The sequence below is a fragment of the Paraburkholderia sp. D1E genome (assembly GCF_052682275.1).
In genome coordinates, this window is sequence record NZ_JBQYMB010000001.1 from 6758382 (window position 1) to 6989067 (window position 230686).

The 230686-nt window shown below is 61.5% G+C and carries 194 protein-coding genes and 3 pseudogenes (1 of these 197 running past the window's edge); 102 read left to right on the plus strand and 95 right to left on the minus strand.

Annotated features, from left to right (window positions below; genetic code table 11):
• The first annotated feature begins 31 nt into the window (after positions 1–31).
• Both ACUN0E_RS30485 and ACUN0E_RS30490 read left to right on the plus strand, forming a co-directional pair.
• Positions 32–1198: an AAA family ATPase gene (locus ACUN0E_RS30485; RefSeq protein WP_445568916.1), complete on the plus strand. Its 1167-nt coding sequence runs from the start codon at positions 32–34 to the stop codon at positions 1196–1198.
• Between the two features lie 229 nt (positions 1199–1427).
• Positions 1428–2495 (plus strand): glycosyltransferase family 4 protein, encoded by a 1068-nt coding sequence (locus ACUN0E_RS30490; RefSeq protein ID WP_408223110.1) that lies wholly within the window; start codon positions 1428–1430, stop codon positions 2493–2495.
• A gap of 103 nt (positions 2496–2598) precedes the next feature.
• On the opposite strand, the gene ACUN0E_RS30495 is transcribed toward ACUN0E_RS30490, so the two are convergent.
• The 3 genes from ACUN0E_RS30495 to ACUN0E_RS30505 all read right to left on the minus strand — a co-directional run bounded on the left by ACUN0E_RS30495 (position 2599) and on the right by ACUN0E_RS30505 (position 4584).
• On the minus strand, positions 2599–3186 hold the full coding sequence (locus tag ACUN0E_RS30495) for a BPSL1445 family SYLF domain-containing lipoprotein (RefSeq protein ID WP_408223112.1): 588 nt from the start codon (positions 3184–3186) through the stop codon (positions 2599–2601).
• A 360-nt stretch (positions 3187–3546) separates the two neighbouring features.
• Entirely contained in the window at positions 3547–3993 is a 447-nt protein-coding gene (locus ACUN0E_RS30500; protein ID WP_445568917.1) for a hypothetical protein, read from the minus strand.
• A gap of 294 nt (positions 3994–4287) precedes the next feature.
• Complete coding sequence (locus ACUN0E_RS30505; RefSeq protein WP_169487044.1) at positions 4288–4584, minus strand: PsiF family protein; 297 nt, start codon at positions 4582–4584, stop codon at positions 4288–4290.
• Positions 4585–5032: 448 nt separating this feature from the next.
• On the opposite strand from ACUN0E_RS30505, the gene ACUN0E_RS30510 reads away from it, so the two are divergent.
• The gene (locus tag ACUN0E_RS30510; protein WP_408388803.1) at positions 5033–5329 is read left to right on the plus strand and encodes a YciI-like protein; all 297 of its coding nucleotides are present in this window, start codon (positions 5033–5035) and stop codon (positions 5327–5329) included.
• Positions 5330–5913: 584 nt separating this feature from the next.
• Positions 5914–7059 (plus strand): DUF6566 family protein, encoded by a 1146-nt coding sequence (locus ACUN0E_RS30515; RefSeq protein WP_445568918.1) that lies wholly within the window; start codon positions 5914–5916, stop codon positions 7057–7059.
• A 271-nt stretch (positions 7060–7330) separates the two neighbouring features.
• Here ACUN0E_RS30515 and ACUN0E_RS30520 read toward each other — a convergent pair whose 3' ends face one another.
• A complete protein-coding gene (locus ACUN0E_RS30520; RefSeq protein ID WP_408388805.1) occupies positions 7331–8896 on the minus strand; it encodes a mannose-1-phosphate guanylyltransferase/mannose-6-phosphate isomerase in 1566 nt (521 codons plus the stop codon).
• Positions 8897–9538: 642 nt separating this feature from the next.
• On the opposite strand from ACUN0E_RS30520, the gene ACUN0E_RS30525 reads away from it, so the two are divergent.
• From ACUN0E_RS30525 to ACUN0E_RS30570, 10 genes are all read left to right on the plus strand, one after another.
• Complete coding sequence (locus tag ACUN0E_RS30525) at positions 9539–10936, plus strand: undecaprenyl-phosphate glucose phosphotransferase (RefSeq protein WP_408335450.1); 1398 nt, start codon at positions 9539–9541, stop codon at positions 10934–10936.
• 90 nt (positions 10937–11026) lie between these two features.
• Positions 11027–12481, plus strand: coding sequence for a UDP-glucose dehydrogenase family protein (locus ACUN0E_RS30530; protein WP_445568919.1), 1455 nt, complete (start codon positions 11027–11029; stop codon positions 12479–12481).
• Positions 12482–12517: 36 nt separating this feature from the next.
• Positions 12518–12973 (plus strand): arsenate reductase/protein-tyrosine-phosphatase family protein, encoded by a 456-nt coding sequence (locus ACUN0E_RS30535; RefSeq protein WP_408223126.1) that lies wholly within the window; start codon positions 12518–12520, stop codon positions 12971–12973.
• Positions 12967–14220: a polysaccharide biosynthesis/export family protein gene (locus ACUN0E_RS30540; protein WP_445570549.1), complete on the plus strand. Its 1254-nt coding sequence runs from the start codon at positions 12967–12969 to the stop codon at positions 14218–14220. The genes ACUN0E_RS30535 and ACUN0E_RS30540 overlap by 7 nt, the downstream gene beginning before the upstream one ends.
• Before the next feature lie 147 nt (positions 14221–14367).
• Positions 14368–16566: a polysaccharide biosynthesis tyrosine autokinase gene (locus ACUN0E_RS30545; RefSeq protein WP_445570550.1), complete on the plus strand. Its 2199-nt coding sequence runs from the start codon at positions 14368–14370 to the stop codon at positions 16564–16566.
• 68 nt (positions 16567–16634) lie between these two features.
• Positions 16635–17567 (plus strand): glycosyltransferase family 2 protein, encoded by a 933-nt coding sequence (locus ACUN0E_RS30550; protein WP_408223130.1) that lies wholly within the window; start codon positions 16635–16637, stop codon positions 17565–17567.
• Positions 17568–17673: 106 nt separating this feature from the next.
• Entirely contained in the window at positions 17674–18915 is a 1242-nt protein-coding gene (locus ACUN0E_RS30555; protein ID WP_408388811.1) for a glycosyltransferase family 4 protein, read from the plus strand.
• Positions 18916–18918: 3 nt separating this feature from the next.
• Positions 18919–20382: a glucose-6-phosphate isomerase gene (locus ACUN0E_RS30560; RefSeq protein WP_408223134.1), complete on the plus strand. Its 1464-nt coding sequence runs from the start codon at positions 18919–18921 to the stop codon at positions 20380–20382.
• Entirely contained in the window at positions 20379–21608 is a 1230-nt protein-coding gene (locus ACUN0E_RS30565) for a glycosyltransferase family 4 protein (protein WP_445568920.1), read from the plus strand. The genes ACUN0E_RS30560 and ACUN0E_RS30565 overlap by 4 nt, the downstream gene beginning before the upstream one ends.
• Before the next feature lie 128 nt (positions 21609–21736).
• Complete coding sequence (locus ACUN0E_RS30570; RefSeq protein ID WP_445568921.1) at positions 21737–22903, plus strand: glycosyltransferase family 4 protein; 1167 nt, start codon at positions 21737–21739, stop codon at positions 22901–22903.
• A 95-nt stretch (positions 22904–22998) separates the two neighbouring features.
• Here ACUN0E_RS30570 and gmd read toward each other — a convergent pair whose 3' ends face one another.
• Genes gmd through ACUN0E_RS30585 form a run of 3 tightly spaced genes read right to left on the minus strand, consistent with a single transcriptional unit; the run spans position 22999 to position 25898 of the window.
• A complete protein-coding gene (gene gmd / locus ACUN0E_RS30575) occupies positions 22999–24042 on the minus strand; it encodes a GDP-mannose 4,6-dehydratase (protein ID WP_445568922.1) in 1044 nt (347 codons plus the stop codon).
• Positions 24043–24078: 36 nt separating this feature from the next.
• A complete protein-coding gene (locus ACUN0E_RS30580; RefSeq protein ID WP_445568923.1) occupies positions 24079–24813 on the minus strand; it encodes an SGNH/GDSL hydrolase family protein in 735 nt (244 codons plus the stop codon).
• A complete protein-coding gene (locus ACUN0E_RS30585; protein WP_445568924.1) occupies positions 24810–25898 on the minus strand; it encodes an acyltransferase family protein in 1089 nt (362 codons plus the stop codon). Before ACUN0E_RS30585 ends, ACUN0E_RS30580 begins: the two co-directional genes overlap by 4 nt.
• Positions 25899–26465: 567 nt before the next feature.
• Between ACUN0E_RS30585 and ACUN0E_RS30590 the strand changes: the two genes are divergently transcribed.
• The 3 genes from ACUN0E_RS30590 to ACUN0E_RS30600 all read left to right on the plus strand — a co-directional run bounded on the left by ACUN0E_RS30590 (position 26466) and on the right by ACUN0E_RS30600 (position 32650).
• On the plus strand, positions 26466–28667 hold the full coding sequence (locus ACUN0E_RS30590; protein WP_445568925.1) for a hypothetical protein: 2202 nt from the start codon (positions 26466–26468) through the stop codon (positions 28665–28667).
• Between the two features lie 72 nt (positions 28668–28739).
• The gene (locus tag ACUN0E_RS30595) at positions 28740–30206 is read left to right on the plus strand and encodes a flippase (RefSeq protein ID WP_408223148.1); all 1467 of its coding nucleotides are present in this window, start codon (positions 28740–28742) and stop codon (positions 30204–30206) included.
• The gene (locus ACUN0E_RS30600) at positions 30203–32650 is read left to right on the plus strand and encodes a glycosyltransferase family 4 protein (RefSeq protein ID WP_445568926.1); all 2448 of its coding nucleotides are present in this window, start codon (positions 30203–30205) and stop codon (positions 32648–32650) included. The genes ACUN0E_RS30595 and ACUN0E_RS30600 overlap by 4 nt, the downstream gene beginning before the upstream one ends.
• Before the next feature lie 268 nt (positions 32651–32918).
• Here the strand turns inward: ACUN0E_RS30600 and ACUN0E_RS30605 are convergent, their stop codons facing one another.
• Positions 32919–34112: an acyltransferase family protein gene (locus tag ACUN0E_RS30605; RefSeq protein WP_445568927.1), complete on the minus strand. Its 1194-nt coding sequence runs from the start codon at positions 34110–34112 to the stop codon at positions 32919–32921.
• Between the two features lie 240 nt (positions 34113–34352).
• Between ACUN0E_RS30605 and ACUN0E_RS30610 the strand changes: the two genes are divergently transcribed.
• Positions 34353–34496: a hypothetical protein gene (locus tag ACUN0E_RS30610; protein WP_325043959.1), complete on the plus strand. Its 144-nt coding sequence runs from the start codon at positions 34353–34355 to the stop codon at positions 34494–34496.
• Positions 34497–34800: 304 nt separating this feature from the next.
• The gene (gene galU / locus ACUN0E_RS30615) at positions 34801–35718 is read left to right on the plus strand and encodes a UTP--glucose-1-phosphate uridylyltransferase GalU (RefSeq protein ID WP_408223154.1); all 918 of its coding nucleotides are present in this window, start codon (positions 34801–34803) and stop codon (positions 35716–35718) included.
• A 323-nt stretch (positions 35719–36041) separates the two neighbouring features.
• Here the strand turns inward: galU and ACUN0E_RS30620 are convergent, their stop codons facing one another.
• The 5 genes from ACUN0E_RS30620 to glcD all read right to left on the minus strand — a co-directional run bounded on the left by ACUN0E_RS30620 (position 36042) and on the right by glcD (position 42638).
• Positions 36042–38216 (minus strand): malate synthase G, encoded by a 2175-nt coding sequence (locus ACUN0E_RS30620; RefSeq protein ID WP_445568928.1) that lies wholly within the window; start codon positions 38214–38216, stop codon positions 36042–36044.
• A 102-nt stretch (positions 38217–38318) separates the two neighbouring features.
• Positions 38319–38723, minus strand: coding sequence for a heme-binding protein (locus tag ACUN0E_RS30625; protein ID WP_120291848.1), 405 nt, complete (start codon positions 38721–38723; stop codon positions 38319–38321).
• A gap of 19 nt (positions 38724–38742) precedes the next feature.
• Positions 38743–40035, minus strand: a complete 1293-nt coding sequence (gene glcF / locus ACUN0E_RS30630) for a glycolate oxidase subunit GlcF (protein WP_445568929.1) — start codon at positions 40033–40035, stop codon at positions 38743–38745.
• A gap of 36 nt (positions 40036–40071) precedes the next feature.
• Positions 40072–41139 carry a glycolate oxidase subunit GlcE gene (glcE, locus tag ACUN0E_RS30635; RefSeq protein WP_445568930.1) on the minus strand — a complete coding sequence of 356 codons (1068 nt, stop codon included), beginning with the start codon at positions 41137–41139 and terminating at the stop codon, positions 40072–40074.
• Positions 41139–42638, minus strand: a complete 1500-nt coding sequence (glcD, locus tag ACUN0E_RS30640; protein ID WP_445568931.1) for a glycolate oxidase subunit GlcD — start codon at positions 42636–42638, stop codon at positions 41139–41141. The genes glcE and glcD overlap by 1 nt, the downstream gene beginning before the upstream one ends.
• Before the next feature lie 250 nt (positions 42639–42888).
• Here glcD and glcC point away from each other — a divergent pair, with 250 nt between their 5' ends.
• Entirely contained in the window at positions 42889–43656 is a 768-nt protein-coding gene (gene glcC / locus ACUN0E_RS30645) for a transcriptional regulator GlcC (protein ID WP_445568932.1), read from the plus strand.
• Positions 43657–43834: 178 nt separating this feature from the next.
• Positions 43835–44710 carry an MOSC domain-containing protein gene (locus ACUN0E_RS30650; RefSeq protein ID WP_445568933.1) on the plus strand — a complete coding sequence of 292 codons (876 nt, stop codon included), beginning with the start codon at positions 43835–43837 and terminating at the stop codon, positions 44708–44710.
• A gap of 8 nt (positions 44711–44718) precedes the next feature.
• Here ACUN0E_RS30650 and ACUN0E_RS30655 read toward each other — a convergent pair whose 3' ends face one another.
• Positions 44719–44943, minus strand: a complete 225-nt coding sequence (locus ACUN0E_RS30655) for a hypothetical protein (RefSeq protein ID WP_445568934.1) — start codon at positions 44941–44943, stop codon at positions 44719–44721.
• Between the two features lie 307 nt (positions 44944–45250).
• On the opposite strand from ACUN0E_RS30655, the gene nirB reads away from it, so the two are divergent.
• The 7 genes from nirB (at position 45251) to ACUN0E_RS30690 (ending at position 56532) form a co-directional block, all read left to right on the plus strand.
• Positions 45251–47791: a nitrite reductase large subunit NirB gene (gene nirB / locus ACUN0E_RS30660; RefSeq protein WP_445568935.1), complete on the plus strand. Its 2541-nt coding sequence runs from the start codon at positions 45251–45253 to the stop codon at positions 47789–47791.
• Between the two features lie 34 nt (positions 47792–47825).
• On the plus strand, positions 47826–48179 hold the full coding sequence (gene nirD / locus ACUN0E_RS30665) for a nitrite reductase small subunit NirD (RefSeq protein ID WP_445568936.1): 354 nt from the start codon (positions 47826–47828) through the stop codon (positions 48177–48179).
• 43 nt (positions 48180–48222) lie between these two features.
• On the plus strand, positions 48223–52422 hold the full coding sequence (locus tag ACUN0E_RS30670) for a molybdopterin-dependent oxidoreductase (RefSeq protein ID WP_445568937.1): 4200 nt from the start codon (positions 48223–48225) through the stop codon (positions 52420–52422).
• Between the two features lie 190 nt (positions 52423–52612).
• On the plus strand, positions 52613–53980 hold the full coding sequence (locus ACUN0E_RS30675; RefSeq protein WP_408335401.1) for an MFS transporter: 1368 nt from the start codon (positions 52613–52615) through the stop codon (positions 53978–53980).
• Between the two features lie 197 nt (positions 53981–54177).
• Entirely contained in the window at positions 54178–54651 is a 474-nt protein-coding gene (locus tag ACUN0E_RS30680; protein WP_408223176.1) for an SRPBCC family protein, read from the plus strand.
• Positions 54635–55000 (plus strand): ArsR/SmtB family transcription factor, encoded by a 366-nt coding sequence (locus ACUN0E_RS30685; protein WP_408223178.1) that lies wholly within the window; start codon positions 54635–54637, stop codon positions 54998–55000. Before ACUN0E_RS30680 ends, ACUN0E_RS30685 begins: the two co-directional genes overlap by 17 nt.
• Positions 55001–55149: 149 nt before the next feature.
• Positions 55150–56532, plus strand: coding sequence for an IS4 family transposase (locus ACUN0E_RS30690; protein ID WP_445566105.1), 1383 nt, complete (start codon positions 55150–55152; stop codon positions 56530–56532).
• A 16-nt stretch (positions 56533–56548) separates the two neighbouring features.
• On the opposite strand, the gene ACUN0E_RS30695 is transcribed toward ACUN0E_RS30690, so the two are convergent.
• Positions 56549–57706, minus strand: a complete 1158-nt coding sequence (locus ACUN0E_RS30695) for a porin (RefSeq protein WP_445568938.1) — start codon at positions 57704–57706, stop codon at positions 56549–56551.
• 284 nt (positions 57707–57990) lie between these two features.
• On the opposite strand from ACUN0E_RS30695, the gene aldA reads away from it, so the two are divergent.
• The 4 genes from aldA to ACUN0E_RS30715 all read left to right on the plus strand — a co-directional run bounded on the left by aldA (position 57991) and on the right by ACUN0E_RS30715 (position 63856).
• Complete coding sequence (gene aldA / locus ACUN0E_RS30700; RefSeq protein WP_445568939.1) at positions 57991–59415, plus strand: aldehyde dehydrogenase; 1425 nt, start codon at positions 57991–57993, stop codon at positions 59413–59415.
• 150 nt (positions 59416–59565) lie between these two features.
• Positions 59566–60888, plus strand: coding sequence for an MFS transporter (locus ACUN0E_RS30705; RefSeq protein ID WP_445568940.1), 1323 nt, complete (start codon positions 59566–59568; stop codon positions 60886–60888).
• On the plus strand, positions 60889–62106 hold the full coding sequence (locus ACUN0E_RS30710) for a mandelate racemase/muconate lactonizing enzyme family protein (protein ID WP_408223186.1): 1218 nt from the start codon (positions 60889–60891) through the stop codon (positions 62104–62106). It begins immediately after the preceding gene.
• A gap of 88 nt (positions 62107–62194) precedes the next feature.
• Positions 62195–63856, plus strand: a complete 1662-nt coding sequence (locus tag ACUN0E_RS30715) for a GMC family oxidoreductase (RefSeq protein WP_445568941.1) — start codon at positions 62195–62197, stop codon at positions 63854–63856.
• A 28-nt stretch (positions 63857–63884) separates the two neighbouring features.
• On the opposite strand, the gene ACUN0E_RS30720 is transcribed toward ACUN0E_RS30715, so the two are convergent.
• From ACUN0E_RS30720 to ACUN0E_RS30740, 5 genes are all read right to left on the minus strand, one after another.
• A complete protein-coding gene (locus ACUN0E_RS30720) occupies positions 63885–64820 on the minus strand; it encodes a LysR substrate-binding domain-containing protein (protein WP_408223190.1) in 936 nt (311 codons plus the stop codon).
• 814 nt (positions 64821–65634) lie between these two features.
• Positions 65635–67113: a phenylacetaldehyde dehydrogenase StyD gene (styD, locus tag ACUN0E_RS30725; protein ID WP_408223192.1), complete on the minus strand. Its 1479-nt coding sequence runs from the start codon at positions 67111–67113 to the stop codon at positions 65635–65637.
• A gap of 171 nt (positions 67114–67284) precedes the next feature.
• Positions 67285–68703: an IS66 family transposase gene (gene tnpC, locus ACUN0E_RS30730; RefSeq protein WP_445565280.1), complete on the minus strand. Its 1419-nt coding sequence runs from the start codon at positions 68701–68703 to the stop codon at positions 67285–67287.
• A 93-nt stretch (positions 68704–68796) separates the two neighbouring features.
• Positions 68797–69879, minus strand: coding sequence for a hypothetical protein (locus tag ACUN0E_RS30735; RefSeq protein WP_445568942.1), 1083 nt, complete (start codon positions 69877–69879; stop codon positions 68797–68799).
• A gap of 220 nt (positions 69880–70099) precedes the next feature.
• The gene (locus ACUN0E_RS30740; RefSeq protein ID WP_445568943.1) at positions 70100–72085 is read right to left on the minus strand and encodes a primary-amine oxidase; all 1986 of its coding nucleotides are present in this window, start codon (positions 72083–72085) and stop codon (positions 70100–70102) included.
• Between the two features lie 200 nt (positions 72086–72285).
• Here ACUN0E_RS30740 and ACUN0E_RS30745 point away from each other — a divergent pair, with 200 nt between their 5' ends.
• The 3 genes from ACUN0E_RS30745 to ACUN0E_RS30755 all read left to right on the plus strand — a co-directional run bounded on the left by ACUN0E_RS30745 (position 72286) and on the right by ACUN0E_RS30755 (position 76409).
• Positions 72286–73284, plus strand: a complete 999-nt coding sequence (locus ACUN0E_RS30745; RefSeq protein WP_408223198.1) for an AraC family transcriptional regulator — start codon at positions 72286–72288, stop codon at positions 73282–73284.
• Between the two features lie 293 nt (positions 73285–73577).
• Complete coding sequence (locus ACUN0E_RS30750) at positions 73578–75029, plus strand: APC family permease (RefSeq protein ID WP_445568944.1); 1452 nt, start codon at positions 73578–73580, stop codon at positions 75027–75029.
• A 165-nt stretch (positions 75030–75194) separates the two neighbouring features.
• On the plus strand, positions 75195–76409 hold the full coding sequence (locus ACUN0E_RS30755) for a porin (RefSeq protein ID WP_445568945.1): 1215 nt from the start codon (positions 75195–75197) through the stop codon (positions 76407–76409).
• An 80-nt stretch (positions 76410–76489) separates the two neighbouring features.
• On the opposite strand, the gene ACUN0E_RS30760 is transcribed toward ACUN0E_RS30755, so the two are convergent.
• Both ACUN0E_RS30760 and tam read right to left on the minus strand, forming a co-directional pair.
• A complete protein-coding gene (locus ACUN0E_RS30760) occupies positions 76490–76855 on the minus strand; it encodes a hypothetical protein (RefSeq protein ID WP_408223204.1) in 366 nt (121 codons plus the stop codon).
• Positions 76856–77017: 162 nt separating this feature from the next.
• The gene (gene tam, locus ACUN0E_RS30765) at positions 77018–77794 is read right to left on the minus strand and encodes a trans-aconitate 2-methyltransferase (RefSeq protein WP_445568946.1); all 777 of its coding nucleotides are present in this window, start codon (positions 77792–77794) and stop codon (positions 77018–77020) included.
• Positions 77795–77942: 148 nt separating this feature from the next.
• On the opposite strand from tam, the gene ACUN0E_RS30770 reads away from it, so the two are divergent.
• Positions 77943–78839: a LysR family transcriptional regulator gene (locus ACUN0E_RS30770; RefSeq protein WP_408223208.1), complete on the plus strand. Its 897-nt coding sequence runs from the start codon at positions 77943–77945 to the stop codon at positions 78837–78839.
• Between the two features lie 22 nt (positions 78840–78861).
• Here the strand turns inward: ACUN0E_RS30770 and ACUN0E_RS30775 are convergent, their stop codons facing one another.
• The 3 genes from ACUN0E_RS30775 to ACUN0E_RS30785 form a co-directional block, all read right to left on the minus strand.
• Positions 78862–79509, minus strand: a complete 648-nt coding sequence (locus tag ACUN0E_RS30775) for a GntR family transcriptional regulator (RefSeq protein ID WP_445568947.1) — start codon at positions 79507–79509, stop codon at positions 78862–78864.
• Positions 79510–79597: 88 nt separating this feature from the next.
• Positions 79598–80983, minus strand: a complete 1386-nt coding sequence (locus ACUN0E_RS30780) for an aspartate aminotransferase family protein (RefSeq protein WP_445568948.1) — start codon at positions 80981–80983, stop codon at positions 79598–79600.
• A 13-nt stretch (positions 80984–80996) separates the two neighbouring features.
• Positions 80997–82358, minus strand: coding sequence for a glutamine synthetase family protein (locus tag ACUN0E_RS30785; RefSeq protein ID WP_445568949.1), 1362 nt, complete (start codon positions 82356–82358; stop codon positions 80997–80999).
• 286 nt (positions 82359–82644) lie between these two features.
• Between ACUN0E_RS30785 and ACUN0E_RS30790 the strand changes: the two genes are divergently transcribed.
• Positions 82645–83268, plus strand: coding sequence for a glutathione S-transferase family protein (locus ACUN0E_RS30790; RefSeq protein WP_445568950.1), 624 nt, complete (start codon positions 82645–82647; stop codon positions 83266–83268).
• A 150-nt stretch (positions 83269–83418) separates the two neighbouring features.
• Positions 83419–83799, plus strand: a complete 381-nt coding sequence (locus ACUN0E_RS30795; protein WP_408223218.1) for a hypothetical protein — start codon at positions 83419–83421, stop codon at positions 83797–83799.
• Between the two features lie 22 nt (positions 83800–83821).
• On the opposite strand, the gene ACUN0E_RS30800 is transcribed toward ACUN0E_RS30795, so the two are convergent.
• Together ACUN0E_RS30800 and fabV are read right to left on the minus strand one after the other, a co-directional pair.
• Positions 83822–84400, minus strand: coding sequence for a hypothetical protein (locus ACUN0E_RS30800; protein ID WP_445568951.1), 579 nt, complete (start codon positions 84398–84400; stop codon positions 83822–83824).
• Positions 84401–84497: 97 nt separating this feature from the next.
• Entirely contained in the window at positions 84498–85694 is a 1197-nt protein-coding gene (gene fabV / locus ACUN0E_RS30805; protein ID WP_445568952.1) for an enoyl-ACP reductase FabV, read from the minus strand.
• A 468-nt stretch (positions 85695–86162) separates the two neighbouring features.
• Here fabV and ACUN0E_RS30810 point away from each other — a divergent pair, with 468 nt between their 5' ends.
• Positions 86163–87413 (plus strand): IS256 family transposase, encoded by a 1251-nt coding sequence (locus ACUN0E_RS30810; RefSeq protein ID WP_408265345.1) that lies wholly within the window; start codon positions 86163–86165, stop codon positions 87411–87413.
• A gap of 648 nt (positions 87414–88061) precedes the next feature.
• The gene (locus ACUN0E_RS30815) at positions 88062–90569 is read left to right on the plus strand and encodes a penicillin-binding protein 1A (RefSeq protein ID WP_445568953.1); all 2508 of its coding nucleotides are present in this window, start codon (positions 88062–88064) and stop codon (positions 90567–90569) included.
• A 37-nt stretch (positions 90570–90606) separates the two neighbouring features.
• Here the strand turns inward: ACUN0E_RS30815 and ACUN0E_RS30820 are convergent, their stop codons facing one another.
• Positions 90607–91962, minus strand: a complete 1356-nt coding sequence (locus ACUN0E_RS30820) for an MFS transporter (RefSeq protein WP_445568954.1) — start codon at positions 91960–91962, stop codon at positions 90607–90609.
• Positions 91963–92103: 141 nt separating this feature from the next.
• Positions 92104–93222, minus strand: coding sequence for a porin (locus ACUN0E_RS30825; RefSeq protein ID WP_445568955.1), 1119 nt, complete (start codon positions 93220–93222; stop codon positions 92104–92106).
• Between the two features lie 399 nt (positions 93223–93621).
• On the opposite strand from ACUN0E_RS30825, the gene ACUN0E_RS30830 reads away from it, so the two are divergent.
• Positions 93622–93993 carry a hypothetical protein gene (locus ACUN0E_RS30830; protein ID WP_445570551.1) on the plus strand — a complete coding sequence of 124 codons (372 nt, stop codon included), beginning with the start codon at positions 93622–93624 and terminating at the stop codon, positions 93991–93993.
• Positions 93994–94135: 142 nt separating this feature from the next.
• On the opposite strand, the gene ACUN0E_RS30835 is transcribed toward ACUN0E_RS30830, so the two are convergent.
• Together ACUN0E_RS30835 and ACUN0E_RS30840 are read right to left on the minus strand one after the other, a co-directional pair.
• Positions 94136–94522, minus strand: a complete 387-nt coding sequence (locus tag ACUN0E_RS30835) for a hypothetical protein (RefSeq protein WP_445568956.1) — start codon at positions 94520–94522, stop codon at positions 94136–94138.
• Between the two features lie 50 nt (positions 94523–94572).
• Complete coding sequence (locus ACUN0E_RS30840) at positions 94573–94899, minus strand: hypothetical protein (protein WP_445570617.1); 327 nt, start codon at positions 94897–94899, stop codon at positions 94573–94575.
• On the opposite strand from ACUN0E_RS30840, the gene ACUN0E_RS30845 reads away from it, so the two are divergent.
• Together ACUN0E_RS30845 and ACUN0E_RS30850 are read left to right on the plus strand one after the other, a co-directional pair.
• Positions 94808–95887 carry a hypothetical protein gene (locus tag ACUN0E_RS30845; RefSeq protein WP_445570552.1) on the plus strand — a complete coding sequence of 360 codons (1080 nt, stop codon included), beginning with the start codon at positions 94808–94810 and terminating at the stop codon, positions 95885–95887. The genes ACUN0E_RS30840 and ACUN0E_RS30845 overlap by 92 nt on opposite strands.
• A gap of 68 nt (positions 95888–95955) precedes the next feature.
• A complete protein-coding gene (locus ACUN0E_RS30850; protein ID WP_445568957.1) occupies positions 95956–96459 on the plus strand; it encodes a DUF3592 domain-containing protein in 504 nt (167 codons plus the stop codon).
• 183 nt (positions 96460–96642) lie between these two features.
• On the opposite strand, the gene ACUN0E_RS30855 is transcribed toward ACUN0E_RS30850, so the two are convergent.
• A complete protein-coding gene (locus tag ACUN0E_RS30855) occupies positions 96643–97068 on the minus strand; it encodes a cupin domain-containing protein (protein ID WP_445570553.1) in 426 nt (141 codons plus the stop codon).
• A gap of 128 nt (positions 97069–97196) precedes the next feature.
• Positions 97197–97634, minus strand: coding sequence for a carboxymuconolactone decarboxylase family protein (locus ACUN0E_RS30860; RefSeq protein ID WP_408340604.1), 438 nt, complete (start codon positions 97632–97634; stop codon positions 97197–97199).
• Between the two features lie 780 nt (positions 97635–98414).
• Here ACUN0E_RS30860 and ACUN0E_RS30865 point away from each other — a divergent pair.
• Positions 98415–100403, plus strand: a complete 1989-nt coding sequence (locus tag ACUN0E_RS30865) for an alkaline phosphatase family protein (RefSeq protein ID WP_445568958.1) — start codon at positions 98415–98417, stop codon at positions 100401–100403.
• Between the two features lie 19 nt (positions 100404–100422).
• Here ACUN0E_RS30865 and ACUN0E_RS30870 read toward each other — a convergent pair whose 3' ends face one another.
• A complete protein-coding gene (locus ACUN0E_RS30870; protein ID WP_408223239.1) occupies positions 100423–100758 on the minus strand; it encodes a hypothetical protein in 336 nt (111 codons plus the stop codon).
• Here ACUN0E_RS30870 and ACUN0E_RS30875 point away from each other — a divergent pair.
• Together ACUN0E_RS30875 and katE are read left to right on the plus strand one after the other, a co-directional pair.
• On the plus strand, positions 100757–102700 hold the full coding sequence (locus tag ACUN0E_RS30875; RefSeq protein WP_445568959.1) for a phosphocholine-specific phospholipase C: 1944 nt from the start codon (positions 100757–100759) through the stop codon (positions 102698–102700). The genes ACUN0E_RS30870 and ACUN0E_RS30875 overlap by 2 nt on opposite strands.
• 212 nt (positions 102701–102912) lie before the next feature.
• Positions 102913–105018, plus strand: coding sequence for a catalase HPII (katE, locus tag ACUN0E_RS30880; RefSeq protein ID WP_445568960.1), 2106 nt, complete (start codon positions 102913–102915; stop codon positions 105016–105018).
• Between the two features lie 220 nt (positions 105019–105238).
• Here the strand turns inward: katE and ACUN0E_RS30885 are convergent, their stop codons facing one another.
• Positions 105239–105679: a hypothetical protein gene (locus tag ACUN0E_RS30885; protein WP_408223245.1), complete on the minus strand. Its 441-nt coding sequence runs from the start codon at positions 105677–105679 to the stop codon at positions 105239–105241.
• 193 nt (positions 105680–105872) lie between these two features.
• Here ACUN0E_RS30885 and ACUN0E_RS30890 point away from each other — a divergent pair, with 193 nt between their 5' ends.
• Positions 105873–106094, plus strand: a complete 222-nt coding sequence (locus tag ACUN0E_RS30890; RefSeq protein ID WP_408509288.1) for a hypothetical protein — start codon at positions 105873–105875, stop codon at positions 106092–106094.
• Positions 106095–106123: 29 nt separating this feature from the next.
• On the opposite strand, the gene ACUN0E_RS30895 is transcribed toward ACUN0E_RS30890, so the two are convergent.
• The 3 genes from ACUN0E_RS30895 to ACUN0E_RS30905 form a co-directional block, all read right to left on the minus strand.
• Complete coding sequence (locus ACUN0E_RS30895; protein ID WP_445568961.1) at positions 106124–106609, minus strand: NUDIX hydrolase; 486 nt, start codon at positions 106607–106609, stop codon at positions 106124–106126.
• Between the two features lie 514 nt (positions 106610–107123).
• Positions 107124–108542, minus strand: coding sequence for an ISNCY family transposase (locus ACUN0E_RS30900; protein ID WP_445565808.1), 1419 nt, complete (start codon positions 108540–108542; stop codon positions 107124–107126).
• Between the two features lie 119 nt (positions 108543–108661).
• Positions 108662–109096, minus strand: coding sequence for a hypothetical protein (locus ACUN0E_RS30905; RefSeq protein WP_445568962.1), 435 nt, complete (start codon positions 109094–109096; stop codon positions 108662–108664).
• 286 nt (positions 109097–109382) lie between these two features.
• Here ACUN0E_RS30905 and ACUN0E_RS30910 point away from each other — a divergent pair, with 286 nt between their 5' ends.
• Positions 109383–109949: an MFS transporter gene (locus tag ACUN0E_RS30910; protein ID WP_445568963.1), complete on the plus strand. Its 567-nt coding sequence runs from the start codon at positions 109383–109385 to the stop codon at positions 109947–109949.
• 50 nt (positions 109950–109999) lie between these two features.
• On the opposite strand, the gene ACUN0E_RS30915 is transcribed toward ACUN0E_RS30910, so the two are convergent.
• Genes ACUN0E_RS30915 through argH form a run of 4 tightly spaced genes read right to left on the minus strand, consistent with a single transcriptional unit; the run spans position 110000 to position 114035 of the window.
• Positions 110000–110842 (minus strand): ABC transporter substrate-binding protein, encoded by an 843-nt coding sequence (locus tag ACUN0E_RS30915; RefSeq protein ID WP_408230607.1) that lies wholly within the window; start codon positions 110840–110842, stop codon positions 110000–110002.
• Positions 110843–110902: 60 nt separating this feature from the next.
• Positions 110903–111667, minus strand: coding sequence for an amino acid ABC transporter ATP-binding protein (locus ACUN0E_RS30920; RefSeq protein ID WP_097392724.1), 765 nt, complete (start codon positions 111665–111667; stop codon positions 110903–110905).
• Between the two features lie 32 nt (positions 111668–111699).
• Positions 111700–112554, minus strand: a complete 855-nt coding sequence (locus ACUN0E_RS30925; RefSeq protein WP_408230605.1) for an amino acid ABC transporter permease — start codon at positions 112552–112554, stop codon at positions 111700–111702.
• 47 nt (positions 112555–112601) lie between these two features.
• Positions 112602–114035: an argininosuccinate lyase gene (gene argH / locus ACUN0E_RS30930; RefSeq protein ID WP_408509312.1), complete on the minus strand. Its 1434-nt coding sequence runs from the start codon at positions 114033–114035 to the stop codon at positions 112602–112604.
• Positions 114036–114147: 112 nt separating this feature from the next.
• Between argH and ACUN0E_RS30935 the strand changes: the two genes are divergently transcribed.
• Positions 114148–115026 (plus strand): LysR substrate-binding domain-containing protein, encoded by an 879-nt coding sequence (locus tag ACUN0E_RS30935; protein ID WP_408230599.1) that lies wholly within the window; start codon positions 114148–114150, stop codon positions 115024–115026.
• 10 nt (positions 115027–115036) lie between these two features.
• Here ACUN0E_RS30935 and ACUN0E_RS30940 read toward each other — a convergent pair whose 3' ends face one another.
• The 4 genes from ACUN0E_RS30940 to ACUN0E_RS30955 all read right to left on the minus strand — a co-directional run bounded on the left by ACUN0E_RS30940 (position 115037) and on the right by ACUN0E_RS30955 (position 119162).
• Positions 115037–115891, minus strand: a complete 855-nt coding sequence (locus ACUN0E_RS30940) for an ABC transporter substrate-binding protein (RefSeq protein WP_445568964.1) — start codon at positions 115889–115891, stop codon at positions 115037–115039.
• Between the two features lie 69 nt (positions 115892–115960).
• Positions 115961–117355 carry an MmgE/PrpD family protein gene (locus ACUN0E_RS30945; RefSeq protein WP_445568965.1) on the minus strand — a complete coding sequence of 465 codons (1395 nt, stop codon included), beginning with the start codon at positions 117353–117355 and terminating at the stop codon, positions 115961–115963.
• A complete protein-coding gene (locus ACUN0E_RS30950) occupies positions 117352–118278 on the minus strand; it encodes a polysaccharide deacetylase family protein (protein ID WP_445568966.1) in 927 nt (308 codons plus the stop codon). Before ACUN0E_RS30950 ends, ACUN0E_RS30945 begins: the two co-directional genes overlap by 4 nt.
• Complete coding sequence (locus ACUN0E_RS30955) at positions 118275–119162, minus strand: polysaccharide deacetylase family protein (RefSeq protein ID WP_445568967.1); 888 nt, start codon at positions 119160–119162, stop codon at positions 118275–118277. Before ACUN0E_RS30955 ends, ACUN0E_RS30950 begins: the two co-directional genes overlap by 4 nt.
• Before the next feature lie 320 nt (positions 119163–119482).
• Here ACUN0E_RS30955 and ACUN0E_RS30960 point away from each other — a divergent pair, with 320 nt between their 5' ends.
• From ACUN0E_RS30960 to ACUN0E_RS30970, 3 genes are all read left to right on the plus strand, one after another.
• Positions 119483–120370: a LysR substrate-binding domain-containing protein gene (locus ACUN0E_RS30960; protein WP_445568968.1), complete on the plus strand. Its 888-nt coding sequence runs from the start codon at positions 119483–119485 to the stop codon at positions 120368–120370.
• A gap of 388 nt (positions 120371–120758) precedes the next feature.
• Positions 120759–121646: an SDR family oxidoreductase gene (locus ACUN0E_RS30965; RefSeq protein ID WP_408520278.1), complete on the plus strand. Its 888-nt coding sequence runs from the start codon at positions 120759–120761 to the stop codon at positions 121644–121646.
• Positions 121647–121712: 66 nt separating this feature from the next.
• Positions 121713–121952 carry a hypothetical protein gene (locus tag ACUN0E_RS30970; RefSeq protein WP_445568969.1) on the plus strand — a complete coding sequence of 80 codons (240 nt, stop codon included), beginning with the start codon at positions 121713–121715 and terminating at the stop codon, positions 121950–121952.
• 32 nt (positions 121953–121984) lie between these two features.
• Here the strand turns inward: ACUN0E_RS30970 and ACUN0E_RS30975 are convergent, their stop codons facing one another.
• A complete protein-coding gene (locus tag ACUN0E_RS30975; RefSeq protein WP_408230579.1) occupies positions 121985–122473 on the minus strand; it encodes an SRPBCC family protein in 489 nt (162 codons plus the stop codon).
• Positions 122474–122513: 40 nt separating this feature from the next.
• On the opposite strand from ACUN0E_RS30975, the gene ACUN0E_RS30980 reads away from it, so the two are divergent.
• The 5 genes from ACUN0E_RS30980 to ACUN0E_RS31000 all read left to right on the plus strand — a co-directional run bounded on the left by ACUN0E_RS30980 (position 122514) and on the right by ACUN0E_RS31000 (position 127808).
• A complete protein-coding gene (locus tag ACUN0E_RS30980) occupies positions 122514–122783 on the plus strand; it encodes a hypothetical protein (RefSeq protein ID WP_445568970.1) in 270 nt (89 codons plus the stop codon).
• A 14-nt stretch (positions 122784–122797) separates the two neighbouring features.
• Complete coding sequence (locus ACUN0E_RS30985; protein ID WP_445568971.1) at positions 122798–123739, plus strand: LysR substrate-binding domain-containing protein; 942 nt, start codon at positions 122798–122800, stop codon at positions 123737–123739.
• A gap of 113 nt (positions 123740–123852) precedes the next feature.
• Positions 123853–125604, plus strand: a complete 1752-nt coding sequence (locus ACUN0E_RS30990) for an L-lactate permease (RefSeq protein WP_445568972.1) — start codon at positions 123853–123855, stop codon at positions 125602–125604.
• Between the two features lie 78 nt (positions 125605–125682).
• The gene (locus tag ACUN0E_RS30995) at positions 125683–126849 is read left to right on the plus strand and encodes a CaiB/BaiF CoA transferase family protein (protein ID WP_445568973.1); all 1167 of its coding nucleotides are present in this window, start codon (positions 125683–125685) and stop codon (positions 126847–126849) included.
• Positions 126846–127808 (plus strand): HpcH/HpaI aldolase/citrate lyase family protein, encoded by a 963-nt coding sequence (locus ACUN0E_RS31000; protein WP_445568974.1) that lies wholly within the window; start codon positions 126846–126848, stop codon positions 127806–127808. The genes ACUN0E_RS30995 and ACUN0E_RS31000 overlap by 4 nt, the downstream gene beginning before the upstream one ends.
• A gap of 18 nt (positions 127809–127826) precedes the next feature.
• Here ACUN0E_RS31000 and ACUN0E_RS31005 read toward each other — a convergent pair whose 3' ends face one another.
• Entirely contained in the window at positions 127827–128186 is a 360-nt protein-coding gene (locus tag ACUN0E_RS31005; RefSeq protein ID WP_408338078.1) for a hypothetical protein, read from the minus strand.
• A 415-nt stretch (positions 128187–128601) separates the two neighbouring features.
• On the opposite strand from ACUN0E_RS31005, the gene ACUN0E_RS31010 reads away from it, so the two are divergent.
• Positions 128602–129984 (plus strand): IS4 family transposase, encoded by a 1383-nt coding sequence (locus tag ACUN0E_RS31010; RefSeq protein WP_445566105.1) that lies wholly within the window; start codon positions 128602–128604, stop codon positions 129982–129984.
• A 16-nt stretch (positions 129985–130000) separates the two neighbouring features.
• Here the strand turns inward: ACUN0E_RS31010 and gcvA are convergent, their stop codons facing one another.
• The gene (gene gcvA / locus ACUN0E_RS31015; RefSeq protein ID WP_445568975.1) at positions 130001–130915 is read right to left on the minus strand and encodes a transcriptional regulator GcvA; all 915 of its coding nucleotides are present in this window, start codon (positions 130913–130915) and stop codon (positions 130001–130003) included.
• 99 nt (positions 130916–131014) lie between these two features.
• Between gcvA and ACUN0E_RS31020 the strand changes: the two genes are divergently transcribed.
• The gene (locus ACUN0E_RS31020; RefSeq protein WP_445568976.1) at positions 131015–131857 is read left to right on the plus strand and encodes an EamA family transporter; all 843 of its coding nucleotides are present in this window, start codon (positions 131015–131017) and stop codon (positions 131855–131857) included.
• Between the two features lie 197 nt (positions 131858–132054).
• On the plus strand, positions 132055–132828 hold the full coding sequence (locus tag ACUN0E_RS31025) for an SDR family oxidoreductase (RefSeq protein ID WP_408389395.1): 774 nt from the start codon (positions 132055–132057) through the stop codon (positions 132826–132828).
• A gap of 113 nt (positions 132829–132941) precedes the next feature.
• Here ACUN0E_RS31025 and ACUN0E_RS31030 read toward each other — a convergent pair whose 3' ends face one another.
• Both ACUN0E_RS31030 and ACUN0E_RS31035 read right to left on the minus strand, forming a co-directional pair.
• The gene (locus ACUN0E_RS31030; protein WP_445568977.1) at positions 132942–134501 is read right to left on the minus strand and encodes a methyl-accepting chemotaxis protein; all 1560 of its coding nucleotides are present in this window, start codon (positions 134499–134501) and stop codon (positions 132942–132944) included.
• 247 nt (positions 134502–134748) lie between these two features.
• Positions 134749–136110 carry a sensor histidine kinase gene (locus ACUN0E_RS31035; protein WP_445568978.1) on the minus strand — a complete coding sequence of 454 codons (1362 nt, stop codon included), beginning with the start codon at positions 136108–136110 and terminating at the stop codon, positions 134749–134751.
• 149 nt (positions 136111–136259) lie between these two features.
• Between ACUN0E_RS31035 and ACUN0E_RS31040 the strand changes: the two genes are divergently transcribed.
• Both ACUN0E_RS31040 and ACUN0E_RS31045 read left to right on the plus strand, forming a co-directional pair.
• Positions 136260–136724: a DUF2501 domain-containing protein gene (locus tag ACUN0E_RS31040; RefSeq protein WP_445568979.1), complete on the plus strand. Its 465-nt coding sequence runs from the start codon at positions 136260–136262 to the stop codon at positions 136722–136724.
• Positions 136725–137037: 313 nt separating this feature from the next.
• Positions 137038–137535, plus strand: a complete 498-nt coding sequence (locus ACUN0E_RS31045; protein WP_408520301.1) for an acyl-CoA thioesterase — start codon at positions 137038–137040, stop codon at positions 137533–137535.
• 82 nt (positions 137536–137617) lie between these two features.
• Here ACUN0E_RS31045 and ACUN0E_RS31050 read toward each other — a convergent pair whose 3' ends face one another.
• The gene (locus tag ACUN0E_RS31050; protein WP_445570554.1) at positions 137618–139057 is read right to left on the minus strand and encodes an ATP-binding protein; all 1440 of its coding nucleotides are present in this window, start codon (positions 139055–139057) and stop codon (positions 137618–137620) included.
• A 73-nt stretch (positions 139058–139130) separates the two neighbouring features.
• Positions 139131–140105, minus strand: coding sequence for a response regulator (locus ACUN0E_RS31055; RefSeq protein ID WP_445568980.1), 975 nt, complete (start codon positions 140103–140105; stop codon positions 139131–139133).
• Between the two features lie 203 nt (positions 140106–140308).
• On the opposite strand from ACUN0E_RS31055, the pseudogene ACUN0E_RS31060 reads away from it, so the two are divergent.
• Positions 140309–140497 (plus strand): annotated as a pseudogene (locus ACUN0E_RS31060) (hypothetical protein); the annotation flags it as partial.
• Between the two features lie 41 nt (positions 140498–140538).
• On the opposite strand, the gene ACUN0E_RS31065 reads toward ACUN0E_RS31060, so the two are convergent.
• Both ACUN0E_RS31065 and ACUN0E_RS31070 read right to left on the minus strand, forming a co-directional pair.
• Positions 140539–141093 carry a TonB family protein gene (locus tag ACUN0E_RS31065; RefSeq protein ID WP_445568981.1) on the minus strand — a complete coding sequence of 185 codons (555 nt, stop codon included), beginning with the start codon at positions 141091–141093 and terminating at the stop codon, positions 140539–140541.
• Positions 141094–141172: 79 nt separating this feature from the next.
• Entirely contained in the window at positions 141173–141805 is a 633-nt protein-coding gene (locus ACUN0E_RS31070; protein ID WP_408230500.1) for a CGNR zinc finger domain-containing protein, read from the minus strand.
• Positions 141806–141983: 178 nt separating this feature from the next.
• Between ACUN0E_RS31070 and ACUN0E_RS31075 the strand changes: the two genes are divergently transcribed.
• The 3 genes from ACUN0E_RS31075 (at position 141984) to ACUN0E_RS31085 (ending at position 144462) form a co-directional block, all read left to right on the plus strand.
• Complete coding sequence (locus ACUN0E_RS31075; RefSeq protein WP_445568982.1) at positions 141984–142679, plus strand: alpha/beta fold hydrolase; 696 nt, start codon at positions 141984–141986, stop codon at positions 142677–142679.
• An 82-nt stretch (positions 142680–142761) separates the two neighbouring features.
• Complete coding sequence (locus ACUN0E_RS31080; protein WP_408230494.1) at positions 142762–143616, plus strand: alpha/beta fold hydrolase; 855 nt, start codon at positions 142762–142764, stop codon at positions 143614–143616.
• A gap of 75 nt (positions 143617–143691) precedes the next feature.
• Positions 143692–144462, plus strand: coding sequence for an SDR family oxidoreductase (locus tag ACUN0E_RS31085; protein ID WP_445568983.1), 771 nt, complete (start codon positions 143692–143694; stop codon positions 144460–144462).
• A gap of 188 nt (positions 144463–144650) precedes the next feature.
• Here the strand turns inward: ACUN0E_RS31085 and ACUN0E_RS31090 are convergent, their stop codons facing one another.
• From ACUN0E_RS31090 to ACUN0E_RS31100, 3 genes are all read right to left on the minus strand, one after another.
• On the minus strand, positions 144651–145742 hold the full coding sequence (locus ACUN0E_RS31090; RefSeq protein WP_445568984.1) for an MFS transporter: 1092 nt from the start codon (positions 145740–145742) through the stop codon (positions 144651–144653).
• Positions 145743–146081: 339 nt separating this feature from the next.
• On the minus strand, positions 146082–146498 hold the full coding sequence (locus ACUN0E_RS31095) for a hypothetical protein (RefSeq protein WP_445568985.1): 417 nt from the start codon (positions 146496–146498) through the stop codon (positions 146082–146084).
• A gap of 7 nt (positions 146499–146505) precedes the next feature.
• Complete coding sequence (locus tag ACUN0E_RS31100) at positions 146506–147165, minus strand: NADPH-dependent F420 reductase (RefSeq protein WP_445568986.1); 660 nt, start codon at positions 147163–147165, stop codon at positions 146506–146508.
• A 131-nt stretch (positions 147166–147296) separates the two neighbouring features.
• Here ACUN0E_RS31100 and ACUN0E_RS31105 point away from each other — a divergent pair, with 131 nt between their 5' ends.
• The 5 genes from ACUN0E_RS31105 (at position 147297) to ACUN0E_RS31125 (ending at position 155078) form a co-directional block, all read left to right on the plus strand.
• Positions 147297–148193, plus strand: a complete 897-nt coding sequence (locus ACUN0E_RS31105; protein ID WP_445568987.1) for a LysR family transcriptional regulator — start codon at positions 147297–147299, stop codon at positions 148191–148193.
• A gap of 294 nt (positions 148194–148487) precedes the next feature.
• Entirely contained in the window at positions 148488–149075 is a 588-nt protein-coding gene (locus tag ACUN0E_RS31110; protein WP_445568988.1) for a DUF2760 domain-containing protein, read from the plus strand.
• Positions 149072–150922 carry an Hsp70 family protein gene (locus ACUN0E_RS31115; RefSeq protein WP_445568989.1) on the plus strand — a complete coding sequence of 617 codons (1851 nt, stop codon included), beginning with the start codon at positions 149072–149074 and terminating at the stop codon, positions 150920–150922. Before ACUN0E_RS31110 ends, ACUN0E_RS31115 begins: the two co-directional genes overlap by 4 nt.
• On the plus strand, positions 150919–153807 hold the full coding sequence (locus ACUN0E_RS31120) for an Hsp70 family protein (protein ID WP_445568990.1): 2889 nt from the start codon (positions 150919–150921) through the stop codon (positions 153805–153807). Before ACUN0E_RS31115 ends, ACUN0E_RS31120 begins: the two co-directional genes overlap by 4 nt.
• Before the next feature lie 53 nt (positions 153808–153860).
• Positions 153861–155078: an amidohydrolase family protein gene (locus ACUN0E_RS31125; protein WP_445568991.1), complete on the plus strand. Its 1218-nt coding sequence runs from the start codon at positions 153861–153863 to the stop codon at positions 155076–155078.
• Positions 155079–155172: 94 nt separating this feature from the next.
• Here the strand turns inward: ACUN0E_RS31125 and ACUN0E_RS31130 are convergent, their stop codons facing one another.
• The 9 genes from ACUN0E_RS31130 to ACUN0E_RS31170 form a co-directional block, all read right to left on the minus strand.
• On the minus strand, positions 155173–156093 hold the full coding sequence (locus ACUN0E_RS31130) for a DMT family transporter (RefSeq protein ID WP_445568992.1): 921 nt from the start codon (positions 156091–156093) through the stop codon (positions 155173–155175).
• Positions 156094–156255: 162 nt separating this feature from the next.
• Complete coding sequence (locus ACUN0E_RS31135; RefSeq protein WP_445568993.1) at positions 156256–156903, minus strand: glutathione S-transferase family protein; 648 nt, start codon at positions 156901–156903, stop codon at positions 156256–156258.
• 7 nt (positions 156904–156910) lie between these two features.
• Entirely contained in the window at positions 156911–158125 is a 1215-nt protein-coding gene (locus tag ACUN0E_RS31140; protein WP_445568994.1) for a Rieske 2Fe-2S domain-containing protein, read from the minus strand.
• A complete protein-coding gene (locus ACUN0E_RS31145; RefSeq protein WP_445568995.1) occupies positions 158103–159038 on the minus strand; it encodes an aromatic ring-hydroxylating dioxygenase subunit alpha in 936 nt (311 codons plus the stop codon). Before ACUN0E_RS31145 ends, ACUN0E_RS31140 begins: the two co-directional genes overlap by 23 nt.
• 14 nt (positions 159039–159052) lie before the next feature.
• Positions 159053–160159 carry a BMP family ABC transporter substrate-binding protein gene (locus ACUN0E_RS31150; protein ID WP_445568996.1) on the minus strand — a complete coding sequence of 369 codons (1107 nt, stop codon included), beginning with the start codon at positions 160157–160159 and terminating at the stop codon, positions 159053–159055.
• Positions 160156–161049, minus strand: a complete 894-nt coding sequence (locus ACUN0E_RS31155; RefSeq protein ID WP_445568997.1) for an alpha/beta fold hydrolase — start codon at positions 161047–161049, stop codon at positions 160156–160158. Before ACUN0E_RS31155 ends, ACUN0E_RS31150 begins: the two co-directional genes overlap by 4 nt.
• Positions 161046–162023 (minus strand): isopenicillin N synthase family dioxygenase, encoded by a 978-nt coding sequence (locus ACUN0E_RS31160; RefSeq protein ID WP_445568998.1) that lies wholly within the window; start codon positions 162021–162023, stop codon positions 161046–161048. Before ACUN0E_RS31160 ends, ACUN0E_RS31155 begins: the two co-directional genes overlap by 4 nt.
• A 112-nt stretch (positions 162024–162135) precedes the next feature.
• Positions 162136–163089, minus strand: coding sequence for a LysR family transcriptional regulator (locus ACUN0E_RS31165; protein ID WP_408230445.1), 954 nt, complete (start codon positions 163087–163089; stop codon positions 162136–162138).
• 171 nt (positions 163090–163260) lie between these two features.
• Positions 163261–164490, minus strand: coding sequence for a 2-aminoethylphosphonate--pyruvate transaminase (locus ACUN0E_RS31170; protein ID WP_445568999.1), 1230 nt, complete (start codon positions 164488–164490; stop codon positions 163261–163263).
• A 118-nt stretch (positions 164491–164608) separates the two neighbouring features.
• Here ACUN0E_RS31170 and ACUN0E_RS31175 point away from each other — a divergent pair, with 118 nt between their 5' ends.
• Positions 164609–165490 carry a LysR substrate-binding domain-containing protein gene (locus tag ACUN0E_RS31175; RefSeq protein ID WP_445569000.1) on the plus strand — a complete coding sequence of 294 codons (882 nt, stop codon included), beginning with the start codon at positions 164609–164611 and terminating at the stop codon, positions 165488–165490.
• A gap of 129 nt (positions 165491–165619) precedes the next feature.
• Here the strand turns inward: ACUN0E_RS31175 and ACUN0E_RS31180 are convergent, their stop codons facing one another.
• The 4 genes from ACUN0E_RS31180 to ACUN0E_RS31195 form a co-directional block, all read right to left on the minus strand.
• Positions 165620–166366, minus strand: a complete 747-nt coding sequence (locus ACUN0E_RS31180) for a glucose 1-dehydrogenase (protein WP_445569001.1) — start codon at positions 166364–166366, stop codon at positions 165620–165622.
• Positions 166367–166671: 305 nt separating this feature from the next.
• Positions 166672–167694 (minus strand): histone deacetylase family protein, encoded by a 1023-nt coding sequence (locus tag ACUN0E_RS31185; RefSeq protein WP_445569002.1) that lies wholly within the window; start codon positions 167692–167694, stop codon positions 166672–166674.
• A 35-nt stretch (positions 167695–167729) separates the two neighbouring features.
• Complete coding sequence (locus ACUN0E_RS31190) at positions 167730–168974, minus strand: Zn-dependent hydrolase (RefSeq protein WP_445569003.1); 1245 nt, start codon at positions 168972–168974, stop codon at positions 167730–167732.
• An 18-nt stretch (positions 168975–168992) separates the two neighbouring features.
• On the minus strand, positions 168993–170303 hold the full coding sequence (locus ACUN0E_RS31195; protein WP_408230427.1) for an MFS transporter: 1311 nt from the start codon (positions 170301–170303) through the stop codon (positions 168993–168995).
• Positions 170304–170442: 139 nt separating this feature from the next.
• On the opposite strand from ACUN0E_RS31195, the gene ACUN0E_RS31200 reads away from it, so the two are divergent.
• Complete coding sequence (locus ACUN0E_RS31200; RefSeq protein ID WP_434110216.1) at positions 170443–171402, plus strand: LysR family transcriptional regulator; 960 nt, start codon at positions 170443–170445, stop codon at positions 171400–171402.
• 152 nt (positions 171403–171554) lie between these two features.
• Here ACUN0E_RS31200 and ACUN0E_RS31205 read toward each other — a convergent pair whose 3' ends face one another.
• Positions 171555–172304: a sulfite exporter TauE/SafE family protein gene (locus ACUN0E_RS31205; protein ID WP_445569004.1), complete on the minus strand. Its 750-nt coding sequence runs from the start codon at positions 172302–172304 to the stop codon at positions 171555–171557.
• Between the two features lie 148 nt (positions 172305–172452).
• Between ACUN0E_RS31205 and ACUN0E_RS31210 the strand changes: the two genes are divergently transcribed.
• Together ACUN0E_RS31210 and ACUN0E_RS31215 are read left to right on the plus strand one after the other, a co-directional pair.
• Entirely contained in the window at positions 172453–173337 is an 885-nt protein-coding gene (locus tag ACUN0E_RS31210; RefSeq protein WP_445569005.1) for a LysR family transcriptional regulator, read from the plus strand.
• A gap of 164 nt (positions 173338–173501) precedes the next feature.
• On the plus strand, positions 173502–174479 hold the full coding sequence (locus tag ACUN0E_RS31215; RefSeq protein WP_445569006.1) for a PDR/VanB family oxidoreductase: 978 nt from the start codon (positions 173502–173504) through the stop codon (positions 174477–174479).
• Between the two features lie 57 nt (positions 174480–174536).
• On the opposite strand, the gene catC is transcribed toward ACUN0E_RS31215, so the two are convergent.
• The 3 genes from catC to catB2 all read right to left on the minus strand — a co-directional run bounded on the left by catC (position 174537) and on the right by catB2 (position 177065).
• Entirely contained in the window at positions 174537–174827 is a 291-nt protein-coding gene (gene catC, locus ACUN0E_RS31220) for a muconolactone Delta-isomerase (protein ID WP_445569007.1), read from the minus strand.
• Positions 174828–174951: 124 nt separating this feature from the next.
• Entirely contained in the window at positions 174952–175860 is a 909-nt protein-coding gene (gene catA, locus ACUN0E_RS31225; RefSeq protein ID WP_408389415.1) for a catechol 1,2-dioxygenase, read from the minus strand.
• Positions 175861–175907: 47 nt separating this feature from the next.
• Positions 175908–177065 (minus strand): muconate cycloisomerase CatB2, encoded by a 1158-nt coding sequence (gene catB2, locus ACUN0E_RS31230; RefSeq protein ID WP_445569008.1) that lies wholly within the window; start codon positions 177063–177065, stop codon positions 175908–175910.
• 102 nt (positions 177066–177167) lie between these two features.
• Here catB2 and ACUN0E_RS31235 point away from each other — a divergent pair, with 102 nt between their 5' ends.
• Positions 177168–178055 (plus strand): LysR family transcriptional regulator, encoded by an 888-nt coding sequence (locus ACUN0E_RS31235; RefSeq protein ID WP_445569009.1) that lies wholly within the window; start codon positions 177168–177170, stop codon positions 178053–178055.
• Positions 178056–178072: 17 nt separating this feature from the next.
• Here ACUN0E_RS31235 and ACUN0E_RS31240 read toward each other — a convergent pair whose 3' ends face one another.
• The gene (locus ACUN0E_RS31240) at positions 178073–178993 is read right to left on the minus strand and encodes a LysR family transcriptional regulator (protein ID WP_408230405.1); all 921 of its coding nucleotides are present in this window, start codon (positions 178991–178993) and stop codon (positions 178073–178075) included.
• Between the two features lie 105 nt (positions 178994–179098).
• Here ACUN0E_RS31240 and ACUN0E_RS31245 point away from each other — a divergent pair, with 105 nt between their 5' ends.
• The 4 genes from ACUN0E_RS31245 to ACUN0E_RS31260 are packed head-to-tail and all read left to right on the plus strand — an operon-like array spanning position 179099 to position 182654.
• Entirely contained in the window at positions 179099–180382 is a 1284-nt protein-coding gene (locus ACUN0E_RS31245) for an aromatic ring-hydroxylating oxygenase subunit alpha (RefSeq protein WP_408230402.1), read from the plus strand.
• A complete protein-coding gene (locus ACUN0E_RS31250; RefSeq protein WP_445569010.1) occupies positions 180379–180879 on the plus strand; it encodes an aromatic-ring-hydroxylating dioxygenase subunit beta in 501 nt (166 codons plus the stop codon). Before ACUN0E_RS31245 ends, ACUN0E_RS31250 begins: the two co-directional genes overlap by 4 nt.
• Before the next feature lie 28 nt (positions 180880–180907).
• On the plus strand, positions 180908–181300 hold the full coding sequence (locus ACUN0E_RS31255) for a tautomerase family protein (RefSeq protein WP_408509347.1): 393 nt from the start codon (positions 180908–180910) through the stop codon (positions 181298–181300).
• A 37-nt stretch (positions 181301–181337) separates the two neighbouring features.
• Positions 181338–182654, plus strand: a complete 1317-nt coding sequence (locus tag ACUN0E_RS31260) for an MFS transporter (protein ID WP_445569011.1) — start codon at positions 181338–181340, stop codon at positions 182652–182654.
• 7 nt (positions 182655–182661) lie between these two features.
• Here ACUN0E_RS31260 and ACUN0E_RS31265 read toward each other — a convergent pair whose 3' ends face one another.
• Positions 182662–184152: a PAS domain-containing sensor histidine kinase gene (locus ACUN0E_RS31265; RefSeq protein ID WP_445569012.1), complete on the minus strand. Its 1491-nt coding sequence runs from the start codon at positions 184150–184152 to the stop codon at positions 182662–182664.
• A 250-nt stretch (positions 184153–184402) separates the two neighbouring features.
• Between ACUN0E_RS31265 and ACUN0E_RS31270 the strand changes: the two genes are divergently transcribed.
• The 5 genes from ACUN0E_RS31270 to ACUN0E_RS31290 all read left to right on the plus strand — a co-directional run bounded on the left by ACUN0E_RS31270 (position 184403) and on the right by ACUN0E_RS31290 (position 188632).
• Complete coding sequence (locus tag ACUN0E_RS31270; RefSeq protein WP_445569013.1) at positions 184403–185659, plus strand: acyl-CoA dehydrogenase family protein; 1257 nt, start codon at positions 184403–184405, stop codon at positions 185657–185659.
• A 48-nt stretch (positions 185660–185707) separates the two neighbouring features.
• The gene (locus ACUN0E_RS31275; RefSeq protein WP_408338010.1) at positions 185708–186085 is read left to right on the plus strand and encodes a hypothetical protein; all 378 of its coding nucleotides are present in this window, start codon (positions 185708–185710) and stop codon (positions 186083–186085) included.
• A 20-nt stretch (positions 186086–186105) separates the two neighbouring features.
• Complete coding sequence (locus tag ACUN0E_RS31280) at positions 186106–186621, plus strand: nuclear transport factor 2 family protein (RefSeq protein ID WP_445569014.1); 516 nt, start codon at positions 186106–186108, stop codon at positions 186619–186621.
• Complete coding sequence (locus ACUN0E_RS31285; RefSeq protein ID WP_445569015.1) at positions 186618–187745, plus strand: amidase; 1128 nt, start codon at positions 186618–186620, stop codon at positions 187743–187745. The genes ACUN0E_RS31280 and ACUN0E_RS31285 overlap by 4 nt, the downstream gene beginning before the upstream one ends.
• Positions 187746–187888: 143 nt before the next feature.
• On the plus strand, positions 187889–188632 hold the full coding sequence (locus ACUN0E_RS31290; RefSeq protein WP_408230375.1) for an SDR family NAD(P)-dependent oxidoreductase: 744 nt from the start codon (positions 187889–187891) through the stop codon (positions 188630–188632).
• A 71-nt stretch (positions 188633–188703) separates the two neighbouring features.
• Here ACUN0E_RS31290 and ACUN0E_RS31295 read toward each other — a convergent pair whose 3' ends face one another.
• Positions 188704–189366 (minus strand): response regulator transcription factor, encoded by a 663-nt coding sequence (locus ACUN0E_RS31295; RefSeq protein WP_408338004.1) that lies wholly within the window; start codon positions 189364–189366, stop codon positions 188704–188706.
• Positions 189367–189636: 270 nt separating this feature from the next.
• Between ACUN0E_RS31295 and hpaC the strand changes: the two genes are divergently transcribed.
• Positions 189637–190185 carry a 4-hydroxyphenylacetate 3-monooxygenase, reductase component gene (hpaC, locus tag ACUN0E_RS31300; RefSeq protein WP_408389433.1) on the plus strand — a complete coding sequence of 183 codons (549 nt, stop codon included), beginning with the start codon at positions 189637–189639 and terminating at the stop codon, positions 190183–190185.
• A gap of 44 nt (positions 190186–190229) precedes the next feature.
• Here hpaC and ACUN0E_RS31305 read toward each other — a convergent pair whose 3' ends face one another.
• Entirely contained in the window at positions 190230–191162 is a 933-nt protein-coding gene (locus ACUN0E_RS31305; RefSeq protein WP_445569016.1) for a LysR substrate-binding domain-containing protein, read from the minus strand.
• 363 nt (positions 191163–191525) lie between these two features.
• Between ACUN0E_RS31305 and ACUN0E_RS31310 the strand changes: the two genes are divergently transcribed.
• The 3 genes from ACUN0E_RS31310 to ACUN0E_RS31320 all read left to right on the plus strand — a co-directional run bounded on the left by ACUN0E_RS31310 (position 191526) and on the right by ACUN0E_RS31320 (position 195680).
• Positions 191526–192839, plus strand: coding sequence for an MFS transporter (locus ACUN0E_RS31310; protein ID WP_445569017.1), 1314 nt, complete (start codon positions 191526–191528; stop codon positions 192837–192839).
• Positions 192840–192884: 45 nt separating this feature from the next.
• Positions 192885–194345, plus strand: a complete 1461-nt coding sequence (locus ACUN0E_RS31315) for an amidase family protein (RefSeq protein ID WP_445569018.1) — start codon at positions 192885–192887, stop codon at positions 194343–194345.
• A 132-nt stretch (positions 194346–194477) separates the two neighbouring features.
• Positions 194478–195680 (plus strand): porin, encoded by a 1203-nt coding sequence (locus ACUN0E_RS31320; RefSeq protein WP_445569019.1) that lies wholly within the window; start codon positions 194478–194480, stop codon positions 195678–195680.
• A 312-nt stretch (positions 195681–195992) separates the two neighbouring features.
• Here the strand turns inward: ACUN0E_RS31320 and ACUN0E_RS31325 are convergent.
• From ACUN0E_RS31325 to ACUN0E_RS31340, 4 genes and pseudogenes are all read right to left on the minus strand, one after another.
• Positions 195993–197542: pseudogene (locus ACUN0E_RS31325) on the minus strand (IS3 family transposase).
• Between the two features lie 222 nt (positions 197543–197764).
• On the minus strand, positions 197765–198145 hold the full coding sequence (locus ACUN0E_RS31330; RefSeq protein WP_445569020.1) for a copper resistance CopC family protein: 381 nt from the start codon (positions 198143–198145) through the stop codon (positions 197765–197767).
• A 30-nt stretch (positions 198146–198175) separates the two neighbouring features.
• A complete protein-coding gene (locus ACUN0E_RS31335; RefSeq protein ID WP_445569021.1) occupies positions 198176–199072 on the minus strand; it encodes a hypothetical protein in 897 nt (298 codons plus the stop codon).
• 106 nt (positions 199073–199178) lie between these two features.
• Complete coding sequence (locus ACUN0E_RS31340; protein WP_445569022.1) at positions 199179–199631, minus strand: DUF2946 domain-containing protein; 453 nt, start codon at positions 199629–199631, stop codon at positions 199179–199181.
• Between the two features lie 275 nt (positions 199632–199906).
• On the opposite strand from ACUN0E_RS31340, the gene ACUN0E_RS31345 reads away from it, so the two are divergent.
• The gene (locus ACUN0E_RS31345) at positions 199907–201253 is read left to right on the plus strand and encodes a TAXI family TRAP transporter solute-binding subunit (protein WP_445569023.1); all 1347 of its coding nucleotides are present in this window, start codon (positions 199907–199909) and stop codon (positions 201251–201253) included.
• Positions 201254–201271: 18 nt separating this feature from the next.
• On the opposite strand, the gene ACUN0E_RS31350 is transcribed toward ACUN0E_RS31345, so the two are convergent.
• The 3 genes from ACUN0E_RS31350 to ACUN0E_RS31360 form a co-directional block, all read right to left on the minus strand.
• A complete protein-coding gene (locus ACUN0E_RS31350; RefSeq protein ID WP_408241430.1) occupies positions 201272–201976 on the minus strand; it encodes a ProQ/FinO family protein in 705 nt (234 codons plus the stop codon).
• Positions 201977–202171: 195 nt separating this feature from the next.
• Positions 202172–203536 carry an ATP-binding protein gene (locus ACUN0E_RS31355; RefSeq protein ID WP_445569024.1) on the minus strand — a complete coding sequence of 455 codons (1365 nt, stop codon included), beginning with the start codon at positions 203534–203536 and terminating at the stop codon, positions 202172–202174.
• Positions 203536–204195 carry a response regulator gene (locus ACUN0E_RS31360; RefSeq protein ID WP_408241424.1) on the minus strand — a complete coding sequence of 220 codons (660 nt, stop codon included), beginning with the start codon at positions 204193–204195 and terminating at the stop codon, positions 203536–203538. Before ACUN0E_RS31360 ends, ACUN0E_RS31355 begins: the two co-directional genes overlap by 1 nt.
• Positions 204196–204613: 418 nt before the next feature.
• Between ACUN0E_RS31360 and ACUN0E_RS31365 the strand changes: the two genes are divergently transcribed.
• From ACUN0E_RS31365 to ACUN0E_RS31385, 5 genes and pseudogenes are all read left to right on the plus strand, one after another.
• The gene (locus ACUN0E_RS31365; RefSeq protein ID WP_445570555.1) at positions 204614–205960 is read left to right on the plus strand and encodes a TolC family protein; all 1347 of its coding nucleotides are present in this window, start codon (positions 204614–204616) and stop codon (positions 205958–205960) included.
• Positions 205950–207086 carry an efflux RND transporter periplasmic adaptor subunit gene (locus tag ACUN0E_RS31370; RefSeq protein ID WP_445569025.1) on the plus strand — a complete coding sequence of 379 codons (1137 nt, stop codon included), beginning with the start codon at positions 205950–205952 and terminating at the stop codon, positions 207084–207086. Before ACUN0E_RS31365 ends, ACUN0E_RS31370 begins: the two co-directional genes overlap by 11 nt.
• A complete protein-coding gene (locus ACUN0E_RS31375) occupies positions 207083–210130 on the plus strand; it encodes an efflux RND transporter permease subunit (RefSeq protein ID WP_445569026.1) in 3048 nt (1015 codons plus the stop codon). The genes ACUN0E_RS31370 and ACUN0E_RS31375 overlap by 4 nt, the downstream gene beginning before the upstream one ends.
• 232 nt (positions 210131–210362) lie before the next feature.
• Positions 210363–211781, plus strand: a complete 1419-nt coding sequence (tnpC, locus tag ACUN0E_RS31380) for an IS66 family transposase (RefSeq protein ID WP_445567079.1) — start codon at positions 210363–210365, stop codon at positions 211779–211781.
• Between the two features lie 597 nt (positions 211782–212378).
• Positions 212379–213926: pseudogene (locus ACUN0E_RS31385) on the plus strand (IS3 family transposase).
• Between the two features lie 168 nt (positions 213927–214094).
• Here the strand turns inward: ACUN0E_RS31385 and hpnK are convergent.
• Genes hpnK through ACUN0E_RS31400 form a run of 3 tightly spaced genes read right to left on the minus strand, consistent with a single transcriptional unit; the run spans position 214095 to position 216681 of the window.
• Positions 214095–214919 (minus strand): hopanoid biosynthesis-associated protein HpnK, encoded by an 825-nt coding sequence (gene hpnK / locus ACUN0E_RS31390; protein ID WP_408241415.1) that lies wholly within the window; start codon positions 214917–214919, stop codon positions 214095–214097.
• Positions 214909–216171 (minus strand): bacteriohopanetetrol glucosamine biosynthesis glycosyltransferase HpnI, encoded by a 1263-nt coding sequence (hpnI, locus tag ACUN0E_RS31395; protein WP_445569027.1) that lies wholly within the window; start codon positions 216169–216171, stop codon positions 214909–214911. The genes hpnK and hpnI (ACUN0E_RS31395) overlap by 11 nt, the downstream gene beginning before the upstream one ends.
• Positions 216172–216183: 12 nt before the next feature.
• Positions 216184–216681 (minus strand): hypothetical protein, encoded by a 498-nt coding sequence (locus tag ACUN0E_RS31400; RefSeq protein ID WP_445569028.1) that lies wholly within the window; start codon positions 216679–216681, stop codon positions 216184–216186.
• 184 nt (positions 216682–216865) lie between these two features.
• Between ACUN0E_RS31400 and ACUN0E_RS31405 the strand changes: the two genes are divergently transcribed.
• Both ACUN0E_RS31405 and ACUN0E_RS31410 read left to right on the plus strand, forming a co-directional pair.
• Positions 216866–217525 (plus strand): response regulator, encoded by a 660-nt coding sequence (locus ACUN0E_RS31405; RefSeq protein WP_445569029.1) that lies wholly within the window; start codon positions 216866–216868, stop codon positions 217523–217525.
• A complete protein-coding gene (locus tag ACUN0E_RS31410) occupies positions 217522–218925 on the plus strand; it encodes an ATP-binding protein (protein WP_445570556.1) in 1404 nt (467 codons plus the stop codon). Before ACUN0E_RS31405 ends, ACUN0E_RS31410 begins: the two co-directional genes overlap by 4 nt.
• Positions 218926–218998: 73 nt before the next feature.
• Here the strand turns inward: ACUN0E_RS31410 and ACUN0E_RS31415 are convergent, their stop codons facing one another.
• The 4 genes from ACUN0E_RS31415 to ACUN0E_RS31430 form a co-directional block, all read right to left on the minus strand.
• Positions 218999–220030, minus strand: coding sequence for a flippase-like domain-containing protein (locus ACUN0E_RS31415; RefSeq protein ID WP_408241444.1), 1032 nt, complete (start codon positions 220028–220030; stop codon positions 218999–219001).
• Positions 220031–220110: 80 nt separating this feature from the next.
• Positions 220111–221295: a bacteriohopanetetrol glucosamine biosynthesis glycosyltransferase HpnI gene (hpnI, locus tag ACUN0E_RS31420; protein WP_408340866.1), complete on the minus strand. Its 1185-nt coding sequence runs from the start codon at positions 221293–221295 to the stop codon at positions 220111–220113.
• Positions 221292–222713 (minus strand): hopanoid biosynthesis associated radical SAM protein HpnJ, encoded by a 1422-nt coding sequence (gene hpnJ / locus ACUN0E_RS31425; protein WP_408241399.1) that lies wholly within the window; start codon positions 222711–222713, stop codon positions 221292–221294. Before hpnJ ends, hpnI (ACUN0E_RS31420) begins: the two co-directional genes overlap by 4 nt.
• Before the next feature lie 211 nt (positions 222714–222924).
• The gene (locus ACUN0E_RS31430) at positions 222925–223128 is read right to left on the minus strand and encodes a cold-shock protein (protein ID WP_007181784.1); all 204 of its coding nucleotides are present in this window, start codon (positions 223126–223128) and stop codon (positions 222925–222927) included.
• Positions 223129–223505: 377 nt separating this feature from the next.
• On the opposite strand from ACUN0E_RS31430, the gene ACUN0E_RS31435 reads away from it, so the two are divergent.
• Positions 223506–224951: an NAD-dependent succinate-semialdehyde dehydrogenase gene (locus ACUN0E_RS31435; RefSeq protein WP_408241396.1), complete on the plus strand. Its 1446-nt coding sequence runs from the start codon at positions 223506–223508 to the stop codon at positions 224949–224951.
• 207 nt (positions 224952–225158) lie between these two features.
• Positions 225159–225758 (plus strand): GNAT family N-acetyltransferase, encoded by a 600-nt coding sequence (locus ACUN0E_RS31440; protein ID WP_408241393.1) that lies wholly within the window; start codon positions 225159–225161, stop codon positions 225756–225758.
• 59 nt (positions 225759–225817) lie between these two features.
• On the opposite strand, the gene kdgT is transcribed toward ACUN0E_RS31440, so the two are convergent.
• On the minus strand, positions 225818–226834 hold the full coding sequence (gene kdgT / locus ACUN0E_RS31445) for a 2-keto-3-deoxygluconate transporter (RefSeq protein WP_408241390.1): 1017 nt from the start codon (positions 226832–226834) through the stop codon (positions 225818–225820).
• Positions 226835–227137: 303 nt separating this feature from the next.
• On the opposite strand from kdgT, the gene kduI reads away from it, so the two are divergent.
• From kduI to kdgR, 3 genes are all read left to right on the plus strand, one after another.
• Entirely contained in the window at positions 227138–227974 is an 837-nt protein-coding gene (kduI, locus tag ACUN0E_RS31450; protein WP_408241387.1) for a 5-dehydro-4-deoxy-D-glucuronate isomerase, read from the plus strand.
• Between the two features lie 65 nt (positions 227975–228039).
• A complete protein-coding gene (kduD, locus tag ACUN0E_RS31455; RefSeq protein ID WP_408241384.1) occupies positions 228040–228795 on the plus strand; it encodes a 2-dehydro-3-deoxy-D-gluconate 5-dehydrogenase KduD in 756 nt (251 codons plus the stop codon).
• A 132-nt stretch (positions 228796–228927) separates the two neighbouring features.
• Complete coding sequence (gene kdgR, locus ACUN0E_RS31460; RefSeq protein WP_408241381.1) at positions 228928–229809, plus strand: DNA-binding transcriptional regulator KdgR; 882 nt, start codon at positions 228928–228930, stop codon at positions 229807–229809.
• Between the two features lie 156 nt (positions 229810–229965).
• Here kdgR and ACUN0E_RS31465 read toward each other — a convergent pair whose 3' ends face one another.
• On the minus strand, positions 229966–230686 hold the 3' portion of the coding sequence (locus ACUN0E_RS31465; RefSeq protein WP_408241378.1) for a TauD/TfdA dioxygenase family protein. The gene runs 212 nt beyond the window's last position; only the last 721 of its 933 coding nucleotides appear in the window; its start codon lies beyond the right edge, outside the window; it ends in the stop codon at positions 229966–229968.

Here is a 230686-nt window from a genome sequence, read left to right on the forward strand (position 1 = left end):
GACAGCACGCGTTTGACCGGCGGGTGGCCGCATGCTGAGGACTTTGGCCATCGCGGGATACCGGTCGCTACGCGAGTTGATCGTGCCGCTCGGCAAATTGAATGTCATCACGGGCGCGAATGGCAGCGGCAAGTCGAGCGTGTATCGCTCGCTGCGTTTGCTGGCCGAGACCGCGCGCGGCGGTGTGATTACGTCGCTCGCGCGTGAAGGTGGGTTGCAGTCCACGCTGTGGGCCGGACCTGAACGTTTTTCGCGCGCGGTGCTGGCCGGCGAGTTGCCGGTCCAAGGCACGCGCCGAAACGAACCGGTGAGTCTGCGGCTGGGATTTTCCGGCGATGAATTCGGCTATGCGATCGATCTAGGGCTGCCGCCACTCGATCGTGCCACCCGATTCCCTCTCGATCCCACGATCAAGCGCGAATGCATCTGGAGCGGCCCGGTGCTACGGCCGTCCGCGCTACTGGTCGACCGGCAAGGCGCTGCGCTGCGCACCCGTGACGAGCACGGCGACTGGCAAACCGTCCCCCAACCCGTCGCCAGCTTCGACAGCATGATGACGGAGTTTTCCGATCCACGGACCGCTCCCGAGATGATCACGGTGCGCGAGCAGATCCGCTCGTGGCGCTTCTATGACCACTTCCGCACGGATGCCGAGGCGGCCGTGCGTCTGCCGCAGATCGGCACGCACACGCCCGTGCTCTCAAACGACGGCGCGGACCTCGCCGCGGCTTTGCAAACCATCCGCGAGATCGGTGACCCCGTTGCGCTCGACGCCGCCATCGACGACGCCTTTCCCGGCTCGCATCTCGACATCGCCACACAGGACGGCCGCTTCGACGTGTCGATGCAGCAACACGGCCTGCTGCGGCCGTTGAAGGGCGCGGAACTGTCGGACGGCACCTTGCGCTATCTGCTGCTGGTGGCCGCGCTACTGACACCGCGTCCGCCCGCGCTGCTGGTGCTGAATGAACCGGAGACGAGCTTGCATCCGGACCTGCTGGCGGCGCTGGCGCGTCTTATCGCGCGGGCTTCCGCGCATTCCCAGGTACTGGTGGTTTCGCACGCGGCGCGGCTGATCGCGGCGCTCGAACGGGAGGACGGCAGTCAGTCGATCGTGCTCGAGAAGCACTTCGGCGCGACGCGCATCGCCGATGCGGACGATCGCGACCTGCCGGCCTGGAAATGGCCGGCGCGATAACGGTGGGCGGATAATGGGCGCCACCGGATGTAAGCTGAATGTAACATCGCGTAGGATTTGCAAGGCAAAGGGCTTTTTGTTGCAACCTGATGAATAATGCTTTGATGCGGATGGTGCAGGCGGATGTCCGGCGTTCACTGCATCGATAGAGAAGGACCGGCGCTGTCATGCTCAGCGCCCCTGACGCGCACCGCCATTGGCGCAAGCCGTCAGCTCACGGAGACAAAATATGAAGATTGCCCAGATCGCCCCTTTGACCGAATCGGTGCCGCCAAAGCTTTACGGTGGTACGGAGCGCGTCGTGTCCTACATCACCGAGGCGCTGGTCGACCTCGGCCATGACGTGACGCTGTTCGCGAGCGGCGACTCCGTCACGAGCGCCAAGCTCGAAGCGGTATGGCCGCGCGCGCTGCGTCTGGACCCGGGCATTCGCGATCGCATCGCACCTCATATGCTGCTGATGGAACTGGTGCGCCGCCAGGCCGAAAACTTCGACGTGCTGCATTTTCACCTCGATTATTACTCGTTTTCGGTCTTCAAGCGCCAGGAGACACCCTTTGTCACGACGATGCATGGGCGCCTCGACTTGCCCGAGCAACAACCGGTGTTCGACACGTTCAACACCGCGCCGGTGATCTCGATTTCGAACGCGCAGCGTCATCCGTTGCCGCAAGCCAAGTGGCTTGCCACCGTCTATCACGGTCTGCCGGAGCAGCTCTACACGCCGCAGCCGGTGGAGCAGAAGTATCTCGCGTTTCTCGGCCGTATCTCGCCGGAAAAGCGGGTCGACACGGCGATCCGCATTGCCGGGCGCTGTGGAATGCAGATTCGCATCGCCGCGAAGGTGGATGCCGCCGACCGCGAATACTTCGAGCGTGAGATCCGGCCGTTACTGGACCTGCCGCATGTCGAGTTCATCGGCGAGATCGCGGATAACCAGAAGGCCGAGTTTCTATCGGGCGCGCACGCGTTGCTCTTCCCGATCGACTGGCCGGAGCCGTTCGGCCTCGTGATGATCGAAGCGATGGCGTGCGGCACGCCGGTAATTGCGTTCAACCGCGGCTCGGTGCCGGAAGTGCTGGAAGACGGCGTGACGGGCTACATCGTTGAAGATGAAATCGGAGCCGTGGCGGCGGTCAATCGCCTGCATAAGATGCCGCGGGCGGGTGTGCGGCAACGTTTCGAGGAGCGCTTCACGTCGCACCGGATGGCGCAGCAGTATGTGGATGCGTATCAGTCGGTGATTCGCGCGCAGAAGCGTTCACGCTTCAAGGTGATCGATACGTCGGGAAGCTGAGCGGCGTAGCGCCTCACGCAGCAGGCTGAAAAAAACGGCGATGTGCACTGCGCATCGCCGTTCTTTTATTGCCGTTGTGCTCGGACCGACAAATGGATCGCGCTTAGATCTTCAGGCGCGAGACCTTGGTGCCCTGCAGCGAGACATCGGCCATCAGGCCGGCATTGGTCAAAATGATTACTTCGACCGGGGCCGTTGCCGTAGTCGTGTCGATCGCACCGTTGGCGCCCATCTTCACCAGCGCGACAGAGGCGTCGCCGCCCGCGGACCAGCCGTCGGCGTTGCGGAATGTGTCGAGCGAGTCCTGCGTCATGAACAGGAAGACGATGGCCTTCGACTGCGCGCCTGCCTGCAGACCGAACGAGCCCGAAATCGTGCTGTAGTAACCCACCGTGCCGCCGCCTACGCGCAACGAACCCTCACCATACTGCCCGCCGACGATGAAGCCCGCTTGCAATACCGACGGGAACACCAGCACGCCGCGCGCCTTGGAGACGAGTTCGCGCGAACCCTTCACGGTGGTGAACAGCCGCGACATGGTGCCGTCGACGCTGGCGTCGATCGACTGGCGTTTGGATGCATCAGTGGAGGGCGTGTCGTGGCTGCTGCCATTAGTTGTACAGCCAGCGAGTGTAAGGCCTCCGAAAGCTAGCGCAGCGGTAGTCTTCAACATGAAGTTTCGTCTTTGCATCGTTTTTCTCCATCATGGTTCCTGGGCACAACCTCATATGGTGCTGCCGGGTTGCCCTTGAGTTATATCACACGCAAGCGCAAAAGGCGTACTTCGTCGCAGGGTGAAAAGCCTTGTGTGGCGGGGCTTTGCGACCAAACGCATGAGGCGGCCGTGTAATTTTGACCGGCCGTGGAGCGTGTTAAAGAACGCACGGGCAGTGCGTTCGAATGGGCTCCCGATGAACCGTGCCTGGCGCGAATCCGTTCGGCGGCAGCTGAGCGGGAACCGTATCGAGTGTCCGTTTTTTACCGATTTTTCGCGTCCACGATTCGCATTGAAATCGAACTGAAAGTGTTGTCTCGACGCTGCACCGCATCCTCAACCATGGTTTGCCGGACTTTTGACAGGTGGGCGCCGCAGTGCGCGGCGAATCATGCCGATCAACACGCCGATCAGGAACAGCGTGACAGCCGGCACGATCCAGTAACCGACGAACGCATGCCAGAGGTAAGCCATGAGCGTGGAGCGGCGCACGCTGTATTCATTGCGGGCGTCCTGCTGGCGCGGCAGATTGGCGGCCAGCACATCGGCCGGGCAGCCGGCGGCTTGCGCTTCGTCGGGCTTGCTGTGGCAGCGCGCAGGGGCGCCGGCGGCGCGTTGTGCGTCGGTGAAATTCCAGGTGGTCAGCGCGCGCTCGAGGTCGACGGCGTTGTACGCCATTTCCTCCCGGATCTCGCTGACTGCAACGATCGCCACGGGCACGGCCCAGAATACGATGACGACCAGCCACCGCCTTAACCAGCGGTTTTTATGCTTCGAAACCATCCTTGCCTCCGATCGATGCTCTGCAGCACCAACGACAAGATGGCGGCCCGTCTAATGTTGTGTATGGGGGTGGGCCGTCTCCGCAGCCATCATAGAAGAAAATCGGCGCGTTCGGGCAGATGGACTACGAAGGGATGGTTGGCGCGCGGGCGGCTGCCGGAGTGGTGAACTGCTGAGGAGAATGGCAGGGAAGAGCAGAAAAAAGGCAGTAGCCGCGCCGGACAATGGCGCGGCCTTGTTCGAGCAATACGCGGTTAAACGCGCGGCGTGTGGGCCGCGCCGATTGCCTCGCGTTTAGTTAGCCGGCGCGGACGACAGGCAGGTCTTCATGAAGGCCTTGCGGTCGTCGCCTTTCTTGCCGGTGGCTTGCGTGTTGCATGCCTTCATTTTGTCCTGCTGGCTCATCGGTGCGGCGGCGGCCGGCTTGGCGGACAGACAGGTCTTCATGAAGGCCTTACGGTCATCGCCTTTCTTGTCAGCGGCCTGCTTGTTACAGTCGGCCATTTTCGTTTGCTGGCTGTTCTGCGCGAACACCGGCGAAACGAGGACAGCACCCAGCACCAGCGTAGCGATAGCGGATTGGATTTTCATGTGACACTCCATCGGTGGTGAAAACGTTTTTGGTCGTTCATGCACGCGGGCGTCAACGGCGTCCAGGACCCCTCGGCATGTTCATTATGGCAAATGCTGTCTGCCAGAACGGATAAAAGAGCATTCCGGTTGACAGACGTTCACGCTGGTTTTCCCCTACGCGCCGGGGATAGCGGGTGCTCAGGCGAATGAAACGGCTAAATCGTAGCAGTGCCAGAATATGGTATGCAATCCAGATTAATTGGCAATACGCATGCAAACGAATTGGTTCTCGCTCATTCGACAGCGATGGTCAACGATTAAACATTCGATCCGCATTGCTGCAGATGCAAATGAATAGGAAATCGGCAGAAAATCCCGTTGGCGATCATATGGGTAATCTTGACTCGATTCCCTGTGCCGATGGGCCGCCCGTCGACGCCGTCACGCAAGCCAAAGGAGGCTCGCCATGCACTATCTGTTGATGTATGACCTCGTGCCGGACTACCTCGAGCGGCGTGGCGCGTATCGGGAAGATCATCTGAAACTCGCCTGGGCGGCAGCGGAACGTGGTGAATTACAACTGGCCGGCGCGTTGGCCGAGCCTGTGGATACCGCCGTGCTGCTCTTCGAAGGCGACTCGCCCGCAGCCGCCGAAGCCTTTGCCAAGGCCGATCCGTATGTGCTCGCGGGGCTCGTGGCACGCTGGCGCGTACGCCAATGGATGACCGTGGTGGGTGAGGGTGCGGCGAATCCGGTGCGCTAGAAGCCAGGCGATCAACCACGCTCGCGCGGCGTCGAGAGGAATGCGAACAGCATACCGAGGCGCTGCACTCGCTTCCTCGGCAATTGCGCCCCGACCCTCCCCGCATGTTGCCCACCCCCTACGCCCAGGCACGCTGTGGTCACATGAAAAATACCTTCGCAATGCAACGAAATGCATTGCGAATGAAACGTCGACTTCATAAAGGCCATTCGCCGACGGTGCCACGCTATTGTGCTGTGCAATAGCGGCTTTCGCCGCAAGAACCACCTATAGTCCTGTTACGGCAATGTGCGAATCGACGCAGCAAAAAGGACAAGTTTGTTTCCATCCGTAACACTTGTCTCAACGATATTCACGCAAACCCTGGTGGTGGTATGCTTCGTGCACAAATTCTCCCATGCACGAGTGAGACCACGTTTTGTGCTTCGCAATAGGGACAAACCGCACTAACCCAGTGCGATATTGACCCGCCAACAGAACGTACAAAACATATTTGTGCAACCGCGGGCTGCACACGGATCGTGAAAGTTGAATCCGTGGCTGTCCAAAGCCGCGGCCCGGCCAGGCTGCGTGGAGAAAACCCAATGTTTTTCGATGAGCTAAGCAATGACGAATGGGCGCTGCTGGCAGCGCTTGTCTCTGATGAGCCGGCCGTCCGTCTGAACCGACGCGGACGGCCCCGCGCCGAACCACGCATCGTGGCGAATGCCGTCCTGTGGATTCTGACAACTGGCGAACCCTGGTCGAAGCTGCCAGGCCGCTACCCGTCGGGTCCCACATGCCGGCGCCGTTTTGAAGAATGGCAATTGAACGGCACTCTCCTCGAGATGGTTCGGCTGTTGTCGCAAACCGGGCGCACCTTTGCGTACGTCCCGCAACCGGCGCCGCCCGCAGCGGCCAAACCGGCAGCACCGGTAGCAGAACCCCCCAGCGTGCGTGACGAAAATCTGCGCGGCGTGTCGTGGAAGAGTCCTGAGTCATGGCAGGCGCCCGGCATGTCGAGCAGTCTGAGCAGTTGGCGTTCGGCCGATCCGATCGCCGATATCACACGCCAGCTGTCCGGGCTGACGAATGTGCCACCGGTGTCGCGTTCGCCGTCGGCATCCTCGTCACTTGCAGCGCGGCCTGCTATGCGTGCCGATCTGCAAAGCATGGACGAAGCGCGGGCGGTGGGTGCGGCAATGCACAGCCTGGATTCAGCCATTGCGTCGGCACGCCGTGCGCAACAACTCGACGATCAGCGCAGTCCGCTGTCGATGAGCCTCGCGCCACGCGGCACGCAGGTCGCCGACCAGCACGGCTACGTGATCTACGTTGCGGCGGAGCAGGTGCCCAACGCGATGTATCGCGCATGGGCGGAAATCATGAAGGACGGCAAGCGCGTCGAGCGTTCCGGCCTCGTCGGTCCACGCTTTGCGGAAGCCGACGAAGCGGAGCAACACGCGCTCGAATGGGCACGGCAGTGGATCGACCGTGAATGCCGCACGCAGGCGGCTGCAGAGGCTGCACCCGCAGTCAACGCGGCGGCGGCGCGTCCGTTGCCGGCCATACGTCATGTGCCCGAGCCGGTCACGGCGAATCATGGCGGGCCTTTGCACGGTCCGCTCAATGCGTTCCGTGGCCCGCTGCGCCGTTACCCGAGTGAACCGGCCGCACCCGCAACCGCGACCGAAAGCAGTACATCGGATCGTTTTCCGTCGTACCCAGAACTCATTTCCCATGCGGGATGAGTGCGGCGGCTAGCACGGCTTTAGGCGCGACAGCTAGAACAGGGCAGTTAAAACAGCAGCACCCCGCGGCCGGTAGGAGCAACCGCCGCAGGTTCCCGCTTCATCCGTTGTGAATCATTGGTGTTACCTGACTGGCGTTGAATGTCGATTGACGTTGCCAGGGCGTTGCTTTGGCGCTGATTCAAGGTTGTGCGCCGGCATCGTTCACCGGCGTTTCCTCATCTGCACGCTCTCATCGGCGTGCGTCAGTCGCGTGCTTCATTGGTGTGCTTCACTGCCGCCCATACGTGTCGTCGAAGCGCACGATATCGTCTTCGCCGAGATACGAGCCGGACTGCACCTCGATCATTTCGAGCGGCATCTTGCCCGGGTTCTCGAGACGGTGGGTGACACCGAGTGGAATATAAGCCGATTCGTTTTCGGAGACGATGAAGCGCTCTTCACCCCGCGTGACGAGTGCGGTGCCGCGCACGACGATCCAATGTTCCGCGCGGTGATGATGCATTTGCAACGAAAGCCGCGCACCCGGCTTCACGACGATGCGTTTCACCTGGAAGCGCTCGCCGGTGTCGACGGAATCGTAGTTGCCCCACGGGCGATGCACCTTGCGATGGTTGGATGCTTCCAGCCCGCCATCGCTTCGAATCCGTCCGACGATCTTCTTGACGTCCTGCACGCGCGATTTGTCCGCGACCAGAATCGCATCGGCCGTTTCGACCACCACGAGATCCTGCGTGCCGACGCAGGCGATCAGGCGTCCTTCCGAATGCGCGAAGGTCGAGCTCGCCCCCTCAAACATCACGCGGCCGCGGCCCACGTTCTGATCCGCGTCTTTCTCGGAGATGTCCCAGATCGCGTCCCACGAACCCACGTCCGACCAGCCCGCCTGCAGCGGCACGACGACGCCTGACGCAGCGGTCTGATCGTTGCCCAGTTGTTCCATCACCGCGTAGTCGATCGAATTCGACGGCGAGGCGCCGAAGGCGTCACGTTGCAGGCGGAAGAAATCGCCGTCCGCTTTGCCGCCTGCGAACGCGGCTTCGCAGGCTTCGTAAATCGCCGGCTGGAAGTGGCGGATCGCCTTCAACCAGGTCGATGCGCGCATGATGAAAATGCCGCTATTCCACCAGTATTCCTGCGATTCGATATAGCGCCGCGCCAGTTCAAGGTGCGGTTTTTCGACGAAACGATCGAGCTTGTGCGCGCCGATCTTGCCGGCTGCTTCGCTGTCTGTATCGCTGCCTGCTTCATGCGATTCATCAGGCGTACCAAGCGCCGCGCCGATACGGATATAACCGTAGCCCGTTTCCGCGCGCGTCGGCACGATGCCCATCGTCACGATATGGCCGGCGGCCGCATGCTGCACGCCGGCGGCCACCGCCGCATGAAAACCGTCGATATCGGTCACTGCGTGATCGGCGGGCATCACAACCATGATGCCGTCCTCGTCCTGCGCGGCGATCGAAAGGGCGGCCACCGTCAGAGCCGGCGCCGTGTCGCGCCCGGCGGGTTCGAGAATCAGCCGGGTCGGCTTGCCGCTCGTGCGCAATTGCTCGGCGGTCGTGAAGCGCTGTTCTTCGTTGGCCACCACGATGAGTTGCTCGGCGAGCGGGTGGTCGGCTTCCAGCCCGTCGAGTCGGCGAGTGGTCGATTGCAACAGCGAGTCGTCGCCAAGCAGGCCAATCAGCTGTTTCGGATGCTGTTCGCGCGACATCGGCCACAACCGTGTACCGGAGCCGCCCGCCAGAATCACGGGATGAACTTTGAGTTTGACGTTAAGTGGCATAGCTTGCGTGGACCGGGTGTCGGCGGGCGTGGCCGTAACCGGAGCTGTCATGATGGACTCCTCGAGGCAGGGTGAATGCGTCGAGTTTTATCACGAAGTAAGGAATCAATAAAAGCGTGTTAAATAGAAACTATATAAAACGCTTAATAAAATTATCCGTTTCGTGAAGAAAAAATGTCCGCCTGATTTTTAAAAAATAAAAATTACACGAAAAAAATCACGGGCAATTTTTTTATCTGACGAATTGACGCAGAATGGAGACGAAAGGCGAGACGTAAGCTTCGTAGGAGAACGGACAGATTGGCTCGCCACGGCCTCCAGAAAGGCACAAAAAGGTCTTTAAAGCGCCGAATTCGGTAACAATTGCTGAACAAAATTCAGAAAAAATGCCGAAACTTTGACCGATACAATTTGAGATATTTTGCGGTCTTGCAGCGCGAATTTTAATATAGCTTTATCTATACCTGTACAAGGGTATTCACTCATCCAGACACGCATTTTCCGAGTCGGCCGACTGGGCAATTTTGAGTTCGGAAAGCATCAGGGCAATTAGCACCGGTTCAATCAGATTCGCGTCGCGCATTTATCTGGCAGGCGCGAATACCGGCGTTGTGCGCTCGGCGGTTTGATGGGTGTGACGGGAATTCAACCAACCAATGGATGGCACTTGACTGACGAACTGAGGGGCGGCGCATGCTGAGCGTTCTATCGAGAATCATCGACATCGCCATGGTCGCGCTCGGCGCCGCCATCGCGACGGCCGTGCACAGCGGGAAATTGGTGTGGCTGGACGACGTCCAAAGTGTGTCGCTCGCGTTCGATTGCCTGTTGGTGGTGGTGTTTTTTCCTGCGCTGGGTATCTATCAGTCGTGGCGTGGCAAGCCGCTCTACGACCTGTTGTGCCGCGTCGCGGGCGGCTGGGTGATGGTGGAGGTCACCGGCATCCTGATCAGCTTCAGCCTGCACCGTTCGGACAGCCTGTCGCGTCTGTGGCTCTTCTACTGGGCGGTCGCCACGATCGTGCTGCTGATCGTCACCAAGGTGATCGTTTATTCGATCCTGCGTGGACTGCGCCGCGAAGGCTTCAATCAGCGCGCGGTGGCGATCGTGGGTGGCGCGCCGTATGGGCGCTTCCTGATCGAACAGATGCGCACCCGCCCGGAAGCGGGCTTTAGCCCCGTCGTGGTGTTCGACGAGGACGGCACGATCAATCCGTATGAAGACCCGGATGCGAGCGACTCGATCGAAGGCGTGCCGGTTGAGCGTGATTACGCGCGGATGCTTCAGCTGGTGCGTCAGCGTGCGATTCGCGAGTTGTGGCTCGCGCTGCCGATCTCGAAGGAGAAGGCGATTCACCGCTTCGTGATGGACTTGCGCAACGACTTCGTGAACATCCGCTTCATTCCGGACGTGCGCAGCCTCACGCTTTTCAACCAGCCGATGGTGGATCTGCTCGGCGTGCCGGCGATCAACCTGGCCGCCTCGCCGATTACCGATCTGCGCGTGCTGCCCAAGCGCGTCTTCGACCGTCTGTTCGCGCTGGCGGCATTGACCGCGCTGTCGCCGGTGATGCTGGTGATCGCGGTGATGGTGAAGGTGAGCTCGCCAGGCCCGGTGTTCTTCCGCCAGAAGCGCAAAGGCATCGACGGCAACCAGTTCGAGATCTACAAGTTTCGCTCGATGAAGATGCACAAGGAAGAGGCCGGCAAGATCACCCAGGCCACACGGCGCGATCCGCGTATTACCGCGGTCGGCGCGTTCCTGCGGCGCACCAGCCTCGATGAGTTGCCGCAATTCATCAACGTGCTGCGCGGCGAGATGTCCGTGGTCGGTCCGCGTCCTCACGCGCTCGAACACGACGACATCTACAAGGATCTGGTGAAGGGCTACATGCACCGCTACCGGATCAAGCCTGGCATCACAGGGTGGGCACAGATCAACGGCTATCGCGGCGAAACCGACCGCATCGAAAAGATGATGGGCCGCGTCAAGCTCGATCTGTACTACATGCAGCACTGGACCTTCTGGCTCGACATCAAGATCGTCGTGCTCACGTTGTGGAAGGGCTTTGCGGGCAGCAACGCTTACTGAGCGGCGTATTGAACGTTTATCGAGCAGCGGCCGCGCAACGCATCGCGCGACGGCTCTCCTGATTCAACTCCATTTTCCGAGGTGTAATACATGAACCTGACGATCATCGGTAGTGGCTACGTAGGCCTCGTGACGGGCGCTTGTCTGGCTGACATCGGCCACGACGTGTTCTGTCTCGACGTCGATCAGCGCAAGATCGACGTGCTCAACAACGGCGGCGTGCCGATCCATGAACCGGGTCTGCAGGAGATCATTGCGCGCAATCGCCGTGCAGGCCGCCTGAAATTCTCGACCGACATTCAGGCTGCGGTCGCGCACGGCGACATCCAGTTCATCGCAGTGGGCACCCCATCCGACGAAGACGGGTCCGCCGACCTGCAATACGTGCTCGCCGCCGCACGCAACATCGGCCGCCATATGACGGGCTTCAAGGTGATCGTCGACAAATCGACGGTGCCGGTCGGCACCGCTTCGCGGGTGCGCGACGTGATCGCCGAGGAACTGGCCACGCGCAACGCCGGCCACATGTTCTCCGTGGTGTCGAATCCGGAGTTTCTGAAAGAAGGCGCGGCCGTGGAAGACTTCACACGGCCCGATCGCATCGTGCTCGGTTGCGATGAAGACGTGCCGGGCGAAAAAGCGCGCGAACTGATGAAGCGCCTCTATGCGCCGTTCAACCGCAATCGCGAACGCACGCTGTACATGGACGTGCGTTCGGCCGAGTTCACCAAGTACGCGGCCAACGCGATGCTTGCCACGCGTATCTCGTACATGAACGAGCTCGCGAATCTGGCTGACCGCGTCGGCGCGGATATCGAGGCGGTGCGCCGCGGCATCGGTTCCGATCCGCGTATCGGTTACGACTTCCTGTATGCCGGTTGCGGCTACGGCGGTTCGTGCTTCCCGAAAGACGTGCAGGCGCTGATTCGCACGGCAGCCGACCACAAGGCCAACCTGCGCATTCTCGAAGCGGTGGAAGCCGTCAACGACACGCAGAAAAAGATCCTCGCGCACAAGATCGTCGATCGTCTGGGCGAAGACCTGTCGGATCGCACCTTTGGCGTGTGGGGCCTCGCATTCAAACCGAACACGGACGACATGCGCGAAGCGCCGAGCCGCCCGTTGATCGCCGAGCTGCTGCGCCGCGGTGCGCGCGTGAAAGCCTATGACCCGGTCGCGATCGACGAATCGAAGCGCGTATTCGCGCTCGATCTGAAGGACGTGCCGCAACAGCACGCGCGTCTGTCCTTCGTGAACGAGGAGATGGAAGCGGCCGAGGGCGCGGATGCCCTCGTGATCCTGACCGAGTGGAAGGTCTTCAAGAGTCCGGATTTCGGTTCGCTCAAACAGAGTCTCAACACGCCGCTGATTTTCGACGGCCGCAATCTGTACGAACCGGACGCGCTGCTCGAACTCGGTATCGAGTATCACGCGATCGGCCGTCAAGCCGCGTTACGCAATGCGCCGGCGAAGGTCGGCGCGAACGGCCTGCCGATAACGACCGGGGCGGCGCGTTCGGCCGACGCGGTCGAGGCCGGTCAGTAAGCCGTCGCGTCGCCACGCATCGTTAAGGAGCCCGCTATGTTCGCCAACGTTCTGATCGTCTGCCACGCCAACGTGTGCCGTTCGCCCGCAGCCGAGATGCTGTTCAAGGCCCGGCAGCGCGTGCCGTCGCGGTCGTCCTCAGCGCCGATCGCGTTTCATTCAGCGGGTCTTCGTGCCGCGAACGGCCACGGCATGGACCCGGTGATGCGGCGCCTGCTCGACGAGCAGGGCGTCGCCTCCGGGATCCACTATTCACGGCGCCTCGACCGCCAGCTCGTGCGCTCCGCCGACCTGGTGCTCGTCACCGAGCGCGCGCAGGTGGGCGCGGTGGAAGCGCTCGATCCGGCCTCGCGCGGCAAGGTCTATCCACTCGGGAAATGGGAGGGCGACTCCGACGTCGCCGATCCGCATGGCCACGTGGAAGCCGACTATAGGGAGAGTCTCGTGCTCATCGAACACCTGGTCATGGGATGGCTGAAGAAAATATGCTGATGAAAAAACTCACTGCACACACATTCGCGAACTTCAACTCGACGGGCGTTACATCGACGGGCTTTACATCGAAATTCGCCGCCACGCTTTTGCTGACGTCCTTTCTGTCGGCCTGCGCTACCGCACCTGGCAATTACCTCGACACGTCCCGTCTGAAAGACGACGGCCAGCATCAGAGTCAACAGGCGAACGAAACCTACCCGGTCCATATGATCGACGGCCCGCTGGTTGCGGCGCAAGCGCAGGCGCAAGCCGCTGCCGCCGCGCAGCAGGCGCTGCCGACCTCGCGCGTTACCGACCCGTCGCAGTATGTGTACCGGCTCTCGCCGCAGGACATTCTCGGCATCACCGTGTGGGATCACCCTGAATTGACTACCCCGCAGGGCAGCACGCTGTCGGCGGGCGGTAATACCACCCAGTCGATCGGCGGCGCTTTGCAGCAGCCGTATACCGCCGCGCTGCCGGGTCAGGCCGATCCTTACGGCCAGACCATTGCCGCCGACGGCACGATCTTTTTCCCGTTCGTCGGCCGCATCAGGGCCGCGGGCAAGACGGTGGGCGAGTTGCGCGATCAATTGAGCGCCGGCCTCGTGCGCTACATCCGTAATCCGCAGGTCGACGTGCGCGTGCTGTCGTATCGCGGCCAGAAAGTGCAGGTGACCGGCGAAGTGAAGACGCCGGGCCCGCTCGCCATCAGCGACGTGCCGCTCACGCTGGTCGACGCGATCACCCGCTCGGGCGGCACCAACACCGACGCGGACATCCAGCGTGTGCGCCTCACGCGCAACAACAAGCTGTACGTGCTCGACGCCAACCGCATGCTCGACCAGGGCGACACCACGCAGAACGTCATGCTGCAAAACGGCGACGTGATCAACGTGCCGGATCACACCGACAGCCGCATCTTCGTGATGGGCGAGGTGAAGACACCGATCCAGCTGCCGATGCTGAAGGGCCGCCTGACGATCGCCGATGCGCTCACCCAGGCAGGCGGCATTCTCGACACGGACGCCAATCCGCGCCAGATCTTCGTGATGCGCGGCATGCGCGAACATCCGACCACGCCGGACGTGTACCGCCTCGACATGACGCAGCCCGACGCGATCATGCTGTCGTCCCAGTTCCAGTTGCAACCGATGGACGTCGTGTATGTAGGTACCGCCGCTTCGACCACGTTCAACCGTGTGTTGCAGCAGGTCCTGCCGAGCGTACAGACGCTGTTCTACCTGAAGCAGCTGACGAAATAACCGTCTGAGCCGTCGACAGGCCCGCGCCGCTCTCCCAGGGCGCGGGACCGAAGCAAACGCCGAAGCAAACGTCGAAGCAAAAACAGCAGTCAACGCTGACGCAACCGATACGGGAAGCGAATTGTGAGCAATCAAATCACTCCACACATGGCCGGTCCGATCAAGACCGAAGAAGAGGACGTCGTCCTCGGGCAACTGGTCCAGGTGATCCTCGACGACATCTGGTGGCTGATCACGATCGCCGCGGTGATCGTCGCACTGGCCGCCGCGTACTGTTTCCTCGCCAAGCCGATCTATTCGGCCGATGCTCACGTGCGCGTCGAGCAGTCCGACAACACCTCGCAGGCGCTCACGCAGACGCAAACGGGAGCGGCAATCACCAACGGCTCGACTTCGTTGCCGACGGACGCCGAAATCGAAATCATCAAGAGCCGCGGCGTAGTCGGCCCGGTGGTTCAGCAACTGAAGCTGAACTTCAGCGTCGTGCCGAAGACGCTTCCGCTGCTGGGAAGCATTGCTGCGCACATGGCGACGCCGGGCCAGCCAGCGCGGCCGTGGCTGGGGCTGTCCTCGTACGCGTGGGGTGGTGAAGACGCCGAGGTCGATTCGATCGACGTGGTGCCCGCGCTGGAAGGCCAGAAACTGACGATGAAGGTGTTCGACGAGCAGCACTACGAACTCTACGCAGATAACGGCTCGCTGCTGTTGCGCGGCCAGGTCGGTCAGCAGGAGCAGGGCGGCGGCGTGACGATCCTCGTCAGCAAGCTGGTGGCCCGTCCGGGTGAAGAGTTCACCGTGACGCGTTTTAACGACCTCGACGCGATCACCGCGTTCCAGTCGGCGATCACCGTGCAGGAGCAGGGCAAGCAGACCGGCGTGATCCAGATTTCGCTGGAGGACAAGAGTCCTGAGCACGCCGCGCTGGTGGCCAATGCGCTCGCGCAGTCGTATGTGCGTCAGCACATTTCGAACAAACAGGTCGACGCGAGCAAGATGCTCGACTTCCTGAAAAGTGAAGAGCCGCGCCTGAAGTCCGATCTCGAACGGGCTGAAGCCGCGTTGACCGCGTACCAGCGCCAGTCCGGCTCGATCAACGCGAGCGACGAAGCCAAGGTCTACCTGGAAGGCAGCGTGCAGTACGAGCAGCAGATCGCCGGTTTGCGTCTGCAGATGGTGCAGCTCGCCGAGCGCTACGGCGACGACCATCCGATGCTCGTCGCCGCGCGCCAGCAGATGGCCGAACTGGAGGCGCAACGCGCCAAATATGCTGACCGCTTCCGTGATCTGCCGGCGACCGAAGTCAAGGCCGTGCAACTGCAACGCGACGCGAAGGTGGCGGAAGACATTTACGTGCTGCTGCTCAATCGCGTGCAGGAGTTGTCGGTGCAGAAGGCCGGTACTGGCGGCAATGTGCATATCGTCGATCAGGCGATGCGTCCGGGCGCGCCGGTCAAGCCGAAGAAGGTGCTGATCCTGTCGGCGGCGGTGATTCTGGGCCTGATTTGCGGCACCGGTTTTGTGTTCCTGCGCCGCAATATGTTCAAGGGTATCGACGACCCCGACCATATCGAGCGCGCGTTCCATCTGCCGGTGTACGGTCTCGTGCCGTTGAGCGCCGAACAGGCGTTGCTCGAAAGCGGTTTCGAACGCGGCGGCGAACGCCTGCGTTCGGTGCTGGCGAATGCGCGGCCGAAGGACGTCACGATCGAAAGCCTGCGCAGCCTGCGCACCTCGATGCAGTTCACGATGATGGACGCGAAGAACCGCATCGTCATGCTGACCGGGCCCATGGCCGGCGTCGGCAAGAGTTTCCTGACGGTCAACCTGGCGGTGCTGCTCGCGAACTCGGGCAAACGCGTGCTGATGATCGACGGCGATATGCGCCGCGGCGCGCTCGAGCGTTATGTGGGCGGGGCGCAGGAGAACGGCCTGTCGGAATTGCTGAGCGGGCAGATCTCGCTCGAGGAAGCGATCCGCGCCTCGAACGTCGAAGGTCTGAGCTTCATCTCGTGCGGCCGCCGTCCTCCGAATCCGTCGGAACTGCTGATGTCGCCGCGTCTGCCGCAATACCTGGACGGCCTTGCCAAACGTTACGACGTGATTCTGATCGATACGCCGCCGGTGCTGGCCGTGACCGACGCGTCGATCATCGGTGCCTATGCGGGCGCGACCTTCTTCGTGATGCGCTCGGGTGTGCACAGCGAAGGCGAGATCGCCGACGCATTGAAGCGCCTGCGCGCGGCCGGCGTGCACGTGCAGGGCGGCATCTTCAACGGGATGCCGGCACGCTCGCGCGGCGGCTACGATCGCAGCTATGCAGCGGTCCAGGAATATTTGAGCACCTGAGGCTGAGCCTCAGAGGCTGAGCCCATTGTTCTGATCCCAGCGCAAACACGATAAACAAGGACATCACGATGAAAGTGACGGTACTGGTTCCGACTTACCGCCGCCCGGCCGACCTGGCGCGCTGCCTTGCGGCGTTGCAACGGCAGTCGCGCGCGCCGGACGAAGTGGTGGTGGTCGCGCGCGCCGACGACGAAGCGACCCACGCCTGCCTGCGCGATCCCGCCGTGCCGGGTACGTTGCCGCTGTCCGTCGCGCTGGTGGAAGTGCCAGGCCAGGTTGCGGCCCTGAATCGCGGACTGGATGCGGCCAACGGTGACGTCATCGCGATTACCGACGACGATGCCGCGCCGCACGTCGACTGGGTCGGCCGTATTGCCGCCGCGTTCGAGAGCGACGCGCGCCTGGGCGCGCTGGGCGGCCGCGACTGGGTGCATGAAAAAGGCCGCGTGCTGGATGGCGAGCGGCCGCTGGTCGGCAAGGTCACGGCGCACGGCAAGATCATCGGCAATCACCACCTGGGTGTGGGCGGCGCACGCGAGGTCGACATCCTGAAGGGCGCCAACATGAGCTACCGGCGCGAGGCAGTGCGCACGATCCGCTTCGATCTGCGCCTGCGCGGCGCGGGTGCCCAGGTTCACAACGACATGGCCTTCAGCCTGAGTGTGAAAAACGCCGGCTGGAAGCTGATGTACGACCCGCGCGTCGCCGTCGACCATTTTCCGGCCGAACGTTTCGACGACGACCGGCGCGACGCGCAAACCATGACGGCGTTGCGCAATGCCGCCTTCAATTTTCATCTGATCCTGCGCGACCAGTTGCCGCCGCTGCGCCGCGAAACCGCGTGGTGGTGGTGGACGCTGGTCGGCACGCGCGTCTATCCAGGTCTCACGCATGCCGCGCTCGGGCTGGTTTCGAAACAGGCGAGTCTGAGGCTGTCCCGCTGGCGCGCGGTGCGTACCGGCGCGCATGAAGCGCGTCGCGCGCTGTCCCGGACCGCATGATCCCGCGCCCCCGCGTGACCCAATTGTCCTGCACGTTCGTGCATCGGCACGTGCGCCCGCGAGCGTATGCCGATGCTCCTTTCCACCGGCAGAGCGGAGTGTCTGCATGAGTACGAAAGTTCACGTTCACCTGTTTTACGGCGCCGACCCGCGCTTTTACCGGCCAGGCGACGACATCGGCTGTCTGTACGGCTATCACCACGCGCAGTCCGATGCGTTCGCGCTGACCTATTCGGAGGACGCCCGTGAGAGCAAGCCGGTGCGTCTGCTGCGCCGCGCGCTGAAGGCGGCGCTCGGGTTCGATTTCATCCACACGTGGCGCAACCGCGCTGAAATGCTGCGCTCGGACGTGATCTGGACGCATACCGAGCAGGAATGGCTCTCTGCGGCCCTCATTCTGCTGCTGAGCGGCCGCAAGGCGGGGGCGGAGGCAGGACCCTTGCTGCTCGCGCAAAGCGTGTGGTTGCTCGATAAGTGGCCTTCCTACGGGATTTTGCGCAGCTGGCTGTATCGCAAGCTGATGAAGCGCGCCGATCAGCTGACCACGCTCGCCAGCGAAAACGCCGAGTTGTGCCAGCGCTATTTCAACCGCGACGCGAAGCATCTCCACTACGGCCTGAATACACAGGACTTTCCTGTGAAGGCCCCGACCGAGTGGAAGCCGCACACGCCGATCCGTATCGCCGCCATTGGCAACGATCGCGACCGTGACTGGGAGACCCTGATCAAAGCCTTCGGCAACGACCCGCGTTACGCGGTCAAGCTCGCGACACGCCGCCGCATTCCCGCCTCGATGCGCGCGCCGAACGTCGAGATCGCGTTGTTCTCGGGCATCAAAAAACAGCACGAACTCTACGACTGGGCCGACGTGATCGTCGTGCCGCTGCGGCCGAATTCGCACGCCTCGGGCATCACCGTGATGCTGGAAGCAGCGGCGGTCGGCAAGCCGATGGTGGTCACCAACGTCGGCGCGTTGCAGGATTATTTCCCGGCCGGCGAGGCGGCTTATATCCCGCCGTTCAACCCGCAGGCATTGCGTGAGGCGGTGGACCAGCTCGCAGCCTCTCCCGCGGATGCGTTGCACCAGGCGCAGGCGGCGGCCGCCGGTTTGCTGTCACGCGATCTGACCACGCAGAACTATGCGATGCAGCACGTGAAGATTACGCAGGAGATGCTGCGAGCGCGCGCAGCGGCGCGTGGACGCGCGACGGCAGACGCGGCCGACGCCGAGGCGACAACACCGCGTGCCGCACCGGTCTCTGCCACGGCGAATCCGCCGGTGCGGGTCCGTGCGGGCAGCCAGGGGCAAGCTCAACGCCCTGCGCGCGAATCACGCGGAGGCCTTTAAACGATGTCGACGATTACGCGAGCCGGTGGCGACAACGCGGAGCGGACCCTGTCCGGTGCTCGCAAGGAGTGGCTGCCGGAGGCCTTGCTGTGGCTGATCACGGCGATGCTGATCGGCGCGCATCAGGGCACGGTGCTGACGCTCGGATTCCCGGTGCTCGCGATCCTGACGGGCCTCTGGCTCTACTTCAGGAGCCCGGCGCGCTACATCGGTTTCATGTGGTGGCTGTGGTTTCTGAGCCCGGAAGTGCGGCGTCTCGCCGACTGGTCCAAAGGTTCGTTCACGCCGACCAGCCTGATCCAGATCGCGCCGCTCGCGGTGACAATGATTAGCGGGTTTTCCTTGCTCCGCTACTACAAGGTGCTTTCGCAGCGGCGCGGCCTGCCGGTGCTGCTGATTCTGATGGGGCTCGCCTACGCGTTCATGATCGGCGTGATGTCGAGCGGACCGCTCGCCGCCACCTATGACCTCGCGAACTGGCTCTATCCGATCCTGATCGGCTTTCACATCATGGCGCACACGCGCCAGTATCCGAAGTATCGCGACACCATCGTCAATACCTTCATCTGGGGCATGCTGGTGATGGGCGGCTACGGCCTGATCCAGTTCTTCATCATGCCGCCGTGGGACGCGCTATGGATGCTCGGCTCGCAAATGAATTCGCAAGGCGACGCCGTGCCGATGGGCGTACGTGTATTCAGCACGATGAACTCGTCGGGGCCGTTCGCGTTCGCGATGATGGGCGCGATGGTCTACGTGATGGCGGCGACGCACCGCGTGCGCTGGGTCGCGGCAGCGCTGGGCTTCTTTGCGTTCGCACTGAGCCTCGTGCGTTCGACGTGGGGCGGCTGGGTGATTGCGCTCCTGATCCAGCTGGTCAAGTCGAACAACAAGGTGCGCGTGCGGATCGTGGCAAGCGCGGTGCTGCTTGCCGGTCTTTGCGTGCCGCTGCTCACGGTCGGCCCGGTTGCCGAGCGGATGCAGGCGCGCCTGAACACGCTCGTCAACCTGAGCGACGACCAGAGCTATGCCGCGCGTAACGAGTTCTACGCGACCTTCGCGAAGACCGCCTTTACCGACGTCTCCGGCGAAGGTATGGGCGCGACCGGCACCTCGACCAAGCTCTCGAACGACGGCGGTCAGCTCGGCCAGTACGGCAACTTCGACAGCGGCGTGATGAACATCCCGTTCGTGCTCGGCTGGCCCGGCACCTTGCTCTACATGTCCGGCATCGTCTGGCTGGTGGTGCGCGCGGCGCTCGCGTCGTTCAAGCTGCGCAACGACAAATTCGTCTCCGCTTGCCTAAGTCTCAGTCTTGCGACGTTCGCGATGCTGGTGTTCACCAATTCGCTGGTCGGCACTGGCGGCCTGCTGCTTTTCATGAGTGTTTTTTCGATCCTTTCCGCGGTGCACTACGAAAAGATGAACCGCAGACGCACGCTATTTCTCCACGGAGGCACTGATTGAGAGTCGCCATTGTCACGCACGTCGTGCGCCATAACGACGGCCAGGGGCGCGTCAACCACGAAATTGCGCGCGCCGCTCTCGACGAGAACATCGGCGTGACGCTGGTCGCGTCGCATGTCGCGCCTGATCTTCTTGCCCATCCGAATGTTCGCTGGACGCCCATCAAAATCGGCAAATGGTGGCCCACCAATCTGCTGCGCCAGCAGGTGTTCGCATTCAAGAGCGCGATGTGGCTGCGCGCGCATCGTCGCGAATACGACGTGCTGCACGTGAACGGTTTCATTACGTGGATGCCCGCCGACGTCAACACCTCGCACTTCGTGCATAGCGGCTGGCTCGGCAGCAAGTACTACCCGTTCGGGCTGACGAAGGGCGTGTGGTCCGCGTATCAGTCGGTTTATACGCGCTGCAACGCGCTGCTTGAACGCTGGGCTTACCGGCGTTCAAAGGTCATTACGGCCGTATCGCAAAAGGTCGCCGATGAAATTCGCGCGATCGGGTTGACGCCGCATAACCGGGTCGACGTGATTTACAACGGCGTCGATACGCAAGGCTTCGCGGCTGCAACGGGCGACCGCGCGAAATTTGGCCTGCCCGCCGACGCATTCCTGCTGCTGTTCGTGGGCGATCTGCGCACCCCGCGTAAAAACCTCGGCACGGTGCTGCAGGCGCTCAAGCATCTGCCGGAACATGTGCAGATCGCCGTGGCGGGGTTTCTGCCGGGCAGTCCGTATCCGGAAGAAGCGAAGGCGCTCGGCATTGCGCATCGCGTGCATTTTCTCGGCCTGGTCAAGGAAATGCCGGTCCTGATGCATTCGGTCGACGCGTTCGTGTTTCCGTCGCGCTACGAGGCGATGAGTCTGTCATTGCTTGAAGCGATGGCCGCAGGCTTGCCGGTGGTCACGGCGCGCACGGCGGGCGGCGCCGAAATCATCACGCCGGCATGCGGGATCGTACTCGACGATCCGGACGATCCCAAGGCTCTGGCCGGGGCCGTCGCGCGCCTGGCTGACAACGACGACGCGCGTCGCGCGATGGGCGTCGCGGCCAACGAACTCGCGACTGGCTTCGGCTGGGCGCGCATGGCCGCGCAATACATTGCGCTATATCGGCAACTCGCGGGGCAGCAGAGCGACCGCCGGCGCAGCGAAGCGGAAGCCACGGTGGTAGCCAAGACCGACGCGCTGACGCTGAACACGCTGGCCGGGCAGAAGGGCGTGGAATGAATGCGCGCCCTGACAGGGAACAACAGCGGGACCGGACCGCAGACCCGCAGGTGGACCCGTTGGCGAACCGGCTGGTCGAAACATCCCGCAATCCACTACAACTCTCAGAACGCACAGGGGCAACAATCATGACGACGAGTTCAATCAAATCGCTGCAGATCGGGATGCACTGGTTTCCCGAGCGCGCGGGCGGCCTCGACCGTATGTATTACTCGTTGGTCGGCGCGCTGCCGGGCGCGGGCGTCGCGGTGCGCGGCGTGGTGGCCGGCTCAGCAAAAGTGGCGGCGGACACCGGTGGCGCGATCAACGGTTTCGGCTCCGCTGCGCAATCGCTGCCGCTGCGGCTGATGGCGGCACGCCGCGCACTGCGCCAGGAGATCAGCACCTCGCGTCCCGACGTGATTTCGTCGCACTTCGCGCTGTACACGTTCCCGGGTCTCGACGTGACGCGCGGCATTCCGCAGGTTTCGCATTTTCAGGGACCGTGGGCCGACGAGAGTCACGTGGAAGGGGCCGATTCGCTCGGCCAGCGTGCCAAGCGCTATCTGGAGCAATCGGTGTATGCGCGCTCGTCGCGGTTGATCGTGTTGTCCGAGGCGTTCGGCAAGATCCTGACGTCGCGCTATCGCATCGCACCGGACCGCGTGCGGGTGGTGCCGGGCTGCGTGGACGTCGAGCAATTCAATCTGCCGATCACGCCTGCCGAAGCGCGGCTGAAGCTGCAATTGCCGCAAGACCGGCCGATTGTGCTGGCCGTGCGGCGTCTGGTGCGCCGCATGGGCCTCGAGGACCTGATCGATGCGGTGAAGCTGCTCAAACGCACTGAGCCCGATGTGCTGCTGCTGATCGCGGGCAAAGGACGGCTCGAAGGCGAGTTGCAGGCACGGATCACCGAGGCGGGTCTCGAGAACAACGTGAAACTGTTGGGCTTCGTGCCCGATCAGCATCTGGCAGCGTTGTACCGCGCGGCGAATATCAGCGTGGTGCCGACGGTGGCGCTCGAAGGCTTCGGGCTGATTACCGTTGAATCGCTGGCATCGGGCACGCCGGTGCTGGTGACACCGGTGGGTGGTTTGCCGGAAGCGGTGGCAGGCTTGTCGCCGAATCTGGTGCTGGCGCAGACGGGCGCGAAGGCGATTGCGGAAGGCCTGGCAGGCGCGTTGAACGGTTCGCTGAAACTACCGGATTCGGACGCTTGCCGCCGCTATGCACGCGAGAACTTCGACAACTCGGTGATCGCAAAGCGCGTGGCGTCGGTGTATAGCGAGGCGATTGCGGCGGGTGGGGTGCACTGAAGACGTCACGACACAGTAGAAAAAAGGCCTGAATCATAACGATCAGGCCTTTTTTTGCATCAAGTGGCGGCTGCGCAAGCAGCCGTTACTCAGGATCAGAACGTCTCGTGATGCTCATTGCGCCCAAGGTCCGCGTGAACCATCATGTGGCACAGTTGTTCGAGCGTGGTTTCCGGTTTCCAGCCGAGCTTCTCGTGTGCCTTGTCCGCGCAACCGATCAGCAGGTCCACTTCCGCCGGGCGGTAGAACTTCGGATTCACGCGCACCAGCGTCTTGCCGGTGGCGACGTCGATGCCGGTCTCGCGCTCGTCCTTGCCCGACCATTCGATCTGGTAGCCCGCGGCGGCGAACGCCATGCGCACAAAGTCACGTACCGTCTCGGTGCGGCCGGTGGCGAGCACGAAGGTGTCGGGTTCATCGGCTTGCAGCATGCGCCACATGCCTTCCACGTATTCCAGCGCGAAGCCCCAGTCGCGCTTGGCGCTCAGGTTGCCGAGTTCCAGCGCGTCCTGCTTGCCGAGCTTGATCTTGGCGACCGTATCCGTGATCTTGCGCGTCACGAACTCGCGGCCGCGCAGCGGCGATTCGTGGTTGAACAGAATCCCGCTGCTCGCGAAGATACCGTACGACTCGCGATAATTGATGGTCGACCAGTGCGCGAACAGCTTGGCGACGCCGTACGGGCTGCGCGGATAGAAGGGCGTGTCCTCGCGTTGCGGCACCGCCTGCACGAGACCGAACATTTCCGACGTCGAGGCCTGATAAAAACGGGTCTTCGGATTCAGAATGCGGATACCTTCGAGCAGATTCAGCGCGCCGATGCCGGTTACTTCGGCAGTCGTCACGGGCTGGTCGAACGAGACCCCCACGAAGCTCTGCGCGGCCAGGTTGTACAACTCGTCGGCCTGCGCGCCTTCGAGCAGGCGCAGCGTGGAGCCGAGGTCGGTCAGATCGTGTTCGACCAGACGCAGATTCGGATGATCGAGCACGCCGAGCTCACGAATGCGCCAGAAGTTGACCGAACTCGTGCGCCGGTAGGTGCCGGTCACGTGGTAGCCCTTGTCGAGCAGCAGTTTGGTCAGATAGGCGCCGTCCTGTCCGGATACGCCGGTGATGATCGCTTTGCGTGGTTGGCTCATAGCTTGCCTTCGATATTGGTAAAAGAAAAAAGAACGTCAGAGCGTGCCGTCCAGCAGTCGCCGCACCAGCGGAACGACGACCTGAAAATCCTGTTCAGCCTTGAGCCGGTACAAGCCCGGTTTCGGATGCGCGCCATCGGACATCAGCATCTTCCAGTCCGGCAGATTGCTGATGTACGCGAACTGATCGACGAGCGGCACGTGCTGTTCGGCCGCCACGCGGCGTGTCATCGCCACCATCGCGGCAAGCCGCGCGTTGAGGCGGTTGTCCGGCATTGGATTCGACGTCTGCAGAACCGGCTCTTTGCCGAGCGCACGCGCAGTTTTCACGAGCGTGGTTTCGGCCGCGTAAAACTGCTCGGGCGTCTGGTTCTGCATCACTTCGTTGATACCGTAATTGATCAACACGATCTGCGCGGACGAAGCGGCGAGCCGTTCCTGCCACGGCAGACCGGCAGTCGGACCGGCACGGCGGTTGCCGGTGCCGTCGCGCAACTGGGAGGCCATCGTGCCGCCCACGCCATAGTTCGTGACGCGCACCCGTTCGCCGTACCTCGCTTGCAATTCGCTCTGCAGATACGACACGGCGTTTTGCGCCTGCGGGCCGCAGTGGCCGTCGCTGCACGTAATGCCCAGCGTGGTCGAATCGCCATAGGCGTCTACCAGCACCTGCGTGGCGGCCGGACTGCGGGCGTGCGCATCGAATGCCGGCGAAACCAGCACCGACGCAACAACCGACATGCTCGCGGCGAGCCACGCGCGGCGCCTCATGCGCGGCTTTGCGGCGCTTGCGACGCGCCCGTCGGCGCGTTACCGGCCGGCGCAGGGGGTTTGCCTGCCGAGCCGAAGATCAACCGCTTTTCGAACCCGAACCACGTGATGCTGGCGTAGGCGAGGGTGATCGCGAGCGCCAGCGCCGCGGTCAGATAGCGATTCAGATGCAACGGCCACAGCGTGTACAGCACACTCAGGTGAATCAGATAGATCGTGTAGCTGATGGTGCCGATATAGACCAGCACGGGGTTGCACAGCAGCCGTTTGACGATGCCCTTGCTTTGCAAGGCGATGACCACGACGGAAGTACAAAGCACCAATGAAACGCTGTAGAGCCCGGCGTTCGACAACGGCGTATTCGCTGCGCGGAACCGCGGGTAGTGCAGATGCAGCCACGCAAGCACAGCCAGCGCGGCAAAGAAGCCCAGCACGGCGAGGCCTTTGAACGGTTCGAGCGCATTGCGATCGCGCCGCACGGCGACCGCGAGCAGCGCGCCGGCCGCGAGCAGGTCCATGCGGAACGGCGTCAGGTAGTAGATCGGCCAGAACGAATCGAACCAGGGCGTGGCGACCGCGCGCAGCACGGGCACCAGCACGATCAATGCGGCGGCCACGTAGCCGAGCACGCGCTCGGGGAGCAGCAGAATCACGAACGGCCAGAAAATATAGAACTGCTCTTCAACGGCCAGCGACCACAGCACATTCAGGCTGTCGTGACCGCTTTGATTGAGCGCGTCGCCGATATTGGTCGCGAAGAATGCATACCACTGCCAGTGCTGCGCCCAGCCGAAGCCGAACAGAATCGACGACACCACCATCAGCAGCAGATAAGGCGGCAGGATCCGCCGCGCCCGGCGCGCATAGAAATAGCCGAAATACGACTGCTCACGCGCCTTGCGTTCGAGCAGGATGCCGGTAATCAAAAAGCCGCTCAAAACAAAAAACAGATCGACGCCCATCCATAGCGGCGCTTTCAAGGCGTGCTGGGCGAATACCGCGAGCACGGCGATGGCGCGTAGGCCGTCGAGCTGCACGATGCGGCGGGCGTGAGAAGGCGCTGAGGGCAGTGCACTAGCAGTCATGAACCGTCCATGGTGTGAAGCGGATGGGCAGGCGAAGGATCGCGCGCGCTTTCTCAAGTCAGGAACAGGGCTTGAGAAAACAGCGGCGCGCCCGTTTCGCGTCGCAACGGAAGTGCATTCGATTCTAGGGAAAATAAATTGATGAAAAAACGGGAATGAAATGGATAAGTGAATCAGATTGCAACAGGGTGTTTCGTTATCCATTCGGAATTGATTTTTATGCTTGTGTCCTGAAGTTGTCGTAATGCGTAAGAAGTGCAGCCGGCATCAAGCGGGATCGGTAAAGATGAGGGGCCCAGGCGCCGCTAGACGCAAGGAACCACGTCTATTTTCATTTAATCGATTTTTAAATCATTTTCTTTCACAACGCTTAAAGCATCGAATATTTTTGAATTATTTTCGATTTTCGTTGCGGCGTTTTTTACGCGTAATGTGACCGGTGCGGGAATCAGTCTCGTGTTCTTACGTCGCTTCTGCTTCTAGCGGCCTCTGCCGTCACTTCATTGGATTTGTACCCGCGAGAGCCATTTGCCCGATTGCGGCACGGCCCTGACTGGAGGAATAACTTTGGCCCGTTTCACGTTCAAAACCTGGATTGCTGTGCTCGCTTATGCGGCCGGGATGACGGCGGCATCGGTCAGCTTCACGGCATCCGCGGAAACCGTGTTGAACGCGAAAAATTCCTGGATCGGCAATACCTTTGGTTTCGGCGACGGAACGTGGACACAGATCAACATTACCGCGATTGCGGTTGCGCCGGACGGCAAGGTCTACACGAACGCGCCGTGGGATGAAAGTGGCGCCGAAGCGAGTGTCTACCAGAACGGCAAGATGCTCGGCTTCGCGGGGGGCACGCACGGTTGGGGCAATGGCGGTGGCAGCGCGATTGCGGTGAATCGCAAGTACGCCTTCGTCGCGATCTCAGTCGGCAACGAGAAAGGACATCTGGTCGAGCAGGGCGTGTGGCCGGAGAAGGGCAAACAATGGTTCGGTATTTCGCGCCGGCAGATCGCCGATCCGAAGCGCGCCGCGCCGTTCCAGCCGGCCGCGAACAACGCTGACCCGCATGCACAACTGGCCGCCGGTTTCCTGATGATGAACGAAGTGCCGACGGGCACGAGTGCCGAAATCGGCGGCCTGGCGGCGAACGACACCACGCTTTACGCGGCGAACACTGCGCGCGATCGCATCGAAGTCTATGACACGGAATCGATGCAGCAGAAAACCACGTGGAGCGTGCATGAACCGGGCCGCATCGCGCTTGCCCCCGACGGCACGCTCTGGGTGTTGAGCGGCACGCGCAACGACAAGGCGCCCCATGTGGAGCACTACACCGCTGCGGGCAAGCGCATCGACGAAACGTTGACGCTGCCCGCCGATACGGCCGCGGTCGATATTGCTATAGATGCGCAGGGTCGCGTTCTGATCGCCGACAACGGCCCGCGTCAGCAAGTGCTGTTTTTCAGCAAGAGCAACGGCCGTTACACGGAGTCGGGCTCGCTCGGCGAACGCGGCGGCATTTTCAGCGGCGTGCCCGGCAAGCCTGGCCCGCAGCGCTTCAACGGTTTGACCGGCGTGGGCGTGGATGCACGCGGCAACGTCTACGTGTCGACCAACGGCATCGGACCGCGCTACGAACCGATCGGTGCGGGCCTCGGCGCCACGCTCGAAAGCTATGCGCCCGACGGCAAACAGAACTGGCAGGTGCAAGGCCTGTTGTTCGTCGACGGCGCATGGATCGATCCGTCACGTCCGGATAGCGTCTACACCGGCAACAAACGCTTCGAACTCGATCTGTCGAAACCTGCAGGTCAGGACTGGAAATACGCGGGCTTTCTGTCGAACCGCTTCAAGTATCCCGACGACCCGGTCTTTCACACCGACCAATATCCCGGCTTGCCGATTGCCCGCAAGCTCAAGGGCCACACGTTCCTGTACCTGACCGACATGTACGCGGACCACCTGAAGATCTATCGCTTCGACCCGCAGCACGACGGCGAAACAGCGATTCCTTCAGGCTTCATCGCAGGGCGCGAGCGCGCGGTCTCCAGGGTGCCGAATGCACCGCCCGGCGGCGACTGGATCTGGCGCGATGCGAACGGCGACGGCAAGTTCAACACCGACGAATTCACGCTTAACACAAGCGGTACGAAGCTCGCGGGTGGCTGGGGCTGGTGGGTCGATACCGCCGGCGACATCTGGCGCACACGGGATAACAAAGGCATCTATCGCTTCCGCTTCGGCGGTCTGGATGCGAAGGGCAATCCCATCTACTCGTATTCGAACATGACGCAGTACCCGGTGCCGCAACCGTTCACCGAACTGCATCGTGCGATCTACGACCCTGACACCGACACGATGTACGTGACCGGCTATACGCCCGACACACCGGTGGACCGTGGCTTCTGGAAAGAAGTGGGCCGCGTGCTGGTGCGCTACGACAAATGGTCGAGCGGCAATCCGGTGCAGCGCTATTCGATCACGCTGCCGTGGACGACGCAGACCAAACCCATCGCCACGATCATCGGCCTCACGGTTGAAGGGCAATACCTCTTCGGCGTCGAGCCGGTTGGCGCAGTGCACGTGTGGGACAAGGACACGGGCAAGGAGGTCGGGGTGATTCGTCCGGGCCCGGAAGTGGGCCGCGCGTCGGGCTGGGTCGATGTGCCCAATGGCATCAGCGCTGCGAAGCGCAGCAATGGCGAGTACCTGGTGTTCGTCGAAGAAGACGCACGCGGGAAAGTGATGATGTATCGCTGGAAGCCTTGATGACTCGCATGAAGGCTTTATTCGCAATACCAGGCAACTGAACCAGGCAACTGATTTAACCCAAGGCAACCGATGGACAAAGGCATTCTCAAGAACGTAGCGATCAACTTCTTCGGGCTGGTGCTGCCGACTTTCGTCTCGCTCGTGACCGTGCCGTCGTATATCAAGCTGCTCGGCGTCGAGCGCTACGGCGTGATCAGTCTCGTGTGGACCTTGATCGGCTACTTCGGGATTCTCGATCTCGGCATGAGCATGGCCGCGCAGAATCACATTTCGAAGGCGCGTGCTTCGGGCGACAAGAGTGAAAGCGCACGCGTGTTCTGGAGCGCGACGTGGCTCAATCTTGCGACCGGCATCGTCGGCGGGCTGATCATCTATTTCGGCGCGTTTCTGTACACCGCGTATTTCACCAAGGTGTCGCCGGAGTTGCAGCATGAAGTCTATATGGCGCTGCCGTGGCTCGCGGTGGCGATCCCGATTGCGAACGTGTCGTGGGTGTTCGCCGGGGCAATTAACGGCGCGGAACGCTTTGGTGTCTACAACACCAATCAGACCATCGGCACCTTCCTGTTCCAGTTGCTGCCGCTCGGTGCCGCATGGTGGATGGGCGCAACCCTGCAGAACGTGCTGGCCGCAGCGGTGTTAGCACGAATTCTCGCAGCGATTCTGCTGGGCCGTTCCGCGCTAAAGGTGCTGGAGATCCGCAGCATTCTTCCGCCGCAACTCGGCGTGGCGAAGGGACTCTTCAACTTCGGCGGCTGGATGCTGATTGCGAGCGTCACCAACATGATCGCCGAATCGCTCGACCGCGTGATGCTCGGCACGAGTCTCGGCGCGCGCTTCGTCACGTATTACACGGTGCCGCAGAACCTCGTGACGCGTTTGAATATCGTGCCGACCGCGCTGGTGCGCACGCTGTTTCCGCGCCTGTCTGCCGTAGGCCGCGCGGATGCGGACACCATCACGCAGCAATCGCTCGAATTTCTCAATGGTGTGTTCACGCCGGTCGCGCTGGTCGCCATGCTCGTGCTTGAGCCGTTTCTGCATCTGTGGGTCGGCAATGAGATCGCCACCGTGGCGGCGCCGGTGGGCCGGATCATGATCGTCGCGGTTTGGCTCGTCGGCCAGGCGAACGTCACACGGATTCTGATCCAGTCGCAGGTCAACCCGGCCACGGCCGCGCGCGTCGGTTTGTTCGAATTGCCCTTGTTTGCGGGGGCTTTGTGGTTAGGCATTACGCATTTCGGCTTGACCGGCGCGGCGATGGTCGTGGCCGGCCGGGCACTGTTCGATTACGCCGTGCTGCTGCGCCTGTCGGCAATTCGGGCACGCCAGATCGCGCTCGACATGCTGGCCCACCTCGCTTTTCTGCTGGCCAGCCTATGGCTTGCCAGTTTCCTGCCAAGTCTCGCTTTGGCGATCGTCGCCGGTCTGTTGATGGTAGGCGCGAATGTCGCCTGGTCGATCACGATGACGCCCGCCTTGCGCGATCTTGCGCGTTCACTGCTGTTGCGACTGAATCCGAGGAAAAGCGCATGAACCACGAAGTCCTTGAAGAAGCCGTGCTGCAACCCGCAACGCGCAGTGCACTGGCAGAACTCACTACTGTTCCCGGCGCTCAGGCGCCGTCGCGCCGCACGACGATGCGTAGCGACAAGACGGTGCGCGTCGCGATTGTGCACGACTGGCTCGTCACCTATGCGGGCGCCGAGAAGGTGCTCGAGCAGATCGTTGCGTGCTTTCCGGACGCGGACCTGTTCAGCCTCGTCGATTTTCTCGACGATCGCAGCTTTCTGCGCGGCAAACCGGTCACGACCTCGTTCATCCAGAAGCTGCCGCTCGCGCGCACCAAATACCGCACGTATCTGCCCCTGATGCCGCTCGCGATCGAGCAGCTCGACGTGTCGGCCTACGACGTGGTGATCTCGAGCAGCCACGCGGTTGCAAAAGGGATTCTCACCGGCCCCGATCAGGTGCATATCAGCTACGTGCATTCGCCGATCCGCTATGCGTGGGATCTGCAGCACCAGTATTTGCAGCAGTCGAAGCTGACCAACGGTCCGAAATCGGCAATGGCGCGGCTGATTCTTCACTACATCCGCAACTGGGATATTCGCACGTCGAATTCGGTGGACGGCTTTGTTGCGAACTCCGACTTCATCGCGCGGCGCATCAGGAAGGTCTATCAGCGCGAAGCGCAGGTGATCTTTCCGCCGGTCGACGTCGAAGCGTTTTCGCTGTGCACCGACAAGGAGGATTTCTATCTGACCGCGTCGCGAATGGTGCCGTACAAGAAGATCGATCTGATCGTCGAGGCGTTTGCACGAATGCCGGAGCGCAAGCTGGTGGTAATCGGCGACGGTCCCGACATGCAGAAGATCCGCGCAAAGGCGGGGCCGAATGTCGAGATCATGGGCTACCAGCCGTTCAAGGTGCTCAAGGAAAAGATGAGCCGCGCGAAAGCATTTGTGTTCGCCGCGGAAGAAGACTTCGGCATTTCAGTGGTCGAAGCGCAGGCGTGCGGCACGCCGGTGATCGCCTACGGCAAGGGCGGGGCGCTCGAAACCGTACGCGATGTGTCGGAGGCGCGGCCCACGGGCATGTTCTTCGACGATCAGAACGCCGAGTCGATCATCGCGGCGGTCGAGCGTTTCGACGACCAGGTGAAGCATTTTTCGCCAGTGGATTGCCGCGCGAACGCCGAGCAGTTCTCCGCCGCCAATTTCCGCGAACGTTTCTTTGCCCATGTGCGGGCTTCAGTACCGGCATTGCGTACGGCGACGCTGCCGCCGTACGTTCCCTACAAAGCGGACGTGGGCGCCAACGCGCCCCGCATTCTCGCGGTCGATCAGAGCGGCGTGCTCGGCGGCGCCGAGTTGTCGCTGCTGGAGATCGTCAAAGCCCTGCGCTCGCGCATCGAAGTCGTGCTGTTCGACGACGGTCCATTCCGCACGGCTTTGGCCAAGGCCGGCGTGACCGTCAACGTGCTGGACGCGGGCGCATTGCGCAATGTCCGCAAGCAGGGCGGTTCCTTGCCAAAGGGGCAGGCGCTCAAGGGTCTGATGTCGCTCGTGCGCGCCACCGCGAAACGTGCGCGCGACGCCGAGGTGATCTACGCCAACACGCAGCGCGCGATGGTGATCGGCGCGATTGCGGGCAAGCTCGCCAGGCGGCCGGTGGTTTGGCATTTGCGCGATATCGTGAGTCCCGAGCATTTCGGCGGCAAGCAACTGGCGATCATCAAGTGGTGCGCGCGCCTCGGCCTCACGCATGTGATCGCCAATTCGGCGGCTTCCGCTCGCGCCTTCGCGGACCTGACGCGCTTCGACAAAAAACGTATCGACGTGGTGTTCAATGGCATTTCCGCGGCACCGTTCGATGCGTTGCGCACAGTCCCGCAAGCGACACTGCGCCAGCGCCTGAACTTGCCGCAGGACGCATTTCTGGTCGGCTCGTTCAGCCGCCTCGCGCGCTGGAAGGGGCAACACGTGCTGCTCGAAGCGATGGTCCTCAATCCCCACATGCATGCGGTGCTGGTGGGTGCGCCGCTGTTCGGCGAAGACGCGTACGAGATCGAACTGCATGCCTTCGTCGCCGCACACAACCTCGGCGGACGGGTGCATTTCCTCGGCTTCCAGCACGATATTGCTGCTTGCATGTGCGCGGTCGATGCCGTCGTTCATACGTCAATCACGCCGGAGCCGTTCGGCCGCGTGATCGTCGAGGGGATGCTGGCACAGCGGCCGGTGGTGGCGGCACGGGCGGGCGGCGTGCTGGAGATCATCGACGATTACGAAAATGGCGTGCTATGCACCCCCGGCGACGCGCATGGTCTCGCCGACACGCTCGCCGAATTGCGTTCGAACGACGATCTGCGCAACAAGCTGGTCAGGAACGGCTATCAGACGGCGTTGAGCCGGTTCGGCACTGCGACGTATGTCGAGGGTGTCGAGCGGATTCTGAAACGCGTAGCGGGGCGCTAAGGCGCTTGCGCGGGCGATTCAGCGGTGTGATTGACCGGTTGAATTAACGCGTGGGGTAGGCAGGGACTCGGCCGGTTCCTGCCGTTAGCGCAGCGGAGCGAAAGTCCCAGGGACTTCCGCTCCGTTTTTTTTGCGCCGCGCGCCGCCTATGCAACCGGGTTGTACAGCGTGGTCCCGGCGGCACGTCACGGCCCGCTTACATGGTTGAAGGAGAACCCTGTTTCTGGACTGAACATTGTGTTTCCCCAACCTTTCTACCGCATCGCTCTCAGGCTGGCTTTACTACACGCTTCGGTTTGAAACTCGCGGACCACTTCATCGCCGGCAGTTCGACCAGCCGGTAGAACACATACGCCACCGGCACGGCCACCAGCATGTAGCCGAACGACGGCCAGATCGACATTTGCAGCGACGAACGGAACAGGATCGACGACAGCAGCACGAAGATCGGCAGATGGATCAGATAGAGCGAGAAGCTGAAATCGCCGAATCGTGACAGGAGGCGCACGCCTGGCGTGTCGGCATGACTGCGCTCCAGCGCCTTGTACAGATAGAACGCGAAGCCGATCGCCCAGAACTGGAATGCCCCGTACTGGCCGAAATGGAACGCGGCGCAACCGAGCGCGATGAACGCAGCGGCAAGCGCGTAGAGCCAGACCGGCGAGCGCGCATCCGGCGCGGCATGGGCCTTCGCGTCGGCGATCCACGCGCCGAGCATCCACGAAAACCAATAGGACGTGAAGAACTGAATATCGTGGCGCTCGAGCACATAGGCCGACACCACATTGATCACCGCGACGATCGCCAGCACGGAAGTCATGCCCAGACGCCGGCGCAATACAAATAGCAGCGGATAGATCGCATAGAACTGCACTTCGAGCGAGAGCGTCCAGAGCGCGCCGTTCGACCCATACGTCTTGCCGGCCACGCCTTGCAGGGAAACCAGGTTAACGAGGAACGCCTGCAGGCCGATCTCACGGATCTTGTGATTGACCGGCGGTAACTGCAAGCTGACCCAGTCGAGTGCCAGCGTCAGCACGAGCGCCGCCAGCAATACCGGATAAATGCGCGCGAAGCGGCGCACCCAGAAATTGCCGGCGTCGAGCCGGTAGTCGGGATTTTTTGCCAGTCGCAGGGCGCCGCCGCGATGGATGCAATAGCCGCTGATCACGAAGAAAATCGGCACGCCGGCCGAACCCCATGCAATTGGGAACGTCAGATAAGCGGCAATCGTGCTCAGACTGAATGAATGTCCGACACTTTGGTGAAAGGTTTGCATGCCGACCCATTCGACCTGGCGGCAGTGAAAATACGCGACCAGAAGCGCGGCGAAGCCGCGCATTGCGTCGATTACATGTTCCTTGCCGGCGCTGTCGGCGCGCGCTTCGCTCTGCGCGGCAGCCGGTCGTGACGGGGAGAGGGGCAGGGATGAGCCGGCGGCATCCAGTGCTGAGTCGCTCATGCGCGGTCCTTATTCTGACGGAGGAAAAAGCTTATTCCCGGGCGCCATACGCGCCCGCGATGCATGACATGCTAGTGCACCGTGGCGGCAAAAAATCGATAAAAAATTGCATGCCAATTTGAATTAAATGGCGATTTTGTGACGAATTGTAATTACGTATAAGTACTTGCTACATCGAATTATTTGCCGGTTTTGTCGTGCTAATTTAAGGCATGGATTCTCTTGACCTGAGGTGAAGTCATGAACCTGCATTTACTCGCCGGCATTGCCGTGCTACTGATCCTTGTCGCCGCCTCCGCTTACCGGGAGGCGCTGCGCAACGAGCCGATCCGCCGTTTTCGCATCAACCCGGCCAAGCTGCCCCAGCTCGACGAGAACGAATGAGCGGCGCCGGACAGTACTCAAGGACGGTCGCGATTCGCGGCTGGACGCGCCCGGGTAGCCCGCTGTCCGCTTCGCCGGATGCGTAAAATTTTCGGAATTTCCGAAAATAATTCAATTTAGATACGTAATTGTTTCCTGATGCCTGCCACGATCCGGAATATCGAAATGGAATCGATTTATTTATTCGAATCGAGAAAATTTCGCGCATGAAATGGATTAATTTTTTGTTAGTCTTTTCGGCGACATCGAGTGGCCGCGAGGCCCGCGAACACACCAATTTCTAACCGATGTGGGAATGCCTACCATGCTGAAAGTCACCAAAGCCGTGTTTCCCGTAGCGGGCCTCGGGACACGATTCCTGCCGGCTACCAAAGCAAGCCCCAAGGAAATGCTGCCTATCGTCGACAAGCCGCTGATCCAGTACGCGGTTGAAGAGGCCATTGCCGCCGGCATCACCGAGATGATCTTCGTGACGGGCCGCAGCAAGCGCGCTATCGAAGATCATTTCGACAAATCCTACGAGATCGAAGCGGAACTCGAAGCGCGCAACAAGCAGAAGCTGCTCGACCTCGTGCGCAGCATCAAGCCGGCCAACGTCGATTGCTTCTACGTCCGTCAGGCCGAAGCGCTCGGTCTGGGCCACGCAGTGCTCTGCGCCGAGAAACTGGTCGGCGAAAGCCCGTTCGCCGTGATTCTGGCCGACGACCTGCTGCATAGCTCGAAGCCGGTAATGAGCCAGCTCGTCGACACGTTCAATCACTATCACAGCTCGGTAATCGGCGTCGAAACTATCGCACGCGAAGACAGCCGTTCGTACGGTGTGGTGGATGGCAAGGAGTGGGAAGACAATGTGATCAAGCTGTCCGGCATCATCGAAAAGCCGGCACCGGACAAGGCGCCGTCGAACCTGGGCGTGGTGGGCCGCTATGTGTTGATGCCGACTATCTTCAAGCATATCCGCGCGCTCAAGCCGGGCGCAGGCGGTGAACTGCAATTGACCGATGCGGTGCAATCGCTGCTGACCGAGGAGCAGGTGCTCGCCTATCGCTACTTCGGCACACGCTTCGATTGCGGCAGCAAGCTCGGTTATCTGAAGGCGACGGTGGAATTCGCGCTGCGCCATCCGGAAGTGAAGGCGGAGTTCGAAGCGTATTTGCAATCGTATATGCAGGCGAATATGCAAGCCAGCGTGCCGGCGCAGTACACGGCTGAAGCGGCTTGATTGCTGGAGACTGAGGAGACGAGGGCTTCTTCGGAAGTCCGAAGATTTCAGGCGGTTCGAATTCAGAACACGAGCGCGAACACAAACACGAGCGCGGGGTGCTAATCCACGGCGCGAACACGTCATCGGAACGCGCTGTTTGAACGCACGGCCTGATTTCACCGCCGCAAATGTTTCACGCAGAAGCAACGCGCAGCACTACCGCGCAAATTAAAACGGGCGCCGCATCATGCGGCGCCCGTCTTTCTTTCCGGCGTGGTCCGCGGCTATGGTCCGAGCCCAAAAAATCGAGCCTTACACCCAGGCCGCGGCCCAAACAGCCTTTACTGCGCCTTCTTCACTTCCAGCCGGAACTTGTGCAGCAACGGTTCCGTATAGCCGCTCGGCTGCTGGCGTCCTTCGAATACCAGCGCCTGCGCGGCCTTGAAGGCCAGCGTGTCGAAGCCAGGCGCCATCGGCTGGTAGTGCGGATCGCCCGCGTTCTGCTCGTCGACCACCTTCGCCATGCGCCTGAAAGTTTCTTCGACCAGCTCACGGGTCACCACGCCATGATGCAGCCAGTTGGCGATGTGCTGGCTGGAGATACGCAGCGTTGCACGGTCTTCCATTAGGCCGACGTTGTGAATGTCCGGCACCTTCGAGCAACCGACACCCTGATCGATCCAGCGCACCACGTAGCCGAGAATGCCTTGCGCGTTGTTCTCGACTTCGCTGCGGATCTCGTCCGCGCTCCACTTCGCCTCTGCAACCACAGGAATCGTCAGCAGGCCGTCGAGCAGTTCGTCGCGCACTTTCGCGTAGTCTGTGCGTTCGAGTTCCTGCTGAACCGCTTGCACGTCGACCTGGTGATAGTGCAACGCGTGCAGCGTCGCGGCGGTCGGCGAGGGCACCCACGCGGTGTTCGCGCCAGCCTTCGGATGCGCGATCTTCTGTTCGAGCATGGCGTGCATCAGGTCCGGCATTGCCCACATACCCTTGCCGATCTGCGAGCGGCCACGCAGGCCCGCGCTCAAACCGGCCAGCACGTTGCTGCGCTCGTACGCGGTGATCCATGCGCTCGACTTCATGTCGCCCTTGCGCATCATCGGACCGGCTTCCATCGCCGTGTGCATTTCGTCGCCGGTGCGGTCGAGGAAACCCGTGTTGATGAACGCGACACGTTCCGATGCTTCGCCGATACAGGCGAGCAGATTGACGGAGGTGCGGCGCTCCTCGTCCATGATGCCCATCTTGATCGTGTTGCGCGGCAGCTTCAGCAGGTCTTCGACGCGCGAAAACAACTCGCTCGCGAATGCGACTTCGGCCGGACCGTGCATTTTCGGCTTCACGATATAGATCGAGCCGGTGCGCGAATTCAGCTTGTGCTTGCGGTCGTGCAATGCGCACAGCGTGGTGATGACGCCGTCTAGAATGCCTTCCGGAATCTCCAGGCCGTCTTTCGTCAGCACCGCCGGGTTCGTCATCAAATGACCGACGTTGCGGATGAACAGCAGCGAGCGGCCATGCAGCTTGACTTGCGATTTTCCATCCGCACCGGTGTACTCGCGATCGGCGTTCAGACGGCGCGTGAAGGTCTTGCCGCCCTTCGTGACTTCTTCCGTCAGGTTGCCGTCCATCAGGCCGAGCCAGTTGCGATACAACTGGACCTTGTCGTCAGCATCAACGGCGGCAACGGAGTCTTCGCAATCGATGATCGTGCTCACCGCTGCTTCGACCAGCACGTCCTTCACGTGCGCCGAATCGGTCTTGCCGATCGAATCGTTCGCGTCGATCTGGATTTCGAAGTGCAGGCCGTTGTGCTTCAACAGCACGGCCGACGGTGCGCTCGCGTCGCCCTGATAGCCGATGAACTGCGCCGGCGTCTTCAGTTCGGTCTTGCCGCTCTTCAGCGTAACCACGAGCTTGCCGCCCTCGACGCTATAAAGCGTGGCATCGACGTGCGAGCCGTTCGCGAGCGGCGCGGCCTGATCGAGAAACTTGCGGGCATAAGCGATCACCGCGGCGCCGCGCACGGGGTTGAAGGCCTTCTGCTTTTCAGCGCCGTTGGTCTCGGGGATCGCATCGGTGCCGTACAGCGCGTCGTACAGGCTGCCCCAGCGTGCGTTGGCAGCGTTGAGCGCATAGCGCTGATTCGACAGCGGCACCACGAGCTGCGGGCCGGCCTGTTCGGCGATTTCGGTGTCCACGTGGTCGGTCGTGGCTTTGACGCTTGCCGGCGACGGCACGATGTAGCCGATGCCTTCGAGGAAGGCGCGGTACGCGTGCAGATCGCGCACCGGACCCGGATTGGCGCGATGCCAGGTGTCGAGTTCGGTTTGCAGGCGGTCGCGCTCGGCCAGCAGCGCACGGTTTTTGGGCGCCAGCTCGTGTACGAGGGCGTCGAAACCCGACCAGAATGCGGCGCTGTCGAGTCCGGTGCCGGGCAGGGCTTCGGTTTCGACGAACTGGTCGAGGTTGGCGGCGACTTGCAGTCCACCGCGCGGGTTCATCTGAGTCATCGACTGCTCCATCTGAATGGGACCGATGTGGGGGCATCGGTCCCTGTTGTGCTTCTTGCTTTTATTGATGCCGCTTTGAACGCATCCGAACGGATGTCGAACTTAAGCTGCGATCGCTTGAATACCCGCCTTGGCGATTTGCGCGTCCTGATCCGACTTGACGCCCGACACGCCGACCGCGCCGACCACCTGGCCGTCGACGATCACCGGCACGCCGCCTTCCAGCGTGCCTTGCAACGGCGCGCTCAGGAATGCCGTGCGGCCGTTGTTGATCATGTCTTCGTACACCTTGGTCTCGCGGCGGCCAATCGCCGAAGTGCGGGCCTTTTCCGTCGCGATGTACGAGCTGGCCGGCGCGCTGCCGTCCAGACGCAGCATGCCGAGTGGGTGGCCACCGTCGTCGACCACCACGATAGCGACGGCCCACTGGTTCTTCTCGGCTTCCGCGCGGGCGGCTTCGAGGATTCGGGTCGTTTCGGCAACGGTCAAAACGGGTTTGCTCAGCATAATGAATTTCCTGTTTCGTTTATGGTAGGGATGCTTCTACAAGTTCTATCCAGTGGCGCACCGGAGTGCGCCCGGCGCCGTCCAGATGCGTCTGGCAACCGATGTTGGCCGTGACGATCATCTCCGGCTTGCCGCTTTCCAGCGCATCGAGCCTGTTGCTCCGTAATCTTTCCGCAAGCTCCGGCTGGGTGATCGAATACGTGCCCGCCGATCCGCAACACAGATGGGCGTCGGGCACGGCGGTGAGATCGAAGCCGAGCCGTTGCAGGATCGACTCGACCGCGCCGCCCAGCTTCTGCGCATGCTGCAACGTGCAGGGGCAGTGAAACGCGATTTTCCGCCGCGCCTCATCTGGCAACGGCGTTGACGCCTGCGTTAGCCCCTGCGTTAGCAACTTCGCCGGCGATTGACTCGCCTGCAACTGATCGAGCGGCTCGTTAGCCAATACCTCCACGAGGTCTCGCGCCAGTTCGCTGACCCGCTGCGCTTTTGACGCATAGCGAGGGTCGTCGCGCAACAGATGCCCGTACTCCTTGACGAACGCGCCGCAGCCGCTCGCGGTTTGCACGATCGCCTCGGCGCCGGCCTCGATGGCGGGCCACCACGCGTCGATATTGCGCCGTGCCCGCGCAAGGCCTGCCGCTTGCGCATTCAGATGATAATCGGTCGCCCCGCAGCAGCCGGCCCGGCTGGCATCCACGATGCTGATGCCCAGCCGGTCCAGCACACGCGCGGCGGCCGCGTTGGTGTTCGGCGACAGCGCGGGTTGCACGCAGCCTTCCAGCATCAGCATTTTGCGCGGATGCCGCGACGCCGGCCTCAGTTTTGTCCCAGCGTTTGCCTGAGCGCTTCGCTTGGGGATTTTACGTCCAAGCGCGGCCGGAAGAAACGGCCGCATGGCCTGGCCAGTTTTAAGCAGCGCGTTGAACACCGCCGGATTCGGGATCACGCGGCGCAAACCCTCGCGCAGCAGGCGTTCCGAAGCAGGGCGAATAATGCGCCGCTCCAGTTCGGCACGGCCGATATCGAGCAGCGCGTGATAGGTGACACCTGACGGGCAGGTGGTTTCACAGTTGCGGCAGCTCAGGCAGCGGTCGAGGTGCAACTGGGTTTTCTGCGTGACCGGCTCGCCTTCGAGCATCTGTTTGATCAGATAAATGCGCCCGCGCGGCCCGTCGAGTTCGTTGCCGAGCAGTTGATAGGTCGGGCAAGTCGCGTTGCAGAAGCCACAATGCACGCACGAGCGCAGGATCTGTTCGGCTTCGTCGGCACGCGACAGGGTTTTGGCGGCGTCGCTGAGATTGGTTTGCATGGTGTCGTTTGCCTTCAGGGCTTCACAGGCCGGCGTTCACAAACCGGCATAAAGACGGCCGGGGTTGAAGAGGCCGCGCGGATCGAGTTGCTGCTTCAACTGCTGGTGAAAGCGCAACAGCGCATCCGGCAGTGGCGTGAACGGCTCGGCGTCCGCGCGGGGCGTGAAGCAGGTCGCGTGGCCGCCGGCAGCATGCGCGATCTGGCGGATCGTCGCGGCTGGCGCGTCGCTTTTCAGCCAGCGTTGCGCGCCGGCCCAGTCGAGCAGCGTGTCGCCGGGCAAACTGGTCAGCGGCGAAGCGTTCGGCAGCGAGAGGCGCCACAACGGCCGCGGGTCGTCAAAAAACGCCAGACGGTGTTCGCGCAGCGCGTCCCAGAACCGCACATCGAGTTCGGCGCCGCCGATGCGGTCCACGGCCGAAGCCACCGACCCCATGCCGCCTTCGAGCCGTACATGCAGGCGTCCGTCGACATGACAGGCACCGCTGACCGGTAGCGCCGCCTTGCGCCACGCGGACAGTTCGCGCAGCGCTTCGCCTGCGCCGAGATCGAGCGTGAGACTGCCGGTCGCGCGCGGCTTCGGCAACACCTTGAGGGAGACTTCGGTGATCAGGCCAAGACAGCCGAAGCTGCCAGTCAGCAGGCGCGAGACGTCGTAGCCCGCGACGTTCTTCATCACTTCACCGCCGAAGCGCAGTTGCTTCGCCTGACCGGTAATGACGCGGCATCCCAGCACGAAGTCGCGTACCGCACCGGACCACGGCCGGCGCGGACCGGCGAGACCGGCGGCAACCATCCCGCCGACGGTGGCCGCGCCGTCGAAAGTGGGTGGCTCGCATGGCAGCATCTGACCGGCCGCATCCAGCGCGGCGTTCAGTTCAGCGACCGGCGTGCCCGCGCGCGCCGTGATCACGAGTTCAGTCGGGTCGTAACTGACGATGCCGCGATGCGAGCGCGTGTCGATTGGCGTGCCCGACACCAGGCGCCCGAGAAAAGCCTTGCTGTTGCCGCCGCGAATTTTCAGCGGCGTACCGCTTGCGCACGCTTGCGAGACTTCGGCGACGAGCCGTTCGCTATCGTCCATCGATACCGGTTCGATCAGCATCAGAATCGCTCCAGTTCAGGAAAGGGCAGTGCGCCGTGGTGGACGTGCATTGAGCCGAATTCGGCGCAGCGGTGCAGGGTCGGCACGTTCTTGCCAGGGTTCAGGAGGCCGCTCGGGTCGAAAGCGGCTTTCAGCGCATGGAAGAAGCTCAGTTCGTCGCTATTGAACTGCGCGCACATCTGGTTGATCTTTTCGCGGCCCACGCCGTGTTCGCCGGTGATGCTGCCACCCACCGCCACGCAGAGTTCGAGGATCTTCGCGCCGAGGGCTTCGGCGCGTTCGGTCTCGCCAGGCGCGTTCGCGTCGAACAGGATCAGCGGATGCATGTTGCCGTCGCCTGCATGAAACACGTTGGCCACGCGCAGCCCATATTCGTTCGAGAGGTCTTCGATGCCTTTGAGCACACGCGGCAATTCGCGGCGCGGGATCGTGCCGTCCATGCAGTAGTAATCCGGGGAGATGCGGCCCACCGCGGGGAATGCGTTTTTGCGACCGGCCCAGAAACGCTGGCGTTCGGCTTCGTCTTTCGCAAGCCGGATATCGGTTGCGCCCGCCGCGCGCAGGAGCGCTTCGACCCGTTCCACGTCTTCCTGTACGTCACTTTCCGCGCCGTCGACTTCGCATAGCAGGATTGCTTCGGCGTCGACCGGGTAGCCTGCGTGGATGAAGTCTTCCGCGGCGCGAATCGCGAGGTTGTCCATCATTTCGAGCCCGCCCGGGATCACGCCCGCGCCGATGATTTGCGCGACCGCCGCGCCGGCTTGCTCGACGTCGTCGAAACTGGCGAGCAGGACCTTCGCACTTTGCGGCTTGGTGAGCAGCTTCACGGTGACTTCGGTGACGATGCCGAGCATGCCTTCCGAGCCGGTGAAGAGTGCGAGGAAATCGAAACCGGGTGCATCCAGTGCATCCGAGCCGAGCGTGATGCGCTCGCCGTCGACAGTGAGGATCTCGAGCTTCAGGATATTGTTGACGGTCAGTCCGTACTTCAGGCAGTGCACGCCACCGGCGTTTTCCGCGACATTGCCACCGATCGAGCAGGCAATCTGCGACGAGGGGTCCGGCGCGTAATACATGCCGTGGGGCGCGGCGGCCTGCGAGATCGCGAGATTGCGCACGCCGGGTTGCACGCGGGCGATGCCGGCCTCGGGATCGACGCCGAGAATCCGGTTAAAGCGCGCCATCACCAGCAGAATGCCTTTGTCCAATGGCAGTGCGCCGCCCGACAAACCAGTACCGGCACCGCGCGCGACCACTGGAATCTTTTGGGCATGGGCGAATTTCAGCAGCGCTTCGACCTGTTCGACCTTGTCGGGCAGCGCGACCAGCATCGGCGTCGCGCGATAAGCGGCGAGGCCGTCGCATTCGAACGGACGTAGATCTTCCTGTTCATGCAGGAGTTGCAGATCGGGGATCAGCGCTTGCAGTTGCGCAACGACCGCGGATTTGTCGTGTGTCGCAAGCGCGCCGTCGATGCGCTCGTCGTACTGATAGCTCATGGGGGAGTCTCCTGGTGCCGCGCGAACCTGGTGGTCGCACCCGTGGGCACGGGCGTGCGAGCGTGTCTCAGGCGGGATTGTTGCGGCTATGGCGGTTGGTGTCGACAGATGAAGCAAGTGGTCGTACCAGTTTTTGAATTGATGGATTCAGACTGGATACGCCAGATGAGTTGATATATATGGGTTACAAAGGATGTGGCTCATTCCTGCGTGTTAGCATTCCAAGGTGGTCATACCAGTTGGAATTGCAATGCAGACAGCGGATCAGGAAGGCTCGCGGCAGGTGGCGGACGTCGTTGCCGAGCGTATCGAACGATTGATCGTCGACGGCGTGCTGAAAACGGGGCAGGCGCTGCCGTCCGAGCGGCGCCTCACCGACAAGCTCGGCGTGTCGCGCACAGCGCTGCGCGAAGGGCTCAAGCTCTTGCGGGCGCGTGGCATCATCGAGACCTCGCACGGCAAGGGTTCGTTTGTCGCAAGCCTCACCGCGCAACCCACGCTCACGCCGATGATGCATTTGCTCGGCTCGCAGCCGCGCACGCTCTACGATCTGTTCGAAGTGCGCGCCTTGCTCGAAGCGGAGTCCGCACGGCTTGCGGCGCTGCGCGGCACGCCCGCCGATTTCGTGCTGATCACGCGACGCTACGAAGAAATGCTCGCGGCGCACGGCAAGGAGACGAGTGCGTCTACCCACGCGCGGCTCGATCATGCGTTTCACCTCGCAATTTGCGAGGCCTCGCATAACCCGGTGCTGGTGCATACCTTGAGCACGCTGACCGATCTGCTGCTGAGTTCGGTGTTCGCCTCGGTGAACAATCTTTATCACCGCGAGCCGCAAAAGCGGGTAATCGATCGTCAGCATGCACGGCTCTACAACGCCGTCACCGGCAAGCTGCCCGGACAGGCGCGTAAGGCCGCGGCCGATCATATCGACAGCGTGTGTGCGAACCTACGGGAAATCGAACAGGAAGAGCAGCGGCTCGTGCGCGCAACGCTGCGGCTGGAAGGTTGGGAATAGCAGCACAGCGTGGCACAGCGGTTTGCGCTCGAAGGCGCGAAGTTTCCGGCGCAGCGTTTTCAACGCAGATGGTGCGGGTAGTGCAGATGGGATGCAGACGGGTGCCACAACGCTGCCGATATGCGCTTTACAATCGCGCATTAACACAAGAAATCGCGTGTTCCCCACGCTCCACACCATGCCTACGATCAGCGAGCTGTTTGTCTATCCGATCAAATCCTGCGCCGGCATTGCGCTCAATGAAGCGCGCCTGCTCGCCACGGGCCTCGAATACGATCGATGCTGGATGGTCACCGACCCGAGCGGCGCGATGTTCACGCAGCGCGCGTTTCCACGCATGGCGCTGATTCAGGTCGAACTCGGCGAACATGAACTCGTGATGCGCGCGCCGGGCATGAACGAACTGCGCACGCCGCTCGACGCAGCCGGACTCAGCGCACCGCAAAAGGTGCAAACCGCGGTGTGGCGCGACGCGGCCTACGGGCTCGACACCGGCGAAGAAAGCGCGGCATGGTTTTCAACTTTTCTCGGCGTGCCGGCGCGGCTTCTGCGCTTCAATCCCGAGCGCGAACGGATAGTCGATCCGGACTACACCGGGAGCGTCGGTGGCGCCACCACGTATTTCGCCGATGGTTTTCCGCTACTCGTGATCGGGCAAGCCTCGCTCGACGATCTGAATGTGCGCCTCAACAGCAAGGGCGCACCGTCGATTCCGATCAACCGGTTTCGCCCCAACGTCGTGCTGGCGGGACTCGAAGCGTACGAAGAGGATTATGTCGAGAGCCTGAGTGTCGAAGGCGTAGAGGATCAAACCGTGCAACTGCAACTGGTCAAGCCGTGCTCGCGCTGTCCGATGCCGACCATCGATCAGGCAAAGGGCGCGCCCGATCCCGACTGGCCGAACGAACCCACCGACACGATGAGCGTTTACCGGGCGAATCCGCAGCGAGACGGGGCGTTGACGTTCGGCAACAATGCAATCGTCGCGCGGGGAGCAGGGGCGTGGCTACGGGTCGGGCAGGCGGTCGAAGCCGAATTGGGTTTTGGCGATTAGCTTGGGACTCATGCCGGCCAAGCCCGGTCAGCGCCGCCAGGATCACCTGCATCGACACGATGCTTGACGAAATGATGGTTGAATCCGGAGCGCAACGATTCGTTCCTGTCCTCGTCGCGCACGAGGCGAGTCACGGCGACCAGCGTGGGCGCCGGCGTGTCGGCCACGCACCGGGTACTCGCCGCTCGCACGCGTACAGTGCTGCGCCGCACCATCCATGTGCTTCGCTGCATCAAAGCGAGCCGCGCATCATGTCCGCGGCACGTCTGTGCCATTCGTCCCCAAGCCACGTGCCACGGGGCTTCAATGGGAAGTTCGCGCAATTGGCACAGCCTTTGCGTTAAGCCTTGCCAGCGGATCAACGTAGATTCGTCGTGAGTGCGACAACAACGTACTCGCTGCAGCACAGGTCAGGACAACGGCGTCCCCCGAATTCAGTCATCGACTGGGTTCGCGGGACGCCGTTTTTATTTCCGGAATCGCTTTCGCCAGATGCCCACGTCAGCGATCGAAGCACAGCACATTGAGGACGCCGCGGTCATGAAAATCATCGTTATCGGTCACGGGATGGTCGGCCACAAACTGGTCGAATGCCTGGCACAGGACGCGGCGCATGGCCTCGACATCACTGTGCTGTGCGAAGAATCCCGGCCGGCATACGATCGCGTGCACCTGTCGGAATTCTTCGCGGGCAAGACGGCTGACGATCTGTCGCTCGTCGAGCCGGGTTTCTTCGAACGCCAGAACGTCTTGCTGAAGCTGAATGCGAAAGCGGTGGCGATCGATCGCGAGGCGCGCATCGTGACGGTCTCGACCGGTGAGACATTGCCGTACGACAAGCTGGTGTTCGCCACGGGCTCCTATCCGTTCGTGCCGCCCGTGCCGGGCCGCGAGCGGGCCGATTGCTTCGTCTATCGCACCATCGACGACCTCGAAGCCATGCAGGAGTGCGGCGCACGCTCGAAGACCGGTACGGTGCTCGGCGGCGGTCTGCTGGGTCTCGAATGCGCGAAAGCATTGCGCGACATGGGGCTGGAAACGCACGTGGTTGAATTCGCGCCACGCCTGATGGCGGTGCAGGTGGATGACGGCGGCGGCCGCGTGCTGCGCACCAGAATCGAAGAACTCGGCCTGACGGTCCACACGCAGAAGAACACCTCGGCGATTGTCGACGGCGAGAGTGGCACGCACCGCATGCAATTTGCCGACGGCAGTTTCCTCGACACCGACATGATCGTGTTCTCCGCGGGCATTCGGCCGCGCGACGACCTCGCACGCGAAAGCGGCCTGGCACTCGGGCAACGTGGCGGCATCGTGATCGACAACGCGTGCCGCACCAGCGACCCGCACATCTATGCGGTCGGCGAGTGCGCGCTGTGGAACGGTCAACTGTTCGGCCTCGTCGCACCCGGTTATGACATGGCGCGTACGGTGGCCAAGCAACTGCTCGGCGACCCGGCGGAATTTGCCGGCGCCGATATGAGCACCAAACTGAAGCTGATGGGCGTGGACGTCGCCAGCATCGGCGACGCGCACGGCAACACGCCGGGCAGCCGCACCTATCAGTTCAGCGACGAACGCAAGCAGGTCTACAAGAAGCTGGTGGTGTCCGATTGCGGCAAGTATCTGCTCGGCAGCGTGATGGTGGGCGACGCGAGCGAGTACGGCACGCTGCTGCAGATGATGCTGAACCGGATCGAGTTGCCGGAGTCGCCTGAATTCCTGATCCTGCCGTCGTCCGACGGCAAGGCGAAACCGGCGCTCGGCGTCGAGGCCTTGCCCGCCACCGCGCAGATCTGCTCGTGCAACAACGTCTCGAAGGGCGACCTGTGCGCCGCCGTCTGCGCGGGTGCGACCGACATTGGCGCGTTGAAGTGCGCGACCCAGGCCGGCACCTCGTGCGGCGGCTGCGTGCCGCTCGTCACGCAGGTGATGAAGGCCGAGATGAAGAAGCAGGGCCTCGCGGTCAATAACCACGTGTGCGAACACTTCCCGCACTCACGTCAGGAGCTGTATCACCTCGTGCGCGTGGAAGGCACGCGCAGCTTCGGCGAATTGCTGGCGAAGCACGGACACGGCCTCGGCTGCGATATCTGCAAGCCGGCCGTGGCGAGCATCCTCGCGTCGTGCTGGAACGAATTCGTGCTGAAGAAGGAGCACGCTTCGTTACAGGACACCAACGACTACTACCTCGCCAACATCCAGCGCGACGGCACCTATTCGGTGGTGCCGCGCATGGCAGGGGGTGAGGTGACGCCTGACGGTTTGATCGCCGTCGGCCAGGTGGCGAAGAAATACGGCCTCTACACCAAGATCACCGGCGGCCAGCGCGTCGACCTGTTCGGTGCGCGGGTCGAGCAACTGCCGTTCATCTGGGAAGAACTGATCGCAGCCGGTTTCGAGTCGGGCCATGCGTACGGAAAATCGCTGCGCACGGTGAAGTCGTGTGTCGGTTCGACATGGTGCCGCTATGGCGTCGGCGATTCGGTGGGTCTCGCGATCGAACTCGAGAACCGCTACAAGGGCCTGCGTACGCCGCACAAGATCAAGTTCGGCGTATCCGGCTGCACGCGCGAATGCGCGGAAGCACAAGGCAAGGACGTCGGCATCATCGCCACCGAGAAGGGCTGGAATCTCTACGTCTGCGGCAACGGCGGCATGAAACCACGCCATGCTGAATTGCTCGCGTCGGACCTCGATAAAGAAACGCTGGTGCGCTACATCGACCGCTTCCTGATGTTCTACGTGCGCACGGCAGACCGGTTGCAACGCACCAGCGTGTGGCGCGACAACCTCGAGGGCGGCCTCGACTATCTGATCGACGTGGTCGTCAACGATCGTCTGGGTGTGGCCGCGGACCTCGAAGTGGAAATGCAGCATGTGGTCGAAACCTACGAATGCGAATGGAAGAAGGCCGTCACCGATCCTGAGACACGCAAGCGCTTCCGTCACTTCGTCAACAGCGGCGAGCCGGACAGCAATGTCACCTTCGTCGAGGAACGTGGTCAGATCCGGCCCGCGACGACGACCGAACGACGCTCGCAGCTCGCTTCGATTCCTGTGGTTGCCGAAACCGTTTGATTCTTTTTTGCGTCATTCACCGAGGACCTCCGCCATGAAACTTGACCACGTTCCACTTGCCTGGACACCGGTTTGCCCGCTCGACGAGATCGTTCCCAACACGGGCGTGTGCGCGCTCGTCAACGGTGAACAGGTCGCGGTATTTCATGTGAGTAACGGTGACGCGGACAGCATCGTGTATGCGATCGAAAACTACGACCCGGGCTCGCAAGCGGCGGTGCTTTCGCGCGGCTTGATCGGCAGTCTCGGCGAACGTCTCGTGGTCGCTTCGCCGATCTACAAGCATCACTTCGATCTGCGCACCGGCGAGTGCCTCGAAACACCGGCGTATTCCGTCAGCGCGTTCGCCGCGCGAGTGGAAAACGGGCAGGTGTGGGTCGCGATGTGAGTCATTGATTGCTTGCCAACTTTACCGAGCGATGCCGCCTGCCATGTCCTCCAGCAGCGTAAAAACGGTGTGCCCCTACTGCGGCGTCGGCTGCGGAATGGTGCTGCACGTCGAGGACGGGCAGGTCGTGAAAATCTCTGGCGATAAAGAGCATCCGTCTAACTTCGGACGGCTCTGCACGAAGGGTCAGTCGGCGCATGTCGCGTTGCGCAAGTCGGGGCGTCTGGAGGGCGCGTTCGTGCGTCATGCCCGCGACCAGGATCCGGTGCCGTTGCCGATGGCGCAGGCAATCAGCGACACAGCGGCGCGTTTGCGCGGCCTGCTCGACGCGCATGGACCGGACGCGCTCTCGTTTTATGTGTCCGGGCAGATGTCGATCGAGGCGCAGTACCTCGTCAACAAGCTCGCGAAGGGTTTTGTCGGCACCAACAATATCGAATCGAATTCGCGTCTTTGCATGGCGAGCGCGGGCAGCGGCTACAAGCTCTCGCTCGGTGCGGACGGGCCGCCAGGGTCATATGAAGACATCGATCACGCCGACCTGTTCTTCGTGATCGGTGCGAATATGGCTGACTGTCACCCGATTCTGTTCCTGCGCATGATGGATCGCGTGAAGGCCGGCGCGAAACTGATCGTGGTCGATCCACGCCGCAATACGACGGCTGACAAGGCCGATCTCTTTCTGCAGATCAAGCCGGGTACCGATCTGGCTTTGCTCAATGGCCTGCTGCATCTTCTGCACGAAAACGGCCATACAGATGTGTCTTTTATCGCGGACGCGACTCAAGGCTGGGACGCGATGCCGGCTTTCCTCGCGGCCTACACGCCGGAGAAAGTCGCGGAAATCACGGGCCTCGCCGCAGAGGACATTCGCCGGGCCGCACAGATGATCGGCGCCGCGCCGGAGTGGATGAGCTGCTGGACCATGGGCCTCAATCAGAGTACGCACGGTACGTGGCACACCAACGCGATCTGCAATCTGCATCTCGCTACCGGCAAGATCTGCCGCCGCGGCAGCGGTCCGTTCTCATTGACGGGCCAACCCAACGCGATGGGCGGCCGTGAGATGGGCTACATGGGTCCGGGTTTGCCCGGGCAGCGTTCGGTACTGGTCGAAGAAGACCGCACATTTATCGAAGATCTGTGGGGTGTTCCAAAGGGCACGCTGAAGACCGAAGTCGGCAACGGTACGATTGATATGTTCACCCGCATGGCCGCGGGCGAGATCAAGGCGTGCTGGATCATCTGCACCAATCCGGTCGCGAGTGTCGCGAATCGTCAGAACGCTATCGCTGGATTGCGCGCGGCGGAGCTCGTGATTTCGCAGGACGCGTTCCTCGACACCGAGACCAACCGTTACGCCGACGTGTTGTTGCCCGGCGCGCTGTGGGCCGAAGCCGAAGGCGTGATGATCAACTCGGAGCGCAACCTGACGCTGATGCAGAAGGGCATCGAGCCGCCGGGCGCCGCGTTGCCGGACTGGCAGATCATCGCGCGTGTCGCCTGTGAAATGGGTTTCGCCGCGGCGTTCACCTATGCGAGCGCCGAAGAAGTTTTCGCGGAAATTACCCGCGTGTCGAATCCGAAAACGGGTTACGACCTGCGCGGCGCAAGCCATCGCCGGCTGAAGGGCAAGCCGCTGCAATGGCCGCTTGCCGCTGACAACACGACTGACCGCAATCCGATTCGCTACATCAACGACGGCGTCAGTCAGACGCTGAAGGAACTCGCCGACGGTAGCCGTCCGCGGTTGGTATTTCCGACCGCAAGCGGCAAAGCGGTGTTCTTCGCTCGTGCTTTTGCGGCCCCGGCCGAATTGCCGGATCGGGAATTTCCGATCGTGCTGAATACGGGCCGCTTGCAGCATCAATGGCACACCATGACCAAGACCGGCAAGGTCGCAATGCTCAACAAGCTCAACCCTGGCCCGTTCGTCGAGATTCATCCGGAAGATGCGGCCACGCTCGGCATCAAGGCCAAGGACCCCGTCGAGATCCGTTCACGGCGCGGACGCGCCGTATTGCCCGCGGTCGTCACGGAGCGCGTGCAGGCAGGCAACTGTTTTGCGCCGATGCACTGGAACGACGTGTTCGGGGACGACCTGTGCATCAACGCAGTCACCAGTGACGCAATCGATCCGATCTCGCAGCAACCCGAACTCAAGTTCTGTGCGGTCGCGCTGAGCCCGGTTGCGGTTGAAGCCATCGAGCCGATTTCGATTACCGATGACGAGACGCTTACCGGCGGGCCTGCCGTTGCAACCGGCGCTACGCCGGCGAGCGCTCTATCGGCGAACGTCGAGGAACAGGACATGCCCCGTATCGAAGCACTTTGCCGCCTGTTGCAACTTCCGCAGACACCCGAGCCGTCCTTCACGGAGACCGAGCGGACGTATCTGACGGGTTTCGTCAGCGGCCTGCGTTCGGCCGAAGCACAGGGCATCGTCAGCGTGCCGGTGTTGCCGGACAGCGCACCGTTTGAGCGGACGAATCGTCTATATGTGGACGGCTTGCTGGCCGGACTTTATAGCCGCGTCGGAACGAATGCGGCCGCGCCTGTGGGTGCGCTTGCCGCGCCGCAGGCCGACGCGCACGCTGCCGGCGTGCGCATTGTGCGCGCAAGGCCCAAAGTCACGCTGCTGTGGGCCTCGCAAACCGGCAACACAGAATCGCTTACGGAGTGTTATGCCACGCGTTTGATGGAGTCGCGCTTCGAAATCCGCACCTCATGCATGGCGGACTATCCGGTATCGGCACTCGCGAAATCGCAATACGTGTTACTCATGACGAGCACATTCGGCGACGGCGATCCGCCTGACAACGCGCAAAGTTTCTGGTCCCAGCTGAGCAGCGACGCAGCGCCGCGTCTCGACGGCATGCGCTATGCGGTGCTCGCGCTGGGCGATCGCAACTACGATCAGTTTTGCGGGCACGGTCATCGGCTTGATGAGCGTCTTGCCGAACAAGGCGCGCTGCGTCTGATGGATCGCGTCGACTGCGACAGCGAGTATCAGGAAAGTGCCGACGCCTGGCTCGAACGCATCATCGTGCGCATCACCGAAGAAGATGCGGCGCTGCATGCCGTGCCGCCGGGCGGCATGATCAACGCCATGGTGCCAGGCGCCGTGCCGACCAAAACGCGCCCGGCCGCATCGCGGCTCGTCAGGAACCTGCAACTGAACAAACAGGGCGCGGCGAAGGATACGCGCTACTTCTCGTTGAGTGCGGGTGACTCGGGCATCGAATATGAAGCGGGCGATGCGCTGGGCGTATGGCCGAGTAATTGCCCCGAACTGGTCGACGAGTTGATCAGCCTGAGCGGCCTGAGCCCCGACGTGGCGGTCAACGTGTCAGGCGTCGGCGAAATGCGTCTCGCCGATGCGCTCGGCAAGCACTACGAGATCGCGCGTCCCAGCCCGGATTCGCTCGCGTTTATCGCTGCGCGCAGCATCAACAGCTCGCTGCGCGACCTGTTGATGCCGGAGCGCAAGTCCGATCTCAAACAATGGCTATGGGGTCAACAACTCGCGGACGTGCTCCACGAATTTCCGGTGACGTTGACGGCCACCGAATTGACCGGCGTGCTCAAGCGTCTGCAACCGCGTTTGTACTCGATTGCATCGAGTCCGAAGGCGCATCCCGGCGAAGTTCATCTGACGGTTTCAGCGGTTCGCTACAGCAATGGCCGCCGCCATCGAAAGGGTGTCTCGTCGACGTTTCTCGCCGACCGTGCCGGCGACGTCAGCGTACCGGTATTCGTGCAGAAATCCGCACACTTTCGGCCTCCTCACGTTTCGGATACGCCGATCATCATGGTCGGTCCCGGCACTGGCGTTGCACCGTTTCGCGGTTTTTTGCACGAGCGGCGTGCACGCGGTGACAAGGGACGTAACTGGCTGTTCTTCGGCGAACAACATGCGGCCACCGATTTCTACTATCGCGACGAACTTGAGGCGATGCGCGACAGCGGTGTGTTGACCCGGCTCGATGTGGCGTTTTCACGCGATCAAACGGAAAAGATCTATGTGCAGGACCGCATGCGCGAGCAGGGTGCGCAACTGTGGTCATGGCTCGAAGAAGGTGCGCATTTCTATGTTTGCGGTGACGCAAGCCGGATGGCGAGAGACGTCGACGCAACACTTAAGCACGTGGTCGCCCAGCACGGTGACATGAGCGAAGAAAAAGCCACCGATTATGTGGCCCGTTTGGTGCAGGAAAAGCGCTACGTACGCGACGTTTATTGATTTTTGAAGCAGACGGAACCTGTGCGGTTTCACGGCTTCGGAGAACACCCAATAACGCCTCAGTAGATGGACCCGAATGGCATGGAGCTTGCGTGTTAATGCCGGTATTCAACATCGTGACCGTTTCGGTGCGCCGTGCCAGGCGCCGCGAACCTGGTAATCGAACAATCAGAATATGTGAGGATGTCTAATGAAAAGCGTGATGAGCTCTCTGAAGAGCGGGGATTGGCGAGCGTTAGTGGCGTGCTTTCTCTATTTCGACACTGGCTTCACCGTTTGGGTGCTGTACGGGCCGCTCGCGCCGTTCATCAGCAAGAGCATTGCGATGACACCCGCCCAGCAGGGTTTGCTGGTCGCCGTGCCGGTGCTGTCGGCGGCCATTCTGCGCGTGACGCTCGGCAATCTGTATCAATCGGCGCACGGCAAGCGCATCGCGTTAATGGGCGTCTTGCTTTCGGCAGTGCCGACGATTGTGCTGCCGCTGATGCCATCCGTGCCGTCGTACACCGTGTTGCTGGTACTCGGCGTGTTCCTTGGCGTGGGCGGTGCAAGCTTCGCCGTGGCGCTGCCAATGGCAGGGAGCAACTATCCACCGAAGGTGCAGGGCCTGGTGCTCGGTCTCGCTGCCGCCGGCAATATTGGCGCGGTACTCGACGGTTTCATGTTCCCGCAACTGGCCACGCACTACGGCTGGCAAATGGCGACTGCCGGCGCACTGCCGTTGCTCGCGATTGCCGCAATCACGCTGTACTTCTGGGCCAATGATTCCGGTATCAAATCGGGCAGCGTGCTGCGCGCGTTCGGCAGCTTTGCCGTCACGCTCGTCGGTTTGATCGTGCTTGTGCTGCTGGTCGAAGCGGGTCTGTTCGGTTCGGGCAAGACCGGTGTGCTGCTGTTGCCGGTGATTGGCGCGCTGCTGGCGATTGCGGTGCTGCCCAAGCGCTATCGCACGGTGCTGGGCGAGCGCGACACGTGGGTGATCATGCTGGTGTACAGCATCACCTTCGGCGGTTTTGTCGGCATGTCCTCGTATGTTTCGCTGCTGCTGACCAATCTGTATCAACTGTCGAAGATCGACGCGGGTCTGTTCATGGCGCTGCTTGCCGCAACCGGCGCGATCGTGCGGCCGTTCGGCGGCTTGATCGCCGACAAGGTGTCAGGTGTGCGTGCGTTGACCTTCCTGCTGGCGGTCATTTCGCTGTGTGACTTCGTGTTCGCCGCTGCAATGCCTTCGATGGCGGGCGGAATTGCGCTGCTGCTATGCCTGTACCTGGCCTTCGGTCTCGGTAATGGCGCGACCTTCCAGCTGGTACCGCATCGTTGGGCCGGCCGCACCGGCCTGATGTCGGGCATCGTCGGCGCCGCGGGCGGCATCGGCGGATTCTATCTGCCGGTCGTGATGGGCATCGCGAAGGAAAGCACGGGCAGCTATCAGATGGGCTTTGCGACCTTCGGCGCGCTGGCGGCTTGCGCGTTCCTCGCGATCGTCGCACTGCGCCGTCCGTGGATGGCGTGGTCCATGCACACCAACGTGATGCATGCACACGCAACGGAGTAATGTAATTCGGCATCCGCGCCGATGCGTGTCTGCCGATGGCGGTCGCGCGGCGCGTTCGGCAAGATAGTGGCCAAGATCGGTGGTTGAGACGGCGGCGCTGCCATGCCTCGGTGGCGTTTGCTGTGAGCCAAAAAATACGCAGGCAAATACTTGCATGTTGCGGGTTGCGCACCTAATATGCAGTCAGGAGGCTGCATATGAACCCATCATCTGACTCATCAACCGATCGCATCGAAAAACAGATTCTGCTGAAGGCGCCGCGCTCGCGAGTGTGGCGCGCATTGTCCAACGCCGAAGAATTCGGCAATTGGTTCGGCGTGAATTTCAGCGGCAAACAGTTTGTCGCCGGCCAGTCCGTGCAAGGCAACATCACGTATCCAGGCTACGAACATCTTGTTATGGACGTGCTGGTCGAGCGGGTCGAACCGGAACATCATCTGTCGTTTCGCTGGCATCCGGCCGCGGTGGATATCTCGATCGACTACTCACCGGAGCCGACCACGCTGGTGGCATTCGAACTGACCGAGGTCGACTCGGGCACCTTGCTGCGCGTGGTCGAATCAGGCTTCGACCGGATTCCAGCCGCACGGCGTGAAGAGGCGTTCCGCCTGAATAGCGGTGGCTGGGAACAGCAGATGGTCAATATCGAAAAGCATGTCGCCAAGGGATAAGCCGGCGACCGGTCATGCGCGAGTGAAGGCGGCCATGCTGCGAAGTTCCGCGCAGATTTTTGCGGCGCTCGGCGACGAGACACGCCTGCGTCTGATCGCCGTGTTGTGCGCGGGCAGTGCGATGTCGATCGCGCAGTTGACTGCCGGCACGGAAATCACCCGGCAGTCGATCACGCAGCATTTGCAGGTGCTCGCCGACGCGGGCCTCGTGCGCGACGTCAAGGTGGGCCGTGAACGCTTATGGGCGTTCGAACCGGCACATCTGGACGAAGCGCGGCGCGCGCTCGAAGCGATCTCGCAGCAGTGGGATCACGCGTTGCTGAGGTTGAAGGCGGCGGTGGAGGAGTGAGGGGTCTTAGAACGAATGGCACTTACTTAAGCCTGCATGGAGGAGAAGACGGGGGTAAGTGCTTGAAGAGAAAGGGAGGCGGCTGATCGAAGGATTGATAGGATGGTTGTTACCAGGCAAACACCGTCTCATTCCAAGGATCAGCCACCATGGATCGTAATTCACGAAGTCATCATAGGCAAACACGAAGCACAGTTCAAAGCCGGGCGCGCAGGACACAGTCTGTGGACTACTTCAACATACTGACGAGCCCGCAGCTATTGGCCGCCACCGAAGCGTATTTGCCAGCGCATCGAGAACGGCTGTATCCGCCGACGGTGACGCTGTCGATGTTCATGCGCCAGGCGCTGGAAGAGGATGCCTCCTGTCAGAAGGCAGTCAACGGGTGGGCCGCGCAGCGAGTTGCCGACGGGCTGCGGCCCACGAGCGTGCGCACGGGAGGCTACTGCCGCGCTCGCCAGAGACTGCCGCTGACAATGGTCCGGGAGTTGGCGCGCGAGACGGGGCGTCAACTGCACGAGCAGGCCGAGCCGGCCTGGAAGTGGCGCGGGCGCCCGGTCAAGCTGGTTGACGGCACCGGGATCTCGATGCCCGATACGCCGTCGAACCAGGCGCGCTTCCCACAGTCCAGTGCTCAGGCCGAAGGCGTGGGATTTCCGTTAGCCTATCTGGTTGCGGTGATCTGTCTGGCAAGCGGCGCAGTGCTGGAGGCGGCTGTCGGAACTTACGCGGGCAAAGGCAGCGGGGAGCTGACGGCGTTTCGCATGCTGGAAAACACGTTTCGTCGAGGTGACGTGATTGTCGCCGATGCCTTGTACTGCCACTACTTTCTGATGGCCTCAATGATCGCCGCCGGAGTGGATGTCGTGATGGAACAGCATGGGGCGCGCCGCACCGACTTTCGGCGAGGCAAGTCGCAGGGCACGCGCGATCACATTGTGACGTGGCCCAAACCCCGGCAGTGCCCCGCCTGGATGACGCGTGAGCAGTACCAGGCCTTCCCCGATGAACTGATGGTGCGCGAATGCAGGCTGCATCACCGGGTGCTGGTCACCACGATGCTTGATGCACACAAGACCAGCAAACAGGACCTCTCGCAGTTGTATGCCAGGCGCTGGAACGTGGAACTGGATCTACGTAACATCAAGACGACGATGGGCATGGATGTGCTGCATTGCCAGACTGCCCACATGAACGAGAAGGAGATGTGGGTCCATCTGCTGGCCTACAACGTGATTCGGCTGCTGATGGCCCAAGCCGCCAGCCACTGCGCCACCGATCCGAGAACACTGAGTTTCAAGCACGCCGTGCAGCTATGGACTGAATGGCTGGCCAGGGGTCTGACGGCAACTCACGACCAGAGTGTCCTGTTCAAGCTGATCGCGCAGTCTCGTGTTGGGAACCGCCCCGGTCGCATCGAACCACGAATGCGCAAACGAAGACCGAAGTCTTATCCATGGCTGAAAGAGCCTCGTCACATCGCACGCGAGCGCGTCCGAAAATATGGGCACGCTCCTCGGGCTCGGGCTTAAGTAAGTGCCATTCGTCTTAGAACTTGTGCCGCAGCGCGACCCGTACGGCAACCTGATTCCCCGTCGACGACGGCGCCTGCACGCCCGGAATGAACGCGCTGTCGAGAATCGAGTTGGTCGAATCGCCCGCGACCTTCTGGTACTCGCCCTGCACGTATACGTCCGTGCGCTTGGACAGGTTGTAATCCGCCATCAAACCGACCGAGTGAATCTTCGGCTTCACGCTGCCGGTCGACGCATCGTAGTTTTCCATCGTGTACACATACTGCGCGCCGATAAAGAAAGCCGGCGTGAACTGGTATTTGCCGTTCACTTCGAAATTCTGATATTTCAGCGTATTCAACCTGACACCGGACGCCGCCAGCGGGATGCCGATATAGCCGTTGCCGGTGGGATCCTTATAGTTTGAGTTGGTGTAAGCAAAACCGGCGGTCGCCGCACCGAACGTGTAGTTGATGCCGCCGCCGAACACCCGCATGCGTCCGGCGATGAAACTCGCGTCGTTCGCGGTGATCGCGCCGCTCGAACCCGCGCCCGGATTGTTCGCCTGCAGGTACGCGGCTGCAATCAGCAGTCCGCCGTTCGCATACTGGCCGCCAAAGCTATAGGCGCGGTTGTTCGCGAAGTTCGTGTCGTTGCTGAAACTGTACACGCCGCCGAACTGGAAGCCTGCGATCTCCGGGCTCGCGTACTTCACGCTGTTGCCGAGGCGGAACGAGTTGTCCGTATTGTCGTTGTCGTACGGGTGCGCAAACAGGTAGCCGGCCCAGTTGCCGTTAGCGGTGGTCTGCGCGAGATAGTCGACCACCGAGTCGTACTGGCGCCCGAGCGTGAGCGTGCCGAACCGATCGTCGCTCAAGCCTACGTAGGCCTGGCGGCCGAACATGCGGCCGCCCTGGCCAAGCCGCCCCGAACTCACATCGAAGCCGTTTTCCAGCTGGAACACCGCCTTCATGCCGCCGCCCAGATCTTCCGAGCCCTTCATGCCCCAGCGGCTGCCTTGCGCATAGCCGCTCGCCATTTCCCAGACCGCGCCGCGCCCGGCGTTGTTGGTGTAGTCGATGCCTTCATCAAGCACGCCGTACAGGGTCACGCTGCTTTGCGCGAAGGCGGACGGGGCCGCCAGCGAGGCGAGTGCGGTGATTGCCGCGGTGGCGATGACATTCTTTTTCATTGTGAGCTCCAGACATTGGTAGTGAGCGACCCAATGGTTCGAAACGGGTTCGAATGGGTTCAAAGGCCGCTGCTTATTGGCAAAGCCCGGATTCTGCTATTCGAGATGGGATTCGCGTATGAGGCACATCCCTGGTTAAACGTGATTTTTTCGAATGTTTGTCACGCGAATTATTCGCTTGTGGCGCGCCGTGCTGGAGAGAAAAATTCCGTTCATGCACCTTTGGCATGAAGGCGATAGCCGAAGGCAATGCGCCACTGCACCAGGTTTTTCAGGAGACGACCATGCGACTCGATCGGAATTTTGCTAACGGCCGCTTTATCGATGCGGCAAGCGACGAGCTCATCGCCGTCACCAACCCTGCCAATGAAGCCGTGATTGCCCATGTCACGGGCGCCACCCAGGCCGAGGCCATCGCCGCGGTCGACGCCGCATCAGCCGCCCAGAAGGGCTGGCGCAAGCTGCCTTCGGCGGAGCGTGCGGTCTATCTGCACAAGCTCGCCGACGCGCTCACCGAATGCGCGCCCGCCATCGGTGCGGCGCTCGCGCTGGAGTCGGGTAAAAGCGTCGCCGACGCCACCAACGAAGCGATCTACGCCGGCCAGATCACCCGCTACCACGCCGAATGGGCGCGCCGCATCGAAGGCGAGGTGATTCCGAGCGACACGCCCGACGAAAACCTCGTGCTGCATCGCGAGCCGATCGGTGTGGTCGCGTGCCTGATTCCGTTCAATTACCCGGTCTATACGTTCATGCGCAAGGTGGCGCCCGCGCTGATCGCCGGCAATACCGTGGTGGTGCGCCCAAGCAATAACACGCCGACCTCCGCATTCGAGATCGCGAAGGCGGTTGAGAAGGCCGGGCTGCCGGCCGGCGTCGTGAACATTCTCGCAATGAACCATGCGACTGCCGAGGCGCTCTGCACGCATCCCAAGGTCGGCATGATCACGCTGACCGGCAGCGTCGGTGCGGGCCGCAAGGTACTCGAATACTGCAAGGCGAACATCGCCAAGCCGTCACTCGAACTGGGCGGCAAGACGCCCGCAATCATCGAGGCGGATGCCGATCTGGAGAAAGCCGCGCGCGATCTGGTCGCCTCCAAAACCACCCACTGCGGGCAGCTTTGCACAGCGATCGAACGGGTCTACGTGCAGGAAAGCGTGCATGACCGTTTCGTCGTGCTGCTGAAGAAGCACATGAGCGCGGTGGAAAGCGGCGATCGCAGCGAACAGCCTTCGCTGATGGGGCCGCTCGTCAACGAGGCATCGCGCCAGTCGATTCATGGGATGGTCGAGCGCGCGATCGCGGCGGGCGCCACGCTTGAAACCGGCGGCAGGCTTCCGCAAGGCAGGGGCTTCTTCTATCCGGCCACGCTGCTGTCGAACTGCCGTCAGAACATGGAAATCATCCAGGAAGAGACCTTCGGTCCGATCATGCCGGTCGTCAAATACCGCACGCTCGACGAAGCGCTGGAGATGGCCAATGACCACCAGTTTGGTTTGTCGTCGGTGCTCTATACCGAGAACTATCGTAGCGCGATGAAGATCGCCAACGGCATCGAGGCAGGTGAGTTGTATGTGAACCGCACGCCGGCCGATCCGTATCAAGGTTTCCACGCGGGCTGGAAACGCTCGGGTCTCGGTGGCGACGACGGCAAGCACGGCATGCTCGAATTCACCCAGACCCGTCTTGTGGTCATGAAGTACTGACGCTGCAACCGGCGCGTGCCGCGCGATTCGGAGTAGACGGCACGCGTCGCCTTGAAACCCGCAGAAACGCAGCAATCCGCTGCACTTATAAAAATATTTGAAGACCCGGCGGCCCGGTGAACCGGCGCTGTGTCTTCCAGGAGCGCTCACGTGTCATCTCAGCCCGTTCAAACCACCGCTTCGCTCGCCTCAAGCGCCGCGGAAACCGCATTGCAAGCCAACAAGGCTCAACGCTACATCCAGCTCATCTTGCTGGTCGTGGCGGCCGGTGCGATTTACCCGATTCTGTATCTTCGGCAGGTCTATCAGCCGACGATGCTCGAAGTGTTTCACATCACCGATAGTCAGCTCGGCTATCTGTATTCGTCGCTCGGTACGATCTTTCTACTGAGCTACCTGCCGAGCGGCTGGCTCGCCGACCGGATCGCACCGCGTCTGTTGATCTGCTTTTCGCTGGTCGCGACCGGCGTGCTCGGCCTGTGGTATTCGACCGCACCGTCCTTCAATGTGCTGATGCTGATCTTCGGCGGCTGGGGACTGTCGACCGGTTTGACGTTCTGGGCCGCCGTCATCAAACGCGTGACGATGATCGCCGGCACGCACGAGCAGGGCCGCTTCTTCGGTTTGCTCGATGGCGGACGTGGTTTGATCGAAGCGATGCTCGCAACCGTCGCGATCACGTTGTTTGCGTGGTTCACGCAGACCAAAGGCGAACCCGTTACGGCTGGCTTCAGGCTGGTCGTCTACATGTACGCGTTTCTGTGCATCGCGCTCGGCGTGGTGCTCGCGCTCGTCAAAGATCCGCAAGGCAAGGAAGACGCGGCCGCCAATCGCGCCACGAAGAAACGCAGCAACGTACTGGTCGATCTGAAAACGCTCGCGTCGATTCCCGAGTTGTGGCTGGTCGCGGCCATTGTGTTCTGCGGCTATCAGGTGTTCTGGGCCACCTACAGTTTCTCCGCGTATCTGCATGAAGGCGAGATCGGCTTGACCGTGGTGATGGCCGGCACGATCACCACGCTCAAGCTGTGGATGCGGCCGATCGGCGGCATTGGCGGCGGCTTTCTCGGCGACCGTTATTCGAAGGTCTCAGTGCTGGTGATCGCACTCTTCCTCGCTGCACTGTCGCTGCTGGGTCTGATGGCGGCGCCGCGTATCGCGAGCCACGTTCTGCTGGTGTTCCTCGTGCTGTTCATCGGCATTCTGACTTACGCGATTCGCGGTCTGTACTGGTCGCTGCTGGATCGCTGCCATATCCCGGTCGAAACGATGGGCCTTGCTATCGGCCTGATCTCCGTACTCGGCTACTCGCCCGACGTGTTTTTGCCGTTGATCAACGGCTATCTGACGCAGAACTTCCCGGGCGTCTTCGGTTACCAGCTTTACTTCGGCTATGTGGCCGGAATGGCGGCGCTCGGCGGCTTTGCCGGCCTTGCGCTGAGAAACATGCTTAACAGGAAAGGGGTTGCGTAAATGAAAGTCGTCTCGCTCGAAACGCATATCGTCGCCGTACCGCCGCCGCACGTGGGCGGCATGTACTGGATTTTCGTCAAGCTCAAGACCGATTGCGGTATTGAGGGTGTCGGTGAAATCTATTCGGCGACGTTCCATCCGAAGGCGATGACTCACATCATCGACGATGTATTCAGCCGCTACCTGCTCGATAAAGATCCGCACCATATCGAGCGGCTCTGGCGCGAAGCGTATTCGAGCGGTTTCACGCAACGCCCCGATCTGACGATGATGGGCGTGGTCAGCGGGCTGGAAATGGCGTGTTGGGACATCATCGGCAAGGCGGCGAACAAGCCGGTGTATGAACTGCTGGGTGGCATGGTGAACCAGCGTCTGCGCTCATACACGTACCTGTATCCGAAGAACAGCAAGGGCGAATACGACTATGACGATCCCGATCTCGCCGCCGAATGCGCTGTTGAAAACGTAAAACGCGGCTTTACTGCCGTGAAGTTCGATCCGGCGGGGCCGTATACGGCTTACTCGGGTCATCAACTGTCGATGGAAGTGCTCGACCGTTGCGAAACTTTCTGCAAGCGCGTGCGCGAAGCTGTCGGCAGCAAGGCCGATCTGCTGTTCGGCACGCATGGGCAGATGGTGCCGTCGTCGGCAATCCGGCTCGCTAAACGGCTCGAAAAATACGATCCGTTGTGGTTCGAAGAACCGGTACCGCCGGGGCAGGAAGGCGCGATGGCGCAAGTCGCGCAGCACACGAGTATTCCGATTGCTGCGGGCGAACGCCTGACCACCAAGTATGAATTCTTCAAGCTGCTCGAAGCGGGCGCGGCGTCGATTCTGCAACTGAACGTGGCGCGTGTGGGCGGCCTGCTCGAAGCGAAGAAAGTCGCGGCGATCGCCGAGGTGTATTACGCGCAGATCGCACCGCATCTGTACAACGGGCCGATCGGCGCGGCGGCCAGTATTCAGCTCGCAGCCTGCACGCCGAACTTTCTGATTCAGGAAAGCATCGGCACATGGGACGGTTTCCACGCGGCGGTGTTGAAGAAGCCGATTCAATGGGAAGACGGCTACATCATTCCTTCGCAGGAACCGGGCCTGGGTGTGGAGTTGAATATGGACGTCGTCAGGCAGCACACGCCGTACACCGGCGAGCGTCTGCATCTGCAAATGGCCGCACAACCCGCCGACGTGAAAGACCTCGCGCCGGCCAGGGGTTGAACCTGGATTGAACCTGTGGGTTTTAATCTGCGGGTTTTAATCTGCCTTACGCATTCAATGGATTGGGCGCCGTCTGGCGACATAGAGCATGAACTACGATTACATCATCGTCGGCGCAGGTTCGGCGGGCTGCATTCTCGCCAATCGCCTTTCGGCGTCAGGCCAATACTCAGTGCTGCTGCTCGAAGCAGGCGGCAAAGATAGCTCGTTCTGGTTCAAGGTCCCGGTGGGTTTCACCAAGACGTACTACAACGAAACCTACAACTGGATGTACTACAGCGAGCCCGAAAAAGAACTCGACAACCGGCCGATCTATTGTCCGCGCGGCAAAGTTCAGGGCGGCTCCGGTTCGATCAACGCGATGATCTACGTACGCGGCCAGCCGCACGATTTCGACGATTGGGCCGCCGCAGGTAACAAGGGATGGGCGTTTCACGACGTGCTGCCGTATTTCCGCAAGCTCGAATCGCATCCGCTCGGCAACACCGAATATCACGGCGCGGATGGTCCAATTCGCATCTCGCCGATGAAGGACGCAGTGCATCCGATTTGTCGCGTGTTTCTGAAGGGCTGCGACCAGGCCGGCTACAAGCGCAGCGACGACTTCAACGGTGCGCAATTCGAAGGCGCCGGCATCTACGACGTGAATACACGCAATGGTCAGCGTTCGTCGAGCAGCTTCGAGTATCTGCATCCGGTGCTCACGCGCAAGAACCTGACGGTCGAACGTGACGTGCTGGTAAGCCGCGTTCTATTCGACGGTTACCAACGGGCAATTGGCGTGAGCGTGACACAGAATGGCGCTACGCGGCAGTTCATGGCGACCCGTGAGGTGATCCTGTCGGCGGGCGCGGTCGATTCGCCCAAGCTGCTGCAACTCTCGGGCGTGGGCGACAGTGCATTGCTGGCGAAGCATCGCATCGCGATGGTCAAGGAATTGCCGGCTGTGGGGCAGAATCTGCAGGACCATCTGTGCGTGAGTTTCTACTATCGCGCGAACGTGAAGACGCTGAACGACGAAATGCGTCCGTTGCTTGGCAAGCTCAAGCTCGGTCTGCAGTATCTGCTGACGCGCAAGGGGCCGCTCGCGATGAGCGTGAACCAGTCGGGAGGATTCTTCAGAGGCAACGATCAGGAAGCGCAGCCGAATCTGCAGTTGTATTTCAATCCGCTGTCGTACCGGATTCCAAAGAGCAGTAAGGCGAATCTCGAACCCGAACCATACTCGGGCTTCCTGTTGGCATTCAATCCGTGCCGGCCGACGAGCCGCGGATCGATCGAGATCGCATCGAATCGCGCGGAAGACGCCGCGAAAATCCGTATCAATGCGTTGACGACGGAAAAAGATATCGACGAAGTGATTCAGGGCTGCGAACTGGTGCGCAAGGTGATGGCATCGCCGGCGCTGAAAGAGATCACGGTCGAGGAAGTCTCGCCGGGGCCGCAGGTGAATACGCGTGAAGGCTTCCTGCAGTATTTTCGTGAGCAATCAGGTTCGATCTATCACCTGTGCGGTTCGTGTGCGATGGGCGACGACCCGCGCACCTCCGTGGTCGATACGCGTTTGCGGGTGCACGGCATTGCTGGCTTGCGCGTGGTCGATGCGTCGATCTTTCCGAACATCACGTCGGGCAACATCAATGCGCCGACGATGATGGTGGCGGAGAAGGGCGCCGAGATGATTCTCGAGGACGCCGCCACTGAAGCCGCCTTCAGACCCGAAGCGGCGGAACTGGCGGCTGCTGCCTGACCGATGGAAATTCATCGTTAACGGCGACTCAACCCTCTGAACCCAACTGCGCGGACTCCGATGAATCGAGCGCACGCTCGGTCAGCCAGATCTCCTGTTGCAGCCAGTCGCGAAACAATGCGACGTGCTGCAACTCGTCCTGCTCCGCGCGCGTAACGAGCCAGTACGACTGGTGACCGTCGACATGCACGTTGAGCACCTGCACGAGTTGGCCTTCCGCGAGTTCGCGGCCGATCATGTGACGATCAGCGATGGTCACGCCAAGTCCGTCGACAGCCGCGCGGATAGCGTGATCGAGCAGATCGAATTCATAGCCGCCGCGCGTGTCGACGTTTTCTATACCGGCGGCTTTCAACCAATGCTGCCACGTCAGATAGCGCTGATCGGCGCTCGCGAGCACATGCAGCAGCGTGAACTGATTCAGGTCGATGGCCGCGCGACCTGCCTGGCGCGCGAGCAACGCGGGCGCGCAGACGGCGATGTGCCGTTCGTTCATCAGCAGACGATTATCGACGCCTTCCCACTCGCCATTGCCGAAGCGGATCGCGCAGTCGAGCACACCGGATTCGGCGAGGTTGTCGTCGACGCGGGTCGACAGGCTGAGTTCGAGATGCGGATGCGCGTCACGCAGACGCCCGAGACGCGGCATTAGCCAGCGGCTCGTAAAAGTGGGCGGCGCGTTGATGCGCAGACGATTGCGGTGGGTTTTCTCCTGCAGGCTGCGGACCGTGAGTTCGATCCGGTCGAACGATTGTTGCAGGGCTTGCAGGAGGATACGGCCGGCGGCCGAGAGCTCCAGGTGATGATGGTGACGCTGGAGCAAGGTCTCGCCGAGTTGCGCTTCCAGTTGCCGGACTTGCCGGCTGACCGCGCTTTGCGTCACGTTCAGTAGCTCCGCTGCGCGGGTGAAACTGCCCGTGCGGCCAGCAACTTCGAAGGCTTTTAGCGCGTTCAGCGCGGGCATTTTTCGTTTCAAGGTCTGATACCCAAGGGGAGGCTGGTGCGCGGCGGCGCGGGTGCTGGGTATTTTATCTGGTTGCTTGTGGTGGTTGGGTTTTCGTTGAGTTTGTTGCTTGCGCGGCGCTTTGTTGTCTGGTTGCCTATGGCGTTGGCCTTTCCTTGAATTGTTATTGGTTTATTAACGTCGCCCCTGTGCGGGGCAGGCACCTACTTTTCTTTGCCTGCTGCAAAGAAAAGTAGGCAAAAGAAAGCAGCTCAAACCGCTAGCTTATAAGCGGGTCCCCCGCGCAGTTGCGGTAGTGGCACATCTGGAATCCGTGTTCTCGCCCATTCCGCGTGAGTGACAAAGCGCTCATCAGCTCCCACTCCGCACTGCGTACGTCGCGGACGGGTTTGCCAGGGAAACCTGCGGCTTCGTTGAGGTGCGGTGGGAGCCATCGTCTTCGCCTCGGCGGGGCGCCGAATGGCGCGCGGGTGCAAAAACGTGGTGGTCGGTTCTATGAGGTGCGTTTCGGCGCGCGCAGCGCCGCCGGAAGTATGACTGCCTTGTCACTAACGCCGAATGTGCGGAAACACAGATTCCAGATGCACCACTCCCTCCTCCAAGCCAGGGGACCCGCTTAAGAATTAGCGGTGTGAGCCGCTTTCTCTTGCCTACTTCTCTTTGCGGCGGCAAAGAGAAGTAGGTGCCTGCCCCGCACAGGGGCGACGCTAATAAACCAATAACAATTCAAGGAAAGGCAAAAGGATCCAGATCAAGGAAAACCCAAAACCATAGGAGCACAGACAACAAGTACCCCGCAGGCAAAAAACGAAAATCAATAAGCAATACAAACAGACTTACTTTCAGTATAGGAATCAATAATAGCCTTCCCATGTTCACGCCCGATCCCGGATGCTTTAAACCCGCCGAACGGCATGGCCGGATCAACCATATTGTGAGTGTTGACCCACACTGTCCCGGCCTCGATACCGTCGACGAGTCGCAGCGCCTTGTCGAGCTGGTTTGTCCAGACGCTTGCGCCCAGCCCATATTCGGACGCATTGGCCTGCGCCAACACTTCATCGATATCGTCATAAGGCATCGCCACGAGCACCGGTCCGAACACCTCATCCCTGACAACGGAAAGCGGTTTGCACGCGCGATTGGCAATGACCGTCGGCCGGACAAAGAAGCCATCTGCGTCAACGGCCGCATCGCGCGACAAGATCTCGCCGCCTTCCTGCCGGCCTTGCGCAATCATGCCCATGACCTTGTCGCGATGACGTGCGGAAACCATGGGTCCCATCTGCGTCGCGGCATCGAAACCGGAACCCAATGCAATGCTGTCGGCCACCGCCGCAATGCCTTGCACGACTTCGTCGTAAATCGAGCGCGCAACGTACAGGCGAGAACCAGCGGTACAGACCTGTCCATGGTTGAAGAAAATCGCGCCTGCAGCGCCTTCAATCGCTTTCTTCGGGTCGCAGTCATCCAGCACGATCACGGGGCTCTTGCCGCCCAGTTCCAGCGACACGCGTTTCAGATCGTCAGCACACTGGCGGCCGATGATGCGACCCACTTCGGTCGATCCCGTGAAGGTGACTTTATTCACCAATGGATGCTTGACCAGCGCTGCGCCAGCGGTCTCGCCGCGGCCGGTGACCACATTGAATACGCCCGGCGGGAAGCCGGCTTCGTGTGCCAGTTCGGCCAGGCGAATTGCTGTTAAAGGGGTTTCTTCGGCCGGTTTCAGCACGACGGTGCAGCCGCATGCGAGTGCCGGGGCAATTTTCCAGACTGCCATCAGCAGCGGGAAATTCCAAGGGACGATTGCGGCGACGACGCCCGCCGGGACGCGTTTTGTTGAGGCGTTGTAGCGTGTGCCGGGCGGGAAGGGGATCGACAGGTCGAAAGTCGTGCCCTCGATTTTGGTGGCCCAGCCAGCCATGTAGCGCAGCCATTGGACGCTGCCTGAGACTTCCAGCATCTTTGAGAATGCTATTAGTTTTCCCTGGTTCAGGGTTTCCAAGGTTGCCAGTTCTTCTGTGTGTTGTTCTACCAGGTCCGCTAGTTTTAGCAGTAGATGTTCGCGGGCGGCGGGCGGCATTCTGCGCCAGGTGTCGGATTCGAAGGCCGCTTTTGAGGTTTTGACTGCGTGGTCGATGTCGGTTTCTGATGCGTCTGGAAGCTGGGCTAGTTCTTCTCCTGTCGCTGGGTTGTAGATGGGGAAGGTTTTGCCTGCGGCGCTGTGGGTTCTTTCGCCGTTGATGAACATTGTCGTCGGCAGCTTCGCTGGGTTTTTCTGTTCGGTCATTTTGCTTTGTCTCCGTTGGGGTGAGATTGGCTTTGCTATTCGGTTGTTGCTTTTTGAGACTTGATTTGCTGTTTTGTTTCGAGTCTGTGGGGGGATTTTTCTTGTTTTGTTAGTGGTCTATTCGTGTCGCCCCTGTGCGGGGCAGCACTTACTTTCTTTGCCGCCGCGTAACTATTCAGCGGCCGGCAGGGGCGAAACGACCAAACCGGCAAAGCTCAAGGCCAGCGCATCGATCAGCGAGCGGTTCTGCTTACGCAAAGTGGCGAGATAGGAGCGGATTGTGCAGAACGCCTCCATGCCGCAGACAGAGCGGAAACACCCTGATATTTTCTGCTTGAGTTTGGGCATGCGGATATCGCGCTCGGCCAGATTGTTGTCGAACGGCACACGGTGATCTGCAATAAAACGCCATACCTGGCGCGTCTGTGTGTGCAGGCGGCGCAGCAGATTGTAGGCAAAGCTCTGCCTGATCTTGCCGCGCCGCTCCTTGCGCCTGGACTCGCGCGCCTGCTGGGGATTAAGCCTGTCTCCCAGAGCAATCAGCGCCCGACTTCGCCTGGCGTAATAGCGCTGGCGCGATCGACTCAGTGCCGTGTTGCCGCAGGCCAGACTGAGCTCACTCTCGCGTTTGGCCTGACACAGCAGATCAATCATCTGCTGGGCCCACGCCTGCCCGGTGGACTCCAGCACAAACACCAACTCGCGCAGATGGTGGGCATTGCATAGCGCATGGTCGCAGTCATAGTAGGCATACGGTCGCCAGCCGTCATGTACCGCGATGCCCGTGAAGCCAGGCAGAATGCCGAAACTGTCGAGTGCCTCGCGACCGCGCTTGTGGTGCGCACCGTACCAGCTCAGCGTGCGCGTTGACGCGGTATGCAGCCAGTGGGGCGTACGTCCCACGCGCATGCTGCTCTCATCGAAATGCACGACCGGCTGCTTATGCAGTGCCTGGCTGATCTGTTCAACTGCGGGCGCCAGCAGATGTGCTGCCTGATCAATGCTGTGCTGCACGGTGCCGGTACTCACACGCAGACCGAACAGATCCGTCAGCGCCTGAGCGGTGCGTCCCACTGGCAGTTGCTGGTACTGCGTCAGATAGACTGCCGCGGCGCGCACCTGGGCACCGTACTGCACCGCCTGGCTTACGCCTTCGGGAAACACGCCCGAATGACGTTTGCCGCAGCGACACTGTGCGATCTGCACGCGATGTTCGGTCACCTCAAAACGCGTGGGCGGCAAATCGATCACCTGACGTCCTTCAGTCACCACGGTGATCCGTGTGGAATCAAGCCGTGCCCCGCATGCATCGCACACCCGCGCCACCGGGTGAATCTCAATGTGATCGGGTTGCGCCACGCGTTTTAGCGTCTTGCCTTTATGACCGGGCTGCGCTCCCGGGCGTGCACCGCTTACGCCGCGCAACGACTTCGGTTTGCGCTTCGGGCCGTCGCTTGATGGTGGCTTGCTGGAGTTATGACTGTCCTTCTCAAGCTTCGCCTCAAGCTCGTTCAGACGCCTCACAAGATCGACGATCAGTGCGTCCTTCTGTTCAGGCGTCAGATCCTTGATGTCGGGCATCTTCGTCATGTCCTTCACTATGCATGGCCTGGTTCCAGTTTACAACCGCTGAATAGTTACGCCGCCGCAAAGAAAGATAAGCAAAGAAAGCGGCTCACCCCGCTAGTTCTTAAGCGGGTCCCCCGCGCAGCCACGGTAGTGGTGCATCTGGAATCTGTGCCCTCGCGCATTTGGCCTTGGTGACAAGGCAGTCATACTTCCCGACTTGCACTTCGTGCTCGTCGGAATGGTCTGCCTGGGGGGATGGTTTCGATGCCAACGTAACGGCTTTTTTTTAAGCCAATTGGCTGCTAACGTGCCCGCACATGTCAGATTCGCAATCGCGCTTAGCGCATACAAGACCATGAAGCCATCGCCGAAAAAATAGGACGTCGTCGATAACGTTGCTCCCAACACCATCCCGATGTGGTGTGCCGCGCCAGGACAACCCGCGCTCAATGCGCTGCACGATTTGCCTCGCAGTTTCATTAGTGCAGGAATCGTCAGGCAGTCGAGAACCAGAAACATCTTTGCCGCAAGTAGTGCAAGCGTCGGACTGTCTACGGCTGCGAGCGCTCCAATTAATACCGCTCGTAGCACGTACAACACAATCAATATCCGGTTGCCGTTGCCGTTGCCGTTGCCGTTGCCGGATCGGTCGGCGATCAACGCCAGTGCGCAAACAGCACCCAGCGAAAGCGCGATCTGCCACATCGGCTGTGCGCCACTCATGCCGCAAATTGCATCGAGCTGGAAACGCGCGAGACTGCCGCTCGATACGCCCGCAAACAGTGCGAGCAGCGCCGCAGCGCCAGTTGCGTGCATGGCCTTGGTCGACTCGTCCGTACGTTTATTTCGATCAGAGTGTTCAGGTGATGATGCTGTTTCAAATGGTGAGGGCGTTTCGCTGGCAAGGTGCCACCCGTAAAACAGCAACACGCCACCCAGCACGACAGCCAACCCACCTATCGCGATGCGATGCTCAAACCCGCTGACATACGCCGGCACGATGCCCATCGCACTCATCGTCGCGATCAGCGTCACCGCCGTCGCAAGCGTGGTGTGCTGCTGCCTCGAAATGCGCGACATCAACAGCGGCACAATCGTCATCGTGGCCAGCGCCAGTGCGCTCATCCACAGCGCACGGGTTTGTTGTTCAAGGCCGGCTTGTGTCACCAGCGTCACCGCGCCGCTCGCGAGCAGCACACAAGCCGTGCCGCGCACGCTCGCTGTTAGCCCGGATGTCGCGCCGCTCACGCTCTTCATCAGCCTGTGTGCCGCACCACCCACTCTCGCCATCAACACGCGAGCTACGCCGCCCACGCTCACTGTCAATACGCGTGTCCCGTGGGCTGTAATCGCGGGATATACGTTTGCGGAGTTGACGACGTGTGCAGTCGCAGGCCGTTGGTCGCGTATCGTCGAATCAGCGCTTGCAGCAGCCATGATCCGCGGACTTGCCGTCTTCAATACTGTTCTGGTCACGTTCGGACGGCAGGTCCATCGTCGGGTTGGCGGAGAAGAAGTTGTTCGGCTTGAGCATGAAGCCGGCGTATTCCACCGGCATCACCGGGAAGTCCTCGGGTTTGCATACGTGCGTGTGACCGAAGCTGTGCCACAAGACGATGTCTTCGTTCTCGATGTTGCGATTCGCCTCGATGTAGCGCGGCAAGCCGTCACCACCCGCATGCTGGTTCGGATAGTCGCCACTCGCGTAACGTTCGGCCGGATCGAACGGTGTGACCCACACGTGACGCGTGGCAAAACCGCCGCGTTGACGGACTTTCGAGCGCTCGTCGGCCAGCATCAGCGGTGAGTCGTTCACGATCAGCTTGTAGCCCGGATTCGCACCGACAGCGTTCTTCACGTTCGGGTTGGTCACCTTCCAGTAACGTCCCGTGCGACCGTTCGCAAGACGCGCGGCTTCGCTCTCGGTCTTGAACACGCGCTTCGTGGTGTCGAAGACGTTGCCGTACGGATTCGTTTCGCCCATTGGACGCGGCACGAATTCATGTTCGGTCACGGTGTTGCGCTCGCCGTCGACCATCATGTGCATCCGTGCATTGAAGAAGTGCTGGTGGGTCGGGCCGCCAAGGTTTTCCGTGATCATGCCGCCCCACGGATACGTGTCGCCGTCGGCGACCGCTGAGGTTTGTACGATGCCGGTCAGCTTGCATTCGAGTTGAATCGTGCCGTCCTGATACAGGTACCAGTAGAAACCGTAGTCGTAGTTGCCGACCGTCGCGAAGAACGAGATCACAAGGCGTCGCGAACGGCGCATTTCGAAGATGCCGGTGCGGAACTCATAGTGCTTCCACAGGGTGCCGTAGTCCTCTTCGTGCATGCACACGGCGTTCTTCATCAGGAACGCATTGCCGAAATCGTCGGCGGACGGAATGTCGAAATAGCGGATCGTGCCGAGACAATCGCAGCCGAGCTCAAGTTGATTCGCCAGTTTTCCAAGACCGTATTCACCGGCATCGAATGCGCTTTTCCAGTAGTGATTCGTGCTCGGGTCGGAGTAAGGCACGCACATCTCCGTCACGCTCGCACGGTAGATGATCGGCCGCGCGTTCTTGCCGTCGTCCCATGACAGCTGATGCAGCACCAGCCCTTCGCGCGGCGTGAAGCCGACCCGGAAGTTCCAGTTCTGCCAGCTCACATGCCAGCCGTCGATCTTGAAGCTCGGGCCCTCCGGCTGGCTGATCGAAAGCGGTTTGAGTGTGCTGCGCGGTTCGCCGAGGCTCGGTGTGTCGTAGTTGTGCTTCGCACGCGGGATCGGAATGATGCGGCCGTCGTCGACCAGTTCGATCACTTTCTTCTCGAGCAGATCGACTACCGCCACCACGCCCTCGATGGGATGCGCGTAGCCGTTGTCGGTCACAGTCTCGCGGTAGTAACTCACGCAACGCACAAGGCGCCGGCCATTCTCGTTCTCGCGGTCGAAGCAACCGGCGGAAAACGGATCGACCTGGACGTGCTCCAGATCTTTCTCGGTGAGACCGCGCTTCATTACCGCAACGCGCCATGCGTCGTCGCTCTTGACGATCTGCTCGGCGTTCATGAAGTCTTCGATCATGATCGGCGGCTGGCCGTAAGGCGCCTGATCGAACGGGAGCACGTTGCGCGAGGCGACTCTTTTTTCTCTCAGGTCCACATTGAATTCGATCGTCGTCCCATTCGTGCGGTCGATTGCCAGTACGAACGCCGTACGCGAAAAATATTCACCAGTCTTGAATGCGACCACTTCGGTCTTCGGCGGCTCACGCAATTCGACCATGGGAAAACGTACATGGGCGTCGAGGCTTTCGGCGGCCTTCACGAGATCGCAGGCAAGCTGCATTTCGTCCGGACTCAGCGGATCGAGCGGATGAACGGGGGCGTGAGCGGCTTTCGTGGCATTCGTGTTCATAGGATTCCCGTAAGGAGTGTGCTGGACCGGACTGCGTGCCGGCGATGCTGAATGAAGCGCGGCGAACGCTGAGTCGATGGCAAATCGTAGGAACCCAATATTATTTTCGCGCTTGCTTATCGCGCCAAATGAACGATAAAGTGCGCCAGGAGCAATAACACGGCAGTACATCAGCGAAGACTTGAGAGGAGACGCTCGGCATGAAAAAAGTCACGCTCAACGGCAGTTTCCCGATGATCCGCGGCGCGGTAATGGGACCGGTTGTGCGCGCACTCGATGCATCAGGCGCCAATTGCGACGCGCTGCTCGAAGCGTTCGGCATGAGCCGCAAGCTCCTGTCGAATCCGTATGAAATCCTGCCGCTCACGCGTTATGTGGCGGCATTCGAGCGCGCGGCTGAAGTACTCGGCGAACCGTCGCTCGGCTTGCGTCTCGGTAGCGAATTGCAAGTGACGGAACTCGGGCCGGCAGGTCTCGTGTTTCTATCGTCGCCGACCTTGAACGCAGCCGTGCGCAAGTTCTCGCTCGCGCTGGCGTCGTGGCAGAACACCACAACCTGTGAGTTGCTGCGCGATAGCGAATGGCCGGTATGGACCTATCAGATCGCCAATCCACAGATCTGGCCGCGCCGGCAGGACGCGGAATACAGCCTCTCGACGATGTGCCATATGATCCGGCTCGTGCGTGGCGCAGCGTGGAATCCGGTCGAAGTGCATTTCGAACACGCCGCGCCGGCCGACCTCAAACCGTATGCACGCAATTTCCGCGTGCCGGTGCGCTTTCAGCAGCCTTTCAATGGCGTGATCCTGCGTCCGCTGGATCTCGATGCGCCGCTCAAGAGCGCCGACACGCAAATGGCGCGCATGATGGAACGCCATGCCACCGATCTGATTGCGCGCGATGCGGTGCCCCATAGCATCGTCGAACAGGTGCGCGATCTGGTAACGCGGCGGCTTGCGCACGAAAAGCTGATCGTTGCCGACATCGCGAAAGATCTCGGTCTATCGCATCGCTCGCTGCAACGGCACCTGGCCGAGGCAGGGACTTCCGTGCGGCAGATCGTGCGCGAAGAGCGGCAGCGTAGTGTGGAAGGCCTGCTTGAACGTGACGGGCTCACCAATGCGGCGATCGCTCGCGCTGTGGGCTACGCCGACGCAACGGTGCTGTGGCGCGCCACGCGCAACTGGAAAAAACAATAAGAGCTGATGGCGTCGCAAATACTTTCATTCTGAAAGCACGCGAAAGCGCAATCGTCACACGAAAAGAAAAACTTTCGTTTCCTAAGTATTTGCTGCGAACCGCAGTGCCTGACACGCTCAGGAGCATTGGCGCAAATTATCGAAAATTTGGCGCGGTTCGCGAAGTCGCTTTATTTTTTAGCTACCTACCATGCGCTCACACCGAAACATCGAACGTCGGTCAACCGAGCGTCTGGACCAGTATTTCCAGGGTTTAGGCGAGTTCCAGACTAGCCAACAAAATAGAGGCAGCGATGAATGAACCCTACTCTCCGACCCGTCTGGTCGACGCGGAGAATCCCGTGGAACTGAAGGGCAATACGCTGGGCTTGTGGCAGATCGTGTTCCTCGTGATTTCCGCCGCCGCACCGCTTACCGGCATGCTCGGTGCGGTGCCGCCCGCGATCAGTCTGGGCAATGGTGCAGGTATTCCGGGCGCGTTCGTGATTGCCGGCATCGTGCTGCTGATTTTCAGCGTGGGTTTTGCGTCGATGAGCCGGCACGTGGTGCGCGCCGGCGCGTTCTACGCATACATCACCGCCGGACTCGGACGGCCGTTGGGCATGGCCGGCGCACTCATCGCGCTGATGTCGTACACCTTCATCCAGATCGCGCTGTATGGGTTGTTTGGATTCTTCTGCACGGTGATTCTTTCTCCACTACTGCATACCGCGATACCCTGGTACGGCTATTCGCTGATCTGCGTGGCCGTGGTGCAATTCACCGGCATCCGTGGTATCGATCTGAATAGCCGACTGCTCGGCGTGCTGATGTGTCTGGAACTGGGCATTCTGCTGCTGCTTGCAATTGCGATCGTCGTGCATGGCGGCGGCCCGAATGGCCTCACGCTCGCACCGTTCACACCGGAACATGTATTTAGCGGCCACCTCGGTATTGCCGTGATGTTCGCCTTCGCGTCGTTTATCGGTTTTGAAGCGACGGCGATTTACGGCAAGGAATGCCGGGACCCGAAGGTGACCGTGCCACGCGCGACGTATGTGTCGGTCGTGCTGATTCTCGTGTTCTTCGCTTTCGTTACGTGGACGATCGTTTGCGCGTACGGACTGAACGACGTGGTCGCGGTCGCGACGAAGCAACCGGGTGATTTCTGGTTCATTCAATCGGGTAAGTATCTGGGCGGTGCCGTGACGACCGTGATGAGCTTCCTGTTGCTTAGCAGTATCTTCGCGAGTCTGTTGTCGTTCCATAACACGCTGGTGCGCTATATCCACGCGCTGAGCCTTGAAGGCATCCTGCCGCAAATGCTCACCCGGGTGCACGAAAAATACCGTTCGCCGTATGTGGCGAGCTATCTGCAAACACTCTCCGTGTGCGTGCTACTCGGGCTCTTCATCGCGGCAGGCAGCGATCCGTTCAACATCGTTTTCAGCTGGAGTTCAGCGCTTGGCACGATCGGTATCGTGATGCTTCAGGCCGTGACGAGTTTTTCGGTCATCGCGTTCTTCCGCAAGACGCGCAAGGACACACGCGTATGGCACTCGTTTGTCGCGCCCCTGGTTGGCGGCATCGGCCTGCTGTATATCGGCGTGATCCTGGTGCGCAATCTCGATGCGCTCAGCGGCTCCGATAGCCCGATCGTCAAGTCTTTCCCCTGGATCGTATTCGCGGTGGCGCTTTTCGGCGTCGTGATCGGTCTCATCTTGCGTAAGAAGCGGCCAGATATCTACGCGCGCTTCGGGCAGTAATCGAACCGCGCGCAAGGCACTCAGCGCGCGCCGTCTCGTCACGTTCCAGCGATCGACTGCTGTAGTTCATTCTCGAACGGCAGCGGAGTGGTGTCGCTCGTCTGGTTCGGCCGGCTCGTCCAGTTTGAGCTCGCTGATTTCACCACTCAACTTTCGACAAAAAATATGGCACACAAATTCGTCAGGCGCTCGGCGCTTGCGCTGGCCGCGTGCGGCCTCGCGATGGGCGCGCATGCGCAATCTTCGGTGACGCTCTATGGCACGGTCGACGCCGGCGTCGTCTACACGACCAACCAGCAGACAACGCTCGCGGACGGCAGCACCAACGGCCACGCGAATGACCAACTGGCGGGCGGCAACCTGGTGCCTTCGCGGTGGGGCTTGATGGGCACTGAGGATATCGGTGGCGGCACCACGGTGAACTTCACATTGGAGAACAGCTTTCTGATCGGCAACGGCGCGATGTTGCAATCGAACACGCTGTTCAACCGCAACGCATGGGTCGGTTTGAACAACGGCACGTACGGCGCACTGACATTCGGCCGCCAATACGATCCGTTCTCCGACTACATGGGCGCCTATGCATCGAGCAATAACTGGGCGACGCTGTACGGCTCCCATTTCGGCGACGTCGACAACCTCAACGAAGCGTTCAACTTCAACAACTCGATCAAGTACATCAGCCCGAGCTTTGGTGGATTGACTATTGGCGGATTGTTCAGTCTGGGTGGCGTGGCAGGGAATTTCTCGCAGAACAAGGGCTGGGCGCTGGCGGCGAATTACGCACAGGGGCCGCTGTCGTTGAGCGCAGGCTATCTCGAGTTGAATCAGCCGTTGCAGGCGGCCTTAGGCGGTACTGCCGGCTATATCGGCGATTTCAGTTGCGCGAATGCCGACGCGTCGTATTGTCTGCTGCAGCAGGCGAGCAAGGTCAGGATTTTCGGAGCAGGGGGCTCGTATGCGTTCGGCAAGGCGAGCGTGGCGGTGAGCTATACGCATACGCGTCTGTCGCAGAGCCAGTATTTCGCAAGCGCGGCGAGCCCTGCCGGGGCCGATATTTCATTCGACATTGCCGAGTTGAATACGACCTATATGCTCGCGCCTGATTTGCAGCTCGGTCTGGCATATATCTTCAACGACGCCAGGCCGAGCAGCAGTGCTTCGACGCGTGTGCATCAGATCAACCTGGGTGCGGTGTACAGCCTGTCGAAGCGGACGGCGGTCTATGCAGTGGCGATCGGGCAGAAATCTTCCGGCGCGGGACTCGGGATCAATCCGTCGACGGGGCAGACGGAGAATCTGGCGCAGATTCCGAATATCGTCAATTCGGATACGGATAAGCAGCTCTCCGTGATCGTCGGCGTGCGGCACAATTTTTAATCTGCCTGTGCGGCGCTGGCAAACAGATCAACGGAGCCAACGCCGCATGGCGAACCACGTAACGTGCCACGCGGGGAAAACTAATCCGCCACGCGTTTGTCCGCAAGCGCGCTCTGGCAATCCGCCAATACCTGCTTCACCAGCCGCGCTTGCGGGTCAAGCTCGTCGGTATCGAGAATCTCCTCGACGGCGTCCCGCGCCCAGTCGGCATCGACAAAATTCGCGTGCCGCCGTGCAATCTCCAGTGCGGTTGCCGACAATCTGGCGATACTCAACCAGTCTGCTTCCCGCGACCGGAGGTCGAGCCACTTATGGGCGGCCTGCACCTGAAACGCCGCGTCGGGCCAGTCCTCATTCAGGTAAAAAGCGCCAAGCGATCCGCATGTGAGCCAGCACAACAGCTCCAGGCGGTCACGTGGACTCAGATGATGGCGTACATCACTCATGGCGACGCTCGCTGCTGTAATTTGCGTTCCGGTGAGGACGGCAGGCCGTCCTCCGCTTCTGTTACACAATATCACGCAGAATTCACGAGCGGCAATTCCAGACTGACCCTGGCCGCGCCGGCGCCACAAATACCACGCGGCAGCCGGCCCGGCTCCGCCGCACTAGCGCGTAGCGACGATAAACAGGCGCGGAAACGGCAACAGCACGGTGCCGTCTGCCAGCGCCGGGTACGCCCGCGCGATCGCTTCCCGGTAGCGTTCCAGGAAGGCGCCTTCCTCGCTGTCGTCGAGTTCGGTCAGGAACGGCCTGAGCGCGCTGCCCTTGAACCATTCGACGACCGCGTCCGCGCCGCCCGCGAGTGGGTGGTAGTAGACGGTGCGCCACACGTCGACCCGCGCACACAGCGGTTTGAGCAGCGCGTAGTACCAGTCGGCGCCGTAGCGCATGGTGCGTTCCACGCCTTTGAGTTTGTTTGCCCAGGGGCCGTCCGCCGCGATTTCGCGCAGCAGACGGTGCGCGGGTTCGTCGAGGTTGTCCGGCATTTGCACGGCGAGGTTGCCGCCCGGTGCGAGTTTTTTCACAAGCGACGGAAACAGCTGCTCATGATCCGGCACCCACTGCAGCACGGCATTGGCGAGGATCAGGTCGTAGGGGCTCGGGGCATCCCACGTCGCAATGTCGCTCACCTCGAACTGGAATTGCGGCAGGCGCCTGGCGGCCGCCGCGATCATGTCGGCGGAACTGTCCAGACCGCTGACCGTCGCGCCGGGCAGGCGGGCCGCCAGCGCCTCGGTGGAATTGCCGGGGCCGCAGCCGATGTCGACCGCCACCCGCACGTCGGTTGCCGGGACCGCCGCCAGCAGATCCCTGACCGGCCGGGTGCGCTCGCTTTCAAACATCACATACTGCTTCGCAGACCAGTTCGTCGATGAAGTCATGTCACGCTCCTTTGTCTTGATTGCAGGACCGGTGTCCGCTGACATCCGTGCTCAGTGTGCGGTGTCAAACCGATCCAATCCGCTTATTCTGTGCGGTGTCGGGGGTAGAGTAAAATGAATTTATCATTCCGATTCCTTCATTTTTCTAATGAAAATCGACACTCTCGGTGTACAGGCATTTGTTGCGATTGCGGACCGGGGCAGCTTTCAAGCCGCCGCGGATTCTTTGCACGTCACGCAGACGGCCATTACGCAACGTCTGCGCAAGCTCGAAACGTTTCTCGGCGTCACGCTGATCGAGCGGACTACCCGCTCCATGGCGCTGACCGAAATAGGGCGCAGTTTTCTGCCGCAGGCGCGTCGGTTATTGGGCGAGCTTGCCGATGCGCTGGTGGAGATTCGCGAGACGGGTGAGGCCCGTCGCGGCGATGTGTCGATCGCCTGCGTGCCGACGGTGGGCGTGCAGTATCTGCCGCGCATTCTGCAGGCGTACGCCGGGCGTTATCCGCATAACCGCATCAAGATTCTCGATCACGCGTCGTCTGCAGTGGAGGAGGCCGTGCTGCGCCGGGAGGTGGAGTTCGGCATCAATATCGCCGGTGAGCATCATCCGGATCTCGCCAGCGTGCCGTTGACGGAAGACCGCTACGTGCTGATTTGCCATGAAGATCATCCTTTGGCAAAACGGCGGCGCATCGCCTGGCAGCAACTGCAATCGTATCCGCTGATTTTTGCCGGGGAGGTCAGCGGCAATCGCGCGTTGCTCGACGTCGCACTGGAAAAGAGTGAGTTGGCGCTGCGCTCCTTTTATGAGGTGCAGCGCAGTTCGACGGCTGTCGGGTTGGTCGCGCAAGGGGTGGGCGCGGCCGTCGTGCCGGCGCTCGCGATTCAGAAGGGCGCGTATCCGACGGTCCGCACCGTCGAGCTCACGCACCCGGTGGTCTCGCGCACGCTCGTCCTCGTGGCGCGCAAGACCGCTCAACTTTCACCGGCGGCGCAGGCGCTTTACGACATGATTCTGGAACAGGCCACGCTGAAGGCGTGATGCCGGCGCCGAGTCGCAGCCTCTACAGACACTGCGCCCGCAAACAACTCGCTGCATGGTTCAGATCGTGTTCGATCGCGCGTCGCACGCCGGCCGCATCGCGCGCCTTCGCGGCATTCAGCAGGTCGTCGTGCGCGTCGTTGAGCGTGCCGGCAAACAGCGCGTCGCCGAATAACAGATTCGAAATCGGCCCGACCTGCAGCCACACCGTTTCGATCAACTCGAGCAGAAGCGGCGAGCCGGCCGCGCGGTACAGAATCAGATGGAATGCCTCGTTGGCATCGAGATAGCCCTTGGTGTTAGTGGTCGGCAAGGCCCGCGCCATCTCTTCATTCAACTTTTCCAGCGTTTCCAGATCGTGCGCGCTCAGATAGGGTACGCCCAATTCGGCCGCCTGGCCTTCGAGAATCAGGCGCACGCGCAACACATCGTCGAATTGTTCTTTCGACAGACGTGGCACGGTCACGCCGCAATTGGGCACGTTCACCAGCGCCGATTCGGCCGCGAGGCGCTGCAAGGCGGAGCGCACCGGCATCTCGCCCACACCGAGCTCGGCGGCGACGTGACGGATCTTGATGCGCTCGCCTGGCAGGAAGCGCCCGATCGTCAGCCACTGCCGCAGCGTTTCGTAGGTCTGGTCCTGCAGCGTGTGATGACGCGAAGTTTTCATAAGGCTCGATGCGGGGGCCGAAAAAAAGCTGCAAAAACGCCGACGGTTTAGCGGTGGCCGTGCGCCGTCAACCTCGATCTGACTACGCTCAGGTCAGTTCGGCAAGACAGGCGTCGAACGTAGAAACCAGTCTGTCGACGTCGGCCGCCGATGTGTCGGGGCACACCAGGATCATGTTGTGAAACGGCGTAATCAGCACGCCGCGATTGAGCAGGTACAGGTGCATGATATGTTCCAGTTCCGCGTCGAGCTGGCGGCCGGCTTCGGTGCCGTTGCGCGGCGGTGTCGGCGTGAACTGGAATTCGGTACGGGCGCCGACGCGCGTCACGCACCACGCGAGACCACGACGCGCGATCGCCCCTTTCAGGCCGTCCTCGATGCGCTCGGCGAGTGCGAACATGTGAGCGTAGGCGGCATCCGTCATTACCTCGGCGAGCGTCGCGCGGATCGCGCTCATCGCCAGCATGTTCGCCGTGAGGGTGGTGCCGATGCCGGAGTGGCCGGGCGGTGCGCTGCGCTTGGCGTGCTGCGCGCGGGCCGCCAACTCGGCGCTGAAACCGTACACCGCGCACGGAAAGCCGCCGCCCACCGGTTTGCCGAGGATGAACAGGTCGGGTTCGAGGCCGTACGCTCTCGTGTAACCACCCGGCCCGCAACTGATGGTGTGGGTTTCGTCGATGGCGAGCAGCGTGCCGTAGCGGCGCATCAGCGCTTGCGCTTGCCGCCAGTAGTCCGGCTCGGGCAGCACCATACCGATGTTGGTCATCGCGGGTTCGGCCAGCACGCAGGCCACGTCGCCGTCTTTCAGCGCGTTTTCCAGCGCGGCCAGGTCGTTGAATTCGATCACGCGCGTGGCGTCGAGCAGGTCGTGCACCTGGCCGATCAGGCTGTCGCGCTGTTGCGGTTTCCCATCGACGAGATCGACGAATACGTCGTCCACCGTGCCGTGATAGCAGCCGTTGAAGATCACGATCTGCCGGCGTCCGGTCGCCGCGCGCGCCCAGCGCAACGCAAAGCGGTTGGCGTCGCTCGCCGTCATCGCGAACTGCCAGTAGGGCAACCCGAAGCGGCGCGCGAGTTCTTCACCGACCCATGCGGCATCCTCGCCCGGCAGCATGGTCGTCAGTCCGCGTTCAGCCTGGGTAGCCAGCGCGCGGGCCACGGGGGCGGGTGAATGGCCAAACATCGCGCCCGTGTCGCCGAGGCAGAAGTCTGCGTAGCGATGACCGTCCACGTCGGTGAACGAAGCGCCGCGCGCCTGATCGACATAGAGCGAGAAGGGCGTCGACCAGTCGTTCATCCAGTGCAGCGGCACGCCGAACAACAGGTGGCGCGCGGCGCGTTCGGATAGCGCGCGCGATTTCGGCATGGCCTCGGCAAACGCGCGGCGTTCGCGTTCGACAAGCGCCTGCGCACGTGCCCAATTGATGCCCTGACGGGTATTCAAATCCAGGTTCTCCGATGGTGTTTCCATAAGCCGCCAGCGCTCAGACGAGCAGTTGCAGATGCTCGCGTTCCCACGCGGTAATGCCTTGCGAGAAGGTCTCGAACTCCGCTTCCTTTACCGCGCAAAAGGCCTGCACGAACTTGTCGCCGAGCACATCCGCGAGTTCGGTGCACTTCAGGAGCGCCTTGAGCGCGTCTTCGAGACCGCGCGGCAGTTCGTATTCGAGGTCGTAGGCGCTTTCAATCATCGGCGCCGACGCCTGCTGCTGCTCCACCATGCCGAGATAGCCGCAGGCGAGGGTGGCCGCCATCGCCAGATACGGGTTGACGTCGACACCCGGCACGCGGTTTTCGAGCCGCCGTCCGTCGGGCCCGGAATTCGGCACGCGGATACCGCAGGTGCGGTTGTCGTACCCCCAGCGCACGTTGATCGGCGCGGCGGTGAAGCGCGACAGGCGCCGGTAGGAATTCACGTAGGGCGCGAACATCGGCATGGCTTGTGGCATGTACTTCTGCAAGCCGCCGATATAGTTGAAAAACAGCGGGCTCGCCGATCCGTCAGGCAGCGAAAAGATGTTCTCGCCGGTTTTGCTATCGACGATGCTCTGGTGAATATGCATCGCGCTGCCGGGCTCGTGCTCCATCGGCTTGGCCATGAAAGTCGCAAAAATGCCATGACGGAAGGCGGTTTCGCGCACCGCGCGCTTGAACAGGAACACGCGGTCGGCGAGATCGAGCGCGTCGCCGTGCGAAAAGTTGATTTCCATTTGCCCCGCGCCGACTTCGTGCACGAGCGTTTCGACACCGAGACGCGTGGTCTCGCAAAAGCGCGACAGGTCCTGGAAGAACGGATCGAATTCGTTGACGGCGTCGATTGAGAACGACTGGCGGCCGGCTTCGTGACGGCCCGCGCGACCGAGCGGCGGCCGTAGCGGTTCATGCGGATTCTTGTTCTGCGCGATCAGATAGAACTCCATCTCCGGCGCGACCACGGGACGCCAGCCTTTGTCCTCATAGAGTTTCAGCACGCGCCGCAACACCGCGCGTGGCGAAATGCCGATCGGCTTGCCGTCGAGTCCGACGCAATCGTGGATCACCACCGCGACCTGTTCGATGGCCCACGGTACGAGCCGTACCGTATTCGGATCGGGGATGCAGACCATGTCGGGATCGCTCGGCCCGACAAAGCGCTCGAAATTCGCGAACTCGCCGTTGACGGTGATCATCAGCAGCGCGTTCGACATGTGCATCTTGCCTTCCGAGAGAAACAGGTTCTTCGGCACGATCTTGCCCCGCGCGACCCCCGTCATGTCCGGTATCACGCATTCCACTTCATGAATGCGGTGATGCTCCAGGAATTCACGCAGGTCGGCGCGTAGGTCGCTTTGCAAGATTGACTCCATTCGGTGGATGAAGACGGCGCGAAGCGCTGCTGCAAACCTTGCGCGACGAGCTGCCTGTTCGGGAAAGCCGGGCGTTTTGCATGATGGGATTTGATCAAATCATCGCATGGAATTTTACTTTTGGGAAATTTGATCAAATTTGGGTCATGCAAGGGCGCTTACGGCGCTGGCCCAGCTCGCAAGGCGCGAAGTGTATCTGTGCGCTTTAGCGAGCCATCGATACACTACGATTCGAGCCGGACCCCGGTGACTTATCCATAGCGACTGAACGAGCGGCCACGATCCCATGCTTCAGATTTTAGGCAAAGCATCATCCATCAACGTTCGCAAAGTATTGTGGGCGTGTGCCGAGCTCGACCTGCCGTTTGAACGGGAGGACTGGGGGGCCGGGTTCAAGGCGACCGAGGTGCCCGAATTCGTCGCCTTGAACCCCAACGCTATGGTTCCGGTAATCAGGGACGGCGAGTTTGTGCTGTGGGAATCCAACTCGATCATCCGGTACCTGGCCGGCCGCTACGGCGGCCCGTCCCTCTATCCAGTCGACCCTCGCGAACGTGCGAAGTGCGATCAATGGATCGACTGGCAGGCGAGCGAACTTAACCGGGCATGGAGCTACGCGTTTCTTGCGCTGGTTCGGCATTCGCCGGCTCATCAGGACCGTCAGCAAATCGACCTGTCATGTGCGAACTGGACAAGGCATATTGCGATCGTCGACAGGCAACTGGAGACCACTGGGGCCTTCATCGCCGGGTCGTCGTTTTCACTCGCGGATATTCCAATTGCCCTTTCGATCAACCGCTGGCTCGAGACGCCATTGCAGCACGCCGATTTTCCAGCGCTGACGGCCTACATGGCGCGCCTTGCGATGCACCCGGGCTACCTTGAGTACTGTCGCAACGGTGCGCCTTAAACAGCGCGTTCGTGGCGCTATCAGGTCGCGCCGGCGACGCTGACGTCACGCTGTTTACTCGCTCGCAAAGGCTTACAAAAATACCTGCGAAAAGCTTACGGAATCCCGAGCACTGAATGCTTCTGCGCACCGCGACCCGACTCACCTACAATGGCCGCTTTTGCGACACAGATTGAAGGTTCAAAGATGCGGGTATCGAAATTTGCACTGGCTTTGCTTATGGCCTGTTTTACTCTCAATGCAAGCGCCGAAATGACGGCCTCGCAATACAAGCTCTGGGCGCATACCGACAACAACTCGGTCTACGCGGCCTACATCACCGGCACGATCAACGCGCTGGGGTGGGCGAACGGGGATCTGGTGTCGAAAAAGCGTCCACCGCTGTTCTGCCCGCCGCAAAACCTCGCTATCGGCAATCAGAACGTCTATCCGCTGCTCGATCAGTTTTTCACCAACCATCCGGGCCTTTCAGACGATTTTCCAATCGGCCTTGCCATTCTGCGCACGCTTGAGGCGGCGTTTCCCTGCTGATAAAAATGCTTGATGAGTCTGGCTACGACACCATCCGAAACGCGTCCACCACCCATACTTCGTTTGCGAGAATATGTGGCTGCGAGCGGGCAAGCCACTCCGCCAGCGGCGTAAGACTTATTCCTGGCGCCACCGAACCGCCGAACGATTCGGAAACGAACGGCGCATCATCCTCCGGACAGCGGACGATTTGAACGATATGTGTGATGCCGCGTGGCCGGGGATGGTTGACGGCCCATGCGGGCTCCCCCATCTTCAACCCGATGGTGGCGCAGCGCGGGAGCGTGTGGGCCGTGATCCCGGCCCCCTGGAGAATGAATCCTGTGCGGTGCTCGATCTCATGAACAATCCGATCGGACCACGTGTGCAGCGCTTGTATGTTGTCAACGGCAAACACTCTGCAGATAGCCGCCCCACGGATGGCCGTCTCGTTTTCGGCTTGCAGCGCCTCTGTGAGCAGCAGGGCGGTCCATCCCGAGCAATCGATAACCGGCGGGTTCGCTGAAAGTCCTTCGGACTTTACGCCGCGCCGGTATCCCACTCGACCTGTGTAGCGCTGCACGAGCCGCCACATTGCCGCTTCGCCCGCCTCGAACGCCATTGCGCGCCAGCCCTCGTGTGTGGTCAGCCCGCGATGGGCTGCCGATCATCCGCAAACAGACAACAGGCGGGGGCCGCGAAGGCCCCGCAAGCAAACATCAGATCTGCACGAGCCTGGGAATCTGCACGTCTGGATTGACGTCGGCTTCATAGTCCACGCCGGCGATCTCGAACCCGAAGAGTCGCAGGAAGTCGGTCTTGTAGCCGCTGAAGTCGGTGAGCTCGTAGATATTGTCGTTGGTCACCTGAGTCCAGAGTGCCTGGACGCGGGCTTGCACTTCGGGATCGAGTTCCTTGTAGTCCGCGCGCAGACGGCCTTCTTCATCGATATGCGGTGTCGCGCCGTACATGCTGTCTTTGTAGAGCCCGTAGACCTGCTCGATACAGCCTTCGTGCGTGCCTTTTTCCTTCATGACCTTGAAGAGCAGCGACAGGTACAGCGGCATCATCGGGATTGCGGAGCTTGCTTGCGTCACGACCGCCTTGAGTACCGAGACGCGTGCATCGCCGCCCTTGGCTGCGAGTTTTTCGCGGATGCCGAGCACTTTCTGGTCGAGATCTTTCTTGGCCGCGCCGATCGAGCCGTTCCAGTAGATGTCGTGCGTGATTTTTTCGCCGAGATAGGTGAACGCGGTCGTCTTCGCGCCGTCGGCGAGCACGCCGGCGTCGAGGAGGGCGTCGATCCACATTTGCCAGTCTTCGCCGCCCATTACCGCGACGGTGTTGTCGATTTCGGCTTGCGTGGCGGGTTCGAGGACGGTTTCCTTGATGACTTCCTTGTCGGTGTCGATGCCACGCAGGTTAACGGCCTTACCAACCGGCTTCAGGGTCGAGCTGAACACTTCGCCGGTCTTCGGATGCGTGCGCTTGGGCGCGGCGAGACTGTAGACGACCAGGTCGACCTGACCGAGATCGCGCTTGATGACCTCGATGGTGCGTTGCTTGACTTCATCGGAGAAAGCGTCGCCATTGATGCTCGTGGCGTACAGGCCTTTGTCCGTGGCGAATTTTTCGAAGGCGGCGGTGTTGTACCAGCCTGCCGTGCCGGTTTTGGTTTCGCTACCGGCACGCTCGAAGAAGACGCCGAGTGTGGCTGCGTCGGAGCCGAACGCGGCACTGATACGCGCGGCGAGGCCATAGCCCGTTGATGCGCCGATCACGAGCACCTTCTTCGGGCCGTTGGCGATGGGGCCGTGTGCCTTGACGTATTCGATTTGTTCCTTGACGTTGGCTTCGCAGCCGGTCGGATGGGTCGATACACAGATGAAGCCACGCACGCGCGGTTTGATGATCATGAAGCACCTCTTGTCAGAATTGCCGACATTATAGTGGGGTTGGGTTTTGGCCTGTTCGGCGGGGTTTTGTCTGCTTGCCTGCGGCGTTGGTTTTTTTTTGATTTTGGTTGCCTGTGTGGTGCTTGTTTTTCTGTGTTTTTGTGGTGTTGCTGTTTCCTTGATCTGGTTTTTTGGCCTTTCCTTGAATTGTTATTGGATTATTAGCGTCGCCCCTGTGCGGGGCAGGCACCTACTTCTCTTTGCCGCCGCAAAGAGAAGTAGGCAAGAGAAAGCGGCTCACCCCGCTAATTCTTAAGCGGGTCCCCCGGCTTGGAGGAGGGAGTGGTGCATCTGGAATCTGTGTTCCCGCACATTCGGCGTTAGTGACAAGGCAGTCATACTTCCGGCGGCGCTGCGCGCGCAGGAGGGTGTAATTAGTTTTGTGTAAACGGTCATTTGGCAGGAGACTGCCAGTAATCAGGAGCGACGATGACCGTAGCGAAACGCAACAAACGCGTGAAACCCGACCCTGAGCTCGTCAAGCTGGCCGACAGCCTGCTGGCGAACTACCAGAAACCAGAGGACCTGATTGGCGAGAACGGCCTGCTCAAGCAGCTCACGAAGATGCTGGTTGAACGGGCGCTAGAGACGGAGATGTCCGAACACCTGGGCCACGGCAAGAGCGAAGCGGTCACCAATGCCACGGGCAACACCCGCAACGGCCATAGCGCCAAGACGTTGCAGGGGGAGTTTGGCGAGTTGCCGCTCGATATCCCGCGTGACCGTCAGGGTGCGTTCGAGCCGAAGCTGGTGAGTCGTCATCAGACGCGCTGGTCGGGCTTTGACGACAAGATCATCTCGCTATATGCCCGCGGCCTGAGCGTGCGGGAGATTCAGGGGCATCTGGAAGAAATGTACGGTACCGAGGTGTCGCCCACGCTCATCTCGGCCGTAACAGACGCGGTGAGCGAGGATGTGAAGGCCTGGCAAGCCCGCCCGCTCGACGCGCTTTACCCCATCGTTTATCTCGACTGCATCCACGTCAAGGTGCGCGACAGCGGTGCTGTACGGACCAAGGCGGTCTATCTCGCCATCGGCGTGAACATGGACGGCCACAAGGAAGTCCTGGGGCTGTGGATCGCCCAGACCGAGGGCGCGAAGTTCTGGCTGCAGGTGGTGACCGAGCTGAAAACGCGCGGCGTGCAGGACATTTTTATTGCCTGTGTCGATGGGCTCAAGGGCTTCCCCGAAGCCATCGAAGCAGTCTATCCGAAGGCAGCAGTTCAACTGTGCATCGTGCATATGGTGCGCAACAGTCTGAACTTCGTGTCCTGGAAGGTGCAGCGCGAGGTCGCCGCCGACCTGAAGACGATCTACACTTCATCGACGGTCGAGCTGGCCGAGCAGAAGCTGAGTGCCTTCGAAGCCACGTGGGACAAGGACTATCCGTCCATCGGGCAGAGCTGGCGGCGCAACTGGGCACGCGTCATTCCGTTCTTCGACTATCCGCCGGAGATCCGGAAGGTGATCTACACCACCAATGCCATCGAATCGATCAACATGAGCCTGCGCAAGGTGATCAAAACCCGCAGTTCGTTCCCGACCGACGAGGCCGTGACCAAGCTGTTTTACCTGGCACTTAACAACATCAGCAAGAAGTGGTCGATGCCGATCCGGGACTGGAAGGCAGCCCTGAACCGCTTCACTATCCAGTTCGAAGACCGCCTGTTACCGGGTTAAATCAATACCCGTTTACACAAAATTCCGGACACCCTCGCGCGCCGAAACGCACCTCATAGAACCGACCACCACGTTTTTGCACCCGCGCGCCATTCGGCGCCCCGCCGAGGCGAAGACGATGGCTCCCACCGCACCTCAACGAAGCCGCAGGTTTCCCTGGCAAACCCGTCCGCGACGTACGCAGTGCGGAGTGGGAGCTGATGAGCGCTTTGTCACTCACGCGGAATGGGCGAGAACACGGATTCCAGATGTGCCACTACCGCAACTGCGCGGGGGACCCGCTTATAAGCTAGCGGTTTGAGCTGCTTTCTTTTGCCTACTTTTCTTTGCAGCAGGCAAAGAAAAGTAGGTGCCTGCCCCGCACAGGGGCGACGCTAATAATCCAATAACAATTCAAGGAAAGGCCAAAAAATCAGATCAGGGAAATCCCAAGAATCCAGACCAAGAAAAGCCCAACGCCGTAGGCAAACAGACAAGAAAGCACCGAACAACCAAACAGATCAAGAAAACGCCCAAACCACAGGCAAGCAGACAAGCAAACAAAAAAGCGCCGCACAGGCAACCCAAACCCATACAAATCAAAACCCGCCGCCCAGGCGCCCCCATCTTGATACGATGCTGCCTTCGTCAAGCAGAACGGTAACCCGAGTGAAGCGTCTGATTCCCACATTCCTGCAGACCCTTGAAAAAGGGCTAATCCTGGCAAACCAGCCCATCACCCGGGCTCTATGGCACCTCCGCCATCCTACGCTGCGTGGCGTCGCAAAGGCCTGCGCCGCGATTCCGCTGCTGCTCGTCCTGTATGTCCTGGTCCTGATTCCGTTCACGCCCAGTATCGGCGATATCCGCAAGGCGAAAATCGAGCAGCCCGCGCAGATTCTCTCGGCGGACGGCAAGCTGCTGGCCGAATTCAAACCCTCGAACCGTGAGTGGGTCAAACTCCAGGACATCTCGCCAAACGTGGTGAACGCGCTGATCGCTACGGAAGATCACCGCTTCTATCAGCATTTTGGGCTCGACTGGCGCCGTACGGCATCGGCCGCGCTGCACACGTTTTCCGGAGATCGCCAGGGTGGGTCGACCATCACCCAGCAACTCGCCCGCAATCTCTATCCGGACGAGATCGGCCGCGCGCCTACGCTGACCCGCAAGATCAAGGAGGCGATCACGGCGTTCAAGATCGAGGCGCTCTACACCAAGGACGAGATCCTCGAGACCTACCTCAACACGGTGCCGTTCCTCTACAACGCCTACGGCATCGAGATGGCAGCGCGAACCTATTTCGACAAATCAGCCGGCGACCTGAACGTGCTGGAAAGCGCGACGCTTACCGGCATGCTCAAAGGCAATAGCTACTACAACCCGGTGCTCAATCCGGAACGCGCGCTGCAGCGACGCAACACGGTGCTGGCGCAAATGGTCAAGTACGGCAAGCTCACGCCCGCGGCTTACGCGACGCTCGTGCGCCGTCCGTTGCGCATCGATTTCGAACGGCAGACCGAGCCGCCCGGCCCCGCGCCGCACTTCGCGCAACAGCTGCGCAAATGGCTCGCGGCATGGGCCGATCGCAACGACTACAACATCTATTCCGACGGACTGGTGGTGCGTACTACCATCGATTCACGCTTGCAGACCATGGCGACACAGGCCGTGACCTTGCAGGGCAACCAGTTGCAGAGCATCGCCAATTCGGCTTGGGGCACGCGTGCGGGTTGTGCGAGCGGCCGGGACCTGCTACAGACTTTCCTGCGCGAAACACCTGACTATCGCGCCGCGAAAGACGCGGGCCTGACGGACGACGACGCGATGAAACGCGTCTCGTCCGACCGCGACCTGGTGCAGTCGGTTTGCGAATCCAAAACCCGGGTGCAGGCGGACTTCCTCGCGATGGACCCACGCAACGGCCAGATCAAGGCCTGGGTCGGTAGCCGCGACTTCAGCCAGGACCCGTTCGACCACGTCCAGCAGGCACGCCGCCAGCCGGGGTCGACCTTCAAGCCATTCGTCTATGCCGCGGCCTTCGAAGATGGCGCCAAACCCAGCGACACGTTCATCGACAAACCCGTCGAGATTCCGCTGGCCGGCCGAGAAATCTGGCGTCCGGGCGACGAGGATGAGCCGAGCGAGCGCGCCATCAGCCTGCGTGATGGCCTCGCTTATTCCCGCAACCGGATCACCGCCCAGTTGATGGAACAGGTCGGTCCGAACAAGGTCGCGCGACTGGCGCGCGCCATGGGCGTGCGCGACAGCGAACTCGACCCGGTGCCGTCGCTCGCGCTCGGCACGAGTCCCGTGACGCTGAAGGAAATGGTCTCGGCCTACGGCACGATCGCCAATCTCGGCGGCTACGTGGAGCCGGTGATGGTCACGCGTATCGAAGACCGCAACGGCGAGGTGCTGGCCGATTTCGCGCCGGCGGCGCCCAGGCAGGAACTGCCGGCCGACGCTGCCCGCACGCTCGTCGATGTGATGCGAGACGTGGTGAGCCGGGGCACGGGTTCGAGCATTCGCAGCCGCTTCGGGGTTCGTGGCGATGTCGCGGGCAAGACGGGCACGACGCAGGGTAACGCCGACGGCTGGTTCATCCTGATGTCCCCGCAGCTTGTGGCAGGGGCGTGGGTCGGCTTTAACGACAGCCGCGTGACCTTGCGCAGCGACTATTGGGGGCAGGGGGCGCATAGCGCGTTGCCGATCGTCGGCGACTTTTTCCAGCGCGCGCAGAGGTCAAAACTGGTCGACAGCCGCGTCAGGTTCGAGACCGACCAGGAGCCGGGCTGGTTTGCCGAACGGTCGGGCAGGCTGCGCGAGTGGTTCCAGCATCTGTTCGCCGCGTCGCCCGCAAAGCCTGAGGCGCAAGTTGTCACGCGCAATACGCCGCGCCATGCGCCGGCTGTTACTGCGCCTGCGTCGGCACCTGCATCTGCATCCACCGCGGATGTGGAACCCAGGCCGTTCCCGGCACAGCCGCCGCTCCTTCAGGCACCGGCGTCGGCGCCTGCATCGGCGAGCGGGGCAGTCGACGGTGAGGTGCATGGCAACGGCGAGCCGGCCCTGGCACCGACGCCCACGCCGGACGACGTGCCAGCGCCGGACGCAGGTGGCGGCACGGCAAACGCACTCCCGAGTGCGCCGGCCAGCGCGAGCGCATCGCCCTGAGGTTCAAACGCGCTGAGCGGGCGGCGCCAGGACCTCGCTAGGACCGCGCCACCTTCGTGCTGCCCGCCGCGCCTGGGTCCGGAGGAAGACTGCACGACGCCTCGAGCGCCGTGTCATGACGCAGCAGAAGCACGGCTGCCACGCCGACCAATCCCGCACCCGACAAACACAGCAGGCCGGCGCCGAAGCCACCGGTGCTGTCCTTGATCCAGCCCATCGCGTATGGCCCGAAGAATCCCGCCAGATTGCCGAGGGAATTGACGGCGGCAATGCCGCCCGCCGCCGCCGCGCCCGACAGGAACGCGGCCGGCAAGGTCCAGATCACGGGCAGGCAGCCGAAGATGCCGAACCCGGCAATCGACAGCGCGATCATCTTCTGCACCGGATTGTCGAGCCCGGCCGCCGCCGCGATACCGCCTGCCGCGACCAGCAACGCGATCGCCACGTGCCATTTACGTTCGAGCTTGCGGTCCGAATGGCGCCCCCAATAAATCATGCTGATCACGCCGACGATGTAAGGCAGCGACGTCACGAAACCGGTCTGCAGGTTGGTGAGACCGAAGGACTTGACGATCTGCGGCAGAAAGAAACTCAGACCATAGTTGGTTGCGTTCGCACCGAAGTAGATGAGCGCAACAGCCAGAACGCGCGGATTGAACAGCGCTTCCTTCACGCTGAACGTGCGCACGGCCTCGCGATGCTCGCGCTCCTGAGCCTGGCGGGCGACCAGCCAGTCGCGTTCGTCGTCGGCAAGCCAGCTGGCGTCCGCCGGTTTGTCGGTCAGATAGAACAGCACGGCGAACGCGAGCAGCAGCGCGGGCGCCGCCTCGATCAGATAGACCCACTGCCAGCCGGCGAGCCCGCCGTGGCCGTCCATCGAGAGGAGGGCGCCGGAAATCGGCCCGCCGATCACCGTTGATAGCGGAATGGCCGCCATGAAATAGCCGACCACACGGGCGCGATAGGCAGCGGGAAACCACAATGTGAGCAGGAAGATGATGCCGGGGAAAAAGCCCGCTTCCGCCACACCCAACAGGATGCGCAAGCCGTAAAACACGTGCGCGGGCGAGAGGCCGGTGAAGCGGGCAATGTTCGGGATGTACGCCATCGCGCCGGCAAGGATCCCCCACGTGAACATGATCCGGGCGATCCAGCGCCGTGCACCGAATTTCTCGAGCAGAAGATTGGACGGGACTTCGAAGAAGAAATACGCGATGAAGAAGATACCCGCGCCGAAGCCGAATGCGCTCGCGGACAGCCCGAGCGCCTTGTTCATTTGCAGTGCAGCAAAGCCGACGTTGACCCGGTCGAGATAAGCAATGAAATAGCAGACAATCAGGAACGGCACGAGCCGGACCGTCACGCGCGTTATGGTGCGTGCTTCAATATCCATCGATGTCTCCTCCGGTTCAGCGTCCGGTCCGTTCGCTTGATGTGCTTACAGACTAGTCGGTGAAGTGCGATTCCGGAAGGGTTTTGCTATGGCTGCGCCGCCAGGCGGCACTCCGGCGCCACCTGGCGGCCGCGCTTCGCCTTAGAACCGATGCGTCATACCCACCGTCGCAAGAATCTGCTTGGTTCCGGGCGCGGTCACGGTCACGCCCGGCCAGCTCACCGTGGCGGAGCCGTTGTTCTTCATATATCCCGCCCGCATGTAGAGACTGGTGCGTTTGGACAGCGAATGATCGACGCCGAGTTCAATGCCCGGCGTGTTGTCATGCGCGCCGCGCACGTTGCGCTGAACGCCGGCAATCGCGATCACGTCGGCCGGGGTTGCCTGAATCGTGGCGCCCAACTCCGCAATGCTGAGCGAATGGCCGGTGCCGAGGTGCGCGGCAAGCGACCCCACCGCCGGGTCCTTGGAGCGGTTGTAAGAGTAGTTGAACTGGAAATTCACGATGCCGATCCGGTAAGCGAGCGCACCGATGAAGTGCTCGGTGCCGAGCAGGCTCAGCGAACCAGGCAAGCCGGCGATGGTTTCCTGTCCCGGACGCTGGTTCACATACGCAAGTCCCGCATAGAAACCGTAGCCCGTGTAAGTGGCCGCGACGTTCAGCATGTTGCCCGTCGTGGCTGGCACAGGTTGGGTCACCGTTGCGGCGAACGCATACATGCCGTAAAACTGCAGACCCTTCAGATTCGGCGATTGATACATGATCGAATTGCTGGCGCGGCCCGAGTCGTATTGCGTCGACAGGGTGTTCCGGTCGACTGCGAGGACGTTGGCAGAAAACGGCGACAACACTTCGTTCGCGCGAAACGGATCAGAGGGGTAGATAACCCGGAAGCTCGGATCGTACTGACGTCCCATGGTCACCGAACCGTATTTGTCACTGCTCAGGCCGACCCACGCCTGACGATAGAAGAGCGCCGAGGTGTCGGCGAACAAGCCGCCGTTGTTCACGTTAAAGCCCGTTTCGACGTTGAACTGCGCCTTCAGGCCGCCACCCAGGTCCTCGCTGCCCTTCAGGCCGAATAGGGAACCCGTCGAGCCGCCGCTTTTTTCTGCGTACGAATGGACGCCGCCGTTGTCCAGATACTGGATGTTCGCGTCGACGACACCGTACAAGGTCACGCTCGACTCGGCAGCCGCAGCGCCGCCCGCGGCAAGAATCAGCGTGGCTCCGCAAACGCCATGATTGATAAAACGCATGCATGTCTCCTCTTTTTATATCCGCCTGTAGCGGACTTGATTGCACAGACCTATTGCGGGGCGAGTGCGGGCCGGGTTCATCGACCCCGGCCGGTCGCGGCAAAATGGAATGATCGTGCTAATTTCAAGCGAACTGGCGGGATAAAGCCAGTGCATTGTTTTTATGAGGAGAGTGCAGAAGTTGCATGACAGAAAAACGCCGTGAAAACCCGGCTCAGGCCGACAGAATCACACCATTCGACTGCCACGCCGCAGAGCGGCGAAGCGGTGTGCAGGCACCAACTGCCAGCGATTGTTCAGGCGCATGCAACAGTGTTTTCGGATGACGAGGCTGATCTTGCGCCTCTGATTGCGGATAATTTCGAGATTGATAAAACGGTTAAAAAATGTAGGCGAATCATGTTCAACACTGTTTCAGATCACGTGCTCGATCAGAGGCGAGCATCCGTAGCACAGCAGCGTCGAAGCCGGTTATTCGGCCGGGGGCGCTCGCTCATCGCGGCGGTGGTCGCGTGCGCCAGCCTGGTGGGATGCGTATCCGCAACCGACGTTGCCGCCACAGACAAACCCGGCACCTATACCGTAGCAGCGAGCGCAACCGGCGGCAGGATGGCCTGGGCCCGCGCGCACGAACACGCAATCAGTGAGGCGCGCGACTATTGCGAGCGTCGCGGCATGCAGAGCAGTGTCACGACTGAAACGGTGAGCGGCGTGCAGATGATGGCCGAGCATGCATCGTCGGTGAATTTCGAATGTCATCCGAAATTCTAGGGCGACGGGGAAACTGAAGAAGCCGTGTCGTCGATCAGGGTGAATCCTTGCCCGGGGCTCCATTGACGACGTCGCGTCGCGTAATCGCCGGCCGCCATCGCGGTGCAGATGAAGGTGCGGCCGCCACCGCACCAGTCAATGGTCAGTGTTTGCGAAAACACCTTGAGTCCGGTGGCCACACCATCGGCGGAGGATCGGGCCGATGCTTGACGGGCTCTGATTCGACCGTGCGCGGGCGTAGTCCGATGCGCCGCTCGAATGCCTCCAGCGCAAGCACCGAAATCGCCCAGACACCAATGCCAGCCGGCACCCCAAGCAAGAGATGAGGCACGTCGAGGGCCGTTCGGATGCCGAGTCCAACCGGCCAGCACAACCTGATGAGCGAGAACCAGCCGGTCCGAAGAACGGCAAATCGACTCTGCAGCCATTCGAACAGCGCAATAGAGAGCAAGCCAACGAAGCCCCATTGCAGCGGTAACTTCGCGCACGCCCATGTCATCAGAACAATGATGGTGAGTTCGACGAGCATTTGCCATTTACTCGTGTGCGGCTGTTCAATTGAATCGTTTGTGTTTTCGGTCATCGCCAGATTAATGAAACACCATTGCGCGACATCTTAACTTGCGTGATGGCAATGGCATGCATGGCCGCATGCAGGCGCCAGATCATTTTCAAAACTGAAATTTCGACGAGAAAAAGAAAACCGAACGCTTTGCAGATCGCTGTGGCTTCTGGATAAAATCCCGCGTCGTCGCGATTATTCGCGACTCCATGCGAAACAGATAATCCAGTTCCAATAAGGCAAAAAAGAATGATGACCTCCGGCGACGGACTGACCAGCCCAGCGCGGCTTTTGCGGCTCGCCTCATGGGTGATTGCCATCCTCTTCGCGGTTTTTCTGAACATGCTGGGCAGTCTCGTGATCCGGGACATGGCTTTCGCGCCCCACGGCGGCCCACCGGCCATCGAGCAGTTCGCCGACACGCCTGCGAAAGCGCGGCTGGACGCCGCGCGCCGCGATCTGCAATCGCAGCGCGACGCACTCGGGGAGAAGGCTGAAACCATGGAGGTGGCACGTGGACGTGCCGCGAAAGAGTATGGGGACGCCAAGGAGAGTTTTCGCAACTGGCTGGCAACGCGCTCGGTGACGGGAGACAGTTCGCGCGATCCGGACATTCTCGCGCGGACCCGCAAACTGGACGCACTCCAGTCGGTCGCAATCAGCTGGCAGCATCAGATCGATGCAATTGGCGACCAGCAACGGGCGCTTGGATTGAAGCAATCCCAGCTGGAATCGCAAATCGCCGACGAATACGCCGTAACCGAGCGGCGGTTCAATGAAGCGACCCGGCATTATGAGTTGCAGGTGTTCGGCCTTCGGCTCGCGCTGACGTTGCCGATTCTGCTTGTTGCCGTCTGGTTGTTCATCCGCTACCGCAAAGCCCGTTACTGGCCATTCGTATACGGCTTTGCGCTGTTCGCATTGAGCGCCTTTTTTATCGAACTGGTTCCGTATCTGCCGAATTTCGGGGGATACGTCAGGGTATTGGTCGGCATTGTGCTCACGGTGTTCGCCGGTCTCTATATGCTGAAAGCATTCCAGCGCTACGTCGAACGAAAACGCCTCGAGTTGCAGCAGGACCAGGGCGAACGCGCACGCGCGATCGGATACGACAAGGCGGTTCGTTCATTCGAGAAAAAGCGGTGCCCGTCGTGCGATAAGCAATGGAGTCTTGGTGGTGACGATTCCACATTCTGTGTGCACTGCGGATTGAGACTGTTCAATCTCTGTGGCTGCGGTGGCCGGAATTTTTCCTTCTTCCCGCATTGTCATCAATGTGGCGCTGCGCAGACTACCGGGCTGCCGGCAGCGAGCGACGCTGATGCCTTATAGCCGACGCATTGCTGAGCGGGAGGGTTGTCGCACGAGCTGGCAGCAGGTTCATTGATGAGCGGTATTCAATGAAAACCTTTTTCTCCTGCATTCGTTCGATCGTCCTCATTCTGTTCGGACTGATGGCTCTCATTGCTGCCATAAAAGGGCTTGGCGATGCCGCCACGCTCTGGCAGGCACGCAACTGGCCGGTGGTCGCGGCGCGCGTCGATCAATGTTCGATGTATAGGCACTACGGCAAACACGATTCGTGGTGGGAAGTGTCGGCCACGTTCAGTTACGGAAGCGGTTTCGATCGGCACTACCAGGAAAGCTGGACGCCACCGGATTCGCCGAGATATAGCCGCGGGCCGGATCCTGTCGTCAGCGAGCATGACGAGGAAGCGCTGACCAAACGGTTCTGTGATCGGGCCGCTGCAGGAGGGCTACGGGTGTCGGCCGACCATCCATCGTTCGCGTGGCGAAGCGAAGCTGTCGAGACCGGAGAATGGAAGACCGATCTGGGGATGGGATTGGGGATTGGCCTGGCGGCACTGTTTCTGATCGCGATTGGCGCGTTGCTATGGCCGTGAAGGGAAGCCGCGATGAAGTCGGCCAAAGCAAAAAAACAGCGCAAGGCGGCGAGGGCGATGCGGGAGAATGTGCGCAAGAGCCGCCGGACTGACCCATAAATGGCGGAATACTCTCTATGCCAGCACGGGCTTGGCCAGTCCATGCGGGGAGCGCATGGACCACCTGCATCTCACGTTAAGCGCTCACTGCTTGTCGAACGTGACCAGCTTTTTATCATTCGTGTCCGCCACAAAAATGGCCAGTAGCTTCGCGGGTTCCGTATCGCTCGCGTTTTCGCTGACCCTATGATGCGCGCCAGGCATTTCGGTCCAGTATTCGCCCGCATGAAAGACGCGTTCCTCGCCGTTGTCGACACGGCTGCGGATCGCACCCGACAGCACATAGCCGACCACAAAAGCTCGCCCATGCCGATGCGATGGTGACTTGCCGCCAGGCGCATAGTCGACGACCAGTGCCGTCATCGTTTTGCCTGGAACGTTGGCGATTGCCTCGGTGAACGCGGGCGTAATCGTCTCATGTGGAGCGGCTGTATCGGCGGCGAATACGGGTTGGGAAATTCCAGCGATAGAAAAAACGGCAAGCGCCACCATCGCGATAAGCGTGCGCATTTTCGTGCGATTACGCCTGGCGTTGAATCGCTCGCGTTTGGGATTCGCGTCGATGTGCATGATTTTCACGACTTATTTCCTTCAGGGTTTATGCAGAAATGGTTCGTAGGGGCATGGCTGCGATGAGCTCAAACAGGCATCTTGCGAAACCCGATTGCGAAGCGGTTCCACGCGTTGATGGCGGAAACCAGCAGCGTCAGGTCGACCAGTTCCTCGTCGCTGAAGTGCGGGCGTACGGTTTTCCACACGGCATCGGGTACGTGTTCCTGTGACACCAGCGTGAGCGCTTCGGTCCATTCGAGCGCGGCGCGTTCACGGTCGGTGAAGAAGGGCGTTTCACGCCACGCCACGACGGTGGCCAGACGTCGCTCTGATTCGCCGCCTTTGCGGGCGTCGGTGGTGTGCATGTCGACGCAGAAAGCGCAGCCGTTAATCTGGGAAGCGCGCAGACGGACCAGTTCAGTCAGCGATTTTTCGAGGGCCGATTTGCCGATGCGTTCTTCGACACCCAGCATCGCCTTGATGGCAGCGGGGTTGGCTTTGTAGAAGTCGAGACGTTGTTCCATGATTCACTCCTTGACGGTTTGGACCCACTCAGTGGTTCGGCGAGTACAGGTTAAGCGTTCAAGTGGCCTTATTAAATAGCCAGTTTTGTGTAATTTTAGGTAGCCGCTTTGTCGAGTGACACGGATCTTCGAGCGGCGAAGGGGCGATGCCCGGCATGCTTATGCCGCACAACTCAAAGGACGGTCAGCCGCGTGACTCGTTGTCTCCATGCGAGCCCCCGTGGACCGGCTCTGAAAGTCGTTAATCCATTGGAGCACGTGGCACCATCATTCGGAATGAGGCATTTTGAGGCGTATCGTGTCGAAATGTTGCGCTCAGAATTCTGATGGAGTAGGCTTCGATGCACGATAACGATGGAACTGCGGCGGCGTCCTGTAACGCGGGCTTGTTGCGAAACCGTCTTCGATACCGAAGCCAGTACTCAAACTTATTAAAGTGTTTTCGAGAGCGCTTGATCTGTGCATGCGTTTCATCTCGGATCGATATGCGGTGAAGGGCGAATTTTCTTGATGATCGTGCTGCTTCTCTAGTCGGAATTCCTTCTGTTTGGCGGAGACCGGACGCTCAATGTCGCCTCCCGTGCGAATAGTCCTGGATGATGGCGCGTATTCGATGATGCTTCTTTTAGCTTAACCAGCAAATAGTTGTACACGCATTTTCATAAGCTAGATTCTGCTGCGCATGTCGGGCTTGGGTGACCGCACTGTGCATAAACGTATCGAGGAGATGTCATGTTAATAAATTGTCTACACCGCCGATTTAGTCAATCAGGAGTCCTATTGATATTGATTATCGCTGGTAGTCTATCCGGCTGCGGCGATGATTTGGGAAAGGCCGTGTCGACGGGACAAGTAAGCCAATCGCCAACGGGCAACACAGCGAGCGGGTCCGGTGCGACGCCAAAGGTACTCGTGGTCGGTCTTTCAGGTGTTCAATACACGGCTCTGCAAGCTGGTATCGCCAACAACCAGTTGCCAAATTTGAAGAGCATGGCGGTCGTTTCAGCCTTGGCCGGTGGGCTTGGCGGCACGACGACACAGCAGCCAACCCTCTCCGGCCCAGGGTGGGCCACCGTCTTGACCGGCACGTGGGCAAATCGTCACGGTGTTCTCAGCGACTATGCGGATCAGGCACTTGAAGCCGATCCACTTTTTAAACTTGCTCAACAGGCGGGAGCAAACGGTACTGCCGCTTTCGCGAGTTGGGGGACCATAAACGCGCTTCTTTCGCCCGCGATCGGGAGTGGTTACGTCAATACGTCAATCGACTGCAACGGTGTGGACAGTTGCGTGATGAGTGCAGCCACTAACGCTATTACTGCAGGCACTGACAGCGTGGTCTTTGCCAACTTGACGGGACCTCAAACAGTTGCGTCCGCATCGGGTCTGGGAGGCAACTACCCCAACGCTCTCGTTGTCGCGGATAACGAGATCGGTCAGTTGTTCGGTACGATAAAAGCACGTGAAGGTCAAAGTGGCGTAAATGAAAACTGGCTTGTGCTTGTCACAACCGATCAGGGGCTGGACGCAACCGGGAGCGAAAGCGGCCTGCCACTACTCTCGAATCAGACCAGCTTTATCGCTGCAAATCAGACGCTTACGGTTGCTAACGCGACTACTGCTCCCGGCACAATACAGCCTGCGCCCACGTTGGCTCAGCTCACCACGGGCGCAACGCAGGCGGATATAACGCCTACTGTTCTGACGTGGCTTGGCGCGGTGCCGAACGCGAATACCTACGCGATCGACGGCACCTCTCTGGTTGGCAATATCGGAGCCCGATCGCTTCAGGCGACACCCCGAAGTGACCTCGCCAGCTTTAATCTGACATGGACGCCGCCTCCGACAACGCCCTCTCAATTCCAGTTGTACCGGGCAGGCAATCTCATTGCGACATTGTCCGGGAGCGCGCAGTCCTACGTCGACACGCAGCTGGGCGAGAGTAGCAATGGGCTCTACACGTTCAATTACACGCTGATTGGGAATAATGCCGCGGTGTCGACCCTTGCGCAAATCAACTACGTCCAACCGGTGGTGCTGGATCCGACGCTCGCAAGCGGCTTGATTCACTATTTCTCGTTTAACAGTGGACTGTCGGACGTCATCATCCCTTCGGTCGCGATCGCTCAATTCAACCCGAGCTCCACGACCACCGCGTCGTTTGTGGCCGACAATTTCAATGCGGAGGCTCTGCAAATCGCATCGCTGAATACGGCATCGAATGCGTTGAACGGAATGAAGTTGGCGGATGACGTCACCAATAAACCTCAATTCACGGTCGGCTTCTGGTTTTACTCTGGTGACGGACAAAACGACTCTCCCGTCATCACGAACAAGGACTGGAGCTCCGGGCTCAATCCAGGTTTCACCATTGCGGAGGAAAGTAACGGCCAGCTCAAGTTCAATATTGCAGATGGCTCAGTTCGGTCCGACGGTTCGCTCAACTTTACGAAGAATGCGTGGATCTATGTCGCCATGACCGTGGACACGACAAGTACCAAAACGGCTACTGGGTACATCGATGACCCGGTTTATGGCCTGGAAACGACGACGCTCAGTATGAGTTCGATGAACATGTCGAAGATACCTGGCGTGTACGGCACCATCGGCTTCAACGAGAGCGCAACCGGAAAATACTATTCAAGCGGACAAGGCGTTCCGGGCACGATGACGTTCAATGACATGACGATGTGGAACAAGGTATTGACCTCGGCGCAAGTCAATTCGCTTTATGCATCGAACAAGTCTTTGTCGACACTCAACCCATAACCGCAGGTGGCGTGATGAACTACTTAACTTCATCGTCTCTTGATCGTATTCGCGTTGCCGTACCGGCATGGTGCGTTGTCGGAATGATCTTCTTGTGTTTGACGGCGTGTGGTGGGGACTCACCTTCGTCTTCCTCCTCCAATTCGAGCGGTGGGGGAACGCCGGTGCAGGCCGGGGCAAATGCGGCCTCTGGTGCGAGTGCCGTGACTCCCGTGCTCCATTGCGCGCCATGAGCATGGTCCTCAGATGCATTAGCGATCAAGATAAACAGGGGTGAAGAAATGCATTCAAATACACGACGCAATTTTCTAAAGATGGCAGCGGGGTCCCTTAGCGCTTCGGCAATGAGCGCCATGATCCCCTCCCTTATCCGCGAAGCGGTTGCAGCGCCGGCAGCGAACACAACTGGAACGATCAACGACGTCCAGCATATTGTTATTTTCACTCAGGAGAATCGGGCTTTCGACCATTACTACGGCTCGCTACAAGGCGTGCGCGGTTTCAACGATAGATTCGCCATTACCTTGCCCAACGGTGCGCCTGTCTGGCAACAGCCCACCAGCAGCACGGGCAGCTACATTTTGCCGTTTCATATCGACACCACGACTACCAGTGCTATATGTATCGGCGCTGCCGCAATGGACTATCCGACCGACATCGGAATCTGGAACCACGGTCTTTACAACGCGTGGAATACGGCAAGAACCCCCGGGCTGGGGATGAGCTACTTTACCCGCAATGATTTGCCGTTCTATTACGCGCTGGCGGATGCTTTCACAATCTGCGATCAGTATCACTGTTCGACGCTTACGCAAACGAACCCAAATAGACTTCATGTGTTCAGCGGCAGCAACGGTTTGTCGGTCGGACAAACGGCAGTACTCGACAACTCGGAGCCTGTATCGACGTGGCCGACGGTAGCCGAGACCTTGCAGGCTGCGAATATAAGCTGGCGCGTCTATCAGGAAACCGATAATTTCGATGACAATGCGCTCGCATGGTTCGCAAATTTCAAGAACGCTCCAACTTCCAGTCCGCTTTACAAGAATGGCCTCGCAACTGTGCCGGACATCGTGCAAGCGTTTGCCTCGGACATCGCCGCAGGAACGCTTCCTCAGGTTTCATGGATCGTGGCGCCGGCGGCCCAGTCCGAGCACGCCGATTATCATCCGTGTGACGGCGAGGATCTCACCGCTCGTCTGCTGGCGACCCTGGTTGCCAATCCCAAGGTTTGGGGGGCGACAATCTTCCTGCTTAACTATGACGAGAACGGAGGCTTTTTCGATCACGATCCGCCGCCGATGCCCCCCGCTTCTGGCACGCAAGGGCAGGCCACCATGACGACGCAAGGCGAGATAACAGCGGGGCAGCCGATCGGCCTCGGGTTCAGGGTGCCTATGCTGGCGATTTCTCCGTGGAGTAAGGGGGGCTATGTTTGCTCCCAACTGTTTGACCACACCTCGACAATTCGCCTTATTGAAGAGCGCTTTGGGATTCATTGCCCGAATATCAGCCCATGGCGCCGGTCTGTTTGCGGCGACCTGACGTCAGCCTTTAACTTCAAAACGCCCGACGCAACCGCGCCGAGCCTCCCAGGCACCAGTACATATGTCTCGACGGGGAACAGCGAATGCAGCAACCTGCCGGCTCCTACTGTACCCACGACCCAATCGATGCCGACACAGGAGTCGGGCACGCGCCTTTCACGCGCTTTGCCCTATGAGCTTCACGCCAGCGGTCGAGTCGTACCCTCGGCAACTTCGTTCTGGCTAATCGTTGCAAACTCCGGCACCGCAGGCGCTGCCTTTCAGGCTTTCGATCTCGACACGCCGTCTAATCCGCCGCGTCGCTACGCAGTGGACGCAGGTGCTCAGATTACGGATAGCTGGAACGGCTCCACGTTGACGGGTACGCGATACTCACTCGCCTTGAAGGGACCGAACGGCTTCTACCGTCAATTCTCAGGCGACATTGCCTCCACTTCGGGAAGCAATGCCGCAAATCCGGAGATTAGAGTCTGCTACGACGTAGCGAACAGCGCGGTATATCTGACCATGATGAACACGGGGAGCGCGACTTGCACGTTTGTGGTTGCTGCCAATGCGTACGTAAGTGGAGGTCCATGGACTTTTCAGGTGGCCCCCGGCACGGTAGCGGAGACTAATTGGTCCGTCACATCGAGCGCCAACTGGTATGACTTCACCGTAACCGTCCAGCAACAGACTGCGTTCCTGCGGCGGTTCGCCGGGCGGTTGGAGAACGGCAAAGACCTGACCAGCGACCCCGCTGCAGCGTGAACTGCTGTAGATCCTGAGTTGGGTCGTTCGCTCCCAGACAGCCGCTCCGGCGGCTTTTTTTACAAAGCTTGCCGCGAGGCACGTATATCTTCTATCGCGCACTGCCAGACGTGACGTCGCGCGCACTCTTCATCAGGAACAACGCTTGCTAATTCTGAGGTTCGAGCCAGTGCGAATCATCGGCTGGCGCCGCTAACGCAAGGAGTGTTTCCATGGCAGGAAAAACCGGTAGCCGTCAGCCCGCCAAGCCGGCTGACGACAGTAAATCGCAGGATCTCGAACAGTTTCGCGTGCGTCCCGACGGTGCAGCGCTGCGAACCAATCAGGGCGTGAAGATCGCCGACAACCAGAACACATTGCGCGCTGGTCCGCGTGGTCCCTCGCTCCTCGAAGACTTCATCATGCGCGAGAAGATCACGCATTTCGATCACGAGCGGATTCCCGAGCGCATCGTGCATGCACGTGGTTCCGCCGCACACGGCGTATTCCAGTTATACGAACCGATGACCGAGTACACGAAAGCCGCGTTCCTGCAGGACCCGGCCGTGCAGACACCGGTCTACGTGCGTTTTTCCACCGTTCAGGGGCCACGCGGCTCGGCGGATACGGTGCGCGACGTGCGCGGGTTCGCGGTGAAGTTCTACACGCAGGAGGGTAATTACGATCTGGTGGGCAACAACATGCCAGTGTTCTTCATTCAGGATGCGATCAAGTTTCCGGACTTCGTACACGCCGTCAAACCGGAAGCGCCCAACGAGATGCCCACCGGCGGCTCCGCGCACGATACGTTCTGGGATTTCGTGTCGTTGGTGCCCGAATCCGCGCACATGGTGCTGTGGACCATGTCGGACCGCGCGATCCCACGCAGCTTCCGTATGATGGAGGGCTTTGGCATTCACACCTTCCGTTTCGTAAATGCGCAAGGCAAGGCGCGCTTCATTAAGTTTCACTGGCGCCCGGTGCTGGGCTCCTATTCGTTGTTGTGGGACGAAGCACAGAAGCTCGCCGGCAAGGATCCCGACTTCCATCGGCGCGACCTGTGGGAGGCAATCGAAAGGGGCGACTTCCCCGAATACGAACTCGGCGTGCAGATCATCGAGGAACAGGACGAAAACAGCTTCGGTTTCGATCTGCTCGATCCGACCAAACTGATTCCGGAAGAACTCGTGCCGGTAAAGATCATCGGCAAAATGACACTCAATCGCAATCCTGACAATTTCTTTGCTGAGACCGAACAGGTCGCGTTCCATCCTGGGCACGTCGTGCCCGGCATCGACTTCAGCAATGACCCGTTGTTGCAAGGTCGGCTCTTTTCGTACACGGATACGCAGATCAGCCGGCTGGGCGGCCCGAACTTCCACGAGATTCCGATCAACCGGCCGGTGTGCCCGTTTCATAACAACCAGCGCGACGCGATGCATCGCCAGGCGATCAACGTCGGGCAAGCTTCCTATGAACCCAACTCGCTGAACGGAGGCTGGCCGAAGGAAACCGATCCGGCGCCGTCAGACGGCGGCTTCGAGAGCTATCAGGAACGTGTCGACGGTGTGAAGATCCGTGTGCGCAGCGAGTCTTTTGCCGATCATTTCTCGCAAGCCGCGCTTTTCTATCGCAGCATGTCCGAGGTCGAGCAGGAACATATCAGCGCCGCGTATCAGTTCGAGCTCGGCAAGGTAACGAAGCCGGAGATTCGCGAGCGCGTGGTGAACGAGATCCTTGCCAATTTCGACGCCGGTCTGGCTGCGAAGGTCGCGGCTGGCTTGGGCTTGCCCGCACCAAAGAAGGGCAACGCACCACCCGCGTCGAAGCCGCAGACTTCGCCGGCACTGAGTTTGCTCAATCGAGTGAAGCCGGGCATCAAGACGTGCAAGATCGCGTTGCTGGCCGCGCCAGGTTCCGACGCCGCGTCGATCAGGAAGCTTCAATTAGCGCTGCGAGGCGAGGACGCGACGCCTTTGCTGATTGCGCCGACCCTCGCGGCGATCGATGGTTTGCAGCCGGACGCGACGATTGCCGGCATGCCGTCGATCATGTTCGACGCAGTGATCGTCTGCGGAGGCGAGGCCGGCGCGAAAACGCTGGCGCAATCTGGTGACGCCCGACATTTCGTGCTCGAAGCGTTCAAGCATCTGAAAGCGATTGCCGCGCTAGGGGCAGGGCGCGATGTGCTGGCGGCAGCCCAACTGCCAGACCATGCCGATGGTGTCGCAACCGGCGACGACAGCCACAGCGCCGAGGTGCTAAAAGCGTTCATCGCGGCGGCGGAACAGCATCGTGTATGGTCGCGCGCGGCGCTGGCGCAAACGGTACCGGCATAACGTAACGACGACCGACACGCATAGCCCACCATCACGCCTCGACGGATCAAACCGGTTCGTCGAGGCGTGAAGTGATTTGGGAAGCAGGGATTGCGCGCCGGGGTCACTCATCCCATGAGTCGTGGCGGCGGCCAAGCCAACGCCGGTTTGAAAAAGATGTGCGGCGCAATGCAGACTTTGTCCAGCAAGCGTGGATCCGAGTTAACCCGCAGACCTTGGGTTAAAAGCCGTGGCGAACCGAAAGTGTCGCGCCCGTATCGTGTGAATGGAAAACCGCCACACGCGCAGTGCCGGAAAAGACCCAATCGTTGACGGTCAGCGACAGCCTTCGCTGCGGTTGCGCACCGAGCGTTAGAGTCGTGTCCGACAACTGGACGATTGAGAGTTGCGGCGCCGTCGACGGACCCAGATGGAGATAATTTGACGCCTGCTGCGGCGGCGCCTCAGGCGCTGATGCGGCCTTGCCGGCGCCGAGTTGGAAGTCGTGGGTCACCGGTGAGCTATAGAAGTTCTCGATTTGAGCGTAAAACGGTTGTCCCTGATCCGACTGATATTCCATTTCATAGCGCTGCAGATAGCGTTGAGGCTCCGGAATGGACGAAGCAGCCTTCTCGGGCGGAGGTGCGATATTCGCAATGGTCATCTCTTCGGGCAGGTCCATGGTAACGCCGCCCGCGAACGCGTATCCGCTCAGCAAACAAAATATTGCGCCGACAATCCTTTCGCTCAGGCAGGTCATGGCCATGCCTCCAATGAAGGAATTGAAACGTCACATCACTGACCGCCATGTCTGAACAGAATGCCTTTGCAGCTTCATTTGTATTAATACATTGTAGTCAAGCAATTGCCAGATTTTGGAAGGAAAGTACGACGCCCCAGCGCGCTGCGCGTTGCAGGTTCCAGCCGGGCAAACCGGTCATGCGTGTGTCGTTCCTGCTCGTGGTGGCAGCGTGCCGGGCGTGATGACGGCCGCTGTGCCGCTCGACTGGCAACTGACGTCGATCGTTGCCGCCGGGTTGGTTCTTTGGATTGCTAAACGCGGTGGCCGCGCATTGCTGGTGCGTGTGGGGAAGTAGCCTTTAGCCGGTGCATCGTCCGGAATTCCTTAGCGTCGGGCGAGGAGGGCGATGCTTTCTTCATCCTGGTTCGTGGTTTGGGTTACTCGCTCTCCGTCTGCGTGAATTTGTGAATCCCGTTTGGTGACGACTGTGGACGGATTTTCACGGCGATTTTCGAATTTGAGAAAGAGATCAACGATCGCGCGAGTGGGTATGCTGGTTGACAAGGTTGCTATCTTGATCGGGCTGAACCAGTGACATTGCGAGATTTCATTGCCGGGCTCGGGCGACGCGTCCCGCGTGAGATCGGCGGAGAAAACATGATGCCGCTTGTTCAGTCCGCCGAACTGGAACAGGTACGTCAACCTGGTTTCAAAAAGGTTCGCTTCTTCTTCCAGTTCGCGTCGCGCTGCATCCAGGGGCGTTTCGGACTGCTTTATCGTACCGCCAGGCAGCGACCACCGTGAGCGCGCGCGAGCGACCAGCAGCACCTTGCCGTCGCGTACGCATACGATTGTGGATCGATCTTTCATGCTCTTCAGTCTATGAGGTGCTGCTTCCGTGTATAGAGTCGATTATGAATCAGCTTAGGGTTTTCAACGTGAAGAATAGCCCACCAGGGACATCCCAACGTGGGTGACACTCCGGTCGTCGGTCTGCGTGTGCGTCGGCCGGAATGCGCTCGCCTTGCCGCTGTAGAACGCGACTGACTTGCCATAGCGTATCCAGATCCCCGCGCGTCGCCTCGAAGTAGCTGACCTGCAGCCGATCCAACTCATGCATGCTGATCGTGATGAATCCACGTCCGTTCATGGTCTGGCTCCGGGCTCGCTGGGATGCCGCAGCATGCGCTACAGCCGCCGGACCGGAGCAGGAAACCAGACATTTCTAATGAGCCAGAACCGGACATTTCTAAAAAGCCCTGACAGCCAGTGTCGAGGCCATTCTGAAGTGTCGTGTCGAGGCCATTCTGAAGTGTCGTAGTGTCGAGGCCATTCTGAAGTGTCGTAGTGGCAGCAAAGTAGAAGTGTCGTAGTTGTGCCTTTGTTATCTCTTTGACGAGGTTTTGAGTACAGAATCCTGGAGGCTGACCGTCGTTCTGCCAATCGCGGTGTTCAGATCATCAACCGTGATCTCCCGCTGCTTTTTTGTCCCAGCCTTGCGTTCCTTCAGCTTAGGCGCCTGCCCCTGATTGGTCCGTGACGGCGAGCCTGACGCGCGCCGGTTATCGCGATCGGCCTGAACGAGCTGCGCGACCTGCAGCACGTGACCCAGCCGCTTGTGGTCGACGACCGCGCCCTGATCGATCTCCGAGAGCCGGTCATAAGGCGTGCAGGGAAGGGCGAGGCCGTCGGCACGGATCTCGATGCGGCCGTCCGGATACTCGTACACATCGATGTAGCGTCCGACCAGCCTGCGGTTGGCGTCCGTGTCTTCAAGCAGGTAGATCACCCGGTCGTACTGCAGCGTCAGCGAGCGCGTGACGCGCCGCGGTTCACGCCACGTCAGGATGGTGTCGAGATTCTCATCTGCACGCAGCGGCCGGTGAGCGTTGAAAGCGCTGCGCGGTACCTTGCCAAAGCGCGTGTTGTAGTCGGCGATGAAGTGGGGTGCGTAAGCGTTGGCCGCTTCCCGCGTGTCGATCTGGCGTAACCGTAGTTCCTTCACGAGGCGGTCCTGCAGTGTCAGGTTCGCGCGTTCAACACGGCCCTTCGCCTGGCTTGAATTTGCGCACAACCCGTCAATGTTCAGCTCGAACATCGCCCGGCCAAAGTGCGTCACGCCTTTGCCCCCCGTGGTCGCCGTCTGCGTCGAGCGGAATACGCTCGCCTTGTCGCTGTAGAACGCGACCGGCTTGCCGTGCAGTTCCAGATACGCCCGTGTCGCCTCGAAGTAGCTGAAGGTCGATTCGGTCGCCGTGAAGTGCAGCGCCATGATCCGGCTGGTTGCGTCGTCCACATAGACCAGCAGCGTGCACGCCGGCGCCCGCTCCTCGAACCAGCGATGATCGCTGCCATCGATCTGGATCAGCTCGCCCAGGCACGATCGCCGCGCCCGTGGCTGGTAGATCTTCGGCGGCCGCTGCCGGCGTGGAATCCACAGCCCGGCCCCCGTCATCAGGTGACGCACCGTTTCCTTCGACAGCACCAGCCCATGACATTCGCGCAGCTTCTCGCACGCCAGCGTTGGCCCAAAATCCGCATAACTGTCCCGGATCAGATTCAACGCCCGTTCAGCGACACCGTCCAGCAACTGGTAGTTGCTCGGGTGCCCACGATGCCGCGACAGCAGCCCCGACGCGCCCTGGCTGCGATAGCGCAGCGTCAGCCGCTCAACCTGGCGCCGGCTCAGATGAAGCCGTTCTGCAGCCTGCCACGTCATCAGCAGGCCATCGACCAGCGACTGGATCGTCCTGAGCCGGTCAACCTCGCACATCGTCATGGTGATTGTCCCGGATGTCGTCATGCGAGCCTCCCATTCAAATGGTCAGCCAGCATGACATGCGACGTTTCAACTTTGCCCAGGTACGACATTACAGCTTTGCCGTAACAGCCAGATTGTTGATAATTTATATTATGTCAAATTTAATGTGTGGCTGTGATGGGTGTCCCAGTCGCGTCGGTTTGCATAAAATTGTTAGTGCGCGAAAATATTTCACGGAAGTCGCTGCCGATGAAGTACACGAGGCTATCTCCGATACCGAGAATCGTCGGCGTGCCGAGGACAAACTCGCATTCCTGTTCGGCAAAGGCGCTGACCGCACCGCCGGCCAACGCCTGCTCGTGGGCCGCCTTCGCGTCGTTGACGCGAATCCCGATCGCACGCACCGACGCACCATGCTGGGATTCGAATGCATTCGGATTTCCGTTAACAACGAACGCGGCTGCGCCTTGCGTCATCAGGAGCATGTCGCTCCTCGACTTGCCGCGAAGGCGGAAGCCAAGGTTCTGGAAGAGATCGACGAGCTCCATAGGCCGGGATGAGACGAACTCGACGAACGCGAATCCGTCAGTTTTCACTCGATTTCTATAATATTATGTAGTATTCCAAAATATATGTCATGGATTAAGTCAAAGGGAGCACGGTCTCATTCGACAACTTAGCCCGTGCCCGACCGACTTACGCTTCCAACTGCCTCCACATCTCGGCTGGCGGATTTCCGTTCATAAGGATGAACAACCCGCTCCTGCGTGTTGTGCGCGAATGCGCCATACGGTGGCCTGTCCACATCAAGGAGCGGAGGTCAATGGAGTATTGGTTCCGGCGCTAGATCCGGCCGGTGAGAGTGGAGCTTACAAATGGTTCTTGACCGTCTTCGCGATCATGGGTATGACGGTTGCGACCTACGTGTTGATGTACTACATCCCGACCTACTCGATTCAGTATCTGAAGATGCCGCCCAAGCTGTCGATGCTGGTCTCGATCGGCGCCGCATGTGTCTCGCTGACCATGTGCCCGATCTGGGGCGCGCTGTCGGACCGCATGGGCCGCAGAAAGCCGCTGACCGTCGTCGGACGCGTGGGGCTGATCGCGCTGCTGTATCCCGCGTTCTGGCTGATGAACCAGTTTCCAACGCTGCCCGTCGTCATCGGCCTGATCGTCCTTTTGATGTTCTTCTACACGATGGGTTCGGCGCCTGCGTATGCGCTCATGCCGGAGAACTTTCCGAAGCATGTGCGCGCAGGCTATCTGGCAAGCGCGTATGCCGTGGCGGTGTCGGTGTTCGGCGGCACGGCGCAGCTCGTCGTCGCGTGGCTCATCAAGGTGACGGGCAATACGATGGCGCCGGCATGGTACATGATCGCGTGCGTTGTCATTTCGCTCGGTGCCGTGATGATGCTCGAAGAAACCGGCGGACGCGATCTGGCCTGATTGTGTCGGGGAGTTCGGCCCTGAAACCCAGGGCGAGGCTCACGTTCGTGTCACGTCCCGGCGTTGACGAGCGCCTTCGGCACCGCGTGTTGCTGCAAGCCCCATTTCGCCAGGATCTTCTGGTAGGTGCCGTCGGCGATCAACTGGTTGAACGCGGTGGTCAACGCCGTATTGAGCGCCGCGTTGTCTTTCGACATACCGAGCGCGGTGTACTGCGACAGGAATGGCTGGCCGATCGCCGCGTACGCGTTCTGTTCAACCGAGTTCTGGTACGGCAAGGTTTCGCCGCCCTGCACCGCCGCATCGATCCGGTTCTGGCGCAACTGCATGCGCGCGTCCGACGAGCCATCCGTACCGATTACCTTGACGGGGGGTTTACCTGCCTTCACGCAATGCTCATCGCTCCACTTCGCGATATCGTTCACAAACGACGTGCGGCGGCTCGTTCCGACAGTCTTTCCGCACACCGCATCCATCGTCGCGAACTCTCCCGCCCGCGCCTTCACCGTGTAGAACTGCGGACCGGTCGTGATGTAGTCAAGGAAGTTCACCGCCCCGCGGCGCTCGGGTAGATCGGTCATGCCCGACAGGATCACGTCGACGCGCTTCGTCGTCAGCGCGCTCATCATCTGGTCGAAGCTGGTTTCCTGCCATTCGAGCTTGACGCCGAGCTTCGCGGCGAGGGCTTCGCCAAGATCGACGTCGAAACCCATCAGCTTGTCGGTGGCCGGGTCCTTGTACTCGAACGGCGGATAGTTCGGCACGATCGCCGCGACGAGCGTGCTCTTGCCAATTGACGGAGCAGTAGTTTGCGCATGAAGCAGCGGCGCATGCAGCGCAACGACACCAACTACCAGGGTGAACCATTCACGCAAACGAAGGGACGCGTTCATAGAAACTCGCTTGTTAGAAGAATCTGGAAAGCGGGTCCCAGCCAGAACCCGCGGTTGTGATCACGAAAGCACAGCCGAGATGAAATCCTGCGTGCGTTTATGTTTGGGCTGCCCGAGCACCTGATCAGGCGTGCCGGTTTCCACAACCTGCCCCTGATCCATGAAGACCACCCGGTTGGCCACCTCGCGTGCAAAACCCAGTTCATGCGTCACCACGATCATCGTCATGCCGCTTCGCGCCAGATCCCGCATCACCGCCAGCACCTCGCCCACGAGTTCGGGATCCAGCGCCGAGGTCGGCTCGTCGAACAGCATCAGTTGCGGATGCATCGCCAGTGCACGTGCGATCGCCACCCGTTGCTGCTGTCCGCCGGACAGTTCCACCGGAAATGCATCGCACTTGTGAGCGAGCCCTACCCGCTTGAGCAACGAACGCGCCTCTTCTTCCGCCTCCGCGCGCCGCCGTTTTAGAACCTGCACCGGACCTTCGATCACGTTCTCCAGCACCGTCTTGTGCGGGAACAGGTGGAATTTCTGGAACACCATGCCGGTCGCGAGGCGCTGGCGTGCCACCTGCCGCTCCGAGAGCTCGTGCAGCCGGTTGCCCACCCGCCGGTAGCCCGCCAGTTCGCCGTTCACCCACAGCGCCCCGTCGTTGATCTTTTCCAGCTGGTTGATGCACCGCAGGAACGTGCTCTTGCCCGAGCCCGACGGGCCGATCACGCACAGCACCTCGCCTTTGGCTACATCCAGCGTGATGCCCTGCAAGGCCTTGAACTCGCCATAGGACTTGCGCACGTCGACCGCGCGAACGATTGAATTCATTTCGGCTCCTTGCCCTGTCGTTACCGGCGCCTTCATTGCCTGCCCGATGCACGTCCCGCACCGCGCGCGTAGTGCCGTTCCACCCGCGACTGCGCGAACGACAGCACCGTCACCACCACCAGGTACCAGACTCCGGCCACCATCAGCAGCTCGATCACCCGTGCATTCGCGTAGTAGATGTTCTCGGCGTTGTGCAGCATCTCCGCGTACTGGATCACGCTCGCGAGCGAGGTCAGCTTCACCATGCCCACCAGCTCGTTGCCGATCGGCGGCACGATCACCCGCATCGCCTGTGGCAGAATCACCCGGCGCAACGCCTGCAACCGCGGCATGCCGATCGACTTGGCCGCTTCATACTGCCCCGTGTCCACCGACAGCAGCCCCGCGCGCACCACTTCCGACGTGTACGCCCCCTGGTTGATCCCCAGACCCAGCAATGCCGCGAGGAACGGCGTCATGACGTCCACCGTGCGAAATTCGAACAGGCCCGGAATGCCCATCGACGGAAACACCAGAGCGAGGTTGAACCACAGCAGCAGTTGCAGGATCACCGGTGTGCCGCGAAACAGCCACACATAGCCTTGCGCGACTGCCTGCAGTACTGGATTGGGCGACAGCCGCATGATCGCGGTGATCACGCCAAGCACCACGCCCAGCGCCATCGCCAGCACCGTCATCACGATCGTGTTGACGAGGCCTGTCAGGATCGAACGCGCCGTCAGGAACCGCGCGACGTAACGCCATTCGATCTGGCCGTGTGCGAACGCCAGCATCACGTACCCAATCAACGCGATGATCGCCGCCGAGGCCACATAACGGCCCCAGTAGCGCCGCCGCACATGCACCAGATGCGAAATGTCGGTGACGTCCTCGCTCATCTCTGTCATCGGTTTCTGAGCCTCCGCGGACAGTGACGCCCGATCGTTGGAAACGCTTACCATGATGGCCCCCTGTAGTCGGCCGCCCACGCGCTCTGCCGGTCGATCGCGGCACGTAGCCGGGTGATCTGCTCTTCCACACGAGCGGGCGCCGTGCCGCCGTAGCCGCTGCGCGCGGCCACCGCCGCTTCGAGCGTCACGTGCTCCAGCACCGATGCCTCCAGCCGCGCATCCACTTGCGCCAATGTCGCCACCGACACGTCACCCAGCTCGATGCCCTGCTCCTCACACGCTCTCACCAGCGCGCCCGTGATCTCGTGCGCCTCGCTGAAGGGAATACCGCGCAGCGCGAGCCAGTCGGCCACCTCCGTGGCAAGCGTGAAGCCCAGCGGCGCCTGGCGGCGCATCTCGCCCACGTTCACCTGCATCGTGCGGATCATGCCTGCCATCGCCGGCAACACCAGCTCCAGCGTGTCGATGCTGTCGAACGCGGCGATCTTGTCTTCCGCCAGATCGCGGTTGTACGCGAGCGGCAGCGACTTCAGCGTCGCCAGCAGGCCGCCAAGATTGCCGATCAGCCGCCCTGCCTTGCCGCGCGTGAGCTCCGCGATATCCGAGTTCTTCTTCTGCGGCATGATCGAGCTGCCCGTCGCGTAGCCATCGTCCAGCACGACCCAGCCGAACTGACGCGTCGTCCACAGGATCACTTCTTCCGACAGTCGCGACAGATTCACCGACAGCATGCTCGCAATGAACACGAACTCCGCCACGTGATCGCGCGAGGCGACTGCGTCGATCGAGTTCTCGCACGGTGCGTCATAGCCCAACTCCACCGCCGACAGTTCCGGGCGCACGCAGATCGCCGAGCCCGCCAGCGCTGCCGCGCCCAGCGGCGAGCGCGCGCTGCGCCGGTCCCAGTCCACCAGACGATCGACGTCGCGGTAAATCGACTGCGCGTGCGCCAGCAAATGATGCGCGAACACGACCGGCTGCGCCGGCTGCAGATGGGTAAAGCCCGCCGTCACACTGCGCGTGTGCGCATCGGCCTGTTCGATCAGTGCGTTCTGCAAATCGATCACCGCGTGCGCCAGCGTACGTGCCTTGTCGCGCAGGAACAGGCGCAGGTCGTTGGCCGCCTGGTCGTTGCGCGAGCGGCCCGCGCGCAGCTTGCCGCCGGTGGCGCCCAAACGTTGCGTCAATTCGCGTTCGAGGAACGTGTGCACGTCCTCGTCATCCTGCGACGGGCCGATCTCACCTGCAAGGTATTGCGCTTGCAGTCTGTCCATTTCGCCCAGCAGTTGCTGCAGTTCTTCCTCGGTCAGGATCTGCGCGCGGCGCAGTTCCTGTGCATGCGCGCGGGAACCGGCCAGATCGTAAGGCGCGAGCCGGAAGAAGCTCGGGTCCGAACGCGACAGCGCCTTGAGCGCCGCCGACGGCCCCGACTTGAAACGCCCGCCCCACAAACGCTCGATCGGTTCAGAAATATTCATCGCTGCTAGCCCTCAGTTAAGTTGACTCCACTGTACGTATCCAGTTTTTCTTCTTGTAGCGAGAATTAAATTCCGTTCAAATGAAATTTTTCTCAGCATCTCTTCCTGCCTCATGCGAAACCGTCTGCCACCGCTCAATCCTCTCCGTGCGTTCGAGGCCGCCGCGCGGCGCTCGAGCGTGGCCGGCGCCGCGCAGGAACTGCACGTGACCGCCAGCGCGGTCAGCCATCAGATCCGCATTCTCGAAGAAGCACTCGGCATTACGCTGTTCGTCAGATCAAAGGCGCGGGTGAAGCTGACGCGCGAAGGCGAGGCCTTGCTGCAGCCCGTCAAAAACGCGTTCGACATGATCGCCAACGCCGTGGTCAAACTGGACTCACCGGCGATGGCCGGCGATCTCGTCGTGTCCACGCCACTGCTGTTCACGTCGCGCTGGATGGCCCGGCACATCGGCGAGTTTCTCGACCGGTACCCGGCGATCAATCTGAAAGTGATCCCCTCCAACGACGACCGCGAGGTGTATTCGCCCGATGTCGACGTCTGCGTACGCTACGGAGAAGGCCGCTGGCGCGATCGTCACGTCACGCTGATTACGCATCCCGCGCTGTTTCCGGTTGTCAGTCCCGCCTTGATGAACAGTCCCAACGCGATCCGCAAGATCGGGGATCTCGCGGGCAAAGCGCTGTTTTGCGAGCACTCGGGATCGTGGATGCGATGGCTCGCGCATGCATCGGCCGACAAACTCGAGGGCATCAGGATTCTTGAAATCGGCAATGCGCATATCGGTATCGAAGCGGCGATTCACGGCCAGGGTGTGGCGCTAGGCGACAGTTTCTCGGTGCGGGACGACCTGATGGATGGCACGCTGATCCGGCCATTCAGCATCACCGTGCCGTCGAGACACGCGTATTACCTGGTGTCCCGGCAAGAGTTGTCCGATACGCCGCTCGTGTCGGCATTCGCCACGTGGCTGAGCGAGAACGTGGAATGACTCAGGTGCTTCAATGGTCCTTCACACCATTCATCGTGACCTGCTGAACCGCGCTCGATTGCAGGCCCCACTTCGCCACGATCGCACTGTATGTGCCGTTGGCGATCAGCTTGTCGAGCGCGGCGCGCACCGCATCGCGCAGCTTCGGGTTGGATTTCGCAAAGGCGATGCCTTCAGGCGAAGCCGCGAACGGTTCGCCAATCGGCTTGTAGGTGTTCGGTTCGAGCTTCATTGCGTACGGCAGGGTTTCGCTGCCCTGCACGCCCGCAACGATTCGCCCCTGCTTCAACTGCATACGTGCGGATGACGTGTCTTCCGTCCCCACCACCGTGACCGGCGCCTTGCCGACGCAGTTCTTCGCACTCCATGCTGCGGTGTCCGCCGGGAATGACGTGCTGCGGCTCGTGCCGACCGCCTTCCCGCACAGATCCGCCGACTGCCGAATCTCGCCGCCATGCGCGCCCGTCAGGATGTAGAACTGCGCGCCCGAATTCAGGTAGTCGAGAAAATCCGCCGTGTCGCGGCGCCCCGGCACATCGCTCAATCCGCTCAGCACCATGTCGACTCGCCCGGTAGCGAGCGAGGGCAGCAATTGTTCGAACGCCGACTCCTGCCAGTCCAGCTTGACGCCGAGTTGCTTTGCAATCGCATTGCCTAGGTCGACATCGAAGCCGGTCAGTTTGCCGCTCTCCGGGTCTTTGTATTCCATCGGCGGATAGATCGAGTTGACCGCGACCTTGATGACTTTGGCCCTGGCAATCGAATCAGGCAGCGCTTGCGCATGGGCAGCAGCGCCGAAGAGAAAGGTCGACAGGCAGACTGCCATCAAACGGGACGCAACGCGCAGCGGGTTCAGCTTGTACATGGAGACATACCTTTAAAGGATTGAACGCGTGTCATCAAAACCAATGGGTTTCCGTCACGGCCTGTCGCGCTATCGCAGCGCAGGTTGAGCCTCGGCATTACCGCCAAGCCACGGTAGAAGCGTCCGTGCGTCGGCGAGATTGTCCAGATCGAGTACTGCATCGGCAAGCGCGTTCGCCGACGTGTCGTCGAGCGCCATGGCGGCCAGGGCGTGGTACTTCGACAGCAAGTCCGCATCCGACAACGGATTGCGCGGATCGCCGAGCGGCGTGAGCACCTGCTGCGAGCGCGGCATCTCATCGGCGATCGTGAGCGTGACGATGGGCTCGTCCAGATCGGACATCGTCAGATCGACTTCGAGCGTGATGCGCTCCATCACCGCGGCCACGCGCGGATCGGTTCGTGCAGCCTCGAGATAAGCGGCAATCCCCGCGTGACCATAAACCAGCACCGAAGCAACCGCATACGGCAAGCTCATCTGCGACGAGGCCAGGTTGCGCAAATCGCGGCCACCGCACATGCCTTCGACGAATGCGCTCAATCTGACGTGCACACTGGAAAGCCTGTCCGGGTCACATTTGATGTCACGCAGCAGATCAAGCGTGGCATCGACTGCTGCATGCGTGCTGCGACACGACGCGTGCGGCTTGATCGAGCAACGCATGATCTTCCAGGTGTCGCCCAGTTCGTGCAGCAAGGCTTCGGGTTTCTGCGTGTCGGAAGCGAACGCGTTGAAGAAGCCGCCCCATACGTCCGCGAATACCTGCGTCGGGCCACTGACGTTTTCCCTCGCCAGCAATGCCGCCAGCAGTCCACCTTCAGCCGCGCGGCCGGTGTGCATGCGTTTCGTTTGCGACGCGTCGTGGATGAAACCCCATAGGCCGCCGCTGAAGCTGCCCGCATGGCCGAACGCCGCGCCGGTTTGCACGGCATCGAGTCCGAGGAGGCGCGCGCTTGCCGCCGCCGCGCCGAACACGCCGCAGGTCATCGTCGAATGCCAGCCGCGTGCATTGTGCGGCGAATATCCGCCGCACGCTTCGAGCACTCGCCTGCCGACGTCATAGCCGAGCACCACGGCCGCAAGAAACGCCCGTCCCGACACTGGGCGCGGTGAGCACGCAAGCGCCGCGAATGCGGCGGGCAGCACGACGGCGCCGGAATGGTCACAGCCGCCCGAGTCGTCGAGTTCCAATGCATGCGCGGCAACGCCGTTGACGAAGGCCGCGCCGCGCGGGCCGAGCGACTGCCGCGTGCCCCACACCTGCGCCACGCCTGGGCCCTCGCCGGACATGACCGCCCGCGCGCTGCGCGACTCCACGGCCGCGGCACCGGCCAGCGACGCGCCGAGCGTGTCGAGGATATGCCGCCTGGCTTTATGGACGACGGCAGTTGGCAGCGCGTCGTGGGGTACGCCGGCGACGAATGCTGCCAGTTGCTCCGACAGCGACAGATCACGCGTGCTCATCGTGCAGCCTCCCGATGCCGTGCAAAAACGTCGACCGGATGACCCGGCTCATTGCCGTCGACGTTCTCGCGCCACCAGGCGGCCACTTCCGTGCCCGTCGCGAACCACACGTCGTCATGCGAACGCATCTCCGCGAGCAACTCGCGCAGCACGTCGATACGCCCCGCCGTACCGATGAGTTCCGGATGCAGCCTCAGCACAAAGCACAAACCGAAGCGGCGGAACGCCGCGAAATCCTGCTTCCAGTTCGCCAGCACTTCCCGATACGAGGGAATCCGCGGCTGTCCGACCGGTACGGCGGGCGACAGGTTGTAGACGAAGTACGGTTCGTCTTCGAGTTCATAGTGAAGCGGCAGTTCGACCAGCGGCGGCATGTCGCCGGCCACCACCGTGCCTGCGCTCGCGTTCACATTCGCGTCCGGCAGATGAAAATACGGCAGATCGTCGCCGCGCCATGAAGACGACCACGTGACCCCTTCGCTGCGAAGAAAGTCCGCGAAGCCCGGTGCCCAATTGCCGTAGAAAGAACGAAAACCCTGCACGCGCCGACCGAGCGTGTCGACGAGCGCTTGCTGCCCTGCAAGGAACGCTTGTCGTTGCTCGTCGAACGTGAGTGTGTCGAAGTGCTCGCAGCGAAATCCGCTCGTGCCGATTTCGTGTTGCTGCGCGTCGATACGGCGCAGCAAGTCCGTGTGGGTCTGGGCAACGCGTCCGGGCAAGAACCAGCTCGAGCGGACATCGAACTCGTCGAACGCGTCGAGCACGCGATCCACGCCCCGTTTCGCGCCATAGCGCCAGACCGAAAGCGATTTCTCGCGGCCGGCGATACGCGGCTCCTGAGTCAGGATGCCGTGTTCGTCGTTGAAATCGACCGTGACGACCACCGCGCAGCGCGCGTTGTGTGGCCAGTGCAGTGCATTCATGCGCTGAACTCCTGCGCGTGTCCCGACGTATTGCTATCGAGCCACCATTGTGCGACGTCGCGGCACGTGGCGAACCAGACGTCGCCTTGAGCGTGCATGTGGTCGATCAGTCGTTCAAGCAGCCCAATACGGCCGGGTTTGCCGGACACCTTCGGATGAAACAGCGTGGTCAGGCAAAGTCCGTCCCGATGCGAGCCGTCGAATTCACGACGCCAGTTGTCGAGGGTCGTGTCATAGCTTGCAATGCGGTCGAGGCTCGCCGGAAAATCCGGGTTGCGGTGATAGGCCAGCGACGCGTAATCGTCGAGCTCCCAGCGGCCCGGAATTTCGACCATGGGCTCGGTGATGCCCTCGGCGTACAGCAGATAAGGGCGATCGTCGCCACGCATCGAACTCGAATAGCGCACGCCGGCTTCCATCAACACGCGAATCGTGTCCGGCCCCCAGTCGCCCGATGGCGTGCGAAAACCAACCGGCTGAATGCCGAGATATTTGGCGAAGACTTCCGCTGAACGTTCCATCACCACGCGTTGGCCGTCGCGATCCAGGGTCCAGAAAGCCTCGTGCCGGTAACCGTGATAAGCGATCTCGTGGCCACCCGCGATGATCGCCGCACACTGATCCGGCCAGTTTTCGACCACCCAGGCCGGCACGAAGAAAGTTGCCGGCACGCGCCGCGCGTTGAGCATGTCGAGCAGACGGCCAAGTGCGCGCCACGGGCCGTAACTGCCCAAGGTGAAATACGAAGGGTTGGTCCAGATCGAACCGTTGAGCATCGCATCGCCGGTCGGGCCGTCGAGGTCGAACGCGAGCGCGACGCAGGAACGGTGTCCTTCCGGCCAGCGCGGCGCGGTCCGGAGCGGCTGGCGCTCGACATATTCCATGTGAGAAACGTTGCCCAGCTCCTGAGGCGCACTTGCACTGTATGCATGGCTTTGTGACACGGGCGTGCCCTGGCGCGTGGGCAACGTGACGGTAGATCGGACCAAACGAAAACTCCCTTTAACGCATTGTTCGACACGGTATCGATCCGGTGCTTCTGCCCGCTACGCAAGGCAGGGCCGTTGCTCGCCGCGGGTGCCGCCGCACTCGCGGCGAGGTGCTTTCGGGTGTGGAAATCCGGACTCGCTGAAGGAATTTAAGAACGCCAATTTTCCAGCCACAAACGGTAAAATCTCATGGTTACCATGCGAGTTGTGCATAAATGAAGATCGAACGCTATCCTCCCTTCAACGTGCTGCAAACCCTGCTGGTGGTCGCCCGCTGCGGCAACTTCACGGCTGCATCGCAGCAACTGTTTCTCAGCCAAAGCGCGGTGAGCCGGCATATTCAACAGATCGAGGAGTATTTCGGTTGCGCGCTGTTCGTCAGGCACACCCGCATAGTCGTGCAGACTGCGGAGTGTCAACGGTTGGTGCCGATCGTCGAAGAGTTGCTGGCAACCGCGCGTCGTTCGATGCACATCACAAACTCCGGTGGCCAGACCATTACCCTGCGCGTCACGCCCACGCTGGCGGCGCGCTGGCTGCTGCCGCGCCTGACCGACTTCTACGCTGAAGTTCCAGGTACGCAGTTGAATATCGACACCGCATGGTTCCTGCCGACCAATTTCGGCGAAGGCACGCTCGACGCCGCGATCCTGTTCGGAACCGGCAATTGGGAGGGATTGGAAGCGACCTGTCTTATGCGCGAGAGATTGACGCCGGTCTGCTCGCCGCAGATCGCCAACGGCACCCCCCCGCTCGTAGAACCAGAATATCTGAAACACCACACCTTGCTGCATTCCAGCTTCGGCCGGCGAGGCTGGATCCTGTGGTTGCAGCAGGAGGGCAACCTCGCCGCGCATACGTATCGGGAGCAGGTGTTCGACACGCTGGACCTCGCATTCAGCGCCGCGGCACGTGGCTTGGGTGTAGCGCTGGGGGATCTGAATCTGGTCGAAGAGAATCTGACAAACGGCTCACTGGTGACGCCGTTCAAGCGCGTGGTGGAGACCGGAGCGGGATATTATCTGGTGCATCCGCCGCGCAATGAATATCGCGAGAAATTGAAGCCACTTCTTAGGTGGTTGCAGGCGAGCGTGGCAGCGTAATCAGCGGCAGCGTCGAAGCGCCTGACGGCAGATTAATACGCGTTGAGCCAACTATACGACAACGCTGCCAGTGAAGTCCGGCAGGTCGGCGACAACACTGTTGGGCCAGCTGACTTAGCCACTTGCACCAATTTCGCGCAGGGAAAAGCTGAATCTGGTTGCGCGTTCGGTCACGGGACGAAAACGAACGGCTTGTAGTTCACGCAGCAAAGCGCCAAAGCGGAAGCAACGGCATTACTCCCTGGTAGGCGAAGTGCAGGCGCGGCCCCGCACTTGATTTCTCTTGCGCTCCCAAGCCTGTTAATCATTTTAATAGGATGATCTCACTACTTTTAACGAGTAAAAAATGATCGGATAGTACGCCCCTGACTACCAAGGAGGCTTTGTCATGCGTATCTTTCTCACGGGTGCAACCGGATTCATCGGTTCGGCCCTCGTCCCCGAACTCATCAAGGCTGGCCATCAGGTGATCGGCATGACCCGCTCGGAAGCGGGCGCTCAGGCGCTCGTTGCAGCAGGGGCCGAGGTGCATCACGGAGCCCTGGAAGATCCCGAGAGCTTGCGTAGCGGTGCCGCGAAAGCAGAAGCCGTCATCCACACGGCCTTCGATCACGACTTTTCAAGGTTTGTCGAGAATTGCGAAAAGGACAAGCGTGCCATCGCGGCACTCGGCTCTGCCCTCGCGGGCTCTGATCGTCCCCTCGTCATCACCTCCGGGACCGGGATAGGCAACCCTGAGTTCGGGCAGCCTTCAATCGAAGACGTCTTCAATATCAACCATCCCAATCCGCGCATCGCGTCCGAACTCGCAGGAAATGAGTTGCTGGAGAAAGGTGTCAACGTATCGGTGGTGCGGCTTCCGCAGGTTCACAACACGGTCAAGCAGGGACTCATCACGCCACTCGTCGCGATCGCTCGTGAAAAAGGTGTGTCAGCCTATGTGGGCGAAGGCCGTAATCGCTGGCCGGCGGGCCATTTGCTCGATGTGGCGCGTCTTTATCGTCTCGCCGTGGAAGCGAGTGAACCGGGCGCACGTTATCACGCGGTCGGCGAAGAAGGTGTCAGCAGTCGCGAGATCGCTGAGGCCCTTGGACGAGGTCTGAATCTGCCGGCTGTTTCCATCGCACCGGAAAAAGCGGCAGAGCATTTTGGGTGGATGGGGATGTTTGTCGGCATGGACTTTCCGGCTTCCAGCGCCCAAACACAGGCGCGACTGGGTTGGCATCCGACCGGTCCGAGGCTCATCGCCGATCTCAACGAAATGCGCTACGTTTGATTATCTTCGCTGGTACGGCAGGGTTGTAGAATCTTGCCCGCGTCGGGCTGACACTCGACGCGGGACATGTTTTCTTTTGCGGCCACGCAAGCCGGTCTCGACTTGCGTTCCTGGTCGGGCGAATTCAGCGCTACCGGGATTCGTAAAGCGCCCGCCCGTGTGATGCCGTCATTCATCCGCTACGCGAGAGGTCCTGCTGGGACGGACGGCGACGAAAGCTACCGTCAGTCGTTACTATGCAGACTCGTATTCAGCCCACCCCTGCGGGAGGAATCGGTCGGCAGTACTTCGACCGTGCCGATCTGACTGTTGCGACGAAATAGCAGATGTGACGGACTTCATCCGTGTTCGATGCCAACCAGCCGCGCGTCCAGCCGCCGCGCCAGCGCTGCGCCGCCTTCGCGCATCACTGCATCGTGATTCCATTGGAAAACCGGTCGCAACAGCGGCGCCAATGCGTTCATCCATGTGCGGGTGGTATGCACGCGCCAGTCATAGCGAACCTCGGTAAGGTTGCGTCCGTCGGTCGAAAAACTCCACCGGCCGACGCCTTCAACATCGCCACTGGCTTGCCCCTCCAGCGCGATCAACGGGTCGACGCGCGTCACCCGCATATCGAACACGAGGCGATAGGGCAACCAGCCTTTCCACGTATAACGTTGCACAACACCCACGCCTTGATCGGAACCCGCCTCTAGCTGATCCACGCGCTCGACATTATTCCACCACTCGGGCCAGCGCGCCGAATCCTGGATTGCCGCCCAGACTTCCTGCACTGGCGCATCGATGCGCCAGATGGTGGAAAAGCGGTATTCGACCGTCCGCAAGCTGCCTCCACTCTTCGTGTTCTTCTGGAGATTTTGTCAGATGCTCACCGCACTTGCCATTCGCGGCGAAACAGCACCGCTGTTTTCAATCCTCGATATCTCGTCGAGCCATCTGCAAAGCGTAAGACAGTTAGAGACAGCCGGTCAGGGCACGAAAACCCGACTTCAGGACCCGAAGCGTGGCTCCTCGCCCGGTCTGATCGATCACGGCGTATTGCGTAACAGCGTACCGCACGATCTGAAACCCTCTCTCTCCTGCTCACCATTTCCAGGTCCTCCGATACGAGCGATAACCCGGCTTAAACGATGAGTTAAGCTTCTCCCATGGACATCCGCCAGCTCAAATATTTCGTTGCGATCGTCGACTGCGGCAGCCTGTCGAAGGCGGCCGAACAGCTTTGTGTCGCTCAGCCTTCGCTCAGCCAGCAGGTCGCCGGACTCGAAATCGAACTGAAAGCGACGCTACTGCTGCGCAGCCATCAGGGCGTGCAGCCGACCGAAGCCGGTCGCGCACTCTATCTTCGCGCTCGCGACGTCCTCCGCCAGATGGCGCAGATTCCGCTTGCGGTGCGCGTGAACGGCACGGAGTCCGGTCAGGTCGCAATCGGTCTGCCGACCAGTGTCGCAGTGGTGTTCGCGTTGCCGCTGTTCGACTATGTACGGCGTCATTATCCCGGCATCCGCCTGCAGATCGTCGAAGGGATGAGCGGTTACCTTGCCGAACTGATGGCGAACGGCCGGCTCGACATGGCGATCCTGTTTCGCGAATCGGAAACGCGAGGCGTCTCGGTACATCCGCTTTTCGAAGAAAACCTGTTCGTGTTCGGACGGATCGATGGCATCGGCCCGGCGCAAGACGTACCGTTGCGCCAGCTCGCGAACACGCCAATGGTGCTGCCGAGCGCGGCGAACGGCTTGCGCGTGCTGATCGAACGCGCCTTTGCGCGCGAAGGCGTCGACCCCGATATCGTCGGCGATGTCGACTCGCTCCCGACCATGCTCGCCATCGCGCGTCAGGGCGAGGTCGTGACGATCGTTTCGTCGGATGCGTTCGGGCGCAACACCGCGGACCAGCATCTGATCCATCGCCTTGTCGATCCGGAAATCAGCCGCCCCGTCGGCTTGTGTGTACCGAATGCGCTGCCCACCAGCGCCGCGTCGCTGGCGATTCAGAAGGTCGTCACGCGCCTCGTGGCCGAACTGATCGAAAGCGGCGTCTGGTCTGGCGTGCTGCAACGCAACGACGCCGGAACGGAGGAGATATAGGCGTCGCCTATACCCGGTAGCTCGAATCGGTATTTCACGCCGACTCTGCGTGCGTCTAAATTGTGGCCTTCGTAGTCGATAAAAGACGCTCGCAGAGAGCTCGAAGGAGACGCATGTACACCCAGATTTTCGATCCCGTCGCGCATTCGATAGGGGCTTCCGCGGCGTTCGCCGCCCTTCCCCTCCTTACCCTCTTCGTTCTGCTCGGCGTGCTGCGTTTGCAGGCGCGCTGGGCAGCGCTTGCCTCGCTCGCCGTCTCGATGGCGGTCGCGGTCTTCGTGTATGGGATGCCCGCTAGCCAGACCACCAGTGGCGCACTTGAAGGCGCCGCGATCGGGTTCTTCCCCATCATCTGGATTGGCATCAATGCAATCTGGCTGTTCAAGCTGACGCAGGAAAGCGGCCACGCCGACGTGCTGCGGCGCGCGCTCGCCCGTGTCAGCGCTGACCAACGTGTGCAGGCGGTGTTGATCGCGTTCTGCTTCGGCGCGCTGCTGGAAGCGCTGGCTGGCGGCGGCGCGCCGGTGGCAATCTGTGCGGTGCTCTTGATTTCGATTGGCATCGAGCCGTTAAAAGCCGCAGCGGTTTGCCTGATCGCGGACACCAGTCCGGTCGCGTTCGGCGCACTCGGTTTGCCCATTACCGTGCTCGCCAAGATCACCCGTTTGCCGGTCCACGAGATCAGCGTGATGGTGGGACGGCAAACGCCGTTGCTGTCGCTCTTCATTCCGCTGATCCTCATATTTATCGTCGACGGACGGCGCGGAATAAAGGAAGTCTGGCCGCTCGCCCTGGTCACAGGGTTGGTGTTTGCGCTTGCGCAGTTTGCGGGATCGATGCTGCTGCCGGTCGAACTCGTCGATATCGTCGCCGCACTGATCTGCGCAGGTATTTCCATCGTCTTCCTGCGTGCGTGGTCGCCGGCCGTGTTGCGCGCCGACCTCGCCAGCGCCGGAACGGCTGTTGCGAATTCCGGCGGTCAGCAGCGCCTTGAACCCAACCGCGATCTGGCGGGCGTGTCTCACAGTGCCGCCATGACGATGCCAATGCCGGGCTCGGCCACGCGTTTCCAGCACGCAGCCGGACGCGGCAATGCACCTGCCGACTCTGCTCAGGCGCCCGATTCGCGCGCCGAGATACTGCGCGCGCTCGCGCCCTACGCCGCCGTGATTCTCGTCGTCGCGTCGACGCAGATCGGCTTTATCGGCCATGCACTAGGCGTCATCATCTCGACGTTTGCATGGCCCGGTCTGCACGTCGTCGATCCGAAAGGCGCAGCCGTATCGGCTGTCAACGCCAAGTTCGAATGGCTGCTTTCCGCGGGGTCGATCGTATTGATCGCCGGTTTGCTGTCCGCGCCCATCCTTAAAGTCAGCGCAGCTGTTGCCACCCGGACCTATCTGAAGAACCTGCATGAACTGCGCTGGGCCGTCTTCACGGTGTGCTGCGTGGTCGGCGTGGCCTACGTGATGAACCTGTCCGGTCAGATCGTGACGCTTGGCATCTGGGCGGCCAAGGCGGGTCCGGCTTTCGCGCCGGTCTCGCCGGTTCTCGGCTGGTTCGCGACCGCGCTCACCGGCTCGGATACGTCCGCGAATGCGCTGTTCGGCATGCTGCAACTCACCACTGCGCATCACACTGGGCTGTCCGACATTTTGTTGACCGCGGCCAATACGTCGGGCGGTGTGGTCGGCAAGGCGATTTCGCCGCAGAACCTCGCGGTCGGCGCGGTGGCGGTTGGCATGATGGGCAAGGAAGGTGTGCTGTTCAGGCGCGTGGCCGGCTGGACCGTCCTGATGATCGCGGCCCTCAGCCTGCTCGTCTATCTCCAGTCCACACCGGTCCTGAGCTGGATGGTGCCGTAATCGACAACGTCACCGCCGCGCAGCAGGAAAAGATTGAACACCGGCTTTACGCATTGAAATACTGAGGATATGCAGAAGATGAACCATCCACTCAACGACATCACGGTCGTCTCGATCGAGCAGGCCATTGCCGCACCGCTGGCAAGCCGGCATCTGGCCGATTGGGGCGCGCGCGTCATCAAGATCGAGCGCCCGGAAGTCGGCGACTTCGCCCGCAACTACGACACCGCGATGGATGGCCTGTCGAGCCAGTTCGTCTGGACCAATCGCTCGAAGGAAAGCCTTGCGCTCGACATCAAGACCGATCGCGGACAGGAAACACTTGAGGCGCTGCTCGCCCGTGCGGACGTCTTTATCCAGAATCTGGCGCCCGGCGCCGCGCAGCGCCAGGGACTCGATGCGAAGTCGCTGGTTACGCGTTTTCCGCAACTGATTGCCTGCGATATTTCCGGTTACGGCTCCAACGGACCGTACAGCGACAAGAAGGCCTACGACCTGCTGGTGCAATGCGAGACCGGCTTCCTGTCGATCAACGGCACGCCTGAGACGCCGTCGAAGTGCGGCCTCGCGATTGCCGATATCGCGACCGGCATGTATGCGCTGAACGGCATCCTGATGGGCCTGCATCAACGCGCGCGCACTGGCAAGGGCATGGCGTTCGAGGTCTCATTGTTCGACGCGCTGACCGAGTGGATGAGCTACCCCGCGTACTACACGCGCGGCCGCGGCGAGCCGGTTCCGCGTAGCGGCGCACGGCACGCGACCATCGCGCCATACGGTCCGTTCGCAACCGGCGACGGCAAGACTGTCTTCTTCGGTATCCAGAACGAACGTGAGTGGCTCAGCTTCTGCACAGTCGTACTGGACGATGCCGCTATCGCGGTTGAGCCGCGCTACGTCTCGAACTCGTTACGGGTCGCCAATCGCGAGGCGCTGGAACAGACGATCGAGCAGCGCTTCGCCTCATGGAGCAGCGCGGAAGTACTGGCACGGCTGGATCGCGCGTCGATTGCGAACGGCATGATGAACGACGTCGAGGCACTGCTTGAGCACCCGCAATTGCGCGAGCGCAATCGCTACCGCAGTGTTGAAACCGAGAGCGGACCGCACGACATGTTTCTTCCGCCCGTTACGATCCCGGGGCTCGAACCGGTGATGGGTCCGGTGCCGGCAGTCGGCCAGCATACCGAGGCCATTCTCGCGGAAATCGAAGCGCACGCGCGCGCGCAACGGAGCGGCTCATGAATCGATTCGAATCCGATCCGAACCTGAAGCCGCGCACGCGTACGACACGCACGGTGCTGGCTGTGCCTGGGCATCGCATGAAGATGTTGCAATCGGCGGCGGCGTGCCCGGCCGATGCGGTGTTCATCGATCTTGAAGATGCCGTGCCCGTCGACAAAAAGGAAGAAGCGCTCAAAACAGCCGTACAGGCGCTCACCGAACTCGACTGGGGCGACAAAACCGTCGCGGTCAGAATCAACTCGAACGAGCGCGGCATCGACGAACATGAAGTCCGGACGCTGGTCACCGAAGCGCCGCGGCTCGATTCAATCCTCATTCCCAAGGTGGAATCGACCGACGTCATTGCACAGACGCAGCGGCTGCTAGCCGCGCGACCTGAGTCATTCGCGCCGCTCGAGATCGAGGCGTTGATTGAGACGGCACGCGGTATCGTGAATGTCGACAACATTGCCGGATCGAGTGACTGGCTCACCGCCTTGCATTTCGGCGTCGGCGACTTTTCGGCGTCGATTGGCGCGCGCAACGTCGAGATCGGCGGCACCCACCCCGGTTATGCCGTCACGCTCAAGGACGAAGCGGGCAACTATGCCGCCACACCGCTCGACTTGTGGACGTATCCAATGATGCGGATCCTGGTCGCCGCGCGCGCTTTTGGACTGCGTGCGATCGATGGTCCATGCGGGGCGTTCCGCGATCCCGTGCTGACGCGAGCATGGGCGCTGAAAGCCGCGGCGATGGGCTATGACGGCAAGCAGGTCATCCATCCCGGGCAGATCGAGGCGACCCGTTCGGCATTTTCACCCACGGACGATGAAGTGCGTGATGCCCGCCGAACCGTGGAAGCGCTCGAAGCGGCACAAGCCGCAGGCCTTGCGGCCATTTCGCTTGACGGCAAGCTGGTCGATTTCGCGAACGTACGGATGGCGCAACGGATCCTTGCGATGGCGGAACGGGGGTAAGTAGAGCCCAGTAGCCGTTCAATTCGCCGCAGGGACTTTCGCGCTTTCAGCGCGGCATGCGCCTTTCATGCTCGAATAGAGCTGTTGCTCCGTGACATGACTTTGATAGGTGGTATCGATGCCTTCGTGCAGACGCTGCTTGTAATCGTCAGGCGCACGCATTGGCATGATGACGGCGTCGAGGCGCGCATGCGCTTCGCTCACGGGGACGCCGTCGTCGCGCCATTTCGCCGCGGCCGACGCAGTTTGCGCCACGAGATAGCATTTCTGCTGCTGCGACATCAGCGACAGCGCGGGTCCCATGCTGTCGTATTTCGCGGTCGCGCATCCCGTTAGAAACGTTGCGCCGACCAGTACCACCTGGAATCTTCTTTTCATTGCACCCCCCGGATTTCAGACGAACATTTCGATTACTTCCGCTGAATCGATCCTCTGCGCATCAACCATCCGATTCACCGGTGATTCAGTTCTCGTTCGTGTCTGGGTAAAGCGTAGCACACGGTAGGAAGGATCGGTTTCGGCCATGCGGTTCGCGTGGTACTTCCGGTTTCCAACTGGGTTCAGACCTGTATGTTTGCAGGATTGCAAAGAGCGCATGCGACGTGGTCTGCGGAAGACTGTAAATGCGACGTCGCCCTCTATGAGCAGCCTTAGGGCGAATGGCACTTACTTAAGCCTGCATGGAGGAGAAGACGGGGGTAAGTGCTTGAAGAGAAAGGGAGGCGGCTGATCGAAGGATTGATAGGATGGTTGTTACCAGGCAAACACCGTCTCATTCCAAGGATCAGCCACCATGGATCGTAATTCACGAAGTCATCATAGGCAAACACGAAGCACAGTTCAAAGCCGGGCGCGCAGGACACAGTCTGTGGACTACTTCAACATACTGACGAGCCCGCAGCTATTGGCCGCCACCGAAGCGTATTTGCCAGCGCATCGAGAACGGCTGTATCCGCCGACGGTGACGCTGTCGATGTTCATGCGCCAGGCGCTGGAAGAGGATGCCTCCTGTCAGAAGGCAGTCAACGGGTGGGCCGCGCAGCGAGTTGCCGACGGGCTGCGGCCCACGAGCGTGCGCACGGGAGGCTACTGCCGCGCTCGCCAGAGACTGCCGCTGACAATGGTCCGGGAGTTGGCGCGCGAGACGGGGCGTCAACTGCACGAGCAGGCCGAGCCGGCCTGGAAGTGGCGCGGGCGCCCGGTCAAGCTGGTTGACGGCACCGGGATCTCGATGCCCGATACGCCGTCGAACCAGGCGCGCTTCCCACAGTCCAGTGCTCAGGCCGAAGGCGTGGGATTTCCGTTAGCCTATCTGGTTGCGGTGATCTGTCTGGCAAGCGGCGCAGTGCTGGAGGCGGCTGTCGGAACTTACGCGGGCAAAGGCAGCGGGGAGCTGACGGCGTTTCGCATGCTGGAAAACACGTTTCGTCGAGGTGACGTGATTGTCGCCGATGCCTTGTACTGCCACTACTTTCTGATGGCCTCAATGATCGCCGCCGGAGTGGATGTCGTGATGGAACAGCATGGGGCGCGCCGCACCGACTTTCGGCGAGGCAAGTCGCAGGGCACGCGCGATCACATTGTGACGTGGCCCAAACCCCGGCAGTGCCCCGCCTGGATGACGCGTGAGCAGTACCAGGCCTTCCCCGATGAACTGATGGTGCGCGAATGCAGGCTGCATCACCGGGTGCTGGTCACCACGATGCTTGATGCACACAAGACCAGCAAACAGGACCTCTCGCAGTTGTATGCCAGGCGCTGGAACGTGGAACTGGATCTACGTAACATCAAGACGACGATGGGCATGGATGTGCTGCATTGCCAGACTGCCCACATGAACGAGAAGGAGATGTGGGTCCATCTGCTGGCCTACAACGTGATTCGGCTGCTGATGGCCCAAGCCGCCAGCCACTGCGCCACCGATCCGAGAACACTGAGTTTCAAGCACGCCGTGCAGCTATGGACTGAATGGCTGGCCAGGGGTCTGACGGCAACTCACGACCAGAGTGTCCTGTTCAAGCTGATCGCGCAGTCTCGTGTTGGGAACCGCCCCGGTCGCATCGAACCACGAATGCGCAAACGAAGACCGAAGTCTTATCCATGGCTGAAAGAGCCTCGTCACATCGCACGCGAGCGCGTCCGAAAATATGGGCACGCTCCTCGGGCTCGGGCTTAAGTAAGTGCCATTCGCCTTAGGGCTTGTCTCTCTTTCCGCTTGGTAAACACATGCCCTCGCACTCGAGCCACGAGCGGAACAGCACGACCAGATCATTTTCAGACTTCCCGTCCGGAACGTAAGTGCAATAGCTCCGCGACGGCAGACGAGGACCGGCGAACGGCGCAACAAGCCGGCCAGCAGCAAGATCGTCCGATACAAGCGCAGTTGGTCCCATCGCGATGCCTATGCCGTCGATGGCAGCCTGCAGCGTCAGATAGAAGTGATCGAAGGTTAGAGTGGCAGCCGGCCGGAGTGCAGAAATCTGTGCCCTCGCCAGCCAGTCCGGCCAGAGTCGCGGCAGACTCGACGTGTGCAGCAACGTATGCTGCCGCATATCCTCAGGTATCCGAAGCGGTACGCGCTCCAACAGTGCCGGACTGCACACCGGGAGTCTCTCCTCGGACAGGAAAGGTCGCATCGAATAGCCATAGAACGTGTCCGGACCGCCCCGGATAATGACGTCATAGATCTCTTTCAGACTCTCCACCGGCTCGTTCGACGTCTCCACCTTGACGTCCACGTCGGGATGCTCGGCACGGAATTTCGCCAGTCTCGGCACCAGCCAGCGCAACGTAAAGGTCGCGGGTGCGTTCACGGACAGTGCCCGGGAGAGCGTTTCGGGGAAACCATATCGGGCGGTTGCCTGCGCGAGCTGCCCGAACAAGGGCCCGATTTCCGCCAGGTAGGCTTTCGCCGCCGGAGTCAGCACCACGCGCCGGTTGTGCCGTTCAAACAACGGTGCGCCCAGCCAGTCCTCAAGCAGGCGCACGTGCTGACTCACCGCACCGTGAGTCACGTGCAATTCCGCGGCGGCTTCCTTGAAGCTGCCTAGCCGGCCAGCAGCCTCGAAGGCACGCAATGCATTGAGTGGAGGCAATATCCGCTTCATTCGAAATAGTTTATCTAACGCGAATCAGCAATTTATCTGGTTTGTTGGGCCGTCACAAGATAGATATCCTTCTTGCTACACCCTTTCTTCGAAACTCGCATGCTGAGTTATACCGGCGGTCTCGTCCTCCTTGCCGCCGTGCTCCACGCGAGTTGGAACGCGATGCTGCATGGCAACCGCGACCGGTTCCTGTCCATGACGTGGATGAGCATCGCCATCGCAGCGGTCTCTACGGTCGTGATTCTGTTCACACCGTTGCCGGCCGGCGCGGCGTGGCCGTACATCGTCACATCGGGGCTCGTGCATATCGTCTACAACGTGACGCTTGTACGGTCGTACCGCCGCAACGATCTGGCGCAGGCGTATCCGATCGCGCGCGGCTCATCGCCACTGCTCGTCACGCTCGGCGCGGCGCTCTTCGCGCATGAGGCGATCGGCCCCATGCACGCTTTGGGGATCGCGATGATTTCGGGTGGCATCATCGCGATCGCGCTGGAGGGACGTCATGTGTCGCGCGCGGGCGCACTGGCCGCGCTAACGACCGGCGCGACGATCGCGCTCTATACCGTGATCGACGGCATCGGCGTGCGCTTATCCGGCGGCGAGGCGCTCGCCTACACCGCGTGGATGTTCCTGTTCTATTGGCTGATGCCGGTGCTGTTCGTCGCGACGCGTGGGCTTGCGGCGCTGTGGGCGCCGGCACGGACGGCGCCGATGGCAATCGGCTCGTCACTCGTCGGTGGTCTCGTGTCGATCGCGGCGTATGGCATCGTGATCTGGGCGCTGCAGTCGGGCGCGATGGGTGCGGTATCGGCGTTGCGCGAGACCAGTGTGGTATTTGCGGTGCTGATCGGGCGAATGCTTCTGCGGGAAACGGTCAGTGGCAAGCGTTGGCTCGCGTGCGTGATCGTTGCGGGTGGGGCGGTTTGTTTGGGGCTTTGAGATTGCCTGAACCAGCATGCCGTCGGTCACCGTGCCCACGATCACACTTGCGCGCAGCGAAATCAACCAGGGCGAAATCTTAACGTACGCCCCCCTTTTTTAATGGCACCCCGGATCGCACGCAATCCTTAAGCTTGCGGCAGCCTGGATTTGAGTGCCTTCTTCGCCCATTCTAAATTTTCGTGAGGAATATCGACATGCCAAAGACTCCAGACCGCGCCCCGCAGGCGCCGCTCATTCTGATAACGGGTGGAAGTCGTGGTGTAGGCGCGGCGACTGCGCGGCTTGCTGCGGCACAAGGTTACGATGTAGCGATAAGCTTCGTCTCCAACGAGTCTGCCGCCCTCGCGGTGGCGGCCGATGTAGAAGCTGTAGGGCGCCGGGCTTTACCCGTGCGCGCGGATAGCGCGGATCCAGAGCAGGTCGCTCAATTATTCACCGCAATCGACCGGGCGTTCGGCCGGATCGATGTGCTGGTGAACAACGCCGCGGTACTTGCGCCACAGTCCCGGCTGGAGGATCTCGAATTCGAGCGGATGCGGCGTATTTTCGCGGTCAACTCGATCGGCCCTATCCTCTGTGCACAGCAGGCGGTGAAGCGGATGTCGTATCGTCACAACGGGCGGGGCGGCGCCGTGATCAACATCTCGTCGGCATCGGCCCGGCTCGGCAGTCCAAACGAATATGTCGACTACGCGGCGTCGAAGGGAGCCCTGGAGACATTCACTATCGGCTTTGCCAAAGAAGTCGCGCGGGATGGGATACGCGTCAACTGCATTCGCCCTGGGCACATCTACACTGACATGCATGCTAGCGGCGGAGAGCCGGGACGGGTGGATCGCGTCAAAGACTCGATCCCCATGGGAAGAGGCGGTCAACCTGAAGAGGTCGCGCGGGCGATCCTATGGCTGGCAAGCGCCGAGGCGTCCTTCATCACCGGTACGTTCCTTGATGTCACTGGCGGCAAGTGAGCAACAGGGCGCGGCGCCGGGCCCTTCCCTCGACGCATCGTGCCAGGCATCTGCGCCCAGACGCTCTCGGCGACGCGCTCAACGCATGAAGCGCGCCGCAATCCAACACATCGTCAGACAGTCTCACCCTGCAGCCGGAACACGTTGACGACGTCGCGTAGCATCTGCGCCTGCTCCTGCATCGATTGCGCGGCGGCAGCGGCTTCTTCGACCATCGCCGCGTTCTGCTGCGTCGTCTCATCCATTTGCGCGATGGCGACGTTCACCTGCTCGATGCCACGGCTTTGTTCGTCGGAGGCCGCCGAGATTTCGCTGATGATGTCGGTGACACGCTTTACTGCATCAACCAGCGAATGCATCGTGCCGCCCGCTTTTTCGACGAGCGCCTTGCCGTCGTCGACTCGTTCCACCGAATCCTCGATCAGGCTCTTGATCTCCTTCGCCGCATCCGAGCTGCGGCGTGCAAGATTGCGCACTTCGCCCGCTACGACTGCGAAGCCGCGCCCTTCTTCTCCAGCACGTGCCGCTTCGACGGCTGCGTTCAAGGCGAGAATATTGGTCTGGAACGCAATGCTTTCGATCACCGCAATGATGTCGACGACGCGCGCCGAACTCGCCGCGATATTTTGCATGTTCGCGACCACCTGCTGAACGACCTCGCCGCCCTCACCCGCGAGTTTCGATGCGCTGCGCGCCATCTGGTTCGCCTGCAACGCGTTGTCGGCGTTCTGCTTCACGGTCGCAGTGAGTTGCTCCATGCTCGCTGCGGTTTCGCCCAGCGACGAAGCCTGCTCCTCAGTACGCGCCGACAGATCGAGATTGCCCGCTGCGATCTGCTCTGCCGCGACAGTGATCGTTTCAGTGCCGCCGCGAATGCGCCGCATCGCCTCAGCCAACCGGCTCTGCATGCGCTGCATCGCGAACAGCATGCTTTGCTGATCGTCGCGATCTAGTGCAACGGGGCGCGACAGATCACCGTCCGCGATGGTTTCCGCCACGTGCGCAGCATAGGCCGGCTCGCCGCCGAGACTGCGTTTCACGTTGCGGATGATCAGCACAAGCGCGATCGTGCTGACACTGCCGATCGCAAGAATGGTGATCAGATAACGCAGCAGATCGATGCGGAACGCTTCGTTGATATCGTTCACATAGACGCCTGAAATCAGATACCAATCCCACGCGTCGAAGCGTTTAACGAAGCTGATTTTCGGCACGTGGTCAGTTTTGCCGGGCAATCTCGCCATATAGTTGACGAAGCCCTGTCCTTGCGATTGCGCGAGCTTGACCATCTCGACGAACAGGAGCTTGCCGTCGGTATCCGCGTAGTGCGTGACGTCCTTGTTGCGCAGATCCGCGAGCGTCGGATGCATGATGACGACCGGTGTCGCTGTCGTGATAATCATGTAGCCATTACCGGAATAGCGCATCACCGAGAGTCGCGCCATCGCCTGCTGCTTCGCCTGATCGAGCGTCAGTTCATGCCGGTCGACGAGCTTCGCGTAGTCGGCCACGATGCCGTACGCGGATTCGACTACGTTTTGCACTGCCGCCTTGCGCTCCGACAGCATCGTCGTGCGCGACTGCCAGGAGGCCCACCCGCCGAGACCCAGCAGGCCAAGCCACGTAATCAATAATGCAAGCCACAGTTTGGTATTCAAGCTGAGTCGGTTCACGCCGTTTTCTCCCTAGCCATCCATCGCCGGCTCAACCGCCAGGCTCAGTATCCAACCACTCTGGCGGCGCAACGAGTGCGAGAGCCGTCAGAGGGTTATCGCTGATTAACGGCACGGCAGCGCATTTCCTGAATCGGGAAACACCCGAACCGGACGATGCGCTGCCGCGCCCGGCTATCGATCGGCTTTTAATGAGAACGAGGCGTGAAGCTCGTGATTGTCAACAATCGGCGAATACATCGGGTTACTACGCCGTCTTGAATCGCAGTAGCACTTTGCAACCAGGCTGGTTATCGTCGATCGTAATCTCCGCGTCATGAACCCGCGCGATTGCCGCGACGAGGCTTAAGCCAAGACCGTGTCCCGCCGTTGCCTGCGCGGCCGCGCCACCGCTGCGATAGAAAGGCCTTAATACCGCTTCGCGCTCACCGGGTTCGATGCCGGGTCCCGTGTCGGCCACGCGCAGCATGACGCGGCCGCCGTCCTGGTTCACCTCGAGCGTGACCGCACCGTCTCTCGGCGTGAACTTCAGCGCATTGTCGAGAAGATTTTCGACCACGCCGAACAGCAGATCGACGTCGCCAGTGACTTCCACCGGCGTTGATGCCTGCAACTTCATCGTCAAACCACGCTCATGGGCAAGCGGTTCATAGAGCTCGACGACATCGCGCAGCACCGTATCGAGCGAAACCGGACCGAAGCTCGCCTGGCGCCCCCCTGCTTCGATTTCCGCGATCCTGAGCAGCGCCGTAAAGCGATTGAGCACCACGTCCGAGTGCGCAATCGCGCTATTGATCGCCGTAGCGTAGTCCTCCGGGGTGCGCGAGCGCCTGGCGGCACGTTCAAGTCCCGCGCGCAACTGCGTCATTGGCGTGCGCAGATCGTGGGCAATGCCGGCGCACACACAACGCACTTCTTCGACGAGGCGTTCAATCTCGTCAAGCATCGTATTGACAATCGACGCCAGCCGGTCGAGATCGTGGCTCGTGCCCCGCGTCGGCAGACGGCGATTCAGCTTGCCTGTCATGATTTCACGGCTGGCCTCGCTGATCGCGCGAATGCGCCGGTTCGACATCCAGTTGAGCGCGGCACCGCAGCCGATCGCCAGCAGAATTGTCAGCGTCACACCCGCGCATAGCGTCTTCACCAACGTGCGGTCGAAAACAATGATCTCGTCGATCGAATGTCCGACCACGATCCGTACGCCGTTGGTGGTCGGCACGATAATGCCGCGATAGTGGCCCTCAACTTCCGCATCGCCGTCTTTAAAGGTCTGCGTGTAGTTGAAGGGCTTGCGGTCTGGCTCGGCGGGCAAGTTCGCGACATTGCCCGCGAGCCACTTGCGATTCGCGTCGAACACGCCATACGGCCTGCTGTTGGCGATGTCGCGCCGGCTCAGCGCCGCGATGCTGGCGATCGCCTCGGCGCGGCCAATGGTATGGAATTCGGCCACCTCGCCCAATAAACGCTCATCGACCTCATGCAGCAAATAGTTGCTCGTCAGCCAGTACAGCAGCGTGAAGAGCGCGATCGCGGAGCTGACGAAAACGATCATCAGCCAGCCGACGCTGCCCGCGTTGATCCGTGCCGCGCGTCTAGTTTTCTGCATGAATGATATAGCCGGCATTGCGCACCGTCACGATCATGGCAGGTAGACGCCCATTGCGTCACGCAATGTGTAACGTGCCAACGCCGTCTGCCGAACGTCTGAAAAGAACTATAGTAGAGGGGATTTCCAGCCAGAAAAGGAGTTCGAGTATGAAAGCACGTACGTATCGCACCACAGCTCTAGGGATCCTGATCGCCGCATTACTACCTGTCTCGGGCGCTCAGGCGCAACTCGGAAACCTGCTCAACCAGAGCGGAGGTAGTGGAGGCGGATCGTCCGGTGGCCTCGGGAGCCTCGGTAACATGGGCAGTGCCTTGTCGGGTCAGTCATTGACCTCTGGCAGCACCAGCAATGTCGCGGGCGTGCTGGAGTTCTGCATCAAGAACAACTATGTCAGCGACAGCGGCGCGTCTTCGGTCAAGGACTCGCTGATGAGCAAGCTGCCTGGCGGTTCCAGTGCCGCCTCGTCCGACAGCGGCTATACCAACGGCGCCAAAGGTATCCTGAGCAGCAGCAGCGGCCAGCAATTGGACCTGAGCGGCGGCGGCCTGAAGCAACAGGCCACGAAGCAGATTTGCGACAAGATTCTTGCCCAGGGCAAATCCATGCTGTAAGCATGGCACGGAGCAATGCCTAGTGGGTAGAGGCGCCGGGGCGGGTGCGTTATGCACCACGCCCTCGCCCGCGTTCTCCGCCGGCACGTTACCGGCCTTTCCAAGGCGATTTTTCGGGTACGACGGGTTTCAACCTGCGCGGCAATCGCCGCGCGCAACACGCTCGATCCACGAGAAGTTCAAGATTTCTGCGCCGCATGTTTGTCAGCCAATAGCCATGCGGCCCACATCCCCAACAGAATGGGATGTGCCTGCCGTACAGGGAGGCATGCGTGGTTGCCGCAAGCAGCCGTTCCTGCAAAAGGAAAATCGTATGTTGATGCGTGAATCAATCCCTACCGCCCTGACCCGAGGTTCCGCCCTTCTCTCCGAAGACCCGACGACCACGACCTCGCTAAAGACCTTCCACCATACGTTCGACATTTATCTGAAGGACTCGAACGCGTTCATGAATACGTATTTCTCACGTTATTTCGAGTGGCAAGGTGTGTGCCGCGAGCGGTGGTTTCATGAGTGCATACACAACGACCTGCTGGGATCGGACGGCATGTTCGTGACCAAACGCGCACACCAGGAATACGTCCACGAAACGTTCCCTTTCCAGCACGTGGATTGCTATTTGAACACGGTGCAGGTCAAGCAGTGTTCGGCCTACCTGCTGTTTCGCTTCTGCGTGGATGGTCGCCAGGTTTCGCAGGGTTACCAGCAGATCCTGTACGCCGGACGGGACCGGAAGATCAGGCGGTTCCCGGAAGGGATCGTCGAGCGGGTCAAGGAGTATGAACTGCCGACGACGGCACTAGCCGCCTGATCCCGGCGGCTGACCTTCGCCGTTCAGTTTTTCCGCTGGGTTTTATCGTTTGAGATTCACCGCTAACCTCCAACCTTAACTTTCACTCCTGACGCCGGCGCAAGGAACGCGCCGGCGCTTTGCTCAGTGCGCGGTCCGTCGGCGAACCCGGTACCGGCAAGCGCACGGTGAAAGTCGTGTGCGCACCGCGCATCGAACTGCATTCGATACTGCCACCCAGAAGCTCCGCCGCGCGGCGGCAGAATGCGAGCCCCATGCCCGCGCCGCTTCCGTGCCGTTTGGTCGAGAAGAAGGCGTCGAAGATATGCGGCAACACATCGGGCGCGATGCCCGGCCCCGTGTCGCGGAATCGCAGTACGCAGAAGCCCTGCTCCTGAACCGCACTGATGGCGATCTCGCCCTCACCGCTCACGTGAATCGCGTGCAACGCATTTTTCAGCAAATTGAACAGGACAAAAACCGCTAGCGTGTCCGAGCCCGAAAAGTATAAGGCTGCATCGATCGGCGCCACGGTGACGCAAGCACGTTCACCGCCACGGAACGGATAGCGTTCCAGCGCCGACGTCACACACTGCTGCATGGAATGAGGACTAAAACGGGTGCGGTCCAGACGATCCAGGGTGAATGAAGCGAGCGCCATTTCGACCATTGCGCTGGTGCCCGACACCTCCCGTCTGATCGCTGCAGCGAGCTGGCTGACACGTTCGGGCTGTCCGGAATGCACCTCCTGGTCGTCGTAAAGTCCATGCGTGACGGCCAGCCGGTAACCTTTGAACACGTGGGACCATACGCTGGCGATTTCGTCGGCGTGCATGGCGATCGTTGCAAGCGGCGTCGCGATTTCGTGCGCGATGGTCGCCGCGAGCGCATAGGGGTGGATCAGGTGGTAACGGACAATCGTGATCGCGAGAAGTCCCAGGCTGAGGGCGATGAACAGCACGCCCGGCGGATAGAACGCATAGCCGTAGTTGACCGCGTAGTCGACTGCCGCGAATGAATAGAGGCAAAGGCTGGCAAAGCAGAGATCGAGACGCCTGCGCGCTTCACCACCGGCCTGCTTGCGGGCGCCGAGCAGAAGCTGTCCGCTGCGGCCGGCGAGCAACACGGTCTGCAATACGTGCAAGGGATGCAACGGCCCGGCACTCGGATAGTAACCAAAGAAGTAGTGGCGGTAGCCGGCGATAACTTCGTTGCCGGGCAGCAGCACGGCCAGGACGAGACACATACCGTAAGACGCGAGCAATACCGGCTGCTCACGGCGCCTCGCCGCCACCTCCGTGACGAAGTGATAGAACGTGGTAGGCAGGAAGAGAATGAAGAGATAACCGACCCTGACCAGCACGCTTGCAATGTGGGGATCTTCGGTCTGGAACAGCAAGGTCCATGTGCCCTGCCATGCAAATGTCGCCGCACACATCAAAAGGAACGGCGCGGACAGACGCGTCACCCCTTGCGTGATGAGTACGTAAAGACCGAACACCACGAACAGCGCAGACACAAAGGCAGTCGGAATGGCGTACATGTGGCTCAATGTGTCTGGAAGCATTGGGCTATTCCGGCATTTTTATCGCAGAGTACGCGAAGTGGTGGCGCCGTCATCCGTGGGCTTGCTGATTCCGGTCACTCCGCCATTGCGAAAACGTCAGTGTGCTCACACCCACCTCGGCCGAATCTATTCGCGTCCAGCAATAGAAAGCGTCGTCCCAGCCGGGGATGGTTTGCGGCGGTACCGTTCTGAAGTCCGTACTGGGACGAAAGGCCAGGTGCGGCCAGAAAACCGGCATCGACTCGCGTACCGCCATCTGCCTCAGCAGATCGGCCGGACCGCTCTCATCCGCCACGATCTCCGCCTGGGAGATCCAGTCATTCTCAGCCCAGGCAAGGAAAACACTCGGCTTGCCCGCACGGTCGAACATCAGGATGGCATTCTGCTCCGGACGCCAGTAGTACTCGACGATGCCTTCAGCGGCAACCACCTCGTCGATGACTTTTCTCGTTCTGGGATCGCAATATGTCGTACCGTTTTCGCCTAAGCCAAGCCAGCCTGCCTCTGAACAGTGCCTGTTTCTGGCATCTTTCAGAAAATGCACTAGCCGGTTAGCCGAATCCGCATCGGTCTTTCTCAGATACAAATCGACGATGCCGGCATTGAAGGCCTTGACCGCGACCGTCTCATCCGCGACGCCGGTCAGGAGCACCTTCGCGCAACGCAAATTGGATATGGACGAGAGGAATTCGACACCACTCAGTCCAGGCATGTCGTAATCGACGACGACCGCGGCCACCTCTGCAAATCGGGAATCGCGGGCCAGTATGTCTCGCTCCGCCGAGCTTTCGACATAGCGCTCCAGGCCCGTCTCGCTTAGACAAGCCGACGCCGGCGCAAACTCCAGCGAATTCTCGCGGGCATGTTTGCGAATGAAAGCGAGCGCGGTTTGAGGCCGCGTGAAAAACAGATTGGTGGAAATATCCGGAAAGAATCGGCGCAATGCATCAAGGTAACTATCGCTGTCGTCCACAAAAACGACAGATGACGGATAGAAAACTGGGGGTCGAATAAAATTGTTCATGTTTTTACGTGGAATATGCGGCGTGCCTCGCATCGGCTTACATGCCCGCTTCTCTCACGCTGGCTCCCGGGCCGATTCTCGCTGAACCATATAGTACCGGGGTCTTTGAATGAACAGTGCAAACTTGCGCGGCCTTTCCGTCATAGTATGCGGATGGAATAACTTAATTTAACCGGCTCGAGTCTGCGGACCGGCCTCGCCCCGCTCACGTGCACTTCATAGTGAGCGCACCCGGCTACGAAAAACTGGTCACGCATGTGTTCCACTCGCCCGGGAGGCGAGCGCGTTGTGAGGAAATCGTCTTCGATGCCGAAGCAATGTGGCTTGTGCCGGATGTGAATCGTGCCTCACCCGAACCCGAGCTGGTTGCCCGCCCCCCAGGGCTTCAGTGATTCGATTCCAGCTTACGAGGTGCGTGGCTTCGCTAGCAGCACTAATTGCACGTGGTGGTGACTCCTCTCATCGTCGTGCAATGACGTATCTCCCAATGGCTTTCATCGGTGAGTCCTGTGCTGCCCCCAATGCCAGTCGGACGATGTTGAGGCCTGAAATAGAGGTCGACTCGCGCAAATTCGCGCTTGGCAGGTGCGGCCGGTAACGGCGAGGCAGCCACTATCGCGCGCTGCACCGCGGCGTCCCACGCCTGATTGCCGCTGGAGTGCAGCGGCGCGACCGAATTGACCGAACCGTCAGCGTTAAGCCGGATGGAAACAATCGCCTCCGGGTTGTCGGCGACGGTGCGTAAATCGACGGACATATTGCTGGCCAACGCACAACCCACGTAGCGGCGCCATTGCGGTCCGGTTAATTGATCCAGCGTTGGGGGCGTCTCGCCACTGCCTGCAACACGCGTCAGACAGCGGCTTGTGACGTCAGCGGCCGACGGCAGCGTGGGGCCGTTTTCGCTTTGTGAGCCAGTCGTGCATGCTGCCAATAGACACAGCGAAAATGAAGCAAGGGCAAGCAGCCAGCGATTGTTGTTATTCATCTGCGGTTCCGCTTATCAGTCTTTCGTCAGCCATTCTGGATGTCAGCGTGCGATTCCTGGCGATCACTACAGCCGTAGCCTAGCCGATTTCCTGCTCCTTGAGCCGCTTGCGGTGAGCCGCGACCTTCGCGCGGTTACCGCAGATCGCCATGCTGCACCACCGGCGAGCGTGACCACGCGTGTGATCCGCAAACATCAATGTGCACTTGGGACCTTCGCAGGCTTTCACGTAGGTGAAGTCCTCGTCGCACACCAGCCTCGCCAGCGCTTCGGCGATGGGCATCAGTAGCGACTCCGGCGACTGCCAGCGCCGATTCGCGCGAAGTTCAAAGCTCGTCACACCACCCGACGCATTCGTGACGATTTCACCATGCTGCTGGTCCCGCTCGAGCAGTTGATTCAAGGGTTCCAGCTCACGCAAATCTTTGGCGACCAGCGCCCGCCCCTTCCTCTTCCGGACAAATCCCCTGAACCACTCGCGCAGTTCACGCGCGCGTGCTGCAACGTCATCGAGTTCGGCAGCCGTCGACCGGATCCGTATCGCGTCAAGGGTCGCGTGAGGCACGAACTCCGCCTGGTCCAACCAGGCAAGCAAGCCTTCCCCGTCGCTGATCCAGTCGACTGCTTCATCGACCGGCGTCGCGACCGAGTTCAGGAAATCGAGGCCTGGCGCATCGGCCACCATTATCGCGGGGATCTGACGGTAGTCCATTTCTCATGACAAATGTGAAGTGACGATGGCTTCATCGTAACCACTAAAAATGCTCTTGACAAGTTACACCTCTCTTTTGTAACCTGCAAATACGCATTAATCAGGTTACAAACGCATGGGGCGAAGCGATGTGCGCACGCCTCACAAACAGCATTCAATTCTTTCAATGGAGCGAGAAATGTCTATTGGCAACGTGAGCGCGGTGCTCGTGCATGGCGCGTGGGCAGATGGTTCAAGCTGGAGCAAGGTCATCGAACGCCTGCAGACGCAGGGCATCAAGTCAGTTGCGGTACCGTTGCCGCTCAGTTCTTTGCAAGACGACATCGCCGCCCTCGATAGAACGCTGGAACGCATCGAAGGTCCGGTTGTACTTGTAGGGCATGCGTACGCCGGCGCAGTGATCGGATCGACACGTGCCGACAACGTACAGGCACTCGTCTACGTAGCCGCGCTTGCACCTGCCGAAGGCGAAACGGTGGGCGATGTGTTCTACCGTGGCGAAACGCACCCGCAGGCCCCCCGGCTATCGCCGGATCAGCATGGTCTGATCTGGCTGCCGAATGAGGCATTCGCGGCGGCGTTCGCGCAGCACGCGAGCGCGCAGGAGTTGACGGTACTCGGTGCGATTCAACGCCCCATTTCAGTTTCGTGCATTGGCGAGGCAGTTGGACGCCCGCTTTGGAAGGACCGGCCGAGCTGGTTCCTGACTGCCGGGCAGGACCGGATGATCAGCCCCGACACGCAATATTTCATGGCACAGCGCATGAACGCGCGCGTGCGTTCACACGCGGTCGATCACATGCCAATGGTCACAGCTCCTGACGTCGTGACCAACGTGATCGTCGAAGCGATCGAGGCCGTCTCGGCTCGTTAGCGATACCTGAAACCTGTCACGCCGGCACATCTTCGCAGCATGTCATTTCCAACACACCCCCTACCTAACCGGGAGTCAACCCATGTCCTCCATTGCCTATCGTTCCGCTGACGTAGACCGCGTCAAGGTGTTCTATCGCGAAGCGGGTCGTTCGAACGCTCCGAAGCTGTTACTCCTCCACGGTTTTCCGAGTTCGAGCCACATGTTTCGGGACCTGATCCCCCTGCTTGCCGAGCACTTCCATATCGTCGCGCCTGATCTGCCAGGCTTTGGCCAGTCGGACATGCCGAACCGCGATGCTTTTGCGTACACCTTCGACAACATCGCCAACGTGATCGAGCGCTTCACCGAGCAGATCGGTTTCGACCGCTTTGCCATGTACGTATTCGACTATGGCGCGCCGACCGGCTTTCGGCTTGCACTCAGTCACCCCGAGCGGATCGTCGCGATCATCTCGCAGAACGGCAACGCGTACGAAGAAGGCTTGAGCGAGGGCTGGAATCCGATCCGCGCCTACTGGCAGGATCCTTCGCATGCCAATCGCGAAGCGCTTCGCGCCATGCTGACGCATGAAACGACCGTGTGGCAATACACGCATGGCGTACAGGACCCCACTGCCGTGTCGCCGGACGGCTACTCACTTGACGACTTCTATCTGAGCCGGCCGGGCGCGGACGAGATCCAGCTCGATCTGTTCCAGGATTACCGGAACAACGTCGCGTTGTATCCCGCATTCCAGCAATATTTCCGCACCCACCAGCCCCCTTTTCTTGCCGTTTGGGGGAAGAACGATCCGTTTTTTCTGCCGCCCGGCGCCGAGGCATTCAAGCGAGACATGCCGAACGCTGAGGTGCGTTTTTTCGATACCGGCCACTTCGCGCTTGAAACGCATGCAGCAGAGATTGCCGCAGCTATTTCGGGGTTTCTTATTCGCTGACATGCAGGCGCGGAATGATGGTTGTCGATTGGATCGCCGTTCAAGCCGCTCATTCACGAGTTAAGGAGAAAGGAAATGTCCACGAGGGTAGCAATCGTTACAGGAGCGAGCCAGGGGATCGGCCGTTCAACCGCCATCAGGTTGGCGCGAGACTTTACGTCGGTCGTGCTCGTTGCGCGCAATCGCGAGAACCTCGCCCAGACCGCTGACGAGGTAAAAAAAGCCGGTGCCGAACCGCTTCCCATTGACCTCGACCTGTCTCATCCGGAGGCGGCGCAGAACGTCGTCGACCAGACGTTGTCGGCGTTCGGGCAGATCGACGCGTTACTCAACATTGCGGGCGCGGTGCCGCAGATCGACGTCTTCGAGATGAGCGACGATCAATGGGACCGCGGCTTCGCGCTGAAGCTGCACGGCGCCCGGCGATTGACGGTCGCGGCATGGCCGTCGTTGAAGCAGACCTCAGGATCGGTGGTGCTGATGTCGGGCAACTCCGCGCTGTTTCCCAAAGCACCATACGCGGCGGTGGGCACGATCAACGCGGCGATTGTGGCTCTGGCAAAAGCCTTCTCGGACCGTGGGATTGCAGACGGTGTACAGGTTAACAGCGTGCTGCCCGGGCCGGTGATGACCGGTCGGCGGCAATCCTATCTGGAACATTGGGCTCCGCTGCACGACATGACGGTCGAAGAAGCGACCGCGCGATTTCCTGTCGAAGCGGGGATCGCCCGGTATGGCACGCCCGAGGAGATTGCCGAGCTGATGGCGTTCATTGTGTCGCCTGCGGCTCACTGGATGACGGGCTCGACGTTGAGGATGGATGGCGGAGAGGTCAAATCGATCTGACGCAGACGATAAGGTTAACGAACTGAAATTCTGCTGCCAGTCCCGAAATGAAAGCGATTCGGTGTGTCTGGTGAGATTGTCTCCTGGCCGGTTTTTGCCGTTCGATCATCGGCAGAAATGGGCCTCGCAGGAGACGACCGCGATCTGCTGCGCGGCATCGATCGGATTGTCGATCTCAGCCTATCGGCTCACGGCAGAATTTGCCTCACCAGCCCCTCACTCTGCGGCTGTTCGTGCCCACAGTCGTTGACTTTCGGCGCCCATTTCCGCTGCAGCAGCACCATCGTACTGGTTGCACCCAGCAGCAGGAACACGAAAATCGCCAGCATGGGCAGCGTGTAGCTGCCCCCGAGATGGAGCAACCAGCCCGACAGGCTGGCCGAGACCCCGCCCGCCAGACTGGTCGCTACCTGCTGTACGCCCGTGTTCAAGCCAACGGCCTGCTTGGGGATCAGCGTCAGTTTGACCAGCGCGAGGTTGTTCGCGGTGGCGAGGCCCAGCAGCGAGAGCGAAACCACATTCCAGAACAAGGCCATTTGTGGCGAACGGGTATAGGCGCCCAGCAAAACGGTTGTGCCGCCGATAAACCCGGCCACGATAAACGACTTGCGCACCACCACCGCGTCGTGGCCACGTGCGATCAGCCGGTCTGCCGCCCAGCCGGCAAGCGCCGCCACGATCGCAATGCCTGCGAAGCTGACGAAGGTATAGAGCCCCGACTGTTTCAGCGAAAGGCCGCGCTGTTCGACCAGGTAAGCCGGCATCCAGGTCATGCAGTAGAACGCAAAATAGCTGTAGCAAAAGTTGGTAATCAAGCCGCCCCATACCACCGGGCTCGATAGAAGATTGCCAAGCGGCACCGACGCCGCCCGTTGCTTCGCCGCCGCAAGCCCAGCTTTGGATGGGAAATCGTTTTTGAGCATCAGCAGCCACGGCATCAACCAGATCAGTCCCACCAGCCCGGTGGCAACAAACATCGCCTTCCACGAATTCTCAACGATCAGCCAGGCCGCAATCGGCGCGCCGAGCGCCGGCCCCATCTTGCCGCCGATTGAAAAAATGCCGAGGGCCGTACCTTTCTGGGTTTCTTCAAAGTTGTTGGCGAGGTAGCGATAGGTCGCGGGAACCACCACGGCTTCGGCAGCGCCAATCATCAGGCGCACGAGGATCAGAGCGAAAAGCGTGGTGACCATGCCGGTTGCTGCCGCTGCCAGGCACCACAGCACAAAGCAGATCGCGTAAGGCCATTTCACGCCATAGCGATCGACGAGCCAGCCCATGGGAATCTGGAGGAGCCCAGGACCAGAACACGGCCGACCCGAGCCAGCCGCGCTCGACGTGAGTCAGCAGAAATTCCCGCACGAAATGATGGTCCGCAAGCGCTGCGGACATGCTCGTGCGGTCCACAAAAGAGATCATCAACCCGAGCGCGAGCAGCACAAGAATGCCCCAGCGGTTATCCGGCCGAGCCCCTTTCAGTCGAGTTGTCTCCATCAATTCATCTCCAATAATTTTTTTATTCGACGCAAACTTTTCTGCCTGGCGACGCGCCTGCGGGATGGCTAGTGGACGTCGCCAGGAGGAGCATCTGATTCGACACAGAGGCTCCGCTTCATCACTTACCCGAGGCTGCCGGTTACATCGTCGAACAGCTCGTCGACGGACAGGCGACGCGGAATGATCTTCTGATCGAGTGCCCAGTCGATTGCCAGTTGCAAGCCCTTGCGATTGGCTTCCAGCCCGATCGGCGGGAACGCGGCCGGAATTCCTTCGGCGAGCGAGCGGCTTTCCACAATCATTCGATAAAGCTCACGAACCACGTCGGGACGCTGCTTCGACACATTCTCGTGCACCGCGAACATGTGATTGATCGGCACAACACCTTCGCGCGCGAACCAGTCTTTGGCCGCAGCCTGCGCATCGGGCACCAGCGTGCGCACGCGCGGGTCTTTCGGCATGTCTTCACCGAGCAGGGCCGCGCCCAGTTCACCGTCGAGCATCATCTGCGGAATCGACGACCCCGCAATCGCCGCCACACTCCAGTCAATGCCGCCACGATCCGTGCGGCAACTCGATGTCCCGCTGCGCCGCCGCCAATCCTTCAGTGATGCCCGCGCGATCCAGTGCAATGCAATAGACCGGCTTCGCACGCTCGAAGCGCCAACTGTCGGCGAGCGCACCGGCATCGACTGGATCGAAGCCGAACTGATCGAGAAGCCCAGTCACCACGTGTTTAGCCTGCGCGTTATCGCTGGCAATTGGTAGTGCCCGGCGGTTCGCCGCACCGGCAGGTTTGCCGTCCGTTTCGAGGTCTTTCGCAAGAATCGCGTTGAAGGCCTTCACCACCTTCGCGCCCGGCAACGCAGCGACCAACATCTGACTGGTGGTCGTCGAGCGACTGTTGAGCGCCTCGATCTGGCCATCGCGGTCGGGATAGTAGTTGCACGTGTCGATCACGATCTTGCCGTCGAGCGCCGCAGCCGGTAGCGCGTCAATGTTGCTGAACGGCACGGTCACCACCACCACGTCGCCGAACTTCGCCGCCTCTTCAGCCGTGCCGAGCGCACAGCCAAGCACTGCGGCCGTGCTGATCAGGGTCCGCGGATCACGGGAATTACTGATCATCACTTCGTGACCATGGTTCTTCGCGACAGTCGCCATCGCGCGGCCGAGAAAACCGGCGCCGAGAATGCCTATCTTCATGTTTCACACTCCATGTCTATCTACGGATCGCGCAGTTGAGCACGCCCATCGGTGAGAAACACTATGATTCAAAACTCCAGACGGATAAATATGTAATATCTATCGACTGTCGAAATCAGGAGTGGGGAATAATGGATCGCTTGACCAGCATGGCCGTGTTCGTGAAAACAGCCGATAGCGGATCATTCGCCGCGGCCGCGCTCGCCTTCGGCATCTCCGCGCAGATGGCCGGCAAGCATGTCAGCACGCTGGAGGAACGCGTCCGCGCGCGTTTGCTCAACCGGACCACGCGCCGTCAGAGCCTCACGGAGATCGGCCAGATTTTCTACGAGCGCTGCAAGGCGTTGCTGGCGGATGCCGAAGCAGCCGAATCGGTCGCGCAGGAGCTGTCGGCCTCGCCGCGCGGACGTTTGCGCATCACCGCGCCAGTGACCTTCGGCACCTGCTGTCTTGCGCCGATGATCACGCGCTACCTGAAAGCCCATCCCGCGGTGCGGGTCGAGTTGGCGCTGACCGACCGCTTCGTCGATCTGATCGACGAAGGGTATGAAGCCGCGATCCGTCTTGGCTCGCTGTCGGATTCGTCGTTGATCGCGCGGCCGTTGATGCCGTACCGGCTGATCGCCTGCGCGTCGCCCGGCTATCTGGCCGAGCGCGGCGAGCCGCCTACCCCGCAAGCGCTGGCAGCGCACGAGTGTCTGAGCTTCGTCTATACGAGCTTGCCGGTTGAGACCGAATGGCGTTTCGCCGATGCGCAAGGCGAACACGTGGCGCCGATCTCCGGCCGCTTTCAGGCCAACGACGTGAAAGCGCTGCTGGCTGCCGCGCTCAACGGTGGCGGCGTGATACTTGCGCCCGAAGTGGCCGTGAAAGACGAGCTCGCCACGGGCCGGCTGGTGCGGCTGCTCAACGGCTATGAAGCGCCCGCGCGCCCGATGCATCTGGTGTTCCCGGCAAGCCGCGTCACCCCGAAATTACGCGCGTTTATCGACCAGGTCGCGGCCGAATTCGGGCCACACGCGGCGTGAAATGAGCAGACCGGCATCGCCGGCAGGCACCCTTCGCCGTCCGTCAATCTCCACCCATTGACCGCTAGAATGGCCGGCTTTGCCCGCTTCGGGCGCGCGACAAGGCAAAATACGGGTTTGCGCGCGCAAAACGCGCCGCAAGACCCGATGAATCAGACCTCGGCGGCATGCTTGCCGCCGACCCTCGCAAAGACGCATGACGACGGCCCATCGAGCCAATCTGGCACGCCGGGCCCGTCGCGTGCGGCGCAGCCAGGACAGCTCGTCCTTTAACAGAGCCCCTCAGGAGCATTCATGACCGATTCGAACCCGTCTTTCCTCGGCAGGATTTCACTTGCCGTCAGTACGTTTTTCAGCATCCTCGGCGATGGCGAATTCGCCGGCGAAGTGCTGCGCCTGCGTAAAGGTGGCGCTGCCGCCGCCAGCACTGCACCGGCGCCCACGCCCGCTCCTGCCGCAGCGCCTGCCTCCGCGCCTCAGCCCGCGCCCACGCTGAAGGAAGCAAGCCCGGACGCCGCACTCCAACTGCTGGGCCTGCTGCAACGCGACGCGCGCTTCATCGATTTCGTCGAAGAAGACATCAAGAGCTATAGCGACGCCGACATCGGCGCCGCCGCCCGCCTCGTGCACGACGGCTGCCGCGCGACGCTGCGCGAGCATTTCACGATCCGCCCGGTGCGCGACGAAGCCGAAGGCAGCCGCGTGACGCTGGCCGAAGGATTCGACGCGTCTTCGATTCGCCTGACCGGCAACGTCGTCGGCAAGGCGCCGTTTAACGGCAGCATCAGCCACCGCGGCTGGCGTGTCGACGAAGTGCGTCTGCCCAAGCTGACCGGCAGTCACAACGCCAAGGTGATCGCACCGGCCGAGGTGGAGCTATGAGCGACGCACGCTTCTCAATCGGTATCGACCTCGGCACCACGCACTGCGCGCTGTCCTACGTGGACACCGCTGCCAGCGACGGCGAAAAGACCACCCAGGGCGTGCTGCCGGTCGCGCAACTCACCGGCCCCGGCGCGATCGACAACCTCGATCTGCTGCCCTCGTTCCTCTATTTGCCGCATCCGGACGAACTCGCCTCGGGCGACCTGTACCTGCCGTGGACCGGTCAGCGCGAATTCGCGGTCGGCGAGTTCGCCCGCAGCCGCGGCGCGGCCACGCCGATCCGGCTCGTGTCGAGCGCCAAGAGCTGGCTGTGCCATCCGGGCGTCGACCGTCGCGCGGCGATTCTGCCGAACGACGCGCCGCCTGAAGTCGCGCGCGTTTCGCCGCTCGAAAGCTCGGTGCGCTATCTGACGCACCTGCGCGAAGCGTGGGACCACGCGCATCCGGACGCACCGTTCAGCCAGCAGGACATCACGGTGACGATCCCCGCGTCGTTCGATCCGGCCGCGCGCGAGTTGACCGCCGAAGCTGCGCAAGCCGCCGGTTACGGCCGCATGACGCTGCTCGAAGAGCCGCAAGCCGCGCTGTATAGCTGGATTCAGAAGAGCGGCGGCCAGTGGCGCAAGCAGGTCAAGGTCGGTGACATCATTCTTGTGGTCGATGTAGGCGGCGGGACGACCGACCTCTCGCTGATCGCCGTGGTCGAGCGCGAAGGCAATCTCGAACTGCATCGCATCGCGGTCGGCGAGCATATTCTGCTGGGCGGCGACAACATGGACCTCGCGCTTGCTCACGTGGTCGCGCGCAAACTTGCCGCACAAGGCACCCAGGCCGACGCGTGGCAACTGCGCGCCCTCACCTATGCCTGCCGCGCGGCGAAGGAAACGCTGCTCAGCGACCCGTCGACCGATACCGTGCCGCTCATTGTGCAAAGCCGCGGTTCGAAGCTGATCGGCGGTTCGATCCGCACCGAACTGACGCGTGCGGAGTTGACCCAGACGATTCTCGAAGGCTTCTTCCCGCAGGTGGAGAGCGCGGCGCGCCCGGTGAGCCGCGCGCGTGCCGGTCTGACGCAACTCGGACTGCCGTATGCACAGGACGCAGGTATCACGCGGCATCTCGCGGCCTTCCTCGGCCGTCAGGTGGGCGCGCTCGCCGAAATCGAAGGTTTGCGCGATATCGCCAGCGCGGAAGGCGCGACCTTCCTGCATCCCACCGCCGTGCTCTTCAACGGCGGCGTGTTCAAGTCGCCGCTGCTGGTCGAGCGGATCATGGGCACGCTCAATGGCTGGCTCGCCGCCGAAGGTGCACCGCCAGCCCGTCTGCTCGAAGGCGCGGATCTCGATCTCGCGGTCGCGCGCGGCGCAGCCTATTACGGCTACGTGCGACGCGGTCAGGGCGTGCGCATTCGTGGCGGCACCGCACGCGCGTACTACATCGCAATCGAATCGGCGATGCCCGCTGTCCCCGGACTCGAGCCGCCTATCCAGGCGTTGTGTGTCGCACCGTTCGGCATGGAGGAAGGCACGGACGCTGAACTGCCCGCGCAGGAGTTCGGGCTGGTCGTCGGCGAGCCGGTGCACTTCCGTTTCTTCGGTTCGTCGGTGCGTCGTCAGGATCAGGTCGGCACGCTGCTCGACTTCTGGGGCGCCGACGAATTGCAGGAACTGGAGGAAATCCAGGCGACGCTGCCGTCTGCCGGCCGCACTGCCGGTGAAGTTGTGCCGGTGAAGCTGCATGCGCGCGTGACGGAAGCCGGCACGCTCGAACTCGAAGCCATGCCGCGCGGCACCGACGAGCGCTGGAAGGTCGAGTTCGACGTGCGCGGCAACGCCAATGCATGACTGAGATGAAGCGCTACAGCGTCGGCATTGATCTCGGCACCAGCAACACGGTGCTGGCGTATGCTGCGGCAGGCGATCCTGCGGCGGGCGACCCTGCCGCAGGATCGCAGGAAATTCGCGTCTTCGAGATCGATCAGTTGGTAAGTCTCGGCGAAGTCGCCGCGCAGCCGCTCCTGCCATCGGTGCGGTATCACGCGGCGGCGGGCGAGTTGAGCATGGGCGATCTGCAATTGCCGTGGCGCGCAGCAGAAAGTTCGACCGATACCGCAGAGACTCAACCTGTAGTGATCGGCAGGCTCGCGCGTGCGCTCGGCGGCCAGGTGCCAGGGCGGCTGGTAGCGAGCGCGAAGAGCTGGCTGTCGCACGCATCAGTCGACCGCACCGCGCCGATCCTGCCATGGGGTGCCGCCGACGATGTCCGCAAGGTCTCGCCGGTCGAAGCCAGCGCGAGCTATCTGGCGCACGTGCGGGCGGCCTGGAATCAGCGCTTTCCGGATGCACCACTCGAAGCGCAGGACATCGTGCTAACGGTGCCCGCTTCTTTCGACGAAGGCGCGCGAGCGCTGACGGTAGAAGCGGCGCGGATGGCGGGCCTGCCCACGTTGAGGCTGCTGGAAGAACCGCAGGCCGCGTTCTACGACTGGCTGTTTCATCATCGCGAGAGTCTGGCCACTGAACTGGCGGCCACCCGGCTCGTGCTGATCTGCGACGTGGGCGGCGGCACCACTGACCTCACGCTGATCGAAGTCGCCATGCGCGATGGCGAGCCGGCACTCACGCGCATCGGCGTAGGTAACCATCTGATGCTCGGCGGCGACAACATGGACCTCGCACTCGCGCATCGGGTCGAGGCGCGCTTGCCGCAAGCGGGCAACGAGCGCACGCGTTTGTCGGCGGCGAGTCTGTCGCAACTGGTCGAGCGTTGCCGCGGCGCGAAGGAGCAACTGCTCGGTCCGCACGCGCCGGAGTCGGCTTCGATCACGCTGCTCGGTGCGGGCTCGAAGCTGATCGGCGGCTCGCGCACCGCGCAGGTGACGCGCGAGGAAGTCGAGCAGATCATCGTCGACGGATTCTTTCCTGCTGCGGCATCGAACGAACGACCCGGGAGGCCGCGCGGCGCAATCGTCGAGTTCGGGCTGCCCTATGCCACCGATGCGGCGGTCACGCGTCACATCGCGGCGTTTCTAAGCCGCTTCGCAGCGCAATCGCGTAAGGCGCTCGGTTCCTCTGCGCTTTCCTCTGACGCGGGCGAAGGTCAAGACGAACGATTGCCCGTGCCCGACACACTGCTGCTGAACGGTGGCGTATTTCGCGCCGAGGCTCTGACGCAGCGTCTGTCCAGCACCTTGGGCACATGGCGCGGCGAGCCGCTCAACGTTCTGCACAACGACAATCCCGACGTCGCTGTCGCGCGCGGCGCGGTCGCTTATGCTCTGGCCCGCGCGGGCCAGGCGCCGAAAATCGGTGGCGGCTCGGCGCGCAGTTATTTCCTCGTGCTGGACGAAACCGGTAATGGCGATCGCAATGCCGAGCCGGTGCAACGCGGCCTCTGCCTGCTGCCGCGCGGCACCGAAGAAGGCCACGAAATTCGTATCGAGGACCACACGTTTGCACTGCGCCTCGGGCATCCGGTGCGCTTTCACCTGGCCTCTTCAAGCGCGGATACGGTCTACCAACCAGGCGAACTGGCCGATCTTACGCAAGGCGATTTCGTTCGCCTGCCGCCTATCGCGACGATCGTACAGCCACGCGGCGCGAGCACGGCGCGCGGCGAAACGACGGTACAAATCGCTACCTCCCTGACCGAAGTGGGCACGCTCGAAGTCCACTGCATCGAGCTCGGCAATCCCGCGCAGCGCTGGTTGCTCGAATTCCAATTGCGTCGTGAAGACGCTCAGGTAAACCTGCAGGCGGATCCGGCACAAGTCCGGCACCCCGCGCTCGACGAATCCATCGACCATATCGACCGATGTTTCGGTTCGCGCACGCAAAAAGTCGACCCGAAGGAAGTCAAACGCCTGCGCTCGCAACTCGAGCAGCTGCTCGGGCCGCGTGAGAGTTGGAACAGCGCGCTGCTGCGCGAACTGTTCGGCGCGCTGTGGGAACGCGCGCGCCGCCGTCGGCGTTCGGCCGACCACGAGCGCTTGTGGCTGAATCTCGCCGGTTATTGTGTACGGCCCGGCTTCGGCTATCCGCTCGACGAATGGCGTGTTGAGCAGCTCTGGTCGCTCTTCGACGACGGCATTCAGTACGTCAACGAAAGCCAGGTCTGGTCGGAATGGTGGACGCTATGGCGCCGCGCTGCGGGCGGCCTCGACGAAAGCGCGCAACTGCGCGTGCTCGACGCAATGGCCTATCTGAAAACGGCTGCACAATCGCGCCACAAACTGCCATTCGACGTGTCGAAAACGGGTTTCACCGACATGGTCCGGCTTGGCGCATCGCTCGAACGTATTCCGGTTGAACGCAAGATCGAGCTCGGCGAGTCGGTACTCACGCGGCTGAAGAAGCCCGCGGAAAACCATCAGAGCTGGTGGGCTGTCGGCCGCATTGGCGCGCGGCGGCCGTTTTATGGCAGCGCGCATAGCGTCGTGCCGCCGGATATCGCGGCACAATGGCTGAACGCGATCCTTGCGCTCGACTGGAAGAAGGTCGACCCTGCGGCATTCGCCGCGGTACAGATCGCCCGTATGACCGGCGACCGCTCGCGCGACCTGCCCGACGACTTGCGCCATACCGTCGTGCGCCGGCTCGAAGCAGCGAATGCGCCACGCGCGTGGATCACGATGGTCAGCGAAACGGTGGAACTCGATGACGCCGACGAAGGCCGCGTGTTCGGCGAATCGCTGCCTGCAGGGCTGAAACTGATAACCGCAACGCTATGACGGATCGAAGGTCAACGCAGCCTGGATTTCCCGCACCTCAGCCAAACACTTTTATGACATCGACAGCCCATCACCCTGCGACGAACGCGTTGCTCATCACCAACGTCCGCCAACCTGACGGCGCACGTGTCGACGTGTCGATCGCCGACGGCCACATCACGGCGATCGGCCCGAACCTGCCGCGTGCGCCTGGCGTCGCCCACGAGGACGGTGCAGGCGCGCTGCTGCTGCCGGGTTTCGTCGAAGGCCATACGCACCTCGACAAAACCACCTGGGGCATGGACTGGTATCGCAATGAAGTCGGCCCGAAGCTGACCGACCGTATCGAAAACGAACGGCGCTGGCGCGCGCAAAGCGGCCATGACGCGGGGGCACAGTCGCTCGCGCTGGCTCGCGCGTTCGTACGCGCCGGAACGACGCGTCTGCGGACCCACGTCGATATTGATACCGACGCGGGCCTGCGTCATCTGGAAGGCGTACTCGCCACCCGCGAGCATTTGCGCGATGTACTCGATATGCAGATCGTCGCGTTCCCGCAGTCAGGCCTGCTCGGCCGCCCGGGTACGGACACGCTGCTCGATCGCGCGTTGACCGCGGGCGCAGATGTGCTCGGCGCGCTCGATCCCGCGTTGATCGACGGCGATCCGGTTGCGTCGCTCAATCTGACCTTCGACATTGCAAACCGGCAGCACAAACCGGTCGACATTCATCTTCATGAGCCCGGCGAAATCGGCGCGTTCACGCTGGGTCTCCTGCTCGACCGTGTCGCGGCGCTCGGCATGCAGGGGCAAGTGGTTGTCAGTCACGCGTTCTGTCTTGGCGCGTTGCCCGAGCGCGAACGCGACGCCTTGCTCACGCGGCTCGCCGACCTGCGCGTCGCGCTCCTGACAACGGCCCCGCCTTCGACACCCGTGCCGCCGCTCAAGGCCTGCATCGAACGAGGCGTGACGCTGTTTGGCGGCAATGACGGCGTGCGCGACACGTGGACGCCGTACGGCTCGCCGGACATGCTCGAACGCGCGATGCTGATCGGCATGCGCTACGGGCTGCGCCGCGACGACGATCTCGCGATTGCGTTCGACTGCGTCAGTACCACCGCTGCCCATGGCTGCGGGTTCACCAACTACGGCTTGCACGTCGGCGCGCGGGCCGATCTCGTCCTGCTGGATGCGGACACGATCGCCCACGCAGTTGTCGCACGGCCGCCGCGCTTGCTGGTGGTGGCCAACGGCCGGATCGTCGCGCGTAACGGCGCCGAGGTCCGTAGTTAATTTCCTTCTCGCCACGCGCCTCAACGAGTACGTTTCATCGATCTCGCTGTCGGTTACTTCAACTGACATGACATGCGGATGTATTCAGGCAGCCTTACTCGACCCGTTCCCATTTCTGTTCGGATGACTGAGGCCGTGGCCAACTGCCTATCTGCGCCGGCCGCCTATCCAGACGCTGCGCTGCTACCGTATCGACAATCAGGCCACTCAGTACGATCGCTGCGCCCACGCCTTGCCACACCGTCAAATGCTTGCCGAGCCAGACGATATCGACAGCGATTCCCACCATGGGCACCAGCAGTAACAGCATCGAAGTCCGTTGCACACCGAGTTGCTCGATACCGCGAAACCACAAACCATAAGCAACAATCGTCGCTGCCAGCACAAGATAACCGAGCGCGAAGCCGTTACGTAATCCAAGCTGCGCGGGTAAAGGTTCGAAACGCAAGGTAGCCGCAGCGAGAAACAGACCGCCCGCCAGCAGTTGCCAGCCGGTGAACACCAGTAGCGTATCCGGCCGGTTCCATTTCTTGAACAGGACAATCCCGCATCCCATCGAGGCCGACGCCCCCAGTCCCGCCAGCACACCAATCGGATTGAGCGCGGCGGGCGATGCGCGGACCAGCAACGCCACGCCCAACACACAGAACGCGATCAACAGCAAACGTTCAGCGCGCACCGGCTGGCCAAGCAGCGGCCAACTCAGCAACGTGGCCCAGAATGGCGCGAGGGCCATGAAGATGGTGATCATGCCGCCGGGCAGATGCGAAGCCGAGACGAAGAACAACCCGAACGTCAGCGAAATATTGACCATGCCGAGCATGACAATCCGCCCGAGCCAGGCACGCGGCGGCAGTCTGCGGAACAGCGCCAGAATCACGAGACCGGCGCCGAGACTGCGCACGGTCGCGATGAACAGCGGATGACCGGGCGCGGTTGCTTCGCTTGCCGTCAATGGCATCGTGCCCCACAGCACCGGTGCCAGCGCCGTGATGAACCACCTGATCCTACCCATACCACATACTCCGCTTCGCCTCTGGAAGCGAATTTAGCCACGGCAGACGTGATTCGAAACGCGTGCTGCGGTATGGCGGGAATCACCGTATCAGGGCCGGAAAACGTGTTAATGGGTAACACCCGGATGACCGTGACCGGCAAGCGGTCCGCGTAAGCGCTGTCACACAGCCGCATAGACCCCGGCCATCGTCGTAAATCCTTCGAGGCGTTTGATGCGCATGCTCCAGCGCCTGAGCGCCGGATAGTCGATCGATTCGATCCCGGCTTCGTCGAGTAATGCCACCGGTACGAAGCAGGCGATATCCGCCACCGTGGGCGCTGAAGTCGCACAGACAAACGGCGTGCCCGCGGCCTCGTTGAACCAGCAGGTTTCGTCGGCGATACGCAGCAGTTTCTTTGCGTCCGTGCGGCAAGCATTGTTGTGCGTCTGCACGCCATGCAGCACTTGCGCGCGCAACGGGAATACCACATCGCTCAATTGTGCGGCGAACCCGAGCCACGTATGAACGTGCGCGAGTTGCAGCGGATCGTCGAGCGGCAACCAGTGAGCCTGGCCTTCTGACCCGGTACTGCCATAGCGCCGCGCCAGATAGACGAGGATCGCGTGGGCATCGTGCATCAATGCGCCATCCGCGTCGAGCACCGGCAACGTGCCCAGCGGACTCATCGCGCGAAAGCGGCGCGTCTCGTTCTGCCTCGACGGATAAAGCTCAATGCGCGCCTTTTCGTAGGACACATCGAGCAGGCCCAACATCAGCCGAACCTTATAGCTTTCGCCGCACAACTCGTCGTCGTAAAGTTTGAGCATGGCGGCCTCATAGATCCAGGGTCAATGTTTCAGTCGCCGCACGCGAGACACACACCATCATGCAATCGCCCGCGGCCCGCTCCTGCGCTGTCAGAAAATCGTCGCGATGAAGCGGCGTTCCTTCTATAACGCGCGTGCGGCACGTGCCGCAGACGCCCTGCTCGCATGAACTCGGCACCTCGATGCCGTGATTGCGCAAGCTCTGCAACACCGTAACGCCGGCCGCAACCTTGATCGTTCGCCTGCTGCGCGACAGATGGACATCGAAGGCCCGATCCGCCGCATCATTGTCCGCGGAAGAATTCTTATCACTCAGGCTCCCTGAAGCGGAGACCGGTTTCGACAATGAGCGCTGCAGAATGACCGGCTGCACGGGCGGCGAAGTTGGCGGCACGGACAACGGCTGCCGATCGGCAACGCCATCGCGCGATAGCGGTTGAAGATGCTCCGATTGCTGCTCCAACGCATCGCGCAACGCGTTGAGACGTTGCTGATGATGCCGTTGCACGGTCAAGCGCTCGGTCAAGGCAACCGGTCCGAGCGCGACGCCATGCAAATACGTTCGTCCAACCCGGGCCGGCTGTACGACGAACACCGCCCGATGCGTGGCGTCGTCCAGTTGCTCGATCATCACGGCATTCGTCGCAACGTCGAACGCCACGCATTCCGTGGACTGCCATGGATCGAAGTGCGCATGGTCGAAGCAATACCCGGCGAGCGCATGCTGCACGGTTTCGCTGGGGGCATCGATCGCGACGGTGCGTAAGCGGACGTGTTGTGCTTCGGAAGGTGCGTTAAAGGCGGCGTCCGTCTCAAGTTCCTCGATCGGCGTAAATGGCGGCGCCTCACCGAATGGCGCGAGACAGGTCCACACGAAGCCATAACGCACTTCAACCGGCCATGTCTTCACCGCAACCGGCGGCGGCGCCGCATCGGGATGTGCCGGCACGAAGCGGCAAGCGCCGCTGCCCGAGTTGAACTGCCAGCCGTGATACTGACACTGCAGCGCTTCGCCACGATGGTGCCCGAGCGACAAACGCACACCGCGATGCGGGCAACGGTTTTCCCATACGTTGACGGCGCCGTCTTCGGCACGCCACACCACGAGTTCGTTGCCGTGCAGTTCGGTGTGATAGATCGCCTGCCCGCCGAGTTGATCGATGTCGCACAGCGCAAACCATGCGTGTTCCATGCGGTCCTTATCGGCCATGGGTCGTCCCATAGGTAACCTGCTGGGCCGTAAGCCAGCGGCGGTACGCGACCGACATCGCGTCGGCCCGCACTGGATGTTCCTCGCCGGTGCCGAGCGGCAGGCGTTTGGGCACCTGATTGACCAGAATCTTGATGTCCTGCGCGAAGATGGTTTGCTGGAAGCCGCGCAATGCGTCGTCGCTGCTAGCGTCGTCGAGATAACTCATTACCGTGTGGGCGACGCACCACTCTTCGTCGACCGGTTGCACGAACAGCGCAATCACGTCGAAGCGCTCGGGTTGCGGCGGGCAGGTCTTGTACAGAATCGCGCTGAACGGCCGCGCGACGCGGTACACGTAGCGCACATCGAGCGCGGCGCCCGCGGTCATCGCGGCGCGCGGCTGGTAGAAGCGGCAGTCGTGTGCGTACAGTTCGTCGTTGATCTCGTCGCGTTCGATGCGGTATGGCGCGACCTCAGTGTAGGGTTCCACGCCGAGATAGCCGGTATGCACGAACGGAAAATGCCCCATGTCGAGAAAGTTTTCGATTGCCCGCAAACCGCTCACGTGCACACGAAACGCACCGGCATGCAGCAGGCGTCGATCGGGCTCGTCGGCCTCGGGAATCGCGAGAATGTCGCGATGCGGCTCGCCGGGACACACCCACAGCACACCGTAGCGCGCCTGCGCATGGCACGGCGTGTGATCGTCGAGACGCCACACGCGGAAGCGTTTTTGCGACTGCGACTGTGCCGGCGCGGCAATGCCAATATCGACACCGAGCAGCCGCGTGCTGGTCACGGCGTTCGAACCACCGGACGCACCGCTGGATGCACCGAGGCCGTCGAGTGCATCCAGCGCGGCCACCGGATGCCAGTCGTTCCAGATCACTTCGTCGATCACCGTGTCGTTCATCGCTTCGCTTGCCGAACTTGCCGTACTCATAGCCGCCTTCTCCGTCATTGCGCGACGCTGCCCTGCACACCGTCGACGAACCAGTTTATCCGGTTCGTATCGTCCGCGGACAGCGTGGCGCCGGCAGCGACCCGCAACTTGCCGCTCTGATCCTTCAGTGGTCCGGCGAACGGATCGAGGCGGCCCGCGACCAAAGCCGCGCGCTTCTCGGCGAGTGCATGCTGCGCATCCGCCGGCACCACCGCTGTATTCACATTCACCAGGTCGGTGATGCCTTCCTTGACACCCCAGTAGACCGGCTTGTTAGTCCACGTGCCACGGCGCACTTCGTCGATCACCCGGGTGTAATAAATACCCCAGTCGTACGCCACCGATCCCAGATGCGCATGCGGGCCCCAGTGGCTCATGTCCGAATCCCAGCCGAACGCGTGGACCTTGTGCTGCTCGGCCACGGCCATCGTCGCGGTGGAATCGGTGTTCTGCATCAGCACGTCGGCGCCGAGTCCGACCAGCGTTTCAGCCGCCTGACGCTCCTTGCCAGGATCGAACCAGCTGCTGATCCATACCACCTTCACGACCGTTTGCGGCGCGACCGAACGCGCGCCGAGCGCGAACGCGTCGATATTGCGCACCACTTCCGGGATCGGCACCGAGCCGACAAAACCAAGCACATGCGACTTCGATACATAGCCGGCGACGACCCCGGCCAGATACGCGGACTCATACACCTTGCCGTTGAAGTTGCCGAGGTTCGGCGCACTCTTGTAGCCGGAGCAATGCAGAAACACGGTGTCCGGATAATCGTGCGCGACTTTCATCATCGAATCCATATAGCCGAACGACGTGCCGATCACGATCTTGTCGCCCTTCGCCGCGCGGTCGCGGAACACGCGGGCCGCATCGGCGTTTTCGGGGACGTCCTCGACGCGCGTCACCTTGATCTGCGAGCCGAGCTGCTTTTCCGCGGAGGCAATGCCGAGGTCGTGCGCATGGGTCCAGCCCGCATCGCCCGGATTGCCGAGATAGACAATGGAGACATCGAGCGGCGCGTCGGTGGCGGCAGCGGCGGACGCGCTCATGGTTGCAAGCGCAACAAGCGAAGCCGCGCTACCGGCGAGAAGCAACCGGCCGAAGCGATTGAGTCGGGTCATGACGAGGTTCCGGTAGTAAGGGAATGGAAAATGGCGGCAGAGGCTGAGTCAGCAGAAACCGGGGAAGCGGAAGAACCCACAGACGCCGAAGCAGCCGACGCAGAAAAAGCAGAAGAAGCGATACCGATCCCGGCAAGCGCGTCGCACACCAGCTCAGCTAGTTCAGCGGGCCGTGCGAGTTGAGGCACGTGGCCGCAGTCGATCGAGCGCACGATCGCGCCAGGCACCAGCGCCTGCATCTTGCGTTGCAGGGGCAACAGCACGGAGCGGTCACGCAGCGCTTCGACATAAATGCGCGGTACGCTGCCAAAACGCTCCGCGCTCAGCGTCGTGACGATCGCCCGGCCGCTTTCCTGCTGGGGCGTGAGTTTCGCGGCGGCTTGCCGAGCCGCTTGCGGCGGGCAATCGTGCAGGAAGATTTCAAGCGCCGCCTCGGTCGGAACGATGGTCGTGGCGCCCTCGTCGCTCCATTGCAGATACGGTGCGATGCCGCCGGCATCCGGCACATCTGCGGCGCTGGTCTCGACGAGCGCCGCGTAACCCATGCCCGACGGCAACATCATCCCCGCAACATAGACGAGGCACGCGATCCGCTCGGGCAACGCTTCGGCCAGCTGCGAAGCCGGCACACCCGCGCCACTATGCGCGACCACGACGACGGGGCCGTCGAATGCCGCGAGCGCTTCAGTCAGCGCGTCGACATAGGTTGGCAACGAGACTTCGAGGCCGGCATCGCGTGAAACATTCGCGCCATTGCCGGGCAGATCGACTGCCTTGTACGTCCAACCGCGCGCCGCGAGTTCCGGCAGCCAGGCGTCCCACGCCCAACTGCCCTGCCACGCGCCGTGAATCAGCAGCATGCCCGCTGCGGGGGTGCGCACCGGCGTCATCCGTAAGTTCTCCGGTAGCACGCTTCGAGATGACCCACCACGGTGATCGGCGGATACTTCGGCGCTTCACCCTCTACCGTACAACCCGGCAAACACGTCACCACATAGTCCGGCCGTCCGGTGAAGAAGAACGGCATCGAGTAACGCTCGCGGCCCGACGCATTGACCACGCGATGCAGGGTCGAGCGATAGCGCTCGTTGGTCCAGCGCGCAATCAGGTCGCCCAGATTGACGACGAAGGTGCCGGGCAGCGGCGGCACGTGAATCCACCCGCCCTCGCTGTCCTGCACTTGCAGACCGCCGGTTGCGTCCTGCCATAGCAGCGTCAGACAGCCGAAGTCGGTATGCGCGCCACAGCCCTTCTGCTCGGGCAACGCCTGTGCCGGTTGCGGCGGATAGTGCAACAGGCGCAGCGTGCCCATCGCCTCGTCGCAGAACGCGTCGAAATGGTCTTCCGGTAAATCGAGCGACAACGCAAGGCCGCGCGTCAAACGCGTCGACAGGTCGAACAGCGCCGCGAAATAAGCCTCCATGGCCGGACGAAAACCGGGCGACTGGCGCGGCCACTGATTCGGCCCGCAGTTGAACGCGCGCGCCACCACGCGCGGATGATCGAGCGGCAGTTCGTTGCCGATGTAAAAACCTTCTTTCAGATCGGGCGGCGTGCCCGCTTCCAGCACCTGGCCGCGCAACGGCTCATAGCCGCGGTTGCAGAACGACTGCGCCTTGTCGACCCGGCGCTTCTCAGCGTCGCTCAGCGCGAAAAAGCGCTCGGCTTCGGCGCGCGCCGCGTCGATCAAGGCCGGCTCGATGCCGTGACTGGCGATGTAGAAAAAGCCCTTGTCGATGCAAGCGGCATGGAGCGCCGCGCCCACCGCCGCGCGTTGCAGCGGATCGGCCGATGCAAGCCCGGCCACGTCGATGACAGGCAGGCTCGTGTGCGGCACTGCTTTGGCTGATAGCACTTCGGACATCCCGGCTCCCTTGAACCCGTTTTGACCGAGTCTAGATCGCGGCGGGTGATCAAAAAAGCGCAGAAAAAAGTGCATGCTGATGCCGTTTCGGCATCAGCACCGGCGCGAGTCGTCAGACCGCCGGCTCGTCGCCCTCCCGCTCGGCGATCGCCTCGGCAAGCAGCCGAACGAATGCATCGAGCGCGGGCGTCAAGGTGCGCCCGGCGCGTGCGTAGGCGCCCAGCTCGGAGACCAGCGCGCGCGGCGTGCGCAGTGGAATATGCACCAGCGTGCTGTCCGCGAGATCGCGCTCCAGCCCGAGGCGAGTCTGGAACCCCACGCCGCGCCCGCGTGCCGCCATGCGCCGCATCAGCTCGATCGAATCGCTTTCGAGCACCGTTTGCAGCGGCAACGCGCAATGACGGATCAACGGTTCGAGCAACCCGCTGATCGACAATTGCGCGTTGCCGAGAATCAGCGGATAGCGCGCGCACTGCGCGAACGTGACGCTTGTCTCGCCGGCGAGCGGATGATCCGCGGCGACGATCGCACCGAGCTGGAAACGCCCCACGGCGAGTTGCTGCAAGTCGTCCGTGCGCGGCAGCGAGAACGCGAGGCCAAGGTCGGCGTCGCCATCCAGAATCGTGCGGGCAATCGACGCGGAACCGGCCGTATGCACCTGAAAACGGATCGCCGGATAACGCGTCAGCATCCGTTCGACGAGGTCCGGCAGAAAACTCGAGTTGAGCCCCTCGACCGTGACGATGCCGATCTCGCCGCGACGGATTCCGCGCAGCGCGTCCATCTCGCTCTCGAAGCGGCGCGCGTCCTGCAGCACGGTAATCACATGCCGCGCGAACGCCTCGCCCGCAGCCGTCAATGCCAGCCCCGCCGGGAGCCGCTCGAAGAGCGGCGTGCCGACTTCCGCTTCAAGCTTCAGCAACTGCCGGTTCACCGCCGAAGAGGCAACGTGCAATTGCCGCGCCGCTTCACGGATGGAGCTACAGCGCCGAATTGCATCGAAATAGCGAAGCGAGCGCGCGTGGATGTGCCATGCGAGGGCATCGGCCACCGTGGTTTTCGACATATCGGTCCGGGTTGTTATTTATGGGTAAAGTCACGCTGACCATCAGCAACAAAAAAAGCGCACTGTCGCTCAACAGTACGCCTTCGAAAAATACAGCAAAAAGCCCTACGCTTACCGAAACCCACGTTTTGACACATTAGGGCCGCTCGCCTCGCACTCGAGCGGCCCTGTTCAAGCCGCTTCGGCCAAGGCCTTGCGCTCTTCGATCGCCACCGCCGGCGGCGCGGCATGGTCGACGCCCAGCGCTTGCAAGGACTGTGCGCACGCCCGTACCACGCGGCGCATCACGCGCTCATCCACCTGACCGATGCAGCCGATGCGGAAGCTGTCCACCACGGTCAGCTTGCCCGGATAAATGATGAAACCCTGCTCCTTCATCAATTCATAAAAGCGCTCGAACTTGAACGACGCATGCGCCGGCGCAAAAAAAGTCACGATGATCGGCGAGCGCCAGCGAGCGTTCAGCAGCAGTTCGAAGCCGAGCTCCTTCATGCCCGCGACCAGCACGTCACGATTGTTCGCATAACGCGCGAGGCGCCCGGCCTGCCCGCCTTCGAGCTGGTGCAGACGCAATGCCTCGATAAACGCGGCCACGGTGTGCGTGGGCGGCGTGAAGCGCCATTGCCCGGTACGGTTCATCACGTCCCACTGGTCATACACGTCGAGCGAGAGCGAATGGCTGCGGCCCTTGGCCTCCTGCAACGCGCGCTTGCGGGCGATCACGAAACCGAAGCCAGGCACGCCCTCGATGCACTTGTTCGCCGACGAGACGAAGGCCTCGCACTGAATTTGCCTCACATCGAGCGGCACCGCGCCGAATGCGCTCATCGAGTCGATCAGCAGCTTGCGGCCTTTTTTCGCGGTGGCGGCAGCGATTTCTTCAATGGGATTGAGAATGCCGGAGCTCGTTTCGCAATGCACCGCGACCACGTGCGTGATGCCTGGATCGGCGTCCAGCATGCTTTCGACTTCGGCGCCGCGCGGCGGCAGATAGTCGCCCTTGTCGAGTACCGTGCAGGCACGGCCGAGATAACCGAGGGTGGTCGCGATGCGCTTGCCATAGGCGCCGTTGGCCAGCACCAGGGCATGGCCGTCGCGCGGAATCAGGCTGCCGAGCATCGCTTCGACGCAATAACTGCCGCTGCCCTGGAGCGGCACGCAGTCGTACTCGCCGGCGGTGTCGCCGGCAATGTCCAGCAGGCTGCTGCGCAGGTGCGCAGTCATCGCCCGGAAGTCACCGTCCCACGAGCCCCAGTCGCGCAGCATCGCTTCCTTGGTCGAGAACGCCGTGGTCAACGGTCCCGGCGTCAACAGATAGGGCTCGCCCCTGGCCGGCATGGCACACGTCACGGCTGAAGGCATTGCGGACACTGTCGGGGCGCTGTTCGTCGCGTTTTTCATGGTCGGAATCTTCCATATCGCTGTTTCGGTCATGACACAGTACAGAAAGCTTGCCCATCGGCAAAATCGATATAATTGATTCTGGTATCGTAAAAACTTATCTCTCGAGGAGGCAGACGTGCAATACGCGCAATTGCGTGCGTTTCATGCGGTCGCGGAACACGGCGGGTTTTCCAAAGCGGCGCAAGCGCTGTCGCTCACGCAGCCGGCGGTGTCGGATCATGTGAAGCGGCTCGAGCAGGATTACGGCGTCAGATTGTTCAACCGAGGTCCACGCGGCGTCGAAACGACCGAACTCGGCCTGCGTCTCTTCAGCGTGACGCGGCAGATGCTCAGTTGCGAGCGCGATGCGCGGCAACTCCTCGAATCGGCGGGTGGGCTCGAGTCGGGCTCGCTTTCGCTGGTCGCGGACGCACCCGATCTGGCTGTCGCGCTGATCGGCGCATTTCGCAAGTTACATCCGGGGATTGTCGTGACGCTATCGATCGCCAATGCCGCGGACTGCATGCAGCGCGTACTGTCGAGCGCGGTCGACGCTGCCATTACCGCCGCGCCGCAGGTGCACAGCCGCCTCGTGTCGCGCGTGCTGCGACGCGATCCGCTGGTGGCGATGGTGCCGGCGAGCTATCCGGTGGCAAAGAAACGCAAGCTGAGTTACGCGGAACTCGTGCAACAGCCGATGATTTTTCGCGAGCCGCAATCCGTCACGCAGCAGTTGCTGGAAATCGAATTGGTGCGCGAGTCGTTGCAGGTCGAGCCGGTGATGTACGTAGACGGGCGTGAAGCGCTGGAGGAAGCGGTCGCACAAGGTATGGGTGTCGGCGTGATCGCGCGCGCCGAATTCAACGAATCGCGGCGGATCAGAACGATTCCGCTGCAGGATTGCCAGGTGCAGATGATCGAATCGCTCACGCGGCTCGCCGAGCGGCCGGGGTCGAATCTTCTCGATGCATTGTTTGCGGTGGAGTTGACAAACGCCGCTGCCGTGACAACCCGGTAAAACAGAGCGCCGCCGGGCACGCGTTGCCCGGCGGCGTTTTCATGCAGTCCTGACGCGGTGAGCGTGGATCGGGATGGCGCCTCGACTCACGACGCACCAACACCCGAACACACGCTGCGCATCATCCTGTTACCGCGAACCGCCACTGGCGATCAGGCTTTCGCCGGTCAACCAGCGCGAATCGTCGGAGGCGAGGAACACGGCAACGTCGGCGATATCGTCAGGCTGACCGATGCGGCCAAGCGGTGTCGTGCTGATTGCCCAGGTCTCGAAGTCCGAGCCAACGAAGCCGGCGCTATGCGTGCCTTCAGTTTCCACCATGCCGGGATTCACGGAGTTGACGCGAATCTTGCGCGGGCCGAGTTCACGTGCCAGCACACCGGTGATGGCGTCCACGGCGCCCTTGGTGGCGGTGTAGACCGAACTGCCCGGTGGCGTGATACGGCTGACAACCGAACTGACGTTCACAATGCTGCCGCCTTCGCCCAGATGTTTCACCGCTGCTTGCGTGACCAATAGCAGACCCAGCACGTTCACATTGAAGTGCTTATGGAAGTGCGCTTCGGTGATATCTTCGATCGGCGCCATCTCATACACGCCGGAATTGTTGACCAGAATGTCGAGGCGGCCATACGTTTCGACGGCCGTATCAATGATGCCTTTCGCGTCGGCTGCCTTGGAGACATCGCCGGCAACGGCCACTGCCTTACCGCCCGCCGCGGTGATCGTGGCGACTACGTCGTCCGCGCCCGCCTTGCTGGACGCATAGTTCACCACGACCGACGCGCCCTGCGCAGCCAGTGCCTTCGCAATCGCGGCGCCGATGCCTTTCGATGCACCCGTTACAACCGCAACCTTACCTGTGAGCTTGCTCATGATCATGTCCTTTTGGATGGAGTTCGCGCCGACGTCGCTGTCGCGAAGATTCGCGGGGCTGACGTCGATGAAGCTGGAAATGCAATGGCGCTGTCACAGGACACAATGTAGGCACACAAGCCGCATGGATAAAGCGGCTCAAAACGAATAGATACGTCGGATGAGCCGAACAATCGGAAAGGCGCGGCGGGCGGGACGCACAGGCAACGGTCAGACAATTTCGCGGGGCGTCGCGATGCCTTTTGACGCTTACAGCATCTTTCTGGCCCCGCATACAAAATTCGGTGGGACATGCCCCGCCTACTTCATCGCTTCGATACAAACCCGCCGAAGAACGATTGCGCGTTCGCGTCGAGCGATTCGATGTGATAGCCGCCTTCCTGCACGATCAGCGTGGGCAGCTTCAGCCCGCCGAGCTTACCGCCGAGTGTGCCGAAGCCTTCGGTCGTCACGGCCACCATCGATTGCGGATCGTCCTTGTAGATATCGAAGCCCAGTGCAACGACCAGCGCGTCGGGTTGGAAACGCGCAACCACGCGCAACGCCGCATCCAGTTGCTCGAAGAACACCGCTTCCGACGAACCGTGCGGCATCGGCAGATTGACGTTGTAGCCTTCGCCTTTCGCTGCGCCGCGTTCGTCTTCGAAGCCGGCTACTACCGGATAGAAATTCGTGGGATCGCCGTGGATCGACACGTACAACACATCGTCGCGGCCGTAGAAAATCTCCTGAATGCCCTGGCCGTGATGCATGTCGGTATCGAGAATCGCGACGCGCCCGTATTTTTCCCGTAGCGCCTGCGCCGCGACAGCTGCATTGTTCAGATAGCAGAAACCCCCTGCCGCTTCGGCACGCGCATGATGGCCTGGCGGGCGGCACAAGGCATACGCTTCGCCCGCGCCGTCGAGAATCGCGTGCGCGGCTGCCAGCGCGCTTTGCGCGGACCAGTAGGCCGATTCGTAGGTATCCGCGCCGACCGGGCAACTGCCATCGGCGAGGTAGCGTCCAGCTTGCGCAAGTACGCCGCGCAAAGGATTATTCTCGCGGATGTATACGTTCGACATCACCTCGTCGCCCCATTCCGCAGGAATCTTCTTCCACTCGCGGTGCGCTTCTTCGAGGAAGCGCAGATAGTTCATCCCGTGTACGTCGGCGAGCGGCGCAGTACCGAAATCTGCCGGTTCGCGCACGTCGAAGCCAAGCTTCTTCGCGGCTTCGACGAGCCGCAACGCGCGCTCAGGCACTTCCTGTGGCGAGCGCATCTGACCGCGCGACAGATAGCTGCGCGGATGATGCTTCAACTGTGCCGGATGAAAAAACGTCTGCATGGGTCCAGTTCCTTGGCTTCACTATTCAGCTGTATTCAGGCGTAGGCCGGTGCGGCCGCCTTCGCACGCGCCAGCACCGCATTGATCAACACATTCGCACCCGCGGTTACGTCGCCGGGTAGTGCATCTTCGGCTTCGTTGTGCGAGAGGCCGTCGACGCACGGGATGAACACCATTGCGGTCGGCACGTGCCTCGCCAGATGAATCGCATCATGTCCCGCACCGCTGACGATACGCTCATATGAGTAGCCGAGTTGCTGCGTCGCCTGTTCGACCAGCGCGACGCAGTCTGAATCGAATGGCGTTGCAGGACTCTTCCAGTAAGTCGAAATCGCGGCTTGCAAACCGCGTTGCGTGGAGATTTGCTCGAATGCCAGGCGCACATCTCGCTCCATGGCGTCGATCGTTGCATCGTCGGGATGACGAAGATCGACGGTGAACGTCACTTTACCGGCGATCGTATTGCGCGAAGAATTCGGCACGTCGATCTGACCTATCGTGACCAGTCCCGAAGGCGCGTAGCGTTGGGCGATGGCTTCGAGCTCGAGCGCCATGGCCGAGGCTGCGAAGAAAGCATCTTTTCTATAGGGCATCGGCGTGGTGCCGGCGTGTGCCGCGACGCCGGTCACGTCGACGTCGAGCCAGCGGATCGCCTGCCCGCCGGTGACGACACCGATCGGATGGCCATGGCTTTCCAGAATCGGCCCCTGCTCGATATGCGCTTCGAAATAGGCCTCGATCTGGTTCACGTCGAGATGACGCCCGCTTTCATAGCCACACGCCTGAAGCGCCTCGGAGAGCGTGGCGCCTTGTGCGTCCCGGGTTCGCAATGCTTCGTCCAATGGCGTCGCACCGACGAATACCGCGGAGCCCAGCATCGCTGGCGTAAAACGTGCGCCTTCCTCGTTGGTCCACGAGACGATTTCAATCGGATGATGTGTCTGAATGTTCTGTTCGTTCAGACTCCGAATCACTTCCAGTGCAGCCAGCACGCCGTACACGCCATCGAAACGGCCGCCTTCCGGCTGTGTGTCGAGATGGCTGCCGATCAAAACAGGCTTCGCGTCAATCTGCGTTCCTTCGCGGCGTGCAAACAGATTACCCACTTCGTCCGTATGCACCGTCATGCCCGCCTGCCTGCACCAATCGGCGAATAACTTACGCCCGAGGCGGTCTTCTTCCGTCAGCGCCAGACGCCGGACGCCACCGCGCGCGGTCGCGCCGAGTGTCGCCATTTCCATCAAGCTCGCCCACAGGCGTTGTCCATCGACTTTCAACATCTTTGATTTCCCTTTGATTCAATGTACCGGCAGTGCGTCGGGTGCATCGGCACGGCGGTGTTTCAGCGCATCCAGTGCGACGATGCACGACAACGAGATGCCCGCGAGACACGTGTAAAACACCGCAAGCGGCCACCATTGGCCAACGAATTTGTGGGCGAGCCATGTTCCCGCCAGCGGCGTCAAACCACCCGCGATCGCACCGCACACCTGGTACGAAAGCGAGATCGCGGAATAACGCACACGCACCGGGAATATCCCGCTGACAAAGCCCGCGATCACCGAATAGAAACTCGCCATACACACCACCGCGAGCGCGATGCCGACAATCATCGACAGTCGGCTGCCGCTTTGCACGAGCGTGAACATGGGATACGGCGAGAGCATCGCGGCAAACGCGGCGAGCTTCAGGAAGCGCGCACCGCCGATCTTTTCAGCAAGCCATGCAGCCAGCGGTTGCGCCAGAAACTGGATGATCGCGACCGCGAACAGACAATCGAGAATCAGCGATTTCGACACGCCGATGTTTTGCGTGGTGTACGAAATCATGAAGGTATTGGTGAAATACACGCCCGCAATACCGATTGTGTTCGCGCCGATGCACAGCGCAACGAGCGCGCCGGAAGAACGGAACACTTCGGCAATCGGCAACTCGACAGTGCGCTTCGCCTCTTTCTCGCGCTGGAATTCCGGCGACTCGTTCACCCCCATGCGGATAAAGATGCCGACCGCGAGCAGCACCGCGCTAGCCAGAAACGGCAGGCGCCAGCCATATGCAATGAAATCGTCGTGCGGCATCGACGTGACCGCGCGAAATGCGATCAGCGAGAGAATCAGTCCGGCCGGGCTGCCCAGTTGCGCGAACGAGGCGAAGAAGGTGCGCCGCCCTTTCGGTGCATGTTCGCCGGCCATCAGCACGGCGCCGCCCCACTCGCCGCCCACGGCCACGCCTTGCACCACACGCAGCAGCACCAGCAGCACGGGCGCGAGTACGCCGACCTTCGCATAAGCCGGCAGCAAGCCGACGCACACGGTTGCGACGCCCATCATCATCAGCGTGGTCATCAGCGCCTTCTTGCGGCCGATCCGGTCGCCCAGGTGGCCGAAGATCACGCCGCCGAGTGGCCGCGCAAAGAACCCGACCGCGAAGGTCGCGAACGACGCCATCGTGCTGACAAACGGGTCGTGCGAAGGAAAGTACAACTCGCCGAACACCAGCGCGGCGGCGGTGGCGTAGATGTAAAAGTCATACCACTCGATCATCGTGCCGATGAAAGCGGCGCTTGCCGCTCGCACGGGCTGACGGGTGGCTTGAGTTGAAGCGTTCATGGCGGCTCCTCAGTCGCGATTCCTGAGATCAGGGCATCTTGTGAGGGGTTTTATCGCCAGCCATAAAACATTAGTCAAATTTCGGTTTATTATCTCAACTATAAATTTTGCTAATACCTAGGGTGATTCCATGACTCAACTGCGCGCGGACGTTACGCGTTTTTTGAATGACAGGCTCGACTGGAACCTGCTGCGCACCTTCCTCGTGATCATGCAGGAGCGCAGCGTGAGCCGTGCCGCGGCCCGTTTGCATCTGACGCAACCCGCGGTCAGCCAGGCGCTCAAGCGGCTCGAAGACACGCTCGGGCGCAACCTGATCCAGCGCCGCGGCCCGCACTTCGAACCCACCCGCGCCGGCGAGGAGGTGTACCGGATCGCCAGCGATATTTACGGCCACATGTCGCGGCTGGAAACCGAACTCGACGACCGCAGCGACGACATCACCGGGTCGATCCGGCTTCTCACGGTGAGCCGGATCGACTCCGGCGTCTACGACGAATTCCTCGCGGAATTCCACAAGACCTATCCGCGCGTGGACTTGCACATCGAAGTGATGCGCTCGTCGGACATCATCTCGTCGCTGCTGCAAAAGACGGCTACCGCTGGCCTCGGCCTATGCCGAACACCCGTCGACAAACTCGAGCAGCGTTGTTTTCTGCGCCAACGGTATGCGCTTTTTTGCGGGCGGCATCATCGGCTGTTCGGGCGGCATGCCCTCTCGATCGATCAGTTGCTGGCGGAAAACTTCGTGTCGTTCACCAGCGACCAGATCGGCGACAGCCTTTCACCGCTTACCGTGTTTCGCGATCAACGCGGCTTCACCGGACGCATCGTAGCGGCCTCGCCGAGCCTCGACGAAGTGCGCCGGCTGATCTTCGCCGGCTATGGCATCGGCTGCCTGCCCGAGCACATCGTGCGCGATGACCTCGCGCAGCAGCGGTTGTGGCGTCTGCCGCCGGAAGAGGGTTTGGTCGACGTCGACATTGATCTGCTGTGGCTGCGCGCCCGCAAGATGAACGCCGCCGAGCAGGCGTTTCTCGACGGCATGGAGCGCACAATGCAACGCTACGCGCTACCCGAGCGGCTTGCGCCGCGTTGACTGAGGATGAGCCTGGCGGTTCACCGGCTTCCACGCTTGCGGATGAACGCGATCTGCGCGGCCACGCTGGCCAGCACGGCCAAGGCACCCAATGTATCCAGAATAGTCGACCACACAATCCAGCCCCCTGATTCACTCCCGTCACTTCCTGATCAAACGAATGCGCGCGCCAGCAACTGAATACCCAAGCCGAGCAGACACAGAAAAAACCAGCGGCGGAAGGTCGCCGGACTAATGTGTCCGCGCACCCGTTGGCCGATCCACATACCGAGCAACGCGGGCACCACCGCGCAAAGCGATTCGCTCAGGTCGCCGATCGCGAATGCATGCTCGCGTGCCAGTCCAATGGCGAGCGCGAGGGTGGAAACGGTGAAGGACAGGCCGAGCGCCTGAACCAGATCCTCTTTCTTTAACGTTAGCCCCTGAAGGTAAGGCACCGCCGGCACGACGAATACCCCTGTCCCTCCGGTGATCGCGCCGGTGACCACGCCGACCGCCGGGGATAGCCAGCGCTCGTGTCGCGACGGCACCGAGAAGCGCCACGCCATCAGCCCCGCCACAGCATAGAGCGTCAACGCGGCGCCCAATCCGGCCACAGCCCATTCGCCGCCCCCGCCGGCAATGAACGACGCAGTCGCAACCGTTCCGACGCCAATACCGACCATCATCAGCCACAAACGCCTGAACAGCGCCCGCACGTTGGGCCCCGCGAACAGTTGCCAGACGTTCGTGACAAAAGACGGCAGCAGCAGCATCGCGGCAGCCTGCGCCGGTAGCATCAGTGTGCCGAGCACGCCCATGGCGACGGTCGGCAGGCCCATGCCGGTCACACCCTTGACGAAGCCGGCCGCGACGAAAGTCGCCGCAACCACGCTCGCACGCATAGCGAAAGAAGAGATCATCGGGATGTTGTTCTGATTATCATGTCGGCGATTTTCGATTGCCGCAGCGCCGCCCACAATGCGTAAGATACGTACAGTGACTTAGGCTATGCCTAAGGCTGAAACTGAAATTCAGCTGCGGTGGCAGCCTCAACTCAAATCCGACTCCATGCGCTTCGATCTGATCGACCTCCGCCTGTTCCTGCACATTCTCGAAACCGGCAGCATCACGCATGGCGCGGCATGCGCGAACATGTCGTTGCCATCGGCCAGCGCACGCTTGCGCGGCATGGAAGAAGCCCTGGGCGTGCCCTTGCTGGAGCGGGGCCGGCGCGGCGTGGAGTCCACGGCAACAGGCGACACGCTTGCGCATCACGCAAGACTCGTGCTCGGCCAGATCGACCGCATGCAAGGCGAGCTCGGCGAACATCAGGCCGGGCGCAAAGCTTGCGTCCGTTTGTGGACTAATACCGCCGCGATTACCGAGTTTTTACCGTCCGCGGTCGGCCTGTTTTTGCGCGAGCACCCGAACGTGCAGATCGATCTGAAGGAGCGGCAAAGTACCGAAACCGTGAAAGCGGTGCTGGCCGGCGCGGCGGAGATCGGCATCATCTCGGATGCCGTCGAACACGGCGCGTTGCAGACGCTGCCCTTCGCTGTCGACAAGCTCGTGCTGGTCACGAGCCGTGACGACCCGCTGGGTGCGCGCCGTCGCGTCACGCTTGCTGAAGTGGCTGAGCGTGAATTCATCGGCTTGAGTACGAGCAGCGCGTTGCATGCGTATCTTGGCGAACGCGCACTGTTATCCGGACAGCCACTCAGCGTCCGCGCGCACATGCGAACCTTCGACAGCATCTGCTGCATGGTCGAACAGGGCGCGGGCATCGCCATCGTGCCGGCCACCGCCGCCAAACGCTATCGCAGCACGCCTGGCATTCGCACGATCGAACTGACGGACAGTTGGGCCACGCGCCAGTTGCTGATCTGCATGCGCGATCTCAACGCGCTGAAACGGCCGGAAAAAGCGCTGGTGCGGCATCTGGCTGGAATCTGAGAACGCTCGGTTGGCGCTCTATTATCAGCGCGGTTTATTTCACAACCGATTTTTAATCGATTTGCCTGATTCTTTGCCGTTTCTTATCCTTGACGCACAACCGGACGCCACGCAATACATGCGGCCTCCGCTCTGCTCATCTCTGTCTTTTTGCCGGCAAGATCATGGAAAGAACCACCTTCAACGTACGCGTCGACAGCGTGCGTGACGAAGCGCACGGTGTGCGCGCGTTCAGCGTATCGCGTCTGGATGGACAACCGTTCGATCGCTACGAACCCGGCGCGCATATCGACGTCACCGGCCCCTCGGGCGTCACGCGGCAATATTCTTTGTGCGGCGACCCGGATCATCGTGAAGCGCATCTGTTTGCCGTCAAGCGTGAAGACGCGTCGCGCGGCGGCTCACGCTCGCTGCATGACGACGTGACCGTCGGCTGCGAATTGACGATCGGCGCGCCGCGCAATCTGTTTCAGCTCGCAGCCGGTGCGAACGACCACATTCTGATTGCGGCGGGCATTGGCGTCACGCCGCTGTTGAGCATGGCCTATCGCCTGCTCAAACAGAACGAGCACTTCGTGTTGCATTATTTCGCACGCAGCGCGGAGCACGCGGCGTTCCTGCCTTTGCTGTCACGCGCACCGTTCAGTGATTTTGTGCAGCTTCATTTCGGCATCGAGCGAGAACAACTCGATACGGTGCTGGCCGACTGTGTGGCAAATGCAGGCGAAGGCTCGCACATCTATACTTGCGGCCCGGCGCCCTTCATGGAGCGTGTGGTGGCGATTGGCGAAACGCGGGTTGCTGCCGGGGCGCTTCACCTCGAACGCTTCGCCGCCGAGCCCGCTTCGGCGGCTAGCGGCGAAGCGAACACGCTAGAGGCATTCGACGTGCGCATCGCCAGCAGCGGTGCAACCGTACACGTGGATAAACACACGACGATCGTCGCGGCGCTGGCAGCGATCGGCATCGAAGTCGATACGTCATGCGGTGAAGGCGTGTGCGGCACCTGCATGGTCGACGTGGTGAGCGGCACGCCTGAGCATCGTGACCATTGCCTCAGCAAAGCTGAGCGCGCGAGCGGCAAAGTGATCTGCTGCTGCGTCTCACGCGCTACTTCGCCGTTGCTGGTGCTCGATCTTTAGGATTTAATCTTCAACGCAACCAGGTGCTGCATTCGCAGCACCTTCTTTCTGGCGCTCTTACCGGTCGTCGTCACGAATCGACGAGGCATGGCGGCACAGCGCGCGTACTTCGACATCCATATACGGAAACAACGGTAATTGGCCAAGCACGTCATGCAGATGCGCGGGGCTTTCCACGTCGAACACGCTGATATTCGCGTAGCGTCCGGCGATGCGCCACAGGTGTCGCCATACGCCTTCCTGCTGCAGCTTCTGTGACATCGCCTTCTCATCGGACTTCAGGCGCGCGGCGCGCTCCGCGTCCATGTCGGGCGGCAGGTTGACGGTCATCTCAACGTGAAACAGCATGCTTGCTCTCCTTTCCTTATCGGTAATAAAAAACCCTGGTTACCCGGCAAACCGCGCCGCGCAGCCAGGGTCGATAGATTCATGCGGTACGTCCAGGCCTTTCGGGCGTCAGTGCTTCAGCGCCTCACGCTTCTGCACGCACGCGCTCTACTTCAGCGCCCGGCAAGTTGTCGCGCTCCTTGAACAGCGTGAAGTCGAAATCGATCAACGCGAACTGGCCTTCCACGCCATAGGGCTTGCCTTCCGCGCCCTCGGCCTGCTTGACGGCCGGCACGAGGCCGTCGCGCGTGGCGAACGCGAAGTCGTCCCACAGATACGGATCGCCGTCGATGTTGATCTGCGTGGTCAGCTTGCGGCAGCCCGGCGCCGAAACAAAGAAGTGGATATGCGCCGGACGATGCCCATGACGGCCCAACTGATCGAGCAACAACTGCGTCTGCCCTTGCGGCGGCACCGAGTAGCCAACCGGCACCACGCTATGGAAGCTGTACCTGCCTTCGGCATCCGTGCGAATCGAGCGGCGCAGATTGAAGGCCGGCTGCGACTTGTCGAAGTACGAGTAGTTGCCGAGGTGATTCGCGTGCCACACTTCAACCAGCGCATTCGCCAGCGGCTTGCCGTCTTCGCCGAGCACGCGACCGCGCATCACCAGCGTCTGACCGGGATCGGTGCCGTCGTCCAGTCGTGCATGCCCTTCGGACACCGGCGCGCCCGCCACATACAGCGGTCCTTCGATGGTGCGCGGCGTGCCGCCTTCAATACCGGCCTTGGCCTCCGCTTCGTCGAGGCGCAGGTCGAGGAAGTGCTCGAAGCCGAGGCCCGCAGCCAACAGACCGAGCTCGCCGCTCTTGCCTGCGTCGCCGAGATAATTCAGCGCGGTCCAGAACTCGTCCGGCTGCACATCGAGGTCTTCGATCGTATAGAACAGATCCTGGACGATGCGGTTGACGATCTGCTTCGTGCGCGGATTGCCTTCGCCGGTGGCGCTGTCGTTGATTTTCTGCAGCAGCGCGTCAATGGCTTGCTTGTTCATGGGGTATCTCCTTCGTTTAATGTTCTTGGCGGCTAGCGGATGAACCGTCAGTTCGTGGTGACGCTTGCGCCCTGGCGCGTATCGCGCCGCAAGCGGTCGATCTTGTTCCAGTCGAGCGTGATGCCGAGGCCCGGCCCGTGTGGAAGATGCAAAGCAAAATTCTCATAGCGCAGCGGTTCGGTGAGAATCTCTTCGGTCAGCAACAGCGGACCGAACAGTTCAGTGCCCCACTTCAGTTCGCCGAAGGTGCTGAAGAGTTGCGCCGAGGCGATTGTGCCCACCGCGCCTTCGAGCATCGTGCCGCCGTACAGGTCGATGTTCGCAGCCAAAGCGATTGCCGCCACCTGCGCGGCGCCCGTCAGGCCGCCCGATTGTGCGATCTTTACGGCGAAGACATCGGCCGCGCGCGCGCTGGCGATGGCGAACGCATCGGCCGGGCCGTGCAATGCTTCGTCGGCCATGATCGGCACCTGAGCGAAATCCGTCAGACGTTTGAGGCCCGCGCGATTCTCCGCGGCGATCGGTTGCTCGATCAGTGCAATACCGGCAGCGGCGAAACGCTTGCCAGCCCAGATCGCTTCGGATTCGGTCCATGCCTGGTTCACGTCGACACGCACTTCACCGCGTCCTTCCAGCGCTTTCTGAATGGCCACGACGTGCGCAACGTCATCGGCAACTGCGCGCGAGCCGATCTTCAGCTTGAACACACGATGCCGCTTTGCTTCGAAAACACGTTCGGCTTCGTCAATATCGCGGGTCGTGTCGCCACTCGCGAGCGTCCACGCCACATCCACCGAATCGCGTACACGGCCGCCGAACAACTCCGACAGGGGCACGCCGAGACGCTGCGCCTGGGCATCGAACAACGCGGTTTCAACCGCGGATTTCGCAAAACGGTTGCCCTGAAACAGCGCGCGCAGCTTCGCCATCGCCGCGCCTGGGCGGGTCGCGTCCATGTCTTTGAGCCGCGGCGCGAAGTACGTATCGATGTTGACCTTGATACTTTCCGGGCTTTCCTCGCCGTACGCGAGACCGCCGATGGTCGTGCCCTCGCCCACGCCGACCACACCGTCGGCGCAGCGGATACGCACCAGCACGAGCGTCTGGCAGTTCATCGTTGCGACCGAAAGGCGGTGCGGACGAATCGTCGGTACGTCGACGAGAATCGTCTCCACGCTTTCGATCTTCACGGGTGTTGCTATCATTCGTTGCGCTCCTGAACTGCTTTACCGAGAGCTCCATAGTAGAAACAACCCGCGAAGCAGTCCAACACCGATTCCGACTACTTCCATACCTTAGGGGTATGCATGGAACTTCGCCAACTCCGCTATTTCATTGCGGTCGCGGAAGAAATGAACATCACTCGGGCCGCCAAACGCCTGCATATGACGCAGCCGCCGCTCAGCCGTCAGATCCAGCAGATCGAGGAGAGCATTGGCCTCCCGCTGTTCGAACGCGGCTCGCGGCCGCTGCGGCTGACCGAAGCCGGCCGCATTTTCTATGCACAGGCCAGACGTCTGGTCGACGATGCCGACGAACTTGCCCCGCTCACGCGACGCCTCGCACAACTGGCCGAGCGCATCGTGATCGGTTTCGTGCCGTCCACGCTCTATGGCGCGCTGCCCGCGGTGATCCGCGCGTTTCGCGAGGCGGCGCCGCATATCGAGTTGTCGCTAATTGAAATGTTCACGATCGAGCAACTCGCTGCCCTCAAAGGCGGCCGTATCGACGTTGGCTTCGGCCGCTTGCGTTTCGACGACGCACAACTGGCGCGTGAAGTGCTCGTCGAAGAACGGATGATTGCCGCACTGCCGCAAGACCATCCGCTCGCACGACAGAAGAAACCGCTGACGCTTGCCGCGCTGGCGCAGGAAACGCTGATCGTCTATCCGAGCACGCCACGGCCGAGCTACGCGGACCAGCAACTATCGGCGATGCATGACCATGCGCTGGAGCCGAAGGCAATTCATGAAGTGAGGGAATTGCAAACCGCGCTGGGGCTGGTCGCGGCGCAAGTCGGCGTGTGTCTGGTACCGGAAAGCGTGGAGGGTTTGCGCGCGCATGGCGTGGTGTACCGGCCGGTTCCGGCCGCCAATATCGTGTCGCCGATCATCATGAGCCGCCGCCTGCAGGATGAGTCGCCGACGACTACGTTGCTGTGTTCGCTGGCGCGGGCGTTGTTCAAACGGGCGTGAAGGGGCGCTGGCTCATCTCAACGCTCGTCGAACCGTCGCACGATATCGGCCATGAGATTGCGCAACCACACGTTGCCCTCGTCCTGGTCGAAATGCTCGTGCCAATGCATCGTGACAGCCGCCATCGGCAATGTGACAGGCAACTCGTAGAGTTGAAAACCACCGTCCCGATTGAAAATCTGTGCAAGCCGCCGCGGCAGCGTCGCAAACAGATCGGTCACGGCCAGCACGCTCGGCAAGGCCACGAAATGCGGTAATTCCAGCGCAATATGCCGGCCGACACCTTGCGCGCGAAACGCGTCGTCGAGCGCGTAGTGGCTGTGTTCGACCGACGTGATCTGCACATGCGACGCGTCCACAAACGCCTTCATACTCAGCTCTTTCGTGCGCGGCAAGCCGCGGCGCTTGCGCGTCATGCAAACGTAAGTCTCCTCGAACAACGGCTGATGACGCGTGCGCGCGGTCAGCGCCGGCAGATTGCCGATTGCAAAATCGAGCCGGCTCGCGCGCAACGCATCTTCGATTGCTTCTACCGGCAAAGGCTCGATACGCAACTTCACGCGCGGCGCCTGCCGGTGCAGCGCCTCGCAAATCGGCGGCAAGTACGCCAATTCGCCCGCATCGGACAGCGATAACCGGAACGTGCGCGTGCTCACCGCCGGATCGAAGTGTTCCGCGTAGCGCAAGGCTTCACGCACAGTATCCAGTGCCCGCGCGACGATGCCCGACAGTTCGAGCGCGATCGGCGTGGGCTGCATACCGGCGCGCGTGCGGATGAACAACGGATCGTCGAACAAGGTCCGCAAACGCCCTAGCGAGTAACTGATCGCCGGCTGCGACAACGCAAGGCGCTGGCCCGCCCGTGTGAGGCTGCGCTCCTCGACGATCGCCTGGAAAACGCGCAGCAGATTGAGGTCGACGTGGTCCAGCGAATTCATCGAGATATCCATGAGATTGATCTTATATTTTATTTTAGATCAATTTGACGCATATCAGTCGGTCAGCGAGACTTTGCTTCATCAACCACCCCACATACCGAACTGATGAGCGAATCCTCATATCAGACCGTCGACGCAAGCGCCTTGTACCAGCGCGCGCAGTCCGACCGCGTCGCCCCGTCGCTGTACTACGACCCGGCGGTTTTCGAAACCGAACTCGAGCGTATTTTCTACAAGACGTGGATCTGGGTCGCGCACGAAAGCGAACTGCCCAATCCGGGCGACTTCCGCACCACCACGATCGGCCGCCAGCCGGTAATCGTGGTGCGCGATAAGAGCGGTACCGTCAACGTGCTGCAAAACCGTTGCCGCCATCGCGGTGCGACCGTGTGCGAGCAGCACAAGGGCAACGCGAAAGGCTTCACGTGCCCGTATCACAGCTGGACCTATGGTCTCGACGGCGCATTGCGCGCACTGCCCTATGGGGACGGCTATGAAGGCGTGATCGACAAGACCGAGTTGCCGCTCGCCAGCCTGCGCGTGGGCATCTATCAAGGTCTGATTTTCGCGAGCTTCAATCAGGAGATCGAGCCGCTTGAAGATTTCCTCGGCGGCGCCAAACCGTGGATCGACCTGTTCATGAAGCAAGGTGCGGGCTATCCGATCAAGGCGAATGGCGAACATCGCTTCCGCTTTAACGGCAACTGGAAGATCCAGCTCGAAAACACCACCGACCTGTATCACTTCCCGGTGGTCCACAAGTCGTGGATGAAATCGATCGACGACGAAACCGCCGCCGCGATCACGAGTTTCATGACGAGCGACGAAGCATTCTGCCGCTCGCTCGGCAACGGCCATAGCCTTGCCGTGCTGGTGCCGGAACTCGTCGATCTCGACCGCGACGATGGCGCGCCGATCCCCGAGCGCTTCGAAGCACTTGCCGCCACGCTCGCGAAAAAACACACGCCCGACGAAGTGCGCCGCATCGTACGTTCGCTGATGGGTGTCGGCTTCAACCTGAATCTGTTTCCGAACCTCGCGCTGTCGATGGCATTTTTCCGGGTGCTGCGGCCCATCTCGGCGAACGAGACGGAAATCCGTCACGTCGCCCTTGCCATGGACGGCGGCCCCGAAGAAGCGAACCGCGTGCGTCTGCGCATTCACGAACACTTCCAGGGTCCGTTCGGATTCGGCAGCCCGGACGACGCCGAAGCGTGGGAACGCGTGCAACGCGGCTCACATGCCGGCCCCGATCTGCCGATCCTCGTGAACCGCGGCCTGAATCGCGAGAGCACGGCGCCGAATGGCGAAAAAACCGCACACGCCACCGACGAAACCGGCATGCGCGAAGCGTACGCGCAATGGCGCACGATGATGGAGCAAGCATGATGGACAAGATGAATACGCTGTTCTCGCGGCAAACCTTTGCCGGCGCGATCGAACTGATCTGGCGCGAAGCCGAGTTGCTGGACCGCAAGGACTATCGCGAGTGGCTTTCGCTGTGGGACCCGGCGGGCTTTTACGTGGTGCCGATCGATCCCGACGCCACCGACTTTGCCGCCTCGCTGAACTACGCGTACGACGATCAGGACATGCGCGAGAAACGCGTGCAACGCATGACGTCCGGTTATTCGGCTTCGGCAAGCGACGCCGCCCGCACCGTGCGCACGGTCTCGCGTTTCACGCTGACGAGCGATACGAGCGACGAGGTCGAAGTGAGCTCGTCGCAGATCATCGTCGCGTACAAACGCGGCAAATCGACCCTGTTCGCGGCGGATCTCACGCATCGCATCAGTTTTTCGAGCGGCGAGCCGCGCATCGTGCAGAAGGTGATCCGCCTGATCGATTCGACCGAGGCGCTCAGCGCCATCGGGTTCCTGTTGTGAATGACGACGATTCGAGCGAAGCAAAACGATGCCCACACTAGAGGTTTATCTTCCCGCCGGCCATGCGGAAGCGCGTAAAGCGCAACTGATTGCCGGCCTCACTCAGGCCACCGTCGATGCGATCGGCGCACCCGCCGAATCGGTGCGGATTCTGCTAAGCGAATTGCCGCAGCATGATTTCGGCGTGGGCGGCGCCAGCGCGGCGGATCGCGCGGGCAGCCGTGCATCGCTGCTGGTGATCGTCGCGATCCTGATTGCGGGGCGCACGCCCGCGCAAAAGACCGCGTTGATCGCCTCACTCAGCGAAACGAGCGCCTCTGTGCTCGACACGCCGCTCGACGCCGCCCGCGTGATGATCAAGGACATTCCGAATACCGACTTCGGCATAGGCGGCCAGACCGCGAAGTCACTCGGGCGCTAGCGTCCTTCTCCCTACAAGCGAACCAGCGAGCACGACGATGCAACACGACACGCTTTCTCCCACGGCCGGATCACCCGCCACGCCCGCAGTGCCGGCGACTTCGCGGACACTGCGGCGGATCATCGTCGCTTCCGTGCTCGGCAACGCGCTCGAGTGGTACGACTTCTTTCTGTACGGCACAGCCGCGGCCCTGATCTTCGGGCCGCTGTTCTTCCCACTTCACGGCGATCCGCTGATGGGCACCCTCGCCGCCTTCGCCGGCTTCGCGATCGGCTTTGTGGCCCGGCCGCTGGGCGGCATCGTATTCGGCCACATCGGCGACCGGCATGGCCGCAAACGTGCGCTCGTCGTGACGCTGATGATGATGGGCGTGGCGACCTTCGGCATCGGTCTGTTGCCGACGTTCTCGCAAATCGGCTTCCTCGCGCCCGCTGCGCTCGTTTGTTTGCGGGTCGTGCAAGGCATCGCATCCGGCGGCGAATGGGGTGGCGGCGTGCTGCTCATTAGCGAAAGCGCGCCGGCCAATCGTCGTGGCTACTATGCGTCGTTCAGCCAGTTGGGCGTGGCGGGCGGCTTCGTGTTGTCGGCAGCCGCGTTCTATCTGGTGCAGCGACTACCGGTCGAGAGCTTCATGTCGTGGGGGTGGCGCGTGCCCTTTCTCGCGAGCGTGCTGATCTTCGGCGTCGGTGTGTATATTCGCCGGAGCCTGCCGGAGAGCCGCGACTTCACCGCGGCCAAACCGAAGCACATGCCGGTGCTGACGGTGCTGCGCAATCACCCGAAACAGGTGTTGCAAGCAATGGGGCTACGTGTCGCTGAAAACGGCGGCACGTATATCTTCCTGTCGTTCGTGCTGGTGTATGGCAAGACGATCGGCGTGCCGGTTTCGGTGATGCTCGGCGGCGTGATGATCGCGATGCTGATCGAACTCGTCACGATCGTGCTGTGGGGCCGGCTATCGGATGTGATCGGGCGGCGGCCGGTGTATATGATCGGCGCGCTCGGCCTGGTCGTGATCGCGTTTCCCGCATTCTGGTTGATCGATACCCATGAACCGCTGCTCGTATTCCTGTCGCTCACATTAGGTTTGCCCTTCTGCCACGGTGCGATGATCGGCACGCAGCCCGCGCTGATGGGCGAACTGTTTCCCACCGAGGTCCGCTATTCGGGCATGGCGCTAGGCCACGAAATCGCTTCGGTGTTTTCCGGCGGACTTGCGCCTCTGGTCGCTATCGCACTGTATTCGAAGGTCCATGCGCCGTGGCCGGTCGCGTTGATGCTGATCGGCTTCGGCCTCATTACCGCGATTACGCTCTCGACCATTCCGAAGAGCGTCAGTACCAGGCATGATTGAGCTGCGATCAGCGGGCGGGAACGGTCACAACCGGCAGCGTAAAACTGCATTGAAGGCCGCCCTGCCGTGCCGGTTTGGCCCAGATTTCGCCACCGTGCCGGGTGACGATGTTTTTGCACAGCGACAAACCGATGCCATTACCCCCTGCTTTCGACGAAGAAAATCCGTCGAACAGCCGGCCGTGCGCTTCGGCGGGCACGCCCGGGCCGTTATCGACGACCTGCACGAGCGCACATTTCCCGCGCAGGCTGGTGACAAGGCGCAATTCACCGCGCCGTGCAGCGGCATTCATGCATTCCGTCAGCGCCTCGATCGCATTGAACGCCAGATTCAGCACGACCTGGCCAATCAGCACGCGCTCGCAATACACCGGCAAGGCTTCAGATGCCTGCTCGATGGTGACGGCAACACCCGCTTCCTTCGCACGCAATTCGATGAAGTAGGCAACGTCCGTGATGACGTCGCGAATATCCACGTACGTCTCGCTCGGCTCTCGCTTGACGATGTAATCGCGTACGCTCTTGATGATCACCGCCGCGCGCTCAGCCTGGCGATCGGCGCTGCGCAAGCCCCACAACACGTCGTCGACGACACCGGGTTGTGCGAGGCGCCGGATCGCGCCTTCGATGAAATTGCGCACCGCGGCAAGCGGCTGGCTCAGCTCGTGCGCAATGGCGGTCGCCATTTCGCCCATCGCGTTGTAGCGCCCCGCATATTCCAGCAGCCGCGCTTCGTTACGGCGCGCCTCTTCGACAGCGACTTCGTCCGTAATGTCACGAAAGTGCAGCAGGCGGCCGTTGAGGTCGTCTTCGATTTCGATTCTTCTGCACGTAATGCGCAACCAGACCGGCGTGCCATCGCGGCGCGTAATCCGATAGCGTTGCGGTGCCGAAGGCTGGATGCGCGGCGCGTTGGCGAGTTGCTGGAGCAGGCGGTCGCGATCAGACACGCTGCAATAGTCGAGCACGTCGCCCATCGGCACGCCCTCTTGCAGACCCAGCACACGCCGTCCGGATTCGCTGACGAATTCCACTGCGCCCGCGGGCGTCAGTACGGCAACGCCTTCACCGAGATCCTGCATGAATTCGCGCAGCCGCGACTCGTAGCGCCGCAGCGTCTGCTTGAGCGTGTCCTCGATACTGATGTCGCGGAACTGCACCATCACCACGCCGCGCTCACGCAGCGGCACATAGGTGGCAATGGCCTCGGACAGCATATCCGCCCCCGTGCGGGAGCGGTAACACCACTCGTAGACCTGGGGGCCCTCGGTGATCGCGCGATCCATAGCGCCGACGCCGATCTCGCGCCGGTACCTCGGCACCGGGCGGGTCATGTCTTTCGCCTTGAGCGGCAGTATTTCTTCGAGCGTAAAGCCGAGCGCCTCGCAAGCCGCGCGATTGGCCCACACGATCGCCTTCGTTTCAGCGTCGTGCAACAGCACGCACAACGTGAGCGCGTCGAGCAGGCGGTGGAAATCTTCTTCGGCGGGGAAATTCATTATGCGAGGCGGTGGAAAAATCCAATCACGTATTGGAAAGAACATAACACCAGTCGGCATGATTCGCGTCTGAAGATTTCTTTAGGCGCCCCCGGCGCGTTACCTAAAAACGCATCCCGCGTCCCAATTGAAGCGTTCTTTTTGCATTTCTAGACTGGCCTCACCCTGCACGTGTCGTCGCCTGCTTCATCGCCCGCGATCGAATCGTGCCTCGTGTTTCAGCCAATAACGAACAAGGAGAAGCCCCGCCATGTCAGACACTGCTACCGACAATGCCGCCGCTGCCATTGCCGCCGACGCCAGCCGCGATGCAACGCGCTTGCCGCTCGCCGACGTCATCGTCGAAATCGCCGCTCGGCGCGAGGAATTCGAACGCCTGTCACATGTACCGCGCGACGTCATCGCCAGGCTCAAGCGCGCGGGCGTGTATCGCGCGGCGACGCCGCGGCGTTTCGGCGGCGATGCGCTCGCGCCCACCGCGTTCCTCGACATGATCGAACGCATCGCGGTGGCGGACGGTTCGGCGGCATGGGTCGCGAGTTTCGGCTCGGCGAACGTGTATCTCGCGGCGTTGCCTCTGGCAACTCAGGCGCACATCTACGCCGACGGTCCCGATCAGGTGTTTGCGGGCGGCCTCTTCCCCGTGCAACCCGCGCAACCCGCCGAGGGCGGCTGGCGTGTGAACGGCACGTGGAAATTCGCGAGTGGCTGCAAGGGCGCGGACTGGCTCGGCGTGGGGATCGGCGCGGCCGGCTTAGGTGCGGCCGGCCTAGGTGCGACCGGCCTAGGTGCGGCCGGCTCAGGTGCGGCCGGCTCAGGCACGAGCGCCCCCGTTGTGCCCGGCAAACCACGCACAGCCGTGTTCCGCCCGCACCAGGTCGAGATCATCGAGAACTGGGACGTGGTCGGCATGCAAGGCACCGGGAGTCACGATCTGTGCGTCACCGATCAGTTCGTTGCCGACGACTGGACCTTCGTGCGCGGCGGCGAGCCGTGCGTGGACGAGCCGTTGTATCGCTACCCGACTATCGCCTACGCGGCGCAAGTATTGGCCGTGGTTAACCTTGGCCTCGCACGCGCGGCGCTCGATGTCGCCAACCAGATGGCCGGCGGCCGCAAGACGACAACCGGTGCGCCGCAACTCGCCGACCGAGCGTACTACCGGATCGAACTGGCGAAGGCCGAAGCGCAATTGCGCTCAGCCCGCGCGTTCTTCTACGACACCACCGACACGGTCTGGCAATCGATCCTTGCCGGCAACCCCGTCACACCTGATCAGGTCAGCCTGCTGCGCCTCGCCGCGACGCAGATCGCCCGTGAAGGCGCCGAGGTCGTGCAGCGCGCCTACCGGCTCGGCGGCACAATGGCGATCTACCGCACGCATCCGTTGCAGCGCCTGCTACGCGATGCAATGGTGGTGACCCAGCACGCGTTTCTCGGCGAAGGCAACTTCGACGGCGCCGGTGCGGTGTTCGTTGGTGTGCCGCCGATTCCGGGCTACCTGTAAGCCACGTTCTGATTTTGACGTTCAAACGATTTCATGGAGAACCACACTATGTCCGATAACCAGAAGCTGCCCTTGCGCGTTCTGTTCTGCTGCGGCGTGACGCAGAATTTTTTCGACTTGCCGCGCGAGAAGATCGGCGAGGTCTGGCAGGCCTACGGCAAGATGCTGGCGGCGGTCGAATCGATGGACGGCGTCAACGTGCTCGGCATCATGGACGACGACCGTCTCACCGTCGGCAATGCCGACAACTCGCCGTGGACCTTCTACATCATGGCCGACGTGCGCGACTTCGACACCGCCGTGGCGGTGTGCAATCTGTATCGCACCACACCGGTCGGCGAATACAACCTGTGGCGCTACGGCAAGATCGAAGCGCGAGTCGGCCGCGCGCTGCAAGTCCCGCCGCAACACGCTAACGCTGCTTGAGCGTACCGGAGCGTGATGCGATGAACGAGACCCCGAATACGCTTGCCATGTTGACCGAACGGCTCGCCGTGCTCGAAGCCGAATCGGCGGTGCGCCGTACGATGGCGCGTTATATGGCGCTATGCGATGTGCCTTCGGGCGCGCTCGAGGGCGAGACGCTTGCGGCCCTCTTCACTGTCGACGCGATCTGGGAAGGCATCGGCCCGCAGTACGCGAGCAAGTTCGGCCGCCTCAGCGGTCAGGCAGAAATTCTCACGATGCTCACGCGCTACTTGCCGCCGTCGCCGCATTTTTCGGTGAATGTGCACTTCCTCACGTCGGAAACCATCGAGGTGCGCGGCGCGGTCGCGAAAGGCCATTGGATCATGCTGCAAGCGTCCGGTTATGTCGACGCACCAGCGGAGTTGATCTCGGCGCGCCTGGACGTGGATTTTTCCCCCGCGGGCAATGGCCGCGACTGGCTCATCACGCACTTTCGCACCGAACGTCTTTTCGATGCGCCCTGGCAAGTCAATGCAAGGAAACCGAATCCATGAACGAGTTTATCCAGACCTTGTCGTTAGGCGGCACAGGTCCGAGCATCGCGATCAAGGACACGATCGATATCGCCGGCTACGCGACCACGGCCGCGAGCCGCGCGCTGGCCGACAGCCCCCCTGCTGTTCAGCACGCGGAAGTCGTGGAGCGCTTGCTCGATGCCGGCTGGCACATCGTCGGCAAGGCGAACATGCACGAACTCGCGTTCGGCATGACCGGTATCAACGACTACACCGGCACGCCGCAAAATCCGCAGGACGCCATGCGTATTCCCGGCGGCTCGTCGAGCGGTTCGGCGGCGGCCGTGGGTTTGAAGCTTGCCGATGCTGCGCTCGGCACGGACACCGGCGGTTCGATTCGCGGCCCCGCTGCGTGTTGCGGCGTGATCGGTTTGAAGCCGACTTATGGGCGCGTCTCCCAGCGCGGCGTTGCACCTCGTGAATCGACCCTCGATTGTGTCGGGCCGTTCGCGCGCGAGATGCAGATGATCGTCGCGGCGATGCAGGCGATTACCGCCGGGTTCGACGTGAATGCGGCCCAAGCGCGCCAATCAGGCGCGTGGAACGTCGGTGTCGTGCAGGTTGATGCAACGCGGGAAATCCTCAACGCCGTTACGCGTGCAGCAAGCCAGGCCGACTGCACCGTTCGCACGCTGGAACTCGCCGGGCTCGCCGCCGCGTTCGAAGCGGGCCTCTCGATCATCAACGCGGAAACTTCCCGTGCGTTCGGTCACCTGGTGGCAACCGGCAAGCTCGGTGCGGATCTCGACGCACGGTTGCGCGCCGCTGCAAAAACGACAAGCGCTCAATGCGATGCCGCGGAGTCGGTACGCCGGCAATTCACCGCGGCCGTCGACCATGCGCTGGAAAGCGTCGACGTTTTGATTCTCCCCACCCTGCCCGCGCTACCGATCACGCTCGACGAAGCACGCGGCGGCACGTCGGTCATCGCCATGTCGTCGTTGATCCGGCCATTCAACCTGAGCGGCCATCCGGCACTGAGCTTGCCCTTGCCTATCGACGGCTCGTCGCTCAAGGCTGGCTTGCAGATCGTCGGACGCAAAGGGGCGGATGAACAGGTGTGCGCGATTGCGGCGCGCTTCGAAGCGGCCCTCGCCGCCTGACGCAGGTAGTTGAGGTGGGCAAATGAGTTTGGCGAATGCAGTTGCCAAACAAGCCTGGCGGATGAACCAGGCCAATGGCCCGGACAAGCAGGCAATGCACAAAGCCGCTGCAGAAGCGGCAGTTTTCTCACGGAGTAGAAGCAATGCAGAACAGAGTCGTACTCGTCACTGGCGCGGCGCGCGGTCTCGGCGCCGCGATTGCCGCGCGCTTTCATGCCGCGGGTTATGCGGTAGCCATCGGCGACATTGCATTCGATGCCGCACAAGCCCTCGCCCGCGAACTGAGCGCCGACGGTTCGAGCGCCTTCGCGCTGAATCTCGACGTCACCTCGAAAACCGCGTTCGAATCGGCACGCGATGCGATCCTGCAACGCTGGGGCCACATCGACGCGTTGATCAACAATGCGGGTGCATCCAAAGTCGTCCCCGTGATGGAGATCACCGCCGAACAATTCGATCAGGTAATCAACGTGAATCTGCGCAGCGTGCTGTTCGGCTGTCAGGTGTTCGGCCAGCATTTCGCCGACGCCGGCGTTGGCCGCATCGTCAACATCGCCTCGCTGGCGGGACAGAACGGCGGGTCGGCCACCGGGGCGCACTATGCGGCAGCCAAAGGCGGCATCATCACGTTGACCAAGGTGTTCGCGCGCGACCTCGGTGCCGCGGGCGTGACCGTCAACGCAATTTCGCCCGGGCCGATGGACCTGCCGATCGTGCACGAGAGCGTCGCGGCCGACAAACTGAAGGCGGTGATCGCCAACATTCCGGTGGGACGTCTGGGCTCAGCGGACTATGTTGCGGATGTCGCGGTGATGCTGGCCGCTGAGAACGCTTACTTTGCCAACGGCGCGTGCTGGGATGTGAACGGCGGCCTGTTCATGCGTTAAATGCCCGGCGCGTTCGCGGTGAGTTGCATTCGTGGCATACGCCAACGTTCACGCTCACACAGGGGTGTGCCTCAACGAGGCGCGCCGCTCACGGCCGCCTCCTGCTCCCACACCGCCATTACGTCGCGCACCAGCATCGCGATGGACGCCGCGCCGAGCTTGTCCTTGATGCTCGCACGATGCACGTCAACGGTCTTCACACTGATCGACAGATCGGAAGCGATACGCTTGCTGCCCTTGCCGTCGATTACGCCGCGCAGCACTTCTTTCTCGCGTGCCGTCAACGACGCGAGGCGCTTGCGCAACTCGCGCTGTTTCTGATTGGTGGCGTGACGAAGCGTCGCGAGTTTCAAGGCACGCTGCACGCGATCGAGCATCTGCTGCGAGTTATAGGGTTTCTCGACAAAATCGATCGCGCCGTTCTGCAAAGCACGCACCGACATCGGAATGTCGCCGTGACCACTGACGAAAATGATCGGCAGCGTTGCATCTTGACGGTTCAACTCCGCTTGCACATCAAAGCCACTTTGCTCCGGCATGCGCACATCGAGCACGAGACATGCGGGTACGCCGGGATCAAAAGCGCTGAGAAATTCCCTGGCATTGGCAAAGCCCGCCGACTTCACGCCGACCGATTCGAGCAACCATGCGAGCGACGTACGCATGCCATTGTCGTCATCGACGATGTAGACGATCGGTGCGAGAGGTGGAGCGGACTGAGGCTGCTGGGACATGGCGTAGGTGGAACGGTTCGGGAAGTGTGCGATTCGAAGCGTTTTGCCGGCTCATGATAACCAGTGAAAAAAACGCTGCAAAGCGATAGTTACCCTGTGACGCAGATAAAAGCCGCTCAGGCGCTCACTCTATGCAGACGTGCATAGGGGAAAGCTTTAGACGAGTCGGGAAAGATGCCCCCACGCGCACCGCTCGCGCTGATTTTTTTCCGTACGTGGATTGATTACGCTTGAATCCAGCCCCCTACCGCGCCCAGAGGAACCCAGAACATGAAGCCGAACCCACACGCGACGCAATCGACCACCGTCGCTGACACCGACCTCGCAGCAAAACAGCAATTCCGTCAGGCCATGGCGCATTTATCCGCGGCCGTGAACGTCATCACGACCGCCGGTCCGCACGGACGCTGCGGCGTCACCGCGAGCGCCGTGTGCTCTGTTACCGATACGCCGCCCACGCTGCTCGTCTGCCTGAACCGTTCGAGTGCAATGCACGCCACCTTCGAACGCAACCGGCATGTTTGCATCAACGTGCTGCCTGGTGAGCACGAATTGCTCGCGCGCCATTTCGCGGGCATGACGCAGGTGCCGATGGAAGAACGCTTTGGCTGGCCAATCTGGGACGACGGCGCGCATGACGTACCGGTCTTGCGCGACGCACTCGCGAGTCTGCAGGGCGAGATCGTCGATCTGAAGGAAGTGGGTTCGCACTCGGTAATGTTCGTCAAAATCACCGGCATCAGCGTGCGTGCGGACGGTGACGGGTTGATCTATTTCGATCGCAATTTTCACCGTGTCAAACGCTCTGCATCGCATTGATGCGCGACAGTAGCAATTGAATTCGGCCGCGGCCCGTGGCTCGCTTAAATCACGCCCGCGCTATGGATATCGAACTGAAACTGCGGCACGGCCGCAACGGCTTCGACAAAGCAGTCGATCAGATAATCGCAGGCCGACGTATTCAATGCATCGCGCCGCGAGATGATGCCTACCGACACGCGCGGCAACGGTTCACGCACCGGCACCGAAACGATTCGTTCACGAATCCAGTCCGTTTCCAGAAAACTCTTCGGACAGCATGACAGCAGATTGCTGCTCACAGTCAACGAAAAACTCGCACTGAACGAACTGCACTCCACGACCACATTCGGCGCGCTTGCCCCATGCTGCACGAAAAAATCCTGAAGCGACTGGCCGATGCTTTCGGGCGTGGTGTTCAGCATCCACTCCACGCCTTCGAGATCCGCGATCGATTCAGCATTCGCCAGCGGGTGCCCTCTGCGAGCGGAAATGATCAACTCGCCTTCGAGCAAGGAGCGGAACATGAATTCCGGCGCGAGCTTCTTTTCATCGACGATCGCGATCACGAAGTCCAGCGAGCCATCGCGCAGCCGGGCCAACGCCGCTGTCAGGAAACCCTCCTGAACCGAGAGCCGCGTCTTCGGCATGCGTTGCCGGAACGAGTGAATGGCGCGCGACAGAAACTTCAGCGACACCAGCGGTGTGACCGCACACGACACCGTCCCACCCGCCTGACCGGATAGATGGACCACGTCGTCTTTCGCGTGCTGCATCTCCGCAAGAATGAGCCTCGCGCGCGCACACACGGCCTGGCCGTACTGCGTGAGTTGCGCGCCACGCGCGCTGCGCGACACCAGTGGCACGCCCAACTCCTGTTCGAGCTCACGAATCGCCTTGGTCAACGCGGGCTGGGACAGACACACCGTTTTGGCTGCGGCGCGAATGCTGCCGTGCTGGGCAATCGCCACTAAAGCGCGCAACTGGTTGTATTTCACGGGTAAGCGGTCGGATAAACGGTTAGGGAACGAGGGACAACGGTCGGCGTCAGGAAGCGGTTGGCGGCTTGAATCGATGGTACACCGCGAGAAAAACCGAGGCCATGCTCCCAAATACCCATTGCCGTGCGGCCTGCATGAGTCCTGCTTCAGCCCGAACCCCCAGCCCAGCCGGGCGCGATAACCCAGCGTTATCACAATAAGAAAAAGCAAATCCAGAACGCTTTTTTGACTCCCTAGACTTTTCCTGTCGTCGTCATTGAAGGCGCTCTGCCCGATCAAAGCGCTCGAACCGATATTGAAGCACTGTCGAAACGATATCGAAGCATCACGGATTGATTCACCTCCAGAGGGATCCCGTTCATGAAGTCACCTTCACTCAGTTCTTCGCTCAACGATGTCAGTCAAAGCGCGCGGCATGGCGTATCGACTCGCGGGCTGATCGTCGCGACGACGATCGGCAACGCGTTCGAATTCTTCGATCTCACGGTCTACAGCTTCTTTGCCGTGCTGCTCGGCAAGCTGTTCTTCCCGCTCGCTTCGTCGCAACAGCAACTCTTACTCTCGGTGGGCACGTTCGGCATCGGCTTTATCGCACGACCGCTTGGCGGTGTGCTGTTCGGGGTGCTGGCGGACCGCTTCGGCCGCATCACCGCGATGAATCTCACGCTCGTGACAATGGCGGTCGGCACCGGCCTGATTGGCGTGATGCCCACCTACGCACAAATCGGCATCGCGGCGCCGCTCGCGATCGTCGCCGCGCGTCTGCTGCAAGGTTTTTCCGCGGGCGGCGAAGTCGGCGTCGCGACCACGCTGCTCGCGGAACGCGCCTCTTCAGCGCGACGCGGCTACATCACGAGCTGGCAGTTCGCGAGCCAGGGGGCGGCCGCGCTGGCAGGCTCACTGGTTGGTTTCCTTCTCTCGCATTACCTCGACAAAGCTTCGCTCGAAGCCTGGGGATGGCGTATTCCGTTTCTTGCAGGCGTGCTGATCGCGCCGCTCGGCCTTTATCTGCGTTCGCGTCTAGACGACGAAGCGGATACGCCTGCCGACGCCGTGGCCGATTCCACAGGCGTGCTGAAGACTGTTCTCCAACGTGACTGGCGCCTTGTCCTGGTGGCCCTTTTTCTGGTGGTTGGCGGCACGTCGGCGCATTTCATCGTGATCTATTACATGTCGACGTATGCGATCAAGGTGCTGCATCTGCCGATGGATGCCGCACTCTGGTGCGGGATTCTCGCCGGTGCGGTGATGCTGGTGATGTCTCCGGTGGGCGGCATCTGGTCCGACACGTTCGGCCGCAAACGCGTCGCCTTCATCTCGCGCGTGCTGCTGACCGTGCTCATTCTGCCAGGCTTCTATCTGATCCAGCATTCGCCTTCGATCAGCACTTTATATCTGGTGATCTGTGCGCTCGCAGCGCTGCATTCCATCAACGCGGGCGCGACCGGTTCGATGCTGCCGGAGATGTTCCCGCGCGGCACGCGTGCAACCGGACTTTCCATTGCCTATGCAGCGGGCGTGTCGATCTTCGGCGGCTTTGCGCAATTCATCGTGACGTGGCTGATTCAGGCGACCGGGAATCCGGCCGCACCCGCCTGGTACGTGATCGTTTGCGGGGTGCTCTCGCTGGTCGCGCTCCTGTTCGTGGTCGACCGCACACGTCAAGACATCTAGGGCGCCACACACGCGTCATTCACTCTCCCATACCGCGAAATTCTCATGTCAGACACTCTTCATGCCGATATACCGCTCGCTGCGAGCAGCGAACTTTGTGACCTGTCCGCCGTTACGTTGCTCGATCTGCAGCGCAAGAAGGAAGTGAGCGCCGTCGAAATTCTGAATGCGCACCTCTCACGTATCGAGGCCGTCAACCCGCAAGTCAACGCACTGGTGACGATCGCCGACGAATCCGGTTTGCGCAGCCGTGCCGCTGAAATCGATGCGCAATGGGCACGCGGCGTCTGGCAAGGTCCCCTGCACGGCCTGCCCGTTTCGCAGAAGGACCTGACCGCGACGCGCGGCGTGCGCACTACGTTCGGCTCAAAGGCCTTCGAACATCACGTACCCGAGCACAGCGCACTGATCGCGCGCCGCTGTGACGCCGCGGGTGCGCTGATGATCGGTAAATCAAACACCCCTGAATTCGGCTCCGGTTCGCACACGTTCAACGACGTGTTTGGCGTGACACGCAATCCGTGGGATCTGAGCAAATCCGCTGGAGGAAGTAGCGGCGGCGCAGCGGCATCCGTTGCGTGTGGGATGAATCCACTCGCTTGTGGCAGCGACATGGGTGGCTCGCTGCGCAATCCGGCCGCGTGGAATGCAGTGGTCGGTTTGCGTCCGTCGCCGGGACGTGTGCCGCGCGCGCCGGATTCGAACGGCTGGGCGACGCTCGGTGTCGATGGCCCGATGGCGCGCGATGTCGCCGATACCGCTTTGCTGCTCAGCGCGATCTCCGGACCCTCCGGCGAAACCGCGACCGAAATCAGCGAACCAGGCTCGCGCTTCGCACAACCGTTGCAGCGCGACTTTCGCGGCACGCGCATCGCCATGTCGGTCCAGCTTGCCGGTCTTGCTGTCGATCCCGAGATTCAGCGGGCCGTGCAGGCCCAGGCCACCGTATTCGAGTCGATGGGTTGCGAAGTGGAATTCGCCGACCCCGATCTCGGCGATGCCGAGGACGTGTTTCGCATTGAGCGTGCATGGATGATCGGCAGCCTGGTTGATCGGCTCGATGCCGGGGCACGCGCACAACTGAAGCCGGAAATCGAAGCGGAGTGCCGTCTGCATCGCTCTTTGTCCGCCTCGGACCTGGGCGATATGTTCGTACGCAAAACGGCGTTGTTCGAGCGGATGCGCCGCTTCATGGACAATCACGCGTACTACGTGCTGCCCGCCACGCAGATGCTGCCCTTCGACGCCGATCTGCGCTGGCCCACTGAATTTATGGGCATGCGCTACGACTCGTACATCGACTGGATGCGCATCTGCTGGTATCTGTCTTCCACTGAATCGCCTGTGCTCGCTTTGCCGTGCGGTTTTAGCGCGTCCGGCTTGCCGATCGGCTTGCAGATCGCCGGACGCTTTCGCGACGACTGGGGTCTGCTGCAATTCGGCCACGCCTATGAGGCTGCTGCGGCGCACAGCACGATACGTCCGCCGCTTATTACCGGGCGCTAAACACCGCTAATTCCGAGGTTCTTCCAGTAGCCGGTTTCGCCGCTGGCTGCTTGCAGACAAGCAACGCGTGGCTCGCGGGAGCGAACACGTCCGTCACTTTTCGCACTTTCTCTAACTTGAGCGTCAGACCACATGAAAAAAACGCTACTGGCAGTATGTCTCGCCGCACCCCTTCCGGCCGTGGTGCATGCACAGAGTGCCGTCACGCTATACGGCATTATCGATGAAGGTTTGAGTTACACCAGCAATGCGGCGACGGTCAACGCCAACGGCAGCGTCTCCGGCCATAGCGCGGTTCGCCTGTTGAGCGGCGTGATGCAGCAAAGCCGTTGGGGCATGCGCGGCGCGGAGGATCTCGGCGGCGGCATGAAGGCGATCTTCATGCTGGAGAACGGCTTTGACGCAAGCACCGGCAAGCTCGGCCAGGGCGGTTTGTTATTTGGCAAGAAGGCGTGGGTCGGTTTGTCGGGACCTCTCGGCACGGTGACGCTCGGCCGTCAGTACGACACGAACGTCGACATCCTCGGCCCGTTTGAGGTTGGTGATCAATGGGGCGGCTATATGGCGGCGCATCCTGGCGATCTCGACAACATCAACAACACCAACTCGACGAACAACGCGATCAAGTTCACCAGCAACACGTATGGTGGTTTGACGGTGGAAGGCATGTATAGCCTGGGCGGCGTCGCGGGCAATTTTTCCCGCAACCGGATCTGGTCGGTGTCGGCTGGGTATGTGAATGGGCCGTTGGCACTTGGCGTGGGTTATCTCGATGTCGCCAATCCGAATACGTCGTTCTTTGGCAGTACCGGTAGTCCTGCTGCCAGTGTGAATGGCGTGCCGGGCAGCAACATGGTGTCACCTGTGTATTCCGGGTATGCGTCAGCGAAATCATTACATGTGATTGGTGCTGGGGCGTCCTATCTTTTCGGGGCGGCGACGTTTGGTGGGACTTATTCGAATACGAGTTTTCGTGATCTTGGCGATCTTTCTTCGGGGCCGAATCCGGGCGGGCTGAGCGGCAATGCTACGTTGAATAATGCGGAGGTGAACTTCAAGTATCAGATCACACCTGATTTGCTGTGTGGCGTGGCGTATGACTATACGAAGGGGAGTTCGGTTAAGGGCATGACAGGGGCGATCTATCAGCAGGTCGCTTCTGGGATCGACTACTTCGTGTCGAAGCGTACCGATGTGTATCTGATTGGGATTTATCAGAAAGCTTCTGGAACGGATTCGACGGGGAAGCAGGCCGTAGCCGCCATTAATGGGCCTTCTGCGTCGGCCGATGATAAGCAGGCTGTTGTGAGGGTTGGGATGCGGCATAAGTTTTGATTTTGTTTTTTTGCCTGCGCGGCGCTTGTCTGTGTTTTTGTGTTTTTGTGTTTTTGTGTTTTTGGCCTTTCTTGATCTGGTTTTTTGGCCTTTCCTTGAATTGATATTGGATTATTAGCGTCGCCCCTGCGCGGGGCAGGCACTGATGAGCGCTTTGTCACTACGGCTGAAGGTGCGAGAACACCGATTCCAGATGCGCCACTACCCCCTCCAAGCCAGGGGACCCGCTTATGAGCTAGCGGTTTGAGCTGCTTTCTTTTGCCTACTTTTCTTTGCAGCCGGTGTGTGTCAAGGTAGTTGTCGCATGAACCGTTACGCTGCGTGCTTATACATTTTGGCCGACGCGTGAGTTCGCTCCGGGTTCAGATAGACCGAGTCTGCCAGGTGCCAGTTGCGGATGGCACCTGACCAGCGTGCGGGGTTCTGCCTGCGCGCGTCTTCGTACAGCGCACACCGGCGGGCCAGCAGATCGTTGGCTTCGCCGCGATGCCGTTGCCCCGGACTGACATACTTCAGGCCGCTGTGACAGTGCTCTTCGTTGTACCACTGGACGAAGCGCTGCACCCATGCGCGGACCGCCTCCAGCGTGTCGAACGGCTGCTCAGGCCATAACGGGCAGTACTTGGCCGTACGGAACAGTGACTCGGCAAAGGCGTTGTCGTTGCTCACACGCGGCCGGCTGAACGAAGGCTGCACGCCCAGATCGATCATGGCCGCGCGCATCGTGGCGCCTTTCATTGCACTGCCGTTATCCGAGTGCAGCACCAGCGGACGCCCGGCGATACCTTCACGCAAACATCCCTTGTTCAGCAACTCGCTCGCGTGCTCAGCCGACTCCTGCTCCCACACCTCGTTCATCACCAGTTTGCGGCTGTAGATGTCCTTCATCATGTACCAGTAAAAGTACCGGCCCCTGACCGTGCCCGGCATCCACGTGATATCCCAGCACCACACCTGGTTCGGACCATCGGCACAATGCGTCGTAAGCGTGCGTCGTTGCGGGGCTCGCGCGCGGCCCCGGCGCTGGCCCTGTCCCGCCGCCTTCAGGATCCGGTAGAACGTCGATTCGCAAGCCAGATAAATCCCTTCATCCGCCAGCTTCGGCACGATCTGGTGCGGCGTCAGACTCGCGTAGCCCGGACGGTTGGCCGCATCGAGCACGGCCTGACGTTCTGCCTCACTCAGCCTGTTGGGCGGCGCTGCACGCTTCACCTGAGCGCGCCCGTCCTGCGGCGACAGGCGCCAGCGCTGGACGCTGCGCACGCTGAGTCCCAACTGCTCGCATGCACGCGCACGGCGTGCCCCCTGCTGTACGGCTTCATCGATCAGCTGCATGGCTTCTTCACGATCCGGGCGGCTGATCAGTCGTCCTCTTCCTTGCCCCAGATCGCTTCGGCTTTTTTTCGCAGGTTCAGCAATGCCGCCGCCTCCGCACGGGCCGCGTCAGCGCGTTTGAGCTGGCGCTCCAGTTCACGGATGCGCTTTTGCGCAGCCTTCGCCTCGTTGCGCCGGGCCGCCGTGGGCTTCGTTTCAGGCACCGCGTTGGCCTGCTCGCACGCCTCGCGCCACTGCCGGATCTGCTCCGGATAAATGCCTTTACTGCGGCAGTATTGTGAGGTCTCGATCTCGTTGAGCGACGCCGTCTCCAGCACCGCCCTGAACTTCCCGGCGCTTGACCACTGATCGCCCGTTTTGCCATTGCCCGGCATGAATTTCCCTGTATCTCTTGCATGCTGCCGCCAGGTCCGCAGCGTCACCGTGGTGATGCCCGTCGCCCCCGCCAGCTCGATGACCGCACGATTGAACGGCGGCATCATCTGCTGGATTACCCACTCCCGGGTTTCCGCTGAATAGCGTTTCATCTTCCATTCGCTGCCCGCCCCCCATCTTTACATCAATCGGTTCGGGTGAGGCGACAACTAGCCTGACATGGAGGGCAGCGGGCAAAGAAAAGTAGGTGCCTGCCCCGCACAGGGGCGACGCTAATAATCCAATATCAATTCAAGGAAAGGCCAAAAAACCAGATCAAGAAAGGCCAAAACCACAAAAACACAGACAAGCGCCGCGCAGGCAAAAAAAACAAACTACTTCACATCAAACACATAATCGCCATGCGTGCGATGCCCATCAGAGGCCACGGCCACCCAGTGCACGGTGTAGTGCCCCGCCACGAGCGCCGGCAACGGCACAGTCATCAGCGCCGTCTGATGCCCATCCACCACGGATTTCTCCGTGTTAACCTGCTTGCCGCTCGCGTCGGTAACCGTCAGCGAACTGAACGACGGCTCGAGCGGCCCGTCGAACATCACGCGGACCTGTGCGGGCGACGCCACCGTCGCGCCCGCCCCCGGCTCCTGTTTCTGCGGAAATACATGGGCGAAAACGGCGCTCGCGAACACGAGCCCGGCAATCAGCAACGGCACCTTCGCTGCTGTGCGCAGCCAGTCATATCGATCGTTTTTCATCGTTTGCTCCTGCATTACAGTATTGCTGCGTTACTGGAAGAGAGGTTTGCCGATCGTGGTCGGCGCGACGTCGTCGAAGAAGATGTGGGCCTGAACCAGAATGCCCACGTGCGAGCCGCTCGCGTGGTTGATCGGAATTTGCGCTTCAACCCCGAACTGGCCATAGCGGTTGATCCAGATGAAGCCCGGATTGACCGTGCCGGTTGTCTGTCCCTGGCTTCTCGATAGCGGCACTTCCACCAGCGGAATGACGTTCGCCAAAGGCTGCGGTAGACCGATGTCGTGCACGTGCTGCTGCAGATACGGCAGGCTGTATTGCACCGTGAAACCGTAGTTGAACGCGTTCGGCTGCCCCGCCCCTGTTGTCAGCGCCGGGCCCGCTTCACCCGTGATCGCAATCGGCCGCAAAAAGCCAAGCGATGCGGGAAGATCGCCCATGCCCTTGCCGGCGTAGATCGTCGGCGAGATCGTCGAAAAGTTGTCCGCGATCGCGCGGCTTCCCGTACCACCGAGTTCGGCGTTTACTCCGACGGAGGCCATGAACTCGTGTTCATCGTTGACGTACAGCAGGTACTTCAAACCAACGCCGAAGTTGTCGAAGCCGTGCGCCTTTGGGTTGTTTTGCATCGCATAGGTGCCGTCCACCGACACCGCCAGCCGCGGCGTGATCAGCTTGTCGTACTCGAAGTCGAAGGTATTGATGCTTTGATCGCCGGTATCGCCCGGCACACGCTGGTGACCGTATTCGAAGTTGGCTTCGTCGCCGACACCGGGATCGTCGACGGCCATCGTCGAGGGAAAGACGCGATTACCCGCAATCGCGTGAGCACCGGCGAGTGAAGGAGCGAAGAGAAATGCGCTGGCGGCAGTCGCGACGAGCGACGCCACGCGCAGCGGTATCGCGCTGCGCGTTGCTTGGGTTTGCATGGTTTCATCCTGTTCATAGATCGTGACTGTGCCGGTGCGCGCGTCTACAGACAGACGTGCGGCGGCACCGCGATACGGTCATGGCATCGCGCCGGTATGACTCGAATCAGGAGGCGAACGGAGGGGCGCGAGGCTGCGCGAAGGTGAGTGGCTCGACGCGGCGAACGCTCGCGAAGCGGGTGGCGACGGTATGCCGAAGGGCGCGGACGGTGACGGAGAACAGCGCCTCGACGCTCGGCACCACGGGCATGTGGGCGAGCAGACTGCAATAGCCGCAGGCGTCGCCGTCGGACGTAGCGGAGTGTTGGGTGTGTTTGCTGCCGGTGTCGTCCGATGCCTGATCCTGCATGGAGGGCATGGAAGATGTCGACGACATCGAGGATGTAGCATCCATCTCCGACATGGACGCCATCGACGGCATCGAGCAATGCCCGGCTTCCATTCCGGTTTCACCGCCGTTGCGTGCGGCGAGCGAATGCGAGATCGCCGGCGCGAGTGTGGCCATCAGGATCGCAAACAATCCCAGCCAACTACCGATCTTCCGATGGAAACGACTCAAGATGCGCCCGGCGACACGTTTAGATGCTGTCGTGGATTATGCCACGGCCTCTCGTGTGTCCTGATCGGTAACGCGTTGCTTATGCCGGACATTTCACCTGCGTTCCGCGCGCGCATCGGTTGCGGCGCTGCAGCGCTACGGCATAGTCATGGCGGAATTTCATTCGTCGCCCGATGGTCCGGCGGCTACCCGCGGTCAATAGAGCAAACTGCCAACGGCAAATCCGCTGCCGACGGTAGACAATGCTTCATCCCGGCTATCCGCACGGAGTATCCATGAAAGCGCATCGCACGCGTCCTCCGCACTTTCCCGGCGATGATTCGCATGCGGAGTGGCGCGATCACACCTTGCCTTACGCCATCGTGGCCGCGCTGTTCGTGCTGATGATCACGCTGATCGTCTGGCTGGTCGATCCGGCGCCGCCGAAGACCATCACGATCAGCGCAGGCCCTCACGACAGTTCGTTCCTTGTCGCCGCAGATCAGTACAAGAAGATCCTCGCCCGCAACGGCATCACGCTGAAGGTGCTGGAATCCGATGGCTCCGTGCAGAATCTGCAGCGTCTGCTGGACCCGAAACAGCATGTCGATCTCGCGCTCGTGCAAGGCGGCGTGGCCGACGGTCTCGATACATCGTCCCTGATGTCGCTCGGCAGCGTTTTCTATATCCCGGTGGTGGTGTTCTACCGCGGCACGGGCGTCAGCGCGCTTTCAGAACTGGAAGGCAAACGGATTGCAATCGGCCGCGAAGGCAGCGGCACGCGCCTGCTGGCGCTCAAACTGCTGGAAGCAAACGGCATTGAACCGGGCGGCAACACGGTGCTGGTCCCGAGCGATGGCATGCAGGCCGCCACGCAACTCGTGGCGGGCGACGTCGACGCGGCGATCCTGAACGGCGACTCCGCCACGCGCGGCTTGATGCTGCGGCTCCTGAAAGTGCCCGGCATCTCCGTGATGAATTTCGACGAAGCCAGCGCCTATACGCGCCTCTTTCCCTATCTCAACGAGATCGACCTGCCGCCCGGCGTGCTTGACCTCAGGCGCAGAATTCCGCCCGACACCATCCATCTGATCAGCCCGACGGTCGAACTTGTGGCACGGACAAATCTGCACCCGGCCATTTCCGACTTATTGATCGAGGCCGCGCAGGAGGTGCACGGCACGGCGGGGCTGTTGCAGCACGCGGGGGAATTCCCGAGTCCAGTCGCCCATGAATATCAGATCAGCGAAGACGCACAGCGCTACTACAAGACCGGCAAGAGTTTTCTATACCGCGCGCTGCCGTTCTGGCTCGCGAGCATCGGCGATCGCACGCTCGTTCTGCTGCTGCCGATGGCGGTGCTGCTGTTTCCGACGATGCGGCTGATTCCGGCACTGTACCGATGGCGCGTGCGCTCGCGCATCTATCGCTATTACGGTGCTTTGATTGCGATTGAACGCGGGGCATTCGCCGACTCGACCGACGAGGAGCGCAAGCGGCTGTTCGCGAAGCTCGATCAAATCGAGGCGTCGCTTAACCGCTTGCGCATGCCGCTTGCATACGCCGACGCGTTCTATGTGCTGCGCGAGCACGTCGGCTTCGTACGCGGCCGGCTGGCCGCGGCGCAAGGCAGCCGCCCCTAGACGGGGCGGCGGGCTTCTTTATGCTTCGGCGGTGGCCGACGGTGCTGCCGGCGGCATGGTCGATTCGGCGGCCGGAGTTTCCGTCGAGGTGGTCTGCGGCTGGCTGAGCGCGTCAGCTTGCGGGGCGGCCGCTGCTTGCCCGGCTGCGTCACCCGGAGCAACTTCAGCGCCCGCGGCATGGGCTGACGCATCAGCCGACGCAGCGGCTGCTTTCGCCGCGCCTCTGCCTGCGCGATGCGCCTGCAGACGCTGCGCGCCGGCCGCTTCCTGCGCCGTGACCTTGCCTGTTTCGCCGCCCGTGACATCCACGCGCGCGGCGCCTTCGACCAGGCATTTCCAGTAGCGGCTACCGCGGCACCACGTCTTGATCGCGTCGCGCAATTCGGCTTCGCTCAGCGACAGCTCCTTCGCGTGAACCACGAGGTCCTCGAAGATGCCGACCTTGAGCGGCAGCTTGGGCGCCGGATTCTTCGGAAACGCGTTCGGGAAGCGCTTTTGCAGCTTACCGATCGATTTCACTACCGGGTCCACAGGCCTTGCATCAGCCGCGGGCCTTGCGTCGGCGGCAGGCTTCGCGTCTGCCCTGGAAGCGGCACGGCGCGGCGGCGACGGCTTGCGGGCAGGCTTCGCGCCGGGCTGGGCGACGGGCTTGGCCGCAGGTGCAGCTTCGGCACGTGCCGCAGCCAGTTGCTTCTTCAATTCAGCGAGTTGTTCGAAACCCATAGCGCAAAATCAATCGAGAAAGACAAGATTGTAGCAGCGTGTTGAAACGTACTCGTGACAGGGGTGATGCGGTGCATGTTCAGGTTGGTTAGCGTTCCGCTGTGGCTCAGAAGAAATCAAGGAAAGACCAACACCAAAAGCACACAGAAAAACGCGCCAAGCCGACAAACAACCAAGCGCCGCGCAGGCAAAAAATCACCTCTTGACATCAACAGACACCCCACCCCCACCCGCCGCCAGGCCAAAAACCGAAACACACAACCCACCCCGCCCCTCATTATTCCGCAAGGAAACCCCCAACTGATGCCGCGCGGCGATCCGCGACACAATCGCCAGTCCAAGCCCGCTACCGTCGCCCTGCGCCTCTTCCCCCCGATAAAACCGATCGAAAACCCGCTCGATTTCAGCTTCCGGTATCCCGGACCCACTATCCACGACATCAAACCCCACCCGCTCACCGGACCGCTTCAGAATCACATCCACGCGCCCACCCCGCGGCGTGTGCCGAATCGCGTTGTTGATCAGGTTCCCGAGCAACACACTCATCCCATGCGGCTCAGCCAGCACCGTGTAAGGGTCGTAGCCCGCGCTCGCGTTTTCGCACTCGAGCCCGAGATCGATCTCCCTCGTCTCTGCGAGCAGCGAAAGATCCCCCACCGCCTGTTCGCCGATCCGGCGCAAACTCACCGGCACCATCGACGTCACGGGATGCGCATCCTCACGCGCCAGCGTCAGCAACTGCTGCACCAGGTGAATGATCCGGTTGACCCGCTCCTCCACGCGCTCCAGCGCTTGTCCCTCGCCCTTTAACGACCCATCGCGGGAAGCCGCCTGCAGTTGCAGCTTCAGCGCGGCAAGCGGCGAACGCAACTCATGCGCGGCATCGGCGATAAAGGTGCGCTGCGCCTGCGAAGCAACGTTCAATCGTTGCAACAGGTCGTTGAGCGCTTCGACCAGCGGCTTGATTTCGACCGGCACGCTGCCATCCAGGCGCAATGGCTCCAGCGAATCGATCGAACGGGTCGTCAGCGCGCGCGTCAGGCCGCCGATCGGCGCCAGCCCCCTTGCCACCACCAGCAGCACCAGCACGATCGTCACCGGCACCAGCACGCCGAGCGGCCACAGCGTATGCAGCGCCAGTTGTAGCGCAAGGTCTTCGCGCACGGAGATCGGCTGCGCAACCTGGATATAGCGGTCCGGCTGCTCCAAACCGAACGCGCGCCAGTGATTCTCGCCGCGCTCGATCGTGCTGAAACCCGCCGGCAAACGCGAGAATACCGGTGCCTGCCTCGAGTGATAGATAAGATTGCCGGACCGGTCCCAGATTTCGATCACGATCCGGTCGTCGGCCAGATCGCCCAGATCAGGATTGCGATGCTCGCCGTCGCTCGAACCGGCCAGATTCGATGGCAACGACAGCGCTACCGTGCGCAGTTCGTAGTCAAACAGCTCGCCCGCCTCTTCGCGCGCGGTGTGAAAGATGCCGTAGCCGGCCACGCCCGACGCCGCGGCCAGCCCGAAAATCAGCCAGCCCAGCAGCCAGCGGCGAATCGACGTCATCAGCACCTCTTCAGACGGTAGCCCACGCCGCGCACCGTCACCACCTCGTCCGCGCCGATCTTGCGCCGCAAGCTATGCACGTGCACTTCGATCGTGTTGCTACCCACCTCCTCGCCCCAGCCGTAGAGCTTCTCTTCCAGCTCTGGCTTGGTGAACACGCGCGTGGGCTCTTCGATCAACGCCTGCAGCAAGGCGAACTCGCGCGGCACGAGCGGCAGCACATCGCCGCCTTTGGTGACTTCATGCGCCGCGGGATCGAGTGTGAGCTCGCCGTGCGCATAGATGGGTTGCTTCTGGCCGGTGCGCCGCCGCAACAGCGCGCGCACCCGCGCGGCCAGCTCGTCGAGGTCGAATGGTTTGATCAGGTAATCGTCGGCGCCCGCATCGAGGCCGCGAATCCGTTCGTCGACCGCGTCGCGCGCGGTCAGGATGATCACCGGCGCGGCGCCCCCGCTCTTGCGGTAGGCATTGAGCACGTCGATACCGTCCTTCTTCGGCAAGCCGAGATCGAGCAGCACGAGGTCGTACACGCCGTTGCCCAGCGACAGTTCCGCCGCACGGCCGTCTTCGGCCCAGTCGATCGCGTAGCCCGAGCGGCGCATCGCGCCCAACACCGTCTCCGCAATCATGTCGTCGTCTTCGACCAGTAGCAGACGCATGGCCTCTCCTCCCTCCAGTTTGCCCGCATTGTCCAGCCAGTTAGCTTAAGGCTTCCTTATGTGGTCCTTATGGGACCCTTAGGCGACGCTGAAGGGAGGCTTATGGGACGCTTAAATTTCGGTTAAGCGTTTCTTAAGCTCCCCATCAGCAGAATCGGCACCTGTTCTGCGACATCCGTTCGCGGTTGTCTCAACTTCGTTCAGGAGCCGGATTTTGCCCGTTTTCAACGCCGCCGCAGCGGTCATTTCAGCGGCTACCTCAGCAGCGAACCGGCCTGCCGGACTGGCCGCCTCATTCGCCGTCAGATCGCCAGTCACCCCGGAAGCGAGGCGACCGCCGGGGCTGGCCGCCGCGCTCACCGCTAAATCACCGGCCGCCTTCGCCGCACGGTTGCGCATACTCGTGCCCGTCTGCGCAATGCTGCTAGGCGGCTGCACGTGGTATCACCGCGAGCCGCTTGCGCCGCAGGATACATCCACCTCCGCCCGCTCGCTCGAACGCATCCAGATCGATCCGTCGACCATGCCGCTGCCCGAACTGGCCGCACATCGCTTCGATCCGTCCGATGGGCTCGACATCGACGAAGTCGCGATGCTGGCCGTCGCGAACAATCCCGATCTGAAGCTGACCCGCGACGATCTCGGCATTGCCCACGCGCAAGCTTATTCCGCAGGGTTGCTGCCCGACCCGCAACTGAGCGTATCAAGCGACTACCCAGGCGCGGCCGGCGCCACGCGCGCGTTCAATTATGGCCTGAGCATCGACGTGATGGCGATCGTGCTGCGCAGTGCGAATAAGCAATCCGCTGACGCGACCGTAGCCAAAACCGATCTTGGCCTGCTGTGGCAGGAATGGCAGATCGTCGTAGAGGCGCGGCAGTTGTTCATCAAGACGCGCTTTCAGCAGGACACGCTGCCGCTGCTGCAACAGCAGCGCGACCTCGCGCGCACGCGCTACGAGCGCATGGCCGACGCGCACCGCGAAGGCAATCTGACCGACGACACGCTGACGGCCGCGCTGACCGCATACAGCGATGCACGCAAGCAATACACGGACGCCGAACGGGCAGCGGAACAGACCCATCACGATCTGAACGCGCTACTCGGCCTCTCCCCCGAAGTACAACTGCAACTCACCGGCAACGAAGACACAACCGGGCTGCCCGACACCACGCTCGATGCCGCGCTCGCCAAACTCGCGCAGCGCCGTCCGGATCTGATCGCACTGCAAGCGGGTTATGAAGCGCAGGAACAGAAATACCGCGCGGCGATCCTCAGTCAGTTCCCGAGCCTGTCAGTAGGTTTCGTGCGTGCGCGAGACACCTCGAACATCTACACCAGCGGCTTCCAGATCAATCTGAGCCTGCCGATCTTCAACCGCAATCAAGGCAACGTCGCGATCGAAAAAGCGACGCGTCAGCGCCTGCGTGACGAATATCAGTCACGCCTCAATCAGGCTTATGCCGATGTCGCCCATATGCGTGCGGACAGCGTAATTCTCACGCGACAGTTGCAGCAGACCCAAGCCGCGCTGCCCGATGTCGATCTCGCCGCCCAACACGCGGCTGCGGCCTACGCGCAACACAATCTCGTACTCGGCGCCTACACCGATGCACAAAGCGCCGCGCTTACCAAACGCGTCGACGTCGCCACACTACGCGAATCGCTCGCCGAACAGCGCGTCGGCCTGCAAGCACTGCTGGGCAGCGCGATTCCAGACGCCTTTTCCTCCGCTCAGACCTTCACCGAAACTCATGCGAAATAGCCCACTCCCGACGCGGTGGCCGCACATCGCCTCCTATGCGATTTCCCTTGTCTGCGTCGCGCTAATAAGCGCTGGCATCCATGCGGCCAATGCAGCCGGCGCAACCAGTGCGCTCGCCGGCGTCGATGCGGCAGACCCATCCGTCGTATCCGTGCAGACCGTACGGGTGCAGCGCGCCGTCATCGCGCAACCGGTACGTGCGTATGGCATCGTCGCGGCGTCCGCGTCGAACCTGACCACGGTTAATCTGCCGTACGTTGCGCGTATCGTGCAGATGCGCGTGCAAGCCGGCCAGAGCGTGACGCGCGGCACGCCGCTCTTCGTTGTGCAAGCCGACCCCGCCGCAGTGCTCGCCGCCACTCAGGCAAAAAGCGCCGTGACGCTGGCGCAAGGCGAGCTCGCGCGCACGCAATCGCTGTACGACAAAGGGCTTGCCACGCAATCGCAGCTCGCCACGGCACGCAAGGCCGCCGAGGACGCGCAGCAGGCGCTCGCCGCGCAGAACCAGACGGGTGTCGCGAGCGGCAATAAGGTCATCGCGGCGCAGATCGACGGCGTGGTTTTGCAAGTATCGGCGGCACAGGGCGATCAGGTGCAGCCCGGCGCCGCAATCCTGCAACTGGCTGGCGGTAACGGCAAGGACGCGCGCGCGAACGTCATGCTCGGCGTCGAACCGTCGGATGTCCCCGCTATCCATGCGGGCGACACGGTCACCCTTCACGGCCTGTCCACTTCGCTCGCGAAGGCCGCGGCGGAGGGCCGTGTGGTGCTGGTCGGCGCGTCGGTCGATCAACAGAGCCAGCTCGTCAACGTCGGCGCGAACGTCCCGCTCGGACAGAGCGCGTTCATTCCGGGCACGCGTGTCAGCGCCGATATCGCAACGCGCAGCGGCACGCATTGGGTCGTGCCGCGTGCTGCCGTGCTGAAAGACGACAAAGGCGCATACGTGTTCCAGATCACGCCGCAAAACAAGGCGCGCCGCGTGGCAGTGGTCACGCAGGTAGAAAACGGCGACCGCTATGGCGTGGACGGCCCGATCGACGGCACACAAGGCCTCGTCGTCAGCGGCAACTATGAGTTGAAGGACGGCATGGCGGTGCGGGCTGGCGGAGGCGCGCCGCGATGAATTTCGGTCAATGGATGCAGAAGCACCGGCGCTCGTTGCTGTTCGTGATCGCGTTGCTGGCGATCGCGGGCGCATTGACCGCGTTTCGCCTGCCGATCTCCCTGTTCCCGAACGTCGCGTTTCCGCGCGCCGTTGTCTCGCTCGACGCGGGCGACCGTCCTGCCGAACAAATGGCGACGCTCGTCACAATGCCCGTCGAAGAAGCATTGCGGCGCGTGCCGAACGTACGCGACGTCGAATCGACCACGAGCCGCGGATCGGCGGAGATCTCGATCAATTTCGACTGGGGCACCGACATGGCGCAAGCCACGTTGCAAGCCCAATCGGCAATCAGCGAGATCCTAGCGACGCTTCCGCAAGGCACCTCGATGCAGGTGCGGCGCATGGACCCGACCGTGTTCCCGGTGCTCGCGTATAGCCTGACGTCGAAACAGCAGTCGCTGTCGGCGCTGCGCGATCTTGCACAGTTCCAGATGCGCCCGTTGCTGTCGTCAGTGGAAGGTGTGGCGCGCGTCGAAGTGACAGGTGGTGCGCAGGATGAATTCGAAGTCGCGATCGATCCGGCTCGCCTCGCCGCCTACAAGCTCTCGCTTTCCGATGTGTCGAAAGCGATCGGCGCGAGCAACGTGCTGATGGCTACCGGCCGTATCGAGGATCACGACAAGTTGTACCTCGTGATCGCCAACAGCACGATCACGCGACTCGACGAACTGCGCAACGTGGTGGTGTCGGCCAACGGCGCGACGCAAATCCGCCTCGGGGACATTGCGACAGTCCGTCAGGGCGTCGTGCCGCAATGGATGCGCGTCACTGCCGACGGCCAGGACGCCGTGCTGCTCAACGTCTACCAGCAACCTGGCGCGAACAGCGTGGCCATGGCCAAGGCAATCCGTGCGAAGCTCGCCGACTTCCAGCATCAGATGCCGACGGGCGTGCATCTCTCGAACTGGTACGACCAGAGTGAACTGGTGATCGCCTCGGCGACCAGCGTGCGCGATGCAATCATGATCGGTGTGGTGCTGGCCGCGTTCACCCTGTTTGCCTTCCTGCGCAACTGGAAAATCACTGCGATTGCGGTCGCGCTGGTGCCGGTCGTGATGGCCGCGACGATTCTGCTGCTCGACGTGTTCGGCATGGGCTTCAACATCATGACGCTCGGCGGGATGGCCGCCGCGGTCGGCCTCGTGATCGACGACGCCATCGTAATGATCGAACACATCGTGCGACGCATGCGCGAAGGCGGCGCGCACCAGTTTCATGGCCGCGTGATGGCGGCGGCTCTCGAATTCACGCGGCCGCTTGCCGGTTCGTCGGCCGCGACGCTGATCATTTTCGTGCCGCTCGCGTTTCTGTCCGGCGTGACGGGCGCGTTCTTCAAGGCGCTTTCGGTGACGATGGCAAGCGCCCTGTTCATTTCGTTTCTCGTCACCTGGCTCGCGGTGCCGATTCTGTGCGACCGCTGGCTAAAACCGAAGGACGCCGAAGAGCATCAGGAAACTCGCTTCGCTTCATGGATGACCCGGCGCTACGGTTTTCTGATCGAACGCGTGACGGCACGGCCGATTCTCGTGCTGCTCGGCCTGGTGCCCCTGATCGTGGTGGCCGCGTTCGCGTTCACGCGGGTGGGCAGCGGTTTCATGCCGAGCATGGACGAAGGCGGTTTCGTGCTCGACTATCACACCGATCCGGGCACATCCGTGACCGAAACCGACCGGCTGATGAAGCAGATCGAAGGCATCATCCGCGCGAATCCGAACGTTGCGACTTACTCGCGCCGCACCGGCGCCGGTCTCGGCGGCGATCTGAACGAGCCTAACAAGGGCGACTTCTTCGTAAGGCTGAAATCGAGTGGCCGCGAGCCGATCGAAACGGTGATGGAGGAGATTCGCTCGAAGATCGAGACACAGGTGCCGGGCGTGAATATCGAACTCGCGCAATTGATGGAAGACCTGATCGGCGATCTGACCGCGGTGCCGCAGCCGGTCCAGATCAAGATCTACTCTGACGACCAGAACACACTCGACACCACCGCACGCAAGGTCGCTGCGCAGATCGGCAAGATTCAGGGCGTGGTGGACGTGAACGACGGCATCAACCCTGCCGGTGACGCGCTCGAATTGCACATCCGGCCGGCGGCCGCGGCGGCCGAGGGCATGGACCCGCAGTCGATTGCCCAGGCGGTTTCCGACATGGTGGAAGGCAATGTAGCGACGCAATTCCAGACCGGGCCGAAGACGGTGGGCGTGCGGGTGCGCGTGGCTGGCGCACTGAAGCTAACCGATACGCAGCTGGGGCAATTGCAGATTCGCGCACCGGACGGCCATCTGTTCGCGCTGAATCGCGTCGCCGATCAGGTGACGGTGACCGGCCAGCCGGAAATCAGCCGCGACAACCTCAAACGGATGGTGGCCGTGACCGCGCGAATCGACGGCCGCGATCTCGGCTCGACAATCGCGGACGTACAGAAGGTGCTGAGCGACAGGAGCCTGTTGCCGACCGGCGTGTATTACGAGTTGGGTGGTTTGTACCAGCAACAGCAGATTGCCTTCAAGGGTTTGTTGAGCGTGTTCGGCGCCGCGATAGCGTTGGTGTTTGGGTTGCTGCTGTTTCTGTACGAGCGCTTTCGTGTGGCGCTTGCGGTGATGGCGATGCCATTGCTGGCGACCGGAGCGGTGTTTATTGGATTGTGGATTACCGGCATTGAGTTGAACATCTCCGCGATGATGGGGATGACGATGATTATCGGTATCGTGACCGAGGTGGCAATTTTTTATGTATCGGAGTTGCAGGGGCTGATTCGGGATGAAGGTGTTGGGTTTGAGGCCGCGCTGATCGCGGCCGGGCGGAATCGGTTGCGGCCGATTGCCATGACGACTATTGCGGCTATTCTGGCGTTGTTACCGCTGGCTTTTGCCCTTGGGCAAGGGTCGGCTATGCAGCAGCCTTTGGCGGTTGCCATTATTTCCGGGTTGATTGTGCAGTTGCCGTTGGTGTTGGTGTTGTTGCCTGTGGTGTTGAAGTTGTTGATGAGGGAGGTTATATAAAGTGGGTTTTTTTGCCTGCGCGGCGCTTGGTTGTTTGTCGGCTGCTGTGGGCTTTTCTTGATTTGTTTGCCTGCTTGGCGTGCTTTTCTGTGTGCTTTTGGTGTTGGCCTTTCCTTGATTACTTAGTGGTCTATTAGCGTTTGCCCCTGTGCGGGGCGGCACTTACTTTCTTTGCCGCCGCGTAACTATTCAGCGGTTGTAAACTGGAACCAGGCCATGCATAGTGAAGGACATGACGAAGATGCCCGACATCAAGGATCTGACGCCTGAACAGAAGGACGCACTGATCGTCGATCTTGTGAGGCGTCTGAACGAGCTTGAGGCGAAGCTTGAGAAGGACAGTCATAACTCCAGCAAGCCACCATCAAGCGACGGCCCGAAGCGCAAACCGAAGTCGTTGCGCGGCGTAAGCGGTGCACGCCCGGGAGCGCAGCCCGGTCATAAAGGCAAGACGCTAAAACGCGTGGCGCAACCCGATTACATTGAGATTCACCCGGTGGCGCGGGTGTGCGATGCATGCGGGGCACGGCTTGATTCCACACGGATCACCGTGGTGACTGAAGGACGTCAGGTGATCGATTTGCCGCCCACGCGTTTTGAGGTGACCGAACATCGCGTGCAGATCGCACAGTGTCGCTGCGGCAAACGTCATTCGGGCGTGTTTCCCGAAGGCGTAAGCCAGGCGGTGCAGTACGGTGCCCAGGTGCGCGCCGCGGCAGTCTATCTGACGCAGTACCAGCAACTGCCAGTGGGACGCACCGCTCAGGCGCTGACGGATCTGTTCGGTCTGCGTGTGAGTACCGGCACCGTGCAGCACAGCATTGATCAGGCAGCACATCTGCTGGCGCCCGCAGTTGAACAGATCAGCCAGGCACTGCATAAGCAGCCGGTCGTGCATTTCGATGAGAGCAGCATGCGCGTGGGACGTACGCCCCACTGGCTGCATACCGCGTCAACGCGCACGCTGAGCTGGTACGGTGCGCACCACAAGCGCGGTCGCGAGGCACTCGACAGTTTCGGCATTCTGCCTGGCTTCACGGGCATCGCGGTACATGACGGCTGGCGACCGTATGCCTACTATGACTGCGACCATGCGCTATGCAATGCCCACCATCTGCGCGAGTTGGTGTTTGTGCTGGAGTCCACCGGGCAGGCGTGGGCCCAGCAGATGATTGATCTGCTGTGTCAGGCCAAACGCGAGAGTGAGCTCAGTCTGGCCTGCGGCAACACGGCACTGAGTCGATCGCGCCAGCGCTATTACGCCAGGCGAAGTCGGGCGCTGATTGCTCTGGGAGACAGGCTTAATCCCCAGCAGGCGCGCGAGTCCAGGCGCAAGGAGCGGCGCGGCAAGATCAGGCAGAGCTTTGCCTACAATCTGCTGCGCCGCCTGCACACACAGACGCGCCAGGTATGGCGTTTTATTGCAGATCACCGTGTGCCGTTCGACAACAATCTGGCCGAGCGCGATATCCGCATGCCCAAACTCAAGCAGAAAATATCAGGGTGTTTCCGCTCTGTCTGCGGCATGGAGGCGTTCTGCACAATCCGCTCCTATCTCGCCACTTTGCGTAAGCAGAACCGCTCGCTGATCGATGCGCTGGCCTTGAGCTTTGCCGGTTTGGTCGTTTCGCCCCTGCCGGCCGCTGAATAGTTACGCCGCCGCAAAGAAAGATAAGCAAAGAAAGCGGCTCACCCCGCTAATTCTTAAGCGGGTCCCCCGCGCAGCCACGGTAGTGGTGCATCTGGAATCCGTGCTCTCGCACATTCGGCGTGGGTGACAAGGCAGTCATACTTCCGGCGGCGCTACGCGCGCCGACGCGCATTTCTTAAAACCGATTGCTGTGTTTTTGCACTCGCGCTCCATTCGGTGCTCCGCCAAGGCGAAACCAACGACCCCCACCGCCCGCAAACGAAGCTACTTGGTTTCCCATGCACGTCCGTCATTGCCGAGGCGAAGCCGATGACTCCCACCGCGCCTCAACGAAGCCCCGGGTTTCCCAGGCAGCCCCATCCGCGACGCACGCAGTGCGGAGTGGGAGCGGATGACGGCTTGGTCACTGACGCGGAGTGTGCGAGGGCACGGATTCCAGATGCACCACTACCGCAACTGTGCGAGGGACCCGCTTATAAGCTGGCGGGGTGAGCCGCTTTCTTTGCTTATCTTTCTTTGCGGCCCTCCATGTCAGGCTAGTTGTCGCCTCACCCGAACCGATTGGTGTAAAGATGGGGGGCGGACAGCGAATGGAAGATGAAACGCTATTCAGCGGAAACCCGGGAATGGGTAATCCAGCAGATGATGCCGCCGTTCAATCGTGCGGTCATCGAGCTGGCGGGGGCGACGGGCATCACCACGGTGACGCTGCGGACCTGGCGGCAGCATGCAAGAGATACAGGGAAATTCATGCCGGGCAATGGCAAAACGGGCGATCAGTGGTCAAGCGCCGGGAAGTTCAGGGCGGTGCTGGAGACGGCGTCGCTCAACGAGATCGAGACCTCACAATACTGCCGCAGTAAAGGCATTTATCCGGAGCAGATCCGGCAGTGGCGCGAGGCGTGCGAGCAGGCCAACGCGGTGCCTGAAACGAAGCCCACGGCGGCCCAGCGCAACGAGGCGAAGGCTGCGCAAAAGCGCATCCGTGAACTCGAGCGCCAGCTCAAACGCGCTGACGCGGCCCGCGCGGAGGCGGCGGCCTTGCTGAATCTGCGAAAAAAAGCCGAAGCGATCTGGGGCAAGGAAGAGGAAGACTGATCAGCCGCCCGGATCGCGATGAAGCCATGCAGTTGATCGATGAAGCTGTACAGCAGGGAGCGCGCCGCTCGCGTGCGTGCGAGCAGTTGGGGCTCAGCGTGCGCAGTGTCCAGCGCTGGCGCCTGTCGCCGCAGGACGGGCGCGCTCAGGTGAAGCGTGCAGCGCCGCCCAACAGGCTGAGTGAGGCAGAACGTCAGGCCGTGCTCGATGCGGCCAACCGTCCGGGCTACGCGAGCCTGACGCCGCACCAGATCGTGCCGAAGCTGGCGGATGAAGGGATTTATCTGGCTTGCGAATCGACGTTCTACCGGATACTGAAAGCAGCAGGACAGGGCCAGCGCCGGGGCCGCGCGCGAGCCCCGCAACGACGCACGCTCACGACGCACTGTGCCGATGGTCCGAACCAGGTGTGGTGCTGGGATATCACGTGGATGCCGGGCACGGTCAGGGGCCGGTACTTCTACTGGTACATGATGAAAGACATCTACAGCCGCAAACTGGTGATGAACGAGGTGTGGGAGCAGGAGTCGGCTGAGCACGCGAGCGAGTTGCTGAACAAGGGATGTTTGCGTGAAGGTATCGCCGGGCGTCCGCTGGTGCTGCACTCGGATAACGGCAGTGCAATGAAAGGCGCCACGATGCGCGCGGCCATGATCGATCTGGGTGTGCAGCCTTCGTTCAGCCGGCCGCGCGTGAGCAACGACAATGCCTTTGCCGAGTCGCTGTTCCGCACGGCGATACTGTCCGTTATGGCCCGAGCAGCCGTTCGACACGCTGGAGGCTGCCCGGGAATGGGTGCAGCGCTTCGTGCAGTGGTACAACGAAGAGCACTGTCACAGCGGCCTGAAGTATGTCAGTCCGGGGCAACGGCATCGCGGCGAAGCCAACGATCTGCTGGCCCGCCGGTGTGCGCTGTACGAAGACGCGCGCAGGCAGAACCCCGCACGCTGGTCAGGTGCCATCCGCAACTGGCACCTGGCAGACTCGGTCTATCTGAACCCGGAGCGAACTCACGCGTCGGCCAAAATGTATAAGCACGCAGCGTAACGGTTCATGCGACAACTACCTTGACACACACCGGCGGCGGCAAAGAAAGTAAGTGCCGCCCCGCACAGGAGCAAACGCTAATAGACCACTAAGTAATCAAGGAAAGGCCAACACCAAAAGCACACAGCAGCAGGCAAACAACCAAGCGCCGCGCAGGCAAAAAAACCATCACACTTCCAACACATCCCCAAACCCGCCCACCCGGGCACCCAACCCCCGAATCGCATCAGCGACCCTAGGCGACAAGAGCGCCTCCAGCTCCTCAGCATGCCGATAATCCCGCATCCCGTGACTCAAAACCCGATCCCCGGCAAAGGCAGGATGGCAATAAATCTCCCCCACCCCGCTGGGCAAATCGGCAAGCGCGGCAAGCCATGCCGCTTCGTCCATCCGTCCACTATTAGCAATCCCAACAACATAATCGTTGTGCACAATCCCAGCCCGATCCAGCCTCGCCCGCACCCGTGAAATCCACGGCCGCAACCACAGCGGCGCGCTAGCCTCGAACGGCAATCGCATCGCCCGCATCCCATACTCACGGCCGATCTCCAGAATCAAACCCAGCACCGTCGGATGCAAATGAAAATGCTTGTGGGTGTTGACGTGATCGAGCGTCAACCCCGTCCTCGCAAAAGCCTCGAATTGCGCGCGAATCTCTCGCGCAAGCTGTTTGCGAACATGCGGCAAAAAGAAAAACCGTACCCCGTCCCGCACCATGTTGTCGCCAAAGCGGCCGTGCTCGTCAAGCAATGCGGCAATCCCGGCTCGCGGCGTAACCGCGTCGCCGTCGGCCAGCACGAGATGCAGGCCGACCCGCAACGCCGGGAGTGCGCGAGCCCGCGCCACGGCATCATCCGCGGCAGGCGCACCGATCATCAGGCTCGCAGCCGTCAGCACGCCATGCCGGTGCGCCTGCTCGACCGCCAGATTCACCCGTGGATGCAGGCCAAAATCGTCGGCGGTGACGATCAGCCCGCGTGGCTTAGCCGCCATCCGAAGTCTCCATGACATCCATCACACCCAACGTCGCACCCTGCGTAGTCGACGCGGAGGCTTCGACCGGCACGCGTGCGCCACGCCACACCACATGCGAGCCGAACGCGCCCGCGAGCCATTGGAATGCCAGCAAGGTATCGCGCAACGGCACAAGCGGCAAGTCGCGCCAGAATGTGCGTTCGTGACGCGCGGCACGCAGATGCAACAGCATGCGCGCGGCAAAACCGGCCGCCGTGCTGACACCACTCGCCAGCACCGCCCACAGATGCACGCCGTCGAATGGACCGTGTGCGAGGCGGCCAGTGAGCCATGCGCCAATAAAGAACCACGGCATTGGGAACGTGATGAACAGAAATGCAAAGCCAAGCGGATTCACCGAGCGGATTGTGCGCAGCCAGCGCGTCTCGCGCTGCCACAGGGCGGAGAAAGTCGGCTCGATGACATCGGTGGCTACCATCACGCGCGAAAGTACCGTGCGAAGCCCGAGCGCGCGTACGTGTTCAGCGAGCCAGTAATCGTCCGCGAGACAGTTTTTCAGCGCGTCGAAACCGCCAATGCGCTCGAGCGTCGCGCGGCGCAAAGCGAGCGTCGCGCCGAAGCCGAAGCGGCGCGACCCCGCCGCATGCGCGACGCGTACCGACGGTGCAAACCACTCGTTGATGAATAGCGCACCGACCCGCGGCCAGAAGCCCCCAACGCCTTGCGCCACGTAGAGACAGGTCACCACTCCCACGCGCGGGTCGGCGAGCGGCGCCGCCACGGTGTCGAGATAATCGGCTTCGACTGCAATATCGCTATCCGCAATCACGATCACGTCATAACGCGCCCGCTCTGCCATGTTGATCAGATTGCTGACCTTGAGATTGCTGCCGTGCACGCGCGTATCGACCGCGAGCTCGATGTCGCGTGTCGGATAGGCGGCCTGCAAACGGCGCACTACGACAATGGCGGGATCGTCCGGTGACGATACGCCGAGCACGAGCTGGAAATGCCCGTGGCGCTGATCGCAGAAGGTTCTGAGATTCTCGTAGAGACGCGGCTCGGCGCCGCACAGCGGCTTCAGCACGCTGACGCCGACATTCGCAAAAGGAGCCAGAGGATTGGACGCCCGCACGGCACCACTCGTAGTCCGCCCGCGGCGCACCGCGAAGAACGGCATGGCCACCGCCGCCAGCATCGCATAGAGCGAAGCCGAGATGCAGCCGAACAACAAAACCAATTGGCATGCCGTCATTGCGTGCGCTGCCATCGCCTGAGTCCGTTAGTGCCCGGCCAGCACAAACGGTCTGCCCGTGCAGCGCAGATGAAGAATGACGAACCAGCGCCGTGGACAATCCGCTTCAATCAGGATTGGCCGTCCGGCAGGCATTGCGTGACGGCCCTCAATGGCGAGGTCAAACGCGGCGTGCGCGAATTGGCGCATCCCGATCACGCCACTCACGATCAGCGCGAGAGCAAGAAACCGGAACAATGTGGAGCTGAAAACCTGCTGGGAAACAGGCAAGACCAGCAGTGCCAGCAATGCGAGCACTTCGGTACCCATGGCCGTAATCGTAGCCGCCATTAAATGGGCTCGCAGCATGTCGACGGTGACTGGCTTCATGGCTTGGTCTCGTGACCTGAAGGAACGCACGGTGACGTGCAGCGGCGCGATTCGCCGGCAGAACGTGGCGACAAAAGCACTGGCCGTACATTCCATCGATGTGCTTACGATTAAGTTGCGATGATCTGACAACACGACGTCGTTTCGCGTGCTCATGTCGGCCACGCGACAGTGATCTGTTGACGGTCGATAGTAGCGATTCAAGCTGAAGGAAACCTTAAGGAAGAAAGAGGTATAAAGCGTGTCATGAACATGACCGTTACACTTCGGGCATACGGTCCGGTGTTTGCTTAAAATCTGTCACCGCCATGCAATAGACATCGAACGGAATTTCTCTCCCATGCGCGTACTCCTCGTAGAAGACGACGATCTGATCGGCTGCGGCATCGAAGCAGGACTGCATCAAGCCGGTTTCACAGTCGATTGGGCACGCGACGGCCACAAGGCCAGTCTCGCTCTCGACACCACTGCCTATGCGCTGGTGCTGCTCGATCTCGGCTTACCCAGGGTATCGGGTATGGAACTGCTGAAACGGCTGCGCGACGCCGGCAAGGACGTGCCGGTGCTGGTGCTGACCGCCAAGGGCACGGTGGTGGACCGCGTCGACGGCCTGGAAGCCGGCGCCGACGACTACCTCGGCAAGCCCTTCGACCTGACCGAACTGATTGCCCGCTGCCGGGCCTTGCTGCGTCGCGCGCAAGGGCGCAGCGTCGAAGTGATCCGCTACCTGGATCTGACGGTCAACCCCACCGCGCAAACCGTCGAGGTCGGCAATGCACGCGTGCCCCTCACTTCGCGTGAATGGGCGATCCTGATGCAACTGCTGACCAACCAGGGCATTCCCCAGTCACGTTCGCAGCTCGAAGAGAGTTTGTATGGATGGCAGGAAGAAATCGAAAGTAATGCGATCGAGGTGCACGTGTCCAATCTGCGCAAAAAACTCGGCGCCAAGCTGATCAGAACAGTGCGCAATATTGGCTACGTGATAGAGAAAACATAATGTCGGCATCAATACGCCGCCGCCTGATGCTGCTGGTCCTGACCAGCATCGTGCTGATCTGGGGTATCGCGCTGATATCGAGCTATCGTCAGGCCAAGCGCGAAGTCGGCGAATGGGAAGAGGCGCGCCTCGCAGAAATCGCGCAAATTCTCGCGCTGCTCGACGAACACAATCTGACCACACTGGCCAATGCGCGCATCGATTTGCGCGAAGAAGAAGAAGGCGGCGAAGCCGGCGCGAACGACAGCGACGACGACGATTCCTTGCCGCGCGACGCGCTATTCCAGGTGCGCAGCGCAAACGGCGACGTGCTGGCGGGCAGCCCGCAATTGCGCGCGCTAAAAGCGTGGGACCTACCAGTGCCATCCGCAAGCGGCGCGCAAAACATGACGCTGGGCGGTCAGGAATGGCACACATTCACTTTGCGCGGCACCGCGCCCGGCAACACGGTGCGCGTGTTCGAACCGGCCAATACGCGCAGCGACCTGGTGAGCGGCGTCGCGAGCCGGATCGCTCGCCCAACGCTCATTGCGCTGCCGGTGCTGGCGTTGCTGGTGTGGGTCAGCATCGGCTGGAGTCTGGCGCCGCTCAAAGTCCTCTCCGGCGCCATTCGCGCGCGGGACATCAACCGGCTGGAACCGGTCGACATCGGCCGGGCGCCGATCGAGGTGCGGCCGCTCGTCGACGCGATCAATCTGGTGCTGTCGCGCTTGCGACACTCCATCGAACGCGAACGTGCGTTTACCGCCGACGCCGCCCATGAACTGAAAACGCCGCTTGCCGCCATCAAGGTGCAGGCACAGGTTGCGCTGGCCGAACCGGATACGGCATTACAGCGGCTGGCGATGGAACGTGTGGTGCAAGGCGTCGATCGCAGCGCGCGGCTTGCGGAGCAGTTGCTGTTACTCGCGCGTCTGGACGTGCACGAAAAACTCTCCACCGCGCCACTCAGGCCCGCGGCGGTGGCAAAAGACGCGCTGCTTGCCAACGAACGCAATGCGCAACAGAAGAACATTAGCGTGACACTCACCGGCGACACGCGCGCCGAGATCAATGCGGAGCCCGTACTAGTTGGCATCCTGCTCGACAATCTGCTCGATAACGCAATCAAGTACGGCCGCGATGGCGGCAACGTCGAAGTGGCGGTGCAATCTGAAGTCGGCCGGGTGCGGCTCACCGTGCGCGACGACGGCCCCGGCGTCGCGCCCAGCGATCTCGCACGCCTCACGAACCGGTTTTTTCGGGCGACCGGCAATCACGCCACCGGTAGCGGACTGGGGCTCTCGATCGTCGCGCGGATCGCCGAACATTTCGGTGCCGAGCTGCATCTCGGAACGGGTATCGGCGAGCACGGCCTCGCGGTGGACGTGTCGTTTCCGGCTTATGCGGGAGAGGATTGAGGGTGTGTGCTGAACTGTCGACGAGGCCATCGCCAGATCTGTCGGACAAGCGAAGTATTTCACTCCTGCCGCACTAGCGCTGGCCTGCTTCACCCACGCCCGTCCGCCCTACCCGTTCCGACCGTTCCACACGTTTGGGCTCGCGATTCGAGGACTCGGCAAACTGCCATGCAATGAGTCCGGGAACGAAGATCAGTAGATCACGAATGCGCCGGGCACCGGCGAGCGCGAGGCAGATGGAAGGATCGAGACCAAACGCGCCGCCGATCAGAATGAAACCACCCTCCTGCACCCCCAGACCGCCCGGCACGAAAAAAGCCGCGCTGCTGATCGCCTGGATCAGTGATTCGATCACCACCGCTTCGACCAGCGTGACGTGAACGCCGAGAAAGTAGAGCGCGAGCCAGATCTCCAGCGATGTCAGGAAGCACTGGAGCGGTTGCCAGAAGAACAGATAGCGCAGCACCACACCGCGCCGGCGCCAGATCAGCTTGATGGCCTGATCGATCTGAGCCGATTGTCCGACGAGCGCGGCGAGCTTGCCGCTTGTCATACGATTCAGCGCGCGCGTGATGCGTTCAAACGGACTGGCATGCTGCACGAGCGCGAACAGCACCAGCAGCGGCGTCAGCACCACCACGCCCCACGCCAGTTGCCCGGCGAGCCGCAGCGTGTCGGAATGCGCATGTGCGAACAGAAAACCGATACCGACCATCGTGAACAGCAACTGGCTGATCACCGTGAGTTGCATATCGACGATGATGCTGCCGACCGCGGTAGACGGCCGCACGCCCCAGCGCTTGAGCATCCGGAACGACACCACCTCACCGCCAATACGCGCCACCGGCAACATGCTATTGACAGACTCGCGCACCCAGACCAGATGCAGCATATTGGCAATGCCCGGCCGGTTCGCGCCGCGAATCAGCGAGCGCCAGTCGCAGGCATTGGCGATCATCGGCAACACGTGCGCGATCGCCGCCAGCAAGAGGCCGGCACCCGCGGCGCGCAGTGCGTCGAGCACGGCGCCGGGATTGTCCTGCCAGACCAGCCACAATGACACCAGCAGGCCAGCAAGCGCCGCGACACGGCCGAGATGCTTCATCACGCGGCCACCCTTAGCCCGTGCTTCACATTCGCTGTATTGCCCTCGCTACGCTCCTGCAGATACCCACGCATCATTACTTACCCAGCTTGCTGTTCATCCGCCATTCCGTCCTGAGCTGCCGACAACAGGCCGTCGCCATCCACCTTGAAACTGAAACCGCGCCAGATCACGCGCGAGGACCAGAAGCTCGCCACGAAAATCGAAAACGATACGATATCCCATAACGGCAGCAGCCACAGGTCACGATGGGCCTGTTGCAACGCGCGATCGGACTGCAGTTTCAGCACGAGCCGGACGCATATCGCAACCAGCGCGAGCGGCCACGACCACAGTGCGCCGCCCGAAAAGGCGATGGCGAGCAGCGCAAAAGCGAGCGGATGAATCAACGCCGAGCCGAGATGGCCGAGCGGATCGATGCTGCGAATCGTCCGGCTCCAGCGCAGTTCGTGCGCGATCAGTTGCGTCGCGCTCGATTCCACGCAGGCATGCGAAATCGTGAACGGCGGAATCACCACCTTCTCGCCAATCATGCGCACAGCTTCGCCGATTGCATGATCCTCGGCCAGATGCTTCACGAACGGTGTGAACCCGCCAATTTTCTCGAGGGTATCGCGTCGCATCGCGATGGACTGTCCAAAGCAGGGACGCGCAAGACCGAGCGCGAGCCCCGTCACCACGCTGGGCAGGAATTGGTAGTTGGTGGCCTTGGCCGACATGCGCGGCCAGAAGCCGGGGTCGGGCGCACCGCGATACGCGCAGGTGACGAGACCGACGCCGGGCTTCTGCAATTCGCCAATCACATTGCGCAGATAATCCGGCCCAACGCTTACGTCGCTGTCGGCAAACACCAGTATGTCGTGCTGGGCCTGCGGCAGCATATTGAGGATGTTGCTGATCTTGCGGTTCGGACCATACAGCCGCGCATCGGCGACCACGGTGATGTCCGCTTCCGGATGCAGCCGCCGCAGATCGTCGACGGTTTGCAAGGCGGGGTCGGCCGAATCGTGCACGCCGAACAGGAATTGCACGGGGCCCGAATAGTCCTGCTGACAGAAGCTCGACAGATTGGCGAGCAGCGCCCACTCGTTGCCGTGTAACGGCTTGACGATCGTGACCGGTGGAAAACTGGTCGGTTGGGACACCGCTTTCGCGAAGAACCGGCCGATCAGCACACCCGCCAGCATCGTGTAGGCGATGCCGAAAACCGCACCCGCCGCACACGCATAGGCCAGCGTGACGGCGAGCAGATGCACGGCGCTCACGCTTCGTGAGCGCGCAGGAAACGGAAGAATTCGACGCCTTCGCGCAAGCGCCGTTTCATCATGTCCCAGCTCGTCAGCATCTCGCGCAAAATTTCCCAGATCTTCGACGGCCGGAAATAGAAGCGCTTATAGAAGTTTTCGAGCTGGTGGTAAATCTCGTCGCGCGACAGATGCGGATAGCCGATCGCCGCGAGCTGCACCCCTGACTTGCTGACGAGGTTGATGACCTTGTTCTCTTCCAGCCAACCGTTCTCCACCGCCTGGTTGTAGAGCGTCGTGCCGGGGTACGGCGCTGCGAGCGAAACCTGGATCGTATGCGGATTGATTTCCTTCGCATACTCGATGGTCTTCTGGATCGTGTCCTGCGTCTCGCCGGGCAAGCCGAGAATGAAGGTGCCGTGAATCTTGATGCCGAGCTTGCGGCAGTCTTCGCTGAAACGGCGCGCGATGTCGGTACGCAAACCCTTCTTGATGTTCAGCAGAATCTGGTCGTCGCCGGACTCGTAGCCGACCAGCAGCAGGCGCAGGCCGTTTTCCTTCATGATCTTCAGCGTCGCGTACGGCACGTTCGCCTTCGCGTTGCATGACCACGTCACGCCCAATTGCCCGAGACCGCGGGCGATTTCCTCGACGCGCGGCTTGAAGTCGGTGAAGGTGTCGTCGTCGAACATGATCTCCTTCACTTCAGGCATGTTGTCGCGAATCCACTTCACTTCTTCGAGCACGTTCTCGGTCGAACGCGTGCGGTAGCGATGCCCGCCCACCGTTTGCGGCCACAGGCAGAACGTGCATTTCGAGCGGCAGCCGCGGCCCGTGTAAATTGACACGTACGGGTGCTTCAGATAGCCGATGAAATAGTTGTCGATCTTCAGATCGCGCTTGTACACCGGTGCCACGAACGGCAGTTCGTCCATGTTCTCCAGGATCGGGCGCGCTTCGTTGTGCTCGATCGAGCCGTCGCTGGCGCGATAGCTGAGACCTGTGATCCCGGCGAATGGCTTGCCTTCGGCGACTTCCTGGCAGGTGAAGTCGAATTCTTCACGGCAGACGAAATCGATCGCCTCGCTCGCGGTCAGCGAATTGTGCGGATCGACTGCGACCTTGGCGCCGACCATGCCGATCAGCACCGAAGGCTTGCGCTTCTTCAGGTCTTCGGCAAACAGGGCGTCGGTGGGAAAGGACGGTGTACTGGTGTGGATAATCACCAGGTCATATTGCTGCGCTATATCGAGCGATGCTTCGACGGACAGGCCATCGGCGGGGGCGTCGAGTACACGGCTGTCGGGGACAAGTGCCGCGGGCTGCGCGAGCCACGTCGGATACCAGAATGAGCGCACTTCACGCTTGGCCTGATAGCGCGAACCCGCGCCACCATCGAAGCCGTCGTACGACGGCGCCTGTAAGAACAGGGTTTTCATGAATGCTCCAGCAAGCCTTTGATCTGCGCTTTCAGTTTTCTGTCGGAAAACTATCGGAACTATTGCCCGTGGGGATACGGGCGTTCGCGCAAATACTACGGAGCAAAGCTGAAGGAAACCTTAAGAAAAAATACGCCTGGCCGGGTTGTTCTATGTACTTAATGCCGGGCTCCGGTCCGCACACCTTGCATGTGCGGACCGGCTGCTACGCTCACACCGGCTTGATATCCGCCGCCTGCTTGCCCTTCGGTCCCTGCTTGATTTCGAAGCTGACCTTCTGGTTTTCCTGCAGCGATTTGAAACCCTCGCTGCGAATTTCCGAGAAATGGGCAAACAGATCCTCGCCACCGTCATCCGGTGTGATAAAGCCAAAACCCTTTGCGTCATTGAACCACTTCACTGTACCGGTTGGCATGTCGATTCCTCGCTTGCACCTTGGTTGATTGGGTTGCATTCGCCGTCTTTCGCCTGCTGCTTTCGACCATTACCGCGAGTGCTGTTTTTACCCACTCGCGACGCGATCCGTGGCTGCCTGCTCGTGACAGTTCCTGCTACTGCTGCTTGACTTTACGCCAGTTTGCGCGGCGGCGCTCAGGCAGGTGTTTCTCCGCCGCGGCAACCGGAGTAGCAAAACCCATGCCGCGCAGCCCCCACGGGCGCACCGGCCGATGCGATTGCGCGCAATCAGATAAGATAATCGTTATCGGCAGTCCATTCCTCTGGCCGCGTGGGTTCAGCCCAATGCATCACAACCGCGCGACCTATCGTTTTCCCCACTTACAGGAACCCAGCATGGCTACCTCGAGCTATACCGATACGCGACTTCTGATTAACGGCGAGTGGTGCGACGCCGCCAGCGGCAAAACCATCGACGTCATCAATCCCGCCACGGGCAAGGCCATCGGCAAAGTGGCCCATGCCGGCATTGCCGATCTGGACCGGGCGCTGGCCGCCGCGCAGCGCGGCTTCGAAGCCTGGCGCAAGATTCCGGCCAACGAACGCGCAACCACCATGCGCAAGGCCGCCGCGCTGTTGCGCGAGCGCGCGTCGGACATCGCCCGCCTGATGACACAGGAACAGGGCAAGCCGTTCGCCGAGGCTCGCGTCGAAATGCTGTCCGCGGCGGACATCATCGAATGGTTCGCTGATGAGGGTCGCCGCGTCTACGGCCGGATCGTCCCCCCGCGCAATCTGGCGGCACAGCAAACGGTGCTCAAGGAGCCGATCGGCCCGGTAGCGGCGTTCACACCGTGGAATTTTCCGGTCAATCAGGTGGTGCGCAAGCTGAGCGCGGCGCTTGCATGCGGCTGCTCGTTCCTCGTAAAGGCGCCGGAAGAAACCCCGGCATCGCCGGCGGCGCTGCTGCAGGCGTTCGTCGAGGCGGGCGTGCCGGCCGGTACGGTCGGCCTCGTGTTCGGCGATCCGGCGGAGATTTCGAGCTACCTGATTCCGCACCCGGTGATCCGCAAGGTGACGTTCACCGGTTCGACGCCGGTTGGCAAGCAGTTGGCCGCGCTGGCTGGCGCGCACATGAAGCGCGCAACGATGGAATTGGGCGGTCATGCGCCTGTCATCGTGGCCGAAGATGCCGACGTGGAGTTGGCCATCAAGGCCGCGGGTGCCGCGAAGTTCCGCAATGCGGGCCAGGTCTGCATCTCGCCGACGCGCTTTCTGGTGCACAACAGCATCCGCGAAGAATTTGCCGCGGCGCTCGTCAAGCATGCTGAAGGCCTCAAGCTTGGCGACGGTCTGGCGGAAGGCACAACCATCGGGCCGCTCGCCAATGCGCGCCGTCTCACTGCAATGAGCAAGGTGCTCGACGACGCGCGCAAGACCGGCGCGAAGGTCGAGACCGGTGGCGAACGCGTGGGCTCGGAGGGTAACTTCTTCGCACCGACCGTGCTGACCAACGTGTCGCTCGAATCGGACGTGTTCAACAACGAGCCGTTCGGCCCGATCGCCGCGATCCGCGGTTTCGACACGCTCGAAGAAGCGATCGCCGAGGCGAACCGTCTGCCGTTTGGTCTCGCCGGTTATGCGTTCACGAAGTCGTTCCGCAACGTGCATCTGCTGTCGCAACAGATGGAAGTCGGCATGTTGTGGATCAACCAGCCTGCAACGCCCTGGCCGGAAATGCCGTTTGGCGGCGTGAAGGATTCGGGCTACGGTTCGGAAGGCGGCCCGGAAGCCATGGAAGGCTATCTGGTCACCAAGGCTGTTTCGGTGATGGCGGTTTAAGACGCCGAAGGCTGTAAAGCTTTAAGGGCGAGGTTTCCGGCTTCGTCTGTCTGTTCGATTGCTGTGCCAGGTCCGCGAACGCTCGTTCGCGGACTTTTTTATTGGAATTCGCCTGTCAAGTCGCCCGTTGATTCACGGCTCATTCGCTTCGTTCGGATCTTTCTTCGTTTTATGATGCGCAGTCATACAACGAAAATCTGCTTCATCATGAACGAAAGCTCCGCTGACTCCATGCAACCCACGCTGACCGGGCAGACCGTTGAACTCCGGCCGCTTCAGCAGGAACACACGCAGGGTCTGCTCGACGCCGCCGCGGACGGCCAGTTGTGGAACATGACGCTGACTGTGGTGCCAGGACCTGAAACCATCGCCGGCTATATTGCAACCGCGCTCGACGGACGCGCGGCCGGTACTGTGATGCCCTTCGTGATCGTCAGGCGCGATACGGGGGCGATTGTCGGCAGCACGCGGTTCTGGAAGATCGATCGGAAGAACCGGAAGCTCGAAATCGGGCACACGTGGTTGGGCAAGTCAGTGCAGCGCTCGGCGGTGAATAGCGAGGCGAAGTACCTTCTTCTGGGTCATGCGTTCGAAGCGATGCAGTGCGTGCGCGTGCAGTTCACCACGGACGAGCTCAACGAAAAATCGAGAGCGGCGATTCTGCGGATCGGCGCGAAACAGGAAGGGATTGTCCGGCATGAGCGGATCATGCCGGACGGGCGTAAGCGCAACTCGGTGCGCTTTAGCATCATCGATGAGGAGTGGGCAGAGGTGAAGGCGATGCTGGAGGGAAAGCTGGGGCGGTGAGCCCCCGCCTCACGTTACCGACTTCACTTCCGCGTTCAGGCGCAAACCAGCCGCCCCGATCAAACGTGCACGTCCCGCTCACTCAGTGGCGGCGGCGTTGCCCCCGCGAGCTCCTCGCGCAACGCGTCACGTGCATGATGCCGACGCACCCAAAGGGCGGTCAGAATCGGCACGAGAATCGCCGTCACGAGACAAGCCGTCGCCACCATCGCCGTCGCGGCCGGCACTAGCGGCTTGAAGCGCGGAATCATCTCGCCGATGATCGCAGGGTTCGCCACGGCCGCCCCTGCTGTCGACGAAGCCGCCAGCCCCGCCGCCCCATTACCGCCCGCGATCCAGCGGTCGGCGAGGATCAGCGGAATGCCCGTCACGACGATCACTCCGAGGCCCAGCACGATGCCCGGCAAGCCACTCGTGACGATCACGTTCAGGTCGATACCGTTACCGAGCGCAAAGCCGAAAAACGGAATCAGTGGATGCACGCAGCGGCCAAAGAATTCGCGCAGCTCGCTGTCGAGATTACCCAGCGCGAAGCCGATCAGGAATGGCAACACCGCGCCGACGAAAAGCCTCGGTTCGAAGAACGCGACGCCGGTCGCACCGAGAATGATCATGCTGACGAGCGGCCCCGATTCGATCGACATCAGGACGAATGCCCCCGCCTCTTCCTTGCTGCCATATTGCTGCATCACGGCCGCATAGAGACCGCCGTTGGTCATGTCCATCGACGTGGTGATCGCGAGCACCGAGAGCCCGGCGAACAGGCCCGCCTTGACGCCGTCGATCGGAATGAAGTGCGACGCGACTATGGTCGCGATCCACGCCACGATCATTTTGGTCACGAGCAGCGTGCCCGATTTACGCAGCACTACGCCTGTCGCCCGCAGGTCGATCGTCGCACCCATGCAGAAAAACCAGACCGCCAGAATTGGCACGGTGCCGGTAATCAATCCATTCGTGAACGACCCGAGGTATTTCCCCCCGCCCGGCGCAAACGTGTGAACACAGGCGCCGAGCAGCAACGGCACCAGCATCAGGCCGCCAGGAATGCGGTCGATGGCCTTCTTGAGCTTCATGCCTCCTCCATGGACTTCGCGTCCAGTTATCGGGTGGATCACCCGGGGTAATGTCCCGTTCTTACGCCGGTCGACTCCCTTTCGGCGCAATATAGCATCGCGTTAGGAACAACGTTCCGTTTTAGATGGACTTCCTGCTCATCGTTTACCCGTGTTCCGCGCAAAAGCTTTGCTACTCTTGATGCGGCATCGCAATATTTTCGGACCGACGTTCCAAATCATAAATTCTGCGCTAAAGTCGAGAGCAAACCGGCGCCGCAATACGGCATCGCACGGCGCCCAATCTGACCGGAGAAAAGAACAATGGAAGTGAGGCAGAGCATTAATAGCGAGTACGCGAAGACGCTGGATACCGCGGAACTGCGCAAGCAGTTTCTCGTCGAGCAGGTGTTCGAACGCGACGCGCTTCAACTCACCTACAGTCACATCGACCGCATTATCGTGGGTGGCGTGTGGCCGGCCACACGCGCGGTCGAGGTGCCCACCTCGCTTGGTAAGGCAATCGGTGTCGGCTATCTGCTGGAACGCCGTGAACTCGGCGCGATCAATATCGGCGGCGACGGCTGGGTCGACGTGGACGGCACGCGCTATACGGTGCGCAACGAAGAAGCGATCTACATCGGCAAAGGCAAGCAGGCCATCGCGTTCGGCAGCGACAACGCGGCGCGCCCCGCGAAGTTCTACCTGAACTGCGCACCCGCGCACGAGTCGTATCCGACCCGCACGATCTCGCTTGCGCAAGCGCCACCCGAAACACTGGGCGACCCCGCTACGAGCAACCGCCGCACCATCTACAAGTTCATCGTCCCCGAAGTGCTACCCACCTGTCAGCTCTCAATGGGCATGACGAAGCTCGAGCCGGGCAACCTCTGGAACACGATGCCGTGCCACACGCACGAGCGCCGCATGGAGGTGTATTTCTATTTCAACGTCGCTGACGACGCGGCCGTCTTTCACATGATGGGTGAACCGAACGAAACGCGGCACATCCTCGTGCATAACGAGCAGGCCGTAATCTCGCCAAGCTGGTCGATTCACTCGGGTGTCGGCACGCGTGCGTACACGTTCATCTGGGGCATGGTCGGCGAGAACCAGGTGTTTAGCGATATGGATCACATCGCAGTGCGCGACCTGCGTTGACACGCAACACGCTGGCCACTCCGGCCACCTTCGGCCACCTTCGGCATTCAAGGAGCCTACGCACCGTGAACACCTTCGATCTGACCGGCAAGGTCGCTATCGTCACCGGCAGCAACACGGGCCTCGGCGCCGGCATGGCGATGGCACTCGCAACGGCCGGCTGCGACATCGTCGGCGTGAGCCGCGCCGGCGCCGGCGATACGCCCGCGAGCGTCACGGCGACCGGCCGGCGCTTTGCCGATGTGCGCGCCGACCTCGCGTCGATCGCCCCCGTCGACGACATCGTGCGCGCCGCTGTCGAAGCATTTGGTCATGTCGACGTGCTGGTGAACAATGCGGGCATCATCCGCCGCGAGGACGCGCTCGACTTCAGCGAAGACGACTGGGACGCCGTGATGGACGTCAACCTGAAGAGCGCGTTCTTTCTTTCGCAAGCCGTGGCGCGGCAGTTCGTGAAGCAGCAAAGCGGCGGCAAGATCATCAACGTCGCGTCGATGCTGTCGTTTCAGGGCGGCATACGTGTGGCGTCCTATACGGCGTCGAAAAGCGGCGTGCTGGGTCTTACGCGGCTGCTCGCGAATGAATGGGCCGAGCACGGTATCAACGTGAACGCGATCGCGCCAGGCTACATGGCGACCGCGAACACGGCGGCGCTGCGCGGCGATACGCAGCGAAACGGGGAAATCGTCGGACGCATTCCGGCCGGCCGCTGGGGCACGCCGGAAGATCTTGCAGGACCGGTCGTGTTCCTTGCGTCATCCGCGTCGGACTACGTGCACGGCCATACGCTCGCGGTGGACGGCGGGTGGCTGGCGCGCTAGCGTGGCCGCAGCAGAAGTCACGTGAGCTGCGGGACGCGGTATGCTTTCGGCGCCGGGGCTCAGTCGGCATCGAGCAGTGGTCGAGCAGTGGTCAGATTGTGATCGGGTTGGCATCAACAGGGAATGAGGGAAATGGCAGCAATGGACAAGCAGCGCAAGGACGACGACGTCGCACCCATACAGGAAGCGGACAGCACGTGCGGCACGGCCAATGACAGAGGCGAGTCGGCTTCATCGATCGGCAGGGTCTTCGCGATTCTCGGTGCGATCGGCGACAGCGGACAGATCGGCATCAGCGAATTGTCGCAGCGGCTCGGCATGTCGAAGACCACCGTGCACCGCGTGATCCAGACGCTGAAAGCACTCGGCTATGTGACGCAGGAAATCGAAACCGAGCGCTACCGGTTGACGATCCGCCTGTTCGAACTCGGTGCGAAGGCGCTGGAGAGTGTCGACCTGGTGCGCGAGGCCGACATCGAGATGTGCCGCATCGGCCAGGCCACCCGCGAGGCGATTCACCTCGGCGCGTTCGACGAAGACGCCATCATCTACATCCACAAGATCGACGCCGATTACGGGCTGCGGATGCAGTCGCGGATCGGCCGCCGCAATCCTTTGCATAGCACGGCGATCGGCAAGGTACTGCTCGCGTGGATGGACCCGGCCGAAGCGCGCGAAGTACTCTCGCATGTGGAATTTCGCAAGTCGACGCAAAAGACGCTCGCCTCCGCCGAAGCCGTCCTGAGCATCCTGCCGCACGTGCGCGAGCAAGGCTACGGCGAGGACAACGAGGAACAGGAAGAAGGATTGCGGTGTCTCGCGGTGCCTGTATTCGACCGCTTCGGCCGGGTGATCGCCGGTCTGTCAATTTCGTTTCCGACGATGCGCTGTGGTGCCGACACGAAATCGCACTACGTCGCGCTACTCAAGCAATCGGGGCTCGCGATCTCGACGCGGCTCGGCTATCGTGAAGCGACGGCGCCGGAGCATGTACCCGTCGAAGGCCTGAGCTAAAAACACAGAAACGCCGGAAAAAGCGCCTCAATCAGGCATTCATCACACTCACAAGGACACCGACACGGCGTGCTGTTCGCTATGCCGTGCGGCGAGCACCTTCCGCCAACCCAGACCGCGCTGCGTGGCGCCAGCGGTCCAGGTGGCCCGCGTAGTTCAAGCGGCCTTCGCAGCCGGATTCGGTTCGACACTGCGCGTAAAACTACGGCGGCCGTCGACGCTGACCGGCACGTCGCCCTTCAGCGTCACGCGACGCACCACGCGGTGAGCGTCGCCGTAGTCGTTGACGGCGTAGTGCTGGGTCGCGCGATTGTCCCAGATCGCGACGTCGCCCGCCTGCCAGCGCCAGCGCACGATGTTCTCGAGGCGCGTCACATAGGCCTGTAGCAGTTCCAGCACGTGCGCGGACGCACTCGGTGTGAGGCCGACGAAGCTCTTCACGAAATGACCGAGAATCAGCGTCTTTTCACCCGATTCCGGATGGATGCGCACCACCGGATGTTCAGTCTCATAGCGTGTCGACACGAACACTTCGCGGTAGCGTTTGAGTGCTTCGGCGTCACGTCCGCGCTCGCCGACGTTGGCGTAGTTCGCGTAGTCGTATTCGTTGCTATGCACAGCCCACAGTTGTTCGGCGAGCGCTTTGAGCGGCGGCGGCAGATCCTCGTAAGCGGTGGCGGTGTTGGCCCATACCGTGTCGCCACCCACGTCCGGAATCGTCACGCCGCGCAGGATCGACGCTTGCGGATACGCGTCGACGAACGTCACGTCCGTGTGCCACGAGTTTGCGCGGCCACCGCGATGCGAATCGAGTTCGAGCAGGTAGTCGGTACCGTCGACCACCGGCACCGTGGGATGCGAAACCGGTTCACCAAGC

Coding starts and splice junctions, on each gene's coding strand:
- ACUN0E_RS31100 (WP_445568986.1), bottom strand. CDS start 147,165: ATGAAGATAGGCATTCTCGGCGCCGGTTTTCTCGGCCGCGCGATGGCG.
- ACUN0E_RS30875 (WP_445568959.1), top strand. CDS start 100,757: ATGATCCCCTCCCTTATCCGCGAAGCGGTTGCAGCGCCGGCAGCGAAC.
- ACUN0E_RS30545 (WP_445570550.1), top strand. CDS start 14,368: ATGGCCGGTCCGATCAAGACCGAAGAAGAGGACGTCGTCCTCGGGCAA.
- ACUN0E_RS31330 (WP_445569020.1), bottom strand. CDS start 198,145: ATGAAAAACGATCGATATGACTGGCTGCGCACAGCAGCGAAGGTGCCG.
- ACUN0E_RS30775 (WP_445568947.1), bottom strand. CDS start 79,509: ATGAAAACTTCGCGTCATCACACGCTGCAGGACCAGACCTACGAAACG.
- ACUN0E_RS31365 (WP_445570555.1), top strand. CDS start 204,614: ATGCTGCTAGGCGGCTGCACGTGGTATCACCGCGAGCCGCTTGCGCCG.
- glcE (WP_445568930.1), bottom strand. CDS start 41,139: ATGCTGATCGAACCGGTATCGATGGACGATAGCGAACGGCTCGTCGCC.
- ACUN0E_RS30755 (WP_445568945.1), top strand. CDS start 75,195: ATGGCACACAAATTCGTCAGGCGCTCGGCGCTTGCGCTGGCCGCGTGC.
- ACUN0E_RS31215 (WP_445569006.1), top strand. CDS start 173,502: ATGGAAAGAACCACCTTCAACGTACGCGTCGACAGCGTGCGTGACGAA.
- ACUN0E_RS31155 (WP_445568997.1), bottom strand. CDS start 161,049: ATGACGCCGGTGCGCACCCCCGCAGCGGGCATGCTGCTGATTCACGGC.
- ACUN0E_RS31065 (WP_445568981.1), bottom strand. CDS start 141,093: ATGAATAACAACAATCGCTGGCTGCTTGCCCTTGCTTCATTTTCGCTG.
- nirD (WP_445568936.1), top strand. CDS start 47,826: ATGAAACTTGACCACGTTCCACTTGCCTGGACACCGGTTTGCCCGCTC.
- ACUN0E_RS30650 (WP_445568933.1), top strand. CDS start 43,835: ATGCCTACGATCAGCGAGCTGTTTGTCTATCCGATCAAATCCTGCGCC.
- ACUN0E_RS31190 (WP_445569003.1), bottom strand. CDS start 168,974: ATGTTGAAAGTCGATGGACAACGCCTGTGGGCGAGCTTGATGGAAATG.
- ACUN0E_RS30500 (WP_445568917.1), bottom strand. CDS start 3,993: ATGGTTTCGAAGCATAAAAACCGCTGGTTAAGGCGGTGGCTGGTCGTC.
- ACUN0E_RS31430 (WP_007181784.1), bottom strand. CDS start 223,128: ATGCCAACCGGTACAGTGAAGTGGTTCAATGACGCAAAGGGTTTTGGC.
- ACUN0E_RS31050 (WP_445570554.1), bottom strand. CDS start 139,057: ATGTACGCCATTCCGACTGCCTTTGTGTCTGCGCTGTTCGTGGTGTTC.
- ACUN0E_RS31405 (WP_445569029.1), top strand. CDS start 216,866: ATGCGCGTACTCCTCGTAGAAGACGACGATCTGATCGGCTGCGGCATC.
- ACUN0E_RS30925 (WP_408230605.1), bottom strand. CDS start 112,554: ATGACAGAGATGAGCGAGGACGTCACCGACATTTCGCATCTGGTGCAT.
- ACUN0E_RS30985 (WP_445568971.1), top strand. CDS start 122,798: ATGGACATCCGCCAGCTCAAATATTTCGTTGCGATCGTCGACTGCGGC.
- ACUN0E_RS30950 (WP_445568966.1), bottom strand. CDS start 118,278: ATGAATGCACTGCACTGGCCACACAACGCGCGCTGCGCGGTGGTCGTC.
- ACUN0E_RS30820 (WP_445568954.1), bottom strand. CDS start 91,962: ATGGATATTGAAGCACGCACCATAACGCGCGTGACGGTCCGGCTCGTG.
- catB2 (WP_445569008.1), bottom strand. CDS start 177,065: ATGATAGCAACACCCGTGAAGATCGAAAGCGTGGAGACGATTCTCGTC.
- ACUN0E_RS30620 (WP_445568928.1), bottom strand. CDS start 38,216: ATGACTCAGATGAACCCGCGCGGTGGACTGCAAGTCGCCGCCAACCTC.
- ACUN0E_RS31040 (WP_445568979.1), top strand. CDS start 136,260: ATGAAAGCACGTACGTATCGCACCACAGCTCTAGGGATCCTGATCGCC.
- nirB (WP_445568935.1), top strand. CDS start 45,251: ATGAAAATCATCGTTATCGGTCACGGGATGGTCGGCCACAAACTGGTC.
- ACUN0E_RS30915 (WP_408230607.1), bottom strand. CDS start 110,842: ATGAACGCGTCCCTTCGTTTGCGTGAATGGTTCACCCTGGTAGTTGGT.
- ACUN0E_RS31370 (WP_445569025.1), top strand. CDS start 205,950: ATGCGAAATAGCCCACTCCCGACGCGGTGGCCGCACATCGCCTCCTAT.
- ACUN0E_RS30945 (WP_445568965.1), bottom strand. CDS start 117,355: ATGAGCACGCGTGATCTGTCGCTGTCGGAGCAACTGGCAGCATTCGTC.
- kdgT (WP_408241390.1), bottom strand. CDS start 226,834: ATGAAGCTCAAGAAGGCCATCGACCGCATTCCTGGCGGCCTGATGCTG.
- kdgR (WP_408241381.1), top strand. CDS start 228,928: ATGGCAGCAATGGACAAGCAGCGCAAGGACGACGACGTCGCACCCATA.
- ACUN0E_RS31070 (WP_408230500.1), bottom strand. CDS start 141,805: ATGGACTACCGTCAGATCCCCGCGATAATGGTGGCCGATGCGCCAGGC.
- ACUN0E_RS30515 (WP_445568918.1), top strand. CDS start 5,914: ATGTTTTTCGATGAGCTAAGCAATGACGAATGGGCGCTGCTGGCAGCG.
- ACUN0E_RS31145 (WP_445568995.1), bottom strand. CDS start 159,038: ATGAGTACGGCAAGTTCGGCAAGCGAAGCGATGAACGACACGGTGATC.
- kduI (WP_408241387.1), top strand. CDS start 227,138: ATGGAAGTGAGGCAGAGCATTAATAGCGAGTACGCGAAGACGCTGGAT.
- ACUN0E_RS30610 (WP_325043959.1), top strand. CDS start 34,353: ATGAACCTGCATTTACTCGCCGGCATTGCCGTGCTACTGATCCTTGTC.
- ACUN0E_RS30835 (WP_445568956.1), bottom strand. CDS start 94,522: ATGCTCGTCGAACTCACCATCATTGTTCTGATGACATGGGCGTGCGCG.
- ACUN0E_RS30750 (WP_445568944.1), top strand. CDS start 73,578: ATGAATGAACCCTACTCTCCGACCCGTCTGGTCGACGCGGAGAATCCC.
- ACUN0E_RS30825 (WP_445568955.1), bottom strand. CDS start 93,222: ATGCGTTTTATCAATCATGGCGTTTGCGGAGCCACGCTGATTCTTGCC.
- tam (WP_445568946.1), bottom strand. CDS start 77,794: ATGACTTCATCGACGAACTGGTCTGCGAAGCAGTATGTGATGTTTGAA.
- ACUN0E_RS30695 (WP_445568938.1), bottom strand. CDS start 57,706: ATGAAAAAGAATGTCATCGCCACCGCGGCAATCACCGCACTCGCCTCG.
- ACUN0E_RS30530 (WP_445568919.1), top strand. CDS start 11,027: ATGAACCTGACGATCATCGGTAGTGGCTACGTAGGCCTCGTGACGGGC.
- ACUN0E_RS31360 (WP_408241424.1), bottom strand. CDS start 204,195: ATGCGTCTGCTACTGGTCGAAGACGACGACATGATTGCGGAGACGGTG.
- ACUN0E_RS31240 (WP_408230405.1), bottom strand. CDS start 178,993: ATGAATTCGCTGGACCACGTCGACCTCAATCTGCTGCGCGTTTTCCAG.
- ACUN0E_RS31285 (WP_445569015.1), top strand. CDS start 186,618: ATGAACGAGTTTATCCAGACCTTGTCGTTAGGCGGCACAGGTCCGAGC.
- ACUN0E_RS30900 (WP_445565808.1), bottom strand. CDS start 108,542: ATGACGACATCCGGGACAATCACCATGACGATGTGCGAGGTTGACCGG.
- ACUN0E_RS30885 (WP_408223245.1), bottom strand. CDS start 105,679: ATGGACCTGCCCGAAGAGATGACCATTGCGAATATCGCACCTCCGCCC.
- ACUN0E_RS31005 (WP_408338078.1), bottom strand. CDS start 128,186: ATGAAAAGAAGATTCCAGGTGGTACTGGTCGGCGCAACGTTTCTAACG.
- ACUN0E_RS30870 (WP_408223239.1), bottom strand. CDS start 100,758: ATGGCGCTCATTGCCGAAGCGCTAAGGGACCCCGCTGCCATCTTTAGA.
- ACUN0E_RS31290 (WP_408230375.1), top strand. CDS start 187,889: ATGCAGAACAGAGTCGTACTCGTCACTGGCGCGGCGCGCGGTCTCGGC.
- ACUN0E_RS30570 (WP_445568921.1), top strand. CDS start 21,737: ATGACGACGAGTTCAATCAAATCGCTGCAGATCGGGATGCACTGGTTT.
- ACUN0E_RS31135 (WP_445568993.1), bottom strand. CDS start 156,903: ATGCTCAAACTTTACGACGACGAGTTGTGCGGCGAAAGCTATAAGGTT.
- ACUN0E_RS30715 (WP_445568941.1), top strand. CDS start 62,195: ATGAACTACGATTACATCATCGTCGGCGCAGGTTCGGCGGGCTGCATT.
- ACUN0E_RS31355 (WP_445569024.1), bottom strand. CDS start 203,536: ATGACGTCGATTCGCCGCTGGCTGCTGGGCTGGCTGATTTTCGGGCTG.
- ACUN0E_RS30920 (WP_097392724.1), bottom strand. CDS start 111,667: ATGAATTCAATCGTTCGCGCGGTCGACGTGCGCAAGTCCTATGGCGAG.
- ACUN0E_RS30525 (WP_408335450.1), top strand. CDS start 9,539: ATGCTGAGCGTTCTATCGAGAATCATCGACATCGCCATGGTCGCGCTC.
- ACUN0E_RS31125 (WP_445568991.1), top strand. CDS start 153,861: ATGACATCGACAGCCCATCACCCTGCGACGAACGCGTTGCTCATCACC.
- ACUN0E_RS31055 (WP_445568980.1), bottom strand. CDS start 140,105: ATGAACAATTTTATTCGACCCCCAGTTTTCTATCCGTCATCTGTCGTT.
- tnpC (WP_445567079.1), top strand. CDS start 210,363: ATGACGAAGATGCCCGACATCAAGGATCTGACGCCTGAACAGAAGGAC.
- ACUN0E_RS31275 (WP_408338010.1), top strand. CDS start 185,708: ATGTCCGATAACCAGAAGCTGCCCTTGCGCGTTCTGTTCTGCTGCGGC.
- ACUN0E_RS30720 (WP_408223190.1), bottom strand. CDS start 64,820: ATGCCCGCGCTGAACGCGCTAAAAGCCTTCGAAGTTGCTGGCCGCACG.
- ACUN0E_RS31020 (WP_445568976.1), top strand. CDS start 131,015: ATGCTGAGTTATACCGGCGGTCTCGTCCTCCTTGCCGCCGTGCTCCAC.
- katE (WP_445568960.1), top strand. CDS start 102,913: ATGGCAGGAAAAACCGGTAGCCGTCAGCCCGCCAAGCCGGCTGACGAC.
- ACUN0E_RS30505 (WP_169487044.1), bottom strand. CDS start 4,584: ATGAAAATCCAATCCGCTATCGCTACGCTGGTGCTGGGTGCTGTCCTC.
- ACUN0E_RS31280 (WP_445569014.1), top strand. CDS start 186,106: ATGAACGAGACCCCGAATACGCTTGCCATGTTGACCGAACGGCTCGCC.
- ACUN0E_RS31010 (WP_445566105.1), top strand. CDS start 128,602: ATGGATCGTAATTCACGAAGTCATCATAGGCAAACACGAAGCACAGTT.
- ACUN0E_RS30555 (WP_408388811.1), top strand. CDS start 17,674: ATGAGTACGAAAGTTCACGTTCACCTGTTTTACGGCGCCGACCCGCGC.
- ACUN0E_RS30780 (WP_445568948.1), bottom strand. CDS start 80,983: ATGGAAACACCATCGGAGAACCTGGATTTGAATACCCGTCAGGGCATC.
- ACUN0E_RS31090 (WP_445568984.1), bottom strand. CDS start 145,742: ATGGGCTGGCTCGTCGATCGCTATGGCGTGAAATGGCCTTACGCGATC.
- ACUN0E_RS30955 (WP_445568967.1), bottom strand. CDS start 119,162: ATGGAATATGTCGAGCGCCAGCCGCTCCGGACCGCGCCGCGCTGGCCG.
- ACUN0E_RS30800 (WP_445568951.1), bottom strand. CDS start 84,400: ATGGCGTTCGAGGCGGGCGAAGCGGCAATGTGGCGGCTCGTGCAGCGC.
- ACUN0E_RS30855 (WP_445570553.1), bottom strand. CDS start 97,068: ATGCGCACGCTTATCGCGATGGTGGCGCTTGCCGTTTTTTCTATCGCT.
- ACUN0E_RS31105 (WP_445568987.1), top strand. CDS start 147,297: ATGGATCGCTTGACCAGCATGGCCGTGTTCGTGAAAACAGCCGATAGC.
- ACUN0E_RS30540 (WP_445570549.1), top strand. CDS start 12,967: ATGCTGATGAAAAAACTCACTGCACACACATTCGCGAACTTCAACTCG.
- ACUN0E_RS31025 (WP_408389395.1), top strand. CDS start 132,055: ATGCCAAAGACTCCAGACCGCGCCCCGCAGGCGCCGCTCATTCTGATA.
- ACUN0E_RS31265 (WP_445569012.1), bottom strand. CDS start 184,152: ATGAATTTCCCCGCCGAAGAAGATTTCCACCGCCTGCTCGACGCGCTC.
- ACUN0E_RS31350 (WP_408241430.1), bottom strand. CDS start 201,976: ATGGGTTTCGAACAACTCGCTGAATTGAAGAAGCAACTGGCTGCGGCA.
- ACUN0E_RS30625 (WP_120291848.1), bottom strand. CDS start 38,723: ATGCTGAGCAAACCCGTTTTGACCGTTGCCGAAACGACCCGAATCCTC.
- ACUN0E_RS31345 (WP_445569023.1), top strand. CDS start 199,907: ATGAAAGCGCATCGCACGCGTCCTCCGCACTTTCCCGGCGATGATTCG.
- ACUN0E_RS31310 (WP_445569017.1), top strand. CDS start 191,526: ATGAAGTCACCTTCACTCAGTTCTTCGCTCAACGATGTCAGTCAAAGC.
- ACUN0E_RS30690 (WP_445566105.1), top strand. CDS start 55,150: ATGGATCGTAATTCACGAAGTCATCATAGGCAAACACGAAGCACAGTT.
- ACUN0E_RS30845 (WP_445570552.1), top strand. CDS start 94,808: ATGACCTCCGGCGACGGACTGACCAGCCCAGCGCGGCTTTTGCGGCTC.
- ACUN0E_RS31255 (WP_408509347.1), top strand. CDS start 180,908: ATGCCCACACTAGAGGTTTATCTTCCCGCCGGCCATGCGGAAGCGCGT.
- ACUN0E_RS31315 (WP_445569018.1), top strand. CDS start 192,885: ATGTCAGACACTCTTCATGCCGATATACCGCTCGCTGCGAGCAGCGAA.
- ACUN0E_RS31295 (WP_408338004.1), bottom strand. CDS start 189,366: ATGTCCCAGCAGCCTCAGTCCGCTCCACCTCTCGCACCGATCGTCTAC.
- ACUN0E_RS31235 (WP_445569009.1), top strand. CDS start 177,168: ATGGAACTTCGCCAACTCCGCTATTTCATTGCGGTCGCGGAAGAAATG.
- ACUN0E_RS31205 (WP_445569004.1), bottom strand. CDS start 172,304: ATGATCTCTTCTTTCGCTATGCGTGCGAGCGTGGTTGCGGCGACTTTC.
- aldA (WP_445568939.1), top strand. CDS start 57,991: ATGCGACTCGATCGGAATTTTGCTAACGGCCGCTTTATCGATGCGGCA.
- ACUN0E_RS30685 (WP_408223178.1), top strand. CDS start 54,635: ATGTCGCCAAGGGATAAGCCGGCGACCGGTCATGCGCGAGTGAAGGCG.
- ACUN0E_RS30520 (WP_408388805.1), bottom strand. CDS start 8,896: ATGACAGCTCCGGTTACGGCCACGCCCGCCGACACCCGGTCCACGCAA.
- catC (WP_445569007.1), bottom strand. CDS start 174,827: ATGCTGTTTCACGTTGAGATGACCGTCAACCTGCCGCCCGACATGGAC.
- glcF (WP_445568929.1), bottom strand. CDS start 40,035: ATGCAAACCAATCTCAGCGACGCCGCCAAAACCCTGTCGCGTGCCGAC.
- argH (WP_408509312.1), bottom strand. CDS start 114,035: ATGAATATTTCTGAACCGATCGAGCGTTTGTGGGGCGGGCGTTTCAAG.
- ACUN0E_RS31210 (WP_445569005.1), top strand. CDS start 172,453: ATGCGCTTCGATCTGATCGACCTCCGCCTGTTCCTGCACATTCTCGAA.
- gmd (WP_445568922.1), bottom strand. CDS start 24,042: ATGAGCCAACCACGCAAAGCGATCATCACCGGCGTATCCGGACAGGAC.
- ACUN0E_RS31375 (WP_445569026.1), top strand. CDS start 207,083: ATGAATTTCGGTCAATGGATGCAGAAGCACCGGCGCTCGTTGCTGTTC.
- hpaC (WP_408389433.1), top strand. CDS start 189,637: ATGAAGCCGAACCCACACGCGACGCAATCGACCACCGTCGCTGACACC.
- ACUN0E_RS31185 (WP_445569002.1), bottom strand. CDS start 167,694: ATGCAGACGTTTTTTCATCCGGCACAGTTGAAGCATCATCCGCGCAGC.
- ACUN0E_RS31000 (WP_445568974.1), top strand. CDS start 126,846: ATGAATCGATTCGAATCCGATCCGAACCTGAAGCCGCGCACGCGTACG.
- ACUN0E_RS30535 (WP_408223126.1), top strand. CDS start 12,518: ATGTTCGCCAACGTTCTGATCGTCTGCCACGCCAACGTGTGCCGTTCG.
- ACUN0E_RS31270 (WP_445569013.1), top strand. CDS start 184,403: ATGTCAGACACTGCTACCGACAATGCCGCCGCTGCCATTGCCGCCGAC.
- ACUN0E_RS30740 (WP_445568943.1), bottom strand. CDS start 72,085: ATGAACACGAATGCCACGAAAGCCGCTCACGCCCCCGTTCATCCGCTC.
- ACUN0E_RS31045 (WP_408520301.1), top strand. CDS start 137,038: ATGTTGATGCGTGAATCAATCCCTACCGCCCTGACCCGAGGTTCCGCC.
- fabV (WP_445568952.1), bottom strand. CDS start 85,694: ATGATCATCAAACCGCGCGTGCGTGGCTTCATCTGTGTATCGACCCAT.
- ACUN0E_RS30785 (WP_445568949.1), bottom strand. CDS start 82,358: ATGGAGTCAATCTTGCAAAGCGACCTACGCGCCGACCTGCGTGAATTC.
- ACUN0E_RS31435 (WP_408241396.1), top strand. CDS start 223,506: ATGGCTACCTCGAGCTATACCGATACGCGACTTCTGATTAACGGCGAG.
- galU (WP_408223154.1), top strand. CDS start 34,801: ATGCTGAAAGTCACCAAAGCCGTGTTTCCCGTAGCGGGCCTCGGGACA.
- ACUN0E_RS30795 (WP_408223218.1), top strand. CDS start 83,419: ATGGCCGCTTTTGCGACACAGATTGAAGGTTCAAAGATGCGGGTATCG.
- ACUN0E_RS30550 (WP_408223130.1), top strand. CDS start 16,635: ATGAAAGTGACGGTACTGGTTCCGACTTACCGCCGCCCGGCCGACCTG.
- ACUN0E_RS31075 (WP_445568982.1), top strand. CDS start 141,984: ATGTCTATTGGCAACGTGAGCGCGGTGCTCGTGCATGGCGCGTGGGCA.
- ACUN0E_RS30745 (WP_408223198.1), top strand. CDS start 72,286: ATGAAAAAAGTCACGCTCAACGGCAGTTTCCCGATGATCCGCGGCGCG.
- ACUN0E_RS30850 (WP_445568957.1), top strand. CDS start 95,956: ATGAAAACCTTTTTCTCCTGCATTCGTTCGATCGTCCTCATTCTGTTC.
- ACUN0E_RS31335 (WP_445569021.1), bottom strand. CDS start 199,072: ATGCAAACCCAAGCAACGCGCAGCGCGATACCGCTGCGCGTGGCGTCG.
- ACUN0E_RS31415 (WP_408241444.1), bottom strand. CDS start 220,030: ATGAAGCATCTCGGCCGTGTCGCGGCGCTTGCTGGCCTGCTGGTGTCA.
- ACUN0E_RS30710 (WP_408223186.1), top strand. CDS start 60,889: ATGAAAGTCGTCTCGCTCGAAACGCATATCGTCGCCGTACCGCCGCCG.
- ACUN0E_RS31140 (WP_445568994.1), bottom strand. CDS start 158,125: ATGGGACGACCCATGGCCGATAAGGACCGCATGGAACACGCATGGTTT.
- ACUN0E_RS30860 (WP_408340604.1), bottom strand. CDS start 97,634: ATGGAACAACGTCTCGACTTCTACAAAGCCAACCCCGCTGCCATCAAG.
- ACUN0E_RS30670 (WP_445568937.1), top strand. CDS start 48,223: ATGTCCTCCAGCAGCGTAAAAACGGTGTGCCCCTACTGCGGCGTCGGC.
- ACUN0E_RS30560 (WP_408223134.1), top strand. CDS start 18,919: ATGTCGACGATTACGCGAGCCGGTGGCGACAACGCGGAGCGGACCCTG.
- ACUN0E_RS30580 (WP_445568923.1), bottom strand. CDS start 24,813: ATGAGGCGCCGCGCGTGGCTCGCCGCGAGCATGTCGGTTGTTGCGTCG.
- ACUN0E_RS31260 (WP_445569011.1), top strand. CDS start 181,338: ATGCAACACGACACGCTTTCTCCCACGGCCGGATCACCCGCCACGCCC.
- ACUN0E_RS31130 (WP_445568992.1), bottom strand. CDS start 156,093: ATGGGTAGGATCAGGTGGTTCATCACGGCGCTGGCACCGGTGCTGTGG.
- ACUN0E_RS30585 (WP_445568924.1), bottom strand. CDS start 25,898: ATGACTGCTAGTGCACTGCCCTCAGCGCCTTCTCACGCCCGCCGCATC.
- ACUN0E_RS31250 (WP_445569010.1), top strand. CDS start 180,379: ATGATGGACAAGATGAATACGCTGTTCTCGCGGCAAACCTTTGCCGGC.
- styD (WP_408223192.1), bottom strand. CDS start 67,113: ATGACCGAACAGAAAAACCCAGCGAAGCTGCCGACGACAATGTTCATC.
- tnpC (WP_445565280.1), bottom strand. CDS start 68,703: ATGACGAAGATGCCCGACATCAAGGATCTGACGCCTGAACAGAAGGAC.
- ACUN0E_RS31320 (WP_445569019.1), top strand. CDS start 194,478: ATGAAAAAAACGCTACTGGCAGTATGTCTCGCCGCACCCCTTCCGGCC.
- ACUN0E_RS30895 (WP_445568961.1), bottom strand. CDS start 106,609: ATGAAAGATCGATCCACAATCGTATGCGTACGCGACGGCAAGGTGCTG.
- ACUN0E_RS30840 (WP_445570617.1), bottom strand. CDS start 94,899: ATGTTCAGAAAAACCGCGAAGAGGATGGCAATCACCCATGAGGCGAGC.
- gcvA (WP_445568975.1), bottom strand. CDS start 130,915: ATGAAGCGGATATTGCCTCCACTCAATGCATTGCGTGCCTTCGAGGCT.
- ACUN0E_RS31195 (WP_408230427.1), bottom strand. CDS start 170,303: ATGAACGCTTCAACTCAAGCCACCCGTCAGCCCGTGCGAGCGGCAAGC.
- ACUN0E_RS31180 (WP_445569001.1), bottom strand. CDS start 166,366: ATGAGCAAGCTCACAGGTAAGGTTGCGGTTGTAACGGGTGCATCGAAA.
- hpnJ (WP_408241399.1), bottom strand. CDS start 222,713: ATGAAAACCCTGTTCTTACAGGCGCCGTCGTACGACGGCTTCGATGGT.
- ACUN0E_RS30675 (WP_408335401.1), top strand. CDS start 52,613: ATGAAAAGCGTGATGAGCTCTCTGAAGAGCGGGGATTGGCGAGCGTTA.
- ACUN0E_RS30485 (WP_445568916.1), top strand. CDS start 32: ATGCTGAGGACTTTGGCCATCGCGGGATACCGGTCGCTACGCGAGTTG.
- ACUN0E_RS31245 (WP_408230402.1), top strand. CDS start 179,099: ATGAGCGAATCCTCATATCAGACCGTCGACGCAAGCGCCTTGTACCAG.
- ACUN0E_RS30600 (WP_445568926.1), top strand. CDS start 30,203: ATGAACCACGAAGTCCTTGAAGAAGCCGTGCTGCAACCCGCAACGCGC.
- ACUN0E_RS30970 (WP_445568969.1), top strand. CDS start 121,713: ATGTTTTCTTTTGCGGCCACGCAAGCCGGTCTCGACTTGCGTTCCTGG.
- ACUN0E_RS31150 (WP_445568996.1), bottom strand. CDS start 160,159: ATGACCCGACTCAATCGCTTCGGCCGGTTGCTTCTCGCCGGTAGCGCG.
- ACUN0E_RS31110 (WP_445568988.1), top strand. CDS start 148,488: ATGACCGATTCGAACCCGTCTTTCCTCGGCAGGATTTCACTTGCCGTC.
- ACUN0E_RS31170 (WP_445568999.1), bottom strand. CDS start 164,490: ATGAAAAACGCGACGAACAGCGCCCCGACAGTGTCCGCAATGCCTTCA.
- ACUN0E_RS31035 (WP_445568978.1), bottom strand. CDS start 136,110: ATGCAGAAAACTAGACGCGCGGCACGGATCAACGCGGGCAGCGTCGGC.
- ACUN0E_RS30980 (WP_445568970.1), top strand. CDS start 122,514: ATGCTCACCGCACTTGCCATTCGCGGCGAAACAGCACCGCTGTTTTCA.
- ACUN0E_RS30510 (WP_408388803.1), top strand. CDS start 5,033: ATGCACTATCTGTTGATGTATGACCTCGTGCCGGACTACCTCGAGCGG.
- ACUN0E_RS31080 (WP_408230494.1), top strand. CDS start 142,762: ATGTCCTCCATTGCCTATCGTTCCGCTGACGTAGACCGCGTCAAGGTG.
- ACUN0E_RS30655 (WP_445568934.1), bottom strand. CDS start 44,943: ATGCAGCGAAGCACATGGATGGTGCGGCGCAGCACTGTACGCGTGCGA.
- ACUN0E_RS30605 (WP_445568927.1), bottom strand. CDS start 34,112: ATGAGCGACTCAGCACTGGATGCCGCCGGCTCATCCCTGCCCCTCTCC.
- hpnK (WP_408241415.1), bottom strand. CDS start 214,919: ATGGCGGCTAAGCCACGCGGGCTGATCGTCACCGCCGACGATTTTGGC.
- ACUN0E_RS30495 (WP_408223112.1), bottom strand. CDS start 3,186: ATGCAAAGACGAAACTTCATGTTGAAGACTACCGCTGCGCTAGCTTTC.
- ACUN0E_RS30965 (WP_408520278.1), top strand. CDS start 120,759: ATGCGTATCTTTCTCACGGGTGCAACCGGATTCATCGGTTCGGCCCTC.
- ACUN0E_RS30995 (WP_445568973.1), top strand. CDS start 125,683: ATGAACCATCCACTCAACGACATCACGGTCGTCTCGATCGAGCAGGCC.
- ACUN0E_RS30790 (WP_445568950.1), top strand. CDS start 82,645: ATGCTTCAGATTTTAGGCAAAGCATCATCCATCAACGTTCGCAAAGTA.
- ACUN0E_RS30760 (WP_408223204.1), bottom strand. CDS start 76,855: ATGAGTGATGTACGCCATCATCTGAGTCCACGTGACCGCCTGGAGCTG.
- ACUN0E_RS30810 (WP_408265345.1), top strand. CDS start 86,163: ATGACCGTAGCGAAACGCAACAAACGCGTGAAACCCGACCCTGAGCTC.
- ACUN0E_RS30770 (WP_408223208.1), top strand. CDS start 77,943: ATGAAAATCGACACTCTCGGTGTACAGGCATTTGTTGCGATTGCGGAC.
- ACUN0E_RS30990 (WP_445568972.1), top strand. CDS start 123,853: ATGTACACCCAGATTTTCGATCCCGTCGCGCATTCGATAGGGGCTTCC.
- ACUN0E_RS30490 (WP_408223110.1), top strand. CDS start 1,428: ATGAAGATTGCCCAGATCGCCCCTTTGACCGAATCGGTGCCGCCAAAG.
- catA (WP_408389415.1), bottom strand. CDS start 175,860: ATGAACAAGCAAGCCATTGACGCGCTGCTGCAGAAAATCAACGACAGC.
- glcC (WP_445568932.1), top strand. CDS start 42,889: ATGCAGACAGCGGATCAGGAAGGCTCGCGGCAGGTGGCGGACGTCGTT.
- ACUN0E_RS31400 (WP_445569028.1), bottom strand. CDS start 216,681: ATGAGCACGCGAAACGACGTCGTGTTGTCAGATCATCGCAACTTAATC.
- ACUN0E_RS31120 (WP_445568990.1), top strand. CDS start 150,919: ATGACTGAGATGAAGCGCTACAGCGTCGGCATTGATCTCGGCACCAGC.
- glcD (WP_445568931.1), bottom strand. CDS start 42,638: ATGAGCTATCAGTACGACGAGCGCATCGACGGCGCGCTTGCGACACAC.
- ACUN0E_RS30940 (WP_445568964.1), bottom strand. CDS start 115,891: ATGTACAAGCTGAACCCGCTGCGCGTTGCGTCCCGTTTGATGGCAGTC.
- ACUN0E_RS30935 (WP_408230599.1), top strand. CDS start 114,148: ATGCGAAACCGTCTGCCACCGCTCAATCCTCTCCGTGCGTTCGAGGCC.
- ACUN0E_RS31085 (WP_445568983.1), top strand. CDS start 143,692: ATGTCCACGAGGGTAGCAATCGTTACAGGAGCGAGCCAGGGGATCGGC.
- ACUN0E_RS31165 (WP_408230445.1), bottom strand. CDS start 163,089: ATGTCGAAAACCACGGTGGCCGATGCCCTCGCATGGCACATCCACGCG.
- ACUN0E_RS31440 (WP_408241393.1), top strand. CDS start 225,159: ATGAACGAAAGCTCCGCTGACTCCATGCAACCCACGCTGACCGGGCAG.
- ACUN0E_RS30960 (WP_445568968.1), top strand. CDS start 119,483: ATGAAGATCGAACGCTATCCTCCCTTCAACGTGCTGCAAACCCTGCTG.
- ACUN0E_RS31115 (WP_445568989.1), top strand. CDS start 149,072: ATGAGCGACGCACGCTTCTCAATCGGTATCGACCTCGGCACCACGCAC.
- ACUN0E_RS31160 (WP_445568998.1), bottom strand. CDS start 162,023: ATGTCCGAAGTGCTATCAGCCAAAGCAGTGCCGCACACGAGCCTGCCT.
- ACUN0E_RS30595 (WP_408223148.1), top strand. CDS start 28,740: ATGGACAAAGGCATTCTCAAGAACGTAGCGATCAACTTCTTCGGGCTG.
- hpnI (WP_445569027.1), bottom strand. CDS start 216,171: ATGGCAGCGCACGCAATGACGGCATGCCAATTGGTTTTGTTGTTCGGC.
- ACUN0E_RS30830 (WP_445570551.1), top strand. CDS start 93,622: ATGTTCAACACTGTTTCAGATCACGTGCTCGATCAGAGGCGAGCATCC.
- ACUN0E_RS30680 (WP_408223176.1), top strand. CDS start 54,178: ATGAACCCATCATCTGACTCATCAACCGATCGCATCGAAAAACAGATT.